General features: G+C 60.6%; 211 protein-coding genes, 2 tRNA genes and 5 pseudogenes (2 of these 218 running past the window's edge). 114 read left to right on the top strand and 104 right to left on the bottom strand.

Translation table 11 applies throughout. The features are described 5' to 3' along the window. Positions 1-20 carry the end of a DUF2076 domain-containing protein gene (locus ACWPW0_RS14010; RefSeq protein WP_454255635.1) on the top strand. The gene continues 658 nt to the left of window position 1, outside the view, so only the last 20 of its 678 coding nucleotides appear in the window; its start codon lies off the left edge, out of view; it ends in the stop codon at positions 18-20. A gap of 62 nt (positions 21-82) precedes the next feature. Here the strand turns inward: ACWPW0_RS14010 and eco are convergent, their stop codons facing one another. The 5 genes from eco to ACWPW0_RS13985 form a co-directional block, all read right to left on the bottom strand. Beyond that, positions 83-559, bottom strand: a complete 477-nt coding sequence (eco, locus tag ACWPW0_RS14005; protein ID WP_447592444.1) for a serine protease inhibitor ecotin — start codon at positions 557-559, stop codon at positions 83-85. A gap of 222 nt (positions 560-781) precedes the next feature. Further along, positions 782-1,462, bottom strand: coding sequence for a GNAT family N-acetyltransferase (locus tag ACWPW0_RS14000; protein ID WP_454255634.1), 681 nt, complete (start codon positions 1,460-1,462; stop codon positions 782-784). Between the two features lie 109 nt (positions 1,463-1,571). Further along, positions 1,572-2,093 carry a hypothetical protein gene (locus ACWPW0_RS13995; protein ID WP_454255633.1) on the bottom strand — a complete coding sequence of 174 codons (522 nt, stop codon included), beginning with the start codon at positions 2,091-2,093 and terminating at the stop codon, positions 1,572-1,574. A gap of 121 nt (positions 2,094-2,214) precedes the next feature. Then, positions 2,215-3,168 carry an Ldh family oxidoreductase gene (locus ACWPW0_RS13990; RefSeq protein ID WP_454255632.1) on the bottom strand — a complete coding sequence of 318 codons (954 nt, stop codon included), beginning with the start codon at positions 3,166-3,168 and terminating at the stop codon, positions 2,215-2,217. A 113-nt stretch (positions 3,169-3,281) separates the two neighbouring features. After that, a complete protein-coding gene (locus tag ACWPW0_RS13985; protein ID WP_454255631.1) occupies positions 3,282-3,584 on the bottom strand; it encodes a hypothetical protein in 303 nt (100 codons plus the stop codon). A gap of 255 nt (positions 3,585-3,839) precedes the next feature. Between ACWPW0_RS13985 and ACWPW0_RS13980 the strand changes: the two genes are divergently transcribed. Next, the gene (locus ACWPW0_RS13980) at positions 3,840-4,031 is read left to right on the top strand and encodes a CsbD family protein (protein ID WP_454255630.1); all 192 of its coding nucleotides are present in this window, start codon (positions 3,840-3,842) and stop codon (positions 4,029-4,031) included. A 170-nt stretch (positions 4,032-4,201) separates the two neighbouring features. Here the strand turns inward: ACWPW0_RS13980 and ACWPW0_RS13975 are convergent, their stop codons facing one another. The 5 genes from ACWPW0_RS13975 to ACWPW0_RS13955 all read right to left on the bottom strand — a co-directional run bounded on the left by ACWPW0_RS13975 (position 4,202) and on the right by ACWPW0_RS13955 (position 11,966). After that, positions 4,202-4,738 (bottom strand): REP-associated tyrosine transposase, encoded by a 537-nt coding sequence (locus ACWPW0_RS13975; RefSeq protein WP_454255629.1) that lies wholly within the window; start codon positions 4,736-4,738, stop codon positions 4,202-4,204. 1,411 nt (positions 4,739-6,149) lie between these two features. Continuing rightward, positions 6,150-6,746, bottom strand: coding sequence for a Swt1 family HEPN domain-containing protein (locus tag ACWPW0_RS13970; RefSeq protein WP_454255628.1), 597 nt, complete (start codon positions 6,744-6,746; stop codon positions 6,150-6,152). Next, entirely contained in the window at positions 6,747-7,400 is a 654-nt protein-coding gene (locus ACWPW0_RS13965; RefSeq protein ID WP_454255627.1) for a DUF5343 domain-containing protein, read from the bottom strand. Positions 7,401-7,511: 111 nt separating this feature from the next. Beyond that, positions 7,512-8,771: a ribonucleotide-diphosphate reductase subunit beta gene (locus tag ACWPW0_RS13960; RefSeq protein ID WP_447592429.1), complete on the bottom strand. Its 1,260-nt coding sequence runs from the start codon at positions 8,769-8,771 to the stop codon at positions 7,512-7,514. Positions 8,772-9,059: 288 nt separating this feature from the next. Continuing rightward, positions 9,060-11,966: a ribonucleoside-diphosphate reductase subunit alpha gene (locus tag ACWPW0_RS13955; RefSeq protein ID WP_454255626.1), complete on the bottom strand. Its 2,907-nt coding sequence runs from the start codon at positions 11,964-11,966 to the stop codon at positions 9,060-9,062. Positions 11,967-12,739: 773 nt separating this feature from the next. Here ACWPW0_RS13955 and ACWPW0_RS13950 point away from each other — a divergent pair. From ACWPW0_RS13950 to ACWPW0_RS13935, 4 genes are all read left to right on the top strand, one after another. Further along, a complete protein-coding gene (locus ACWPW0_RS13950; protein WP_454255625.1) occupies positions 12,740-13,459 on the top strand; it encodes a response regulator in 720 nt (239 codons plus the stop codon). Beyond that, positions 13,460-14,014, top strand: a complete 555-nt coding sequence (locus ACWPW0_RS13945) for a GNAT family N-acetyltransferase (protein ID WP_454255624.1) — start codon at positions 13,460-13,462, stop codon at positions 14,012-14,014. Between the two features lie 7 nt (positions 14,015-14,021). Further along, entirely contained in the window at positions 14,022-15,641 is a 1,620-nt protein-coding gene (locus tag ACWPW0_RS13940; protein WP_454255623.1) for an ATP-binding protein, read from the top strand. Positions 15,642-15,747: 106 nt separating this feature from the next. After that, the gene (locus ACWPW0_RS13935; protein ID WP_454255622.1) at positions 15,748-16,767 is read left to right on the top strand and encodes an alpha/beta fold hydrolase; all 1,020 of its coding nucleotides are present in this window, start codon (positions 15,748-15,750) and stop codon (positions 16,765-16,767) included. A gap of 99 nt (positions 16,768-16,866) precedes the next feature. On the opposite strand, the gene glpD is transcribed toward ACWPW0_RS13935, so the two are convergent. Both glpD and ACWPW0_RS13925 read right to left on the bottom strand, forming a co-directional pair. Beyond that, entirely contained in the window at positions 16,867-18,393 is a 1,527-nt protein-coding gene (gene glpD, locus ACWPW0_RS13930) for a glycerol-3-phosphate dehydrogenase (RefSeq protein WP_454255621.1), read from the bottom strand. A 161-nt stretch (positions 18,394-18,554) separates the two neighbouring features. After that, positions 18,555-19,316 (bottom strand): DeoR/GlpR family DNA-binding transcription regulator, encoded by a 762-nt coding sequence (locus ACWPW0_RS13925; RefSeq protein ID WP_454255620.1) that lies wholly within the window; start codon positions 19,314-19,316, stop codon positions 18,555-18,557. 171 nt (positions 19,317-19,487) lie between these two features. On the opposite strand from ACWPW0_RS13925, the gene ybaK reads away from it, so the two are divergent. The 3 genes from ybaK to ACWPW0_RS13910 all read left to right on the top strand — a co-directional run bounded on the left by ybaK (position 19,488) and on the right by ACWPW0_RS13910 (position 22,482). Beyond that, positions 19,488-19,958, top strand: a complete 471-nt coding sequence (gene ybaK, locus ACWPW0_RS13920; protein WP_447592413.1) for a Cys-tRNA(Pro) deacylase — start codon at positions 19,488-19,490, stop codon at positions 19,956-19,958. A gap of 119 nt (positions 19,959-20,077) precedes the next feature. Further along, complete coding sequence (glpK, locus tag ACWPW0_RS13915; RefSeq protein ID WP_454255619.1) at positions 20,078-21,565, top strand: glycerol kinase GlpK; 1,488 nt, start codon at positions 20,078-20,080, stop codon at positions 21,563-21,565. A 137-nt stretch (positions 21,566-21,702) separates the two neighbouring features. Further along, positions 21,703-22,482 carry a PhzF family phenazine biosynthesis protein gene (locus ACWPW0_RS13910; RefSeq protein ID WP_454255618.1) on the top strand — a complete coding sequence of 260 codons (780 nt, stop codon included), beginning with the start codon at positions 21,703-21,705 and terminating at the stop codon, positions 22,480-22,482. Positions 22,483-22,536: 54 nt separating this feature from the next. Here ACWPW0_RS13910 and ACWPW0_RS13905 read toward each other — a convergent pair whose 3' ends face one another. Continuing rightward, positions 22,537-23,643, bottom strand: a complete 1,107-nt coding sequence (locus ACWPW0_RS13905; protein ID WP_454255617.1) for an ABC transporter ATP-binding protein — start codon at positions 23,641-23,643, stop codon at positions 22,537-22,539. Next, complete coding sequence (gene argF, locus ACWPW0_RS13900; RefSeq protein WP_454255616.1) at positions 23,640-24,554, bottom strand: ornithine carbamoyltransferase; 915 nt, start codon at positions 24,552-24,554, stop codon at positions 23,640-23,642. Before argF ends, ACWPW0_RS13905 begins: the two co-directional genes overlap by 4 nt. A gap of 330 nt (positions 24,555-24,884) precedes the next feature. Here argF and ACWPW0_RS13895 point away from each other — a divergent pair, with 330 nt between their 5' ends. Then, positions 24,885-26,993, top strand: a complete 2,109-nt coding sequence (locus ACWPW0_RS13895) for a molybdopterin oxidoreductase family protein (RefSeq protein ID WP_454255615.1) — start codon at positions 24,885-24,887, stop codon at positions 26,991-26,993. Between the two features lie 450 nt (positions 26,994-27,443). Further along, positions 27,444-27,773, top strand: a complete 330-nt coding sequence (grxD, locus tag ACWPW0_RS13890) for a Grx4 family monothiol glutaredoxin (RefSeq protein WP_447592403.1) — start codon at positions 27,444-27,446, stop codon at positions 27,771-27,773. Positions 27,774-27,847: 74 nt separating this feature from the next. Here grxD and ACWPW0_RS13885 read toward each other — a convergent pair whose 3' ends face one another. Then, entirely contained in the window at positions 27,848-28,783 is a 936-nt protein-coding gene (locus ACWPW0_RS13885) for a GlxA family transcriptional regulator (RefSeq protein ID WP_454255614.1), read from the bottom strand. A 113-nt stretch (positions 28,784-28,896) separates the two neighbouring features. Between ACWPW0_RS13885 and ACWPW0_RS13880 the strand changes: the two genes are divergently transcribed. Next, positions 28,897-29,691: an SDR family NAD(P)-dependent oxidoreductase gene (locus ACWPW0_RS13880; RefSeq protein WP_454255613.1), complete on the top strand. Its 795-nt coding sequence runs from the start codon at positions 28,897-28,899 to the stop codon at positions 29,689-29,691. Positions 29,692-29,782: 91 nt separating this feature from the next. On the opposite strand, the gene bfr is transcribed toward ACWPW0_RS13880, so the two are convergent. Then, positions 29,783-30,253 carry a bacterioferritin gene (gene bfr / locus ACWPW0_RS13875; protein ID WP_447592397.1) on the bottom strand — a complete coding sequence of 157 codons (471 nt, stop codon included), beginning with the start codon at positions 30,251-30,253 and terminating at the stop codon, positions 29,783-29,785. A gap of 417 nt (positions 30,254-30,670) precedes the next feature. On the opposite strand from bfr, the gene ACWPW0_RS13870 reads away from it, so the two are divergent. Further along, positions 30,671-31,480: an SDR family oxidoreductase gene (locus tag ACWPW0_RS13870; protein ID WP_454255612.1), complete on the top strand. Its 810-nt coding sequence runs from the start codon at positions 30,671-30,673 to the stop codon at positions 31,478-31,480. Positions 31,481-31,601: 121 nt separating this feature from the next. Here the strand turns inward: ACWPW0_RS13870 and rapA are convergent, their stop codons facing one another. Beyond that, complete coding sequence (rapA, locus tag ACWPW0_RS13865; protein ID WP_454255611.1) at positions 31,602-34,460, bottom strand: RNA polymerase-associated protein RapA; 2,859 nt, start codon at positions 34,458-34,460, stop codon at positions 31,602-31,604. A gap of 176 nt (positions 34,461-34,636) precedes the next feature. Between rapA and ACWPW0_RS13860 the strand changes: the two genes are divergently transcribed. The 7 genes from ACWPW0_RS13860 (at position 34,637) to ACWPW0_RS13830 (ending at position 39,303) form a co-directional block, all read left to right on the top strand. Further along, positions 34,637-34,933, top strand: a complete 297-nt coding sequence (locus ACWPW0_RS13860; RefSeq protein WP_447592391.1) for an aspartate-semialdehyde dehydrogenase — start codon at positions 34,637-34,639, stop codon at positions 34,931-34,933. A 43-nt stretch (positions 34,934-34,976) separates the two neighbouring features. Next, entirely contained in the window at positions 34,977-35,582 is a 606-nt protein-coding gene (locus ACWPW0_RS13855; protein WP_454255610.1) for an alpha-ketoglutarate-dependent dioxygenase AlkB family protein, read from the top strand. Then, positions 35,569-35,727, top strand: coding sequence for a hypothetical protein (locus ACWPW0_RS13850; RefSeq protein ID WP_447592387.1), 159 nt, complete (start codon positions 35,569-35,571; stop codon positions 35,725-35,727). The genes ACWPW0_RS13855 and ACWPW0_RS13850 overlap by 14 nt, the downstream gene beginning before the upstream one ends. Before the next feature lie 154 nt (positions 35,728-35,881). After that, positions 35,882-35,998: a cytochrome c oxidase subunit CcoM gene (ccoM, locus tag ACWPW0_RS13845; protein WP_447592386.1), complete on the top strand. Its 117-nt coding sequence runs from the start codon at positions 35,882-35,884 to the stop codon at positions 35,996-35,998. A 212-nt stretch (positions 35,999-36,210) separates the two neighbouring features. Beyond that, positions 36,211-38,202 (top strand): FUSC family protein, encoded by a 1,992-nt coding sequence (locus tag ACWPW0_RS13840; RefSeq protein ID WP_454255609.1) that lies wholly within the window; start codon positions 36,211-36,213, stop codon positions 38,200-38,202. Beyond that, on the top strand, positions 38,189-38,395 hold the full coding sequence (locus tag ACWPW0_RS13835) for a DUF1656 domain-containing protein (protein ID WP_447592383.1): 207 nt from the start codon (positions 38,189-38,191) through the stop codon (positions 38,393-38,395). Before ACWPW0_RS13840 ends, ACWPW0_RS13835 begins: the two co-directional genes overlap by 14 nt. A gap of 11 nt (positions 38,396-38,406) precedes the next feature. Continuing rightward, positions 38,407-39,303 (top strand): efflux RND transporter periplasmic adaptor subunit, encoded by an 897-nt coding sequence (locus ACWPW0_RS13830; RefSeq protein ID WP_454255608.1) that lies wholly within the window; start codon positions 38,407-38,409, stop codon positions 39,301-39,303. Between the two features lie 24 nt (positions 39,304-39,327). Here the strand turns inward: ACWPW0_RS13830 and ACWPW0_RS13825 are convergent, their stop codons facing one another. Both ACWPW0_RS13825 and ACWPW0_RS13820 read right to left on the bottom strand, forming a co-directional pair. Beyond that, entirely contained in the window at positions 39,328-39,798 is a 471-nt protein-coding gene (locus tag ACWPW0_RS13825) for a MaoC family dehydratase (RefSeq protein WP_454255607.1), read from the bottom strand. Next, positions 39,795-40,754, bottom strand: a complete 960-nt coding sequence (locus ACWPW0_RS13820) for an alpha/beta hydrolase (protein ID WP_454255606.1) — start codon at positions 40,752-40,754, stop codon at positions 39,795-39,797. Before ACWPW0_RS13820 ends, ACWPW0_RS13825 begins: the two co-directional genes overlap by 4 nt. 297 nt (positions 40,755-41,051) lie before the next feature. On the opposite strand from ACWPW0_RS13820, the gene fadD2 reads away from it, so the two are divergent. The 7 genes and pseudogenes from fadD2 (at position 41,052) to ACWPW0_RS13785 (ending at position 49,304) form a co-directional block, all read left to right on the top strand. Beyond that, the gene (gene fadD2, locus ACWPW0_RS13815; RefSeq protein WP_454255605.1) at positions 41,052-42,740 is read left to right on the top strand and encodes a long-chain-fatty-acid--CoA ligase FadD2; all 1,689 of its coding nucleotides are present in this window, start codon (positions 41,052-41,054) and stop codon (positions 42,738-42,740) included. 232 nt (positions 42,741-42,972) lie between these two features. Further along, entirely contained in the window at positions 42,973-44,664 is a 1,692-nt protein-coding gene (gene fadD1, locus ACWPW0_RS13810; RefSeq protein ID WP_447592375.1) for a long-chain-fatty-acid--CoA ligase FadD1, read from the top strand. A 283-nt stretch (positions 44,665-44,947) separates the two neighbouring features. Further along, positions 44,948-46,681: a bifunctional isocitrate dehydrogenase kinase/phosphatase gene (gene aceK / locus ACWPW0_RS13805; RefSeq protein ID WP_454256742.1), complete on the top strand. Its 1,734-nt coding sequence runs from the start codon at positions 44,948-44,950 to the stop codon at positions 46,679-46,681. A 94-nt stretch (positions 46,682-46,775) separates the two neighbouring features. After that, the gene (locus ACWPW0_RS13800; protein WP_447592372.1) at positions 46,776-46,883 is read left to right on the top strand and encodes a PA1414 family protein; all 108 of its coding nucleotides are present in this window, start codon (positions 46,776-46,778) and stop codon (positions 46,881-46,883) included. A gap of 179 nt (positions 46,884-47,062) precedes the next feature. Then, positions 47,063-47,341, top strand: a pseudogene (locus tag ACWPW0_RS13795) (PAS domain-containing protein); the annotation flags it as partial. A gap of 267 nt (positions 47,342-47,608) precedes the next feature. Continuing rightward, entirely contained in the window at positions 47,609-48,628 is a 1,020-nt protein-coding gene (locus tag ACWPW0_RS13790) for a methyl-accepting chemotaxis protein (protein WP_454256741.1), read from the top strand. Positions 48,629-48,704: 76 nt separating this feature from the next. Continuing rightward, positions 48,705-49,304, top strand: a complete 600-nt coding sequence (locus ACWPW0_RS13785; RefSeq protein WP_454255604.1) for a tRNA-uridine aminocarboxypropyltransferase — start codon at positions 48,705-48,707, stop codon at positions 49,302-49,304. A gap of 15 nt (positions 49,305-49,319) precedes the next feature. Here the strand turns inward: ACWPW0_RS13785 and ACWPW0_RS13780 are convergent, their stop codons facing one another. Then, positions 49,320-49,721 (bottom strand): YbaN family protein, encoded by a 402-nt coding sequence (locus ACWPW0_RS13780; RefSeq protein WP_447592366.1) that lies wholly within the window; start codon positions 49,719-49,721, stop codon positions 49,320-49,322. Between the two features lie 8 nt (positions 49,722-49,729). After that, complete coding sequence (locus ACWPW0_RS13775) at positions 49,730-50,317, bottom strand: UPF0149 family protein (RefSeq protein ID WP_447592364.1); 588 nt, start codon at positions 50,315-50,317, stop codon at positions 49,730-49,732. 141 nt (positions 50,318-50,458) lie between these two features. Between ACWPW0_RS13775 and recQ the strand changes: the two genes are divergently transcribed. From recQ to ACWPW0_RS13755, 4 genes are all read left to right on the top strand, one after another. Continuing rightward, entirely contained in the window at positions 50,459-52,585 is a 2,127-nt protein-coding gene (gene recQ, locus ACWPW0_RS13770; RefSeq protein WP_447592362.1) for a DNA helicase RecQ, read from the top strand. 228 nt (positions 52,586-52,813) lie between these two features. After that, positions 52,814-53,830, top strand: a complete 1,017-nt coding sequence (locus ACWPW0_RS13765) for a DUF2804 domain-containing protein (protein WP_454255603.1) — start codon at positions 52,814-52,816, stop codon at positions 53,828-53,830. Positions 53,831-53,958: 128 nt separating this feature from the next. Further along, entirely contained in the window at positions 53,959-54,393 is a 435-nt protein-coding gene (slyA, locus tag ACWPW0_RS13760) for a transcriptional regulator SlyA (protein ID WP_447592358.1), read from the top strand. 79 nt (positions 54,394-54,472) lie between these two features. Further along, a complete protein-coding gene (locus ACWPW0_RS13755; protein WP_454255602.1) occupies positions 54,473-54,751 on the top strand; it encodes a SelT/SelW/SelH family protein in 279 nt (92 codons plus the stop codon). A gap of 9 nt (positions 54,752-54,760) precedes the next feature. Here ACWPW0_RS13755 and ACWPW0_RS13750 read toward each other — a convergent pair whose 3' ends face one another. The 3 genes from ACWPW0_RS13750 to ACWPW0_RS13740 are packed head-to-tail and all read right to left on the bottom strand — an operon-like array spanning position 54,761 to position 56,790. Next, on the bottom strand, positions 54,761-55,633 hold the full coding sequence (locus ACWPW0_RS13750; protein ID WP_454255601.1) for a DMT family transporter: 873 nt from the start codon (positions 55,631-55,633) through the stop codon (positions 54,761-54,763). Next, positions 55,630-55,965 (bottom strand): tRNA-binding protein, encoded by a 336-nt coding sequence (locus tag ACWPW0_RS13745; RefSeq protein ID WP_447592353.1) that lies wholly within the window; start codon positions 55,963-55,965, stop codon positions 55,630-55,632. The genes ACWPW0_RS13750 and ACWPW0_RS13745 overlap by 4 nt, the downstream gene beginning before the upstream one ends. Before the next feature lie 57 nt (positions 55,966-56,022). Then, entirely contained in the window at positions 56,023-56,790 is a 768-nt protein-coding gene (locus ACWPW0_RS13740) for an AraC family transcriptional regulator (protein ID WP_454255600.1), read from the bottom strand. A 137-nt stretch (positions 56,791-56,927) separates the two neighbouring features. Here ACWPW0_RS13740 and ACWPW0_RS13735 point away from each other — a divergent pair, with 137 nt between their 5' ends. Both ACWPW0_RS13735 and ACWPW0_RS13730 read left to right on the top strand, forming a co-directional pair. Beyond that, positions 56,928-57,740, top strand: coding sequence for a UDP-2,3-diacylglucosamine diphosphatase (locus tag ACWPW0_RS13735; protein ID WP_447592350.1), 813 nt, complete (start codon positions 56,928-56,930; stop codon positions 57,738-57,740). Beyond that, on the top strand, positions 57,737-58,768 hold the full coding sequence (locus ACWPW0_RS13730; RefSeq protein WP_454255599.1) for a glycosyltransferase family 4 protein: 1,032 nt from the start codon (positions 57,737-57,739) through the stop codon (positions 58,766-58,768). Before ACWPW0_RS13735 ends, ACWPW0_RS13730 begins: the two co-directional genes overlap by 4 nt. A gap of 25 nt (positions 58,769-58,793) precedes the next feature. Here the strand turns inward: ACWPW0_RS13730 and ACWPW0_RS13725 are convergent, their stop codons facing one another. The 3 genes from ACWPW0_RS13725 to ACWPW0_RS13715 form a co-directional block, all read right to left on the bottom strand. Continuing rightward, positions 58,794-60,182 (bottom strand): adenylate/guanylate cyclase domain-containing protein, encoded by a 1,389-nt coding sequence (locus ACWPW0_RS13725; RefSeq protein ID WP_447592347.1) that lies wholly within the window; start codon positions 60,180-60,182, stop codon positions 58,794-58,796. Positions 60,183-60,336: 154 nt separating this feature from the next. After that, the gene (locus ACWPW0_RS13720; RefSeq protein WP_454255598.1) at positions 60,337-60,924 is read right to left on the bottom strand and encodes an HD domain-containing protein; all 588 of its coding nucleotides are present in this window, start codon (positions 60,922-60,924) and stop codon (positions 60,337-60,339) included. A gap of 47 nt (positions 60,925-60,971) precedes the next feature. Beyond that, the gene (locus ACWPW0_RS13715; RefSeq protein ID WP_447592343.1) at positions 60,972-61,289 is read right to left on the bottom strand and encodes an Mpo1-like protein; all 318 of its coding nucleotides are present in this window, start codon (positions 61,287-61,289) and stop codon (positions 60,972-60,974) included. A gap of 127 nt (positions 61,290-61,416) precedes the next feature. Between ACWPW0_RS13715 and ACWPW0_RS13710 the strand changes: the two genes are divergently transcribed. After that, positions 61,417-62,418: an AraC family transcriptional regulator gene (locus tag ACWPW0_RS13710; protein WP_447592341.1), complete on the top strand. Its 1,002-nt coding sequence runs from the start codon at positions 61,417-61,419 to the stop codon at positions 62,416-62,418. Positions 62,419-62,460: 42 nt separating this feature from the next. On the opposite strand, the gene ACWPW0_RS13705 is transcribed toward ACWPW0_RS13710, so the two are convergent. Beyond that, positions 62,461-63,915, bottom strand: a complete 1,455-nt coding sequence (locus ACWPW0_RS13705) for a TrkH family potassium uptake protein (RefSeq protein WP_454255597.1) — start codon at positions 63,913-63,915, stop codon at positions 62,461-62,463. 240 nt (positions 63,916-64,155) lie between these two features. Between ACWPW0_RS13705 and ACWPW0_RS13700 the strand changes: the two genes are divergently transcribed. Both ACWPW0_RS13700 and ACWPW0_RS13695 read left to right on the top strand, forming a co-directional pair. Beyond that, on the top strand, positions 64,156-64,512 hold the full coding sequence (locus ACWPW0_RS13700; RefSeq protein ID WP_454255596.1) for a YkgJ family cysteine cluster protein: 357 nt from the start codon (positions 64,156-64,158) through the stop codon (positions 64,510-64,512). 344 nt (positions 64,513-64,856) lie between these two features. Further along, positions 64,857-65,417, top strand: coding sequence for a nitroreductase family protein (locus ACWPW0_RS13695; protein WP_454255595.1), 561 nt, complete (start codon positions 64,857-64,859; stop codon positions 65,415-65,417). A gap of 1 nt (position 65,418) precedes the next feature. Here ACWPW0_RS13695 and ACWPW0_RS13690 read toward each other — a convergent pair whose 3' ends face one another. The 6 genes from ACWPW0_RS13690 to ACWPW0_RS13665 form a co-directional block, all read right to left on the bottom strand. Beyond that, entirely contained in the window at positions 65,419-66,750 is a 1,332-nt protein-coding gene (locus tag ACWPW0_RS13690; protein ID WP_447592333.1) for a HAMP domain-containing sensor histidine kinase, read from the bottom strand. 63 nt (positions 66,751-66,813) lie between these two features. Then, entirely contained in the window at positions 66,814-67,257 is a 444-nt protein-coding gene (locus ACWPW0_RS13685; RefSeq protein WP_454255594.1) for a Spy/CpxP family protein refolding chaperone, read from the bottom strand. Between the two features lie 114 nt (positions 67,258-67,371). Beyond that, positions 67,372-68,049, bottom strand: a complete 678-nt coding sequence (locus tag ACWPW0_RS13680) for a response regulator transcription factor (RefSeq protein WP_454255593.1) — start codon at positions 68,047-68,049, stop codon at positions 67,372-67,374. A gap of 9 nt (positions 68,050-68,058) precedes the next feature. Then, positions 68,059-68,469: a translation initiation factor 2 gene (locus ACWPW0_RS13675; RefSeq protein ID WP_454255592.1), complete on the bottom strand. Its 411-nt coding sequence runs from the start codon at positions 68,467-68,469 to the stop codon at positions 68,059-68,061. 34 nt (positions 68,470-68,503) lie between these two features. Beyond that, positions 68,504-68,803: a YciI family protein gene (locus ACWPW0_RS13670; RefSeq protein ID WP_447592326.1), complete on the bottom strand. Its 300-nt coding sequence runs from the start codon at positions 68,801-68,803 to the stop codon at positions 68,504-68,506. 1 nt (position 68,804) lies between these two features. Next, positions 68,805-69,395, bottom strand: a complete 591-nt coding sequence (locus ACWPW0_RS13665; protein ID WP_454255591.1) for a septation protein A — start codon at positions 69,393-69,395, stop codon at positions 68,805-68,807. Between the two features lie 65 nt (positions 69,396-69,460). On the opposite strand from ACWPW0_RS13665, the gene ACWPW0_RS13660 reads away from it, so the two are divergent. The 5 genes from ACWPW0_RS13660 (at position 69,461) to ACWPW0_RS13640 (ending at position 72,778) form a co-directional block, all read left to right on the top strand. Beyond that, the gene (locus ACWPW0_RS13660; protein WP_447592322.1) at positions 69,461-70,330 is read left to right on the top strand and encodes a PHP domain-containing protein; all 870 of its coding nucleotides are present in this window, start codon (positions 69,461-69,463) and stop codon (positions 70,328-70,330) included. A 13-nt stretch (positions 70,331-70,343) separates the two neighbouring features. Continuing rightward, the gene (locus tag ACWPW0_RS13655; protein WP_454255590.1) at positions 70,344-70,976 is read left to right on the top strand and encodes an L-threonylcarbamoyladenylate synthase; all 633 of its coding nucleotides are present in this window, start codon (positions 70,344-70,346) and stop codon (positions 70,974-70,976) included. 113 nt (positions 70,977-71,089) lie between these two features. Further along, positions 71,090-71,788, top strand: coding sequence for a segregation and condensation protein A (locus tag ACWPW0_RS13650; RefSeq protein WP_454256740.1), 699 nt, complete (start codon positions 71,090-71,092; stop codon positions 71,786-71,788). Beyond that, positions 71,789-72,565: an SMC-Scp complex subunit ScpB gene (scpB, locus tag ACWPW0_RS13645; protein WP_454255589.1), complete on the top strand. Its 777-nt coding sequence runs from the start codon at positions 71,789-71,791 to the stop codon at positions 72,563-72,565. A 24-nt stretch (positions 72,566-72,589) separates the two neighbouring features. Continuing rightward, positions 72,590-72,778, top strand: coding sequence for a DUF1289 domain-containing protein (locus ACWPW0_RS13640; protein WP_454255588.1), 189 nt, complete (start codon positions 72,590-72,592; stop codon positions 72,776-72,778). A gap of 60 nt (positions 72,779-72,838) precedes the next feature. On the opposite strand, the gene ACWPW0_RS13635 is transcribed toward ACWPW0_RS13640, so the two are convergent. From ACWPW0_RS13635 to ACWPW0_RS13610, 6 genes are all read right to left on the bottom strand, one after another. Then, entirely contained in the window at positions 72,839-73,780 is a 942-nt protein-coding gene (locus ACWPW0_RS13635; protein WP_454255587.1) for a class I SAM-dependent methyltransferase, read from the bottom strand. A gap of 135 nt (positions 73,781-73,915) precedes the next feature. After that, positions 73,916-74,593: an NAD-dependent epimerase/dehydratase family protein gene (locus ACWPW0_RS13630; protein ID WP_454255586.1), complete on the bottom strand. Its 678-nt coding sequence runs from the start codon at positions 74,591-74,593 to the stop codon at positions 73,916-73,918. A gap of 3 nt (positions 74,594-74,596) precedes the next feature. Beyond that, the gene (locus ACWPW0_RS13625) at positions 74,597-75,451 is read right to left on the bottom strand and encodes an SDR family NAD(P)-dependent oxidoreductase (RefSeq protein ID WP_454255585.1); all 855 of its coding nucleotides are present in this window, start codon (positions 75,449-75,451) and stop codon (positions 74,597-74,599) included. A gap of 41 nt (positions 75,452-75,492) precedes the next feature. Further along, positions 75,493-76,338: an SDR family NAD(P)-dependent oxidoreductase gene (locus tag ACWPW0_RS13620; RefSeq protein ID WP_454255584.1), complete on the bottom strand. Its 846-nt coding sequence runs from the start codon at positions 76,336-76,338 to the stop codon at positions 75,493-75,495. Between the two features lie 54 nt (positions 76,339-76,392). Further along, a complete protein-coding gene (locus ACWPW0_RS13615) occupies positions 76,393-76,962 on the bottom strand; it encodes a TetR/AcrR family transcriptional regulator (protein WP_454255583.1) in 570 nt (189 codons plus the stop codon). A gap of 109 nt (positions 76,963-77,071) precedes the next feature. After that, the gene (locus ACWPW0_RS13610; RefSeq protein ID WP_454255582.1) at positions 77,072-77,428 is read right to left on the bottom strand and encodes a hypothetical protein; all 357 of its coding nucleotides are present in this window, start codon (positions 77,426-77,428) and stop codon (positions 77,072-77,074) included. Positions 77,429-77,558: 130 nt separating this feature from the next. Here ACWPW0_RS13610 and earP point away from each other — a divergent pair, with 130 nt between their 5' ends. Both earP and efp read left to right on the top strand, forming a co-directional pair. After that, complete coding sequence (gene earP, locus ACWPW0_RS13605; RefSeq protein WP_454255581.1) at positions 77,559-78,710, top strand: elongation factor P maturation arginine rhamnosyltransferase EarP; 1,152 nt, start codon at positions 77,559-77,561, stop codon at positions 78,708-78,710. A gap of 35 nt (positions 78,711-78,745) precedes the next feature. Next, a complete protein-coding gene (gene efp / locus ACWPW0_RS13600) occupies positions 78,746-79,321 on the top strand; it encodes an elongation factor P (RefSeq protein ID WP_447592303.1) in 576 nt (191 codons plus the stop codon). 58 nt (positions 79,322-79,379) lie between these two features. Here efp and ACWPW0_RS13595 read toward each other — a convergent pair whose 3' ends face one another. After that, the gene (locus ACWPW0_RS13595; RefSeq protein WP_447592301.1) at positions 79,380-80,339 is read right to left on the bottom strand and encodes a LysR family transcriptional regulator; all 960 of its coding nucleotides are present in this window, start codon (positions 80,337-80,339) and stop codon (positions 79,380-79,382) included. Between the two features lie 99 nt (positions 80,340-80,438). Between ACWPW0_RS13595 and ACWPW0_RS13590 the strand changes: the two genes are divergently transcribed. Beyond that, positions 80,439-81,191: a sulfite exporter TauE/SafE family protein gene (locus tag ACWPW0_RS13590; protein WP_454255580.1), complete on the top strand. Its 753-nt coding sequence runs from the start codon at positions 80,439-80,441 to the stop codon at positions 81,189-81,191. A gap of 13 nt (positions 81,192-81,204) precedes the next feature. Here the strand turns inward: ACWPW0_RS13590 and ACWPW0_RS13585 are convergent, their stop codons facing one another. Then, positions 81,205-82,059, bottom strand: a complete 855-nt coding sequence (locus tag ACWPW0_RS13585) for a LysR substrate-binding domain-containing protein (RefSeq protein WP_447592297.1) — start codon at positions 82,057-82,059, stop codon at positions 81,205-81,207. Between the two features lie 96 nt (positions 82,060-82,155). On the opposite strand from ACWPW0_RS13585, the gene ACWPW0_RS13580 reads away from it, so the two are divergent. The 4 genes from ACWPW0_RS13580 to ACWPW0_RS13565 are packed head-to-tail and all read left to right on the top strand — an operon-like array spanning position 82,156 to position 85,086. Beyond that, positions 82,156-82,380, top strand: coding sequence for a DUF1127 domain-containing protein (locus ACWPW0_RS13580; protein WP_454255579.1), 225 nt, complete (start codon positions 82,156-82,158; stop codon positions 82,378-82,380). Positions 82,381-82,410: 30 nt separating this feature from the next. Next, the gene (locus ACWPW0_RS13575; protein WP_454255578.1) at positions 82,411-83,346 is read left to right on the top strand and encodes a DMT family transporter; all 936 of its coding nucleotides are present in this window, start codon (positions 82,411-82,413) and stop codon (positions 83,344-83,346) included. A gap of 28 nt (positions 83,347-83,374) precedes the next feature. Next, a complete protein-coding gene (locus tag ACWPW0_RS13570) occupies positions 83,375-83,860 on the top strand; it encodes a DUF3291 domain-containing protein (RefSeq protein ID WP_454255577.1) in 486 nt (161 codons plus the stop codon). 17 nt (positions 83,861-83,877) lie between these two features. Then, positions 83,878-85,086, top strand: a complete 1,209-nt coding sequence (locus ACWPW0_RS13565) for a winged helix-turn-helix domain-containing protein (RefSeq protein ID WP_454255576.1) — start codon at positions 83,878-83,880, stop codon at positions 85,084-85,086. 56 nt (positions 85,087-85,142) lie between these two features. On the opposite strand, the gene loiP is transcribed toward ACWPW0_RS13565, so the two are convergent. From loiP to ACWPW0_RS13530, 7 genes are all read right to left on the bottom strand, one after another. Continuing rightward, positions 85,143-85,895 (bottom strand): metalloprotease LoiP, encoded by a 753-nt coding sequence (gene loiP / locus ACWPW0_RS13560; RefSeq protein WP_447592288.1) that lies wholly within the window; start codon positions 85,893-85,895, stop codon positions 85,143-85,145. 182 nt (positions 85,896-86,077) lie between these two features. Then, positions 86,078-87,424, bottom strand: a complete 1,347-nt coding sequence (locus ACWPW0_RS13555) for a class II 3-deoxy-7-phosphoheptulonate synthase (protein WP_447592286.1) — start codon at positions 87,422-87,424, stop codon at positions 86,078-86,080. Between the two features lie 282 nt (positions 87,425-87,706). Next, a complete protein-coding gene (locus tag ACWPW0_RS13550) occupies positions 87,707-89,464 on the bottom strand; it encodes an N-acyl-D-amino-acid deacylase family protein (RefSeq protein ID WP_447592284.1) in 1,758 nt (585 codons plus the stop codon). 148 nt (positions 89,465-89,612) lie between these two features. Then, complete coding sequence (locus tag ACWPW0_RS13545) at positions 89,613-90,347, bottom strand: sulfite exporter TauE/SafE family protein (protein WP_447592282.1); 735 nt, start codon at positions 90,345-90,347, stop codon at positions 89,613-89,615. Further along, positions 90,347-91,129, bottom strand: a complete 783-nt coding sequence (locus ACWPW0_RS13540; protein ID WP_447592281.1) for an SDR family NAD(P)-dependent oxidoreductase — start codon at positions 91,127-91,129, stop codon at positions 90,347-90,349. The genes ACWPW0_RS13545 and ACWPW0_RS13540 overlap by 1 nt, the downstream gene beginning before the upstream one ends. Beyond that, on the bottom strand, positions 91,129-92,052 hold the full coding sequence (locus ACWPW0_RS13535; RefSeq protein ID WP_454255575.1) for a bile acid:sodium symporter family protein: 924 nt from the start codon (positions 92,050-92,052) through the stop codon (positions 91,129-91,131). The genes ACWPW0_RS13540 and ACWPW0_RS13535 overlap by 1 nt, the downstream gene beginning before the upstream one ends. After that, positions 92,033-93,376 (bottom strand): flavin-containing monooxygenase, encoded by a 1,344-nt coding sequence (locus ACWPW0_RS13530; protein ID WP_454255574.1) that lies wholly within the window; start codon positions 93,374-93,376, stop codon positions 92,033-92,035. The genes ACWPW0_RS13535 and ACWPW0_RS13530 overlap by 20 nt, the downstream gene beginning before the upstream one ends. Before the next feature lie 195 nt (positions 93,377-93,571). Between ACWPW0_RS13530 and ACWPW0_RS13525 the strand changes: the two genes are divergently transcribed. The 4 genes and pseudogenes from ACWPW0_RS13525 (at position 93,572) to ACWPW0_RS13510 (ending at position 98,658) form a co-directional block, all read left to right on the top strand. Continuing rightward, positions 93,572-94,540 carry an AraC family transcriptional regulator gene (locus ACWPW0_RS13525; protein WP_454255573.1) on the top strand — a complete coding sequence of 323 codons (969 nt, stop codon included), beginning with the start codon at positions 93,572-93,574 and terminating at the stop codon, positions 94,538-94,540. Next, a complete protein-coding gene (locus ACWPW0_RS13520; protein WP_447592273.1) occupies positions 94,537-95,292 on the top strand; it encodes a spermidine synthase in 756 nt (251 codons plus the stop codon). The genes ACWPW0_RS13525 and ACWPW0_RS13520 overlap by 4 nt, the downstream gene beginning before the upstream one ends. Before the next feature lie 332 nt (positions 95,293-95,624). Beyond that, positions 95,625-97,336: pseudogene (locus ACWPW0_RS13515) on the top strand (DEAD/DEAH box helicase). A gap of 102 nt (positions 97,337-97,438) precedes the next feature. Beyond that, positions 97,439-98,658 (top strand): IS3 family transposase gene (locus ACWPW0_RS13510; protein WP_454255572.1). Its coding sequence is split into 2 segments (ribosomal slippage): positions 97,439-97,787 and positions 97,787-98,658, totalling 1,221 coding nucleotides; the frame shifts between segments, so codons are not numbered across the junction. Between the two features lie 53 nt (positions 98,659-98,711). Here the strand turns inward: ACWPW0_RS13510 and ACWPW0_RS13505 are convergent. The 6 genes from ACWPW0_RS13505 to ACWPW0_RS13480 form a co-directional block, all read right to left on the bottom strand. Further along, positions 98,712-99,479 carry a DODA-type extradiol aromatic ring-opening family dioxygenase gene (locus ACWPW0_RS13505; protein WP_454255571.1) on the bottom strand — a complete coding sequence of 256 codons (768 nt, stop codon included), beginning with the start codon at positions 99,477-99,479 and terminating at the stop codon, positions 98,712-98,714. Positions 99,480-99,593: 114 nt separating this feature from the next. Further along, positions 99,594-99,989 (bottom strand): transcriptional regulator, encoded by a 396-nt coding sequence (locus ACWPW0_RS13500; protein WP_447592267.1) that lies wholly within the window; start codon positions 99,987-99,989, stop codon positions 99,594-99,596. Positions 99,990-100,157: 168 nt separating this feature from the next. Next, positions 100,158-101,030, bottom strand: a complete 873-nt coding sequence (gene htpX, locus ACWPW0_RS13495; RefSeq protein ID WP_454255570.1) for a protease HtpX — start codon at positions 101,028-101,030, stop codon at positions 100,158-100,160. A gap of 90 nt (positions 101,031-101,120) precedes the next feature. Next, entirely contained in the window at positions 101,121-101,570 is a 450-nt protein-coding gene (locus tag ACWPW0_RS13490; RefSeq protein ID WP_454255569.1) for a hypothetical protein, read from the bottom strand. 2 nt (positions 101,571-101,572) lie between these two features. Then, positions 101,573-102,319, bottom strand: a complete 747-nt coding sequence (locus ACWPW0_RS13485; RefSeq protein ID WP_454255568.1) for an SDR family oxidoreductase — start codon at positions 102,317-102,319, stop codon at positions 101,573-101,575. Positions 102,320-102,332: 13 nt separating this feature from the next. After that, positions 102,333-103,544 carry a pyridoxal phosphate-dependent aminotransferase gene (locus ACWPW0_RS13480; protein ID WP_454255567.1) on the bottom strand — a complete coding sequence of 404 codons (1,212 nt, stop codon included), beginning with the start codon at positions 103,542-103,544 and terminating at the stop codon, positions 102,333-102,335. Between the two features lie 178 nt (positions 103,545-103,722). Between ACWPW0_RS13480 and msrB the strand changes: the two genes are divergently transcribed. The 3 genes from msrB (at position 103,723) to ACWPW0_RS13465 (ending at position 105,427) form a co-directional block, all read left to right on the top strand. Further along, on the top strand, positions 103,723-104,115 hold the full coding sequence (msrB, locus tag ACWPW0_RS13475; RefSeq protein ID WP_447592258.1) for a peptide-methionine (R)-S-oxide reductase MsrB: 393 nt from the start codon (positions 103,723-103,725) through the stop codon (positions 104,113-104,115). Between the two features lie 362 nt (positions 104,116-104,477). Next, the gene (locus tag ACWPW0_RS13470) at positions 104,478-104,963 is read left to right on the top strand and encodes a glutathione peroxidase (protein WP_447592256.1); all 486 of its coding nucleotides are present in this window, start codon (positions 104,478-104,480) and stop codon (positions 104,961-104,963) included. Beyond that, complete coding sequence (locus ACWPW0_RS13465) at positions 104,960-105,427, top strand: MarR family winged helix-turn-helix transcriptional regulator (protein WP_454255566.1); 468 nt, start codon at positions 104,960-104,962, stop codon at positions 105,425-105,427. Before ACWPW0_RS13470 ends, ACWPW0_RS13465 begins: the two co-directional genes overlap by 4 nt. Here the strand turns inward: ACWPW0_RS13465 and ACWPW0_RS13460 are convergent. Further along, positions 105,414-107,729: a response regulator gene (locus tag ACWPW0_RS13460; RefSeq protein ID WP_454255565.1), complete on the bottom strand. Its 2,316-nt coding sequence runs from the start codon at positions 107,727-107,729 to the stop codon at positions 105,414-105,416. The genes ACWPW0_RS13465 and ACWPW0_RS13460 overlap by 14 nt on opposite strands. Before the next feature lie 86 nt (positions 107,730-107,815). Here ACWPW0_RS13460 and ACWPW0_RS13455 point away from each other — a divergent pair, with 86 nt between their 5' ends. Next, positions 107,816-108,706, top strand: a complete 891-nt coding sequence (locus tag ACWPW0_RS13455; RefSeq protein ID WP_447592250.1) for an ATP-binding protein — start codon at positions 107,816-107,818, stop codon at positions 108,704-108,706. Further along, the gene (locus ACWPW0_RS13450) at positions 108,703-109,185 is read left to right on the top strand and encodes a GAF domain-containing protein (protein ID WP_454255564.1); all 483 of its coding nucleotides are present in this window, start codon (positions 108,703-108,705) and stop codon (positions 109,183-109,185) included. The genes ACWPW0_RS13455 and ACWPW0_RS13450 overlap by 4 nt, the downstream gene beginning before the upstream one ends. 60 nt (positions 109,186-109,245) lie before the next feature. Here ACWPW0_RS13450 and ACWPW0_RS13445 read toward each other — a convergent pair whose 3' ends face one another. Next, complete coding sequence (locus ACWPW0_RS13445; RefSeq protein WP_454255563.1) at positions 109,246-110,010, bottom strand: hypothetical protein; 765 nt, start codon at positions 110,008-110,010, stop codon at positions 109,246-109,248. Positions 110,011-110,230: 220 nt separating this feature from the next. Between ACWPW0_RS13445 and ACWPW0_RS13440 the strand changes: the two genes are divergently transcribed. Both ACWPW0_RS13440 and ACWPW0_RS13435 read left to right on the top strand, forming a co-directional pair. Next, positions 110,231-110,306 (top strand) — tRNA-Glu (locus ACWPW0_RS13440). A 5-nt stretch (positions 110,307-110,311) separates the two neighbouring features. Continuing rightward, a tRNA-Gly gene (locus ACWPW0_RS13435) sits at positions 110,312-110,387 on the top strand. 90 nt (positions 110,388-110,477) lie between these two features. Here the strand turns inward: ACWPW0_RS13435 and ACWPW0_RS13430 are convergent. After that, a complete protein-coding gene (locus ACWPW0_RS13430) occupies positions 110,478-111,368 on the bottom strand; it encodes a LysR family transcriptional regulator (protein ID WP_454255562.1) in 891 nt (296 codons plus the stop codon). 411 nt (positions 111,369-111,779) lie between these two features. Between ACWPW0_RS13430 and ACWPW0_RS13425 the strand changes: the two genes are divergently transcribed. The 9 genes from ACWPW0_RS13425 to ACWPW0_RS13385 are packed head-to-tail and all read left to right on the top strand — an operon-like array spanning position 111,780 to position 123,019. Beyond that, complete coding sequence (locus ACWPW0_RS13425; protein WP_447592242.1) at positions 111,780-114,173, top strand: TonB-dependent receptor plug domain-containing protein; 2,394 nt, start codon at positions 111,780-111,782, stop codon at positions 114,171-114,173. Further along, positions 114,167-115,762, top strand: a complete 1,596-nt coding sequence (locus ACWPW0_RS13420) for an ABC transporter substrate-binding protein/permease (RefSeq protein ID WP_454255561.1) — start codon at positions 114,167-114,169, stop codon at positions 115,760-115,762. The genes ACWPW0_RS13425 and ACWPW0_RS13420 overlap by 7 nt, the downstream gene beginning before the upstream one ends. Continuing rightward, complete coding sequence (locus tag ACWPW0_RS13415; protein ID WP_454255560.1) at positions 115,759-116,436, top strand: amino acid ABC transporter permease; 678 nt, start codon at positions 115,759-115,761, stop codon at positions 116,434-116,436. The genes ACWPW0_RS13420 and ACWPW0_RS13415 overlap by 4 nt, the downstream gene beginning before the upstream one ends. Before the next feature lie 8 nt (positions 116,437-116,444). Further along, positions 116,445-117,194: an amino acid ABC transporter ATP-binding protein gene (locus ACWPW0_RS13410; protein WP_454255559.1), complete on the top strand. Its 750-nt coding sequence runs from the start codon at positions 116,445-116,447 to the stop codon at positions 117,192-117,194. A gap of 5 nt (positions 117,195-117,199) precedes the next feature. Then, complete coding sequence (locus ACWPW0_RS13405; protein ID WP_454255558.1) at positions 117,200-118,468, top strand: FAD-dependent oxidoreductase; 1,269 nt, start codon at positions 117,200-117,202, stop codon at positions 118,466-118,468. Beyond that, entirely contained in the window at positions 118,465-119,193 is a 729-nt protein-coding gene (locus ACWPW0_RS13400; RefSeq protein ID WP_454255557.1) for an SDR family NAD(P)-dependent oxidoreductase, read from the top strand. Before ACWPW0_RS13405 ends, ACWPW0_RS13400 begins: the two co-directional genes overlap by 4 nt. Beyond that, complete coding sequence (locus ACWPW0_RS13395) at positions 119,193-120,557, top strand: MmgE/PrpD family protein (protein WP_454255556.1); 1,365 nt, start codon at positions 119,193-119,195, stop codon at positions 120,555-120,557. The genes ACWPW0_RS13400 and ACWPW0_RS13395 overlap by 1 nt, the downstream gene beginning before the upstream one ends. Before the next feature lie 56 nt (positions 120,558-120,613). Next, entirely contained in the window at positions 120,614-121,819 is a 1,206-nt protein-coding gene (locus ACWPW0_RS13390; protein WP_454255555.1) for a dipeptidase, read from the top strand. A 42-nt stretch (positions 121,820-121,861) separates the two neighbouring features. Further along, entirely contained in the window at positions 121,862-123,019 is a 1,158-nt protein-coding gene (locus tag ACWPW0_RS13385) for a cysteine desulfurase family protein (protein ID WP_454255554.1), read from the top strand. A gap of 114 nt (positions 123,020-123,133) precedes the next feature. Here the strand turns inward: ACWPW0_RS13385 and ACWPW0_RS13380 are convergent, their stop codons facing one another. After that, positions 123,134-123,544 (bottom strand): PA2817 family protein, encoded by a 411-nt coding sequence (locus tag ACWPW0_RS13380; RefSeq protein ID WP_447592225.1) that lies wholly within the window; start codon positions 123,542-123,544, stop codon positions 123,134-123,136. 156 nt (positions 123,545-123,700) lie between these two features. Continuing rightward, positions 123,701-126,148: an acyl-CoA dehydrogenase gene (locus ACWPW0_RS13375; RefSeq protein ID WP_454255553.1), complete on the bottom strand. Its 2,448-nt coding sequence runs from the start codon at positions 126,146-126,148 to the stop codon at positions 123,701-123,703. Between the two features lie 464 nt (positions 126,149-126,612). Here ACWPW0_RS13375 and ACWPW0_RS13370 point away from each other — a divergent pair, with 464 nt between their 5' ends. The 6 genes from ACWPW0_RS13370 to ACWPW0_RS13345 all read left to right on the top strand — a co-directional run bounded on the left by ACWPW0_RS13370 (position 126,613) and on the right by ACWPW0_RS13345 (position 133,997). Continuing rightward, the gene (locus ACWPW0_RS13370; protein WP_454255552.1) at positions 126,613-127,101 is read left to right on the top strand and encodes a hypothetical protein; all 489 of its coding nucleotides are present in this window, start codon (positions 126,613-126,615) and stop codon (positions 127,099-127,101) included. Between the two features lie 173 nt (positions 127,102-127,274). Further along, positions 127,275-127,895, top strand: a complete 621-nt coding sequence (locus ACWPW0_RS13365; RefSeq protein WP_454255551.1) for a glutathione S-transferase family protein — start codon at positions 127,275-127,277, stop codon at positions 127,893-127,895. 210 nt (positions 127,896-128,105) lie between these two features. Then, positions 128,106-129,038 carry an ABC transporter ATP-binding protein gene (locus tag ACWPW0_RS13360; protein WP_454255550.1) on the top strand — a complete coding sequence of 311 codons (933 nt, stop codon included), beginning with the start codon at positions 128,106-128,108 and terminating at the stop codon, positions 129,036-129,038. Further along, the gene (locus tag ACWPW0_RS13355; protein WP_447592216.1) at positions 129,035-129,817 is read left to right on the top strand and encodes an ABC transporter permease; all 783 of its coding nucleotides are present in this window, start codon (positions 129,035-129,037) and stop codon (positions 129,815-129,817) included. The genes ACWPW0_RS13360 and ACWPW0_RS13355 overlap by 4 nt, the downstream gene beginning before the upstream one ends. A 92-nt stretch (positions 129,818-129,909) precedes the next feature. Further along, a complete protein-coding gene (locus tag ACWPW0_RS13350) occupies positions 129,910-130,935 on the top strand; it encodes an efflux RND transporter periplasmic adaptor subunit (protein WP_454255549.1) in 1,026 nt (341 codons plus the stop codon). Then, on the top strand, positions 130,932-133,997 hold the full coding sequence (locus ACWPW0_RS13345) for an efflux RND transporter permease subunit (protein WP_447592212.1): 3,066 nt from the start codon (positions 130,932-130,934) through the stop codon (positions 133,995-133,997). The genes ACWPW0_RS13350 and ACWPW0_RS13345 overlap by 4 nt, the downstream gene beginning before the upstream one ends. A gap of 14 nt (positions 133,998-134,011) precedes the next feature. Here the strand turns inward: ACWPW0_RS13345 and ACWPW0_RS13340 are convergent, their stop codons facing one another. Together ACWPW0_RS13340 and ACWPW0_RS13335 are read right to left on the bottom strand one after the other, a co-directional pair. Then, positions 134,012-135,355: a heavy metal sensor histidine kinase gene (locus ACWPW0_RS13340; RefSeq protein WP_454255548.1), complete on the bottom strand. Its 1,344-nt coding sequence runs from the start codon at positions 135,353-135,355 to the stop codon at positions 134,012-134,014. Next, positions 135,355-136,032 (bottom strand): heavy metal response regulator transcription factor, encoded by a 678-nt coding sequence (locus tag ACWPW0_RS13335; RefSeq protein WP_447595671.1) that lies wholly within the window; start codon positions 136,030-136,032, stop codon positions 135,355-135,357. The genes ACWPW0_RS13340 and ACWPW0_RS13335 overlap by 1 nt, the downstream gene beginning before the upstream one ends. 176 nt (positions 136,033-136,208) lie before the next feature. On the opposite strand from ACWPW0_RS13335, the gene ACWPW0_RS13330 reads away from it, so the two are divergent. From ACWPW0_RS13330 to queF, 4 genes are read left to right on the top strand one after another with little or no spacing between them, the layout of a single operon-like run. Then, complete coding sequence (locus tag ACWPW0_RS13330; RefSeq protein WP_454255547.1) at positions 136,209-136,745, top strand: cupredoxin domain-containing protein; 537 nt, start codon at positions 136,209-136,211, stop codon at positions 136,743-136,745. After that, positions 136,742-138,412, top strand: coding sequence for a copper resistance system multicopper oxidase (locus tag ACWPW0_RS13325; RefSeq protein ID WP_454255546.1), 1,671 nt, complete (start codon positions 136,742-136,744; stop codon positions 138,410-138,412). The genes ACWPW0_RS13330 and ACWPW0_RS13325 overlap by 4 nt, the downstream gene beginning before the upstream one ends. Further along, positions 138,402-139,121, top strand: coding sequence for a copper resistance protein B (locus tag ACWPW0_RS13320; protein WP_454255545.1), 720 nt, complete (start codon positions 138,402-138,404; stop codon positions 139,119-139,121). The genes ACWPW0_RS13325 and ACWPW0_RS13320 overlap by 11 nt, the downstream gene beginning before the upstream one ends. 54 nt (positions 139,122-139,175) lie before the next feature. Continuing rightward, positions 139,176-140,006 carry an NADPH-dependent 7-cyano-7-deazaguanine reductase QueF gene (gene queF, locus ACWPW0_RS13315; RefSeq protein ID WP_454255544.1) on the top strand — a complete coding sequence of 277 codons (831 nt, stop codon included), beginning with the start codon at positions 139,176-139,178 and terminating at the stop codon, positions 140,004-140,006. A gap of 63 nt (positions 140,007-140,069) precedes the next feature. Here the strand turns inward: queF and ACWPW0_RS13310 are convergent, their stop codons facing one another. The 3 genes from ACWPW0_RS13310 to ACWPW0_RS13300 all read right to left on the bottom strand — a co-directional run bounded on the left by ACWPW0_RS13310 (position 140,070) and on the right by ACWPW0_RS13300 (position 141,591). Beyond that, on the bottom strand, positions 140,070-140,333 hold the full coding sequence (locus ACWPW0_RS13310) for a DUF4404 family protein (RefSeq protein ID WP_447592203.1): 264 nt from the start codon (positions 140,331-140,333) through the stop codon (positions 140,070-140,072). A 129-nt stretch (positions 140,334-140,462) separates the two neighbouring features. Further along, a complete protein-coding gene (locus ACWPW0_RS13305; RefSeq protein WP_454256739.1) occupies positions 140,463-141,128 on the bottom strand; it encodes an HAD family phosphatase in 666 nt (221 codons plus the stop codon). 55 nt (positions 141,129-141,183) lie between these two features. After that, positions 141,184-141,591 (bottom strand): acyl-CoA thioesterase, encoded by a 408-nt coding sequence (locus ACWPW0_RS13300; RefSeq protein ID WP_454255543.1) that lies wholly within the window; start codon positions 141,589-141,591, stop codon positions 141,184-141,186. Positions 141,592-141,707: 116 nt separating this feature from the next. On the opposite strand from ACWPW0_RS13300, the gene ACWPW0_RS13295 reads away from it, so the two are divergent. After that, complete coding sequence (locus ACWPW0_RS13295) at positions 141,708-142,409, top strand: MlaA family lipoprotein (protein WP_447592199.1); 702 nt, start codon at positions 141,708-141,710, stop codon at positions 142,407-142,409. 55 nt (positions 142,410-142,464) lie between these two features. Here ACWPW0_RS13295 and ACWPW0_RS13290 read toward each other — a convergent pair whose 3' ends face one another. After that, positions 142,465-142,764, bottom strand: coding sequence for a PilZ domain-containing protein (locus ACWPW0_RS13290; RefSeq protein WP_447592197.1), 300 nt, complete (start codon positions 142,762-142,764; stop codon positions 142,465-142,467). 218 nt (positions 142,765-142,982) lie between these two features. Between ACWPW0_RS13290 and rssB the strand changes: the two genes are divergently transcribed. Further along, positions 142,983-144,167, top strand: coding sequence for a two-component system response regulator RssB (gene rssB / locus ACWPW0_RS13285; RefSeq protein ID WP_447592196.1), 1,185 nt, complete (start codon positions 142,983-142,985; stop codon positions 144,165-144,167). Then, positions 144,164-144,658, top strand: a complete 495-nt coding sequence (gene rssC / locus ACWPW0_RS13280; protein WP_447592194.1) for an anti-sigma factor antagonist RssC — start codon at positions 144,164-144,166, stop codon at positions 144,656-144,658. Before rssB ends, rssC begins: the two co-directional genes overlap by 4 nt. 63 nt (positions 144,659-144,721) lie before the next feature. Here rssC and tal read toward each other — a convergent pair whose 3' ends face one another. The 13 genes and pseudogenes from tal to ACWPW0_RS13215 all read right to left on the bottom strand — a co-directional run bounded on the left by tal (position 144,722) and on the right by ACWPW0_RS13215 (position 156,449). Then, entirely contained in the window at positions 144,722-145,648 is a 927-nt protein-coding gene (gene tal / locus ACWPW0_RS13275) for a transaldolase (RefSeq protein ID WP_454255542.1), read from the bottom strand. Between the two features lie 76 nt (positions 145,649-145,724). Further along, positions 145,725-146,708, bottom strand: coding sequence for a tRNA dihydrouridine(20/20a) synthase DusA (gene dusA / locus ACWPW0_RS13270; protein ID WP_454255541.1), 984 nt, complete (start codon positions 146,706-146,708; stop codon positions 145,725-145,727). 105 nt (positions 146,709-146,813) lie between these two features. Further along, positions 146,814-147,689 carry a tetratricopeptide repeat protein gene (locus tag ACWPW0_RS13265; protein WP_454255540.1) on the bottom strand — a complete coding sequence of 292 codons (876 nt, stop codon included), beginning with the start codon at positions 147,687-147,689 and terminating at the stop codon, positions 146,814-146,816. A gap of 308 nt (positions 147,690-147,997) precedes the next feature. Continuing rightward, a complete protein-coding gene (locus ACWPW0_RS13260; RefSeq protein WP_454255539.1) occupies positions 147,998-148,450 on the bottom strand; it encodes a thiol-disulfide oxidoreductase DCC family protein in 453 nt (150 codons plus the stop codon). A gap of 366 nt (positions 148,451-148,816) precedes the next feature. Then, on the bottom strand, positions 148,817-149,134 hold the full coding sequence (locus ACWPW0_RS13255) for a hypothetical protein (RefSeq protein WP_454255538.1): 318 nt from the start codon (positions 149,132-149,134) through the stop codon (positions 148,817-148,819). 332 nt (positions 149,135-149,466) lie between these two features. Continuing rightward, positions 149,467-149,607, bottom strand: a pseudogene (locus tag ACWPW0_RS13250) (RHS repeat-associated core domain-containing protein); the annotation flags it as partial. A 59-nt stretch (positions 149,608-149,666) separates the two neighbouring features. Then, on the bottom strand, positions 149,667-151,199 hold the full coding sequence (locus tag ACWPW0_RS13245; RefSeq protein WP_193826307.1) for a Fic family protein: 1,533 nt from the start codon (positions 151,197-151,199) through the stop codon (positions 149,667-149,669). 130 nt (positions 151,200-151,329) lie between these two features. Continuing rightward, positions 151,330-151,567: pseudogene (locus tag ACWPW0_RS13240) on the bottom strand (type II toxin-antitoxin system MqsA family antitoxin). 171 nt (positions 151,568-151,738) lie between these two features. Continuing rightward, a complete protein-coding gene (locus ACWPW0_RS13235) occupies positions 151,739-152,746 on the bottom strand; it encodes a tyrosine-type recombinase/integrase (protein WP_193826306.1) in 1,008 nt (335 codons plus the stop codon). After that, positions 152,736-153,590 (bottom strand): hypothetical protein, encoded by an 855-nt coding sequence (locus ACWPW0_RS13230; RefSeq protein WP_193826305.1) that lies wholly within the window; start codon positions 153,588-153,590, stop codon positions 152,736-152,738. Before ACWPW0_RS13230 ends, ACWPW0_RS13235 begins: the two co-directional genes overlap by 11 nt. A 2-nt stretch (positions 153,591-153,592) precedes the next feature. After that, the gene (gene istB, locus ACWPW0_RS13225) at positions 153,593-154,342 is read right to left on the bottom strand and encodes an IS21-like element helper ATPase IstB (RefSeq protein WP_193826304.1); all 750 of its coding nucleotides are present in this window, start codon (positions 154,340-154,342) and stop codon (positions 153,593-153,595) included. Continuing rightward, the gene (gene istA / locus ACWPW0_RS13220) at positions 154,335-155,879 is read right to left on the bottom strand and encodes an IS21 family transposase (protein WP_193826303.1); all 1,545 of its coding nucleotides are present in this window, start codon (positions 155,877-155,879) and stop codon (positions 154,335-154,337) included. Before istA (ACWPW0_RS13220) ends, istB (ACWPW0_RS13225) begins: the two co-directional genes overlap by 8 nt. A gap of 264 nt (positions 155,880-156,143) precedes the next feature. Next, on the bottom strand, positions 156,144-156,449 hold the full coding sequence (locus ACWPW0_RS13215; RefSeq protein ID WP_193826302.1) for a hypothetical protein: 306 nt from the start codon (positions 156,447-156,449) through the stop codon (positions 156,144-156,146). Positions 156,450-156,721: 272 nt separating this feature from the next. Between ACWPW0_RS13215 and ACWPW0_RS13210 the strand changes: the two genes are divergently transcribed. The 3 genes from ACWPW0_RS13210 to ACWPW0_RS13200 all read left to right on the top strand — a co-directional run bounded on the left by ACWPW0_RS13210 (position 156,722) and on the right by ACWPW0_RS13200 (position 158,798). After that, positions 156,722-157,498, top strand: coding sequence for a hypothetical protein (locus ACWPW0_RS13210; protein ID WP_193826301.1), 777 nt, complete (start codon positions 156,722-156,724; stop codon positions 157,496-157,498). 20 nt (positions 157,499-157,518) lie between these two features. Next, a complete protein-coding gene (locus ACWPW0_RS13205) occupies positions 157,519-158,112 on the top strand; it encodes a DUF6088 family protein (protein ID WP_193826300.1) in 594 nt (197 codons plus the stop codon). Between the two features lie 326 nt (positions 158,113-158,438). Next, entirely contained in the window at positions 158,439-158,798 is a 360-nt protein-coding gene (locus ACWPW0_RS13200) for a histone-like nucleoid-structuring protein, MvaT/MvaU family (RefSeq protein WP_193826299.1), read from the top strand. 124 nt (positions 158,799-158,922) lie between these two features. Here ACWPW0_RS13200 and ACWPW0_RS13195 read toward each other — a convergent pair whose 3' ends face one another. The 7 genes from ACWPW0_RS13195 to ACWPW0_RS13165 form a co-directional block, all read right to left on the bottom strand. Continuing rightward, the gene (locus ACWPW0_RS13195; protein ID WP_193826298.1) at positions 158,923-159,801 is read right to left on the bottom strand and encodes a hypothetical protein; all 879 of its coding nucleotides are present in this window, start codon (positions 159,799-159,801) and stop codon (positions 158,923-158,925) included. Between the two features lie 274 nt (positions 159,802-160,075). Continuing rightward, positions 160,076-160,879 (bottom strand): IS21-like element ISPst3 family helper ATPase IstB, encoded by an 804-nt coding sequence (istB, locus tag ACWPW0_RS13190; protein WP_011911830.1) that lies wholly within the window; start codon positions 160,877-160,879, stop codon positions 160,076-160,078. After that, positions 160,872-162,371, bottom strand: coding sequence for an IS21-like element ISPst3 family transposase (gene istA / locus ACWPW0_RS13185; protein ID WP_454256738.1), 1,500 nt, complete (start codon positions 162,369-162,371; stop codon positions 160,872-160,874). Before istA (ACWPW0_RS13185) ends, istB (ACWPW0_RS13190) begins: the two co-directional genes overlap by 8 nt. A gap of 84 nt (positions 162,372-162,455) precedes the next feature. Next, the gene (locus ACWPW0_RS13180; protein WP_454255537.1) at positions 162,456-163,631 is read right to left on the bottom strand and encodes a YaaC family protein; all 1,176 of its coding nucleotides are present in this window, start codon (positions 163,629-163,631) and stop codon (positions 162,456-162,458) included. 181 nt (positions 163,632-163,812) lie between these two features. Beyond that, positions 163,813-164,286 carry a hypothetical protein gene (locus tag ACWPW0_RS13175; RefSeq protein ID WP_193826296.1) on the bottom strand — a complete coding sequence of 158 codons (474 nt, stop codon included), beginning with the start codon at positions 164,284-164,286 and terminating at the stop codon, positions 163,813-163,815. A gap of 442 nt (positions 164,287-164,728) precedes the next feature. Next, on the bottom strand, positions 164,729-167,047 hold the full coding sequence (locus ACWPW0_RS13170; protein ID WP_193826295.1) for an ATP-binding protein: 2,319 nt from the start codon (positions 167,045-167,047) through the stop codon (positions 164,729-164,731). Further along, entirely contained in the window at positions 167,047-168,498 is a 1,452-nt protein-coding gene (locus ACWPW0_RS13165) for a metallophosphoesterase family protein (protein ID WP_193826294.1), read from the bottom strand. Before ACWPW0_RS13165 ends, ACWPW0_RS13170 begins: the two co-directional genes overlap by 1 nt. Before the next feature lie 1,059 nt (positions 168,499-169,557). Between ACWPW0_RS13165 and ACWPW0_RS13160 the strand changes: the two genes are divergently transcribed. The 6 genes from ACWPW0_RS13160 (at position 169,558) to ACWPW0_RS13135 (ending at position 175,325) form a co-directional block, all read left to right on the top strand. After that, on the top strand, positions 169,558-169,860 hold the full coding sequence (locus ACWPW0_RS13160) for a hypothetical protein (protein WP_193826293.1): 303 nt from the start codon (positions 169,558-169,560) through the stop codon (positions 169,858-169,860). Between the two features lie 96 nt (positions 169,861-169,956). Beyond that, positions 169,957-170,454: a hypothetical protein gene (locus tag ACWPW0_RS13155; protein ID WP_193826292.1), complete on the top strand. Its 498-nt coding sequence runs from the start codon at positions 169,957-169,959 to the stop codon at positions 170,452-170,454. An 83-nt stretch (positions 170,455-170,537) separates the two neighbouring features. Next, a complete protein-coding gene (locus ACWPW0_RS13150) occupies positions 170,538-171,191 on the top strand; it encodes a hypothetical protein (protein WP_193829271.1) in 654 nt (217 codons plus the stop codon). 482 nt (positions 171,192-171,673) lie between these two features. Continuing rightward, positions 171,674-172,879: an ABC-three component system protein gene (locus ACWPW0_RS13145; protein ID WP_193826290.1), complete on the top strand. Its 1,206-nt coding sequence runs from the start codon at positions 171,674-171,676 to the stop codon at positions 172,877-172,879. After that, positions 172,879-173,376 (top strand): three component ABC system middle component, encoded by a 498-nt coding sequence (locus ACWPW0_RS13140; RefSeq protein WP_193826289.1) that lies wholly within the window; start codon positions 172,879-172,881, stop codon positions 173,374-173,376. The genes ACWPW0_RS13145 and ACWPW0_RS13140 overlap by 1 nt, the downstream gene beginning before the upstream one ends. After that, positions 173,373-175,325 carry a DUF3732 domain-containing protein gene (locus ACWPW0_RS13135; RefSeq protein WP_193826288.1) on the top strand — a complete coding sequence of 651 codons (1,953 nt, stop codon included), beginning with the start codon at positions 173,373-173,375 and terminating at the stop codon, positions 175,323-175,325. Before ACWPW0_RS13140 ends, ACWPW0_RS13135 begins: the two co-directional genes overlap by 4 nt. A gap of 653 nt (positions 175,326-175,978) precedes the next feature. Here the strand turns inward: ACWPW0_RS13135 and ACWPW0_RS13130 are convergent. The 9 genes and pseudogenes from ACWPW0_RS13130 to dsbD form a co-directional block, all read right to left on the bottom strand. Continuing rightward, positions 175,979-176,386, bottom strand: coding sequence for a DUF4279 domain-containing protein (locus ACWPW0_RS13130; RefSeq protein WP_193826308.1), 408 nt, complete (start codon positions 176,384-176,386; stop codon positions 175,979-175,981). Between the two features lie 9 nt (positions 176,387-176,395). After that, positions 176,396-179,101, bottom strand: a complete 2,706-nt coding sequence (locus ACWPW0_RS13125) for an RHS repeat-associated core domain-containing protein (protein ID WP_454255536.1) — start codon at positions 179,099-179,101, stop codon at positions 176,396-176,398. Between the two features lie 18 nt (positions 179,102-179,119). Continuing rightward, complete coding sequence (locus ACWPW0_RS13120; protein ID WP_454256788.1) at positions 179,120-179,746, bottom strand: RHS repeat protein; 627 nt, start codon at positions 179,744-179,746, stop codon at positions 179,120-179,122. Positions 179,747-180,025: 279 nt separating this feature from the next. Beyond that, positions 180,026-180,400: pseudogene (locus ACWPW0_RS13115) on the bottom strand (DUF6531 domain-containing protein); the annotation flags it as partial. Between the two features lie 242 nt (positions 180,401-180,642). Beyond that, entirely contained in the window at positions 180,643-182,148 is a 1,506-nt protein-coding gene (locus ACWPW0_RS13110) for a DUF6531 domain-containing protein (RefSeq protein ID WP_454255535.1), read from the bottom strand. 163 nt (positions 182,149-182,311) lie between these two features. Next, complete coding sequence (locus tag ACWPW0_RS13105; RefSeq protein WP_454255534.1) at positions 182,312-182,755, bottom strand: DUF2846 domain-containing protein; 444 nt, start codon at positions 182,753-182,755, stop codon at positions 182,312-182,314. 253 nt (positions 182,756-183,008) lie between these two features. After that, on the bottom strand, positions 183,009-183,737 hold the full coding sequence (dsbG, locus tag ACWPW0_RS13100) for a thiol:disulfide interchange protein DsbG (RefSeq protein ID WP_454256737.1): 729 nt from the start codon (positions 183,735-183,737) through the stop codon (positions 183,009-183,011). A gap of 53 nt (positions 183,738-183,790) precedes the next feature. Continuing rightward, complete coding sequence (locus ACWPW0_RS13095; RefSeq protein ID WP_447591128.1) at positions 183,791-184,606, bottom strand: prolipoprotein diacylglyceryl transferase family protein; 816 nt, start codon at positions 184,604-184,606, stop codon at positions 183,791-183,793. Continuing rightward, the gene (gene dsbD / locus ACWPW0_RS13090; protein ID WP_454255533.1) at positions 184,606-186,324 is read right to left on the bottom strand and encodes a protein-disulfide reductase DsbD; all 1,719 of its coding nucleotides are present in this window, start codon (positions 186,322-186,324) and stop codon (positions 184,606-184,608) included. Before dsbD ends, ACWPW0_RS13095 begins: the two co-directional genes overlap by 1 nt. A gap of 140 nt (positions 186,325-186,464) precedes the next feature. On the opposite strand from dsbD, the gene ACWPW0_RS13085 reads away from it, so the two are divergent. After that, positions 186,465-187,154 (top strand): response regulator, encoded by a 690-nt coding sequence (locus tag ACWPW0_RS13085; protein ID WP_454255532.1) that lies wholly within the window; start codon positions 186,465-186,467, stop codon positions 187,152-187,154. Next, positions 187,151-188,479 carry an ATP-binding protein gene (locus ACWPW0_RS13080; RefSeq protein ID WP_454255531.1) on the top strand — a complete coding sequence of 443 codons (1,329 nt, stop codon included), beginning with the start codon at positions 187,151-187,153 and terminating at the stop codon, positions 188,477-188,479. The genes ACWPW0_RS13085 and ACWPW0_RS13080 overlap by 4 nt, the downstream gene beginning before the upstream one ends. Before the next feature lie 25 nt (positions 188,480-188,504). On the opposite strand, the gene ACWPW0_RS13075 is transcribed toward ACWPW0_RS13080, so the two are convergent. Beyond that, the gene (locus tag ACWPW0_RS13075) at positions 188,505-189,530 is read right to left on the bottom strand and encodes an AraC family transcriptional regulator ligand-binding domain-containing protein (RefSeq protein ID WP_454255530.1); all 1,026 of its coding nucleotides are present in this window, start codon (positions 189,528-189,530) and stop codon (positions 188,505-188,507) included. Between the two features lie 240 nt (positions 189,531-189,770). Here ACWPW0_RS13075 and ACWPW0_RS13070 point away from each other — a divergent pair, with 240 nt between their 5' ends. Beyond that, positions 189,771-190,805, top strand: coding sequence for a hypothetical protein (locus ACWPW0_RS13070; protein WP_454255529.1), 1,035 nt, complete (start codon positions 189,771-189,773; stop codon positions 190,803-190,805). 328 nt (positions 190,806-191,133) lie between these two features. Here the strand turns inward: ACWPW0_RS13070 and ACWPW0_RS13065 are convergent, their stop codons facing one another. Further along, the gene (locus tag ACWPW0_RS13065; RefSeq protein ID WP_454255528.1) at positions 191,134-192,114 is read right to left on the bottom strand and encodes a GlxA family transcriptional regulator; all 981 of its coding nucleotides are present in this window, start codon (positions 192,112-192,114) and stop codon (positions 191,134-191,136) included. Positions 192,115-192,270: 156 nt separating this feature from the next. Here ACWPW0_RS13065 and ACWPW0_RS13060 point away from each other — a divergent pair, with 156 nt between their 5' ends. The 4 genes from ACWPW0_RS13060 to ACWPW0_RS13045 all read left to right on the top strand — a co-directional run bounded on the left by ACWPW0_RS13060 (position 192,271) and on the right by ACWPW0_RS13045 (position 195,180). Further along, positions 192,271-193,092 carry a dienelactone hydrolase family protein gene (locus ACWPW0_RS13060; RefSeq protein ID WP_454255527.1) on the top strand — a complete coding sequence of 274 codons (822 nt, stop codon included), beginning with the start codon at positions 192,271-192,273 and terminating at the stop codon, positions 193,090-193,092. A gap of 215 nt (positions 193,093-193,307) precedes the next feature. Continuing rightward, positions 193,308-194,174, top strand: a complete 867-nt coding sequence (locus ACWPW0_RS13055; protein ID WP_454255526.1) for an AraC family transcriptional regulator — start codon at positions 193,308-193,310, stop codon at positions 194,172-194,174. Further along, entirely contained in the window at positions 194,141-194,608 is a 468-nt protein-coding gene (locus ACWPW0_RS13050) for a GNAT family N-acetyltransferase (protein WP_454255525.1), read from the top strand. Before ACWPW0_RS13055 ends, ACWPW0_RS13050 begins: the two co-directional genes overlap by 34 nt. Positions 194,609-194,670: 62 nt before the next feature. After that, positions 194,671-195,180 carry a GNAT family N-acetyltransferase gene (locus tag ACWPW0_RS13045; protein ID WP_454255524.1) on the top strand — a complete coding sequence of 170 codons (510 nt, stop codon included), beginning with the start codon at positions 194,671-194,673 and terminating at the stop codon, positions 195,178-195,180. On the opposite strand, the gene ACWPW0_RS13040 is transcribed toward ACWPW0_RS13045, so the two are convergent. From ACWPW0_RS13040 to exaA, 3 genes are all read right to left on the bottom strand, one after another. Then, entirely contained in the window at positions 195,151-195,492 is a 342-nt protein-coding gene (locus ACWPW0_RS13040; RefSeq protein WP_454255523.1) for an FKBP-type peptidyl-prolyl cis-trans isomerase, read from the bottom strand. The two genes, ACWPW0_RS13045 and ACWPW0_RS13040, sit on opposite strands and share 30 nt — an antisense overlap. A 195-nt stretch (positions 195,493-195,687) precedes the next feature. Next, positions 195,688-196,338, bottom strand: coding sequence for a pentapeptide repeat-containing protein (locus tag ACWPW0_RS13035; protein WP_447591150.1), 651 nt, complete (start codon positions 196,336-196,338; stop codon positions 195,688-195,690). Positions 196,339-196,464: 126 nt separating this feature from the next. Further along, positions 196,465-198,333 carry a quinoprotein ethanol dehydrogenase gene (gene exaA, locus ACWPW0_RS13030; protein ID WP_447591152.1) on the bottom strand — a complete coding sequence of 623 codons (1,869 nt, stop codon included), beginning with the start codon at positions 198,331-198,333 and terminating at the stop codon, positions 196,465-196,467. Positions 198,334-198,657: 324 nt separating this feature from the next. Between exaA and pedF the strand changes: the two genes are divergently transcribed. The 5 genes from pedF to ACWPW0_RS13005 are packed head-to-tail and all read left to right on the top strand — an operon-like array spanning position 198,658 to position 202,105. Continuing rightward, the gene (gene pedF / locus ACWPW0_RS13025; protein WP_447591154.1) at positions 198,658-199,095 is read left to right on the top strand and encodes a cytochrome c-550 PedF; all 438 of its coding nucleotides are present in this window, start codon (positions 198,658-198,660) and stop codon (positions 199,093-199,095) included. Positions 199,096-199,100: 5 nt separating this feature from the next. Further along, positions 199,101-199,982 carry a substrate-binding periplasmic protein gene (locus ACWPW0_RS13020; RefSeq protein ID WP_454255522.1) on the top strand — a complete coding sequence of 294 codons (882 nt, stop codon included), beginning with the start codon at positions 199,101-199,103 and terminating at the stop codon, positions 199,980-199,982. Between the two features lie 6 nt (positions 199,983-199,988). Next, complete coding sequence (locus ACWPW0_RS13015; protein WP_447591158.1) at positions 199,989-200,750, top strand: quinoprotein dehydrogenase-associated SoxYZ-like carrier; 762 nt, start codon at positions 199,989-199,991, stop codon at positions 200,748-200,750. 54 nt (positions 200,751-200,804) lie between these two features. Then, positions 200,805-201,122: an EthD family reductase gene (locus ACWPW0_RS13010; protein ID WP_447591160.1), complete on the top strand. Its 318-nt coding sequence runs from the start codon at positions 200,805-200,807 to the stop codon at positions 201,120-201,122. 47 nt (positions 201,123-201,169) lie between these two features. Then, positions 201,170-202,105: a quinoprotein relay system zinc metallohydrolase 1 gene (locus tag ACWPW0_RS13005; protein WP_447591162.1), complete on the top strand. Its 936-nt coding sequence runs from the start codon at positions 201,170-201,172 to the stop codon at positions 202,103-202,105. A 237-nt stretch (positions 202,106-202,342) separates the two neighbouring features. On the opposite strand, the gene ACWPW0_RS13000 is transcribed toward ACWPW0_RS13005, so the two are convergent. Both ACWPW0_RS13000 and ACWPW0_RS12995 read right to left on the bottom strand, forming a co-directional pair. Beyond that, entirely contained in the window at positions 202,343-203,293 is a 951-nt protein-coding gene (locus ACWPW0_RS13000) for a hypothetical protein (RefSeq protein ID WP_454255521.1), read from the bottom strand. A 525-nt stretch (positions 203,294-203,818) separates the two neighbouring features. Then, the gene (locus ACWPW0_RS12995; RefSeq protein WP_454255520.1) at positions 203,819-205,420 is read right to left on the bottom strand and encodes a malate:quinone oxidoreductase; all 1,602 of its coding nucleotides are present in this window, start codon (positions 205,418-205,420) and stop codon (positions 203,819-203,821) included. Between the two features lie 404 nt (positions 205,421-205,824). Between ACWPW0_RS12995 and ACWPW0_RS12990 the strand changes: the two genes are divergently transcribed. After that, positions 205,825-208,194 carry a DNA polymerase II gene (locus ACWPW0_RS12990; RefSeq protein WP_454256736.1) on the top strand — a complete coding sequence of 790 codons (2,370 nt, stop codon included), beginning with the start codon at positions 205,825-205,827 and terminating at the stop codon, positions 208,192-208,194. 168 nt (positions 208,195-208,362) lie between these two features. Here ACWPW0_RS12990 and ACWPW0_RS12985 read toward each other — a convergent pair whose 3' ends face one another. After that, positions 208,363-209,601, bottom strand: a complete 1,239-nt coding sequence (locus ACWPW0_RS12985) for an ABC transporter substrate-binding protein (RefSeq protein ID WP_447591167.1) — start codon at positions 209,599-209,601, stop codon at positions 208,363-208,365. Between the two features lie 259 nt (positions 209,602-209,860). Here ACWPW0_RS12985 and ACWPW0_RS12980 point away from each other — a divergent pair, with 259 nt between their 5' ends. The 5 genes from ACWPW0_RS12980 (at position 209,861) to aldA (ending at position 219,561) form a co-directional block, all read left to right on the top strand. Beyond that, positions 209,861-211,639, top strand: a complete 1,779-nt coding sequence (locus ACWPW0_RS12980) for a PQQ-dependent methanol/ethanol family dehydrogenase (RefSeq protein ID WP_447591169.1) — start codon at positions 209,861-209,863, stop codon at positions 211,637-211,639. A gap of 398 nt (positions 211,640-212,037) precedes the next feature. Next, the gene (locus ACWPW0_RS12975) at positions 212,038-213,600 is read left to right on the top strand and encodes a methyl-accepting chemotaxis protein (RefSeq protein ID WP_454255519.1); all 1,563 of its coding nucleotides are present in this window, start codon (positions 212,038-212,040) and stop codon (positions 213,598-213,600) included. Between the two features lie 268 nt (positions 213,601-213,868). Then, positions 213,869-215,389: an acetaldehyde dehydrogenase ExaC gene (exaC, locus tag ACWPW0_RS12970; protein ID WP_447591172.1), complete on the top strand. Its 1,521-nt coding sequence runs from the start codon at positions 213,869-213,871 to the stop codon at positions 215,387-215,389. 477 nt (positions 215,390-215,866) lie between these two features. Then, positions 215,867-218,044: a PQQ-dependent dehydrogenase, methanol/ethanol family gene (locus tag ACWPW0_RS12965; protein ID WP_454255518.1), complete on the top strand. Its 2,178-nt coding sequence runs from the start codon at positions 215,867-215,869 to the stop codon at positions 218,042-218,044. A gap of 80 nt (positions 218,045-218,124) precedes the next feature. Continuing rightward, complete coding sequence (gene aldA / locus ACWPW0_RS12960) at positions 218,125-219,561, top strand: aldehyde dehydrogenase (RefSeq protein WP_454255517.1); 1,437 nt, start codon at positions 218,125-218,127, stop codon at positions 219,559-219,561. A gap of 145 nt (positions 219,562-219,706) precedes the next feature. On the opposite strand, the gene ACWPW0_RS12955 is transcribed toward aldA, so the two are convergent. Then, positions 219,707-221,653: a sigma-54-dependent Fis family transcriptional regulator gene (locus ACWPW0_RS12955; protein WP_454255516.1), complete on the bottom strand. Its 1,947-nt coding sequence runs from the start codon at positions 221,651-221,653 to the stop codon at positions 219,707-219,709. Between the two features lie 360 nt (positions 221,654-222,013). Between ACWPW0_RS12955 and pqqA the strand changes: the two genes are divergently transcribed. From pqqA to ACWPW0_RS12925, 6 genes are all read left to right on the top strand, one after another. Next, complete coding sequence (gene pqqA, locus ACWPW0_RS12950) at positions 222,014-222,085, top strand: pyrroloquinoline quinone precursor peptide PqqA (RefSeq protein WP_447595627.1); 72 nt, start codon at positions 222,014-222,016, stop codon at positions 222,083-222,085. 46 nt (positions 222,086-222,131) lie between these two features. Next, positions 222,132-223,046, top strand: a complete 915-nt coding sequence (gene pqqB, locus ACWPW0_RS12945; RefSeq protein ID WP_454255515.1) for a pyrroloquinoline quinone biosynthesis protein PqqB — start codon at positions 222,132-222,134, stop codon at positions 223,044-223,046. A gap of 104 nt (positions 223,047-223,150) precedes the next feature. Beyond that, positions 223,151-223,903 carry a pyrroloquinoline-quinone synthase PqqC gene (gene pqqC, locus ACWPW0_RS12940; protein ID WP_447591181.1) on the top strand — a complete coding sequence of 251 codons (753 nt, stop codon included), beginning with the start codon at positions 223,151-223,153 and terminating at the stop codon, positions 223,901-223,903. Then, entirely contained in the window at positions 223,900-224,178 is a 279-nt protein-coding gene (pqqD, locus tag ACWPW0_RS12935) for a pyrroloquinoline quinone biosynthesis peptide chaperone PqqD (protein WP_447591183.1), read from the top strand. Before pqqC ends, pqqD begins: the two co-directional genes overlap by 4 nt. Beyond that, complete coding sequence (gene pqqE, locus ACWPW0_RS12930; protein WP_447591184.1) at positions 224,150-225,298, top strand: pyrroloquinoline quinone biosynthesis protein PqqE; 1,149 nt, start codon at positions 224,150-224,152, stop codon at positions 225,296-225,298. The genes pqqD and pqqE overlap by 29 nt, the downstream gene beginning before the upstream one ends. Further along, positions 225,264-225,583, top strand: partial view of an alpha/beta hydrolase family protein gene (locus tag ACWPW0_RS12925; protein ID WP_454255514.1) — the beginning only. The gene runs 1,594 nt beyond the window's last position; only the first 320 of its 1,914 coding nucleotides appear in the window; its start codon is at positions 225,264-225,266; its stop codon lies off the right edge, out of view. Before pqqE ends, ACWPW0_RS12925 begins: the two co-directional genes overlap by 35 nt.

Below are 225,583 nucleotides of genomic sequence, written 5' to 3'. Positions count from 1 at the left end.
ACGACAACCTGTTCAGTTGAGGCGCTAAGACGCGGAAGGCGATGAGGCGCTTTCCGCGTATTGGTGCTTGTGACTTGTCAGGCTATTTCACTGCGGCGGGACTGGTGCTGCTAGCCGCCGACCAGATGCGATAGCGCACCTCCACGTCGGCAGGGGCATAGATCACCAATGGCAGCTTGCTGTTGTAGCGCACCAGCAAGGGGTCGCCGCCTACCTGCACGAAAGCCTTTTTGCGGGTGTTGTCGGGGCAGGCCATCAGGGTGCTGACTGCAGGGCCGACCTGGTCCAGCTCGTAGTAGGTGTAGCCCCAGCCTTCCACCGTTTTCTCTTGGAACTGGCCACCCAGACGCTGGTGGTTGCAGTCCACTTCCAGGGTCTTGCCGGCGATGAGTTCTACCTTGTGCTCGGCCTCGTTGGCCTGGGGCGGCAGTTCGATCACATGGCGGGTGTGACCTTCGGTTGCTGCGGGATAGGGCTTGAGGGCTTCGGGAGTGGCGGCACAGGCAGCCAGCGGCAGGGCACAGGCGAGGGCGGCAAGCGTGAGTTTGCTAGAAGTCATGAGACGTCCTTATTGAATAGGCCTTATGGGCCGTCCGTTGATGGGCTCGCCTGGTTGGCGAAGCAACATTGACTGTTCTGGATAGGTGAAGTTTCAGGGATTGGCAAGCGAGAAGGGGCTGAGTGTTCGATGTGCCTCGCGGAGGCTGCGATCAACAGGGCTTCTCATCGATGTGTACCGCGGGTTGTATTCCCGCATCGAATGCGGGAATGGCCGGAAGTCCTATATGAGGCGTTGGCGGACCAGCACCTGGGCCTGATACGCCATCTGGTCGAGTTGGCGGTCGCGCTTTTTCTCCGCCTCGCTCATGGCCTTCTTGCCATGCTGCTGCACCAGATAAGCGTGAATCTGTCGCACTTCCTTGGATTGGAAGATTGGTGCCAGGTCTTGCACGGCCACCATGCCGTCCGAGCTGTGCCCCCGAGTGTTCATCAACACCTGCGGACCACGCGCCGCCAGTACCTGGAAACCCATTGCCTCGAAGGTCTGTACTTTACCCGCCACGCAGGCCAGCTCGGCATGTGGGTGCCGCGTGATCATTCGTTGCAGCATGGCTCGGGCGATACCCTGCCGGCGATGGCTGGCCTGGACGGCCATATAGACCAGGGTGCAGGCCTCGGGGTCATCCTTGGCCGGCAGGTACAAGGCAAAGCCCAGCACGCAGGATGGGTCCTGATCATCCAGGGCCAGGATAAGCCGCGCGGTGGTCTCCAGCGTTGCATCCATGGCCTGCAGATACAGATGCACCTCGTAGCCAATCACATACTGGTACAGCTGGTAGAGGGGATTGCTGGGCGTCAGCGATACCGGGCTGATGTCGCTGAAGTAGTCCACCACCATCTGCAGAACCTGGCTTTTCAGGGCTTCTGGTGGTGGGGTGTCCAGGTGTACGAGGGTGAACATCGAGGATCTGGCTCCGGGCGTGCCCGTGGAAGGATGGGGCGGTAGTGTAACGCGTGCCCGGTTCGCTGATTTCCATCTGGGAACTCGGGGTAGAAACCGCGAGGGATTTCTACGCGGTGCGAAGGTTGTCTTGCTGGCGTGCTGCGATGCTTTTTGTCTTGGCGGCGAGCACCGCAGCCTGGACCGCGCGCAGCGTGTCCTTGCCGGCTGGAAACTCGAAGGCTGCGCTTTCAACCAGCGTGTGAACATGCTCCCCGGTGTTCAAGGCGAATTGCAGAAACGCCACGTGTTCGGACCATGAGCGGTAGCGCCGTACCATGAAGATGCTGTGCTTGGACGTTATCGAGCGAATCGACGTCAGTGGGATTCGGCGATGGCGGGTGGCCGTGGAAACCACCAGCTCATCGCCGTGGATGAAAGCCGGTTGGGCTCGTTTGACCCTGAACCATTCCACGGTGAAGCGCCACACCATGGGCAGCAGGAGTGCCGCAAGCAGTGCGAGGTCAGAGCGCTTTGTCTCGTCTAGCTTGAACAAGATCATAACGCCCATAGCCACGAGAATGGCCAGGGTGATGAGCCTGTAGAAATAGACGCGATGGAACTCTGTGAGGGGTAGAAAGTGGATGTCCATTCGCGTTGTCCTGAGGTGGCTCATTCGAACTGTATTAATTAGGCTTTATAGCGTCGGGTCATTTTATGGGCAGTAGCAATAACAACAGTTATGAGTTTCGTGGCTGCAAGGCGTGAATTCATCATCCCCGTTCAATGATGGATAGCAATAGTGGCTCAATCTCGATTTCATCGACCATTGGCCGTTGCCCTGGTATGTACAACCCTTTGGCTGCAAGCCGTTCCAGTTGGGAAGCCACCCGGGCAGGAAGATCCGGTGCCAGTACCTCGGGGTTGATGGCAAGTACGAACAACCCGGCCCCGAGTGGCTGATCGCCCGAGTCGAATGACGGCATATCCAACGACCAGTTTGCACCGGTCAACCCTGCCGCCAGCACCTCGACCATCAACGCGATGTTCGCGCCGCGTGCGCCGCCAAAGGCGAGCAACACGCCTGACAGAGCATCGTGCGCATTGGTCGTCGGCGCGCCTGCAGCATCCAGCGCCCACTGTTCCGGAATGGATTCGCCATTCTCGGCGGCAGCCCGAAGATTGACGAACGCGGTTGCGCTCGACGCCTGATCGATCACCAAAGGCGAGCCGTTCGCGACAGGTGCGGCAAACGAAAACGGATTGGTGCCGAACACCGGCAAGCGGCTGGCCGCCGTCGTCACCATGGCCGGGCCGTTGGAAGCTGCAATCGAAACCAGGCCAACCTCAGCAAGCCGTCTGGTGTAATACCCCAGCTCACCGGCCGTATAGCTGTTGGACTGCGCGAATATCGCAAGACCATAGCGTTGCGCCTGTTCCCGCAGGATGTCGAATGCCTGGTCAAATCCCAACTGCGCGATACCGCCCCGCGCATCGACCCTGATGGCAGCGGGTGTGGGCTGGCTGATTTCCGGCTGGGCATTCGTGGCAATGCGCCCGCTACGAAAACCGTCGAGATAGTCGGGCAAATGGGCGAAGCCGACAGCGCCGCGCCCTGACAGCTCGGCTGCTACCGTTGCATCCGTCAGCGATGAGGCTGACGCCACACTTGCGCCTGCCGCGATTGCGGCTTGTCTGGCCAGCTGCTTCGCTTCATCGATCGTCAATCGCATTACCTGGTTCTCATCGGGACTGATTGTGGGCGGGGGCCTGCTGACGGCAGGCGGGCTATGAGCGTTTTTACGCTCTGCGTGGCAACGATCAAATTCGTTTTACGTGGTTATGACTTGTTTTCGAAACGCCTCGCGAGAAAGCCCATCACGATACCCCCAACGATACCGATGGCGCCGCAGGCCAAACCCATCGGCCGATTGCTTACGAAACCGACGTTTTTCACATGGACTGGCAGGCCGAGCAGGCCGGTGAAAAACAGCGTCGCAATCGACAGGGCAATAAGGAAGATGCCGCCTGCTTGCCAGGATTGGGTGGGGATGCCCTTGCTTCGGCAATAGAGGTAACCCAGGCCAAATGGCAGCAGGAGCTGGGTGGCCAGGAAGATGATCAGGTTGCTGCTGTCGTTCATCGTGGTCTATGTCGAAGGGGGCTTGGAGCAGGGTATTGCATCTGCTGGCCAGGCTGGGTGATTTGTCACGCAAAACGGCGGCGGCAAGGTGCATCGGGGCGCGTAGCTAGCGCTTTTGCATCCATTGCTGCGGGTTGCCCTGGCTACCCGCTGATGAGCGGCCTTTGCTTTCCAGCCGGTCACTCGTCAGAAATACGCAACGATTGCGCCAAGCCAGGTTCCCTTTTCCGTAAGCCACTGAAAATGAGGTGTCACATGAGCAGCACGAAAGACAAGATCAAAGGCAATGCCAACGAAGCCATCGGTAAAGTCAAAGAGGGCATTGGCAAGGCTACCGATAATCCTCGTCTTGAAGGTGAGGGCAATGCTCAGCAAGTGAAGGGCAAAGCCCAGCAGCTCAAGGGCGACGTCAAGGACGCAGTCAAAAAGGGCGTCGACAAGGCCTGATAGCATTCCTGTTACGCAAAACCCGGCCTTTTTGCAAAGAGCCGGGTTTTTTATGCGCAGGCGAAAGCTGGTCGATGAGCGTTCCCACGCTCCGTGTCACGAGCCTCGGCGGTCACTTCGCGTGATCGTTCCCACGCTCCGCGTAGGAATGCAGCCCGTGACGCTCTGCGTCACGTATCCCACCGGTCGACCTCAATCAATCCTGCTTGCCCCGCATAGTTCCTGGCACTGGAGTAACGCCAGTGCTCCGCCCGGTCCACATAGCCACGTTTGAGCGGGTTGCGGTGGATGTAATCGAGCTTCTCCCGCATCACCTCCGCGCTGTACACCAGTTCCGCATGCGAACCTTCCTGCCAGAGCTGATACACCCGGTCGTCCTTGTGCGCGCGCTTGGCAAAACGCAGTCGCTGCAGCAAGCGCTCCGCCCCTCGCTCTTGCAGTTGGTCGATGATGCGGCGTGCCGTGAAGGACTTGAAGCCGCTGACGCATTTGCTCAGGTCAGGGGCCTGGGCCACTAAGTGCAGGTGGTTTTCCAGCACGACGTAACCATAGAGGCGCAAGCCCTGGTTGGCCTGTTGATAGCGCCAGCAGTCGAGCAGAATCTCGACCAGAGCGGGGCGGGTGAATAGCGGTAGCCACTCCAGTACCGTGCAGGTGAGGAAGTGCGGTTTCTCAGGTTCGGTGATGACGTAACGGCTGCGGCCCATTGGATTCTTCCTTGAATCGACTGGTTGTGGTGTGGATTGAAGTGTGGCTGCCTCTTGTCCCAGATGGCTCCCGCATTCCGAGTAGGAGCCTAGCCTGCGACGCTCTGCATCGCTACATGGTTTACGGCTTGCGCTGCTATCAGGTGGACGCTGGAGCGTCGAGGGCTGCATTCCCACGCGGAGCGTGGGAACGATACGTGTCACATGCGGCCTTCAATCCCCGATAGCTCCCACGCTCCAGCGTGGTAGCAAACCCGCGACGCTCTGCGTCGCAACGTAGCTTCCGGCGCGCAGTTGCTGGCAGGTGGACGCTGGAGTATCGAGGGCTGCATTACCACGCAGAGCGTGGGAATGATCAGAGCAGCGTGCGGCCTTCAATCCCCGATAGCTCCCACGCTCCAGCGTGGTAGCAAGCCCGCGACGCTCTGCGTCGCCACGTGGCTTCCAACGCGTAGTTGCTGGCAGGTGGACGCTGGAGCGTCGAGGGCTGCGTTCCCATGCGGAGCGTGGGAATGATCAAAATTTGTTGGCCTTTGGGTTCTGAGTACAAGCGTGGCGCTTTCCTCGGAGGGTACTACAGGTTTCGTCTTGCATGGCGAGTCCCTTTTGGCAAACGCCCGGCTGGCCGGCCCCGCCAAAAGGAACCAAAAGGTCTGCGTCCCTGCATCCGCCACGCCTGCGCCAGACTTCCCTCTCTCCATCATTGCTTCAGGGGTCCGCCGCGAAGGGCCATCCCTGGCCCATCGCGGCTCTCGCGACATCCATGTCGCTCAACCCCCTGCGCAATGATTCCACTCGGCCTCCTGAAAGGGGCGATTGGAGTTGCCTGACGGTCTGATGGCTCCCACGCTCCAGCGTGGGAGCAAACCCGCGACGCTCTGCGTCGCTGTGTGGCTTCCGGCACGTAGTTGCTGACAGGTGGACGCTGGAGCGTCGAGGGCTGCATTCCCACGCGGAGCGTGGGAACGATCACGCCGCAATGCTTTGGCTCTGCTTTATCTTTTGATCTACCTGCATCGTCAGACTAGGCGACTCGGTCTCCGAATCCCGTCAGGAGGCCGAGTGGAGGTGCTGTGGAGAGGGGCGTTTGGCATGGATGCCAAACGAGGAACGATGGGCCAGGGATGGCCCACCGTGACGACCCTCGGAACAGTGCCGGAGCGAGGGGAGTTTCGCGCAGCGAAACCCGGATGTCGGGCGCGCTTTCTCTTTGGTTACTTTCTCTTTGCGCGTGCAAAGAGAAAGTGACTCGCCGTAAGGGCGAAAAGCGTGGCGTCACTCGGGTTGAATGTTTCGTGTGGTTCCGCTGGTGGGCAAGCTTCGCCTTGTCTACCCTACAAAAGCCAACCTGCGTAGTGCGTAGGGTGGAAAACTGCGAAGCGTTTTCCAACGTGGATATCCGGGCCACTTGCTATTCTGTTAATCGGAACCAGTCTCGTAAACTTAGTTCTAGGCGGAGTTGCTCGTCTTCGGCGAGTAAGCTGCAATGTGCAATTGGATTTCGTAAAGTGTTAAGGTTGAACATAACTTTTTCCACGGCTTTGGGAGTGTTAAATATACTGGAAAAGACGCCCCAATTTGCCTTTATTATTTCTCCTAGCTCGCCAAAATTTGTGTAGTCGAGTTCATCTAGCGATCTAGGTGTTATGCCTGACTCTCGTTCGCGAAGTATTCTTTTTTTAACGTCAACGTAAATTTGTTGAGGTATTATTTTTTCATTCCACCAGTTGTCGCCTTGAGTTGTCTCTAATAAGTCAGAGACTTGCTTTCTAATTGTTTTTTCAAGGCAGTAGAACAGTTCATAGCTTTTTGCCATGTGGGCGGCTTCATGTCTCAGATTCTCCTCGAATTGTGGAAAGTAAGCTTTTTGGATTTCCGTAACGTCTGGAGTTTTGCTGGTCGAAGTTTCGCGCAGCGTGATCATGTGTGTTTCTTCAATTTTGTCTAGGTCGGACTCGATCAGCATATTGGTTAAACCAAAGGCCTTTATTTGATCTTGGAAGTTCATTTATGACTCCAGAAGGTGATCTTTTAGGCTTTTAAATATCGCGTTGAAAACCTCAATATCTTTCGTGGCTGGCAGGTTTAAGTTGATCGTGTAAGCGAGGTTGATACTTTTTCCTGAGTTGTTCTTTTGGCTTGAGATTGTGGGGGCACTCAGTTCGGTAGGAAAGGGGGATTCAGTTGTAAAGCTACTTTCATTAATGGAGCTGTCTGAGTCCTTGTTGTCCACTTCGTCAAAGTCAGAGATTTTTCTAAGCATATTTAGGGTGGCTAGAGTTAGCTTTGTAACTGAGGAATCCTTTTGCCCTCCTGTACACTCCACAATCATTCCTAGAATGTCTTGGTCGTTCGCGTCATGTAAATATTCATTCATTTCATAAAGCCGCTCATAAAGCTTTCTGAACGCTTTACCTACTGCGATTCGCGATTTTTTTGGATTTCTAAATTCTTTATACAAGTCCGTAGGACGCCCATCAGTCGCCACGAATTCCATTTTCTTTAAAAAAGGGATGCACGCCCTAGCGGAACCACCCTTCATCGCTAGTTTTGTCGAAACAAAATCTTGCGTAACACGTTCAGGTACTGATGCTGTTTTTATTTTCTCGAGCATATGCTCAAGGGTTCCGGGAGCGGTGCTGTATGGAAGGTTTTCTGACATTGGAGAAGCCCTTATTAATAAAAAGCCCCGCACTAGGCGGGGCTTTTCTTAGCTTCAACCCAAACATCCTTGGCAGGTGTAGGATCAATCTACTCTGATGTCAGCGAGCCATCAATCCCAGCTCAACGCCCCACCAGTCTGATACTCAATAACCCGCGTCTCGAAGAAGTTTTTCTCCTTCTTCAGGTCCATGATCTCGCTCATCCACGGGAACGGGTTGGTCGTGCCTGGGTACTCTTCCTTCAGGCCGATCTGGGTCAGGCGGCGGTTGGCGATGAATTTGAGGTAGTCCTCCATCATCGCGGCGTTCATGCCCAGTACGCCGCGCGGCATGGTGTCGCGTGCGTATTCGATTTCCAGTTGGGTGCCCTGGAGGATCATCTGGGTCGCTTCGTCTTTCATCGAGGCGTCCCACAGGTGCGGGTTTTCGATCTTGATCTGATTGATCACGTCGATGCCGAAGTTCAGGTGCATGGACTCGTCGCGCAGGATGTACTGGAACTGCTCGGCGGTGCCGGTCATCTTGTTGCGGCGGCCCATGGAGAGGATCTGGGTGAAGCCGCAGTAGAAGAAGATGCCTTCCAGTACGCAGTAGTAGGCGATCAGGTTGCGCAGGAACTGACGGTCGGTTTCCGGGGTGCCGGTCTTGAACTCGGGATCGGAGATCGAGCGGGTGTACTTGAGGCCCCAGGAGGCTTTTTTCGCGACCGAAGGAATCTCGTGGTACATGTTGAATATCTCGCCTTCATCCATGCCCAGCGATTCGATGCAGTACTGGTAGGCATGGGTGTGGATCGCCTCTTCGAAGGCCTGGCGCAGGATGTACTGGCGGCACTCGGGGTTGGTGATCAGGCGGTACACGGCCAGTACCAGGTTGTTGGCAACCAGGGAGTCGGCGGTGGAGAAGAAGCCGAGGTTGCGCATGACGATGCGGCGCTCGTCTTCGCTGAGGCCGTCCTTGCTCTTCCACAGGGCAATGTCGGCGTTCATGTTCACTTCCTGCGGCATCCAGTGGTTGGCGCAACCATCCAGATACTTCTGCCAGGCCCAATCGTACTTGAAGGGTACAAGCTGGTTGAGGTCGGCGCGGGCGTTGATCATCTGCTTGTCGCCGACGTGAACGCGGGCGCTGGCGCCTTCCAGGTCGTCAAGGCCTTCCTGGATGTCGAGGTCGTTCAGGGCCTTCTTGGCGCGGGCAACGGCATCGGAGTCGCTGGCGCTGACGGCGCGGGCTTCTTCCACGGAGCCGGCGGCTTCGTTGTCGAGCTTGTCCAGACCGGCTTCAACGTTGGCCTGTTGTGCAGCGGCATTGCCCGGTTTGGATGGGGCAGCGGTCTCTTCGGGTTTGTCGAATTCGTCCCAGCTCAGCATGGTGGTTTCCTCCTGATCGGGTGCCGGCTCGAGCCGGTCATAAAATGTGGGTGCGTAGGTATGCACGCAAAAACGAAAATCTGCAGGGGAGGGCGGTGTCTTGCCCAGCCCAAGCGAAGCAACCGCTCCGCGTGTGAAGTTCTATTACTGCGGTGTTGCCAGCGGTTTCCAGAGCGAGGCAGCGCTAGGCGCGTGGCGGTTCGGAGCCCTTGAGCGTACGTCTGTACGTGATGGGGGCCGGACCGCCGCGCAACGACGCGGGGTCCGCTCTGGGGACCGCTATTTACCTTATTGGCAGGCTTCGCAGTCTGGCTCGTCGATGGCACAGGCCTTCGGCACTGGCGCCGGACCGGCTGCGCTAAGGCTGGCCGGCTCTGCCGGAGCAGCCTGCAGGCCTTCGGTGTTGCCACCGCTGGAAACCGCGTTGAGCTTGCCGGTGTTGATGGTCGACTTCTCGGTGCTGGTCGCGGCCAGGGCACGGAGGTAGTAGGTGGTTTTCAGGCCACGGTACCAGGCCATGCGGTAGGTCACGTCGAGCTTTTTACCCGAGGCGCCGGCGATGTACAGGTTCAGCGACTGCGCCTGGTCGATCCACTTCTGGCGACGGCTGGCGGCATCGACGATCCACTTGGTTTCCACTTCGAACGCGGTGGCGTACAGGTCTTTCAGGTCCTGCGGGATGCGTTCGATCTGTTGTACGGAACCGTCGTAGTACTTCAGGTCGTTGACCATGACCGAGTCCCACAGGCCGCGTGCCTTGAGGTCGCGCACCAGGTAGGGGTTGATCACGGTGAATTCGCCGGAGAGGTTCGATTTCACGTACAGGTTCTGGTAGGTCGGTTCGATCGACTGCGATACGCCGGTGATGTTGGCGATGGTGGCGGTCGGCGCGATGGCCATGATGTTCGAGTTACGGATGCCTTTCTGTACGCGGGCACGTACCGGTGCCCAGTCCAGGGACTCGGTCAGGTCGACGTCGATGTACTTCTGGCCACGGGCTTCGATCAGGATCTGCTGGGAGTCGAGCGGCAGGATGCCTTTGCTCCACAGCGAGCCCTGGAAGGTCTCGTAGCTGCCGCGCTCGTCGGCCAGGTCACAGGAGGCCTGGATGGCGTAGTAGCTGACCGCTTCCATGGACTTGTCGGCGAACTCGACGGCAGCGTCGGAGCCGTACGGGATGTGCTGCAGGTACAGCGCGTCCTGGAAGCCCATGATGCCGAGGCCGACCGGGCGGTGCTTGAAGTTGGAATTCTTCGCCTGCGGCACGCTGTAGTAGTTGATGTCGATGACGTTATCGAGCATGCGCACAGCGGTCTTGACGGTTTTTTCCAGCTTGGCGGTATCCAGCTTGCCGTCGACGATGTGGTTCGGCAGGTTGATCGAGCCCAGGTTGCAGACGGCGATCTCGTCCTTGTTGGTGTTCAGGGTGATCTCGGTGCACAGGTTCGAGCTGTGGACCACACCCACGTGCTGCTGCGGACTGCGCAGGTTGCACGGGTCCTTGAAGGTCAGCCATGGGTGGCCGGTTTCGAACAGCATGGAGAGCATCTTGCGCCACAGGTCTTTGGCGGCGATGGTCTTGAACAGCTTGATCTTGCCGTACTCGGTCAGGGCTTCGTAGTACTCGTAGCGCTCTTCGAAGGCCTTGCCGGTCAGGTCGTGCAGGTCTGGCACTTCGGATGGGCTGAACAGGGTCCACTTGCCGTCGTCGAACACGCGCTTCATGAACAGGTCCGGAATCCAGTTCGCGGTGTTCATGTCGTGGGTGCGGCGACGGTCGTCACCGGTGTTCTTGCGCAGCTCGATGAACTCTTCGATGTCCATGTGCCAGGTTTCCAGGTAGGCACAGACAGCGCCTTTGCGCTTGCCGCCCTGGTTGACCGCCACGGCGGTGTCGTTCACGACTTTGAGGAACGGCACGACGCCCTGGGACTTGCCGTTGGTGCCCTTGATGTAGGAGCCCAGCGCGCGCACCGGCGTCCAGTCATTGCCCAGGCCGCCGGCGAATTTGGACAGCATGGCGTTGTCGTGGATGGCGTTGTAGATGCCCGACAGGTCATCCGGCACGGTGGTCAGGTAGCACGACGATAGTTGCGGACGCAGGGTGCCGGCGTTGAATAGGGTCGGCGTGGACGACATGTAGTCGAAGGACGACAGCAGGTTGTAGAACTCGATGGCGCGGTCTTCTCTCTGCTTCTCTTCGATGGCCAGGCCCATGGCCACGCGCATGAAGAAAACTTGTGGCAGTTCGAAGCGGATGCCGTCCTTGTGGATGAAGTAGCGGTCGTACAGGGTCTGCAGGCCGAGGTAGGTGAACTGCTGATCACGTTCGTGGTTGATCGCCTTGCCCAGTTTTTCCAGGTCGAAGGATTGCAGTTTCGGGTCGAGCAGTTCGAACTCGATACCTTTGGCGATGTAGGCCGGCAGGGCCTTGGCGTACAGGTCGACCATCTCGTGGTGGGTGGCGCTGGTGGCGACCCCGAGGAAGCCCAGGCCTTCGGCACGGATGTTGTCCATCAGCAGGCGGGCGGTGACGTAGGAGTAGTTCGGCTCGCGCTCGACCAGGGTGCGTGCGGTCATCACCAGGGCGGTGTTGACGTCGCTCTGCGCTACGCCGTCGTACAGGTTCTTCAGGGTTTCTTTCTGGATCAGGGCGCCATCGACTTCGGCCAGGCCTTCGCACGCTTCGCGGATGATGGTGTCCAGGCGGCCCATGTCCAGCGGGGCGACGCTGCCGTCGGCGTGGGTCACGCGGATGCTCGGGTGTGGCTGGGCGACATCGCTGCCACTGCGGATGGCGCGTTCCTTGGCACGGGAGTCACGGTAGATCACGTAGTCGCGGGCGACTTTCTGCTCGCCGGCGCGCATCAGGGCCAGTTCGACCTGATCCTGGATTTCTTCGATGTGGATGGTGCCGCCGGACGGCATGCGGCGCTTGAAGGTGGCGGTGACCTGCTCGGTCAGACGCTCGACGGTTTCATGGATACGCGACGAGGCAGCGGCGGTGCCGCCTTCAACTGCGAGGAACGCCTTGGTGATGGCAACGGTGATCTTGTCATCGGTATACGGCACGACAGTACCGTTACGCTTGATCACTCGCAGCTGGCCAGGCGCCGTGGCAGCCAGATCCTGGGTGGAATCGGCAGCCTGCGGCGCGACGGCCTGCGGGTTCTCGCGAGTTGTGTCGGTATGCATGGGGATCGGGTCTCCGTGTTTTCTATTTAGTTGAACGCTAAGCAGTTGAGTGCTGCGTCGTACTACCGTTCATTCCGTATCGACAACGCCAGACGAACAGCGCGAGCTGGGCGGCTGGGACTTGCAAACTGGGCAGAAAGGGTACGACTCGACGCCTTCCTGGCTCTGTAAGTCTTGTGCCGGCGGTTAAGCTAGCACCACTAGATGTTGTGGTTCCATCCCAAGAGGGCCGGACCGTGATCAAGTCCCCATCGCTCTGCTGGCGGTAGCGGGGCTTGCTCGAAATCGATGGAGCTGAATCGTCTGGCTGACGCCTTAATCTGCACCTTTTCAGGTCATGGCTATGGACCAGGATAGGGCAAATGTGCTTGTGTCTGATTTGTGCAAAAACCCAATATGTAGGTGTTTGCTTCAATGGGGATACAAGATAGTGCGGTGTTCGGGGGAAGGCAAGTCGACTGATGCGAACAGCCTGTGGATAAATCTGTGGGTTACTTTGGGGTAAGTTCGGCAAGGCCGCGCGAATGCTGGGATTACCCACTCCAGACCGTTCGTCGTGCATGGCGGTGCTTTTTCTACGCGGCTTGACGGGTTGTTTTTGTCAATCGTATAGACACTATATGTAGGGTTTTTATGACAATTCGCCATACGCCTGTAAAGGATGCCGCTTATGCGCCGAATCCTGGGCCTATGGCGGCGCAAGCGCGCCGTAGAGCGGGGCACGTTGCTACAATGCCGGCCGGTTTTGAGTACGCGGTTTACAGGAGGGGTGCGTGGAGCAAGAAGCCTGGCAGATCCTGATTGTCGAGGACGATCAACGGCTGGCCGAATTGACCCGGGAGTACCTGGAGAGCAATGGCCTGAAAGTCGATATCGAGTCCGATGGCGCCAAGGCGGCCGCCCGCATTCTCAAGGAACAGCCGGACCTGGTGGTGCTCGACCTGATGCTGCCGGGCGAGGATGGCCTGTCCATCTGCCGCAAGGTGCGCAGCCGCTATGATCGCCCGATCCTGATGCTCACCGCGCGTACCGACGACATGGACGAGGTGCTTGGCCTGGAAATGGGCGCCGACGATTACGTGTGCAAACCGGTACGCCCGCGTGTGCTGCTGGCGCGCATCCGTGCGCTGTTGCGCCGCCGCGAGGGTAGTGAGGCGCCGGCGGAGAGCCAGCGCCGCCTGGAGTTTGGCCAGTTGGTCATCGACAGCGCCTTGCGCGAGGCCTGGCTGAGAGAGCAGAGCATCGAGCTGACCAGTGCCGAGTTCGACCTGTTATGGCTGTTGGCTGCCAACGCGGGGCGCATTCTTTCTCGTGAGGAAATCTTCACCGCCTTGCGGGGTATCGAATATGACGGTCAGGATCGCTCCATCGATGTGCGCATTTCCCGCATTCGTCCGAAAATCGGCGACGATCCCATGCACCCTCGTTTGATCAAGACCGTACGCAGCAAGGGGTATCTGTTCGTGCGCGAAGCGCTCGAAGGGCTGGCCTGAGTGAGCGGGGCGTCGGTATTCCCGCGATTCACCACGCCGCGCTTCATCCTGCGGGAAATCCAGCAGGCGGATATCGAGGCTGTTTATAAAGGCTTGTCCGATCCGCAGGTGATCCGCCATTACGGCGTGTCCTTCCATTCGCTCGAAGCCACGCAGGTGCAGATGGACTGGTACCGCGAATTGCAGGAGCAGAGCGAGGGCCTGTGGTGGGGCATCTGCCGGGCGGAAACTCCCGATGAATTGATCGGTGCCTGCGGTTTCAATGATTGGTCCATCGAGCATCGGCATATCGAACTGGGCTACTGGCTCTTGCCGGGGTTCTGGCGTTCAGGGGTCATGGCCGAGTGCCTGCCGGCGATCATCCGACATGCCTTCACGGCAATGGGTGTTCACCGGGTCGAGGCGGTGGTGGAGCCGGAGAACGTGGCCAGCACGCGGGTGCTGGAAAAGCTCGGTTTCATCCATGAGGGCACGCGGCGTGAGTGCGAGCTGAAACAGGGGCGTTTTCTCAGCCTGGCCAGCTATGGCCTGCTGGTGACGGAGTGGGGCGGCTGACACCGTGATGAACTCGATCTTCCTGCGCATCTATGGCGGCATCATCGCGGCCCTGGTGCTGGTGGCGCTGCTGGGTGTCGGTGCGCTGCAGCTGACCAACGATGTGCGCAGCGATCAGTATCGCGAGGAGCTGGCACGCGGCACCTTCCGCCTGATGGCCGATAATCTGGAGCGCATGGAGGAGGTGGACCGGCGTCGAGCGCTGGTGACCTGGAGCCGTCTGCTCGGGGTGCCGTTGACCCTGGAGCAACTGGGTAGCGAACCGCTGGATGGGCGCGCACGCGGGCAGTTGTTGCGCGGGCAGGTGCTGGTGGAACAGACCGGCCCGCATGCGGCGATAGTCTATAGCCTGGTCAGCGCGGCGGAGAAACTGGTGCTGACTGCTGAGATCGAGCAGATCAGCGAGCAGTTGGCGCGGGCCACCGTGTACCTGTTGATGGATGAGCTGGTGCGTTACCCGATCGTCGAGCAGCCCAGGCGCCTGGCGGAACTCAAGGCGGCCAAGCAGTTTGGCTACGAGTTGCGCCTGGTGACGCTGGAAAAGGTTGATCTCGATGACGACCAGCGGCGCCGGGTCGAGGAGGGCGATACGGTATTGGCGCTGGGTAAGGGCGGTGATTCGATCCGCGTGATTGCCGGGATGGTCGGTACGCCCTGGGTGCTGGAAGTCGGCCCGCTGTATCAGATGAACCCTTATCCGACCGAGCTGCTGGTCCTGGTCGGGGTGCTCGGCCTGAGCCTGACCGGGCTGATTCTGTACCTGCTGGTACGCCGCCTGGAACGCCGGCTGGAAGGGCTGGAGCAGGCGGCTTCGCTGCTCGCCAGTGGCCAACTGGATACGCGAGTGCCCAGCCTGGGTACCGACTCTGTAGGGCGTCTGGCGTCGGCGTTCAATGCCATGGCCGAGCAGTTGCAGCGCTTGCTTGGCATGCAGCGGGAAATGGTCCGTGCGGTATCCCATGAATTGCGCACGCCGGTGGCGCGGCTGCGCTTCGGCCTGGAAATGATCGGTGATGCGGAGAATGATCAGGCCCGGCTCAAGTACATGACCGGGATGGACAGCGACATTCAGGAGCTCGACAAACTGGTCGATGAAATGCTGGTGTATGCGCGTCTGGAGCAGGGCTCGCCGGCGTTGAACTACGAGGCGGTCGACCTGCGCGCCATGCTGGAGCAGGTGATCGACGAGCTGGCGCCGTTGCGCGGCAATGTGCGCATCGAACTCGGAGCCTCGCAGGACGCGCCTGAGGGCGGCGGGGCGATCATCGAGGCTGAACCGCGCTACCTGCACCGGGCGCTGCTCAACCTGGTCAGCAACGCGATGCGTCATGCCGACTCGCATGTGCGACTGTCCTATCGCATCGGTCCGCGCCGCTGCCGGGTGGACGTGGAGGATGATGGCCCCGGTATTCCCGAAGCAGCCTGGGAGCGGGTTTTCGCCCCCTTCCTGCGCCTGGACGACAGCCGTACCCGCGCTTCGGGCGGGCATGGTCTGGGCTTGTCCATCGTGCGCCGCATCATCTATTGGCACGCTGGGCGTGCCTCGATCAGTCGCAGTCCTTCGCTGGGTGGCGCGCAGTTCTCCCTGGTCTGGCCGCGACAGCAGGAAGGTGGACTGCACGGCTGATACCGTTCGGCAAACTTCATCAAACTGTCATCGATCTGTGGCAGCGCGCTGTAACGCATGACGGCAGACTTGCGCCTCATTGGGGGTCTGCGTGTCGGGTGTTTGCATGCGTGTGGTGATGTTTCTGGCCATGGTGTTGGCCGCTCTGCCGTGTTTCGCGGCTTCCCGTTGCGATGTCGATACGCCGGTGGCGATGGCCGCGGTGGGCGAGGTGCGCCTGGCCTACCAGAGCGTGGGGCGCGAACAGGACCCGGCTCTGTTGCTGGTGATGGGCCTGGGTGGGCAATTGATCCACTGGCCGGACGAAGTGGTGACGCGTCTATGCGAGCAGGGCTTCCGGGTGATTCGCTTCGATAACCGTGATGTAGGGCTTTCTACCTGGGCGCATCCGCCAGCATCTGCCAATCTGGCCTACGAGGCCCTGCGTTACCGCCTGGGTCTGAGTGTTAGCGCGCCCTATAGCCTGCGTGACATGGCCGGCGACGGCCTGGGGCTGATGGATGTGCTGGGCATCCAGCGTTTTCATGTGTTGGGTGCCAGCATGGGCGGGATGATTGCCCAGCACATGGCCGATATCGCTCCGCAGCGTGTGGAAAGCCTGACCCTGGTGATGACCAGTTCCGGCGCACCTGGGCTCCCCGCACCTCAGGCCGCCTTGCTGTCGCTGCTGGCCCGGCGCGAGGCGCCGAATCGCGAAGCGGCCATCGCCCAGCAGGCGGACCTGCTCGCGGCACTGGGCAGCCCGCAGGTGAGCGTGGATCGTCCACTCCTGCTGCGTGAGGCTGCGCGTGCCTATGACCGGGCGTTCAACCCACAGGGCGTGCAGCGGCAGATCCTGGCGATCCTGGCGGAACCGAGCCGGGTCGAACTGCTCAATCGCCTGCATGTCCCGGCGCTGGTGGTACACGGCACCGCCGATCCGCTGCTGCCGGTGATGCATGGCGTGCACGTGGCCGCGCATCTCAAGGGCAGCCAGTTGGCGTTGATTCCCGGTCTGGCGCATCGTTTCCAGGCGGCCTTCAAGGAACCGCTGCTGGCGGTGGTGATTCCCTACCTGCAGGTGCATCGCCTGGATGGCGAGCCGCGTCTGGCGCAGAGAAACGAAGCGAGGGCTCATTCGCTGTAGAGTGGTTCGTCAGCTCATGCCAACGTTTCAGCGGTTCCGATTTGTTTAGGGAGCGCCGTATGTTCACCACTGGCGATGTCTATCAGATGCATGCAGCCTTCAGACGCCAGCAGCCAGCGCTTGCCGGCAGTTGCTCAGATAATCGCGGAGGCGTTTCTGTTGTCCGGGCGTCATGAACAGGCCGAGTTTGGTGCGGCGCCAGAGGATGTCTTCGGCTTCCACTGCCCACTCCTCGTGGCGCAGGTAGTCCACTTCACGGGCATACAGCCCGGCACCGAGCGATTCGCCAAGGTCGCCCAACTGTTGTACCCCGTCCAGTAGGCGCCAGGTGCGGGTGCCGTAGGTGCCGGCCCAGCGCTGCGCAAGGTCGTGTGGCAGCCAGGGGTGCCGCGTGCAGAGTTGTTCGACCAGTGTGGCGCGGCTGCTCATCTGTTCTCCGCCTGGTAGCGGCGTGTCTGCCGTCCAGCTTGGGCGCAGGTGAGGGAAGTAGGGGGCTAGGTGTTGGAGCGCGGATTCGGCCAGTTTGCGGTAGGTGGTCAATTTGCCTCCGAACACGGAGAGCAGCGGGGACTCGCCAGGTTGGGCGCTGAGGGCGAGGGTGTAGTCGCGGGTAACGGCGGCCGGGTCATCCGATTCGTCGTCGCATAGCGGGCGTACACCCGAGTAGGTGTGCACGATATCGCTGCGGCTGATCGGTCGCTTGAAGTGGGCATTGACCACCTTCAGCAGGTAGTCGATTTCTTCGTCGTTGATGCTCACCTTGGCCGGGTCGCCGTGGTATTCGCGGTCAGTGGTGCCGATCAGGCTGAGGCGCTCCAGCCACGGGATGACGAAGACGATGCGCTGGTCTTCGTTCTGCAGAATGTAGGCCTGATCATTGTCATGCAGGCGTGGCACGACGATGTGGCTGCCCTGGATCAGGCGGATGCCGTAGGGGGCTTTTTGCTTGAGGTCGTCCTCGATGAAGCGGGCCACCCAGGGGCCGGCGGCATTCACCAGTGCGCGGGCGCGAATGGAAAAGAGACTGCCATCGGCACGTTCCAGGTGCAGGTGCCACAAGCCCTTGCTGCGCCGTGCGCTGACACAGCGGGTGCGGGTGTGGACGTGGGCGCGATGCTCGCGGGCGGCCATGGCGTTGAGCACGACCAGGCGCGCATCATCCACCCAGCAATCGGAGTATTCGAAGCCGCGGCTGATCGAGGTCTGCAGCGGGCTGCCCGGGCCAAAGCGCACGCCATGCGAACCGGCCAGTTGCTCGCGTTTGCCCAGGTGGTCGTAGAGGAACAGCCCGGCACGGATCATCCAGGCCGGGCGCAGGTGCGGGCGGTGCGGCAGGATGAAGCGCATCGGCTTGACGATGTGCGGAGCCTTGGCCAATAGCACTTCGCGCTCGGCGAGAGCTTCGCGCACCAGACGGAACTCATAGTGCTCCAGATAACGCAGGCCGCCGTGGATCAGCTTGCTGCTGGCCGAAGAGGTGTGGCTGGCCAAGTCGTCGCGCTCGCAGAGGAATACCGACAGCCCACGCCCGGCGGCATCGGCGGCGATGCCGGTGCCGTTGATACCGCCACCCACGACGGCCAGGTCATAGATTTCAGCGAGAGGAGGCGTCGGTCTGTCGGACATGGCGGGCACCAGGAATATTTGAATGTGAACATTTAAATGTTCGATATCGAAAATATGCTAGCTGAAGGAGGCTGCTTTGGCCAGTCTTGTAAAGATTGGCCGCGCAAGGCTGCACAGGTATCAGTAGGGCTCGGAAATCAGCCTGATTGGGTGATCACACCCTATACGACGATAAGCTGGATCTTGTGCTCGTTGACCTGGCGAAGCAGGGCCGCCGAAGGCGGGGCGGCGTCGGTGTAGACGCGGTCCACCAGGCTGATCGGGCCCAGGCGCACCACGGCGTTGCGGCCGAACTTGCTGGAGTCGGCGGCGAGGAACACCTGACGTGCATTGTCGATGATGGCTTGTGAGACGCGAACTTCCTGGTAGTCGAAGTCCAGCAGGCTGCCGTCTTCGTCAATGCCGCTGATGCCGACCAAGGCAAAGTCGACCTTGAACTGGCTAATGAAATCCACGGCAGCCTGGCCGACTACGCCGCCGTCGCTACGCACTGTCCCGCCGGCGACCAGCACCTCGAAGTCGGCCTTGGCGCTGAGCTGGGCCGCTACGTGCAGGTTGTTGGTGATCACTTTGAGGCCCTTGTGGTTGAGCAGGGCGCGGGCGATGGCTTCGGTGGTGGTGCCGATGTTGATGAACAGCGAGGCGTGGTCGGGAATCTGCGCGGCGATGGCCTCGGCAATGCGCTGCTTGTCCTCGCGCATTTGCCCGGCACGCATGGCGTAGGCGGTGTTCTGGATGCTCGAGCTTTCGCTGGCCGCTCCGCCGTGGGTGCGTCGAAGCAGGCCCTGTTCGGCCAACTGATTGATGTCGCGGCGGATGGTCTGCGGGGTGACGGCAAAGGCCTGGGCCAACTCGTCGATACTGACATAGCCGCGTTCGCGGGCGTGTTCGAGGATGCTGTGCTGGCGGGGTGGAAGGCTCATGGTGGCGTCCGGATTATTTCGCGCGGCATTATAGCCAGGTGCTGCGGGCGGCGACGTTTCTGCCCTGCTACTCATGGTAGCCACGATCACCGCTGCGTGATGTTAAGGACTGCTTCCCGCAGTTTTTTCGGCTAAGGTAGCGCAATTCTCCACTGATTTTCACATTCGAACATGACACCCGCCATCGATCTATTGAAAAAGGCCAAGGCCGAACATCACGTGCACAGTTACCAGCATGACCCCAAGGCTGCATCCTATGGCCTGGAGGCGGCGGAAAAGCTGGGTCTGGACCCTGCGCGTGTGTTCAAGACCCTGCTGGCTGCCAGCGAAAAGGGCGAACTGTTGGTGGCGGTGGTGCCGGTAGTTGGCAGCCTCGACCTCAAGGCCCTTGCCCAGGCTGCTGGGGTGAAGAAGGTCGATATGGCCGACCCGCACGCGGCGCAGCGCAGCACGGGGTATCTGGTCGGTGGCATCAGCCCGTTGGGGCAGAAGAAGCGCTTGCGCACTTTTATCGACGTATCGGCGCAGCAGTATCCAACCCTGTATGTCAGCGCAGGACGCCGTGGCCTGGAGGTAGAGCTGAGCGCTGACTTGCTGGCGCTGCACACCCAGGGGCATTTCGCCCATATCGGCCGCGAGTGATTCTCTAGGAGCGCGCTCTGCTCGCGAATGACCCCTGACAGTCGCCCCTTCGCGAGCAGAGCTCGCTCTTATTGACTGGCACCGCTTGAATGCACCGTATAACAACAAGGAAATCCTGCATGTCCCACTACCTGCTTGCCATCGACCAGGGCACCACCAGTTCACGTGCCATCGTTTTCAGTGCCCAGGGGTTGCCATTGGCGCGCGCCCAGCAGGAGTTCAAGCAGTACTTTCCCAAGGATGGCTGGGTCGAGCATGACGCCGAGGAAATCTGGCTGACCACGCTCAAGGTCTGTCGCGAGGCGCTGGCGCAGAAGGGTTTGAAGGCCGAGGACGTTCGGGCCATCGGCATCACCAACCAGCGTGAGACCACCATCGTCTGGGATGCAACGACAGGCATGCCAATCCATCCAGCCATCGTCTGGCAGGATCGACGCACAGCGGACTATTGCGCCGAGCTCAAGGCGGCAGGCCATGAAGAGCGTGTCGCCGAGCGCAGCGGCCTGTTGATTGATCCCTATTTCTCTGCGACCAAGCTGCGGTGGACCCTGGATAACGTGCCGGGTGCTCGTGAGCGCGCCGAGCGGGGCGAGTTGCGCTTCGGCACCGTTGACTGTTTTCTCCTGTGGCGCCTGACCGGGGGCGCGGTGCACCGCACGGATGCCAGCAATGCCTCGCGCACCCTGCTGTTCAACATTCACACGCAGGAATGGGACGACGACCTGCTCGCACTGTTCGACATTCCACGCAGCCTGCTGCCGGAGGTGCTCGATTGCGCCGCTGATTTCGGCAGTACCGAGGCCAGCCTGTTCGGCGCCTCGATTCCCGTGCTGGGCATGGCCGGGGACCAGCAGGCCGCGTTGATCGGCCAGGCCTGTTTCGAACGGGGGATGGTCAAGAGTACCTACGGTACAGGGTGCTTCATGATTCAGAACACCGGCAGTACGCCGGTGGTGTCGAAGAACCGCCTGCTGACCACGGTTGCTTATCGTCTCAACGGCAAGGTCACCTATGCGGTGGAGGGCAGCATCTTCGTTGCCGGGGCGGCGGTGCAGTGGCTGCGTGACGGCATCAAACTGATCAGCGATGCGCGGGATACCGAGCCGCTGGCGGAGCAGACCGGTGATTCCTGTGGGGTCTACCTGGTGCCTGCATTTACTGGCCTCGGTGCGCCGTACTGGGACCCGAAGGCCCGGGGCGCCATCTTCGGCCTGACCCGGGACACCGGGATCAAGGAGATCGTCACGGCCGGGTTGCAGTCGGTTTGCTACCAGACCCGCGACCTGCTTGAGGCGATGCGCCAGGACGGTGGCGCCGAGCTCAGCGCTCTGCGGGTAGATGGTGGCATGGTGGTCAACAACTGGGTCATGCAGTTCCTGGCCGATATCCTCGGGGTACCCGTGGAACGACCAGAAGTGACCGAGACCACGGCGCTCGGCGTGGCCTACCTGGCGGGCATGCAGGCCGGCCTGTACCGCGACCTCGACGAGATCGCCAGCCACTGGCACCGCCAGCAGCGCTTCGTGCCGCGTATCGACGAATCCCACCGTCAGGGGCTGTATGCCGGTTGGCTGGATGCGGTCAAGCGGGTGCGCAGCGAGGGCTGAGTGTGAGCGCTCGGCGTTGCAGGGCGATCGATATGAGGTGTTGTCGTCAGCTGTAACGCTGCTTTTTTCTGAGGACTGTATCGGGCGCCTGACGCGCACGTGCGGCATGCTACTGGCACTGTGACAGGAGTTTTGCCATGCGCCTTGCGTTTCACCAGATCGATGCCTTTACCCAGCAACCCTTCAGCGGCAACCCGGCGGTGGTCTATCGGCTGGACACCTGGTTGTCCGACAACCTGATGCAACAGATCGCTGCCGAACATAACCAGGCCGAGACAGCCTTCGTCGTGCGCGAAGGCGAGCACTGGCATATCCGCTGGTTTACCCCAGCAGCTGAAGTGCCGTTATGTGGCCATGCGACCTTGGCCACCGCTCATGTGCTGTTCGAGGTCTACGGCGAGCCCGGTGAGCGTCTGGCCTTCACTTGCAAGTCCGGCGCCTTGGCGGTGAGCCGGGAGACGGATCGGCTGGTGCTGGACTTCCCGGTCGCGCGCGTGGCGGATGTTCCCGTGAGTGCCGAACTGGAGCGGGCGCTGGGTGTGCCGGTTGTTGCGGCCCAGCAGGGCAATGAGTTGCTGGCGGTGCTGGAATCCGAGCAGGCGGTACGTGCGTGTCGCCCAGACTTTGTGGCACTCGCTCAGTTACCTGGGCTGGGGGTGATCATCACCGCGCCCGGCGAGCAGCATGATTTCGTCTCGCGCTATTTCGCGCCGGCCATCGGTATCAACGAAGACCCGGTGACCGGTTCTACCCATTGTTTGCTGGTGCCGTACTGGGCGAAGCGCCTGGGGCGCAATGAGCTTAAGGCGTTCCAGTGCTCGGCCCGGGGTGGTGAGTTGCACTGTCGGCTGGAGGGGGAGCGAGTGAAGATCGCCGGTCACGCTGTTTTAGTGGCTAGCGGCACCCTGCATCTGTAGGGTCTCGCTTGATCGGCAGTGCTGTGACGTGTGCTGCTCTGGGCGGCAACAGGATCAGTTGCTGCTGAAGCGTCGAACGCCGGCTTCTGCCAGGTTGACCTGTGCCGCTACGCTGCCCTGGGCGGGGAACACCACCAGGTGGTCCGCGGCGATACGAATGCCCACCTGCTGTCCGGGCAGGTGGTCGGCATGGCTGGGGAAGATGGCTTCCAGCTGGGTGCCGGTGGGCAGTTGCAGGCGATACAGGGTGGCAGCACCGAGGAAGGTCTTGCCGACGATGTGGGCCTTCAGCTCGCTCTCCGGGGCATAGACGATATCGTCTGGACGCAGCAACACGTCCACGGCGCTGCCGGTGGCCCAGGTGTATGCACGGTTGCCACGGATTACGCCCAGCTCGGTCTGCACCGTATCCGGGGTCAGCAGCTGGCCACGAATGAAATAGCCCTGGCCGACGAAGCTGGCCACGAACGGGGTCAGGGGTTCGTGGTAGAGGTTGAACGGGGTATCCCATTGCTCCAGATGGCCTTCCTTGAACACGCCAACATGGTCGCTGACGGCGAAGGCTTCTTCCTGGTCGTGGGTTACCAGAATGGCGCTGGTGCCGCGGGCTTTGAGGATGTCGCGCACCTCGTGGCTGAGGCGGCGGCGCAGCTCGCCATCGAGGTTGGAGAAGGGTTCGTCGAGCAACAGCAACTGTGGCTCTGGCGCCAAGGCGCGGGCCAGTGAAACGCGTTGCTGCTGGCCGCCCGACAACTCGTGGGGATAACGCTTGCCCAGGTTGCCCAGGTTGACCAGCTCCAGCAGCTCGGCGGTGATCTGCTCGCGCTGTGGGTGCTTGCGAATGCCGAAGGCGACGTTGTCGGCCACGCACAGATGCGGGAACAGCGCGTAATCCTGGAACACCATGCCGATGCGGCGCTTTTCCGGGGCGAGGGTGAAGCCGGCGCGGGAAATGACTTCGCCGGCCAGCTGGATTTCACCTTCGATGACTGGCTCGAAGCCGGCAATGGCGCGCAGGGTGGTGGTCTTGCCGCAGCCCGATGGGCCCAGCAGGCAACCGATATCGCCTGCGTTGAGGTGCAGGTTGAGCTGCTGCACCACGGGGTGTTCATGGTAGCCGCACGCCAGGTTACGCAGGCTGAGCAGCAGGGAATGGCTCATGATTGCACCGGATTGACGAGGAATTCGAGCAGCGCCTTCTGTGCATGCAGACGGTTTTCCGCCTGGTCCCACGCCAGCGAGCGGGGGTCGTCGAGCAGGTCTTCGCTGATCTCCTCGCCGCGATGGGCCGGCAGGCAGTGCAGGAAGATCACCGATGGATCGGCGGCATCGAGCAGGGCACGGTCGACCTGATAAGGCTTGAACAGGGCCAGACGCTCGGCTGCTTCTTCTTCCTGCCCCATGGAGGTCCATACGTCGGTGCTGACCAGGTGGGCACCGGCCACGGCTTCGCGCGGATCACGGACGATCTGCACGCGGTCGCCGGCCTGGGCGAGAAACTCGGCCTTGGGCTCATAGCCGACCGGGCAGGCTACGCGCAGCTGGAAGTCGAACTGCTGCGCGGCTTCTATATAGGAGTTGCACATGTTGTTGCCGTCGCCGACCCAGGCTACTGTCTTGCCCTGGATCGAGCCGCGCTGCTCGATAAAGGTTTGCATGTCGGCCAGCAACTGGCAGGGGTGCAGGTCATCGGACAGGCCATTGATCACGGGCACCGTTGAGTATTCGGCGAACTCGGTGAGGGTGCTGTGGGCGAAGGTACGGATCATCACCACGTCGAGCATGCGCGAAATAACCCGCGCGCTGTCGGAGATCGGTTCGCCACGGCCGAGCTGGGTATCGCGCGGCGACAGGAAGATGGCCTGGCCGCCGAGTTGGATCATGCCGGCCTCGAAGGACAGGCGGGTACGGGTCGAGGCTTTTTCGAAAACCATCCCCAGCACGCGGTTCTTCAGGGGTTCGAGGAGAACGTTGCGGCGGCGCAGGTCCTTCAGCTCGATGGCTCGACGGAGCAGGTCGCCCAGTTCCTGGGGAGTGCAATCCATCAACGAGAGAAAGTGCCGAGCGCTCATCATGACTACCTTTGTTCAACAACGATTCGCCATTTCCGGGGGCAGGGTTTTCGAGAGAAAAGCAGACCGGACAGCGGCTGGAGCCGCATGGAGGCGACAAACGGGGAAGGCGGATCTTATAAGCAAACCTTGCGCAGGAGCAAATGAGCGCCATGCAACTGCCTGAAATGGAGCGATTTTTCACACGCTCCGGCCATATAGATGAGCTATCGGCATGCCTGATGACGCCCGATTCATGGGGCTTGGGCCTGTGGTCAAGTGAACTCGGGGCGGCCATAGTCTAGAAATCGACCTGACCGGTCGACTCGAATACCTATAAGAGGCCAGGCCATGACCAAGACCCTCCATCACCGTGCATGCCATCTGTGTGAAGCCATTTGTGGCCTGACCATCGAGACCGAGATACAGGCGGACGGCGTCACGCAGATCCGTTCGATCAAGGGTGACGCCCAGGATAGCTTCAGTCGTGGGCATATCTGCCCCAAGGCCGTGGCCCTGCAAGACATCCAGAATGATCCTGATCGGATTCGCCAGCCCATGCGGCGTATCGGAGAGCAGTGGCAGGCCATTGGTTGGGATGAGGCGTTTGCGTTGGTGGCCGAGCGCCTGGCGGCGATTCAAGAGCTTCATGGCAAGAATGCCGTGGCGGTCTATCAGGGTAACCCCAGCGTGCATAACTACGGCCTGATGACCCACAGCAACTACTTTCTCGGCCAGTTGAAGACCCGTAATCGCTTTTCGGCGACCTCGGTGGATCAGCTGCCTCATCACCTCACCAGCTACCTGATGTACGGCCATGGCTTGCTGCTGCCGATCCCGGATATCGATCACACGGCTTTCATGCTCATCCTGGGCGGGAATCCGTTGGCATCCAACGGCAGCATCATGACCGTGCCGGATGTAGAGAAACGCCTGAAAGCGCTAAAGGCGCGAGGCGGCAAGCTGGTGGTGGTCGACCCGCGTCGCAGTGAGACGGCGGCGATGGCTGACCAGCATGTGTTCGTTCGCCCCGGTAACGACGCGGCCTTGTTGCTTGGTTTGCTCAATACCCTGTTCGACGAGGGCCTGACCCGCACGAGCCATCTACCGGTGAACGGGTTGGATGAAGTGCGCCGTGCCATTGCGCCATTCCGCGCCGAGGTCATAAGTGAGCGCTGTGGCGTGCCGGCCGACACGATTCGCCAGTTGGCCCGCGACTTTGCCGCCGCCGAATCGGCGGTGTGCTACGGGCGCATGGGCGTTTCCACCCAGGCCTTTGGCAGCCTGTGCCATTGGCTGATCCAACTGATCAATCTGGTGACCGGCAACCTCGATCGACCAGGCGGCGCGCTGTGTACCACGCCGGCGGTCGATCTGGTGGCGACTACCGCAGGTGGTCATTTCAATGCCTGGCAAAGTCGGGTCTCCGGTTTGCCCGAGTACGGCGGCGAACTGCCAGTTGCGGCGTTGGCCGAGGAAATGCTCACGCCAGGGGAAGGGCAGGTACGAGCGCTGATCACCGTTGCCGGTAATCCGGTGCTGTCCACGCCCAATGGTCGCCAGCTCGAACAGGCGCTGGAAGGACTGGAGTTCATGCTCAGCATCGATCTCTATATCAACGAAACCACACGCCATGCCGACCTGATCCTGCCATCGACCGCGCCACTGGAACACGATCATTACGACACCACCTTCAACCTGTTCGCGGTGCGCAACGTCACCCGCTTCAACGAGGCGGTGCTGGCGAAACCTGAAGGCTCACTGCACGACTGGGAGATATTCGTCGGCCTGGCGCAGGCTTTTGCCGCGCGAACCGGCAACACGCTCAAGCCGACCATGGCGCCTGAGCAGATGATCGACCTGGGACTGCGTTACGGCCCTTATGGGGAGCAGTCGGCACACAAGCTCAACCTGGCAGCGCTGCGTGAACAGCCCCACGGCATCGACCTCGGGCCATTGGTGCCGAACCTGGCCGGCCGCTTGAAAACACCCTCGGCGCAGGTTGAGGCAGCACCAGCGCAATTGGTGGCGGACCTGCAGCGTTTCGCCTTGCCGCCGCAATCGCAGCGTGGCGAGCTGATCCTTATCGGGCGCCGGCATGTACGCAGCAACAACTCATGGATGCACAACTATCACCGCCTGGTCAAAGGCAAGCCGCGCCATCAGTTACTGATGCACCCTGAGGACATGGCCGGTCGTGGCCTGGCCGATGGGCAGCGGGTCCGGGTGCGTTCGCGGGTCGGCATGGTCGAGGTAGAAGTAGCTGCCAGTGACGACATGATGCCGGGCGTGGTCAGTCTGCCGCATGGCTGGGGCCATGCACGCCCCGGCGTGCGCATGGACATCGCCAGCGCCCAACCGGGCGCCAGTGCCAATGACCTGACCGATGAGCGTCAGCTTGATGCGCTTTCGGGTAACGCAGCGCTGAATGGCGTGCCGGTGCAGGTCGAGGCGGCCTAGGACTAGTTGACGTTTGGTCATGAATGGGCCGGATCGAGGCGGTTGTGAACATTCGGCCTTTGCGTTTCATGACGCGCCGATTGGTGGGCTGAAGCCCACCCTACGCAGGGTGCAGAATTTGTAGGGTGGGCTTTAGCCCACCAGTTGCAGAGTCCGCAACGGCCTAAAGAGGCCTATCCGAGGGCTGGATTGAAAATACATTTCCAACCGATTCAATGAGTTGGAGCGAACCGCCAACACGCCCTCGTGATTTGCGAGAGGGTGCAGGTCAGCCCTGACAGGCACGCTCTTGCTGTTCCGGTGGGCGGATCATGGATGGCGCCTGCTTTGTCTCCTGCTCTCGTTGACACGTACGCGAACATGCATGCCCGAGCCCGCAACTGGGTTTTTCGGTTACAATCGCGCCATTGCGCCCGGCACGGGTCCGGGGACGTTTAGACGAGGTGAGTCGTGGATATTATCGATACCATCAAAGAGCAGATCGCCAACAACACCATCCTGCTGTACATGAAAGGCTCGCCGAACGCGCCGCAGTGCGGTTTCTCGTCGCGCGCCGCGCAGGTGGTGATGGCCTGTGGCGAGAAGTTCGCCTACGTGGACATCCTGCAAAATCCGGAAATCCGCGCCAACCTGCCCAAGTACGCCAACTGGCCGACCTTCCCGCAGCTGTGGGTCGGTGGTGAGCTGGTCGGTGGTAGCGACATCATGACCGAGATGTTCGAGAAGGGTGAGCTGCAGACCCTGATCAAGGAAGCGGCGCAGAAAGCCAGCGCCGAGTAAGCATTACCGCGCGTTGTAGCGTCATTGAAAGCCCCGCCATTGCGGGGCTTTTTGTTTTCAGGGTCGCGCCATTCTCAGCTGGTGAGGCGGGCGTTGCGGCGTATGGCCTGTGGTGGTTGGCCGAGGCAACGCAGAAAAGCGCGGCGCATCCGTTCACGATCGGCGAAGCCGGTTTCTTCGGCGATTACATCCATCGAGTGGCGGCCTTCTTCCATTAGCAACCGCGCCGCTTCCACGCGCAGATGTTCCACGGCTTTGGCGGGTGATTGACCTGTCTCGGCACGGAATGCACGGCTGAACTGACGGGGGCTCAGGTGCGCAGCCTGGGCCAGTTCTTCAACGCTCAGTAGTGTGCGCAGATTGCGCCGGGCATGGTCGAGCGCGCGCTGGATACGGTCCGATTTCGGTTCGAGCTCCAGCAGCGCGGAAAACTGCGACTGGCCACCCGTGCGCCGATGGTAGACCACGAGTTTGCGTGCCGTGGTGCGGGCCACTTCGGCGCCGTGGTCGTTTTCGACCATGGCCAGGGCCATGTCGATACCGGCAGTCATGCCGGCGGAGGTCCATACCGGGCCATCGACGATATAGATGCGATCCTGCTCGACACGAATCAATGGATAGCGGCTCTGCAACTCATTGGCGAAGAGCCAGTGAGTGGTTGCCTGACGGCCATCGAGAACTCCCGCTTCGGCCAGGACAAAGGCGCCGGTACACGGCGCTGCAACGCGCCTGGCGGTCGTCATGGTCGTGCGAATGAAGCTGGCCAGTACAGGGCTGACTGGTCCAGGTTCCAGGGTGGCGCCAATGATCATGGTATCGAAATGCTGATCCGCAAAGGGCTCGGTGTGCACGCTGAAGCCTGCGGAGGTGGGTACAAGGCCGCCCTGTTCCGAGAGCAGGGTGAGGGAATAGGCGGGGGCGCCTGCTACCTGAGTCATTTCGAATGCGCTGAGTGTGGCGAATCCCATCATGTGGAAGCCTGGAAATGCCACGAAGCCGATACGGTGCATGTTGGGATACAGGTGTCCTGAAAAGTGGTTTGTATGACATTCAAGACGTGATCGCAAGTGTTTAGGATGATGCTGTGTCAATAAAGGCGGCAGATGCCGTGCAGGAGAACAGCATGACTTCAACAATGGGAACGGCGCTGGTGACGGGGGCGTCGTCTGGGATCGGTGCCTTGTATGCCGAACGCCTGGCGAAACGTGGCTACGATCTGATTGTGGTCGCGCGCAACCGCGGGCGACTGGAGACCCTGGCCAGGCGTCTGGGCGATGAGGGCGGTCGGCGCGTCGAGGTACTGGTTGCCGACCTTGCGGACAAGGCCGATGTCCACCGGGTCGAGGAGCGACTGCGTAGCGATGCCACGATTACGTTGCTGGTCAACAACGCCGGTGTGGGGGCGACGGCGCCGTTGCTGAAGGCCGATGTCGAGCAGATGGAAGAGATGGTCGCGCTCAATGTGAATACGCTGATGCGCCTGACTTACGCCGCTGTGCCAGGTCTTGTCAGCAGAGGCGGGGGTACCATCATCAATATCGCCTCCATCGTGGCGATTGCTCCCGAGTTGCTCAATGGCGTGTATGGCGGCTCCAAGGCGTTCGTCCTGGCTTTCAGCCAATCGCTGCAGCACGAACTCAAGGACAAGCACGTCCGGGTGCAGGCAGTACTGCCTGGCGCTACCGCTACGGACTTCTGGGATATCGCTGGATTACCGCTGGAGCATTTGCCCAGCCAGATCATCATGCCAGCGGGTGATATGGTCGATGCTGCGCTTGCAGGCCTGGATCTGGGCGAGGCGGTGACTATCCCGGCGTTGCCGGATGCTGAGGACCTGGCTCGTTATGAAGCTGCGCGGCAACACCTGATGCCGAACCTCTCGCACAGCGCGGCCGCAGCGCGTTACCTGGCAAGTTGACCGATAGGCTCCACAACGAAAAACGAGCAGGGCACTCACGTGCGCTGCTCGCTTCTGTGACCCGCTCAGTTGGCCAGGACGAGTCTGTCGATCACTCGTCCATCTGCGACTGCAGGTAGTTTTCCAGGGTGATCTTGTCGATCAGGCCCAGTTGGGTTTCCAGCCAGTCGATGTGCTCTTCCTCGGATTCGAGGATGTCTTCCAGCAGCTCGCGGCTGGCGTAGTCACCCACGCTTTCGCAGTAGGCGATGGCGGTGCGCAGGTCGGCAATGGCGAGGTGCTCTAGGCGCAGGTCGCTGGCCAGCATCTCCTTGGTGTTTTCACCGATCATCAGCTTGCCGAGGTCTTGCAGGTTCGGGATGCCTTCGAGGAAGAGGATGCGCTTGACCAGTTTGTCGGCGTGCTTCATCTCGTCGATCGATTCTTTGTACTCGTGCTCGCCGAGTTTCTTCAGGCCCCAGTCTTCGTACATGCGGGCATGCAGGAAGTATTGGTTGATCGCTACCAGCTCATTGCCGAGGATCTTGTTCAGGTGTTGGATGACTACTTTGTCGCCTTTCATGATGCGCCTCGTCAAAGCCGGTGTTGATAAGCCACAAGTTTGCTCGTAGATGACATGTTCGTCAAATGTAAGCTATTGAAAAATATATTAAAATTAATATTAATAAGAATGTTTAGCTTCCGCGTCTTGGCGCTAAATCATTGAATTGAAATACATAAATAGTGAGGCGCGGAAAGTTGCCGGGTTAAGTGAGAAGAGTTCCCGGGGATTTTTTGTACTGATTAATCATGGCGAGCGCCATTTATTGCACTGACAAACTCCACTTCTCTCTCATGGCAATCGATTATCGGCTGTCAGTAATTTTCGCTTGCGCCTGACGGCGTCTTTCTTGCTCGTCATTCAGCGCCCTGATGCTGAGGTTCAGCGGCGATGTCCTTGGCTACACTCGGCGCACCTCACCATAACAAGGCAAGTGATATGCAAAAGCGCATGATGATTACCGGAGCCGGTTCCGGCCTGGGACGTGAAATAGCCCTGCGCTGGGCGCGTGAAGGTTGGCAGCTGGCCCTTGCTGATGTGAACGAGCAAGGTCTGGCCGAAACCCTGAAACTGGTTCGCACTGCCGGTGGTGATGGTTTCACCATGCGTTGTGACGTACGTGACTACAGCCAGCTGACCGCCGTGGCGCAGGCCTGTGAGGAGCGCCTGGGCGGCCTGGATGTACTGGTCAACAATGCGGGCGTTGCCGCTGGCGGATTTTTCGACGACCTGAGCCTCGAGGACTGGGACTGGCAGCTGTCGATCAACCTGATGGGCGTGATCAAGGGCTGCAAGGCCTTCCTGCCGCTGCTGGTGAAAAGCCAGGGCAAGATCATCAACATCGCCTCGATGGCCGCGTTGATGCAGGGCCCGGCGATGAGTAACTACAACGTTGCCAAGGCTGGCGTCGTCGCGCTGTCGGAGAGCCTGCTGGCGGAGCTGAAGAGCGAGAAGGTTGATGTGCACGTGGTCTGTCCGTCGTTCTTCCAGACCAACCTGCTGGACTCTTTCCGTGGCCCGACCCCGGCGATGAAACAGCAGGTCGGCAAGTTGCTCGAAGGCAGCCCGATCACCGCGGTGGACATTGCCGATTACATCTATCAGGAAGTGGACAAGGGCGCGTTCATGATCCTGCCGCACGAAGAAGGGCGTATGGCCTGGAAAATCAAGCAGCAGAACCCCGAGGCCATCTACGACCAGATGGCGCAGATGGCTGGGCGTATGCGCAGCAAGCTTTCGGCATCCTGATCCTGAGTAGGCTGGGTGCGCTGTGCACTCCGGCTTGCGAAACAGGAGCGGCACACCTTGTAGGTAGGCCGGAAATGAAAAGGGCGGCCTCAGGCCGCCCTTTTCATTGGTAGCTGAAGCGTTACCCGGCGACCAGCACGCGGATGGCTTCCAGGCGCAGGGCCGCCTTGTCGAAGAAGCCGAGCCCGCTTTCACGCTGCTTGCGCAGGGCGTCGATCTCACTGCTGCGCACGCTCGGGTTGACGGCCTGCAGGGCTGTCAGGCGGGCGATTTCCTCATCCAGGCCGGCATCGAAACGCTGGCGCGCCTCGGCTACACGCTCTGCATGGCGCGGCATGATCTTGGCCTCGGCGGCATTGATCTGCTTGCTCAGTACGTCGCGCTGGGCTTGAACGAACTTGTTGGCGCTGGCACGTGGCACGCTTTCCAACTGGTCGTTGAGCGTTTCGAAGGCGACCCGTGCGGCCAGGTCATTGCCGTTGCCGTCGAGCAGGCAGCGCAGGGCCACTGGCGGCAGGTAGCGGGCCAGTTGCAGGGCACGTGGCGCCACCACTTCACTGACATACAGCAGTTCGAGCAGGACGGTGCCTGGCTTGAGCGCCTTGTTCTTGATCAGGGCGACGGCGGTGTTGCCCATGGAACCGGACAGCACCAGGTCCATGCCGCCCTGCACCATGGGGTGTTCCCAGGTGAGGAACTGCATGTCCTCGCGTACCAGTGCCTGGTTGCGGTCGTAGGTGATGGTCACGCCTTCGTCGTCGCCAAGTGGGAAGCTGGCATCCAGCATCTTCTCGCTGGGGCGTAGCACCAGGGCGTTTTCCGAGTGGTCTTCGCTGTCGATGCCAAAGGCGTCGAACAGCTCTTCCATGAAGATCGGCAGGGCGTATTGGTCGTCTTGCTCGTGGATGTCCTCGACCAGTTGCTTACCTTCGCCCGCGCCGCCGGAGTTGAGTTCCAGCAGGCGATCACGGCCGCTGTGCAGCTCGCTTTCCAGGCGGGTGCGCTCGGCGATGGCTTCGTCGAGCAGCGTCTGCCATTCACCATCGTCGCCACTTTCCAGCAGTGGCAGCAGGCGCGGACCGAACTGGTGCTGCAGGGCGTTGCCGGTCGGGCAGGTGGCGAGGAATGCATTGAGGCCCTGGTGGTACCACTGGAACAGACGTTCCTGCGGGCTGTTTTCCAGGTACGGCACGTGCAGTTGGATAACGTGCTTCTGGCCGATCCGGTCGAGGCGGCCAATACGCTGCTCGAGCAGGTCCGGGTGGGCTGGCAGGTCGAACAGCACCAGGTGATGGCTGAACTGGAAGTTACGGCCTTCAGAGCCGATTTCCGAACAGATCAGCACCTGGGCACCGAATTCTTCGTCGGCGAAGTAGGCGGCGGCGCGGTCGCGCTCGAGGATGTTCATGCCTTCGTGGAACACCGTGGCGGGGATGCCGGAGCGCACGCGCAGGGCGTCTTCCAGGTCCATGGCGGTTTCCGCGTGGGCACAGATGACCAGCACCTTGACCCGCTTGAGCATCTTCAGGGTGTCGATCAGCCATTCGACGCGCGGGTCGAAGCGCCACCAGCGTTCTTCTTCGCCGTCCTGCTGCGATTGGTAGCTGACTTCGGGGTAGAGGTCAGCATGCTCGCCAATCGGCAGCTCCATATACTCGCTCGGGTTGGCCAGCGGGTAGGGGTGCAGTTGGCGTTCCGGAAAACCCTGCACCGCGGCGCGGGTGTTACGGAACAGGAGGCGGCCGGTGCCGTGGCGGTCGAGCAGTTCGCGGATCAAGCGCGCGGCGGCTTCGGTGTCGCCGTCGGTCACGGCGGCCAGCAGCGCTTCGCCTTCGGCGCCGAGGAAGCCGGAGATGGTGGCGTGGGCTTTCTCGGAGAGGCGGCCTTCGTCGAGCAGTTCCTGTACCGCTTCGGCGATTGGCTTGTAGTTGGCACTTTCCGCGCGGAAGGCCTCCAGGTCATGGAAACGGTTCGGGTCGAGCAGGCGCAGGCGGGCGAAGTGGCTGTCCAGGCCGAGCTGCTCCGGGGTCGCGGTGAGCAACAGCACACCCGGGATGACTTCGGCCAGTTGTTCGACCAGGCGGTATTCGGCGCTGGCCTGTTCCGGGTGCCAGACCAGGTGGTGGGCTTCGTCGACCACCAGCAGGTCCCAGCCGGCTGCGAAGGCCGCGTCCTGGGCTTTCTCGCTGTTCTTCAGCCACTCCAGGGACACCAGCGCCAATTGCGTGTCTTCGAACGGGTTGCTGGCATCGCTCTCGGCGAAGCGTTCGCGGTCGAACAGGGCCACTTCCAGGTTGAAGCGGCGGCGCATTTCTACCAGCCACTGGTGCTGCAGGTTCTCCGGCACGAGGATCAGCACGCGGCTGGCACGCCCGGAGAGCAGTTGGCGATGGATCACCAGGCCGGCTTCGATGGTCTTGCCCAGGCCGACTTCGTCTGCCAGCAGTACGCGCGGGGCGACGCGGTCCGCCACTTCACGGGCGATATGCAACTGGTGGGCAATCGGTTGCGCACGCGCGCCGCCCAGGCCCCAGAGCGTGGACTGCAGCAGGCGGCTCTGATGATCGAGGGTGTGATAGCGCAGGGCGAACCAGTTCAGCGGGTCGATCTGCCCGGCGAACAGGCGATCGCTGGCCAGGCGGAACTGGATGAAGTTGGACAGCTGGGTTTCCGGCAAGGTGAACGGCGCGTGCTGTGCATCAAAGCCGTGATAGACCAGCAGGCCGTCGACATCTTCGACTTCCTGCACGGTCATCTTCCAGCCTTCGAAATGGGTGATCTCGTCGCCCGGCGCGAAGCGTACCCGGGTCAGCGGCGCGTTGCGCAGGGCGTATTGGCGAGTTTCCCCGGTGGCCGGATAAAGCACGGTCAACAGGCGCCCATCCGAGGTGAGGATGGTGCCAAGGCCGAGTTCCGCCTCGCTGTCGCTGATCCAGCGTTGTCCCGGTTGATACTGCTGCACAGTGCCACTACTTGCCATGAATTGCCCCAGGTGCGAAAAAAGCCGCGTATGGTAACGGAACGCCGCGCGCAGGGCGATGGCGCAGGGCGCATTGGCTGAATCAAACAGCCGGTTTTGAGTCGAAAGTGTAGCGAGCACTGGCTCAAGTTGGCGGCCGCCTGGCCGACAGCCGTTTTATCTAGGGAGAGATTTTCATGCTGCCGCCCATTCCCCACGCGCTGGCTCCGGTGACCGCCCAACAGGACGTGGTCAAGCCGCGCCCGGATATTCCACCGGTTACGCCTACCAGTGAGAGCAGCAGTGAAAGCGCAGTCGAGCTGGACAAGCGCCACCCACAGGAAGTGGTGGAGCGCCAGCGCGAGGAGCAGCGCCGCCGACAGCGCCGGGGCTACACCGCCGAGGAAATGGCCGAAGGCGAAGTGGCTGCAGACGATGAAAAGCTGCTCGACGAGTTGCCACGCCAGGGCCTTTGGGTGGATGTGGAAGTCTGATCGCGCGACAATCCCGCCATTACCCGCACTAGATTGATTCGTCGTGGACCTGTTCGCCGATAGCCCCCTGCAGTTGCCCAATGCCGAGCTGGATTTCATGCCGCAGTGGCTCGATGCGTCATGCGCCGACGAATGGTTTCGGTGTTTGCAGGCTCAGACGCCCTGGGAGCAGCCGAATGTCGTGCTGCACGGGCGCGAGTATCCGGTACCGCGCCTGCTGGCCTGGTATGGCGAGGCGGCCTACGGCTACTCAGGCCTGATGCACAGGCCACAACCCTGGACACCTCTGCTGCAGCACATTCGCCAGCGTATTGAAGCTATGGTTGACCAACCGCTGAACGGGGCATTGCTCAACTATTACCGTGATGGCAATGACTCCATGGGTTGGCACAGTGATGAAGAGCCTGTGCTGGGGCGCAACCCACTGATCGCTTCACTCAATCTGGGCGGTACGCGCCGCTTCGATCTGCGGCGCAAGGGCAGCAGTCGGATCGAGCATTCGCTTGAGCTTGGCCATGGCGCATTGCTGGTCATGCGCGGCACAACCCAGCATTATTGGCAGCATCAGGTGGCGAAAACCCGCAAGCCGGTGGCGTCGCGTATCAACCTTACTTTCCGTCTGATCGGGCACAGCCATGAGCAACGATGAAAAACTGATCGACTTCAATGCCGAGCGCGGCAAGCGCATTCATGACCTGCACGACAAGAAACTCGATGAAATGCGTCAGGCTTTCGAGCAGGCCCTGCCTTTGCCCAAGGGCAAGAAGAAAGCCAAGAAACCGAAGAAAGGCTGAAGTCGTTTTCTGTTCCCTTTCGCGCTTGATCCAGATCAATGGCGCACCATCTCCTGCAGTAGCCCGTCTGCATTATTGACCTCGGTCAATTTCCTCTCCTGCGCTTGCCCCTATCGTGAAGCCATCCAATACGGGCTTCGCACAGGAGGCGGCCATGTTCGTCGATACAGTGGTTCTAGCCGGGATCGGCACAGTCGGTTTGATGTTCGCCTTCTTCGCTGGCTTCGGATATTTCATCTGGAAGGACGCGCACAAGCGCAAAGAAGGCTGATTCCTTCCCGTTACAGAGCACGCAAGGCATTTAGGGCGACTTCGGTCGCCCATTTTTTTGCGCGTGAACAAGGTACAGGGCAGGTTGTAAATTCTGTTTGAACTCGCGTGTCGAAGGTTTGCTCGATAGGCATGGATCGCTGGCCATTTATTAGATTTGGCTATAGCGCTGCCTATACTCATCGCTACCCTCGGACTCCTCGGGTTAAACACGTGCGGCAAACCCTGCTGGCCTTTCTTGCGCCCTCCACACAGGCACTTCAGTTCGCAGTCAAAACCCTGTTGGGCGGCGGGTTGGCCTTGTGGTGTGCCTTTCGTTTTGGCCTGGAGCAGCCGCAGTGGGCGCTGATGACGGCATTCATCGTTGCTCAGCCGCTCTCCGGCATGGTGGTGCAGAAGGGGCTGGCACGGCTGCTCGGTACGCTGGTGGGCACGATCATGTCGGTGGTGTTCATGGGCATTTTCGCCCAGGCGCCCTGGCTGTTCCTGCTGGTCATGGCCCTGTGGCTCGGGATGTGCACCGCCGCTTCGACCCTGCTGCGCAGTGCCTGGTCTTACTCCTTCGTGCTGGCGGGTTATACCGTAGCGATCATTTGCCTGCCGGCGCTCAGCCAGCCCTTGACGGTATTCGAGCAGGCTGTGGCGCGCTGTACGGAAATCAGCCTGGGTATCGTCTGTGCCACGGTGGTCAGTGCCTTGCTCTGGCCGCAACGGGTCGAGCGCCAACTGGTGCAGCAGGCGCGTGATACCTGGCAGGCCGGCATGCAGTCGGTGACGGCGGCTCTGGGCAACTTACCTCAAGGGCGACAAGGGTTGCTTGAAGTGCTCGGGTGCATCGTGGCTGTGGATGCTCAGCGTGAACATGCCTGGTTCGAAGGTGGGCGCGGGCGTCAGCGTGGTCGTGCCCTGCGTGTGCTGACACGTGATCTGCTCAGTTTGCTGCGCCTGGCGCGGGGTGTGTCGCGGCAATGGCGCCAACTGTCGCCGGTGGAGGCATTGGGTGTGGCGCCCTGGCTGAGCGAGGTGCAGGCGGCGTTGCGCGGTGCATCGGTCGATGGCGTGCAGGCGTTGAGAGAGCGTTTGCAACTCGAATCACAGGATGGGCAACATTCCCCGGCACGGCAGTTCTGCCTGGCCCGCCTGGCCGTGCTGCTGCGCCAGTTCCTGCTGGCGCGTGAGGCGCTGCTGGCGGTGGAGCAGGGGATTGCACCGGTCGATGCGCCGCCAGCGCTATCCTGGCACCGTGATCTGCAGACGGCTGCGTTGTACGGCACGCGCAGTGCACTCACCTTCCTGGCCCTGTCTGCGTTCTGGCTGGCGACTGCCTGGCCAGCGGCCAGCGGTGCCTTGCTACTGGCCAGTGTGGTGTGCAGCTTGTTCGCCAGCCGCGAAAATGCCCAGCAGATCGGCTTCAGCTTCCTGCGAGGTATCGCTTATGCCGTGCCGGTGGCATTCGTGGTCGGACAGCTGCTGCTGCCGCAGCTATCCGGGTTCCCGATGCTCTGTCTGGCCCTGGGCGTACCGCTGTTTTTCGCGACACTGGGCATGACCCGACCCGCCATGGCGGGTACGGCAACCTCGTTCTGCCTGCATTTCATCGTGCTCTGCGCGCCGCAGAACGACATGGTCTACAACGTGGCGTTCTTCCTCAATTCCGCCCTGGCCATGGTGCTGGGTGTGGGGTGCGCCGTGCTGGCGTTCCGTTTGGTTGTACTGCGCAACAGCACCTGGCATGGGCGCCGTTTGCTGCGCGCGACCCTGGACGATCTGGTGCGCTTGACCACACGTTCGTTGCGCGGCGCGGAGAACTGGTTCGGCGGGCGCATGGCCGATCGCCTGCTGCAGTTGGCTCGCCATTATCCGGCGCTCCCCAGCGCCACGCGTAGCCGCTGGGATGAGGGTGTGGTGAGTCTTGATCTGGGGGATGAATTGTTGCACCTGCGCGCCTGCCTGGCGGTGGCCCAGGTATCGTCCACCGTGGCCGAAGAGCGCTTTTGGCAGGGGCTGCAACGCTCGCTGCAGGCAGGGCCTGGCCAGGCGCATGCAGAGGATCTGGAGCAGGATGCCGATGCATTGATGCAGGCGCTGCGTGCTCAACCGGCAACCGTCGAGCTGCGTCTGGCCCAGGCGGCGCTGTGGCAATTGCGCAATAGCTGGCGTGCGTGGTGCGACCAGCAAGGAGCGAGTGTGCATGGGACTACGTGAGTGGGCGGTGGGTGGGGTGCTGCTCAGCCCCATGCTGGCGTACGCGGTGCTGGCATTGCTGGTGACGGGCGTATTGCGCCTGGGGCTGCAACGAGCTGGCGTGACACGCTGGATCTGGCACGAGGCGCTGTTCGACTGCGCGCTGTATGTCTGTGTGTTGGCGGCGCTGGTGGCGCTGTTGTCGGCCTGGTGAGGGAGAGGAATATGCGTGCGACGCTGCGAGTGGCGATAACCCTGGGCCTGGTGCTGGTCGCGATATTCGCAGGCTATTGGCTGTGGCAGCACTACATGCTGGCGCCCTGGACGCGCGACGCCCGTGTGCGTGCTGATGTGGTGACCATCGCCCCTGATGTATCCGGCTGGGTGGTCGAACTGGCCGTACAGGACAACCAGCAGGTGAAGGCGGGGGATCTGCTGATGAGTATCGACCGCGAGCGCTATCAGGCCGCCCTGGACAAGGCCAGCGCGCAAGCCCAGACCCGGAAACAACAATTGCGCATGCGTGAGCAGGAGGCCTCACGGCGTTCGCGTTTGGGCGCGCAGGCTATCAGTGCCGAGTTGCTTGAGAACGCCAAGATCAGCGCCGATATTGCCCGTGGTGAATACCGTGAGGCGCTGGCCGAGGTGAAGGTTGCCGAACTCAATCTGGCGCGCAGCGAGGTACGGGCGCCGCGTGGCGGACAGATCACCAACCTGCGCCTGGCCGAAGGCAACTACGTTCAGACCGGACAGCCCGTCATGGCGCTGGTGGACGATCAATCTTTTTATGTGCAGGCCTATTTCGAGGAAACCAAACTGCCCCGGATTCCACTCGGGGCGCCCGTGCGTATCTGGCTGATGAGCAGCGGAGAACCGCTGGAGGGGCGGGTGGCGAGCATCAGTCGTGGCATCACCGATCGCAATGCCAGCCCGGATGGGCAACTGCTGGCCAACGTCGAGCCGACCTTCAACTGGGTGCGCTTGGCCCAGCGTATTCCGGTGCGTGTGGTGTTTGATAGTTTGCCGCAGGACGTGCGTTTGAGTGCAGGGATGACCGCCAGTGTGCGGGTCGACCCGCTGCATGAAGAGGCAGAGGGGAAGGCGCGCAAGGACCCGCCATGAGGCCGGCCCTTGCCACGGCGGGATTCAGCCGATGGTGACGTTCGGCAGTGCTGGCATGCTCAGGGTTTGCTCGCTGCGCGGGGCCAGGACTTCAGCCTCGCCATCGACCACTTGCTCGTCGTTCTGGTTGAACACGCGGGTCGCCAGGCGGATGCGGCCCTTGGGTAGCTTCTCCAGCACCTCCAGCTTCACCGTAAGGGTGTCACCCAGCTTGACCGGACGGGTGAATTTCAGGCTCTGCCCCAGGTAGATGCTGCCCGGGCCAGGCAGGCGGCAGGCGATGGCAGCGCTGATCAGCGCGCCACTGAACATGCCGTGGGCGATACGTTCCTTGAACAGGGTGGTGGCGGCGAAGTCGGCATCCAGGTGCACGGGGTTGTTGTCGCCAGAGGTGGCGGCGAACAGCTGGATGTCACGCTCTTCAACGCGTTTCTCGAGGCTGGCCTGCTGGCCGACTTCAAGGGCGTCGTAAGGGATGTTGGTAACCTGGGTCATGGGGTCTCCTTGGCCGCTGTGGGGTGCGCGCGGTTGCGGGTCAGCGCCGCATTCAACCAGTCGCGCAGGTGTGTGGTGACGTCATCACGGTTGGTCTCGTTGAGCAACTCGTGACGGGCATCGGGATAGATGTTCAGGTCGACGTGACGCATGCCCGCACTGCGCAGGGCATTGGCCAGGTCAGCAAGACGCTTGCCCTGGCTGACCGGGTCACATGCACCGCCGGTGATCAGCAGGGGCAATTCGCTGTCGATCTGCGCGAGATGCTTGACCGGTGTGATCTGCTGAAAGCCACCCATCAGGTCGAGCCAGAGCTGGGTGGTGCAACTGAAACCGCACAGTGGATCGTTGATGTACGCGTCGACTTCGTCCGGGTCGCGGCTGAGCCAGTCGAACTCGGTGCGCGTGGGCTTGAGCGCATTGTTGAACGAGCCGAAGGAGAGGAAATCGAGCAGTTTGCTCGTGCCTTTCGGCCCGCGACGCCAGCGTTCGATGCGTACCAACTGCTTGGCCACGTTGTACAGGCTGATGGATTGGTAATTGGAACCGGAGAGAATTGCCCCCTGCAGGCTGCAGCTGTGATGCATCAGGTAGGCTAGGGCGATGTAGCTGCCCATGCTGTGGGCGAACAGCAGGATTGGCACCTGGTGATGCTGCTGGCGGATGTAATGGTTGAGGCTGTTCAGGTCGCCGACCACCTTGTTCCAGCCATCGGCATCGGCATAGTGGCCGAACGTGCCGTGCTCGGCGGTACGGCCGTGGCCGCGCTGGTCGTGCCCGTACACCTCGAATCCGTCGGCGACCAGGGCTTCGGCAAAGCGCGCATAGCGCCCACTGTGCTCGGCCATGCCGTGTGCAAGCATGACCACTGCCTTGGGTGGGGCTTCGCTGAACCAGCGATTGACGTACAGCGACGTGGTGTCGCTGGCATCGAGCCAGAAGGCCTCATGGCGCATGAAAGGTTACATCCCTGCAGTGAAAAGTTCGTGCATTGTGCACAGGGCGCCCTGGGTCGCCTAGTCCATGCCGTGCAAGGGGCAGGGTAGAGGCAAGATTCACATCATCAATGAACCTGTCCCGGCTATTTGCCTCGCCCTGCAGAGCTGCTAAGTTCCGGGGAAGCTGTTACCACCGCTGGTGGCACTGGTCTATTGATGGGCCTGTTCATGATCGCGCATTGGCGCGACTGGGCTGACATTCAATAAAGCCTGGGCTGATGCCCGGCACAATTCAGGTCAAGGGGAATAACAACAATGCAACCTGACTTCTGGGATGACAAACGTCCGGCTGGGGTGACCAGCACCCTCGATTTCACCGCGTATCGCTCGGTGATCGAGGTATTCGAACGCTCCTGCAAGAAATTCGCCGACCGTCCGGCCTTCAGCAACCTCGGGGTGACGCTGACCTATGCCGAGCTGGAGCGCTACTCCGCGGCATTCGCAGCCTGGCTGCAGAAAAACACCGACCTCAAGCCAGGCGATCGCGTCGCGGTGCAGATGCCCAACATCCTGCAATACCCGATCGCGGTATTCGGCGCCATGCGTGCCGGGCTGGTCGTGGTCAACACCAACCCGTTGTACACCGTGCGCGAGATGCGTCACCAGTTCAAGGATGCTGGTGTTCGGGCGCTGGTCTACCTGAATACCTTCGGCAAGTCGGTGCAGGACGTGCTGCCGGACAGCGAGATCGAATACCTGATCGAAGCCCGCATGGGCGACATGCTGCCGAGCCTCAAGGGCTGGCTGGTCAATACCGTGGTGAAAAAGGTCAAGAAACTGGTGCCGGATTTCCATCTGCCCCAGGCGATCTCCTTCAAGGATGTGCTGCGTCAGGGCCAGGGGCACGGGCTCAAACCGGTCAAGGTCGGCCTCGATGACATCGCCGTGTTGCAATACACCGGCGGTACCACCGGTGTTGCCAAGGGCGCGATGCTGACCCATGGCAACTTGGTGGCGAACATGCAGCAGGTGCATGCCTGCCTATCCCAGCACGGCGACGATGGCCAGCCACTGCTCAAGGAAGGCCAGGAAATCATGATCGCGCCGCTGCCGCTCTATCATATCTATGCCTTCACCGCGAACTGCATGTGCATGATGGTCAGCGGCAACCACAACGTCCTGATCACCAACCCGCGTGACATCGCCGGCTTCATCAAGGAGCTGGGCAAGTGGCGATTCAATGCGCTGCTGGGCCTCAATACCCTGTTCGTTGCGCTGATGGATCACCCCGAGTTCAAGAACCTCGATTTCTCCAACCTCAAGCTGACCAACTCCGGCGGCACAGCGCTGGTCAAGGCCACGGCTGAGCGCTGGCAGCAGGTCACCGGCTGCACCGTCGTCGAGGGTTACGGCCTCACCGAGACTTCGCCGGTGGCTACCACCAACCCGTATGGCAAGCTGGCCCGCCTGGGCTCGGTTGGTATTCCGGTACCGGGCACCTCGCTGAAAGTCATCGACGATGACGGCAACGACCTGGGTGTCGGGGCTCGCGGCGAGCTGTGCATCAAGGGTCCGCAGGTGATGAAGGGCTACTGGCAGCGTGAGGAAGCGACTGCCGAGGTGCTCGATGCCGAAGGCTGGTTCAAGACCGGCGATATCGCGGTGATCGACCCGGATGGCTTCGTGCGTATCGTCGACCGCAAGAAAGACATGATCATCGTTTCGGGCTTCAACGTGTACCCGAACGAGATCGAGGACGTGGTCATGGCGCATCCGCAGGTAGTCAGCTGTGCGGCCATCGGTGTACCCGACGAAAAATCAGGCGAGGCGGTCAAACTGTTCGTCGTGCCCCGCGAGGGTGGCGTCAGCGTGGATGAACTGAAAGCTTACTGCCGCGAAAACTTCACGGGCTACAAGGTACCCAAGCACATTGTGCTGCGGGAGTCGCTGCCGATGACACCGGTCGGCAAGATCCTGCGTCGGGAACTGCGCGATATCGCCTGATGCACTTGGCCAACTCCGGTCAGTAGTGTTCGAGGTATCAATAAATGACCGCACGGCAATGTTCGGTCATTTTTGTGACTGATAAGGCCATGTTTGGTGCTGGTCGCTCTTTGGCAAAGCTGCTACTCTCGGCCACGTTTTTTTGCCAATCCGTCCCACGGAAAGGCGCACAATCACAACAAATAGCCGCTTCGCGCGGTGCACATATGCTGAACTCAGGGAGTAGGCTTCCATGACCGAAAATTTCTGGAAGGACAAGTACCCTGTCGGAATCGCTGCCGAAATCGATGCCGACCAGTACCCGAATATTCAGGCGGTACTGAAACAGTCCTGCCAACGCTTTGCCGACAAGCCTGCTTTCAGCAACATGGGCAAGACACTCACCTACGGTGAGCTGTACGAACTGTCCGGCATCTTCGCTGCTTACCTGCAAACCCAGACCAACCTGCAGCCCGGTGATCGTATCGCCGTGCAATTGCCGAACGTTCTGCAATACCCGGTCGTGGTATTCGGCGCGCTGCGTGCCGGCCTGGTCGTGGTCAACACCAACCCGTTGTATACCGCGCGGGAGATGGAACATCAGTTCAACGACTCCGGTGCCAAAGCGCTGGTGTGCCTGGCCAACATGGCTCACCTGGCTGAGGAAGTGCTGCCCAAGACCGGCATCAAGCACGTCATCGTCACCGAAGTCGGCGATATGCTGCCGCTGCTCAAGCGCACGCTCGTCAACTTCGTGGTCAAACATGTGAAGAAGATGGTGCCGGCCTACAACCTACCGAATGCCGTCAAACTCAACGATGCCATGGCCAAAGGCCGTGGCAAGGCGCTGAAAGAAGCAAGCCCTGACCGCAACGACGTTGCCGTGCTGCAGTACACCGGCGGTACCACTGGTGTGGCCAAAGGCGCGATGCTGACGCACCGCAACCTGATCGCCAACATGCTGCAGTCCAAGGCGCTGATGGGCTCGAACCTCAATGAAGGTAGCGAGATCGTCATCTGCCCGTTGCCGCTGTACCACATCTACGCCTTTACCTTCCATTGCATGGCGATGATGCTGACCGGCAACCACAACATCCTGATCACCAACCCGCGCGACCTGCCGGGCACGGTGAAGGAACTGAGCAACTGGAAGTTCAGCGCCTTTGTCGGCCTGAATACCCTGTTCGTTGCCCTGTGCAACAGCGAAGACTTCCGCAAGCTGGACTTCTCCGCTCTGAAACTGACTCTGTCTGGCGGTATGGCCTTGCAACTGGCTGCGGCCGAGCGCTGGAAGGAAGTTACCGGCTGCGCCATCTGCGAAGGTTACGGCATGACCGAAACCAGCCCGGTGGTATCGGTCAACTCGTTCCAGAACATCCAGATCGGCACCATCGGTATCCCGGTTCCGTCGACCCTGTGCAAGGTCATCGACGATGCCGGCAATGAGCTGCCGATCGGCGAGCGTGGTGAACTGTGTGTCAAAGGCCCGCAGGTCATGAAGGGCTACTGGCAGCGCCAGGAAGCCACCGACGAAATCCTCGATGCCGAAGGCTGGCTGAAGACGGGCGACATCGCCGTGATCCAGGACGACGGCTACATGCGCATCGTCGACCGCAAGAAGGACATGATTCTGGTCTCTGGCTTCAACGTGTACCCGAACGAGCTGGAAGATGTGCTGGCAACATTGCCGGGCGTCCTGCAGTGTGCCGCCATCGGTGTGCCGGATGAGAAATCCGGTGAAGCGATCAAGGTCTTCGTGGTGGTTCGTCCGGGTGAAAGCCTGAACAAGGATCAGGTCATGGAGCACATGCGTGCCAGCCTGACCGGCTACAAGGTACCGCGTGCCGTAGAGTTCCGCGAGAGCCTGCCAACGACCAACGTCGGCAAGATCCTGCGTCGCGAATTGCGCGACGAAGAACTGAAGAAGATTGCCGCCAAGGCTTGATTCATCGGACTGAAGAAGCCCCGCATTGCGGGGCTTTTTTATGGCTGAGCCTTCACACCCTGTCGCACCTGCTCGGGCGTTGTCCAGGGCGCGTGCAGGGTTGTCGTGGGGACGCTCTAGGTCCCCGCTTGCCGAGGCTCATCCTGCGGAGCTGGTCGGGCGATGTTCGCAGCTTTCTAGTGCGAGGGTGCATGCGACTAATTCCCTCGCGTTTGCGACTTTCCCTCGGCCCCGGCTGTGGATAAGCTCGCGGTTCCTCATCATGCGCAGCAGAGGCTTTTCCATGGTGCAACAACTACCGGCTGCAGACATTGCTCGTCAGATACTCGATGGCTTCGACGACTATCGCGCGCATTTCCGTGAGATCACCAATGGTGCCCGGGCACGTTTCGAGCAGGCGCAGTGGCAGGAGATTCAGGCCGCGTCGGCCGCGCGCATCAATCTCTATGAAGAGAAGGTCGGCGAAGTAGTCGGTGGACTGCAGGGCAGGTTCAGCAATGAGATGCTGTTGGATGTCGACCTCTGGCCCCTGGTGAAAAGCGCGTATATCACGCTGATCGACCTGCGCTTCGACGATGAGTTGGCGGAAACCTGGTTCAACTCGATCTTCTGCAACCTGTTCAGCCATGACCAGATCAGCGACGGGCGGATGTTCATCCACACCACGCGTCCTTCGCTGCGCCCCCATGCCAGTGCGCCGCAGACGCGCAGTTACCAGCCCAATGCTGATCTGCAAGGTGCATTGCAGCAGATATTCACTGACTACACCTTCGGTGTGGCCTACGAAAATTTGCAGCGCGATATCGACCGCCTGGAAGCCCAGTTGCGCGCCAGCCTGCCGGACTGGGTGTGCAAGGACCCTGAGCTGTGTATCGAGCTGTTTTCGTCGACCCTGTACCGCAACAAGGGCGCCTACCTGGTCGGGCGTATCTATACCCGTGACGAGCAGTGGCCGTTGGTGATTCCGCTGCTGCATCGCGAGGGCAAGGGCATCCAGATCGACACGCTGATCACCGACGAGGCGGAGGTGTCGATCATCTTCTCCTTCACCCGGTCCTATTTCATGGTGCAGGTGGAAATTCCGGCGGAGTTCATCGGCTTCCTCAAACGTATCCTGCCGGGCAAGCATATCGCCGAACTGTATACCTCCATCGGCTTCTACAAGCACGGCAAGTCCGAGTTCTACCGCTCGTTGATCAACCACCTGGCGACCACCGATGACAAGTTCATCATGGCCCCGGGTGTACGTGGCATGGTGATGAGCGTGTTCACCCTGCCGGGCTTCAATACGGTGTTCAAGATCATCAAGGATCGCTTCTCGCCCTCGAAGAACGTCGACCGGGGCACGGTGATCGAGAAGTACCGGCTAGTGAAGAGCGTCGACCGGGTAGGGCGGATGGCCGATACCCAGGAATTTGCCGACTTCCGCTTCCCCAAAAGCAAGTTCGAGCCGGAGTGCCTGGCCGAACTGCTGGAAGTGGCGCCCTCCACGGTGGAAATCGAGAACGACGATACCGTGCTGATTCGCCACTGCTGGACCGAGCGACGGATGACACCGCTGAACATCTACCTGGAAAGCGCCAACGAAGCGCAAGTGCGCGAGGCGCTGGAAGACTATGGCCTGGCGATCAAGCAGCTTGCCGCGGCCAATATCTTCCCGGGCGACATGCTGCTGAAGAACTTCGGCGTGACCCGCCATGGCCGTGTGGTGTTCTACGACTACGACGAGATATGTTTCCTGACCGAGGCCAACTTCCGGCGCATCCCGCCACCACGCTATCCCGAGGACGAGATGGCATCCGAGCCCTGGTATTCGGTGGCGCCACTGGATGTGTTCCCCGAGGAGTTTCCGCCTTTCCTGTTCGCCGATATCGGCCAGAGGCGGCTCTTCAGTAAGTTGCATGGCGATCTTTACGACGCTGATTACTGGAAGGGGCTGCAGGAGGCGATTCGCGCGGGCAAGGTCATCGATGTGTTCCCATACCGGCGCAAGGAACCCGCCAGTAGCATCGAGTAAACACTGAGTAGTAGCAGTTATTCTGTTCTGGCCTATGCTAGGAAGGTAGCTGCCTGGCAGCCACTCGGTTTGCTTCCGGTTTGGAGGAGAAAGTATGAAAGCCAAACTGCATGACTTCGTTTATCGGCTGGCTGTTGCGCTGGGCCTGATCGAGGCGCCCCGCCTGCAACCTGTCCCCGTGCGCCGCTCACCGCCGCGCTAATGACCGCTCCGGTGAATGCCCGGTCTTAGGCATTCACTGTTTCGGTTGACCCACTTCCTCAATGACTACCGCTAGCGTGTAACTCGGCCTGGGTTCGCGCTGTGGTGCTTTTACGTGGCTGTTTCAGGCCTGAATAGATTCAGTAAGGAGTTCCTCAACCCCATTCAAGGAAGAAGCGCATGCGCCAGAATCTCCCGATTAACCAGCGTGAAAGAACCTTCCCGGACCATGAGCGGCTGATATCCACCACTGACCTGCATAGCAAGATCACCTACTGCAACGATGCGTTTGCCGAGATCAGCGGATTCACCCGCGAAGAGCTGCTCGGGCAACCACACAACATGGTGCGACACCCGGATATGCCCCCCGCTGTATTCGGCCACATGTGGGACACCCTCAAGCAGGGAAAACCCTGGATGGGTGTGGTGAAGAATCGCTCCAAGAATGGCGATTTCTACTGGGTCAGCGCCTATGTCACTCCCATCTACGAGAACGGCCAGATGTCGGGCTACGAGTCGGTACGTTCGGTACCGAGCGAAGCGCAAAAGCGCAGGGCCGATGCACTCTATGCACGGCTGCGAGCCGGCAAACCGCCGATATCCCGATTCGAGTACTGGACGTACGACGTTATCCGCTCCTGGCCGTTGATCCTTGCGGGGGGGGCCATTCTGGTGGGACATCTGCTGCTCAGTCAGGCCTGGTTATGGGGTTTCATCCTTCTGGTGATGTTTTCCCTGGGGTCTTATCAATTGCACAGCAGCAGGCAGTTGATTCGCAAAACCCTGGCCGAGCACCCTAAGGCGTTTACCAGCTCCCTGGTCGCCCTGACCTACAGCGACAATCGCGGTGCTCAAGCGTTGCTCGACATGGCGATGATCAGTGAAGAGGCACGCCTGCAGACGGCTTTGACCCGGCTGGAGGATGCAGGCGAAAGCGTGCGCCGACGCGCCGCGCAGGCGGCTGAGCTGTCTCGTTCCGAGGCTGAGTTGCTGGAGCAGCAACGGAGTGAGACGGATCAGTCGGCCACTGCGATCAATCAGATGGCGGCCACCATTCAGGAGGTGACGCATAACGTGCAGAACACTTCGCACGCCGCCGAGGAGGCCGACCGGTTGGCAACTCAAGGCCGACAACTGGCCGGCGGCAGCCTGGAGGCCATGCAGCATATGGCGAGCGCGGTCCAGGAGATTGGCCAGGCGGTGAACGAGCTGGCCAACTCGACGCAATCCATTGGCAGTGTTGCCGATGTCATCACCTCGATTGCCGAACAGACCAACCTGTTGGCGTTGAATGCGGCTATTGAGGCAGCGCGCGCCGGGGAGCAGGGACGAGGTTTCGCCGTGGTGGCCGATGAGGTGCGGGCACTGGCGGCGCGTACACGTGAGTCCACCGAACAGATCCATCAGATCATTGCCTCGCTGCGCAGTGGGGCGGATCGTGCCGTGCACACCGCGAGCAAGGGCGAGGAAATCTCCCGCGAGAGCATGCACAGCGTCGAGGCCGTGCGCGAGGCGCTGGAAGGCATCAGTCAGGCCGTGTCGCGTATTACCGGCATGAGTCAGCAGATGGCCACGGCTTCGGAGCAGCAGAGCCATGTTGCGGAAGATATCAGTCGACAGATCACCCGGATTGCGCAGCTCTCCGACCACAGTGCCGGGCAGGCCCAGCAGGGCGCGGTGATCAGTCGCGAGCTGGAACAGATGGCCGGCTACCTGCACAGCCTGGCGGAGCGCTTCAATCGATAGCTTTCGGACGGCGCAGCCGGTGGTTGGCATATCGTGAGGGCGTCTTGTGGCACACTGCCGCGCTCAGGAGAGTGCCATGTCCCGTCCCAGTTGCCCTCGTTGTTGCCGCCCGCTCAGTCATTGCCTGTGTGTGTTGATTCCCCGCTTATCCAGCCGCACCCGGGTGCTGATCCTTCAGCATCCTGACGAGGTTGGGCACGCGCTGAACACTGCGCGCCTGGCTGCGCTGGGTCTGCAGAATGCGCAGTTGCAGGTAGGGGAAGTATTTCCCGAGTTGAAGGCATGGCTGGCGGACGAGGCGTATTCCCCGCACCTGCTGTTTCCCGGGGAGGGGGCTGCAATATTACCGTTGACCGTTAGCGAAGACTCGCGACCGCTGCTGCTGGTCGTGCCCGATGGAACCTGGCGCAAGGCACGCAAACTGCTCCACCTCAATCCTTTGCTGGCAGGTTTGCCCCGCGTCAGCCTGCCCGCGGGCCTGCATTCGCGTTATCGCTTGCGCAAGGCGCCGGGCGAGGGAGCGCTGGCGACTATTGAAGCGATCACCATTGCGCTGAATCTGCAGGAGGCACCAGCTTGCTTCGATGCATTGCTGCGCCCCTTCGACGCCCTGATCGAGGGGCAGATCGCGGCAATGGGGGCGGAAACCTTCCAGCGCAATCACCAGCGGACATAATCGCCCCCCGTCATCTCAAGGTTTGCTCAGGGTCTTCTGCCTGAGGATATAGATCGTGACCAGCACGGCGCTGGTGAGCATGAATGCGCGGGCCCAGGGAAGGGGCACCAAGTAGCAGGAAAAGCTGATGCTCACCCACATCAATGCAATGGCGTAGACCTTGCCCTTGAGCGGAATGCCATGGCCTTCAAGGTAGTCACGTACCCACGGACCGAGATAGCGGTGATTGACCAGCCATTCGTAGAAGCGCCGCGAGCTGCGCACGAAGCAGGCAGCGGCTAGCAGAAGGAAGGGTGTGGTGGGCAGGACGGGGAGAAAAATGCCGATCACCCCCAGGGCCACACTGAGCCAGCCCACCGCAATCAGTGCATAACGCACGCTGCGGTGGCGGCTCTGGCGGATATCGCTATGCGCCACGGCGCCAGTTAGTGATGGCGAGGCTTGAGTAGCGCCGGCTTCTCTTCCGGCGCATGGCAGAGCAGGAACAGCGCGGTGAGCAGTTCGGGAATCTGATCGACCATGCTGTCGACCAGATCCTGGTCACGCGCGATCTCGGCGAATTCGGCTTGCTCGTCGAACAGGCCCGAGCCAACCATGATCGGCAGCAGCAGTTCACTGACTTCGTCTTCGGCGTCTTCGAACCAGACGGCTTCACGCAGGAAGACACCTTCCATGAAACCGATGCACCAGCCGCGCATGTCGGATTCGTCCGGGTCTTCACCCAGATCGACGTCACAGGGGAACTCGGGATCATCGTCACTGGCCAGTTGACGGCCGATGTGCGCCTTGAGTTGCACCAGGGTCGCTTCGATTTCTTCGCGCTCGGCGTCGCTGCGGTAGTGCGGTGGTTCGGCGAACAGCGCGTCGATCCATTCCCGCTCCGGCACTTGCTCGGGGCAGATGGCCAGGGCGGTCAGGTAGCCGTGTGCGGCCACGTAGTCCAGGGCTTCCTCGTGCAGCTCATCAGCATCGAGAAAAGCTTGCAGGCGGGACAGTTGCTCGGCAAAGGACATCGGAGGCTACCTTGAGAAAAGAATCAGCCGGGATTCTAGCCCCCAACGTGGGCAAAAGCACGGCCAAAGGCTTGGCTGACCAGTGTAGGCGCTCATCTTCGACACGCTGGCGTATACTGCGCGGCTTCTTACGGAGTCCCTATGCTCGTCCAGGCACAACGCATCCTCAAAGACGTTTTTGGCTACGACGCCTTCCGCGGTAACCAGGCGGCGATCATCGAGCGCGTGGCGGCAGGCGGTGATGCGCTGGTGCTGATGCCTACCGGCGGCGGCAAATCGTTGTGTTTCCAGGTGCCTGCTCTGTTGCGCCAAGGCCTGGCGGTGGTGGTCTCGCCATTGATTGCCCTGATGGATGACCAGGTGGCCACGCTCGACGAGTTGGGTGTGGCAGCGGTGGCGTTGAACTCCACGCTGAGTGCGGACGATCAGCGCGATATCGCCGACCGAGTGCTGCGCGGCGAGATCAAGATGCTCTACCTCGCCCCGGAACGCCTGGTGCAGCCGCGCATGCTGGCGTTTCTGCAACGGCTGCAGGTTGGTCTGTTCGCCATCGATGAAGCCCACTGCGTATCGCAATGGGGCCACGATTTCCGTCCCGAATACCTGCAGCTGGGCCAGCTCGCCGAGCTGTTTCCCAACGTGCCACGCATTGCCCTGACCGCCACGGCAGACATGCGTACCCGTGAGGAGATCGTCCAGCGTCTGCACCTGCAGAATGCCGAGCGTTTCCTCTCCAGTTTCGATCGCCCGAACATCTTTTACCGCATCGTACCCAAGGATCAGCCGCGCAAGCAGTTGCTCAGCTTTCTCGCGGCGCGCAAGGGGGATGCGGGTATCGTCTACTGCCTGTCGCGCAAGAAGGTGGAAGAGGTCGCTTCATTCCTTACTGCCCAGGGCTTTCCGGCGCTGCCGTACCACGCCGGTCTGGCCAATGAACTGCGGGCTTATCATCAGAAGCGCTTCCTCAACGAGGAAGGGTTGATCATGGTGGCGACCATTGCCTTTGGCATGGGTATCGACAAGCCCAACGTGCGCTTTGTCGCGCACCTGGATCTGCCCAAGTCGCTGGAAGCCTATTACCAGGAAACCGGGCGTGCGGGGCGTGATGGTTTGCCTGCCGATGCCTGGATGGCGTACGGCCTGCAAGACATGATCTTCCTCAAGCAGATGTTGGCCAACTCCGAGGGGGACGAGCGCCACAAGCGAGTCGAACAGCACAAACTCGATGCCATGCTGGCGCTGTGCGAGGAGACGCGCTGCCGCCGTCAGGCGCTGCTGGCCTATTTCGACGAAGAGCTGCCCAAGCCTTGTGGCCACTGTGACAACTGCATCGATGGCGTGCAGACCTGGGATGCCACCGAACCGGCACGCCAGGCGCTGTCGGCGATCTACCGCAGTGGCCAGCGCTATGGCGTCGGCCATCTGGTCGATATCCTGCTTGGCCGCGAGAACGACAAGATTCAGGCCTCGGGCCATCAGCATCTGGCGGTGTTCGGCATGGGCAAGGCGCTCAGCGAGGGCGATTGGCGCACGCTGTTTCGCCAACTGGTGGCGCGCGGCCTGGCCGATGTTGACCTCGATGGTTATGGCGGCCTGCGCCTGTCCGACAGCTGCCGCCCGCTGCTGCGTGGTGAAGTCAGCCTGGAATTGCGCCGCGATCTCAAGCCGCAACAGGCGGCCAAGGCATCCGGGAGCAGCGCCAGTCAACTGGTGCGCCAGGACGAGCGTGAGCAATGGGAGGCCCTGCGTACCCTGCGCCGCAAGCTGGCAGAAGAGCACAGCGTGCCGCCTTATGTGATCTTCCCCGATGCCACGTTGCTGGAGATGCTGCGCAGCAAACCGGCTTCGATGAGCGACATGGCACAGGTCAGCGGGGTGGGCGCACGCAAGCTGGAGCGCTATGGCCAGGCTTTTCTCGAAGTGCTTAATGGTGCTGTCGAGACGCCACAGGTGGTGGTCGACTTGCGTCATGAACTGGTCAGCCTGGCTCGTGCCGGCATGACCCCCGCACAGATCGCCGCTCAGCTCACGTGTACGGAGAAGAACGTCTACAGCCTGTTGGCCGAGGCGATTGGCCGTCAGCAGTTGAGCCTGGAGCAGGCGCTGGACTTGCCCGAGGACTTGCTGGGCGAGATCCAGGATGCCTTCCTCGATGGTGAAGGCGAGCTCCCCCCGGCATCCGCCGTCGCCGAGCAATTTGCCGGGCGTGTGCCCGATGGCGTACTGCATTGCGTGCGTGCGGCGCTGCAGAGCGAGTTCGAGCTCTAGTAGCAGTCAAGCGCTGCCTCTTCCGTAGGGCGCCATACCCTGAATAATGCGCAACCCTCCCTGTTGTGCGTCGACTTGCATTTCATTCAGATGCCTGACGTAGCAATGGCCTGATGTGCCGGTGCTTTTGGCGTGTCGGGTTAGTGATGGGCCAGCCAGGCAGTGCTAGGGTCCGTTGCAGCGCCATGGCTATTCACGCTGGCGCCTTATCCACTACGGGCAGCCAGCATGGAACGACTGATTCAGGCCAACGGCCAGCCACATTACGGCATCTTCGCTACGCCACCCACTGAGGTGAACTACCGGGATTTCGATTTTCGCTCACCCATGGGGCGACGCTTGGGCTCCCTGGCCAAATGGCGGCGCTTTCACCAATTCCAGTACTTCGGGCTGGTCAGCAATGAGCTGATCGGTGGCTGTGCGCTGGGCAACCTGAGCTTGCTGGGTATCGGCTTCGTCTACCTGTTTCATCCCGCCAGTGGCCGCCTGCTCGAACGCCAGTTTCGCTTGCCGTTGGGTTTTGGCACCACCTTCTCGCAGCAGCCTGACGAAGGCGTTTGCGAGTTGCGCAGTGGAGGTAATCGCTTGCGCCTGGAGAACCATGCCAACCCGCGCGAGAAGCGCTTGTTGGTGGAGCTGGATGATGGCACGCACATCGAGGCACATTTTTCCGAACAGAGCCCGGCGTTTCAGCCCATGTGTATCTGCACGCCAACGGCCGTGAACGGTTGGGCCTATGCGCAGAAGGTGGCGGGGGTACGCTGTGCAGGACAGGTGCGCAGTGCGTTGGGTGATTTCGACCTGTCGGACATCGATGCCTTTGCTCACCACGATTGGTCGGCCGGCTACATGCGCCCGGAAACCCACTGGAACTGGGCCTGCCTGTCCGGCTCTGTTGGTAACGTGCGGCTTGGCCTGAATCTGTCATGCGGCGTCAACGAGACCAGTTTCAGCGAAAATTGCTATTGGCTGGACGGGAAGCTGATGCCGGTCGGCGGCGTGCATTTCCAATTTGATCGTGACCAGCCGCTGCAGCCCTGGCAGATCCGTTCTGGCGATGGCCAGATAGCGCTCAGTTTTCGTGGCCATGGCCTGCACCGCGAGCAACTGAACCTGGGCGTGCTGGCGAGCAACTTCAAACAGGTCTTTGGCTGCTTTCAAGGCACCTTGCGTCCGCCCGGACGGGAGCCGTTACAGATCGATAATTTGTGGGGATTTGTTGAGGACCAGTACGTCAAGTGGTGACAACGTGCTTGGCGCAAGCCGCGAAGCAAGGTTATGGTTAGGCGACTAATAATTAGGTTTTTCTACTGTCTGAATCAACGTCGGGGGGCGTGGACAGTGGCAAGAACCGATAACGTGGTCGTAATCCTATGCAAAAATTCGCGCAACACAGTTTTGGTATGCAGTTGGCCCAGCTTTCCCGTTCGTGGCGGGCCGAGTTGGACCGACGTCTCTCCGGCCTTGGTTTGTCCCAGGCGCGCTGGCTGGTTCTGCTGCATCTGGCTCTGCTCGAAGACATCCCCACCCAGCGTGAGCTGGCGAAGTCCGTCGGAGTGGAGGGGCCGACCCTGGCGCGTCTGCTTGACAGTCTTGAGGCCCAGGGGCTGGTCCAGCGTCAGGCGGTTCCGGAGGACCGGCGTGCGAAGAAGGTCGTGCTCAGCCCGCAGGCGCGTCCTCTGATCGAGCAGATCGAAAGCATTGCCCAGCAATTGCGCACGGAGTTGTTCGCCGGCATTGCCGAGGATGACATCAAGCGCTGCCAGCAGGTGCATGCGCAGATTCTGCAGAACCTCGAAACGATCTGACTCCCAGTTGCCGTTGCAATGCAGCGGGCGGCTGCGGCCGCGCTATCATGGGCGCCGCCAGCCTACGGAGACCTGAGCCATGTCGAACAAACCCGAGGTAGTCATTACCTACTGCACCCAGTGCCAGTGGCTGCTGCGTGCCGCCTGGCTGGCGCAAGAGCTGCTCAGTACCTTCAGCGATGAGTTGGGAAAGGTCAGCCTCGAACCCGGCACCGGGGGTGTATTCCGTATCGTCTGTGCTGACGTGCAGGTGTGGGAACGCAAGGCCGATGGCGGTTTCCCCGAAGCCAAGGTGCTCAAGCAGCGTGTGCGCGATGTCATCGACCCTGCGCGCGACCTGGGCCACAACGACCGCTGATCCCGGCTGTCAGGCCACCTGTTCCACGTTGGGTGCGTGCTTGCTCAGGCGCGCTGAAATCACCGTTGCCAGCAGAATCAGCACGCCGCCTGCGAGCATGCGCAAGCCGGGTTGTTCGTTGAAGATCCACCAGGCAAAGAGAATCCCGTAGACCGGCTCAAGGGCGAACACCACCGAGGCACTGCGTGCATTGAGCACGCGCAGGCTGGCGACGAACAGGCTATGGGCCATGGCGGTGCACAGCAGGCCGAGCAGAGCGATCCACAGCCAGTCCAGGGCGCGTACCTCAGGCAGCAATGACCAGGCGAAGGGCAGGCTGCAGACGAGGATGCTGACGTTCTGCCACAGGGCGGCCTGTGCCGGGTTCAGGCCGCGCGTGGTGGCGCGGTTGGAGACTGATACGAGGGCGAACAGCAGCCCTGACAGCACTGCCCAGATCAGCCCCAGTGTGGCTTCACTGCCAAAGTCGAAGTGCGGCGTGACCAATATCAGCCCCAGGCAGACCAACGCGACCACGGCAAACTCGCTACGGCGAATCTTCTCCTTGAACAGCAGGCTTTCGAGCAGCACGGTAAAGGCCGGAAAACTGGCGAAGCCCAGGGTCGCCACGGCCACCCCGGCGACCTTCACGGCGATGAAGAAACTCCACCAGTGGCCACCAAGCAACAGGCCGGCACCGGCGAGTGCCAGCAGGCGCTTGTAGCTGGGGCGTGTGTTGACTGTGCCAGAGCGGGCGAAGGGCGCCAGTGCCAGCACGGCGAACAGCGCACGGCCAAAGACAATGACGATGGGCGCAGCCAGGGCCAGCTTGCCGAAGATGCCGGAGAGGCCGAAACACAATGCACCGAAGTGCAGGGCGACCAGTGCAGAGCGCCGGTTCATGCCAGGCGTGCGCCGTTGGGCAGGGGATGGTCGAAGCGGGTCAGTACGACCTTGCCATCGGCATCGTGGACGCCGGTCACCAATACCTCGGAGCGCACACCCGCGACACGTTTGGGGGCGAAGTTGCACACGCAGAGTACCTGGCGCCCGACCAGTTGTTCGGGCGAGTAATGCGCGGTGAGCTGGGCGCTGGAGGTTTTTACCCCCAGCTCGCCAAGGTCGACTTCCAGCACATAGGCCGGTTTGATGGCTTTTTCATTGAGCCTGGCGCTGAGCAGGGTGCCGACACGCAATTCCACGCGTTCGAAATCCTGCCATTCGATGGTGTGCATAAGACCTCCCGGATGAGCGGGATAGTCTAGGTGGCTGCCAGGTTCGTGTCTGTCGCGCTACTCGCGGTTTTTATCGCGAGACTCGCGGCGCAGCTGTCGTGGCGTGGCGCCGAACTCGCGTACCAGCGCTGCCGTGAACGCACTTTGCGAGGCATAGCCAACCCCGGCAGCAATCTCGCCTACCGACAGGTCGCTGCTCAGCAACCGGTGCCGTGCCTGGCGCAGGCGTCGGGCGCGCAGGTAGTCCATAGGCGTCAGGCCGGTCTGCTCGAGAAAGCGAGCATGGAAACGCGACGCCGACAGACCGCACAGGCGTGCAAGGTCGGTGACCTGTAGCGGATGGGCACAGTGCCGGTCGATATAGGCATCGAGCCTGGCCATGGGCAAGTGGCGCTCGCTGTCCGTATGCACGGAGACCTGGCTCAGGCTGGCGAGCAGCAGTGCAGCACCTTGCTGGGCAATGACGTCGTCGTTGATCGGGCTGGCGGCAAGCCAGTTGACCAGTTGGCTTTGCGCAGGTGCCAGCAGCAACTGGCCAGGGCGGTCGAGCAGGCGCCGGCTCGCGTCGGCATGCTGGCCAAGGCGCTGCTGTAGCCAGTCGTCCGAGGGAACGTCGAGCACCAGGCAGTGGCTGCCGGCAGGGCTGGCACAGGCATGGTGCATCTGCGGGGGGATCACCGCCAGGTGCTGGTTGGAGACCTGCCAGCCACGCCCGGATACCTCGAAATCCAGGCAGCCGGACAGGCCGAACACCAACTGGCCGTGGTCGTGGCTGTGGGCGATCTGCTCGTGACGATAGTGGCGCAGGGAGAGAACCGGGTGCATGGCGGGCTCCTGAAACGAGCCGTTAGTCTACACCGCGTGCGATAGGGGCTGTGTGCATGTCATCGAATCGACATGTGGTTGTCATATTGGCTTCACTGGGGGCGCGCACGCTCGGCTAAACCTAGCGGAGGGCATCCATGAGCATCGCCGAGCGCAGCAAGCCGAGTCGCAAGCAACGAGTCCGTACCCTGTGGATTTCCGACGTGCACCTGGGCACCCGGGATTGCCAGGCCGAGCGTCTGGCGGCCTTCCTCAAGCGTTATCAGGCCGACAAGGTCTATCTGGTTGGCGACATCATCGATGGCTGGAAACTGCGCGGCGGTATCTACTGGCCGCAGGCACACACCAACGTGATTCGTCGGCTGCTGACCATGAGCAAGCGTGGCACCGAGGTCATCTATGTCACCGGCAACCACGACGAGTTCCTGCGCCGCTACTCGACCCTGATGCTCGGCAATATCCGCCTGGTCGACGAGACGATCCATACCACGGCCGATGGCCGCCAGTTGCTGGTGATCCATGGTGACCAGTTCGATGTGATCACCCGCTACCACCGCTGGTTGGCGTTTCTCGGCGATTCTGCCTACGAGTTCACCCTGACCCTCAATCGCTGGCTCAATCACTGGCGCGGACGCTGGGGCTATGGCTACTGGTCGCTGTCGGCGTACCTCAAGCACAAGGTCAAGACGGCGGTCAATTTCATCAGCGATTTCGAAGAAGCCATCGCCCACGAGTGCGTCAAGCGCGGGCTGGATGGCGTGGTCTGCGGGCACATCCACCACGCGGAGATTCGCAAGGTCGGCGAGGTCGAGTACCTCAACTGCGGGGACTGGGTCGAATCGTGCAGCGCACTGATCGAGCACCTGGACGGCAGTATCCAGCTCTACCGTCTGGCCGAGGAGCAGGCTCGCGAAGCGGAGCTGGCCGCCAGCCTCGGGACGGCGGCATGAGGATACTGATCGTCAGTGACGCCTGGCATCCGCAGGTCAATGGCGTGGTGACCAGTCTGCAGGCGCTGATCACCGAGCTGCGCGGGTTCGGTCATCTGGTCAAGCTGCTGTCACCGGCGGATTTCCGCACGATGCCGTGCCCAAGCTACCCGGAAATCCCGTTGGCCTGGGACCTGTGGCGCGTAGGCCCGATGATCCGTGACTTCCAGCCCGATTGCGTGCACCTGGCCACCGAAGGGCCTCTGGGCTGGGCGGCGCGGCGTTGGCTGAGCAGACGCGGTCTGGCCTTCTCCAGTGCCATCCATACCCGCTTTCCCGAATACGTGAACACACGCTGGCCGCGTATTCCCCTGTCCTGGGGGTATGCCTTCCTGCGCCGTTTTCATCGGCCCAGTAGCGTGGTGCTGGTGAGCACCGAGCGCATGCGCGAGGAGTTTGCCACCTATGGTCTGTCGCGCCTGCAGCTCTGGCGCAAGGGCGTGGACCTCGGACTGTTCCGCGTTCAGGAACAGGTGCCGTATACGCCGGTATTTCTCTATGTCGGGCGGTTGGCGGAAGAGAAGAACGTCGCGGCCTTTCTGGCCCTCGACCTGCCGGGCGAAAAGCATGTAGTCGGTGACGGGCCACAGCGTGCCCAGTTGCAGGCGGCTTATCCGCAGGCGCATTTCTTCGGCTATCAGCAGGGTGAGGCACTGGCGCAGGCCTTTGCGCGCGCCAGCGTGCTGGTGTTCCCGTCGCGTACCGATACCTATGGTCTGGTCATGCTCGAAGCATTGGCTTGCGGCACGCCAGTGGCAGCGTTCCCGGTGCTGGGGCCCTTGGATGTGCTGGAGCAGGGCGTGAGCGGGGTAATGGATGAGGACCTGCGGCGTGCCTGCCTGGCCGCCCTGCAGCTCGACCGTAGGCAGTGCGCCGTGCTGGCTGCCCGGCAGTCTTGGCAGGCGTCAGCGTTGGAGTTCCTGGCATGCCAGCCGTTGCTCGATGGTGAGCCGGTTGCGTTCGAGGCCATGCAGGTCGCCCGGGCGTAGCCGTGGGCATCCAGCAGGATTCACGCTAGAGAATGATCTTGTCGCGCAGTTTTTCGGCGGCCTGGTTGAGCGCCTGGATCACCTTTTCCTTGTCGTAGTTCTGGATGCCGTTGGTATCCAGGTACATGGAAAAGCCCGGCAGCTCATGCTCGACGTAACTGGAGCGAGCGCCCAGATCACGGCGGAAATCCACCACCTGATAGATCTGCACCGGCCGGCTGAAGCCCTTGACCGCGATCTGGCCCTTGTCGCGGCACATGATCACGTCTTTCACCAGCGAATAGGTCTCGTGGGAAATCAGCACCTCGCCGGCCTCGGAAGAGCTTTCCAGGCGGCTGGCCAGGTTCACTTCGCGACCGATGATGGTGTAGTCCATGCGCGTGTCGGCGCCGAAGTTGCCCACCGTGCAGTAGCCGGTGTTGAGGCCCATGCGGATTTCCAGTGGTTTGGTGATGCCCTGGGCACGCCACTGCTGGCGCAACACCTTCATGTGCTTGCGCATGGCGATGGCCATGGATACGGCGTTGACCGCGTCCTTCTTGGCACCTTGGGTGGAAGGGTCGCCGAAGAAGATCATCACGCTGTCACCGACGAACTTGTCGATGGTGCCGCCGTATTTGAGGGCGATCTTCGACATTTCGGTGAGGTAGGTGTTGAGCAGGTCGGTCAGCTGTTCGGCTTCCAGCTCCTCGGACAGCTCGGTGAAGCCCTTGATGTCGGAGAAGAACACCGTGAGCTTCTTGCGCTGGGTTTCCAGGCGCACGCTGCGCTTGCCGCTGAAGATCATCTCCCACACCTGCGGTGACAGGTACTTGGCCAGGTTGCGGGCCAGGCGGGCGGCTTTTTCCTGCTCCTTCTTGATATCGCTGCGGGCCTGGGACAGGCGCTGGCCCTGCTCGTGCACGAGGAAGGCGGTGATGCAGATGTACAACGTGGTGAGCAGGATGCTGACCACCGACACGAGGACCGGCGTGTCAGTCGTGACTTGCGGATGGACCAGTGCGCTGGTCATGGCCATGCCGCCAGCGGCGATCAGCAGGGACAGCCCCATGCGGCGCAAGCCCCCGGCAATCAGGGCGCTGAAACTGAGAATGAGCAGGAACATCAAGCCCGGTACCACCGAAAATCCCATCAGCACCGCCGCCGCGCCGGCATGGGCAGAGTCGATGAACATCAGCACCAGGCTGGTCTGGTGGGGGTAGTCGCGTTTGAAACGATTACCCAGATGGTAGGCGAGGTGCGGGTAGAGCAGGGCGTAGGGCACCATCCACAGGATGTCGTAGCTGAAGTGCTGGCTATAGGTGCCCGCGGCGATGCTCGCAGCAATGGCGATATAGGCCAGAACCCGCGAGTAGTACTCACGGAGCAACGGCGTGGTCTGAACCTTTGGCGGTTCCTGAGTGGCGGGCTTCATGAAATGGAACGATCCCTGATGTTTTTCTGACGCTTCTACTGAGCGCCTGGACGGTCTGCAAGACCTGAGCCAGTGATGGCGGGTGGGGGATCATAACCACCCGCACAGGCGGCGGCCAAGTGGGGACGGCGAATGGCGCGGCGTTCGCCAGGTTTCAGCCGGCTTTGCGCTCCATTGCAGCCTTGTAGATCGACTGTTTCGGCTGGGCGAACAGGCGGCGTAGCATCGGTTCGAAAAACGTCAGGGGAAGGACTTCACCTTGCGGGTCGAACGCGGCGGCATCGTAACGAGCGCAGAACTCGATGGTTTGCTGATACTGCGGGTGGTCCTTGAACTGCTCGCGCAGGTGACGATCCATGCCCAGGTGATGGAAGAAGTAGTAACCCTGGAAAATGCCGTGCTTTTCCACCATCCACAGGTTTTCGGCACTGACGAAGGGCTTGAGGATGGCGGCAGCGATATCCGGGTGGTTGTAGCTGCCCAGGGTGTCGCCGATATCGTGCAGCAGGGCACAGATCACGTACTCCTCATCCTTGCCGTCGCGGTAGGCCAGGGTGGCGGTCTGCAGCGAGTGGGTCAGGCGATCAACCGGAAAGCCGCCAAAGTCGCCATCGAGCAGCTTGAGGTGGGTAAGAATGCGGTCGGGCAGTTGCGCCGCGTACTTGGCGAAGTCCTGGGCGATGACGGCCCAGTCTGCGGCACTGCCATCGTCCATATGGGTGAATCTGGCACGGGTATTCATCAGGTTGTCCTCTTGTTCTATGACGGGACTGTATGAGTGCAGCGGCGTTAAAAGCGGATGCGGCCGGTAAAGGCATCCTTGAGCATTACCCAGTCGCCCATGAGGCTGTAGAGCGGGTACTTGAAGGTGGCGGGGCGGTTCTTCTCGAAGACGAAGTGTCCGACCCAGGCAAAGCCGTAACCGGCTACCGGCAAGGCCAGCAACCACAGCCATTGCTGGGTGAAAATGGCAAAGGCGAGGATGCCCAGGACCAGCAGGCTGCCAGCATAGTGCAGACGGCGGCACACATCGTTACTGTGTTCCTGCAGGTAATAGGGATAGAACTCGGCGAAGCTGGTGAAACGTTCGGTGGTTTCAGCGCGCATGGCACACCTCCTGTCATTGTCGACGGCCAGTGTAAAGTGAGTGTCTTCGGCGGCCAGTGACATACAGGGCCAGTTTAGTATCCTTGGGCCGCTTGCCCGTGATCGAATCAGAACAAGAAGTACGCCAATGAGCGAACGCACTACCTCTTCCAGCTGGGCATCCGGCATCGTTCAGGCTCTGGAGCTGGGCGGCGTCGACTGCCGTGGTCTTTTCACCACGCTCGGTCTTGACTATGCCGCACTGAATGACCCCGATGCGCGCTTTCCGCAAGACAGCATGACGCGCCTGTGGCAGCAGGCTGTGGCGTTGTCCGGCAACCCCGCCATCGGCCTGAACATGGCCCGTGTGGTCCGCCCCTCGTCGTTCCATGTGGTCGGTTATGCGCTGATGTCCAGCCGTAACCTGCAGGAAGGTTTCACCCGGCTGGTGCGTTACCAGCGCATCATCGCCGAAGGCGCCGATATGAGCTTTCGTCCCACACGGGATGGCTATGAGCTGCAACTGGTCATCCATGGCGACCGCCTACCGGCCGCCCGCCAGAGCGCCGAAGCCTCGCTCGCCTATTCGCTGGCATTCTGTCGCTGGCTTACCGCCAAGCCGCTGTGCCCGCGCCAGGTCAGTTTCCAGGGGCCGCCGCCGGCAGACCTCGAGCAGTACCGCCAGGTCTTCCAGGGGCCTCTGAAATTCAACGCCGAGCACTATGCGCTGCTGTTCGACCGTGCCGACCTGGATGCGCCATTGCCCACGGCCAACGAAGCACTGGCGCAGTTGCATGACCGTTTTGCTGGTGAATACCTGGCGCGTTTTTCCGACAGCCGTGTGACCCACCAGGTACGCCAGGTGTTATGTCGCCTGCTGCCGCAGGGTGAGCCCAAGCGCGAGGCCGTGGCGCAAGCCTTGCTCATGTCCGAGCGGACCTTGCAGCGTCGTCTGCAGGAAGAAGGCACCAGTTACCAGCAATTGCTCGACGATACCCGCCGCGAATTGGCTGGGCAGTACCTGGCTCAGCCCAACCTGACCCTGCTGGAGATCGCTTATCTGCTGGGCTTCGCTGACCCGAGCAACTTCTTTCGCGCCTTCCGTCGCTGGTTCGACACCACGCCAGGCGAGTACCGCGCGGGGCTCTGATCGAGCGAGCCTGCAGGCCCGCGAGTTTGACTGTTCTGGTTTTCAGTGACGCCAGAAGGCCGGCATCAACAGCACCAGCACGGTGAGGATTTCCAGGCGCCCGAGCAGCATGCCGCTGGTTAGCAGCCATTTGGCGGCGTCTGGCAGGCTGGCGAAGTTGCCGGCCGGGCCGATGGTCGGTCCCATACCTGGACCTACGCCGGAGACCGTACTCGCGGCGCCGGTCAGCGCAGTGATCCAGTCCAGACCGCACAGGGTCAGGCCCAGCGCCAGAGTAGCGATGGTGATGGTGAAGAAAAACGAGAAGGTCAGAATCGAACGGACGATGTCTTCATCCAGGCGATGACGGTTGTATTGCTGCTTGATCACCGCACGGGGATGCACCAGTTGCTGCAGGTTGGCCTTGAGCAGGATATAGGCGACCTGGAAACGGAAGATCTTCAGCCCACCTGCGGTGGAGCCCGAGCAACCGCCGATGAAGCCCAGGTAGAAGAACAGCATGCTGGCAAAGCCGCCCCACAGGCTGTAGTCGCCGAGCGCGAAGCCGGTGGTGGTCAGAATCGAGGTGGTGTTCACCGCGACATGGCGCACGGCTTCCAGCCAGTGCAGGTCGGTGGTTGCCCAGTACCAGGTGCCAAGCACCAACCAGCAACTGAGCAGAATCAAGATGAACCCGCGTACCTGCTCATCGCGGATCAATGCCTTGTAGTTGCCGCGCAGGCTGGATACGTAGAGCACGAAGGGCAGGCTGCCAAGGATCATCACCACCACCGCCACCCAATGCACCGCTGGCTGTTGCCATTTGGCCAGGGAGGCGTCGGAGGTAGAGAAACCACCGGTGGAAATGGCCGACATCGCGTGGTTGATGGCGTCGAATACGCTCATGCCGGCCAGCCAGAAGGCCAGCACGGCCAGGCTGCTTAGCCCGACATAGGCTACGACCATGTACTTGGCGACCATGTGCGAACGTGGCATGACCTTGTCGGAGCGGTCGGATGATTCCGTCTGGAACAGGCGCATCCCCCCGATTCGCAGCATCGGCAGGATCGCTACGGCCATGGCAATGAAGCCGATGCCACCCAGCCAGTGCAGCAACGAGCGCCACATGAGGATGCCCTGCGACATGGTGTCCAGTCCCGTGAAGATGGTCGCACCGGTGGCGGTGATGCCGGACATGCTCTCGAAGTAGGCGTCGGTGTAGCTGACGTGCTGGGTGAAGACGAAGGGCAGGGCAGCGAATACCGATACCAGCAGCCAGCTCGATACCGTCAGCATGTACATGTCGCGTGGGCGCAGATGGCCATCCTTGGGGCGACCCTGTAGAACCATGGCCAAGCCGACGACGACCGTGATCAGGCCCGACCAGAGAAAGGCGTTGATGTCTTGCGGGCGGTCGAATACCAGCAGGGTGGCCACGGGGATGACCATGCTAATCGCCAGGGTGATCAGAAAGATGCCGTTGATGAACGCGATAATGCGTAGGGTCGGCAGGGACATGAATGGTTTCCGTAGGCGGCGATGGGACGGATTCTAGGGGGCAGGGCCTGTCGCATCCAGACACGGTGAACAAAAATTCGCCGGAAGCGACTTTTCGCGCTGCGTAGCGACAGTTCGAATGGGAATAGTCAGGGCTGAACAGGCGCAAAAAAAACACTGGGGTGGGGATTTCGCGGCGTTGTGGCCGCCCATAGAATAGCCGCTTGCGCCGGCCCAGCCGGTTTACCGAAGCCCCCCATCATGTCCGATAGCCCTTGCCTGAGCTGTGGCGCCTGCTGCGCGTATTTCCGTGTGTCTTTTTACTGGGGTGAGTGCCAATCTGCCGGTGGCAGCGTCCCCGATCAGTTGGTCGAACAGGTCAGTCTCATTCACGTTGCCATGCAAGGTACTTGCAGCAAGCCTGCACGCTGTGTCGGTTTGCTCGGCGATGTTGGCGGCGCGGTGCGCTGCACCCTCTATGCGCAGCGTTCGAGTACTTGTCGAGAGTTCGATGCCAGTTGGGAGAACGGCGTGGCTAATCCGCACTGTGATGCCGCACGCGCAGCCCATGGCTTGCCGCCATTGACGCCGCCGATAAGCCCGGAGCGGGTTGCCTAGAATTTGTACGAAAGCACCTGTGCTCGGTGATGCTGCGTTAAGAGCAGGCTCAGCAAGCCGCTTGCGGCTAACGCACTTCAGTGCAGCCCCAAAGGGGCAAGCGAAGCGAGTCATGCTCATTTGCAGCACGTAAACTTTGCTTCTGTTTTTGCCTTGCCTGACCCTTCGCTCAACGACTTTCGTACAGAGCCTGGGGCCGCACGGCCAACCATCGAGCGCAACTACGCTTTTATCTGGGCCAGGTCTGGGTTCAGGCAATGGGCGAGTGCTGCCAGGCTTCATCGCAGTCGCGGTTAGCTATCAACAGCCCCTAGAATAGTGGCCTGTTTCCTGCGGAGAAGACCATGCAAGCTCTCGATCTGTTGCTCAATCGCGTGTCCGTTGGCCGCCTGCTCGACCCGGCGCCGGATGCTGCGCAGCGTGACCTGCTGTTTCGCGCAGCCTTGCGCGCCCCGGACCACGGTCAGTTGCGGCCCTGGCGGTTTCTCTGTGTCGAGGGCGAAGCGCGGGTCCGGCTCGGTGAGCTATTTGCCAAGGCGTTGTTGGCCGGCAACCCGGATGCCAAGCCCGAAGCGCTAGACAAGGCCCGCAACATGCCGCTGCGCGCGCCCTTGCTGGTGGTGGTGATCGCCACGCTGCATGCTCATCCCAAGGTGCCTGAGCAGGAGCAACTGCTGGCTGCCGGCTGCGCTGCCCATGGCATCGTGCTGGCGGCCCATGCTCAAGGGTTGGGGGCCATCTGGCGCACGGGGGAGCTGGCGTATGCCGCACCGGTCATGGCTGGCCTGGGGCTGGCCGAAAACGAGCGGATTGTCGGCTTCCTCTATCTCGGCAGCGTGGTCGGCGAACGCCGTACGCCGCTGGCGTTGGCACCGGCGGACTTCGTCAGCGACTGGGCGGGTTGAGTTACACCGTCGTATCGTCTACAGGCAGTTCCAGGGTGGCAATGAAACCGCCCTGGTCATGGTTATCCAGCAATAACCGGCCACCATGGCGCTCTGCAGCGCGCCGGGTGATGGCCAGGCCCAAGCCATGGCCAGGTGCAGTCTGCCCTGGGGCACGGAAGAAGGGTTCGCCGAGTTTCTCCAACCATTCAGGCGCCACGCCGGGACCGTGGTCGCGCACGCTGATCGTCAGCAATTGCGCGTGGCTGCTTACCGCCAGCTCAATGGGCTGTCCCGGTGGATTGAAGCGCAAGGCGTTGCGCAGCAGGTTGTCCAGCGCCCGGCTCAGCATGTCCGGCCAGCCTTGCAGCGTCAGCGCCTCAGTCTCCAGGCTAATCGCCACCTGCTGTTCCGGAGCGCTGAGCTGGGCATCCTCGCGCAAGCCATCGAGCAGGGGCTTGAGATCGATAGGCTGCGCGGCACCTGGGTCGGCATCCAGGCGGGCGAGCGCCAGGATTTCGCTGATCAGGTCTTCCAGGCGATCACATTCCTGCACCAGCCGGGGCCAGAGCTTCTCCCGTTCGCTGGGTTCGGCTCGCTCGGCCAATGCCAGGGCGATGCGCAAGCGGGCCAGGGGCGAGCGCAGCTCATGGGACACGTCTCGGAGCAATTGGCGTTGGCTGCCGATCAGGTCCTGCAGGCGAGCGCCCATGCGGTTGAAGTCACGTGCCAGCACGCCGAATTCATCGCCTCTGCTGGAAAGGCGGGCAAGGCTGTGCTGCTGGTAGGCGGTTTGCCCGAGGTCATGCACGGCACTGCGCAAACGCCCGAGCGGGCGGGTGATTGAAAGGGTCAGGAGCAGGCTCAGAAGCGTCAGGACTACCAGGGCGATACCCAGCGCACTGAGCGGCCAGAGCAGGCTACCGCGGTGCCATTCCTCCAGCTCAGGGTGCGGGATGCGGTAGATGAACAGGTAGGTCTCGCCGCTGGTCGGGCTGACGTATTCGGTGGTCATGCGCCGCCAGGGCAGGCGCTTGTCGTCACGGTGGCGGGCTTCGAAGGCTGCGGCGCGGGGCGGGAAGGTGCCGCGGACCAAGGCTTGTCCGTCGCTGTCGAGCACCTGGATATCGATCCGGAAACGCTCCTTGCGGTGTTCGAGGTAGTCCTGGGCCGCCTTCTTGCCGCTGGTTTCATAGCGGCTGGCCCACTCTTGCGGCAGGTTCTTCACGGCCGGGTGCCGGCTGAGAATCCAGGCATCCTGATTCAACGCGTGCCCGAGCAGAATGGACAGCCCAGCAACCAGGGCGATGGCCAGCCAGAAGCTGGCGAAGATGCGCCAGAACATGGAGCGCATGGGCTTTCCTCGAATGAGCGAAGCCCGGCGCGCAACTGCGCGCCGGGCTTGGGTGGCTACGGATTACTGGGCTTTCTTGTCACGCTGGGCTTTCCAGGCTTCGAACTCTTCTCGGTCGGCGCGGCGTTGTTCCCGGTCTTTCTTCTGTTGCTCGAACTGCTTCAGTTGCTCAGGGGTGAGAATGGCTTTGAAGGCGTTCTCGTGATCCACGCGAGCGGTTTCGAGTTCTTGCTTCAGGGCTGCTTTATCGGCATCGGACAGCTTGTCCAGGTACTTCTGGGTGATCGTACGCGGGCTGTCCTTGCGATCACGCATGAGCTTGGCGACTTGCTCCCGTTGTTCCGGGGTCAGCCTCAGGCTCTTGAACAGGCCTTGTCCAGGTGCGCCGCGGTGCTCGCCATACGAGCCTTTGTCACACGCGGGGCTGCGGGGGCCATCGAACGGGGCGGCCAATGCCAGGGTTGGCAGTGCACTGGCGAGGATCAGGGCGGTGAGAGTCTTGCGCATGGTGGATCTCCTGTCTCATTGCCGGTGGTTCACCGGATGAGCTCAGTCTAGGGCTGGCAAGGTCAGGCGCGGTCAGGCAAGGGTAAAGGCAGGGTAAAGACCACGTGGCGAATGTCAGGCGTTGTAGTAGTAGCCGCGGCTGCGCAAGGCCACGATACGCGGGCGACCATCGGGATGGGGGCCCAGCTTCTTGCGCAGGTTGCTGACGTGCATGTCCAGGCTGCGATCATAGAGCGTGAGCTTGCGACCGAGCGCCAGTTGCGCCAGGACCTGTTTGTCCACCGGCTCACCGGGATTCTGCAACAGGGCTTCGAGTACGCGGCTTTCCGAGAGGGTCAGGCTGATTTCCTGCTCGCCGATATTGGCCACGCCGCGTGCCTGGCTGAGGCTCAGGTCACCCAGTTCCAAGCGCGTATTGGTGGCTGGTGGCAGGCTGCGGCGCAGGACGGCACGCAGGCGTGCGGTCAGCTCGCGTGGGTCACAGGGTTTGGCCAGGTAGTCATCAGCGCCGAGCTCCAGGCCGAGAATGCGGTCCAGCGGCTCGCCGCGCGCCGAGAGCATCAGCACCGGCAGGTCCGGGTGCTCGCTGCGCAATTGCTTGAGCAGCTCCAGGCCACTGCCGTCGGGCAGCATCACGTCGAGAATGACCGCTGCTGGCGCATGTTGGGCCAGGCTGGCGCGCGCACTGTTGCCATCGTGGCTGGCGTGCACCTGGAAACCCTCCTGGTGCAGCCAACTGGTCAGCAGCTCGCAGAGTTCCTGATCGTCGTCGATCAGCAGCAGGTCAGCCATGGTGAGTGATCACACCCACTGGCTATGACGTTTGTTGCGACGCCCGCTGGAAAATACGCCCACGAGGAAGGCCAGCAGCGTGGCCCCACCGCCGACGGCGAACCACATCTGCTCCTGGCTGAGCAATTGTTGCGAGGGACCTTCGCTCTGCGCCTGAGCCTGCTTGAGCTGAATCTTCAGGCGTTGGTTTTCCTGGCGCAGACGGCTGAGCAGGGCGCTTTCCTGCTCGCCATTACCTGCTTGCAGTTCATTGCGCAGGCGTTCGCTTTCAGCCAGTTGCTGCTGCAACTGGGTAACCAGAGTCTCGGTGCTGGAGGCTGTGGCGCCGGGCGGTGTTGCCGTAGCAGTCACCTCTTCGGCTGAAAGCAGGGGTGCGAACAGCAAGGTAGTGACAAGCAATGACAACGGACCTTTGCGCATGAGGAACTCCAGTTTCCTGTTTTATGGTTATGGGTCAGGGCAGAACGCGTTTGAATGGTTTGACCAGCACACTGGCATACACGCCGGCGGCGCGATAGGGGTCGGCATCGGCCCAGCTCTGGGCGGCGGCGAGCGAATCGAACTCGGCAACGATCAGGCTGCCGGAAAAACCTGCTGAGCCTGGGTCATTGCTGTCCACGGCTGGATGTGGGCCGGCGAGGATCAGCCGGCCTTCGTTTTTCAGCTGTTCCAGGCGGGCCAGGTGAGCGGGGCGGCTGGCCAGGCGTTTTTCCAGGGAGTCGGTCACGTCGCTGGCGATGATGGCGTAGAGCATGTCAGTCCTTGCTTTGCTGGGGAGCTTCGTCGTGGATATGGCGGGCCAGGTAGACGCCCTGGGCGACCAGGAACAGCACGGTCATGCCGAGGCTGCCGAATACCTTGAAGTCGACCCAGAACTCATGAAAGGTGAAGGCGACGAACAGGTTGGCGCAACCGCTGAAAATGAAGAAGACGATCCAGGCCAGGTTGAGGCGGGTCCAGATGTGCTGCGGCAGGTTCACGGCATGGCCCATGACCCGTTGGATCAGCACCTTGTCACCAATGAAGTGACTGGCTGCGAAGCCCAGGGCGAACAGCCAGTTGACCACGGGTGCCTTCCACTTGAGGAAGGTTTCACTGTGGAAGGCCAACGTCATGCCACCGAACAGCAGGCAGGCGATCAGGGTCAGCCACTGGCCTTTTTCCAGCTTGCGGTTGAGGGCGAACAGGGCGCCGTACACCAGTACCGAACTGATGATCAGCACGGCTGTCGCACTGAAGATGCCTCCCAGCTCCACACTTTGACCGGCAATGTCGAGGGTGCGGGGATCGAGCTTGTAGACGATGAAGAACAGGACCAGCGGGATGAAGTCTATGAATTGTTTCACGGCGGCAGCCAGAAGCGGGATGTCGCGGCATAATAACAAACATCATTACCAACGAAAGCGGCCCCATGAAAGTTGATTTGCACTGCCATAGCACCGCTTCGGACGGCGTTCTCGCCCCGTCCGTTGTCGTTACCCGTGCTCACGAAAGGGGCGTGGAGATGCTGGCACTGACCGATCACGACACGCTGGAGGGCCTGGCGGAGGCTCAGCAGACGGCCGAGCAACTGGGCATTCGCCTGATTACCGGCATCGAGCTGTCCTGCACCTGGGGTGGCGCAACCATTCATGTGCTGGGCTATGCCTTTGCCGCCGATGCGCCTTCCGTGCAGCAGGCGATTGCCGAACTGCACCAGGGGCGCTGGCTGCGCGCCGAGGAAATCGCCCATCGCCTGGCGGCCAAGGGCATTGTCGGTGCGTTGGAAGGCGCGCGTGCGGTGCAGCAGGCGCTGGGCGACAGCAACAACGCGCCGGCGCGCCCGCATTTTGCCGAATTCATGGTGCGCGCCGGGCATGTGCGCGATCACGCCGAGGCATTTCGCAAGTGGCTCGGCTCGGGCAAGTTGGGGGATGTCAAGCAGCACTGGCCAAGCCTTGAACAGACCGTTGGCACATTACGTGAGGCGCGCGCCTGGATCAGCCTGGCGCATCCGTGGCAGTACGACTTCACTCGTAGCAAGCGACGCCGCCTGATTGCCGACTTTATTCAGGCGGGCGGGCATGCATTGGAAGTGGTCAATGGCCTGCAGCCCGCCGAGCAAGTTGGCAGCCTGGCGATTCTGGCCCGCGAGTTCGGTCTGATGGCCAGTGTGGGCAGCGATTTTCATGCACCGGGCGATTGGTCCGAGCTGGGTATGTATCGGCCATTGCCTGACGATCTGCCACCTTTGTGGGAGCGTTTCAATCATGTCCAGCCCCCCTCCATTACTGCCCTCTGAACAGGGAGAGGTCATGAGTCAATTTTTCCAGGTACACCCGGAAAATCCGCAGCCGCGTCTGATCAAACAGGCTGTGGAGATCGTCCGCGGCGGGGGGGTGATCATCTACCCGACGGACTCGTCCTACGCCATCGGTTGCCTGGTTGGCGACAAGGGCGCGGTGGATCGTATCCGCCGCCTGCGCCAGTTGGACGACAAGCACAACTTCACCCTGGTCTGCAGTGACCTGTCGCAGATCGGCCTGTTCGCCAAGGTCGACACCGGCGCCTTCCGCCTGCTCAAGGCGCATACGCCAGGGCCCTATACCTTCATTCTCGGGGCGACCCGTGAAGTGCCGCGCATGTTGCTGCACCCCAAGCGCCGCACCATCGGCTTGCGCGTCCCGGGGCACCCGATTGCCCATGCGCTGACCGAGGAACTGGGCGAACCGCTGATGAGCGTGAGCCTGATCCTGCCTGGTGAGGAGCTGCCGATGAGCGATCCCTACGAGATGCGCCAGGTGCTGGAGCACCATGTCGATTTGATCATCGATGGCGGCTACGGCGGCCTGGAAGCGTCGACCGTGGTCAACCTGGCCGAGGGCGAGCCGCAGGTCATCCGCGTCGGCTGCGGCGACCCGGTGCCATTCGGTGGTGAAGCCGCATGAGCGAAACCACCGCCGATGCCCAGGCGGGTGCCCAGCAGGAGCTGCCATTTGCTCTGGTCTACGGCCAGGCGGTCACTGAACTACCGCTGGACCTGTATATCCCGCCGGATGCCCTGGAGGTGTTCCTCGAGGCCTTCGAGGGGCCACTCGACCTTTTGCTCTACCTGATCCGCAAGCAGAACATCGACATCCTCGATATCCCGGTCGCGGAGATCACCAAGCAGTACATGGGCTATGTCGAACTGATGAAGTCGGTGCGCCTGGAGTTGGCTGCCGAGTACCTGGTGATGGCTGCGATGCTGGCCGAGATCAAGTCGCGCATGCTCCTGCCGCGCTCGGCCGAAGCCGAGGATGAAGAAGACGACCCACGTGCCGAGCTGATTCGGCGTCTGCAGGAATACGAGCGCTACAAGGCCGCTGCCGAGGATCTGGACGAGCTGCCGCGGGTTGGCCGTGATCTCACCGTGCCGCGCCTCGACGCGCCCGAGGCCCGAGCGCGCAAGCTGTTGCCAGATGTCAGCCTGGAAGAGCTGCTGCTGTCGATGGCCGAGGTCTTGCGGCGTGCCGACATGTTCGAGAGCCACCAGGTGACCCGTGAGGTGCTGTCTACCCGCGAGCGCATGAGCGATGTGCTGGAGCGCCTCAAGGGCGGCGCCTTCGTGCCATTCGTCACGCTGTTCACTGCCGAAGAAGGGCGGCTGGGCGTGGTGGTGACATTTATGGCGGTGCTCGAACTGATCAAGGAATCTCTGGTGGAGCTGGTGCAGAATGAGCCCTTTGCGCCCATCCACGTCCGTGCCCGAGCCGAATAGATGAACCTGAGCGATCCCAATGACCTGGCTTCCCTGCTGGAAGCCTTTCTCCTGGCCTCCGGCAAGCCGCAGTCGCTGGAGCGTATCAGCGAGCTGTTCGACGAAGCCGAGCGGCCTGAGCTGGCGACGATTCGCGATGCATTGAGCATTCTTGCCGCGTCGTGCCAGGGGCGCGCGTTCGAGCTGAAGGAAGTGGCGTCCGGTTATCGCCTGCAGGTGCGCGAGCGCTTTTCGCCCTGGGTCGGGCGCTTGTGGGAGGAACGCCCACAGCGCTATTCGCGAGCGATGCTGGAGACCCTGGCGTTGATTGCCTACCGGCAGCCGATTACCCGTGGCGAGATCGAGGAAATCCGGGGCGTGGCGGTCAACAGCCAGATCGTCAAGACAATGATGGAGCGCGAGTGGATCCGCGTGGTGGGGTATCGCGATGTGCCGGGCAAGCCGGCCATGTTCGCCACCACCCGCCAGTTTCTCGACCACTTCAACCTGAAGAACCTGGATGAGTTGCCAACCCTGGCCGCCCTGCGTGAGTTGGAGCCGGAGCCCATGCTGGCCTTGGACGATGATGCGCCGGTACCGGCCGACCTGCAGGCCCGTGCGGATGCCGAAGAAGCCCCCGCCGAGCCACGCGACGAGACCAGCTTCCGCAGCCTGCTGGCCGAACTGGACACCATGGAACAGGGCCTGAAGACCGACTTCGACGATTTGCCAGAGGCGGAAGACGAGGCCGAAGCAATGGAAGCCGGTTTGCCTGACCCGGACGAAACCCGGCACTGATTATTGAGGCGGGGTGCAAGGGCAATGAGCGAGAAGGATCCCTGCATCAAGGTCTGTGAATTCCACCAGGATATCTGCGTCGGCTGCGGGCGCAGCAAGCGCGAAATCAAGCAGTGGAAGAAACTCGATAAGACCGAACGCCGAGCCTTGCTGGCCGAAGCAGACCTGCGCCTGTTGGCGCTGCAGGTCAGCGGTCGGCGCAAGTCCCGCTAGAACGAGCATGTAGGGTGTGTCATGCGTACCCGCTGGCTACATTCATTCAGTGCCGTGTCTTCAGGCGTTGCGGGTAAAGACCAGGGCCTTGAGGGCCGAATCGGCGTGGATATCGACGAACTCCGGCGGGTTTTCCAGGCGCTGGCTGAAGCTCAGCTCAGGCGCTTCACGGGCCATTTCGGCGATCAGGAAGTCCGGGGCGATGGCCGGGTCATTCACGCAGGCCAGGACACTGCCGTGTTCGGTGAGCAGGTCAGGTAGGCGCCGCAGGACTTTCTGGTAGTCGCTGGTCAGCACGAAGCTGCCTTTCTGGAAGGAGGGCGGGTCGATGATGATCAGCTCGTAGGGGCCGAGCTTTTTCAGCTTGCCCCACGACTTGAACAGGTCATGCCCGAGAAAGCTCACGCGGCTGAGGTCATGCTGGTTCAGGCGATGATTGTCACGGCCACGGCTCAGGGCGGCCTTGGCCATGTCGAGGTTGACCACAAGCTCGGCACCACCGGCCACCGCTGCCACTGAAAACCCGCAGGTGTAGGCGAACAGGTTCAACACACGCTTGCCCTGAGCATTGGCCTGTACCCAGTTGCGGCCATGGCGCATGTCGAGGAACAGCCCATTGTTCTGCTTCTTGCCGAGGTCGAGCTTGAAGCGCAGGCCATCCTCGTCGATCTGCCACTCCTCGACGGCTTCGCCATGCAGCCATTGGGTGGCGCTGTCCGGCAGATAACGTTGCTGCACTGCCAGCGTATGCGCCTGGCTGCGTTGCCAGGCTGGCTCGCTTGGTAGTGTGCGCAGCATGTCGAGCAAGGCAGGCAGTGCCTGCTCATCCGGCTCCCTGAACAGCGCAACCCAGAGAATTCCTTGCAGCCAGTCGACCGTGACGTGCTCTAGCCCTGCGCAGAGCCGTCCACGGCCATGAAACAGGCGGCGTGTCTGGCTGGGTTGGGCATCGAGAGCGGTAAGCAGATGCTGGCGGAGCAGGGCAATGGCGTCGAGGTTCATGTGGGCGGATCGAGGCTGCGGGCGGCGCATTCTAAACCCAGCTTTACGCAAAAGCTGCTCTGGAGATAGCGAGGACCGTCCAGCCGGTACAGCCGTTGTGAGCACCCCCTGCCGGCTTGGCCGGCAGGGGCCGTCTTATCCATGAGCCTCGGCCAACTGGTTGATCTGCCGCGGGGCCAGTACCGCTTGCGGCACGCCATGGCGCACTGCGTTGAGCATGGCGCGGCCAATCACCCCAGTGGTCAGCACGCTGCCGGGAAACAATCGTCGCAGTGGCCCCAGAAAGGGTCGTAGCACCGCGTAGAACAGTCGATAGCCTGCAGTGCGCGAGCGTATACCGTCTTCCGGCACGATCAGCGCTGGACGCAAGATCGCCACTCGCGGCAAGCCCAATTGCAGCAAGGCGTTTTCGGTCTGCCCACGGACCCGTGCCCACATGTTGCGGCTCTGTTCGCTGCTATCGGCACCTGCGCCGGAGACATAGACCATGGTTAGCTGCGGGCTGTGCTGCTGCAGTTGCGTGGCCACATGCAGGGTCAGGTCGTAGGTGATCGCGCGGTACTCGCTTTCGCTCATGCCGAAGGCGGAAACTCCGGCACAGAAGAAGCAGGCATCGATTGCTGCAAATTCGGAGGCACTGGCCTGAAAGTCAGCCAGGTCGGCAACGATGACGGTGCGCAGGCGTGGGTCTGTGACCTCCGGCAAAGGGCGTCGAGCGAGCAGGATGATCTCGCTGACATCCTCGGCTGCCAGGCATGCGCGCAACACACCTTGGCCAACCATGCCGCTGGCACCCACTAGAACGATACGCATGGCTCAGGCCTCCGTTGGCTCGGCAGCGCCGAAGTCGGCGGCCAGGGTTAGCGGCTGCCAGTGTTGCGCCTCGGCGCTACGGGCTTGTTCCGCGGCTTGCACGTATTGCCAGGCGTCCGAGCCCAGCAGCAGGCGGGCAGGTAGCTGCTCGCTGCTGCGGCTCAGGTGCACCAGCAGGCGAGCAATGCGTGCGGGGTCGCCTTTTTCATTACCCACATAGCTGTCGATCAATGCCTTGAAGGCTCCCAGCGACTCCTGGTAGTCCGGCGGCAGGTCCTGCAGGGTGGTGCGTGCCTGCTGGCCCCAGTCCGTGCGAATACCGCCGGGCTCCAGGGTGCAAACCTGGATGCCGAAGCCGACGAGCTCCTTGCCGACGACATCGCTGAAACCACCAACAGCCCATTTCGCAGCCTGATAGGCGGCAAGGCCCGGGCTGCTGATGCGCCCGCCGGCCGAGGACACCTGGAAGATCCTGCCGTAGCCCTGAGCGCGCATTGGAGCGATTGCTGCTCGGGTCAGATTGACCACACCGAACAGGTTGGTCTCGATCTGCGCGCGAAAGTCGTCGCTGGAAACGTGCTCGAAGGGCTGGATCTGGCCATAGCCGGCATTGTTGACCAGGACATCGAGGCGTCCGAAGCGGCGTAGGGCTTCGGCCACGGCCTGTTGTGCCTGGAGTTCGTCAGTGACGTCAAGGGCGAACGTGGCCAGTTGTTCGCTGTGGTCGGCCAGCAAGGTAGTGAGTTGTGAGGTATCGCGTGCGGTGGCCAGCACGCGGTCGCCAGCTTGCAGGGCGGCTTCGACGATGGCACGACCCAGGCCGCGGGCGGCACCGGTGATCAACCAGACTTGGGACATAGGATTCACCTTCAATGAGTAAGTTGGAATAGCGCAATGCTTTATTGCGGAACGAAACCGCTCTTGCCGGGCAGGGCGACACTCTGGGCGATTTCCCGCTGCGCCTGCAGCGCCTCCAGCGCGCGACCATAGCCACCCTGCAGTACCTCGAATGCATCCACGCCGAGGGCGGTGCGCAGCGGCGGTGCCTGTAGCTGGCTGGCCCGATAGATGGCATCGGCCATCTTCTGCGGGTCACCCGATGTGTTGTCATCGCCGTGTTGCTGAATCCAGCGGCGCAGCTGGCCAACCGCTGCGTCCCGGTAGGCCTCGGTTTCCTCGGTCCAGCGGATATTGGCAACGAAGTCGCTCTTGATCGAGCCGGGCTCGATGATCAGGGTCCGGATGCCGAACTCGGCGACTTCCTGGCTGATCGACTCGGCAAAGCCCTCCAGACCGAACTTGGCGGCGTGGTATAGCGCGCCACCGGCGAAGGCAACGCGGCCGCCAATGCTGCTGATATGGATAAAGGTGCCGCTACGGCGCGCGCGCATGGATGGCAGGAAGGCGCGGGTGAGCTGAATCGGTGCCAGCAGGTTCAGCGTCAGTTGCTGCTGGATATCGGCCTCGCTGAGTTCTTCCATCGCGCCGATCACGGCCCCGCCTGCATTGTTGACCACCACTTCGGCGTCTTGATGCCGTGCGGCAACTGCCTGTACTTGCTGGCGGTCAGTGACATCCACCTGCTCCACCTGCAGCAGCTGTGGATACTGCGTAGCCAGTTGCTGCAGGGCTTCCGGTCGGCGCACAGCGGCAACGAGCGGGTGGCCGGCGGCCAGTAATTTCTGGCTCAAAGCCAGGCCGAGGCCGCCAGAAGCACCTGTGATAAACCATTTGGATTTGGACATTTGAGTACTCCTGTTTATAGGAAAGTGATTAATCAATCATTTAAGGGGCGAAAATTAGAACCGTAGTGCCTTCCACAACATGCCGAAGCCGAGTTCGCGGTAGTGCTTGGCCTCGTCCGGATGCAGGCCGATGTATTCAATGGTGATATCGGCGATGCGTTCGATCATCGAGGACAAGAAGGCAATGGGCGCCTGCACCAGCACGCGCTGCTGCACCGCATCCTCGAGCATCTGATATATCGCCAGAAAGGGCTCGCCAGCCTGGTTGCGGGTATCCTCGGCAATCAGCCCCGAGGCAGCCAGTCTGGCTACCGCCGAGCGTCCATCAGGATAAGCCAGGCCCCAGCCGACATAGCCCTGGAATACGTGTTCCAGACGCTGCCGGTGGTCGGCATCGTGTGGATAGGCAGGCATCAGCGAGTCGCACAAACCTTGCTTCAGGTGCAGGTACACTGCCTGCAGCAGGGCATCCTTGTTCTCGAAATAGGTGAATAGCGTGCCTTCAGCGACGCCGGCGCGTTTGGCAATGCTCGAGGTGGTTGCCAGCACGCCTTGTTCGGCCACGGCCAAGGCCGCTGCTTGCAGCAGTGCCTGTTGCTTCTCCGGGCTGAGGGGGCGGGCCATGACGATTACCTGAGTAAAGACTGATTAATCACTCAATTATTAATGAGGATGCGCCGAGCTTGCAAGCAGTTCGATGATTTGCCCTGTCATGGTTTGCTTTTCAAACGCATCACTCGGCGCAGTAATGGGCGATATTGTCTCGCGTTTTGGCTGTAGGACGGGCTTCGTTCTGTTCCTGCCAGAACTGGCATTGCGGGCTGTCTGTGCCAGTACGGCCCTGCAGCTTTTCCTGATTGCGCCGGTATTGATCGAACATCTGCTGGCTGGCATCGGGCACAGGGGCTGTGCTGGGTGAGGCGTTTACCGGCAAGGGCGGGAATTGCTGGTTCATGTAGACCTTGTAGATCAGCCCGCAGGTGAGCAGAAAAGCCAGGCCTCCCAGCCAGATGCCGAGTGCTACGCCAAGGGCCAGTTTCCAGAAGCTGAAGCGGATGGGCAGGGCGCGGTGTCGCGGGCGATTGGCCATGGGACGTCCTCGTGGCGGGTTCGGGTGTTGGAGTCATTCTTGCTGCGCTCGGTTCATTGCGCCAGCGCTGGGCTTTCTATCGACCGACATAGCCTTTAAGGTGCGCGGATTGCTGTTTGTGGGGTGATGAATGCAGGCCCGTTGGGACATTTTCTGCACCGTGGTGGATAACTACGGCGATATCGGGGTGACCTGGCGCCTGGCCCGGCAACTGGTGGCCGAGCATGGGCTGGCCGTGCGCTTGTGGGTGGACGATCTGCAGGCCTTCCAGCGTTTGTGCCCGGCTGTCGATCCCCATGTCGCCAGCCAATGGCATGCAGGCGTCGAGGTTCGCTTCTGGTCGCGTGACTGGCAGCCGGTCGAGCCGGGGGATGTTGTTGTCGAGGCATTTGCCTGTCAGGTGCCCGCCGCCTTCGAGGCGGCCATGGTACGGCGCAGTTCCAAATCGCTGTGGTTGAACCTGGAATACCTGAGTGCCGAGGAGTGGGTCGAAGGCTGCCATGGCCTGCCATCGCCCCAGGCCAATGGGTTGCAGAAGTTCTTCTTCTTCCCGGGTTTTGCTGCTGGCACGGGTGGCTTGCTGCGCGAGCGTGACCTGCTGGCGCAGCGCCAGGCGTTTCAGGCTGATGTCGAAGAGCGTCGTATATTTCTGCAGGCGCTAGGCGTGCAGCCGTTGCCCGGCGCCCGCTTGGTTTCATTATTCGCCTATGAGAACCCGGCGCTGGCTGCCTGGCTGGACGCGCTGGTGACGGCTGAACAAGTCACCCAGTTGCTGGTGCCGGCAGGCCGTATTCAGGCGGATCTGCAGCACTGGCTCGGTACAGAAACAACTGCGCCGGGCGATAGCTGGCAGCGTGGCCACCTGCATATCCACGTGTTGCCCTTCATGCCCCAGGCGGATTACGACCGATTGCTGTGGGCGTGCGAGTTCAACGCGGTGCGCGGCGAGGACTCCTTCGTGCGGGCGCAATGGGCGGGGCGGCCCTTGCTCTGGCATATCTACAAGCAGGACGAAGATGCTCACCTGGAAAAGCTCGAAGCCTTTACCGCGCGGTATCGCCAAGGTCTGCCGGTAGCGCTGGAACAGGCGTTGACGGGGCTGGGCCTGGCCTGGAATCAGGGCGATGGCGAGGTGTTCGTGCGGCATTGGCAAGCCGTGCAGGCGGCCTGGCCAGAGTTGCGCGCGCACGCCGAACGGTGGTCGGCAGAACAAGCGTCGCGGCCTGATCTTGCGACGGCGCTGGTACAGTTTTACCGAAATTGGCTATCATGCGCGGCCTAGAAATTCGTATCTCCATCTAAATCCGGATAATTCGTATGAAAACCGCACAAGAAATGAAGCCCAACAGTGTGGCCCTGATTGACGGCCAACCTTGGCTGATCCAGAAAGCCGAATTCACCAAATCCGGTCGTAACAGCGCCATCGTTAAGATGAAGTTGAAGAACCTGATCAACGGTTCCAAGACCGAGACGGTTTACAAAGCTGACGACAAGATGGAGCCGGTGATCCTTGAGCGCAAGGAAGTGACCCTGTCCTACATCAGCGGCACCGACTACGTTTTCATGGACCCGGAGTTCAACTCCTACGAGCTGCGCGCTGACGATCTGGAAAGCGTTCTGCCGTTCATCGAAGAAGGCATGACCGACGTCTGCGAAGCCGTTTTCTTCGAAGGCAAAGTCATCTCCGTTGACCTGCCGACCACTATCGTTCGCCAGATCACCTACACCGAGAACTCTGCCCGTGGCGACACGTCCGGCAAGGTGATGAAACCCGCCAAGCTGGGCAACGGTACCGAAGTCAAGGTTGCAGACTTCTGCAACATCGACGACTGGATCGAAATCGACACCCGCGACGGTTCCTACAAAGGCCGCACCCAGGCGCCGCAGGCTTAAGCCTTCCGCCTGTACCGCGAGTCAGAAAAAGCCCGGCCATGTGCCGGGCTTTTTCGTTTCAGCTGCCGATCGGCAGACGCTGGTGCAGGGCCTGGTCCCACGGTGGCGGGTGGCCGAAGCGTTCACTGAGAAAAGCCAGCAGCAGGCGTACTCGCGGGCTGGTTTCCCGTTCCAGGCGCAAGGCGTAGATGCTGCTGGGCTCCACCGCAGGCAGGCCGTTGTCGCAGAACAGGGGCTGCAGCTCACCGCGCAGCAGGTACTCGCTGGCCAGCCAGGTTGGCAGGTGGGCGATTCCCAGGCCGTTGCACACGCCATAGAGCAGGGTTTCACAGTTGTTGCTGGTCATGCGCAGGCGGCCGGGGCGGCAAAGCTGGAGCTTGCCCTCCAGCGAGAAACGCCAGGCATAGGCCGGACCCAGGGTGTCCCAGTCGAGACCGTCGTGCTGGATGAGCTCCTTCGGCGACAGCGGTGCGCCGCGCTGCCGCAGATAAGCCGGGCTGGCGCAGGCGATGCGCATCATCGAGGCGAGCGGGGTAGCGACCAGGCGACTGTCGTTTATCGAGCCGATGCGAATGACCACATCGACTTCGCCCAGGTGTTCGCCATCCGGGTCGATGAAGCTGTCGATCAAACGCAACTGCACGTCGAGGCCAGGGTTGAGGGCGAGGAAGTCGGCAATCGCCGGGGCCAGGTGGCGACGGCCGAATGGGCTCGGCGCATCGATGCGGATCAGGCCCTCCTGAGCGCTGCTCAGGGAAACGGCCTCGGCGCGGGCCAGGTGAAGTTCGTCGAGAATCCGTCGGCTGCGTTCGGCGAAGGCGATGCCCGCCGGTGTGGCGCGCACGGCGTGGGTATTGCGCAGGAACAGCGTGGTGCCGATGGCCTGCTCCAAGCTGTCCATGCGCCGGGCTACGGCAGAGGGGGTGAGCTGGTGCTGACGGGCGGCGGCGGAGAAGCTACCGCTTTCCAGCACGGCGAGGAACAGGTCGAGCTGATCACTGAGCTGTTTGGGATTCATGGCAGTCTTGTGCGTTTATGGCACAGCCATTGTGCCTGTTTGTGCGCTTCCGTTCCAAGTGCTGACGATTAGCATGGCTGCCTTCGTGGGGAGGGTTACATGCTGCTGAGTGACGTACTGATCAACATCGGCCTAGGTTTGTGCCTGGGGACCATCGGCGGCCTGTTCGGCATTGGCGGAGGCTTGATAGCGATTCCGATGCTGGGTGTGCTGTTCGGGCTGGATCAGCATGTTGCCCAGGGCACGGCGCTGGTCATGGTGGTGCCGAACGTGATGTTGGCCTTGTGGCGTTATAACCAGCGCAACCGCATCAATTGGCGTTGGGGTGGCACCCTGGCGGCCTCTGGCTTCATCTGGGCGCTGGTGACCGCCAATATCGCCGCGACCCTGCCATCGAATGTCATGCGCTGGCTGTTCGTCGGCTTTCTGCTGGCCTTGGCTGCTTATAACGGTTGGCGTCTTTATCGCCCGGCGTTGGCTGGGGCTGCACGGCGTGAGCCCAGCATCGGTCAGTTGACGGTGCTGGGCACCTTCTCCGGAATGGCCGGCGGTCTGTTCGGTGTGGGGGCTGCAGTCATAGCCACACCGGTACTGACCAGCCTGTTCGGCATGACCCAGGTGGTGGCGCAGGGCTTGTCCCTGGTGATGGCGTTGCCCAGCACGGGCGTGACCTTGGCCACCTTTGCCGCCCATGGCCAGGTCGAGTGGGGCATGGGGCTGGCGCTGGCGTGCGGCGGGCTGTTTAGTATCAGCTGGGGCGTACGCATTGCTCATGCGCTGCCCGATACCTTGTTGCGCAGCCTGTTCTGCGGCTTTCTCCTGTTTTGCGCGGCAGGGCTGGCCTGGCAATAAGCGTGGTGTCCTGTCAGGGGCGAAAGCCTTCGACAATGTGTTCCGCCAGGGTTTCGGTGACCTGGGACTGAGCGCGGGCATTGCGTAGCAGCACGATGCTGGTCATCGGCAATTCCGGCAGTCCTTCGGCTGCGCCGATGATGCGCATGTCCGGGGTGATCAGGCTCTGCAACTGTGCAGTCACCGCCAGTCCGGCGCTGACCACGGCGAAGATCGCCGACAGGCTGGGGCTGGTGTAGGCGATGCGGTATTCGCGCTCCATGGCATCCAGGGCGTTGCAGGCCCAGGCCCGGCAGAAGCAGTCGGCGTTGAACATGGCCAGGGGGATCGGCGTTTGTTCGTGCGGGCTGAAACCGTTGGCCTCGGCCCAGACGAAGCGTTCCTGGCGCAGCAACTGGCCGATTTCCTTGCCTGGCTCACGGGTGACGATAGTCAGGTCCAGATCCTGGCGCTGCAGCAACTGCCCCGACGGCTCGCAGTGCAGTTCGACCTGCACCAGCGGGTAGGACTGGGCGAAGCGCGCGAGAATGCCCGGCATGAAGCGCATCACGTAGTCATCTGGCGTGCCGATGCGTACCGAGCCGACCATGTGCGGCTCGCGCAGGGTGTTGAGTACCTCGCCATGCAGTTTGAGGATGCGCCTGGCGAAGCCGAGTAGCACCTGGCCTTCGACGGTCAGGCGTACCTGGCGACCGTCGCGCTGGAACAGCGAGCGCTGCAGCACATCTTCCTCGAGGCGCTTCATCTGCATGCTGATGGCCGATTGCGTGCGGTTGACGGCCTCGGCTGCGCGGGTGAACCCGCCCAGATCGGCAATGGCGACGAAGCTGCGCAGCAGTTCGGTATCGATGCTGGGATAATTGGCCATACATCAATCTCCAAGATGGATTTCATAAGAAACATTCGTTGGATTGATCTTAATCCTGGCAGGAGACTGGCGCCAACCCCAGAGGAGGGCGCACAGATGAAAGGTTCGACTGGTTATGCAGGTGTGGGCGCGGGCACCGAGCGGGGCCTGCAGCCCGTGGCCGTTCTATGGCGGCAGCTTCGGCGTTGGTGGCAATTGGCCGAGCAGCGCCGACGTTTGGCCGCGCTTGATGAGCATGCGTTGAAGGACATTGGCCTGAGCCGTGCCGATGTCGAGCAGGAAAGTCGTCGTCCGTTCTGGGATGATCCCTGCAAAAACTGACCTGATGAACAGGCTGACTGGAGTTGCACCATGATTGCTGCGCGCAAGGGCGCCGATTTGTTCCTGTTTCAAGTGATGCTGTTGTTGTGCGCCATTTGGGGTGTGCAGCAGGTGGCGATCAAGCTGGCCGCGCCGGATATCGCCCCCTTGATGCAGGTGGCGTTGCGCTCGGGGATCGCAGCCTTGCTGGTGGGCTTGCTGATGCTCTGGCAGCGTGACTGGCACGGTTGGCTGGGGATCACCTGGATGGGCGGCCTGCTGGCTGGCGGGTTGTTCGCGGTGGAGTTCTTTTTCATCGCCCGTGGCCTGCAATACACCTCGGCATCGCACATGGCCGTGTTTCTCTACACCGCGCCGATTTTTTCCGCGCTCGGCCTGCACCTGCTGCTGCCCAGCGAGCGGCTGCGGACGTTGCAGTGGCTGGGCATCGGCCTGTGTTTCGCAGGCATTGCCGTGGCGTTCGGGGCCGGGATGAGTTGGGCCGAGATGGACCGGCGCATGCTGCTCGGCGATGCCTTCGGCCTGCTGGCAGGCATGGCGTGGGGAGCTAGTACGGTCGTGGTGCGCCGTTCGCGGTTGTCCGAGGCGCCGCCGACGCTGACCCTGTTCTATCAACTCTTCGTCGCTTTCGTGCTGTTGCTGGGGTATGCCGCGGCGGTCGGGCAACTCGGTCCGCTGCGCTGGACGCCCATCAGTATCGGCAGTGTGCTGATGCAGGGCGTGGTGGTGTCGTTCATCAGCTACCTGACCTGGTTCTGGCTGCTGCGCCGCTACCTGGCGTCGAACATGGCGGTGTTTTCTTTCATGACACCGCTGTTTGGCGTGACCTTCGGCGTGCTGATTCTCGATGAGCCATTGAGTTTGAATTTCGTGGTGGGCGCGGTGTTGGTCCTGCTCGGCATCATGCTGGTCAGTAATCATGTCTGGCTGCGCAAGCAGTTGGCCGCCTGGCGCCCGGCAGCCTGATGGAAAACCTGATAACAGAGGAATGTGGATGTCTGCTTACCAACTCGCCCAGTTGAATATCGCCACCATGAAAGAGCCGCTGGAAGCGCCAGGTATGGCGGATTTCGTGGCCAACCTTGATCGTATCAATGCCCTGGCCGAGGCTTCGCCTGGTTATGTCTGGCGCCTGCAGGACGAGGCCGGGGACGCGACGGCGATCCGTCCGTTCGGTGCAGAGGTGCTGGTCAACCTGTCGGTATGGCGTGATGTGCAGTCGCTGAGCGATTACGTCTACAAGTCCGCCCACACCGAGATGCTCAAGCGCCGTCGGGAATGGTTCGACAAGGTTGGCGAGACACACATGGTGCTCTGGTGGGTGCCGGTCGGGCATCTGCCGGGCGTCGAGGAGGCGGCTGAGCGTTTGGCATTGCTGCGCGAACAGGGTGCTAGTGAGCAGGCGTTCAGTTTTCGCCAGCCGTTTGCCGCACCGGACCAGAGAATCACTCCCCGGCAGCTCGAGCCGGAATCCCGGTAGTCCTGTTAGCATCGCGCATGACCCGCTCATTATCCCAGACCGAAGCCCGCCGCCTGGCCCTCAGTGCCCAGGGGTTTGCTCGAGCGCCCAACGCCCCGATCAAGCAGCGTCAACTGCGGGCGCAAATCGAGCGACTGGGTGTGTTGCAGATCGATTCGGTCAACGCCCTCGTGCGTTCGCACTACCTGCCGGCCTTTTCCCGTCTCGGTCACTACGACCCCGCACAGCTCGATGAGCTGGCCTGGGGCACGCCGCGTCAGCGCGCGTTGTTCGAGTACTGGGGGCACGAGGCTTCGCTGTTGCCGCTTGATCTGTACCCTCTGTTGCGCTGGCGCATGCAGCGGGCGGCGAATGGGCAGGGTATCTATCGTCAGCTTGCCGACTTCGGCCGCGAGCAACAGGAGGTGATCCGCCGAGTGTTGCTGGCCGTGCGCGAGCAAGGCGCCCTCGGCGCTGGCAGCCTGAGTACGCGAACCGAACGTGCCGGGCCTTGGTGGGACTGGAGTGCGGAGAAACATGCGCTGGAGTGGCTGTTCGCCGCTGGCGAGGTGACAGTCGCTGGCCGCCGTGGTTTCGAGCGTTTGTATGACCTGCCGGAACGGGTGATCCCCACTGCGATACGTGATCACGTCGTGCTGGAAGAGGCTGAAGCCCAACGCCAACTGTTGCTGCGCTCCGCCGATGCGTTGGGTGTGGCTACGGCGCGTGATCTGCGTGATTACTTCCGGCTGGATAGCGCCGACGCCCGCGAACGGCTGGTCGAGCTGGTGGAGCAGGGCGACTTGCAGGTGGTGCAGGTCGAGGGTTGGAAGCAACCTGCCTACTGCCGGGGTGAGCCGCGTATACCGAGGAAGGTCACGGCCAGTGCATTGTTGTCTCCCTTCGATTCGTTGATCTGGGAGCGTGAGCGTACCGAGCGGTTGTTCGGCTTCCGTTATCGGCTGGAAATCTACACGCCTGCCCACAAGCGGGTGTACGGCTACTACGTGCTGCCGTTTCTATACGGCGACCAGCTCAAGGCGCGGGTCGACCTGCGCAGCGAACGTGCACACGGGCGCCTGGCGGTGCATGCAGTACATGGCGAAAAAGCGGGGTTGGACGAGGAGGCGCTGGTGGCGCTGGCCGAACACCTGCAGCGGCTGGCTGCCTGGCTGGGGTTGCCGCACGTGGCGTTGAATTGTTCTTCGACGTTGAGTAAGCGCTTGCGGCCACTGCTGCCGAGCTGAGGTGTGCAGGAGCGCTCCTGCACAACAAGACGGGGCCGAAGCCCCGTCAATTCCACTTACTTTTCAGCGGCGATGCGCTGGCGAATGTGCGCTGCACGGGACGCCGCACCCGGGTGCGAGTCGAACATGCTGCTTTCACCGCCGCCTTGCTGGGCCAGCTTGTCGAAGGCGCTGGCCAGACCGTCACGCTTGATGCCGCGCTTGGTCAGGAAGTCGAAGGAGAAGTTGTCTGCGGCGGTTTCCTGGGATTGGGAGAACTGCGCGTTGACCAGTTTTTCACCCAGCTCACCCAGCTGCGAGCTGGACAGGGCTACGGCCGTGCTGTTGCCAGAGGCAGCCAGAGCGCTACGGGCCACGGTGGTGGCGTAGGCGGTTTGCATGGCCTTCTTGCTGTGGCCGAGGGCAACGTGGCCCATCTCGTGGCCAAGTACGCCTTCCACTTCATTATCGGTCATCAGGTCCATCAGGCCGCTGTATACGCGCACGCAACCATTGGCCATGGCCCAGGCGTTGACGTCATCGGTGAGGTAAACCTTGTAGTTGACCGGTGTGCCGTTGACCTGGTTGCCGAGGGCGGAGGCGATCTTGTCCAGGCGCTTGCTGTAGGTGCTGCTAGGCGGAGCGATGGAAGCTTGCTGGTCCATCTGTACGCAGGCTTCGTCGGCCATGGTTTTCACCTCGGCATCGCTGAGTGTGGCGGCCTGCATGGCCATCATCCCGGTCTGCAACATGTCGTCCGGTGACATGTTCTGGCAGCCACCAAGCAGGGTGGCGAGGGCGATGGCGGAGAGGGAGAACTGCAATTTCATGGGTATCGGTCCTTGAGGATAAACGAGGTCATGCTGAGAGGATGGGGGCTGTTCACACGGAACAGTCCCCGGTTTTCGATGGCGCGGGATTTTCGGGCAAGCGACTCTCGGGGTCGCTGACACAGGTCTCACTCCGTGAGATCTGCCGGTAAAACGCGCGGGCGCACTTTACCGGGAGTGCCTCAGCGACGCACCTGCTTGAGTGTTTCGGCGATCAGGAAGGCCAGTTCCAGGGACTGGTCGGCATTCATGCGCGGGTCACAGTGAGTGTGGTAACGATCCGACAGGCCATCTTCGGTGATCGGACGAGCCCCGCCGATGCATTCGGTGACGTTCTGACCGGTCATTTCAATATGGATACCACCGGCATAGCTGCCTTCGGCCTGGTGCACGGCGAAGAACTGCTTCACCTCGGCGAGGATCTGCGCGAAGTCGCGGGTCTTGTAACCGCTGCTGGCCTTGATGGTGTTGCCGTGCATGGGGTCGGAACTCCACAGCACCTGCTTGCCTTCGCCCTGCACGGCGCGCACCAGACGCGGCATGTGCTGCTCGACCTTGTCGGCGCCCATGCGCACGATCAGGTTGAGACGGCCGGGATCGTTCTCCGGGTTGAGGATGTCGATCAGGCGCAGCAGCTCGTCGGTATCCATGCTGGGACCGACCTTGACCCCAATTGGGTTGCCGACGCCACGCAGGAACTCGACATGGGCACCGTCGAGCTGACGGGTACGGTCGCCGATCCACAGCATGTGTGCGGAGCAGTCGTACCAGCCCCCGGTGAGGCTGTCCTTGCGCACGAAGGCCTGTTCGTAGCCGAGCAGCAGTGCTTCGTGGGCGGTGAAGAAATTGGTCTCGCGTACTTGAGCGGCGCTGTCCATGCCGCAGGCACGCATGAAGGCCAGGGTCTCGTCGATGCGGTCGGCCAGTTGGCTGTACTTCTCGCCCAGCGCCGAGTTGGCGATGAAGTCGAGGTTCCACTGGTGCACCTGGTGCAGATCGGCAAAGCCGCCCTGGGCGAAGGCGCGCAGCAGGTTGAGGCTGGCGGTGGCCTGGTGGTAGGCCTGCAACAGGCGGTCCGGGTCCGGTACGCGGCTTTTCTCGTCGAAGCCGATGCCGTTGACGATGTCGCCACGGTAGGCGGGCAGGGTCACGCCGTCGATGGTTTCGTCATTGGCCGAACGCGGCTTGGCAAACTGTCCGGCCATGCGCCCGACCTTCACCACCGGGCAGCCAGCGGCGAAGGTCATGACGATGGCCATCTGCAGCAGCACCTTGAAGGTGTCGCGGATCTTCAGCGTGGAGAACTCGGCGAAGCTTTCGGCGCAGTCGCCGCCCTGGAGGAGAAACGCACGGCCCTGGGTGACCTCGGCGAACTGGCGGCGCAACTCACGTGCCTCACCGGCGAACACCAGCGGCGGATAACCGGCCAGCGTTTGCTCGACGCGCTGCAAATGGGCGAGGTCGGGATAGATCGGTTGCTGCTGGATCGGCTTGCTTCTCCAGCTTTCGGGGCTCCAGGTGTGCGACATCGGGTTCTCGGCTATGGGCTATTCAGGCAGGCCGCATGTTACCCCTCATGGCGCTGCTTCGGTAAGCGATGGCGGTGATAGAGGCGCTGTATATGGGGTGTGCTGCGGTGCCCCGACGAGATAAACCCAGTGTTAGATGTAGAGTGGATGACGCGCTATTCATCCACCAATGGCGTTGCTTGGTGGAGCGGTGAAGCGCGATCCACCCTACGTTTGCAACAAGAGCCGGTCGCTGTCGGCCGTTGAGGCCGCTGATCGTAAGGTGCGACCGCCAGTGAGGTCTTATGTGCGCGGCGATACGTCGTGGCTGGCGAGGAACTGTCCGAAGCCTTGCTGCTTGCCCAGCTCATGCGGGTATTCGCTGCCACGGCGGTAGGCGATGCGGCCATTGATCAGGGTGGCGTCCACCGCTTCGTCGTTGCGCTTGACCACCCGTTCCAGGCCGAGGACCTCCATCGGTGCTTCGCTGATGGCGTCCAGCTCGTCGGTCAGGCCTTCGGGGTTGACGATCACCAGGTCGGCGCGGTCGCCGACACGGATGTAGCCGGCGTCGACGCCGATGAAGTCGGCCAATTCACCGCTGCAACGGTGCACCGCCTGGCCCAGCTCCATGAACGGCGTGCCGGCCAGTTGTGCGTCGCGTACGTACTTGAGAAAGCGCAGCGGGAAGTTGTACTGGGCGATGGAGCGCAGGTGCGCGCCGGAGTCGGCGAAGCCCGGCTGGGTCCAGGGGCTGGACAGCAGCTTGTGCATCACGGGCAGGCGCTGGTTGCCGTAGCAGGTAGTCCATTTCAGCGCTTCGCGGTACTGGCAGGCCAGCTCGAAGTAGGCGTCCACCGCATCCAGGCCACGGGTTTGGCCGAGTTGCTTGAAGTTCTTGCCGACCAGGCTGGCGTCCGGGCATTCGGTTACCCAGCAATCGGAGAAGTCGCGGTGCCACAGACCCTTGGTGAGGATGGCCTTGACCTGCTTCTTGAACAGGGCGCGGAACTCCGGCTCCAGCACCTTGGCGTACAGCTCGTCCGGGTCTTTGATATTGCGCAGGATCTCGCCAGCGCCGAATTCCTCGAAGGCGTTCACGTTGAGGCCTTCAAGACGCAGGGTGAACGGTGCCGGCAGGGTCTGCCAGCGGAAGTTGCCGCGAAGTACGCGGTTGGCCAGCCAGCCGGAGAAGCGGGTGAAACGGTGCAACAGCGGCTGCGACTTGAGGTCCAGAGCGGTCAGCATCGAGCACTTGAGCGGCGTGCGAAACCAGCCGTGGGCCTGCCAGAGAAAGGCGAACACGTTAACCTTGGTCACCGCGTTCGGCGCGCCCTGCATCACCGCGCCACGGTGACGGAGGATGGCGAACAGGCGGGAGAACTCCTTCCACGTGGCGAAGGTCGAGGGCAGCGGGCTGGACCAGGCGCGGTCGCCGTCCATCTTGTCCAGGCGCGTGGTCATCACCGACAGGCCGATGCAACCGGCGTCCAGCGCTTCTTCCAGCAATTGCTCCATACGCTGCAATTCAGTCTCGGTTGGTGTCACCTTGCTGGTGGCGCGCTCCAGGCCCATCACTGCCACGCGCAGTTCGGAGTGGCCGAGAAACGAGCTGACGTTCGGTCCCAGCGCCAGTTGGTCGTAGAACGCGCGGTAGCCGGCGGCGTCGCGCCAGGTTTTCTTCTCCTGCAGGATCGGCAGCACGTATTCGCGCGGTACGGCTTCGACGCGGGTGAACAGGTCCGAGCAGTCTTCGGCGTCGGCCAGCACCATGCTGATCGAGCAGGAACCGATGGTCACGCTGGTCACGCCGTGGCGCACGGATTCCTTCAGCGCCGGTGCAGCGATCACTTCGGCATCGTAGTGCGAGTGGATTTCCAGGAAGCCCGGCGTGACCCAGCGATTACGGGCATCCAGTACCTCGGTGCAGCCGCTTTCATCCAGTGGACTGAGGCTGACCGCGTCGATCCGCCCGGCCTTGATGCCGATATGCCGTGGTTGCCCTGGCTGGTTGCTGCCGTCGAAGTACAGGCCGTTCTTGATGATGATGTCGTAGCTCATATCAGGCTCCAGGGGGCTGTAGGCCGTTGAAAAACTACCTGCGTTGCCATCGCGGCGTTAAAAGCAGGCTCAAAGTGCTCATTTACAGCTCGTAAACTCCGCCTTTTCGCCTGCTTTTGCCTTGCGCTGGCTGCCTCGCCAACGTTTTTCAAGGGCCTACCAACAGCAGCGTGCCGGTGACCAGCAGCAAGGCATAGATGGCGATACGAAAGTGGCGCTCGTCGATACGCTGGTGCAGATGCTCGCCAAGCCACACGCCAATCAGCAGCAAGGGCGCGTACAGCAGCACCTGTGGCAGCGCCGGGGCCAGGCGGCCATCGAGCAGGAAGGCCAGGGTCAGCAGGCCGTTGAGGGTGAACCAGACGCTGACCAGGGTGGCCCGCAGGCGAGCCTTGTCCAGTGTGGTGGTAGACAGGGCGAACACCAGCAGCGGCCCGCCCGAGGCAAATAATCCATGGCAGATGCCAGCAGCCGTGGTCGCCAGACGCATGACCCAGTTCGGCGTATGAGCGCGTGGCGCCACGCTGTACCACAGGCGCCACAATTCGCGGGCGGCGAACCAGAGGATGAGCACGCCAAAACCACGCTTGAGCGATACCTCGTCGAGGTAGGGCAGCAGCAAGTAGCCGGCCAGCGTGCCAGCAGCCATGCCAGGCAGGATCATGCCCAGCAACAGACGCCGGTCGATCAGGCGCCAGTGACGGCTGACCAGGTAGCCGGTCATGCAGATGTTCAACGGCACCAGTACCGGCAGCAATTGCTCGATGGGCAATAGCAGCGCGCCGAGCGACAGGGCGATGACGATGCTGCCGAAACCGGTGATGGCTTCCAGGGTATAGGCCAGCAGGATGAAACCACCGAGTGCATAGGGCGCGATGCTCATCAGCCCAGCTCGCCGGCAAAGCGGCGGCTCATCTGCCGGTAGTACAGGCGTGGTGCGATACGCCAGAGCAGGCTGGCCAGCCAACTGCCACGGTCGGGGAACAGACGCTCCTGGCCCAGGCTCAGGGCATCGAGCAATTGTTCAGCCATCCGCGTGGCGGAACGTACGGTGCCGAGGGTCGAGCGGGCATGGGTGGCGGGCTTGCCATCACCACCGAGGGCGTTGCGGTCGATGGGCGTGTCGAGAAAGCTCGGGTAGACCATCAGCAGGTGGATGCCGTCGCGGGCGATCTCCGCGCGCAGCACTTCGAAGGCCTGACCCAGGGCGCTTTTCGCCGCGCAATAGCCGGCGCGCCCCAGCACGGGCATCCAGCCGGCCATCGAGCCGACGGCGGCGACCTGGCCGCGACTCTGGCGCAGCAGTGGCAAGGCCGTCAGAGTGAGCTCCAGCGGTGCGTGGTAGTCCACCGCCATGACCTTGCGCAGCACGGCCGGGTCGGTGTGGATGGTCGGCGAGCGGTGAGTGATGCCGGCATTGTTGAGCAGGATATCGAGGCGGCCGAAACGTTCTCGGCAGGCGGTCAGCAGCTCACGATGCAGATCGGGTTCGCAGATGTCGCCGGCGATGGCCAGTACGCGGTGCGCATCCAGTTCGGCGGCGCGTGCGGCGAGCCCACGGGCGTCGATATCGGTAAGCAGCAGATGGTCGCCACGGGCATGGCAGGCTTGCGCCAGCTCCCAGCCCAGGCCACTGGCGGCACCGGTGATCAGCACGACACGCATCAGACACCTCCCGGGCTGACGGAGGCCGGTTGGCCGATCGGCTGGCGACGTGACCAGAACAGTGCGAGCAGTAGGCCGGACAGCAGTTGCCAGCAGCCCCAGAACGCGGCGATCAGCAGCATGCCGCCGGCCTGTGGGAAGAAGGTGAAGATCAGCGCCATGCCCAGCCCCGAGTTGTGAATACCGGTTTCCAGGGTCACGGCGCGGACATCGGCATCCGGCAAGCGCCAGAGGCGAGCACAGGTATAACCAAGCACCAGGGCCATGGTGTTGAGCAGCACCACCAGCCAGAAGAACAGGTGGAAGTGCTCGGTAAAATGGTTGAAGTTCTTGGCCAGGGCGCCACCGATAAAGGCCACCAGTACCAGCAGGGAAAAGATGCGCAGCGGTTTTTCCAGACGCCTGGCCAATTGCGGGCGCTGCTTGCCCAGCAGCATGCCGGCGATCATCGGCAACACCAGGACCAGCGCCACCAGAGCCAGCAGGCCGAGCGGGTCGATGCTGATGCTGGTCAGCAATTCGCGGGTTTTCGGATTGAGCCCCGCGTACAGGGTGAAGTTGAGCGGCGTGAAAATCCCGGCGGTGATGCTCGATACGGCGGTAACGCTGGCTGATACCGCGACATTGCCGCGCCCCAGCCAGGTCATGATGTTGGAGAAGGTGCCGCTGGGGCAGGTGGCGACCAGAATCATGCCCAGGGCCAACTCCGGCTCGATGGGCAGCAAAATGGTCAGTAGACAGGTGCTGGCCGGCAGCAGGAAGAACTGCACGAACATGCCGATCGCCGGCGCCTTGGGGGTGCGTACGATGCGACGGAAATCGTCGGCGCGCAGTTCCAGTGATACGCCGAACATCATCAGCGCGATGATGGCGTTGAGCGCGATCATCGAGCTTGGAGAGAACTCAAGGTTGACGGTTGGCATCGAGGCGTTCCTGCGGCAAAGGCGTGGGGGCGAGGTCCTGTTGCAGGTCGGCTATGTGTCGGGCCATGGCGCGACGGTAGCTGTCCTTGTGCACGTAGTAGGCCATGCGCGCAAGCTTGAGGTAGGCGTAACCGCCATCCAGGCGTTGGTTGGCCCGCTCACGTACCTGCTTGCGGAACTGCGTGGCGCTGGGGTGCCCATCGAGCCGCCGGCGAATGCTCAGGGCAACCAGCTCGGCCTGCTCGGCGCGGCCTTGCCAGCCAAGACCCGAGGCTTCGATCATGCCAAGCATGAACAGGTCGTCATGCGTCGGGTGGAACACGTTCAGGTACAGCTGTGGCGCCGCGGCATCCTGCGGCCAGTTCAACTCGTGGCGGTCGATGAAGGGGTAGTCGAGCCGATACCCCGTGGCCTGCAGGATCAGGTCGTAGTCGGCCTGGCTGCCATCGGCAAAGGTCACGGTGTGGCCTTCTACGTGCCGTACATCGCCCCGTGGCCGGATGTCGCCGTGGCCGATGTGGTGCAGCACCAGCGAGTTCATCACTGGGTGCGATTCGTACAGGCGGTAGTCCGGATCGGGCAGACCGTACTGCGAAGGCTTGCCTATCAGCGCGCGGGCAAGCAGGCCGTCGACCCATTGCTTGAGTCGACGCGGCAGCTTGACCGCCCCGCCGAAGGTGTCGGTCGGCTTGCCGAGGATGAACTTGGGCAGGAAGTAGTAGCCGCGTCGCACCGACAGGTCGACCGAGGCCGCACGGTGGACGGCATCCACGGCGATGTCGCAGGCCGAGTTGCCACAGCCGATCACCAGCACGCGCTTGCCAGTGAACAGTTCCGTGCGCTTGTAGGCAGCCGAGTGCAGCAGTTCCCCGGCGAACTGGCCCGGTAGTGCCGGCTGGTTGGGTGTGTGCAGGGGGCCCGTGGCAATCAGCACACCCTCGAACTGCCATTCGCGTTGTACGCCGTCGGTTTCGCTGATCAGGCGCCAGCCTTTTTCGAGGCGTTCCAGGCGCACTACGCGGGTGTCGAAGTGATAATGGCGACGCAGCTCGAAGTGCGCCGCATAGTCGCGAAAGTACTGGCCCACCTGGCGCTGCGGTGGATAGGCCGGCGTGCCCGGCGCCATCGGGAATTCGCTGAATTCGGTGGTGCCTTTCGAGGAAATCAGGTGGGCGGATTCGTACATCGTGCTGTGCGGGTTATCGATATCCCACAAACCACCGACATCACCATGCAGCTCGAAGCCGACGAAGGCGATACCATGGCGTTGCAACTGACGGGCAGCGGCCAGTCCCATGGGGCCGGCTCCAATGATGGCGTGCATGCAAGGCTTCTCTTTTCTGTGGCGCTGTTTCGGTGGGCGCTTGGGCGTTGGCCCGGCATTGATCAGTTGTCACCGTGATAAAAGGTGATGCGATTGCCGGTCAACGCACAGCGCCTCGTTATGTTGTGCCAGCATAGGGGCATTTGCCCCCGTCGTAACGGCTCAATCAGGACCCTCTTCGGTTAATTCAGGACCATGCCCACCACGCCTTCCGTCACCGTGCATTACGTGCAAGCCATCTTCCAGGCAGCTGAGCGCCTGGGTGTGGCGTTGCCCGCTGACTTGCTCGATCTGGTCAATCAACCGCGCATTCCCCTGGCTCGTCAGGGCGAACTGTGGGAGGCCTTCTGCCAGTCCACGAATGATCCGCTGATCGGCGTGCGCCTGGGCTGTGCCCTGCAGGTCGGCCATCTGGACATGGTCGGCGCGCTGCTGATGAGCTGCGAGACGCTGGGGGAGGCGCTGGAGGCCTTGCTTGATTACTACCCCATCGTCGGTGGGGGCGCCGAACTGGTGCTGCGTCAGGGCGATGGCCAGGTCAGCCTGCATTACCAGGCGCACTATCAGGAGCGGCAAGCCGAGCGCGTCGAGGCGATATTGGCCAGCATGGTGCAACTGACCCGCTGGGTGACGGGCAACAAGGTGCTGCCACTGGCATTGCATATTGCCCATCCGCCGCGTGCCAGCGAGGCTGAGTATGCGGCGCTGCTGGATTGTCCCTTGCACTTTGCTTCCGGCACGAATGCCCTGGTGTTTCGCCTGGCGGATCTGCAGGTGCCGCTGATCCAGGCCAATGCCGTGGTTTGTCGTCACCTGCGTGAGCTTGCCGACAGCCAGCTCGAACGCCTGGGTGAGCAGAGCCTCAGCGTCCGTGTGCAGCAACTGCTGCGTCAGCAGCCGCGCTGGGGCAAAGAACGGATTGCCGAGCAACTGGAGCTGAGTGGCCGGCACCTGAACCGCAAGCTGGCGGACGAGGGCACTTCATTCAAACTGTTGCGCGAGCAGGTTCTGCATCACATGGCCGAACAACTGCTACGCGATTCAGCGCGCCTTGGCGAAGTGGCCGAGCGCTTGGGATTCTCCGACGAGAGTGCCTTTGCCAAGGCTTTCCGGCGCTGGAGTGGTATGACACCAGGGCAGTTCCGCCAGGGGCACAACGAATGACCGAGTTGCAGGAAGAGCGCGTACTGGAAGAGGTGCACGATCAGTATGGGGTGATCCGGGTGCTCGAAGTCGGTGACTACCGCTTCCTCGAGTTCGGCGAGGCCATCGAGCAGAGCTGCGTGTTCACCCGCGACCCGAGCTGGCTGGAGTACGACTACACCCGTGCCATGCTGATCGGGGCGCTGTGCCACGAGGCGCCGGAGAGTGCGCTGTTCCTGGGGCTCGGGGCAGGCAACCTGACCCAGGCTTGCCTGGCGTTCCTGCACCTGGACGATGTCGAGGTGATCGAGTTGCGACCGGATGTGCCACGCCTGGCCATGGAGCACCTGGGGCTGGCTGACGACCCGCGTCTGACGATCCGCATCGGCGACGCCCTGGAGCTGCTCGACAGCGCGGAGTCCGCCGACCTGATCTTCGTTGACCTCTATACCGACACCGGGCCGGCGGTCGGTCACCTGGCCTGGAAGTTTCTCGAGAACTGCCAGCAGCGCCTCAATCCCGGTGGCTGGCTGGTGATCAATCAGTGGGGCACCGATGAGGGCAAGCCACTGGGCGCGGCGTTGTTGCGCGGCTTGTATCACCGGCATTACTGGGAAATCCCGGTGAAGGAGGGCAACGTCATCCTGCTGATTCCGTCCGATCTGGAGCAGACGCTGGATTTCGATGCGCTGGAAGCCCGGGCCGAAGCGCTCAAGCCGCGCTTGCGTTACTCCTTGCAGCCGCTGATCGATGTGTTGCGACCGGCCAGCTAAAAGGGGCCTGTTGCTGTTCTGATCGAGCCTGTAGTGCTGCTTGATAGCCATGCGCCAGGCGAGCCGATATGGTGCTTGCAGCACACCGGCAGTCAGTGAGGTGAGAGCCGATTGCCGAAAGTCTCCCTTTTGGCCGGCTTTTCCGGTATAGTTCGCGCCGGCCAAAATTTGGCCTCGTTCAGGTAATGCATCTTCTTGAAGTGCTTGCTTCGGCTGCTGTCCGCGACGCGGACTATCCTTGACGTTTTATCCATTTAGTTTTCGCAAATCCCCGTTTACATAGCTGCCAGGGTGACCTTCGTGGTCCTACATGGCATGTGCAGCTTTGGAACTTGGGTCTTTGCGGATGCACCTAGAGGCAGACCCCATGACCCAGGAAACCGCCGGCTTCGCCGCGCTCGGCCTTCATCCCGCTATTCTCTCCGCGATCACCGCGGTGGGCTACGAAGAGCCGTCCCCCATCCAGGCCCAATCGATTCCGGTGATCCTTGCCGGTCACGACATGATCGGCCAGGCCCAGACCGGTACCGGCAAGACCGCCGCGTTCGCCTTGCCGCTGCTGTCGAAGATCGACCCGGCCAAGCGCGAGCCGCAGGCGCTGATTCTCGCGCCAACCCGCGAACTGGCCCTGCAGGTGGCCACCGCATTCGAAACCTATTCCAAGCAGATGCCTGGCCTGAACGTGGTTGCCGTCTACGGCGGCGCGCCGATGGGCCCGCAGCTCAAGGCCATCCGCCAGGGCGCCCAGGTCATCGTCGCCACACCTGGTCGTCTGGTTGATCACCTGAGCCGTAACGACCAACTGCTGTCCACCATCCAGTTCCTGGTGCTGGACGAAGCCGACGAGATGCTCAAGCTGGGCTTCATGGATGACCTGGAAGTGATCTTCCAGGCCATGCCGGCCAGCCGCCAGAGCGTGCTGTTCTCCGCAACCCTGCCGGCCTCGATCCGTGCGATCGCCGAGAAGCACCTGCGTGAGCCGAAACACGTCAAGATCGCTGCCAAGACCCAGACCGTCTCGCTGATCGAGCAGGCGCACCTGATGGTGCATGCCGACCAGAAGGTCGCTGCGGTATCGCGTCTGCTGGAAGTCGAGGAATTCGACGCCCTGATCGCCTTCGTGCGTACCAAACAGGCCACTCTGGACCTGGCGTCCGCCCTGGAGCTGAAAGGCTACAAGGTCGCCGCGCTGAACGGTGACATCGCGCAGAACCAGCGCGAGCGCGTGATCGAGTCGCTCAAGGATGGTCGTCTGGACATCGTCGTGGCCACCGACGTGGCGGCCCGCGGTATCGACGTGCCACGCATCACCCACGTGTTCAACGTGGATATGCCATACGACCCTGAGTCCTACGTTCACCGTATCGGCCGTACCGGGCGTGCCGGTCGCGTGGGCCGTGCGCTGCTGCTGGTTACCCCGCGTGAGCGCCGCATGCTGCAAGTGATTGAGCGTGTGACCGGGCAGAAGGTCGTGGAAGTGCGCTTGCCCAATGCCCAGCAGGTGCTGGATGCGCGGATCAAGAAACTCACCAACAGCCTCGCACCGCTGGTTGCCGATGCCGAGGCCAGCCACGGCGAGTTGCTGGATCGCCTGGTCGCCGATATCGGTTGCACCCCACGTGCCCTGGCCGCGGCCCTGCTGCGCAAGGCCACCAACGGTCAGTCGCTGAACCTGGCGGACGTCGAGCGTGAGCAGCCTTTGGTGCCGACCGTCAGCGCACCGCGTGAGCGCCGTGAGCGTGATGGCGAGCGCAGTGGTGAGTTCGCCCCGCGCGAGCGCCGTGCGCCGGTCCCGCTGGCCGAAGGCCGTGCGCGTTGCCGTACTGCCCTGGGTGCCCGTGACGGTATCGCCGCGAAGAACCTGCTGGGGGCGATCCTCAACGAAGGCGGCCTGCAGCGCGAAGCGATCGGGCGTATCCAGATTCGCGAAACCTTCAGTCTGATCGAGCTGCCGGAAGAAGGCCTCGAGCGCCTGCTGGGCAAGCTCAAGGACACTCGTGTTGCCGGCAAGGCCCTGAAGCTGCGTCGTTATCGCGAGGATTGATTCCTGGTTGATAAAAAAGCCCCGCATTGCGGGGCTTTTTTATGGACGATGTCCCGTCCTGAATAAGGTTTACACCTTTATCCCGAGAATCTGGAGAGCTCGATGGAGCAAGGTGTTAAGCGTACGCAGCGTGATTACTCGCTGACTTTTAAATTGGCTGTGGTTGATCAGGTCGAAAAGGGCGAGCTGACTTACAAACAGGCGCAGGCACGGTATGGCATCCAGGGCAGGTCTACCATTTTGGTATGGTTGCGTAAGCATGGTCGGCAGGATTGGAGCCAGGGGGCATCGATTCGAGCCGATAGGAGTGAAGCTGTGACCGATCCCAAAGACCTGACGCCTGAGCAACGCATCAAGGAGCTAGAGCAGCAATTGCAGCTCATGAGCCAGAAGGCCCAGTTCTTTGAGGCTGTGGTCGATGTGTTGAAGAAGGATTACGGTGTTTCGATCGTAAAAAAGCGACCCGGCAAGTCCTCTCGCAAGAGCAAATCCAAGGGCTGACCGTTGTCAGGGCTTGCCAGTTTCTTTCCATCAGCCGCCAGGCTTACTACAAGCGCAACCGTGTTGCTGACCAGCGCCATAGGCAGGGTGAACAGGTCGCTCAGTACGTCAGTTTCATAAGGGTGCGCCAGCCGCGGATCGGCACGCGTAAGTTGCATCATCTTCTGCACAACCAGCCCAATGACAGCCTGAAGGTAGGTCGTGACCGGCTATTTTCGATCCTGGGTGAGCGTCGCCTGCTGGTTTTACCCAAGCGCGCGTATCACAAGACCACGCATAGCTTTCATCGTTTCTATCGGCATCCGAACCGGCTGAAGCCGGGGCCCGATCAAGTTACAGCGGCAGCGCCCGAGCATGTGTGGGTGGCGGATATTACGTATCTGCCGGCGCGCAGTGGTCCTTTGTATCTGAGCTTGGTCACTGATGCTTACTCACGGAAGATCGTCGGTCATCACGTTCACGAGGGCTTGCATGCCGAGTCTGTGGCCGTTGCCTTTCGACACGCCTTGCGCGGTCGCCGCACTAACCATGGGCTCATCCATCACTCTGATCGTGGAGTCCAATATTGCTCGGCGCTTTATCAGGAGCTGCACAAGCGCCATGGCGTGCGGTGTTCGATGACCGATGGCTACGACTGCTATCAGAACGCGCTTGCAGAGCGGGTGAATGGAATCCTGAAGAACGAACTACTGCAGCGAAGCCCCAATGACTTGGAGCAGGCCAGGTTAATGGTCAGCGAGGCCGTCAGAATCTACAACACGGAGCGGCCGCATAGGGCCCTGAAATACAAAACGCCCGATGCGGTGCATCGGGCGCTCTAGGTGCCGCAAATCTAGCTGAAACGGTGTAAACCTATTTCAGGACTAGACACGACTCAGTCGAAGCGATAGATGTCCATGCCCAGGGAGCCGAAGGTGAAGCCGCTGTGTTCCACCGAGAAGACCGTGCCGGCACCTCTGGCAAAGAACAGCGGCAGCAGGTGCTCATCGCTGGGGTGGTTGCGTTCGGCGAAAGGTGCCTGACGACGGTAGTCGTGCAATGCGTCTTCATCGTTGGCAGCCAGTGTCTCGACGACCCAATCGCGGAAGGCGCCGGCCCATGGCTGGATGACATCGGGGCCGGCCCGCCAATCCAGTTCGCCCAGATTGTGAGTGATGCTGCCAGAGCCGATCAGTAGAGCGCCCTGTTCCCGCAGGCCTGTGAGAGCACGGCCAATCCGGGTCTGCAGGGCAGGACCGCCCCGGCTGGGTAGTGATACTTGTAGAACCGGGATGTCGGCTTGCGGATACATCAGTGACAACGGTACCCAGGCGCCATGGTCAAAGGGGCGCTGTGAGTCTAGACGAGCAGGGAGGCCAGCTTCCCCAAACAGTGTCTGAATCTCGAACGCCAGATTCGGTGCGCCGGGTGCCGGATATTGCACGGCGTACAGGGCTGGGGGAAATCCGCCGAAATCATGCCAGGTGGCGGGATGTGCACCGTTGCCAATCAGTAGCTCGTAGCTTTCCCAGTGCGCGGATACCACCACAATGGCACGTGGTCGGGGCAGTGTTGCTGCAAGTCGCGCCAGTGCAGGGCCGCTGGCGCCAGGCTCAAGGGCGAGCATGGGTGAGCCGTGGGATATGAACAGGGTGGGAAGCATGAGCAACTCCTGAGTAATCGGGAGTGCTCATGGTTGCGCCTCGATATATCGATATCCAGTATAAATTACTGTCGATAATGATCGATTTACTGGATTTAAAGCTCTACGGTTTTCTCAGGTCAGATTGGCTTTGGGGGCTATCCGATCAAAGGTTTCTGGGCTTAGTGCTGCAGTGCCGGCTTCATCGAGGATTTCGCGGGGGTGGTCATTTCCCGGAAAACTGCTGTCGATCATGCTCAGTAACTGCAGGCCGCGTTCGGTGAGGACGAAGTTTTCGCCATTGCCACCTTCGCTCTCTGGGCGGGTTTCGATGAATCCCCCTGTGACCAGCTCGGATTCATAGCGAGTGGCCTCCGCCTTGAAGCTGTCCAGGTTGCCGATATCCTCGTCAGCCTGTTGGAGTTCATCGGCAAGGTCTTCGGCATAGACGCGTGGGGCGAATGATTTGCCGGCGGAGTTCTGTGCCTCATGCAGCAGGCGTTCGATGAGATCCCAGTTGTAGGTCGTCATGGCATGTCTCCTGTTTCAGCCTGGCTATGATCACGCGGAGGTGATCCCTTAAAGGTGCGACTGTGACGATCCGGCAAAGGTTCGCCTGGTCTTACCAGTGGCAGGTGTGGAGACATGCGCAACGAAAAAAGGCGATCCACTGGATCGCCTTTTTAGCAGGAGCGGATATCAGCCGCGCTGACGCAGCGCTTCGATACGGTCTTCCAGTGGCGGGTGAGTCATCAGCAGGCCGGCCAGGCCGTTCTTCAGGCCGCCGTTGATGCCGAATGCGGTGAGGCTGTCGGGCATGTTCACCGGTACGCCCTGTTCGGCACGCAGGCGCTGCAGGGCGCCAATCATCGAGGCAGTGCCCGCCAAGCGTGCACCGGCTTCATCGGCCTTGAATTCGCGCTTGCGCGAGAACCACATGACGATGATGCTGGCCAGGATGCCCAATACCAGCTCGGCGAAAATGGTGGCGACGAAATAGCCGATGCCATGGCCGTCTTCGTTTTTCAGGATCACCTTGTCGACGAAGTTGCCAAAGATCCGCGCGAAGAACATCACGAAGGTGTTCACCACGCCCTGGATCAGGGCGAGGGTGACCATGTCGCCATTGGCGACGTGGCCGATTTCGTGAGCCAACACCGCCTTCACTTCGTCGGGCGAAAAGCGCTCGAGAAGCCCCTGGCTCACGGCAACGAGGGCGTCGTTCTTGTTCCAGCCGGTAGCGAAGGCGTTGGACTCGTAGGCAGGGAAGATACCGACTTCCGGCATCTTGATACCGGCTTCGCGCGACAGTTCTTCGACGGTTTGCAGCAGCCACTGTTCGTGGCGGGTGCGTGGCTGCGTGATGATCTGCGTGCCAGTGCTCATCTTGGCCATCCACTTGGAGATGAACAGCGAGATCAGCGAGCCGGCAAAGCCGAATACGGCACAGAATATCAACAGGCTGCCGTAGTTCTGGCCGGTATAACGGTCAACCCCCAGCAATTTGAGGGTGATGCTGGCGATTATCAGCACCCCAATGTTGGTGGCCAGGAACAACAGAATGCGCGTCATGGTGTAAAACTTCTCCTCACGGGCGGATACGATCCGATTATGCCGGCTATATAGGGGCGTACCCCTAGCGCCTTCAACCGAGTGACTATTTCAAACTGTGTCCCTTGCCGGGTTCAGCGTGCTTTCGAAGAGCAAACGGGTCAGGTTGGCTACGCGCTCGCTGTCGTGCTGCGCGAAGGCATCACGCAGTTGCCAGGCCAGGGTGGCTTGCACGCGGCGGATGCTGGGTGGGGTCTGGTCGTCCGTTTGTGGATTGGGAATGCCGCGTGACAGGCGCAGGAATCCTTTCTCGCTGAGCACTGCCTGGTCCAGCGCATCATAGGCGATTGTCGAGTCGAACCGGATGTAACCTTCTTCTGCCAGCCACAGCAGGGCGCCCAGGCAGCTCTGATGGCGTTTACTCGGCAGGCCGAATTCGTCGGGCTCCTCGCGGCCTATCAGATCTTCCACATAGAGGCCGATCTTGCGCGGGAAGGCTTGGTACAGCGCGAGCATGCCGGCCGCTGCATCCTTATAGAACTCATCGATCTGCAGATCCATGATCAGAACATCCTGGCAATCAGTGACGTGGGCAGCCAGGGCAATAGGCGGCCAATCAGTGCCCAGGGCCAGCCGGGTACGTAGGCGCTGCGGCTGTGCTTGTCGATATGGTGGGCGATCAGCCTGGCGCCACGCTCGACGTCGATCAGGAAGGGGCGTGGGCCTGCATTCTGGTTGATGGGCGTATCGATGTAGCCGGGCAAGATCAGCGTGGTGTCGATGGCGGTGCGGTACAGCTCCAGCTCCAGGGACTCCATATGGCTGATCAGCCCCGCCTTGCTCGCCGAATAGGCTGCACTGGCGGGCAAGCCACGTTTGCCGGCTACCGAGGCGATGGCGACGAGGTGGCCGTGGCCCTGTTCAAGGAATACCTGGGTGGCGGCGTCCAGGCAGGCGATTGCGCCAAGCAGATTGGTTTCCAAGGTCTGCTGGAAGCGTTCGAAGCGGCCGGTGCCCGCCTTGCCGGCGAGGCCGATGCCCGCGTTGGCGATCAGTCCATCCAGGCCGCCAAGGGCGCTGCGCGCCTGATGTACGGCCTGTTGGCAGGCGGTGTAATCGGTGACGTCCAGTGGCAGGACTACCACGGTGCGCCCATACGCTTCGCGCAGTTCTTCAGCCAGTTGCTGCAGGCTGTCTTCCCGGCGTGCGGCCAGGGCCAGGTCATAGCCCTGGCTTGCCAACTGGCGGGCCAGTGCCTTTCCGATACCGGAGCTGGCACCGGTAAGCAGGTAGCGTCTGGCCTGGGCCATGGGCAGGTTCCTTCTACTGGCGATAGGTTTTGAGGAAGTTACCGATCCGGCCGATGGCCTGTTCCAAGTCATCCACACGGGGCAGGGTAACCACGCGGAAGTGATCCGGCCATGGCCAGTTGAATGCCGTGCCCTGAACGATCAGCAGTTTTTCCGAGAGCAGCAGGTCGAGCACGAACTTCTCGTCGTTATGGATCGGGCAGACCTTCGGGTCGATCCGTGGGAACGCATACAGCGCCCCCATCGGCTTGACGCAGCTGACACCGGGGATGTCATTGAGCAGCTCCCAGGTGCGATTACGCTGCTCCAGCAGGCGTCCGTTGGGCAGTACCAGGTCGTTGATGCTCTGGTAGCCGCCGAGAGCGGTCTGGATGGCGTGCTGGCTCGGCACGTTGGCGCACAGGCGCATGTTGGCCAGGATGTCGAGGCCTTCGATATAGCTCTGTGCGTGCTGCTTCGGCCCGGAGATGGCGACCCAGCCCGAGCGAAAGCCTGCAACGCGGTATGATTTGGACAGGCCGTTGAAGGTCAGGCAGAGCACATCGGGAGCCAGGGAGGCGGTGCAGATGTGCTGGGCTTCGTCGTAGAGGATCTTGTCGTAGATTTCGTCGGAGAACAGCACCAGGTTGTGCTGGCGGGCCAGTTCGACGATGTCCAGCAGCACTTCCTTCGAGTACACCGCGCCCGTCGGGTTGTTCGGGTTGATCAACACCAGCGCTTTGGTGTTCGGTGTGATCTTGGCGCGCATGTCGGCGATGTCGGGGAACCAGCCGGCCTGTTCGTCGCACAGGTAGTGCACCGGTTTGCCGCCCGCCAGCGCCACAGCAGCGGTCCACAGCGGGTAGTCGGGCGCCGGGATCAGCACTTCGTCACCGTTGTTGAGCAGGGCCTGCATGGCCATCACGATCAGTTCGGACACACCGTTGCCGAGGTAGATATCCTCGATGCCGACGCCTTCGACCTGCTTTTGCTGGTAGTACTGCATCACCGCCTTGCGGGCGCTGAACAGGCCTTTGGAGTCGCTGTAACCTTGTGCGGTGGGCAGGTTGCGGATGACATCCTGAAGGATTTCTTCCGGGGCTTCGAAACCGAACGGCGCCGGGTTGCCGATATTCAGCTTGAGGATGCGCTGGCCTTCCTCCTCCAGACGTTTGGCGTGCTTGAGCACTGGCCCGCGAATGTCGTAGCAGACGTTGGCAAGCTTGTTCGATTTGCTGACCTGCATGATCCCGATGTCCCGAAGTGAAAACGCCGCCGGGTATGGCGAGCGGTAGTGATCCTTGCGCCTTGGCAGGCGCTGGCGCGACTGCCAGACTGGCGTCTGAAAGAGTGACGCATGATACGTGCGGCCCGGTGCCCGGAAAAGGTGCAGTTCGGGCTTTTTTCTGCCATTGAGGTGACCCATGGAAAAGATCGAAAAACCGCTGGAGACCTGGCGTGAAGAGCTTTCCGACGAGCAGTTTCATGTCTGTCGGCTAGGTGGGACGGAACGCGCATTTACCGGTGAATACCACGACAGCAAAGTACCGGGTATCTACCACTGCGCCTGCTGCGGCACGGCCTTGTTCGACTCGGATGCCAAGTACGACTCGGGCAGCGGCTGGCCCAGCTACTTCCAGCCGATTGGCGAAGGGGTGATTCTGGAAAAAGAGGACTTCAGCCACGGCATGCACCGCGTCGAGGTGCAATGTTCGCGCTGTGAGGCGCACCTGGGGCATGTATTCCCCGATGGTCCGCGGCCTACGGGCATGCGCTACTGCATCAACTCCCTCTCGCTGAAGCTGATTCCGCGCTAGGGCTGAGGCAATTGCAGGCACCGCAAGTGGTGGGCTGAAGCCCACCCTGCAAATCTTGCAGTCTGCGTAGGGTGGGCTTCAGCCCACCAATCGGCGCGTCATGAAGCGCAGCAGTCAAATGTCCGCACGGCCTCGCCCCGGCCATCCACGCCTAAACGCCGGCACGCTCTAGCTGTATGCCCATTACGGCGGCATATTCATTGGCCTGCGAGCCCTGGTAGCTACTCTGTGGGCTGTTGCGGGCGACGCGAAAGTTTACTCCGGGCGATTTTTGGATATGGTCGAGTATGATCAGGCAATTAAATTGTGTGCAATTGAATTGCTCGCTATATTGGTGCCTTCCATCTACCAGGAGCGTCACCATGAGCGACAAATTGCTCGAGATTCCGGTTACAACCATCAAGGGTGAACAGAAGACCCTCGGCGAATTCGGTGGCAAGGCGGTGCTTGTGGTCAATACGGCCAGCAAGTGTGGTTTCACGCCGCAGTACAAGGGACTGGAGTCGATCTGGCAGCAGTACAAGGATCAGGGATTGGTGGTCGTTGGCTTTCCCTGCAACCAATTCGGTAAGCAGGAGCCGGGCAGCGAGGGGGAAATATCCGAATTTTGCGAGTTGAATTTCGGCGTCAGCTTCCCGCTCTTCAAGAAGATCGATGTCAACGGCGCCGATACCCACCCGCTGTACGCAGAGCTCAAGGAACGCGCGCCTGGCTTGCTTGGTAGCAAGGGCATCAAGTGGAATTTCACCAAGTTTCTCATCGGTGCCGATGGCAACGTGGTCAAGCGGTTCGCGCCGACCACCAAGCCGGAAGACCTGAGCTCCGAGATTGAAGCCCTGCTGAAATGACAGCGCAGGAACACCTTGCGGATCGGCTGCAACTCGACGATCAGTTGTGCTTCAAGCTCTACGCCGCCTCCCGGGCAGTCATTCGTGCCTACAAGCCGATGCTCGATGAGCTGGGCCTGACCTACCCGCAGTATCTGGCCATGCTGGTGCTGTGGGAGTGGCATGCCGAGCCGCCGGCGCAGCCGACCGTCAAGGCCCTGGGGGAACGGCTGTTGCTGGACTCCGGTACATTGACGCCGCTGCTCAAGCGGCTCGAGTCGCTTGGCCTGGTGCTGCGTCGACGTTCGCAGGTCGATGAACGCGAAGTGCATCTGGGGTTGACCGACAGCGGCTGGGCATTACGCCAGCAGGTCGCGCCCCTGAAGGACAGGTTGCTCTGTGCCAGCGGTATCGAGATGCAGGAGTTGGACGGGTTGCGCGACAGTTTGGGCGGTCTCCTGCAGCGTCTGATCAGCCTGGGATAGCTGGGAGCCAGGTGTCCAGCAGAGCTGTCAGGTCCTCGCGGCGGAACGGTTTCGCCAGGTAGTCGTTCATCCCAGCAGCCTGGCAGCGTTCGCGCTCATCAGGCAGGGCGTTGGCAGTCAGGGCGATGATGGGCAGGTCTGCCCAGCGTTTGCTCTGACGGATGCGCCGCGTGGCTTCATAGCCATCCATTACCGGCATGTTGCAGTCCATCAGCACCAGATCCACGGAATTCTGCTCCAGATAGTGCAGGGCTTCGCCGCCGTGGGCTGTGACCACCACGTCGCAGCCCAATTTGGCGAGCATGCCTTTGGCGACCAGTTGATTGACCGGGTTGTCTTCGACCAGCAGTACCCTGGCCTGGCGCAATTTGTCGATTACCGGTGGCTGGGGTTCGGCTTCTGTCGTTTCGTAGGGTTTGAGCAGGCGTTTCAGGCTGCTGTACAGCGTGCCGCGCGCCAGAGGGCGGGCAAGTTGTTCGAAGGGCATGAGCGCGTTGGACTGGTTGGAGGACAGGAAACTCCCATAGGCCGAAACCAGCAGCAGAGAGGCAGGGTGGGACTGACGCAGCTCGCTGAGGCGCTCGCTGTCGTCACAGATCAACAGGTCGGCAGCGCGGTTACCTAGTTGTTCATCGCGGTCCAGGCGCTGATAGCTCAGTCCCCATTTGGGCAGCCAGTGATTGAGCTGTTCCGCCAGGCCGCTTTGCATCGAGCAAAAGGCCAGAACACGGCCATGCAGGGGTTGCCAGGCTGTTTCGGTCGTTTGGCTGGGCAGTGGGAGATCGGCGCAAAACTGGCTGCCGAAACCTTCCTGTGAATTGAGGCTGAGCTGACCCTGCATGGCTTCGCAGAGCCGACGCGTCAGGGCCAGGCCAAGTCCGGTGCCGCCATATTGCCGGGTGATGCCCACGCCGGCCTGAGCGAAGGGTTGAAAGATGCGCGACTGGTCCTGTGCGGCGATGCCGATGCCGGTGTCGCTGACGATGATGCGTACGCCGGTGGCGCTTGGTGTGATGCGCAGATCGACGCGACCATAGCGGGTGAATTTCAGGGCATTGGACAGCAGGTTGCTGACGATCTGCCGAACCCGGGTCGGATCGCCAATCAGCATGCTCGGCAGGCGCGAGTCGATCAGGCAGGTCAGTTCCACGTTCGCCCCGGCATTCTGCGAAAGCAGGCTGGCGGTGTCTTCGGCCAGGGTGCCAAGGTCGAAGGGGATCTGTTCCAGCTCCAACTGCCCGGCCTCGAACTTGGACAGGTCGAGAATATCGTTGAGCAACTCGACCAGCACCTTGCCGGAATCGTGGGCAATCGACAGCTGTTGACGCTGCTCGATATTCAGTGGTCCGTCGAGTGACAGGGCGAGCATGCCCAGCAAACCATTCAATGGTGTACGGATTTCATGGCTCATGTTGGCCAGGAAGGCCGCGCGTGCCTGGGCCATGCCAAGTGCAGTGCTGCGGGCCTCCTCCAGGTCGCGGTTGGACAGGGTCAGCCGGGCGTTGGCGGCCTTCAGTTCGGCCGTGCGCGCCGAGACGATATTTTCCAGCTCGGCCAGGTACTGCGTCAGCCGATCTTCGGCGCCGCGACGTTGGTTGATCTCGTCGTGAATGCTCGACAGCTGCTGGTTGGTCACGGCCACCAGCGTACCGATCTCATCACGCTCGTGGCTGATCGGGCAGGGGATTGGCGCGAAGTCTCGGTGCGGGTCACGTTCGCTGAGCGAACGGATGATGCCGACCAAGGGCTTGGTCAGCATGGTGTAGAACAGCACCAGCAGAATCAGCGAAAGCAGCAGGCTGCTGGCAAAGCCGGTGAGCAGGGTGAGCAGGGCGCGGCGCAGGAATTTGCTGCCGAACGCGAAGGTGTCGACCTCCAGGCGCAAGGTGCCTAACAGTTGGCTCGGTTCATGGCTGACATACAGGTGGTCGCTGAACATCCGTCGCTCGCCGAACAGGGCGTCGCTGAGCATGCGGTAGGGGCTTTGTGCGGCGGTGCGGTTCGCGCTGGCCAGGGGCGTGCCGGTGTTATCGATGATCTCGGCGCGAACGACTGCCGAGGATCTCAACAAGCCCAGCACCAGTTCCTGCGCCAACTCGGCGTCGATGTTGTAGGCGATGCGGGCAGCGGGGCTGTGGCTTATTTCCAGCAGCGAGTTGATTTCCCGATCGATCGAGGCCTCTTCGCTGGCATAATCGAGGCTGATCTGGATCACGCTCAGCAGGGTTCCCAGAATAAAGGCCACTAGCACCGTCAGATAGGCTTGTTTGAATGACAGGCGGTGAGTGAGCGGGATATCCATGAGCGGTGACGGTTCCTTGGTCCAGACGCAAGCCAAGCATAGCCCATCGTCCCTGGCTGCCGTGGGGCGCTTTTGAGGAGTAAGTCGTGGATTCCCGCTTGATTAGCTTTTTGCAGCGTGCCGAAGATGTACTTGAACGTCTTGAACCCATCCTGCCAGCCCGTCGCGTCGAGCTGGACTGGAATACGACCGTGGCGGCCCGTTGGTTCCGTGAGGGACGTACAGGCTATCTGCAGGGCTTGCAGGTCAGTCTGGACCTGAGCCTGGATGATCTGGTCGGTGTGGACAAACAGCGTGAGCAGTTGGCGAATAACACCCAGCAGTTTGTCAGTGGCCTGCCAGCCAACCATGTGCTGCTCTGGGGTTCGCGTGGTACCGGCAAGTCATCGCTGGTGCGTGCGCTACTTGCCGAGCATGCCAAATCGGGTCTGCGCCTGATCGAGATCGAACGTGATCACCTGGCTGACCTGCCGCGCGTGGTGGAAATGCTCATTGGCCTGCCGCAGCGCTTCGTGCTGTTCTGCGATGACCTGTCGTTCGAATCGGGCGAGGGCGATTACCGCGTGCTCAAGAGCGTGCTGGACGGGTCGCTGGAGCGGGCGCCGGACAACGTATTGCTCTATGCCACCTCCAACCGTCGCCACCTGGTGCCGGAGAAGGAGAGTGACAACGCCAACTGGAAACAGGTGGATGGCGAGCTGCATCCCAGCGAGGCGGTCGAAGACAAGATCGCGTTATCCGATCGCTTCGGCTTGTGGCTGTCGTTCTATCCCTTCACTCAGGATCACTTCCTGTCGGTCGTTCGTCACTGGATTACCGTACTGGCAAAGCCCACCGGCCTGCAGTGGGAGTGGAACCACGAGCTGGAAATACTCGCGGTTCGTTGGGCCACCGGACGTGGTAACCGCAACGGGCGCTGCGCCTATCAGTTCGCGCGGCAATGGGTTGGGTTGGCATTGATGGATGCCAAGCAGTGATTGACCTGTCGCGAGCAGGAGAGGGCCTGCAGGGTTATGCCTTGCTCGCGGCGCAGTTGGAGTCATTGCTGAGCGACGAGCGCGACCTGATTGCCAACTGCGCGCAGTTCGCTGCGTTCATCTACCACGAGTTGCCCGACCTGAACTGGGCGGGGTTCTACCTGTACCGTAATGGGCAGTTGGTGCTTGGCCCGTTTCAGGGGCGCGTCGCATGTGTGCGCATTCCGTTGGGCCGGGGGGTGTGCGGTACGGCAGCCAGTACGCGGCTGACACAGCGAGTAGATGACGTGCATTCTTTTGCCGGACATATTGCCTGCGACAGCGCGTCCAACAGCGAACTGGTGGTGCCGTTGCTCAAGCAGGACGAGTTGATTGGCGTGCTGGATCTGGACAGTCCATTGTTCGGGCGCTTCAGTCCCGAGGATGCGGTGGGCGTGGAGCAACTGGTCGAAGTGTTCCTGCGTCTGACCCATTGCTAATCCGCGTCCACAAAAAAGCCCGGCATTGGCCGGGCTTTTTTGTGGCGATGAATCGCGTTATCAGTCGTAGATGTTCTTCTTTTTCCAGTCGTCTTCGCCCGAATCGAGGCCGTCGGCCAACTGATTGTGGGCGTCGGGGTCGGGCGTGTTCTTCTCCAGTACGACGGCATTGGCGCGGGCCAGTTGCTGCTCCAGTTTCTGCAGTTGAGTCTTGTAGCGGGCAGGGTCGGATTGTTTGCGCAGGTATTGCACACCGCGCTCGTAGGCCAGGCGGGCCTGACCGGGTTGGCCTTGCTGCATGGCCTGCTGACCCAGCGTCGAGAAGAACTCGACATGCAGTTGCACCAGCATGTGGCGAATTTCCTGCAGCCATTTCTTGGTATCGGCGAAGGACAGAAGCCCCTCCTGGCCGGCACGGGTGATCTGGCTGTGCAGGTTTTCCAGGATGAAGCGCACGTCCTTGGCTTTTACTTCGCTGGCGATTGGCTGTGGCGTGTTGCGAACCGGGATTTCATCGTTCTTGGCAATTAGCTCGCGCAACTCGTCGATTCGAGCGCGCAGTGCCGCATTCTGTTTGTCCAATGGCAGGAGGCGCTCACTGAACTGCAGCTCCAGGCGACTCAGCAGGTGCTTGAGCGCAGGCGTCATCAGTTGGCCTGGCAGGTTCTCCGACACATCATGGCTGCGGCGAACGCGATCATTCAGGTCGGCCTTGAGGCGGGCCTTCTCGAGCTTGTTGTTCTCCACCATGTTGTTGATGTAGCCAATGGCTATCAGAATGACGATGCCAGCGATGACCAAAACCGTGATGACGAGTGGGGACACCGTGCAACCTCCCGAACGCGTTGTTTTCCGCGAGTGTAGTGGGTTAGCCAGCATGCTCCTAGCTCAATCGCATTTGTGCCCTGAAGTCATTGATTTAAAAAATTTTTACTCGAGGGTTGACGCCTCTCGAAAGGCTCCATAGAATGCGCGCCACTTCCAACGCAGAAGCGGAAACGCCAAGCGGAACGAAGCCGGAAAGCTGTTGTAAGCTCCGGGCCACGTCCCCTTCGTCTAGTGGCCTAGGACACCGCCCTTTCACGGCGGTAACAGGGGTTCGAGTCCCCTAGGGGACGCCATATTTGCGGGAATAGCTCAGTTGGTAGAGCACGACCTTGCCAAGGTCGGGGTCGCGAGTTCGAGTCTCGTTTCCCGCTCCAAATAAACAAAAACGCCACTCCATCGGAGTGGCGTTTTTGTTTGTGCGCGAAAAAGCGGGTGTGCCGCGACGAGGGCGGCACAAGTACTCGCTAGCTCGACAAGGCTTCCAAGCGGCGGATGAGCAACTCCTGGAACAGCAGGGCCTGAGGGGAGAGGGGTTTGTAGCTGTTGTGGATGACCGCGATCTTGATCGTTTCGCTGGTGATGAAGGGGCGAACTTCCAATTGCGGGATCAGGTTGTCGGAGATGGCGATGGCATCCACCACAGCAATTTCCCCGCTGGCGCGGCTGAACAGGCTGGCAATCAGGCCAGAGCGCACTTCCAGGCCAATATTCAGTTGCGGAAGAACGTCGCCGTAGACCTTTTCTTCGCTGATGCCATAGAGCTCCTGCAGCGGCACGGAAATCAGCCGGTGGCCAATCAGGTCTTCGGGATAGATGGCCGTGCGGCTTGCCAGTGGGTGGTCAGGCGACATGATGCACACCAGCGGGCAACTGAAGCGCGCATGCACGCGAATGCTGGGGTGATTCACCTCGAAGGTGGTGATGCCGATGTCGACGATCTTTTCCGCCACCACATCGATCAATGCATTGGGTAGCGGCAGGATGACCTTGACCTGCAACTCGGGGCGTTCCTTGACCGTGTCGGCGACGCTTTGTGGAACCACCGTCATGCCCAGGCTGGGCGAGGCGGCGATATACAGGTTGCCCTTGCTCGGATTGGCCAATTCCTTGGAAAGCGCGTGAACCTTTTCCACATTGCGCCACAATCGCTCGACTTCTTCGTACAGCTCGCGGGCCTCGCTGGTGGCCACGAGGCGTCCCTTCACCAACTCGAACAGTTTCAGGCCGCTACGCTGCTGGGTATGGCTGAGCATCTTGCTCACCGCTGACTGCGAGATGTGCAGCAGTTCGGCCGCCCCAGCGATGCTGCCGGTGAGCATGATGGCGCGGAAGACTTCCATTTGACGAAGATTCATAAGGTGTTCCGGAGCAAGTTATCCAGCAGGTTACAAGTCTACTCGGGAAGCGCCGTAACGGCATGCTTGGCACGTCGCGGCGTGTGGCGCGAGGTGGTGTTCAGGCGCATGGCTAAAGGGGTGGAGCGCTTTCGGGGCTGTGACGCATATTCTTTAATCGAATATAAATATTCACTTATATAGCCATGAGTAAAGGTTAATGATGGCCTTCAAATATTCAATTTATAGGCCGGCCTGGGGCCAGTAGATTGCGTTCACCCGGCTGACTCTCTTGTGCAACAGCTCCGGAAACCCTCATTGCATGTATGGCGAAGCGGTGCAGATTGCCCCTCGTCATCGACTCATTCATTCAGGTGTGTTCACCCGCAGCGAGTGCCACAGGCAGGCTGCGTAATGTCAGGTGTTGTAGTCATGAAGCGAGCTAGTAGATTCCCCGTGAGCAAACTTGCGGTTGCCATCCTCGGCATTACTGCGGGTGTGAATGTCGTGGCAGCGGAGGAGTCCGGCCCTGACAATCAACTCAAGGCAGTCGTGGTCACCGGTACTCGTGCCGAGAACCGCACAGAGGCTGAATCGATGCAGCCGATTCAGGTTGTTTCGGTCAAGGCGCTGCAAGACAGTGGCAGCTCCGAGTTGGGCGAGGCCTTGTCGCGTCTGATTCCTTCGCTGAACTTCCCGCGTCCGGCCAGTTCCGGCTTTACCGGCATCACCCGCCCGGCGCAGATGCGCGGCCTGGCGCCGGATCAGGTGCTGGTGCTGGTCAATGGCAAGCGTCGGCACACCAGTGCCTTTCTCAACACCAACGTTACCCAGGGCCGCGGTTCGGCACCGGTGGACCTCAATACCATTCCAATCTCAGCTATCGACCATGTCGAAGTGCTGGGTGATGGTGCGTCGGCCCGCTACGGTTCCGATGCCATTGCCGGGGTGATCAACATCATCCTCAAGAGCGATCCGGCCGGTGGGCAGGCCACCACCAGCTTCGGCCAGACGGCCAAGGGCGATGGTATCCAGCGCCACCTGGACGCCGATGCCGGTTTTGCTCTGGGTGATCGCGGTGGTGTGCACGTGAGCTTCGACGGCAACTCCAATGACTACACCAGCCGTGCCGGGCGCGACCTGCGCAACCCGGGTGCGCCTGGTTATGGCGATACCACCTACCGCCTGGGTGATCCTGAAGTGAAGAACGGCAAGCTGCTGCTCAACGCCGACTATGCGCTGAGCGACGAGCTAACCGCCTACGGCTTCGCTTCCTACAACCGCGCCGATGGCGATACCTGGGATGCCTTCCGCAATGGCCGTCAGTCGCCATTGGATGCCCAGGCGCATCCGGGTGGCTATCGCCCGACCCTGCATTCCGAAAGCGAAGACAAGACCATCGTACTGGGCCTCAAGGGCGATATTGCCGGCTGGAAATGGGATGGCAGCGTCAACTACGGCCAGAACGAAATCGACTTCTATACCCGCGATAGCCTCAACCGTTACCTGTTCCGCGATACCGGCAACCGTCAGAGCGATTTCTACGACGGCACCCTGAAGAGCAGCCAGGCGGTCTATCAGCTGGACTTCAACAATGAGCTGGACTTCGGGTTGGCCAACCCTGTTTCGGTGGCCTTTGGTGTGGAGTATCAGCACCAGACCTACAAGGAAAGCAGCGGCGAGGCGACCTCCTACTACGGTACCGGGGGCGAAGGGTTCTCCGGCTTCCGTCCGAGCGACAGCGGCAGTTATCGGCGCGACCTGATTGCCCAGTACATCGACCTGGAGACCAACTTCACCGACAAGTGGCGGGCGTCCCTGGCCCTGCGCAATGACCGTTACAGCGATTTCGGCGGCGCGACCACCGGCTCGCTGTCCAGCCGCTACGACTTCACCCCGGAAGTGGCGATTCGCGGCAGCCTGTCGACCGGCTACCGTGCGCCGTCCCTGGCGCAGCAGCACTATTCGGCGACCACCAGTGCGCTGAATACCACCATCAACGCCTATCAGGACCAGCGTACCGCGCCGGTTGACGATCCCGTGGCGCGCCTGCTCGGTGCCGAGGACCTGAAGGCCGAGAAGTCGCAGAACATCAGCGCCGGTATCGTGTTGCAGCCGTTCGATGACTTCACGGCGACCCTGGACTTCTACCAGATCCACATCGACGACCGCATCACCTTGTCCAGCAACCTCGATGTGACGAGTGCCGCTGCCCAGGCCTACCTGGCCGCCAATGGCATCACGCCAGGCCTGTACCAGTCGGTGCGTTACTTCACCAACGCGGTGGACACCACCACCCGTGGCGCAGACCTGACCGCGCAGTACCGCTGGCGCTTCGACAATGGTGGTCGTCTGGACAGCTCGCTGGGTTATGCCTACAGCCGTACCCGCGTCACCGACGTCAAGGCCAACCCGGGCGTACTCAGCCAGAATGGCCTGAACCTGGATCGTATCGACCGTCGTGACCGCTACGGTGTGCTCACCGACAGTGCGCCGCGCAGCAAACTGTCGATCAGCAACGATTACAGCCTGGGCAACTGGAGCCTGCACAGCAACCTAGTGCGCTACGGCAGCTTCCTGGCCGTGAGCAACTCGGGCGAGCGGTTCGACCAGCGCTATGACGCCAAGTGGGTGTTGGACCTGTCCACCAGCTACCGCGTCCAGGACTGGCTGTTCACCGTCGGCGGCGACAACGTCACCGACGCCTACCCGGACAAACGCAACAGCCTGAACAACCCTGGCCACCAGAACGTCAATTACATCTCCTACTCGCCGTTCGGGATGAATGGTGCGTTCTACTACGTCAAGGCCAGCTACCAGTGGTAAAACCGCGCTTCGCCGGGCTGGCAGCCGTGCTGCTGGCCTTGGCCCTCAACGCCCCGGCCCATGCCGGGGCGGTGTTGCAACGCATCGCCGAGCGCGGTGTGCTGAACGTGTGCAGCAACGTCGAGAACCGTCCCTTCGCCTACCTGAGTCCATCGGGTGAGGCGCAGGGATTCAACATCGACCTGGCTGAGGATATTCGTGCACGGCTGTCGGCCGATCTGGGCCGGCCGCTGCGCCGCACGACCATCGCCACCAGTGGCGCCAATCGTGTGCCTTTTCTCGATCAGGGCAAATGCGACCTGATCATCACCGGTTTCAGCGTGACCCCCGAGCGCCAGCGCCTGGTGGACTTCATCACGCCCAATTTCTACAGCTCCGGCGCGGTCCTGCTGTCGCGCAAGGATCAACCCGTGGCCAGTTGGGAAAGCCTGCGTGGCCAGGCGCTGTGCAGCAGCCATGGCTCGACCTACAACCAGGCGGTGGCCGAACGCTATGGCGTACGCATCCTGGCATTCGCCGGCCTCACCGAAAGTGCCCAGGCGCTGCGCGACCAACGCTGCGTGGGCCAGGTGATGGACGATGCGGTGGCGCGCTTGCGGCTGCTCGACCAGCGTGAGTGGGCACAGTTCGAGATCAAGTTGCCGACCATTCTCGAAGCCCCGTGGAGCATGGCCATTGCCCATGGCGATCCGGCGTTTCGCGAGGTGCTCGACGGCTATGCCCGTGCCTGGCGCGAGGAGGGGCTGATCGAGGCCCTGGAAAACCGCTACGGCCTGCCGCACAAGCCGGTGCTGGACGTGGCGCAGGTGGCCGCTGTCGGCCTGGACGAGCAGGGCGTGCCGGTGATCCTGCAGCACGTGGCCGATTATTTTCGCCAGTTCTATGCCGACACCGGCTGGAACTTCCCGGTGCTGTACGACGGCTGGTCGGCCCGCCAGTTCGCCCAAGGCATCGGCATCACCCTGAAGCTGGCGTTGATCTGCATCGTCGCGTCCTGCCTGATCGGCCTGGTCGGCGCCATGGCCATGCGCGGGCCGCGCCCGTTGCGCTGGCTGGTACAGGGGTATGTCGAACTGCTGCGCAATACGCCCAGCCTGGCGCAGCTGTACTTCCTCTATTTCGGCATCGGCTCGTTGCTGCGCGATGGCCTGCCGGGCACGCAACTGCCCTGGTACGCCGACGCTTTTGGCCTGGCGGCGCTGTGCATCAGCCTGCATTACGGCGCCTTTGCCGTAGAGATTTTCCGCGCCGGCTTCAAGGCCGTGCCGGAGACCACTCGCGAGGCGGCCCTGGCCCTGGGCTATGGGCGCTGGGGGCGGATGATCCATGTGCAGTTGCCGATTGCCTTGCGCGCCAGCCTGCCGGCGCTGGGCAACAACATGGTGCAACTGATCAAGGGCACCTCGATCGCCTACGCGGTGGCGGTGCCGGAAGTGCTCTACAGCGCCCAGGAGATCTGGAGCGAACGCAATAACGTGGTGGAGATGATGGTGCTGGTGCTGGTGACCTACCTGGCCATGATGGCGCTGCTGGCGCTCGTTCTGGACCGCCTGGAGCGGCGCTTGCGCCTGCCGGGGGTGAGCCTGTGAACGCATTCGCCGAGCTGTTGCCCTGGTTGCCGATGCTGGGCCGTGGCTTCGCCATGAACCTGTGGATGGGCTTGCTGGCGATGCTGCTGGCCTGCCTGGTCGGTACCGTGCTGGGGGCCGCGCAGTTGGCGCCCCTGGCCTGGGTGCGCGTCCCGGCCCGCCTGGTGACGCAGGTGTTGCGTAACTCGCCCTGGCTGGTGGTGATGTTCTTCGTCATGCACCTGCTGCCCTATGAGTTGCGCGTGGCTGATACCCACCTGGCCGTGCCGGGCTGGTTCAAGGCCGTGGTGGCGCTGTCGATTCCAGCCACGGGCAACCTGGCGGAAATCGTTCGCGGTGGCCTGCGGGCGATTCCGCTGGCGCAGTGGGAAGCGGCGACCGCACTGGGCTATGGCTCCCTGGCACGGCTGCGCCAGGTGATCCTGCCGCAGGCGCTGCGCCACATGTTGCCCCCGGCCATGGGCTTGTATTGCGTGGTCACCATGTCCACGGCGCTGGCCAGTCTGGTGGGGGTCAGCGAAGCCTTGAGCGTCGCGCGTGAGGTGCTGGCAGCCGAGGCCCGTACCGATCTGTTGCTGCCGGTCTACGGGCTGGTGCTGATGGCCTTCTTTTTCTACATCTTTCCCCTTTCGTTGCTGGCGCGCGCTCTGGAGCGCCGTTGGGCGCGCTGGTAGGTGCCGAGTTGAGCAAACGTATTCTGGAAAATCCGTTCATCGAACTGCAGGGCGTCACCAAGGCCTTTGGCCGCACGCCCGTGCTGCAAGGGCTGGACCTGGCCGTGGCACGTTCGGAGGTGGCCTGCATCATCGGGCCTTCCGGCTCCGGCAAGAGCACCGTGCTGCGTTGCATCAATGCCCTGACGCCGGTGGACAGCGGTAAGGTCGAGGTCGCCGGTATCCGTGTCGACAGTGCCAGGCTGGATGCCCAGGCGCTGCGCAAGCGAGTGGGCATCGTGTTTCAGGGCTACAACCTGTTTCCCCATCGCACGGTGCTGCAGAACGTGATGATGGCGCCGATCCAGGTGCTGGGCCGCGAACGCAGCGAGGTGGAGGCGCAGGCCCGCGCCTTGCTGGCCAAGGTGCGCCTGACCGGCAAGGAGAACGCGTACCCGGGCGAGCTTTCCGGTGGTCAGCAGCAGCGCGTGGCGATCGCGCGCAGCCTGTGCATGCAGCCGGAAGTGATGTTGTTCGACGAAGTCACCGCAGCGCTCGATCCGGAAACCGTCAAGGAAGTGCTGTCGGTGATCCAGGAGATCGCTGCCGAGGGCATGACTTGTGTCCTGGTGACCCATGAAATGCGCTTCGCCCAGGAAGCGGCGGACTATGTGTATTTCATGGATCAGGGGCGGGTGGTCGAGCATGGCAGCGCTGATGCTCTGTTCCGTGCGCCCCAGGATGCCCGTACCCGGGCCTTTCTGGACAAGGTGCTGTGAGCCAGGTGCCATTGCCCAGACGTGGGCGCCCGGCGCTGCGCGTCGACGTGGCGGTGGTCGGCGGCGGCGCGGCGGGTGTCGCGGCAGCGCTGGCCGCCGCCGAATGTGGGCGCAGCGTGGCACTGATCGAGGGCTATGGCTTTCTCGGCGGTACCGCGACAGTGGCGGGCGTGCAGTCCTATTGCGGCTTTTATACCAGTGGCGCCGAGCCCGAGCAGGTGGTGGGCGGCATGGGCCAGCGGGTGCTGGACAGCCTGGCAGCGATGGGCCACGAGGTCGCGCCATTGGCGCAGAGTTCTGGCAACTGGATCATCCTGCTTGATCCCGAGCGCCTCAAGCTGGCGCTGGATCGCCTGGTGCAACAGGCTGGCATCCAGACCCTGCTGCATTGCCGGGTAGTGGCTGCCGAGCAGCAGAACGGCGTCGTCCATACGTTGCTGTGCAGCGATCCTGATGGTTTGTTTCGCGTCGAGGCACGCTCGGTGGTGGATGCCAGCGGCAATGCCAATATCGCGGCGCTCGTTTCGCCAGGCAGCACGCGCCCTCGGGTGCAGGCGGCAACCCTCACCGCGCGCATCACATCGGTGGATACCGCGCGCAGCTTCGACCGCAATGACCTGCAGGCCGCCGTGGCCGATTACCAGCGGCGCACCGGGCAGACCCTGGCGCGCAGCAATGGTGGTTTCTTCGTGCGCTTGCCGTGGTCGCAGGGTTACTGGGCGATGATGGTCGATGTCGACTTGCCCGACTGCACCACCCAGGCCCTCAGCCGTGCCGAAATGGAAGCCAGGGCCATTGCCCATGATTACCTGGAGTCCCTGCGCCGCAAGGTGCCGGGGTTCGCCAGTGCACAACTGGAAGTCACCGGCCCGCAGTTGGGCATTCGCTCCACCCGCTGCGTGCGCTCGCAACAGGATGTGCGGATTGGCGACCTGCTCGAAGCCCGCCGCCGTGCCGATGGCATTGCCCGTTCCGGCTGGCCATGCGAGTTGCACCCGTATCCGGGCGTGACCGAGTACCGCTGGATTCCCGACAGTGGCTGGTTTCACGTGCCCTACGGCGCATTGATTCCCCTCGATGGCAGCAACCTGTGGCTGGCCGGGAGCTGCATCGGTGCTGATGACGAAGCCTTTGGCTCGGTGCGGGTCATGGGGTGCGCCTTCGCCACCGGGCATGCCGCCGGCGTCGCTGCGGCGTTGTCCTGTGGCCAGGCCCAGCGTGCCTCGCTGTCGGCCGTCAGGTCCACGTTGCTGCAACAAGGAGCCATCCTGTGACCTCATCAGTCGAGACATCCCCACGCCGCGTTCTGGTTACCGGCGCGGGCAGTGGCATTGGTCGTGCGGTGGCACTGGCCTTCATCGAGCAGGGCGCTCAGGTGCTCGGCTGGGACCTGCAGGCCTCGACCGATTTGGAGTACCCGGTGCAGGCGCTGGATATTCGCGACCCACAGGCCGTGCAGCAGGCTGCAGCAGGCCTGGAGCGGCTCGATGTACTGGTCAACTGCGCGGGCATCGCTCGGCGTGGGCATGCCGCGAGCCTGGCGGTCGAGGATTGGCGCGCGGTGATCGATACCAACCTGAGCGGCACCTTTTTCTGCTGCCAGGCGGCCTTCGCCGCGCTCAAGGCCTCGGGTAATGGCCTGATCATCAACATCGGCTCGTTTGTCGCCCATCGCTCCGGCCCGGGCCGGGCCAGCTACGTGGCGAGCAAGGCCGGTGTGGTGGCGTTGACCGAGGTGCTCGCGCTGGACTTCGCCGAGCATGGCATCCGCGCCATTTCGGTCAGCCCCGGCTATACCCGTACCGCGATGGTCGGCAAGGCGCTGGACGCCGGTCGCCTCGACGAACAACGCCTGTTGGCGAAGATCCCGGCCAAGCGCCTGGCTCAACCTGAAGAAATTGGCCGGGCCATTCGCGCCCTGGCTGATCCGGTTTTTCAATACGCCAACGGCTGCGACTTCGTGATCGACGGCGGCATCATGGCAAACGGTGTGGAGTGATGGTGACTGCGATAGACAGACAATGGGCCGACAATCATCTGGCATTGCTGGATGAGGCGGTTCCACAACAGGTCAGCGCCGTGATTGGCCTGCTGGTGGCCGATACCCTGGCAATTGCCAGCCATGCACGCCGTCATGGTGTCGGCGGCACCCTGGCTGATCGTGCCCTGGTCGAGGCCGTGAGCACAGGGTGTTCGGTATGGGGCGCGGACTTTCGCGCCACGCCTGCGGATGCCGCGTTTCTCAATGGCTGTGCGGCCGAGGCGCTGGACTTTCAGGAGGTGCTGATCAACCCGCGCAACAATGGCCATGCCGCGGTGGTGATCGTGCCGACGCTGCTCGCCTTGGCCGAGCAGCGGGGCATTGGTGGGGAGCGTCTGCTCAAGGCCTTGTGGATTGCCTTCGCCGCCAACATCAGCCTGGCCGAGGCGTTGGGGCGTGCCCATCGCAGTGGCCAGGCCGGTTTCCGCACGACGTCGTTGCTGGCGCCGATTGCCGCCAGCCTGGGAGCCGCGGCGCTGATCAGCGATGACCGCGACCTGGCGATGCATGCGGCGGCAATCACCGCGACCACGCTCAGTGCGGGCCTGTTGTCGGCGCTTTCGCCGGCGGTGGGCAGCTACAGCCTGGACAAGGACCTGGCCATTGGCTTTGCCGCGCGCAACGCCCTGCAATCGGTGCAACTGGCCGAAGCCGGAGCGTCCGGCCCGCAAACGCCCTTGACCGGTGAGCATGGCTGGCTGGCCAGCTTCGGTTTCGATTCATCGCAGCCTGAACGCCTGCTCGCCGACCCCCGTGAGTGCGATCTGTCGGCCTACGCGATCAAGGCTTATCCCGCCTGTTTTGGCTGCCAGTCGGCAATTCGTGCTGCGCTGGATCTGCTGGAGGCGGTCGATCCTGCGCAGATCACCCGGGTGAGGGTCGAGGTCAACCAAGGCAGTGCCAGTTCGCTGTCGACGCGGGTGATCGGCAACCACCTCGCGGCCCGTTTCAGCTTGCCCTATGCCGTGGCCAGCGCTTTCGTGCGTCGGCGTTCGGTGCTGGCGGACTTCGAGCAGGAAGCACTGGATGACCCGGCTGTGCTCGCCTTCATGGCGCGTGTAGAGGTGTGCGCCAGTGACAAGCTGACCGCGCAGCAGCAGGCAACCGGCGGCTTCCCGGCGGTCTTGACTGTGTATGCGGGGGAGACGGAGATTGCCCGTGTGAGTCGCTCCGGGCCGCTCGATGGCCTGGACGGAGCTGCCCGGCATGGCCTGTTCCAGCGCAAACTGGAGCAGCTGTGCGAGGCGCCCGTACGCGAGCGCCTGCTGGACCTGGCAGCGGCGCCCTGGCACATCGAACAGCTGTTCCAGGCACCGCTATGAACCGGGGCATGGGCGTATGGCGAGCGCTGCTGGGCGCCGTATGCGCGTGGGCTTGCGTGTCGCTTCCGGCACAAGCTGCGGCGGTTTCCGAGGCTGCGCAGGCGCTGCATCAGCGCCTGCTGGTGCTCGATAGCCACATGGATACGCCCCGCCAGTTGGTACGCCCCGGCTGGGACATCCTGCAGCGCCACGACGCTGCCAGTGACCTGTCCCAGGTTGACGTGCCGCGTATGCGCGAGGGCGGGCTGGATGGCGGCTTCTGGGCCATCTACACGCCTCAGGGCGCACGCACCGTGCAGGGCCGCGCAGACGCGGCAGCCTATGGCTTGTCACAACTGCTGCGTCTGCGCGATCTGGTCGATCGCCATCCTCAGGTGTTCGGCCTGGCGCTGACTCCGGAAGATGCCGGCCGTATTGCCGCAGCCGGCAAACGGGTGGTGTTCATCAGCATGGAGAATGCCGAGCCACTGGCGGCTGATCCGGCGTTGCTGGCTACCTACCAACGTCAGGGATTGCGCATGCTCGGGCTGGTCCACAGCAGCAACAGCGACCTGGCCGACTCGGCCACGGCCATCGCCGAATGGCATGGCCTGAGCCCGACAGGCCGGCAACTGGTCCAGCAAGCCAACTGCCTGGGCATTCTGCTGGACGCTTCGCATGCTTCCGACAGCGCTTTCGACCAGATGCTCGAACTGTCGCGGGCGCCGATCATCCTGTCGCATTCCTCCAGCCGTGCCGTCAATCCTCATCCGCGCAACATGGATGACCAGCGCCTGCTGCGCCTGGCCGCGCGGGGTGGGGTGATTCAGGTGAACACCTACAGCAGCTACATCACGCCCCTGGCTGCCGATCCGCGTCGCGACGCAGCCTTGCAGCCGCTGTATGCCCGGCTACGCCAGATGGCGGCATTGAGCCCGGATGAGTTTCGCAGCCTGGCGGCCGAGATCGGTGAGGTGGAGCGACGCTATCCCAAGCCTCAAGCCAGCCTCGATGACTTCATGGCGCACCTGCTGCACGTCCTGAAGTTGCTGGGGCCGGGGCATGTCGGCATCGGGGCCGACTGGGATGGCGGCGGTGGGTTCGCCGGGCTCGAGGATGTTTCGCAGTTGCCGAAGATTACCGAGCGCCTGCTGCAGGCGGGTTACAGCGAGCAGGACATCGCGGCGGTCTGGAGCGGCAATCTGCTGCGTGTGCTGGGCCAGGCGCAGGCGTTTCCCCTGTCCGCCCAGGCGCGCGATGGCTATTGCTCGCCAGCGCGTTGAAGTCTTTTTATCCATCTATTTCTACAAGGTGTTTTCGTTCGCATGTCCAGTTTGCCGATCTACTTCGATTACGCAGCCACCACGCCGGTTGATGAACGGGTAATCGCCGCCATGGTTGATTGCCTGGGGGTTGGTGGCAATTTTGCCAATCCGGCTTCGTCGTCCCATGGCTTTGGTCGCTCGGCGCGGATGGCAGTCGAGCAGGCGCGCGGTCAGGTGGCCGAACTGGTGGGCTGTACGCCCGAGTCACTGGTATGGACCAGCGGTGCCACGGAATCCAACAACCTGGCCATCAAGGGCCTGATGCAAGGTATGCCCGACACGCGCCGGCATCTGATCACCAGTCGCCTCGAACACAAGGCGGTGCTCGATACGGTGTCGCAGCTGGAACAACAAGGTCTTGCCGTGACCTGGCTGGAGCCCGATGGCGATGGTCTGATCCAGCCGCAGCAGGTTGTCGAGGCGTTGCGCGAGGACACTGCGCTGGTGTCGCTGATGATGGTCAACAACGAACTGGGTACGCTGACCGATATCGCCACCATCGGCGAGGCGGTGCGCCGCCATGGCGCGTTGCTGCATGTCGACGCGGCGCAGGCCACGGGCAAGTGCGTGATCGATCTGGGCGTTTTGGCGGTGGACCTGATGTCCTTCAGTGCACACAAGACCTACGGCCCCAAGGGCATTGGTGCGCTGTATGTGGGCGAGCGTGCGCGTGGGCTTCTGCAGGCGCAGATTCACGGCGGCGGGCATGAGCGCGGGCTGCGTTCTGGCACTTTGGCGACTCACCAGATCGTCGGCATGGGCGCCGCCTATGCGCTGGCCGGTGAGAAGATGGCCGACGAAACTGCACGTATCGGTACGCTCAGCCGGCAATTGCGCGAGGGGCTGTTGGCCTTGCCGGGCGTGCGCCTCAACGGCAGCGCCGGACAGCGTATTCCGCATACCTTGAACCTGCTGGTCGATCAGCCTCAGTTCAGCCCTGAGCGGATCGCCGGCAGCCTGGCGCTGTCGTCCACGTCGGCCTGCAATTCCGCAGCTGCAGGACCTTCCCATGTACTGCGAGCACTGAGACTGGACGATGCTCAGGCGGCACGCAGCATCCGCCTGAGCCTGGGCCGTTACACCACCACGGAAGAGGTCGAGGCTGCGATCCAGGCAATCCGCCAGGCTGTCACACGAGAGGCATCCCCCTGGGGATAATGCGTAGGGCGCGCCGTGCGCATCGCGACGGCCCGAAGGGTGGCGGTCATGGATGGCAGCACATAAAAAAGGCCCGCGGATATCCGGCGGGCCTTTTGCTTTCTGCTCCGTGGCTCAGTGTTTGGCACTGTCCTGCGGCAGCGCCAGCAGCTGTTTTTCGTGGTTCCAGTCGAACGGTTCGTCATTGGCTTCGGCTTCATAACGGCGTTCGTCGAGGGCCTGGAACAGGCTGATTTCCTCATCGGGCATGAAGTGCAGGCAATCACCGCCGAAGAACCACAGCAGGTCGCGTGGGACCAAGTGGGCGATCTGCGGGTAGCGGTGGAATATCTGGCTGAGCAGGTCCTGACCCAGGTACAGGCTGTTTTCCGGGTCGCTTTGCAGTTCGCTGAGCAGTTCATCGAAGCGTTCGAGGAACAGGGCGTGAGTGTCGTCCTCGACCTGTTCGGCTTCGCCCAGGGCGACCAGAATGCCGCGCAGGTGGGCGAGCAGGGCGAGATGGTGGTCGAGGTAGGCGGTGGCCATGAGCATGATCCTGAGACTGAAACGGGCGCGGGAGTATAGAACTCCACGGGCCTGCTTGTCCTGGCCATGGGCCGTGAGGATGACGTTCGGGTGCGTTGCTTCGGTTTGGAGGTGGGATTGCCGACGCTGCATCCCTGCGCGTCGGCAGCCTGAGACTCAGCGCACCTGGCCTGGCGTGAGGAGGAGTTCCTCCTTGCTGAAGTCGTCCACGTCGATCACCTTGCGACGCGCCGTTTCGGCCGCGCGCAATTGCTGGGCTTCCTGGGCGCTGAGCAGGTCGCTGCGCAGGGCCGCGTCGATCAGGCTTTCGCCCGGGGCGGGTTGCAGTTGATCGTCCTTGAGCGCCTTGTGCAGTTTTTTCTGCAGCGGCTGGGCGGCATCGAGCAGTTCGGTCGCGTGTTGCAGCGCGCCGACCGGGTCGTCGACATCCTGCGGGCGGTAGCAGCCGGCGAGCAGCTCTTCCAGAGCAGCATCGCCCCGTTGGCGGCCGATGAGTGCGGCGATTTCCGCATCCAGCTCATCCGACGGCCCCTTGTGACGGCGGCCGAACGGGAACACCAGCACATGCAACAGGCAACCGAAGATACGGTTGGGGAAGTTGCTCAGCAGGTTTTCCAGTGCCTTCTCGGCTTTTTCCAGGCTTTCCTCCAGGGCCCAGCTCAGCAGAGGGCGCAGGTGCTCCGGGCTGCCCTGGTCGTGGTAGCGCTTGAGCGCAGCGGATGCCAGGTACAGGTGGCTGAGGGCGTCACCCAGGCGGGCTGACAGGCGCTCGCGGCGTTTCAGTTCGCCGCCAAGCAGCATCATGCTGAAGTCGGCGAGCATGGCGAAGGCCGCTGCCAGGCGGTTGAGGGCGCGGAAGTAGGGGCGCGACAAGGCGTCACCAGGCGCATGGCCCAAAGCACCGAAGCTCAGGCCGAGCAGCAGGGTGCTGGCGGCGTTGCTGACGGCGAAGCCGATATGCTGCATGAGCAGGCCATCGAACTCCTGCAGGGCCTGGGCATGGTCTTCGCGACCGGCCAGGGCCATTTCCTTGAGCACGTAGGGGTGGCAGCGGATCGCCCCCTGGCCGAAGATCATCAGGTTGCGCGAGAGGATGTTGGCGCCTTCCACGGTGATGAAGATCGGTGCGCCTTGCCAGGAACGCGCCAGGTAGTTGTTCGGGCCCATGATGATGCCCTTGCCGCCATGCACGTCCATGGCGTGCTGGATGCATTCGCGGCCACGCTCGGTCAGGTGGTACTTGAGGATGGCTGAGAGTACCGAGGGCTTCTCGCCCAGGTCAACGGCATTGGCGGTGAGGATGCGCGCGCTGTCCATCAGCCAGGCGTTACCGCCAATACGCGCCATGGCCTCCTGGATGCCCTCGAAGGCCGACAGCGGCACATTGAACTGCTCGCGAATGCGTGTGTACTGGCCGGTGGTCAGGCTGGTGGCCTTGGCGGCACCGGTGCCCACGGCAGGCAGCGAGATGGAACGGCCGACGGACAGGCAGTTCATCAGCATCATCCAGCCCTTGCCCAGGTAGTCCGGCCCGCCGATAAGGAAGCTCAGCGGCACGAACACGTCCTTGCCCGAGTTGGGGCCGTTCATGAAGGCGGCGCCGAGCGGCAGGTGACGGCGGCCGATTTCCACGCCGGCGGTGTCGGTCGGAATCAGCGCCAGGCTGATACCGAGGTCTTCCTTGTCACCCAGCAGGTGGTCGGGGTCGTAGGCCTTGAAGGCAACACCGAGCAGGGTGGCGACCGGGCCGAGAGTGATGTAGCGCTTTTCCCAGGTCAGGCGCAGACCGAGCACTTCCTCGCCCTGCCAATCGCCCTTGCAGATGATGCCGACATCCGGCATGGCGCCAGCGTCCGAGCCGGCCAGCGGGCCGGTGAGGGCAAAGCAGGGGATGTCATCGCCACGCGCCAGACGCGGCAGGTAGTGCTGGCGCTGCTCGTCGGTACCGTAATGCAGCAACAGCTCGGCCGGGCCGAGGGAGTTGGGCACCATCACGGTGGAGGCGAGGTCGCCGCTGCGGGTAGCCAGCTTCATCGCCACCTGCGAGTGGGCGTAGGCGGAAAAGCCCTTGCCGCCGTATTCCTTGGGAATGATCAGGGCGAAGAAGCCATGCTGCTTGATGTGCTGCCAGGCCTGTTCTGGCAGGTCCATCTGCTGGCCGATCTCCCAGTCGCTGACCATGGCGCAGAGTTCTTCCGTGGGGCCGTCGATGAAGGCCTGTTCCTCTTCCGTCAGTTGTGCCTTGGGATAAGCCAGCAGCTTGTTCCAGTCCGGGCGGCCGCTGAACAGCTCGCCGTCCCACCAGACGGTGCCGGCCTCGATGGCATCCTTCTCGGTTGTCGACATGGGCGGCAATACCTTCTGGAACCAGGCGAACAGCGGCGCACTGATCACCTTGCGACGCACATCGGGAAGTACCAGCGGCACGGCCACACCGAGCCACAGCAGCCACAGAATCAGCTGCAACCAGCCAGGAGCATGGCTGAACAGGCTCAGGGCGAGCAGAAAAGCGGCAACGATGCCGAGCGCAGGCAAGGGAGCGGTGCGTCGGTGGGCCAGGTAGGCCGTGCCGAAAACGAGTACCAGTAGCCAGACAGCAAGCATGCAAAATCCTCCGTGAAGACGAGGCCGCGCGCCTCATCAAAAGCGTAGCCGTCAATCCTGGTTCGAGTCGACGGCGAGGGTGGCAGGCGCCAGGGAAATGCTGAGGGCACGAGCCGCGAGCTCGTGCCCGTCAACCGGACACTTCGTTGATAGTGACCATGGCTCATGCTGGAGAGTTCGGTGAATAAAGGTGTGGAAGGGCTCAGATACGCTCTGCGGGCTTGCACATGGAAGGGTCTTTTTGCCTGTGAGCGCAGTGAGTGACGCTTGAGCGCGGGGCGTTGGCGTATCAAGAGAAAGAGAAACTGCCAATCCCATCCAGATGCGGCCTTCGGATACTTGCGCCCCAGTGGGGATTCAGTGTCAATTGGCAAACTGTCTGCGCTCATCGACTGGATCCAGATATCCAAGGCGTTATCACGTCGACTCTGAGCTCAACCCCTCAGCCCAACTACCGAGAACATATGCGTAACGTTTACCTTCCACGTCTAGTCATTCTCGCAGGCCTGCTGATTTCACAACCGTCGTTGGCCGCTGACCCAGTCGATACGGTGTACCGGTTGTACCAGGCGTTTGCCTGGGAGGCTGTGATTGCTGGGCCCGACTATGCCACGCCCTTTATCGAGCAGCCCGAGGCCGTGCTGAATCAATACCTGACCCAGGAATTGACGGTGCTTCTGGTGCAGGACCGTGAGTGTGTCGCTCGCACCGAGGAAATATGCAGGTTGGATTTCTCGCCGCTGTGGATGTCGCAAGACCCGGCCGCCATGGGTTTGACGATTGTGCAGGCCTCTCGCCCTGGCGAGGTCTCGGTGAGCTATCGCTTCCCTGGCAGCGATGAAAAGACCTCGATGCGCTACCGGTTGGTCGAGGGCAGCGAGGGTTGGCGGGTCTCGGATGTGCTTTACGAGGGCAATGTGTCTTTGAAGGCGCTGCTGTCCGGAGATCTGTAGCCACAACGGCCATTTGCCTGAGAAATTCACGTGAGTGGTCATGGATATGGCGCTCGTCTGCGCCATATCGCTCAGCCTTTCAACTACCTTTTCTCTTCTCAATCTTTTTGGGCTCAGAATGGAACCCTGAGCTGACAGCCGTGCTGCAGCAGTAGTACAGAATGAGGTTGCCTATGTTGACTATCTGGGGACGCAAGAACTCGTCGAATGTGCGCAAGGTGCTGTGGTGTGCCGAGGAGGCGGGGGTGGCCTATGAGGCCATCGATGCCGGTGGCGCTTTTGGCGTGGTCGGGGACGCGGCTTATCGGGCGAAGAATCCCAATGGCCTGGTGCCGATGATCGAAGATGGTGATCTGGTCCTGTGGGAATCGAACGCCATCGTGCGTTACCTGGCTGCTCGCTATGCGCCTGGAAGCTTGTACGTCGAGGATGTTGCCGTGCGTGCCGGTGCGGACAAGTGGATGGACTGGACCACCTCGACGCTGGCTGCGCCGTTCCGGGATGTATTCTGGGGCACGTTGCGCACATCTCCCGAGCAACGGAACGAGGCGGCAATCGAAACGGCCCGGCAACGGTGCGCCGAGTTACTGGCCATTGTCGATCAGGCGCTGGCCAAGCAGCCCTGGCTGTCTGGTGAGCATTTCGCCATGGGCGACATTCCCCTCGGTTGCTTCATCTATGCCTGGTTCGAGATGCCTATCGCTCGGCCGGATTTGCCACACCTTGCGGATTGGTATGCACGTCTGCGTCAGCGGCCGGCATTTCAACGCGCCGTGATGACGCCGTTGACCTGACTTCTGCAACACATGGTTGCATTTGTCCGATGCTGCCCTTATCTAGGGTCTGCTCCCGTTTCATTCATGACTGGCCTGGCCGAAGCGCCTGTTTCGATACCCTGAGTGTCTATTTCAGCAGATCGCAAACAGAGGTTCTGCGGGTTGAGCGGTAACGCGGCTCGTGAATGAAACGAAAACCTCCTTCCTCTCGTTGCGTGCGTATTCCTCATGACTTCTGCTCTGTCTATTCGGCAGTTGACCAAGACCTACGGCAATGGCTTCCAGGCCCTCAAGGGCATCGATCTGGAAGTGGCTGAAGGCGACTTCTTTGCCTTGCTCGGCCCCAATGGCGCCGGCAAATCCACCACCATCGGTATCCTCTCCACGCTGGTGAACAAGAGCAGTGGCACGGTCAACGTGTTCGGCCACGACCTGGATCGCGATCCGGCGGCGCTCAAACGCAGCATCGGCGTGGTGCCCCAGGAGTTCAATTTCAACCAGTTCGAGAAGGTGTTCGACATTGTCGTCACCCAGGCCGGTTACTACGGCATCCCCAGCAAACTGGCCAAGGAACGCGCCGAGCGCTACCTGACCCAGCTGGGCCTGTGGGACAAGCGCAACTCGGCCTCGCGCGAACTGTCCGGGGGCATGAAGCGTCGTCTCATGATCGCCCGTGCGCTGGTCCATGAGCCGCGCTTGCTAATCCTCGACGAGCCCACCGCCGGTGTGGATATCGAGCTGCGTCGTTCGATGTGGAGCTTTCTCACCGACCTGAACCAGCAAGGCATCACCATCATCCTCACCACGCACTACCTGGAAGAGGCCGAGCAGCTGTGCCGCAACATCGGCATCATCGACCACGGCAGCATCGTCGAGAACACCAGCATGAAGGCGCTGCTCAAGACCCTGCATGTGGAGACCTTCCTGCTCGACCTCAAGGACACGCTGCAGGCGACGCCGGCGCTGGAGGGCTACCCGGCCAAGCTGGTCGATCATCACACGCTGGAGGTGCAGGTGGAGAAGAGCCTGGGCATCACCGGGCTGTTTCGTCAGTTGGATGCGCAGGGCATCGAGGTACTGAGCCTGCGTAGCAAGAGCAATCGCCTGGAGGAGCTGTTCGTCTCCCTGGTGGAAAAGAACCTGGCGAAGGTGGCGGTATGAGTACGTTCGAGCTGCGCCCCAATCTGGTTGCCCTGCAGACCATCGTCTACCGGGAAGTACGGCGCTTTACCCGCATCTGGCCGCAGACCCTGCTGCCCCCGGCGATTACCATGGTTCTGTACTTCGTCATCTTCGGTAACCTGATCGGTCGGCAGATTGGCGACATGGGCGGGTTCACCTACATGGAGTACATCGTCCCTGGCCTGATCATGATGTCGGTGATCACCAACTCCTACAGCAACGTGGTGTCGAGCTTCTTCGGCAGCAAGTTCCAGCGCTCCATCGAGGAACTGCTGGTGTCGCCGGTATCGCCGCACACCATCCTCATCGGTTATGTCACCGGCGGCGTGCTGCGCGGGCTGGCGGTGGGGCTGATCGTCACAGTGCTGTCGCTGTTCTTCACCCATCTGCAGGTGCATCACCTGGGGGTGACTGTGCTGGTGGTACTGCTGACGGCGACGATCTTTTCCCTGGGTGGTTTCGTCAACGCCGTGTTCGCGCGCAATTTCGACGATATTTCCATCGTACCGACCTTCGTGCTGACGCCGCTGACCTACCTGGGTGGCGTGTTCTACTCCATCAGCCTGTTGCCGCCGTTCTGGCAGACGGTGTCGCTGGCCAACCCGATTCTGCACATGGTCAACGCCTTCCGTTACGGGATTCTCGGGGTTTCCGATATCCGCATCGGCATTGCCGTGGTGTTCATGCTGGTGGCTACGGCGGTGCTCTATGCGCTGTGCATTCACCTGCTGGTCAGTGGCCGCGGGATGCGCCAGTAACGGCGAAATCGTCTGACATCTTTACCGGCTGGCGCCTGTGTACTGCCCGCCGGTAGACTCGGCGCCTGATCCGCGTGAGAGAGCGCCCGACGATGCTGCATGGACGTACCCGATTCCTCGCCATTGCCTTAGGTTTGCTGGCGCTGCCGGTGCTGGCAGAGCAATTGCCGACAATGGTGGAAGTGACGCAACCCCAGCGTGCGCCCGTACGCGATGAGTTGATCACGTTTGGTTCCTTGCGCTCCGATGAGTCGGTCATGATCCGTTCCGAGATCGAAGGACGGATCGCCACGCTGCATTTTCGCGAGGGCGAGGCCGTGAAGGGCGGCGCGCTGCTGGTCAGCCTGGACGCTTCGATTGCCCGTGCCGAGCTGGCGCAGGCCCAGGCCAATCTGGACCTTGCGGAAAAAAGCTACCAGCGTGCGCAAATGCTGTTCAAGCGCGGCGCAAGTAATGCTCAGGCGCAGGACGAGGCGCAATCGCAGCAGCAGGCGGCCCGCGCCAGTCTGTCTCTCTCCCAGGCCCGTTTGGACAAGACCCAGATTCGCGCCCCTTACGATGGTGTGCTCGGCTTGCGTCAGGTGAGCATCGGCGAATACCTCAGCGCCGGCCAGGATATCGTCAACCTCGAAGTGCTCGACCCGCTCAAGGTCGACTTCCGCATTCCACAGAAAGCCGTCAGCCAGGTCCGCATTGGCCAGAGCATCGAGCTGAGCCTGGATGCCTACCCCGGTGAGCGCTTCAAGGGCGACATCGCGGCACTCAACCCGCGTCTGGATGAAGTGGGTCGCAGCCAGGCGATTCGCGCCCAACTCGGCAACCCCGAGCTGCGCCTCAAGCCCGGCCAGTTCGTCAAGGTATCGGTGATTCTCGCCGAACGGCCCAATGCGCTGCTGATCCCGGAGGAAGCAGTGATGCCAATGGGGCAGTTGCTGTTCGCCAACCTGGTGGTGGATGGCAAGGTCGAGCGCCAGCAGATCCGCATCGGCCAGCGCCTGCGCGGCAAGGCCGAGGTGATCGAAGGCCTGCAGGGCGACGAGACGGTGATCACCGCCGGTTGGCAGAAGGTCTCGCCAGGTGATGAGGTGCGCACCCGGCCCCATGGTGGCGGTGCATGAAGCTTTCCGACGTCTGCATCAGCCGGCCGGTATTCGCCACCGTTCTTTCGCTGATCATCGTGCTGCTGGGTTTGATGGCCTATCAGCGTCTGGCCGTTCGCGAGTACCCGAACATCGACGTGCCCATTGTCACGGTCAACGTCATCTACCCCGGCGCCAGCCCGGAAATCATGGAATCGCAGGTGGCCCAACCGGTCGAGGATGTGCTGTCGGGCATCGAGGGCCTGGACTTCGTCACCTCGATCAGCCGCTCGGAAAACACCCAGATCACCGCGCAGTTCCGCCTGGGCACCAATTCCGACGAAGCCGCCAACGACGTGCGTGATCGTCTCGGCAGGGTGCGCAGCATACTGCCGGAGGAAATCGACGAGCCGATGGTGCAGAAGGTCGAGGCCGATGCGCAGCCGGTGGTCTGGCTGGCGTTCTACAGCGAACGCTATTCGCCGATGGAAATCACCGATGTGCTCGAGCGTGTGGTGCGAGACCGCCTGCAGACCATTCCAGGCGTATCGGAGGTGCAGATTCGCGGTGCCCGCACCTATGCCATGCGCATCTGGCTCGATCCGGAGAAACTCGCCGCCCACGACCTCACCGTGCAGGATGTGGAAGACGCCCTGCGCCGGCAGAACGTGGAGATCCCGGCGGGGCGCATCGAATCGGTGCAGCGCGAGTTCTCCGTGCTGTCGGAGACCGATCTGCGCACCCCCGAGCAGTTCAATGAGCTGATTCTCGATGACTCGCGTGGCTACCTGCTGCGCCTCAACGACGTCGGGCATGCCGAGATCGGCGCCGCCGACGAGCGTACCGTAGTGCGTTTCAACGGCCACTCGGCGGTAGCCCTGGGCCTGGTCAAACAGGCGACAGCCAACCCGCTGGATATCTCCGATGGCCTGAATGCGGCGATGCCGGACATCCGTGGCCTGCTGCCGGAAGGCATGCAGATGTCGGTGGCCAACGACAACTCACTGTTCATCCGCGAGTCGATCAAGAACGTCTACGCCACCATCTGGGAAGCGGTGGTGCTGGTGGTCCTGATCATCTTCTTCTTCCTGCGTTCGCTGCGTGCCACCCTGATTCCGCTGGTGACCATCCCGGTGTCGCTGATCGGTGCCTTTGCCCTGATGGCGCTGATGGGGTTTACCGTCAACACTCTGACGTTATTGGCCATGGTATTGGCCATCGGGCTGGTGGTGGACGATGCCATCGTGGTGCTGGAGAACATCCATCGGCATATCGAGGAGGGCATGTCGCCGATGAAGGCGGCCTACACCGGCAGCCGCGAAATTGCCTTCGCGGTGATCGCGATGACCCTGACCCTGGCCGCCGTCTACGCGCCCATCGGCTTCATGCAGGGGACCTCGGGCAAGCTGTTCACCGAGTTCGCCTGGACGCTCGCCGGCGCCGTATTGGTCTCCGGCTTCGTGGCCCTGACCCTGTCGCCGATGATGTGCGGGCACCTGCTCAAGGCGCATCAGCCGCAGCAGAAACATGGCCGGGCGTACAACCTGATCGAAGGGTTTCTCAACGGCATGACCTACCGCTACCGGCATATGCTGGAGCGGGTACTGCGTGCCTGGTGGATGGTGCTGGCGTTGTTGGTCGGCATCCTCCTGCTGTGTGCCTGGCTGTTCGGCAGCCTGCGCAGCGAGATGGCGCCAACCGAGGACACCGGCACCATCGTCACCTCCATCAGCGGCCCGGATGGCGCCACGGTGGGCTACACCAGCCGCTATGCCCGCGAGCTGGAGGCGGCGTACCAGACCATCCCGGAAACCAACCGCTACATGGTCATCGTCGGTTTCCCCACGGTGGCCCAGGGCCTGTCGTTCATGAAACTGGAGGACTGGGACAAGCGCTCGCGCAGCCAGTTCGAGATCCGTGACGAGCTGCTGCCCAAGCTGCAGGACATCGCCGGGGTACGGGCCTTCCCCAACAACCGGCCGCCACTGGGGCAGAGTGCGCGCAACCAGCCGGTGAGCTTTGTGGTGCGCTCCTCGCTGGAGTACGCCGAGCTGCAGACCTATGTCGACCAGTTGCTGGAGGCGGTGCGCAGCTATCCCGGGCTGGAGAGTGTGGACACCGACCTCAAGCTCAACAGCCCGCAGCTCAAGGTCAGCATCAATCGCGAGCAGGCTGTGGCGGTGGGCACCGATGTGGCGACCATCGGGCGCAGCATGGAAAGCCTGTTCGGCAGCCGCCAGGTCACCCGCTTCAAGCAGAACGGCGAGCAGTACGACGTGCGTGTGCAACTGGCCGATGTCGACCGCAGCAATCCGGATGACCTCAACCGTGTCTATGTGCGCGGGCGCAGTGGCAACATGGTGCAGTTGTCCAACCTGATCGACGTGCAGGAGGGCGTGGCGCCGCGGGAGCTCAACCATTTCAACCAGCTGCGTGCGGTGACCATCAGCGCCAACGTCGGCAGTGGCTACACCCTGGGTGAGGCGCTCGACCACCTGGAACGTGTCGCCGAAGGCATCTTCCCGCCGGAGACCCAGTTCGATTACACCGGCATCTCGCGCGACTTCAAGGATTCCAGCGGCAGTGTGGCGCTGATCTTCGTACTGGCGCTGGTGTTCATCTTCCTGGTGCTGGCGGCGCAGTTCGAAAGCTTCTTCGATCCCCTGATCATTCTGCTCAGCGTGCCGCTGTCGATGGCCGGTGCCTTGCTCGCGCTCAAGCTGTTCGGCGGGACGCTGAACATCTATTCGCAGGTAGGGCTGGTGACGCTGATCGGCCTGATCACCAAGCACGGCATCCTCATCGTCGAGTTCGCCAACCAGTTGCTGCGCGATGGCAAGGCGCTGCACGAAGCGGTGATGGAGGCTTCGGTGCAGCGCTTGCGGCCGATCCTGATGACCACCGGGGCGATGGTGCTGGGCTCGCTGCCATTGGCCATTGCCACCGGCGCCGGTGCGGAAAGCCGCCAGCAGATTGGTATGGTCATCGTCGGTGGCCTGGTGGTCGGTACTTTCTTTACTCTGTTCGTGGTGCCGACGCTGTACAGCCTGTTGCGACGTTGGCGGCCGATCCGGATGAACGAGGCTGCCCCTGCGTTGTAGGCGTGCGCCTGGTTCTACAGGCGCGCGGGCAACTCGATGATAAAACGCGTCCAGCCATCCGCCGATTCACAGCGAATCGTGCCGCCATGGGCCTGGACGATGGAGCGGGTGATGGCCAGACCCAGGCCGGCGTGTTCTGCACCACCTTCGCGGCGCGCCGGGTCGACCCGGTAGAAACGGTCGAACAACCGCTCGCGTATCTCTGGCGCAATCGCCGGGCCCTGGTTGGCCACATCGATGCGTAACTGTGCCCCTTGCATGCTCACGGCCAGACGTATTTCGCTGCCGCGCGAGGTGAAGCGCAGGGCGTTGTCGATCAGGTTGCTCAGGGCACGGCGCAGCAAGGCGCGGTCGGCGTCGAGCGTGGCAACGCCATCGACCGCCAGCCGTACGCCGGCATCCTCGGCCAGGGGCGCGAAATACTCGGCGAGGAGGTGCAGTTCTTCACCCACCTGCAGTGGCTCGCGCCGCGTCGGGAGCAGGCCGTTGTCGGCCTTGGCCAGCAGGAGCATGTCGTTGACCATTTGTGCCAGGTGTTGCAGTTCTTCCAGGTTCGAGTGCAGCGCCTCGCGGTAGTCGGCCTGCTCACGTGGCTGGCTGAGGATTACCTGGGTTTGGGTCAGCAGGTTGGATAGCGGTGTGCGCAGTTCGTGGGCGATGTCGGCGGAGAAGGCGGAGAGGCGGGCGAAGGCTTCTTCCAATCGCGCGAGCATGGCATTGAACGCGTCGATCAGCTCGGCCAGTTCACGTGGCGCGTGGCCTAGTTGCAGACGGTTGGTCAGCGAACTGGCGGAAATCGCCTGGGCGGCGACGGTCATGCGTTGCAGCGGGGCCAGGCCGCGCCGTGCTACCCAGGCACCGAGCAGCGCAGTGGCCAGGGCGGACAGGCCGACGGTGAGCCAGATCAGCCGCTGCATCTGTTCGAGAAAGTGCTGGTGATGGGTGATGTCGAGCAACAGGTCCAGGCGCGTGCCGCTGGCCAGAGTGACACTGCTCGTGCGGTAGTCGTTATCGCCACTGCGCCAGTGCTCGGCATGCGGGTCACTGCTTGGCGAGCCTTGCTGCAGGCTGCTGAACCACACCTGGCCGTCGCCGCCCAAGACGCGCAGGGCCAGTTCCGGACGGCGGCGCAACTCCTGTTCCAGTTGTGGCCGCTGTGCTTTCAGTTCGGCGCGGCTGTGCACCGTGCGCAGCAGGTCGCTGAAGACCGGCAGGTTGCCCTGCAGCAGTTGCCGGTCCAACTCGATGAAGTGTGCTTCGCTGGCGCGGTTGAACAGCACGCCGGCGATCAGCGCGACGCTGGCGGCACAGGCGGCGAACAGCAGGCCGAGGCGGCTGGCGAGGGACAGGCGGCGCATCAGTCGCGGACCTCCAGCACGTAACCCATGCCGCGGACGGTGTGGATCAGGGGCTGGGCAAATCCCTCGTCAACCTTGGCGCGCAGGCGGCGGATGGCGACCTCGATGACATTGGTGTCGCTGTCGAAATTCATGTCCCACACCTGCGAGGCGATCAGCGACTTGGGCAGCACTTCGCCCTGGCGACGCAGCAGCAATTCGAGCAGGGCGAATTCCTTGGCGCTCAGTTCGACACGCCGACCGGCGCGCTCGACGCGGCGGCGCAGCAGGTCGAGGGACAGGTCGGCCAGTTGCAGCTGGGTTTCCTGCGGTCCGCTGGCGCCACGGCGTAGCAGGCTGCGTACGCGGGCGAGCAGTTCAGTGAAGGCAAAGGGTTTGACCAGGTAATCGTCGGCACCGGCCTCCAGGCCGCGCACGCGGTCGTCCACTGCGTCGCGCGCAGTGAGGAACAGCACCGGTACGCCGTTACCCGCGTCGCGCACACTGCGCAGGATCTGCCAGCCGTCACGCCCAGGCAGCATCACATCGAGAATCAGCAGGTCGTAGTCGCCGCTCAGGGCCAGGTGTTCGCCACTGCTGCCGTCGATGGCCAGTTCGGTGACGAAGCCGGCTTCGCTGAGGCCCTGGCGCAGGTACTGGCCGGTCTTGGGTTCATCTTCGACGATCAGCAGTTTCATCAGCGATGGGCCATCAGAAGGGCGATTCATGGTGTGCCGGTTGGCGCGGGTAGGGCATAGGTTATACCGCCGTGGGCCATCTGCCGCCTACCTGACAACTTTGTAATCTGCCGGTCAGCCTGGCGCCAGCCATCGCTGCCTAAGGTGAGCGCCTCGACAACTGACTGGAGTTCCCCATGTCGCTGCGCCTGTTGCCCTTGTTCGCTGCGTTGCTTGCCACCCCTGTCCTGGCCGATCCGGCCGCCAGCTTCGGTCATCCGGCCAAGGCCGATGCCGCTGCGCGCACGGTGCAGATCACCCTGGGCGAGATGTTCTACGAGCCTGCGGAACTGCAGGTGAAAGCCGGTGAGACCGTGCGCTTCGTGCTGCACAATCAGGGCAGCCTGTTGCATGAGTTCAGCCTGGACAGCGCTGCGCAGCATATCGAGCACCAGAAGCGCATGCAGATGATGCAGGACATGGGCATGTTGACCCCGACCGGGCTCAACCACGACATGAGCCAGATGGATCACTCCAAGATGGGCCGTGACATGGCCGGCATGGACCACGCAGCGATGATGAAGCACGACGATGCCAATAGCGTGCTGATCGAGCCTGGCCAGCGCGCGGAGCTGGTCTGGACCTTTGCCGAAGCCACGACCCTGGAGTTCGCCTGCAACATTCCAGGTCACTACCAGGCTGGCATGGTCGGTACGCTCAAGGTCCAGCCATGAGTCGTCGACTCCTGGCCGGCTTGGCCCTGTTTGCACTGCTGGATGCACAGGCTGGCACCTATGACCTGGAGATCGCCGAAGGCACGCTGGAACTTAGCGATGGCAAGCGGGCGGCGCTGACCATCAACGGCCAGACGCCGGCGCCCGAGTTGCGTTTCCAGGAAGGCGAGGAGGTGGTGCTGAACGTGCACAATCGCATGGACCGGACCACCTCGCTGCACTGGCACGGCATCATCCTGCCGTACACCCAGGATGGCGTGCCGGGCATCAGCTTTCCCGGCATCGCACCAGGGGAAACCTTTACCTACCGTTTTCGCATCGAGCAGTCCGGCACCTACTGGTATCACGCCCACAGTGACTTCCAGGAACAGGAAGGCCTGTACGGGCCGCTGATCATCGAGCCCAAGGGCCGTGAGCCATATCGCTATGACCGCGAGTACACGCTGCTGCTGTTCGACTGGCAGGACGAGAAGCCCGAACGCACCCTGAGCAACCTGAAGAAGCAGGCCGACTACTACAACGACCAGCAGCAGACTGTCGGCGATTTCTGGCGTGATGCCCGCCGCGACGGCTTCATGGCCACGCTGCGCGACCGTCTGGCCTGGGGCGACATGCGCATGATGCCGACTGATATCGCCGACGTCAGTGGCTTCCGTTTCCTGGTCAACGGCAAGGACAATGCGCAGAACTGGACCGGCCTGTTCAAGCCGGGTGAGCGGGTGCGTCTGCGTTTGATCAATGGCTCGGGCATGAGCTACTTCGATGTGCGCATCCCCGGGCTGTCGATGACCGTGGTGCAGGCCGATGGTAACGATGTGCTGCCGGTGACGGTGGACCAGTTGCGCATCGCCGTGGCTGAGACCTACGACGTTATCGTGCAGCCCAGGGATGACCAGGCCTACACGGTCTTCGCCGAGTCCATGGACCGTCGCGGTTATGCTCGCGCCACCCTGGCGCCGCGTGCTGGCATGCAGGGCGAGGTGCCCGAGCTGCGTGCGCCGCGCCTGCTGAGCATGGCGGATATGGGCCAGGCCCATGCGGGGATGGATCACGGCAGCATGGCGGCAGGCGAGATGGATCACGCGGCGATGGGGCATGCCATGCCGGGCCACAGCATGCCGGCCACGGCAGACAACCCGGACTATGCCGCCGGCAGTGGCATCGCGCCGGAGCCGGTCGATGGTGGGCGGGTCCTGGTCTATGGCGATCTCAAGGCGCTGCGGCCCTTTGCCGGTTATCGCGCGCCGGATCGCACCATCGAACTGAAGCTGACCGGCAACATGGAACGCTATTTCTGGTCATTCGATGGCCAGAAATACTCCGAAGCAGAGCCCATTCGCCTCAAGCACGGCGAGCGCGTGCGCATTCGCTTCGTCAACCAGACCATGATGAACCACCCCATGCACCTGCACGGCATGTGGATGCAACTGGACAAGGGCAATGGCCGGCTCAACCCGCTCAAGCACGTGGTCAACGTCGCGCCGGGGCAAACCCTGGATGTCGATGTGCCGGCCGATGCGGTGGGTGAGTGGGCTTTCCACTGCCATCTGATCTATCACATGGCCAACGGCATGTTCCGCAAGGTTGTCGTCGAGGCGGCCGATGGTCGCGAACAGCCGTTCTATAGCGAACGCGCGGCCATGGAGGGGAAAACCCATGCGCATTGAATGGATGCTGGCCGGTGTACTGGCGAGCCCGGCGGCGCTGGCCATGGGCCCGGAGATGGATGCCATGCCGGTGGCCTCGCTGCGCGTCGACCAATTGGAGCAGCGCTTCGATGGCGGTGAACAGCACCTGGCCTGGGAGGCCGAGGGCTGGTACGGCAATGACCTGCACCGCCTGGTGCTGCAGAGCCGAGGCGAGCGGGCCGAGAATGGTCGTGAGCGATCCAGCGAGACGCAGCTGTTGTACCGGCGCATGGCTAGCGAGTTCTTCGACTGGCAGGTTGGCCTGCGCCATGACGACCAGACCGAGCCCGGCCACAAGGGTCCCAAGCGCAGTTATGCGGTGCTCGGCTTCACCGGTCTGGCGCCGCAGTGGATCGAACTGGACGCCAAGCTGTTTGTCAGTGAGCGCGGTGATCCATCGTTGCGTATCGAAAGCGAGTACGAGCTACGCCTGAGCCAGCGCTGGGTGCTGGAGCCCAAGTTGGAGTATCAGCTGGCGTTGGCCGATGACCGCGACCTGGGTGTCGGTGCCGGTGGTAGCGAGCTGGAGGCAGGGTTACGCCTGCATTACCGCGTCAATCCGCAGTTCTCGCCCTATGTCGGCTATCAGTGGGCGAAAACCTACGGACGAAGTGGTGATCTGGCACGTGCTGCCGGTGAAGACGACGAGGGGGGGGCGTGGGTAGTAGGGCTGCGTTTCTGGCTCTAATGCTCTGGTGCGACGCTATAATGCCGGCCGTTTCGCTTTCTTCAGGCCGTTGTCATGCAGCATCCCGCCGATCATTCGCCGCTGGGCAAGTCCAGTGAGTACGTTTCCGTCTACAGCCCTGATCTGCTGTTCCCGATCCCGCGCGCCAACAAGTGGGCAGAGTTGGGGCTGGAGGCCGGTAGCCTGCCGTACCACGGTGTGGATGTATGGAATTGCTATGAGTTGTCCTGGCTGACCCCGTCGGGCAAGCCGGTAGTGGCCATCGGTGAGTTCGTCATTCCGGCGGATTCACCGAACATCATCGAATCCAAGTCGTTCAAGCTTTACCTCAACTCGTTGAATCAGTCGCCGTTTGCTGATGCTCAGGCGCTGAGCGAGGTGCTGGTGCGCGATCTGTCCGTCGTAGCCGGCGCGCCAGTTGGCGTGCGGGTTCGCCGGCTGGACGAGGTGGCGACCGAGGGCGTACAGATACTGCCCGGCATCTGCATCGATGAGCTGGATGTCGCTGTCAGCGATTATTCGCATCCACGGCCCGAGCTGTTGCGCTGCAACACGGCGCGGATTGTCGAAGAAACGCTGTACAGCCACCTGCTCAAGTCCAACTGCCCGGTCACCGGCCAGCCGGATTGGGGCACGCTGGTGGTCGACTACCGGGGGGCCGCGCTGGAACCGGCGAGCCTACTGAGCTACGTGGCGAGCTTCCGCCAGCACCAGGATTTCCACGAGCAGTGCGTGGAGCGCATCTTCCTCGATCTGCAGCGTCTGCTGCAGCCAGAAAAACTGACGGTATACGCGCGCTATGTGCGCAGGGGTGGGCTGGATATCAATCCGTATCGCAGTCTGCAGCAAGCGGCGGTCGACAATCGTCGCCTGGTACGCCAATAGGCGCCGATGCAAAACGCAAAACCCCGGCCTGATGCCGGGGTTTTGCATGTAGGGCTATCGGACTCAGATGCCCATGTTGGCCAGGCTCTGCAGGATATTGCGCAGGGTGCCACTGAGGGTCGGATGCTGGCTTTCGAAGCGCTCCACCGCAAGGTTGACGCCGTCGACCAGGGTAGCGTCCGGCGAAGCAGCGAGTTCCTTGGCCAGTTTCAGGTCGATTTCCTGCATCAGTTCGAGCAGGGCGACGTGATCTTCCGCGTCCAGGGGTGTGTCTTCGGCGAGTTGCTCACGCAATTGACGAAGGTTTAGCTGCAGGCGTTCGGGCATGGTGTGTTCTCCTTCAAGACAGCAGAGTGGACCTTGGCCCGTTGGCAAAGGTTCGTCCTTCTGTGTTCAGGTTAATCCAGCCAAGTCACGCTCGCCCGATCCGGATCAATATTCCGGCGGATATATCTTTCAGGGTTTTTCACCTTTGAGCCGCCTATGTGCCAGGTCGCGCAGGCAGGACGGCAACTCGCCAGGATGGTCGACTACCGAGTGCGTGCCGAGCCGGTAGAGCTGCAGCGTGGCCTGGGCGCGCAGGTGCTCTCGCTCCTGTTCGGGCAGAGCCTGCCAGTCGGCCAGCGCCAGGCCGCACAGTGGGCCGCAAGTCGCCAGGCCGATGCACCACAGGCCGGCATTCAACCCGGCCTGAAGCAGATCGGGGTCGCTGGCGATCAGTACGCAACCCTCTAGCGTCTGCACTTGCAGGACGCTGAGGGCCTGCCAGATGGCATCCGGCGCAGGCCAGGGGCGCAGGTTTTCCCGGGGCGCCGCAGCTATCCAGGTGGGGAGTGGGCTGGCCAGGTGGGCGCTGACCGTCGCTGGGAGTTGGTCGAGCCAGGCGCAGGGTAACTGCTGGTGATTCAGTTGCTCCAGCAGTTCATCCATGCCGGGAACGGTCTCTGCGCGCTCTTGCGCACTGGCCTGCAGAATGGGCAGGAAACCGTCTTCCGTATCGGCCAGGCCGCTCAGTTCGCGGGCAATCGGCAGGGTCCGTGCGCCAAAGTCGACCAGGCAGCCGGAAAGCCCGAAAAGCAGGGCGGTGAAGGCAGGTGCGGGGGAGGAATCTGGCATGCTGATGGTCCCGATGTAGTCGGGCCAGGCTAACCGTCGAAGATGACGGTGAAATGACCAGCTAGCCTGTCATCAGCACGCGCAGGTGTTCGGGGATTGCCACGGATGTCCCGCTGGGATGATCGACCCAGACCAGTTTGCAGTATCCTTCGCCGTAGCTGGTGTGTGGATCGTCCAGGGTGCTCAGGCGATGCTCGATCACCAAACTGCTGCGTCCGAGGGTGCCGGCGAACAGTTCGAGCACTGCAGTAGCCGGGTATGCCACCGGCTTCAGGTAGGTATGCAGGGTTTGCAGCACCACAGGGCCCTGCTTGGCGTAGTCGATATCGACGCCGACTATGCTGAACCAGTCGATCCGCGCTTCCTGGGCATATTCCAGGTAGACGCTATTGTTGACATGGCCATAGTTGTCCATGTCTCCCCAGCGCACGGGGATGTGTGCGGTATGGAGCAGGCGTTTTTCCGACATTCTGTTCTCCACCGTTCATGATGCTGCTGCCATGAGCAGCGGCGATGTTTATACTGCGCGACCTGATAGCCGGCTTGCGGGCCGCGCCACACTACTGATGCCAAGGAGAGACTGCAATGCGCATGAACGGTGCAAGCTGGATCGATCGTTTGGGTCGCCTATGCGCCTGTGCCACGCTGATCGTGCTGCCAGCGATGGCTAGTGCCTCGGAGGAGGACCCATGGGAGTCCTTCAACCGTCCGGTATTCCGTTTCAACGATGTGCTGGATACCTATGCCCTGAAACCTTTGGCCCAGGGCTATCAGAAGGTGACGCCGCAGTTCGTAGAGGATGGTGTGCACAACGTCTTCGCCAATATCGGCGACGTCGGCAACCTGGCCAACAACCTGCTGCAGGGCAAACTGCACAACGCCGGAGTGGACAGTGGCCGACTGATCTTCAACACCACCTTTGGTCTCTTGGGGTTCATCGACGTAGCCAGCCGCATGGGCTTGCAGCGTAATGACGAGGATTTTGGCCAGACGCTGGGTGTGTGGGGTGTAAACAGCGGCCCTTACCTGGTGTTGCCGTTGCTCGGGCCAAGTACCGTGCGTGATGCCACTGCGAAGGTTCCAGACAGTTTCCTCGGCCCTTATCCATACATTGACCATGTACCGACCCGTAACGTTACTCGTGGGGTCAATGTGATCGATGCGCGTGCCCGCCTGCTGTCGGCCGAGCGGATGATCAGCGGCGACAAGTACATCTTCATTCGTAACGTTTACCTGCAGAGTCGAGAGTTTCGCATCCGCGATGGCGAGGTCGTTGACGATTTCTAAGCACTATCGGACATGAAAAAGGCGGCCATTGGCCGCCTTTTTCATGTCTGGATATTCAGGTCATCGACAGGATGGACAGCCCGATAGACTGCCGGCCATCGTCCAGTTGGCTCAGGCGAACCACTTCGGTTTCCGCCTCCAGACCCTTGAGCTCGTTGTGTTCCGAGGCGATATGCACCTTCACCTTGTCACCCATGCTCAGCGAGGTTTTGGCCTCCACATGCATGCCGGTACTCGACAGGTCCAGGCACAGCGCCGGTATGACCTGGCCGGCGTGGTGCAGGGTGACAGGGGCTTCCAGCCGCATGCGGATGAAGTCGCGTTTTTCGCTGTAGGCACGATCGCTCTGACTCATGGGTCCGCTCCTCTTGTTTTAAGGAATTCCAGAGGTGGTTATAACTCTCGTCGATTTGGGGTGTAAAGGCACCTGATCACAATCCGCGCGCGCTTGAATCACCCGCCGGATGGGAGTACCGTCTGCGCCTTGAAATGACTGTGTACAGGTGTCCTGGGGACTTTGTCCCGACACCAATCGTCAACTTCTGTTTCCGGCGTCGTTTGCCTGGATAGCCCATGCACAATCCCAGCGCCAAGCTGCTGATTATTGATGATGACGAGGTCGTGCGAGCCAGTATCGCCGCCTACCTCGAAGACAGCGGTTTCAGTGTCCTGCAGGCAACCAATGGCCTGCAGGGGCTGGAAGTGTTCGAGCGGGACCGGCCTGACCTGGTTATCTGCGACTTGCGTATGCCGCAAGTCGACGGCCTTGAGCTGATTCGTCGCATCAATGTCTTCAATACCGACGTTCCGGTGATCGTGGTCTCCGGAGCCGGCGTCATGAGTGATGCTGTCGAGGCCTTGCGCCTCGGCGCGGCCGATTACCTGATCAAACCGCTGGAAGACCTTGCCGTTCTTGAGCATTCGATACGTCGTGCACTCGATCGCGCCTTTCTGCGTCTGGAAAACCAGCGTTACCGCGATGAGCTGGAAACGGCCAACCGTGAGCTACAGGCCAGCCTGCACCTGCTGCAGGAAGACCAGAACGCCGGTCGCCAGGTGCAGATGAACATGTTGCCGGCGACGCCGTGGACGGTCGATGGCCTGGAGTTCGCTCACCAGATCATCCCGTCGCTGTATCTCTCCGGGGATTTCGTCGATTACTTCCGGGTCGATGAGCGTCGCGTGGCGTTCTACCTGGCGGATGTGTCCGGGCACGGTGCATCGTCGGCATTCGTCACCGTACTGCTCAAGTTCATGACCACTCGTCTGTTGTACGAGTCACGTCGCAACGGCACGTTGCCCGAATTCAAGCCTTCCGATGTCCTCGGTCATATCAACCGCGGGCTGATCAACTGCAAGCTGGGCAAGCATGTGACCATGCTCGGCGGCGTGATCGACGAGGAAACCGGCACGCTGACTTACAGCATTGGTGGTCACCTGCCATTGCCGGTTCTATTCAGCGAGGGCGAGGCCCGCTACCTGGATGGCCGCGGCCTGCCGGTGGGGCTGTTCACCGAAGCGACCTATACGGATCTGCAGTTGGCCTTGCCTGCATCCTTCAGCCTGACCTTGCTCTCGGACGGTATTCTGGACCTTTTGCCGGGGGACACACTCAAAGAAAAAGAGGTCGCGCTGCCAGAACTGGTCAGCTCGGCCGGCGGCACGCTCGATGGCCTGCGCAAGGTCCTTGGGCTGGCCAATCTGGGCGAGATGCCGGATGATATCGCCTTGCTGGTGTTGAGCAGGAACCTTGCATGAATCCTGGGAATAGCCCCGGTAGAATTCAGTTCGCCGAACAGGACGGTACCTTCGTCCTCAAGTTTGTGGGTGAAATTCGCCTGACCCTGTGTTCGGCACTGGATTCCACGATTGAAAGAATCTTCACGGCGCTGAACTTCTCGGCGATCGTGATCGATCTGACCGAAACCCGTAGCATCGATAGCACCACGCTGGGTCTGCTGGCCAAGCTGTCGATCCTGTCGCGGCAGAAAGTCGGCCTGTTGCCTACCGTGGTCACGACCCACGAAGACATCACGCGGCTGCTGCAATCGATGGGTTTCGACCAAGTGTTCAATATCGTCGATCAGCCTGTCCCGTGTCCTGATTGCCTGGACGACCTGCCGTCGCAGGACCAGTCGGAAGAGGTAGTTCGCAGCCACGTGCTGGAAGCGCACCGTATCCTCATGGGGCTCAACGCGTCGAACCGCGAAGCCTTCCACGATCTGGTGAGTGCGCTGGAACGCAGTTGATTGCGCCTATGAAGTGAAAAGGGCGATAACCGTACGGTTATCGCCCTTTTTTATCCCTCGGTTTCAGCGGCGCGCGGCGAGCAGCGCTTCGAGTTTTTCCTGGTCGCGGGCGAACAGGCGGATACCTTCGGCGAGCTTTTCCGTGGCCATGGCGTCTTCATTGAATGCCCAGCGGAACTGGCTCTCATTCAGCGACTGGCGAGCTTCGCCGCTGGCATCGGCACTGAGCAGGCGCGGCAGCTCGCCCTGATCGTCGGCCAGTTGCTGGAGCAGGTCGGGGCTGATGGTCAGGCGATCACAGCCAGCCAGCTGTTCGATCTGGCCCAGGTTACGGAAGCTCGCACCCATCACCACGGTTTGGTAACCATTGGCCTTGTAGTACTGGTAGATGCGCGAGACGGAGCGCACACCAGGGTCTTCGGCGCCGACATAGTCGCGGCCTTCGGCTTTTTTGTACCAGTCATAGATCCGGCCGACAAAGGGGGAGATCAGGAACACGCCGGCATCGGCGCACACGGCGGCCTGGGCGAAGGAGAAGAGCAGGGTCAGGTTGGTCTGTATACCTGCCTTTTCCAGTTGTTCGGCGGCACGGATGCCTTCCCAGGTGGCGGCGATCTTGATCAGCACGCGCTCGCGGCCAATGCCGGCCTTGTCGTACAGGCCGATCAGGCGTTCGGCGCGCTGCAGGGTGGCTTGGGTGTCGAAAGACAGGCGAGCATCCACTTCGGTGGAGATACGCCCGGGAATAACCTTGAGAATCTCCTGGCCCACGGCAACGCCAAAGCGGTCACAGGCCAGGCCCAGGTCGCCCTGGCAATCGGCGACGGCCTCATCGAGCAGGGTGGCGTAACGGGGCAGCGCAGCGGCCTTGAGCAGCAGGGAAGGGTTGGTTGTGGCATCCACCGGTTTGATTCGGCTGATGGCATCGAGATCGCCGGTATCGGCGACCACGGTGGTGTATTGCTTGAGTTGTTCCAGCTTGGAGGTCATGAGCGCGCTCGGTGGATACACATGCAGTGACCTTACCCGAGCGGCGAGGGCGGCTCAACCGGCCTGCACCTGCGTTTCAGTGACCGACGAGCAGCTCGCCAGCCTGATCCAGCAGCGCCAGTGGGTCTTGCGTCTTGTGTACATCCACTGACAGCAACTGGCGAAAGCGCCGCGCTCCAGGGAAGCCCTGGGCCAGGCCCAGCACATGGCGGGTGATGTGGTGCATCAGCCCGCCGCTGGCAATGTGCTGCTTGATATACGGACGCATACGTGCCAAGGCCTCGGCACGGCTGATGACGGGGTGATCGAGACCGAACAACTGCTGATCGACCTGCGCCAGCAGATAGGGGTTGTGATAGGCCTCGCGCCCCAGCATGACGCCGTCGAACACCTGCAGATGCTGTTGGCACTCATCCAGCGTCTTGATGCCGCCATTGAGGATCAGCTCCAGGTCGGGAAAGTCCTGCTTGAGCTGCGCGGCGACCTCATAGCGCAATGGCGGGACTTCGCGGTTCTCCTTGGGAGAGAGACCTTCCAGAATGGCGATGCGTGCGTGCACGGTGAAACTGCGGCAACCGGCATCACGCACCGTCCCGACGAAATCGCACAGCTCGGCGTAACTGTCGCGATCATTGATACCGATACGGTGCTTGACCGTGACCGGGACCGACACGGCATCCTGCATTGCCTTGACGCAGTCGGCGACCAGCGCGGGATGGCCCATCAGGCAGGCGCCAATCATGTTGTTCTGCACCCGGTCACTGGGGCAGCCGACGTTCAGGTTGACCTCGTCGTAGCCATGCTCCTCTGCCAACCGCGCACAGGCGGCCAGTTGTGCCGGGTCGCTCCCGCCCAATTGCAGGGCTAGAGGGTGCTCAGAGGCGTTGTAGTGTAGAAAGCGCTCGGTATCGCCATGCAACAGCGCTCCGGTGGTCACCATCTCGGTATACAGCAGTGCCTGGCTGGACAGCTGCCGCAGGAAGTACCGGCAATGATGATCGGTCCAGTCCATCATCGGGGCGACGGAGAAGCGGCGGGAAAACGTAGAGGCGTTAGACATGGCACAGACTTGCAGAAGGCAGGTCGCGGATTTTATCAGTCCTGACAGTCTACGTCCGCCTTTGGACGGGACTGAGTCTGCGGTTTTGGCAGATGCCCCTGTAGATCACCTGGAGGGTGGATGGACGTATTGGGTTGCGCTCCAGGTCTGTGAGCCTTCAGTCATGATGGGTTCATCTGGAAGCCTGTAGTTGCCCATCGATTCCAGAGTTGCCAGGTCAAGGCTGGGGTTACCTGAGCTCTCTAGCAATATGACCTTGGGCGCATCGGAGCCCTGAGAGAATTGCAGTTTTAGCTTGATTGGATTGTTCGATGGGTCGGGCTTGAAGGACTGTGACAGTTCTTTCTGCACATCCAGCGTTTTGGCGGTAATTGTTTTAGTGATGCCGTTGGCCCATGCCTCGTTGTAGCGTTTCTGCTGTTCAGCATTCAATGCGAGACCTTCAGCGTGCAGTCGTTGGACGCTTTTCCAGGCGGTATCTTGGTAGAGCTTGATTGAAGAGGCATAAAGTGCCATTGCACGATGGCGATCCTGTGGACCACCTTTTCCTTCTTCCAGGAGTCTGGCGAGCTGAATCGACGCCAGGGTATTTCCAGGCTGCACTACGGCTCTTTCGTAAAGTCGTCTAGCTTTCACGTAGTCGACGGGCTCGCCAATTCCTTGTTCAGCCAGACGGCCAAGCTCGGAGTAGAGGGATTCGTTCACGTCTGCAATGGATTGGTAAATGGCCCTGGCCTGGGCAATATCCACTGGCATGCCCAGACCACGTTCATGCATGTGGGCCAGTACCGTCTTGCAGACTAGATCGCCGTTCCGGCTGCGCTTACGGATATATTCGATTTGCTCAGGAGTAACGCTGGGTTGGTCTCTGAAGTGCCAGCAGCGAAGCGTGGCGAGGCGATCTTCCGGGCTCCCTGGGTTGGTGCTTTGGCAGCCTCCAACAAGTATGGCGAGCAGCAGAAAGATAGCGTGTTTTTTCATCATTTATGTCCGTGTGCTCGACTACTGCGTCGACATGACCATGCGATCACGTACAACCCTAGGCCTGCGATATTCAGGGCAACCGGGTTGCCATTTCCTTGAATAATACCGGGCTGACCACAGCGACATCTATCAGAAGACCCAGGAGCACAACTGCCGCAACTACAATTGGCGAGATGCTACGTAGAGTGAGTAAAAGCCATAATATTATTGGCGCGCTCACCATCGCTTGGCCAGATGACCGACCTGGATAGGCAAGCATGAATGCCAGAGTAGCTCTGGCTACCAGTCGATGCGGTACAAATCCATTACTGAGCATCTTTGAGAAAGCGTCGCTCATTATCAGGAGTAGGCATTACGCATACGTCATGTCGCCCAAAAAGTCGGTATCGGTTCAGGGCAATGCGGTCGTATAGCCAATCACGAAACGGCTTGGGAAAGATCCGTAAGACACCCAGCAATCTCCAGTACCAAGCCAGCTGTGAAATAACCTCGAAGAATGCTTCGGAGCGCACCCAATAGTGCTGATTGCGGATCACGGCCATGGTGTCGAATTGGCTTGTGGGCAAGCCCGCCCAAGCCAACAGCGCCTGGCCTTCCGACGATTGCACTGTTGCCAGTCGAACGTGTAGATGCGGATCATGGCGAATCAGAAATCGCGCCCAGCCATTGCATAGCTTGCATACACCATCGAATAGCACGACGGTCTCTCCGGGGGCTAGATATGGCGCTGGGGTAGGGCGGGGTAAGGAAGGTGACATGGCGCTTCCAGAATAGGGAGTCGGCGTTCCTACGGTTCTGATTCTACGCGCTTGCTGTGCCCTATGCCCGTTAGCCCGATTTGGCAGCGCGCTTCCAGCAGACCTTATTAAATCTCCCGGCCCCCACAGATGTAGGCGCTGGCCCAATCTGAACACCGTGCCGGAACAACCTGACACCCTGAACCGAAAAGGTCTGAACGGGCTGCTGGTGAAAATGACACGGCTGGTCGAGGTGATTGAGTGGCTGTGTGGTGAAGTCATGGAACGGGGAAGGATTGGTATGTCTCGCGATGCTCAAGGGCGAGATTATGGGTAGTGGAGGGTTACGGCCCGTGCTAGGCCGTAACATTTGGCTTCGAGTTCTTATCAGTCAGTGCTCGGGTCATATATATATTTTTCATACCGCTCGAGATAAAAGTCGTTCAGATTTTTATCTGATTCATATAGCTCAGACCAAATTTCATATTCATCAATTAGGGTTTCGCCATCTTGCTTGTATGCTAGTTGTTCTTGATGAACCTCAAAGTTGTTGGACTCTGCATATTTTTGCGACTCGGCTGCGGCTTTAAAATTTGCCTCCGTAAAGTCTGCCGCTTCAAAGCATACAGTTCTTTCCTCAAAAATATTCCTGCCATTTTTTTTGGTGCCGAAAAGATAAACGCTTCTTACTGCATACCATCCCATTTTAAATTCTTCCTGTCGCCTGGCAATTAGTTTAGAGCTAGGGCTTCTTACTCTAAGAGGTCGCAAAACTCATGTTGGTATTGATGGATGTTACAAGCTCGCTCTGGGCTAGGGTAGAACATCTCGGCTAACCCTGGTGAAATCCAAGACACGCATTTTTTAAGAAAATTATCTTTCTTTGCTCTGCTATGTCTTTCTCCGGTTGCTTTTTCGTGTTGCTTCAATTTCTGTTTGAGCTCGTTTTTTGTTTTCTTGTCTATATTTGGATCTTTTAGCTGCTCTTTTATTCTGTCGACCTGCTCTTGGTCTAATTTATAATTGCCCTGTGCCGCCAGCCCATAGAAATCAAAATTAACAAGAGGATTCCCCTCTACATAACCGTAGGTGTTGATCCCACCATCCAATCCAATCGGATCACTCTCGACATACCGCCCGGTCTGCGGGTCGTAATCGCGGAAGTAGTTGTAAACTAATCTCCGGTACCACCCTTGGCCCTTTGGCTACCTACCGGCCATTCAATCCCAAGAGAAGCCTACTGCAGGCGGTCCAATGTCACCTCCGATTCCGGTTCTTCCGGCGCATGCAGATCGGCGTAGATGTTCTCTGCTAGCGCAATATCTTCATCCGTCAGGTGCTGGAACAAGCTCGTCCGCTTACGCTTGGAGACACGCCCGCTGTTCTCGTAAATCACCGCAATAAGCAGTTCAAGATCCCGGTTCGACAGATCCAGTTCGCGATTCATTTGCTCTTTGAATCTATCGCGGCGGACGAGATGGTTAACCTCATCACGCATGAGTCCATCCAGAACTCGTGCAGCGCTTTTATTGACCTCGCCCTGCAGATCAGTGAAGTCCAGGTGGGCGAACAGATGGGCATGCGCCTCATCCAGTTCAGGGTCGCTGGACAAGTCCCTCCGGTGGTACTGCGTAGCGCTAAGTAGTCGCCGTGAGAGTGCGTCGAGCGTGCCGATATAACTGTCCAGATTGACCAGAAGACCGGCAGAGATAGGCATGATGATGCCCTGCAGCTTGAGGCCTTCATTGGCCAGGATGTCCTGCATGATGAAGCGGGACAACCGGCCGTTCCCGTCCATGAAAGGATGGATGTAGATGAAGCTGTGCGCGATCGCGTTTAGCTTCACCAGCGCAGGGGCGTCACTGCGCATGACGCGCTCACGCATGACGAACCACTCCTCCATCATCCCAGGCACTGTTTCCGGCGTCGGCGGGATCAGGTGAATGAGATCCCCGCGGCCGAGCCAGTTCTGCAGGTGCCTGTATGCACCAATGGACGGATCGGGACGCCCCGTACCGAGAGCTATCCGATGAATCTCGAACAAAAACTCTTCGTCTAGTGGGCGTTGGCCCGCCTGCTCCAGCACTCGTACAAAACGCAAGATTCGATCAGGAGCTGGGCGCTCATGCTCGATTTCGTATGAGCTGCGAGTCTCGGTCGTCAGCAGGTACTGCGCCGCTCTAGCAATCTCGGTGACTGAGAAATCAACCATCTGGTCATGCATGCGCTCGACTATTTGCGCATTCAAAAGACTGTCGTCTGTCCAGCCCTGGCGGGTAATCAGAGCTGACAGCTGTGGCGTCCCCAGGAGATTCATCCGAACGCGATGCCTGCGCGACATTTCCTCTGGGCCGGTGAAATATTTCTCCGGTGGGAGCAGGTGCTCATAGGGAATGTTCTGGGCTGTGTCGGGCAGAGGCAACTGATGGCCAGCAATATTCTCGCAGATGTACCAGAGCCGGCGCAGATAGCCGCTGGCTGGCTTCTCAGCGATCGCAGCAACCAGGTCATCTCGGACAGCGGGAATCTGGAATGCGCGCTCTAGGACTCCCAGATTTACCCCTTCGTACGAAAGCGCAAACAGCATCTGGTCGATGGGGCGATTTTCTCTGGCGTATCCCTTGGTGAAGACCTCTACTTTTGCGCCGCCGATGGGCTGAGAAAGCGCAGGACGCGAGCCTATGACACACTCATGATCAAGCGGCACGCAGTGAAGATCGAGGGCGTTGATCAGCCAACTGTACCCGGCTCGCTCAATGGGTTGCCGCATAGAGAATTTCCTATAGGGATCATGATAAAACTATAATTTACACTACTTTCATGGAAAAACTTATAGCTAATACCCGGGCATGAGAATGACAGAGTTGGCCAAAGAAATGAGCCAAACGGCCGGCACTGACTCAAGGTTTACCACTCTCGTAGCGCGAGAATGCGTTGACGCCAATGCCGAAAGTCTCGGCCGTTTCACGCTGGTCAACGGCGAGCGTCTGAAGCATTCACCTGCTTGTTAAATCCCAGCATCGCTGTGCTGACGCGGGCCGACTCGCCTGCATCAAGAACCACTTCACCGCAGGCCGGGCAGAAGTCGCCGGTTACTGCCGGAATAGTGGTCGGTTCGTTCTTGTAGGTGTATGGCATATCACGGGTGTCGTGCACTAGTTCCGCCGCTGCACAAGATGGACATTTCATGTTCATAGCTCCTTGAAGGACACGATGAGCACATCATCAATGACCGTGAGTTTCAGATAGACCTCTCCGGCTTCTCCATATGGGTCGCACTAACCTGCTAGGTTATATCTGGCAACTTGGTTAATCACCTCGGGGGACGATTTTTCGAGTTACACGGGCTCGCCTAAGCGTCTTTCTTCGGCCGGATTCCTGAGCTGCCGGATGCGTCCTGCCGTACACGCCCTGCAGATCCGTGACCGTCACATGCGTGTAGATCTGGGTACTCTCGATGCACTGATGACCCAGCATCTCCTGCACATAACGAATGTCAGCACCGTGGCGCAGCATGTGCGTCGCCGTCGCGTGACGGAGCGCGTGGCAGGAGCCACTCTTGCCGATCCCGGAGCGCCGGATATAGCCACCCACAAGCGCGGTCAACTTGCTCTTCTGGATGCGCTTGCCAGTTTCGCCCAGGAAGAGAGCCTCGCCGCTGGCCATCGTCGCCAAACGGCCGCGTAGCTCGTTCAGATACTTCTCAACCCAGTCGAGTGCTCGCTGCGCAATTGGAACCCGTCGATCCTGTCCACCTTTCCCTTTGCGTACAGTGACCAGCTTGTGTTTGAAGTCCACGTCCCGGATATCCAGCACGGCCAGCTCGGCTCGGCGTATCGCCGTGGCGTAGTAAACCTCCAGGATGGCGCGGTCCCGCAATCCCATACGACCTTTCGTGAGCGTCTGGTGCAGAATCGGGTCTATCTCGTCTTCATCAGGAATCTGCTTGGGTATCTTGCGATGAACCTTGGGCAGCGGAAACTTGGAGTAATCGTCCGAAAGCACAATGCCGTAGTAGTGCAAACGCTTGAGCAGGCCTGTCACGGCCATCAATCTCATGCGCTGTGTTGAGAGCTCCAAGGGTGCACTGTCCAGACGCTTGCGGTACCGGTGCAAGTATTTGCGGTAACTCTCCAGAAGAGCCAGGTCGACTTGCGTCACCTCGCTGATGCCTTGCTGCTCACTCCAATGCCCGAACATCTGCAGCATCGCTGTCTTGGAGTTGGCCGTCGCATCACTTTGTCCGCGAGCTAGGCAATCCTCAATGTAAAAGGGCACGCACGCTAACAGGCTGGTCGGATAAGTTTCAGCAGCCATGATCACCTCCCATGCTTTCCGGTAACGCCAAGGCGTCTTTGAGGGCTCGCGAGAGAGCCTTATCAGGATCGCTAACCGTGGAGACAAAGCGGTTGCCATCCAAGCCCTGGGGGAACAAAACCAAGCGCACTTCGATGCCACTGTCCGCAAGCAGATGGGCGATCCGATGCACCTCATCCAGCTCGGGATGGGAAGTGCCGAAGGCGATGTAGATCAGCCTGACCAGGCTGCTCTGCAGGATGCTCAGGTGCTCTTCGTCGAAGCCAGCAAAACCCATGATGGCGGCCACGTTGGTATATCCATGACACCACCAGGTCAGTGCTTCGATCGGGCTTTTACAGAGAATCAACTCGGGAAATTCGAACAACGCCTTCTGGTTGAAAAAACCGCTGTGCTCCAGATGCCAGTGCACGTGATAAGCCGAGTGCGCGGTCAGCTTGGGCGTGATCCGACGCCCATAACACCCCAGGATCTTTCCGTCCTGATTGAGCATCGGAAACACCAGTGCACCACGAAACAGCTCGTGCCCAGAGTCCCTCAGCAGACCGACGCGCATCAGCGCACCTCTGACCGTCTCTTCCTCCAGAAAGCTCAGCTTGCGTAGCTGCAGCCCTAGGGATCGATCTGCCAAGCCAAGCCGAAACTGCGCCAGAAGATCAGGTTGGTAGATACCTCGGCCCTGCAGATAGGCCAAGGCCTTCGTGTCGCTGCACAAGGTCTGCGAGTAGTAGTCGAGCACCTGATTGACCACCAGGTTATCCGCCATACCGTCGTTGTAGGAGCAGCGGGCGATCGGCTGATGAATCATCACATCCTGATGCTGGATCTGATGGGGATCGTACATGGCTAGTCCTCCCCATCGTTGAGGCCGCGCTTCTTGCGCATGGAGTCGCCGTGCATCTCGATCTTGTGCGCGCGGTGAACAATGCGATCGAGGATGGCATCCGCCAGGGTCGGCTCGTTGATGTACTCGTACCACTTAGCGACCGGCAGCTGGGAGGCAATCAAGATGGCACCGGTCCCCGTCCGGTCATCGACGAACTCCAGGAGATCCTGTCGACCGATATCAGTGAGCGGTGACATCCCCCAATCATCGAGGATCAGCAGGTGGCACTTCGCGAGCTTGCTGCGCAGGCCGGACAGAGAACCGTCGGCCCGAGCAATTTCGGTTTCCTCCAACAACCGGCTAACGCGGTGGTACGCAACGGACTGTCCGCGGCGAATGGCATGCATGCCAAAAGCGCAGGCGAGCCACGTCTTGCCCACGCCGGTCGGACCAGTAATCAGCAGGTGCTGGTGGCGCCCGATCCACTGGCACTGCCCCAGTGACATCAGCTGTGGCTTGTCCAGACCGCGGCGCGCCCTAAAGTCGATGTCTTCGAGGCAGGCAGTGCGTATCTTCAGCTTCGCCTGCGTCATCAGACGTTGTTGCCGGCGATTGTCACGTTCATGGCATTCGGCCTCGACCAGCAGGGCCAGGCGATCGTTGAAGGGCAGGCTCTGAATGTTGGGGCTTTCCAGCTGCGCCGCCATAGCGTTCGCCATGCCGAGCAGCTTGAGCGCTTTCAGCTGCTCGAAAGTCTGCTGCTCATTCATGGCGGTTCTCCCCGGTGTAATAGTCGGAGCCGCGCACATTAGCGTGGGGCGGAATCAGAGCGGCGACGGGATGCAAGGGCCGGTGCAACTCATCAAGACGATGCTGCAAGATAGAACGCAGACTCTTGATCGTCGGCGATTGGATGGCCAACGCCCTCGCGCAAGCCGCTTCGACCCTGGCATTACCGTAGTGCTTGGCCAGATGCTGCAACTGCTGACAGGCCTTGCTGCCGGAGATGGAGAAATCAGCCTTACCGTGGAACTGCGCCTGCACGACCTCCGCAGTAGCCGCACCAAGACCATAGGCCCATTCGAGATAGTGGTGCGCGGTCCGAGAGGCATAGGCTTGGTGGGCTTCGGGCCGGTGATTCGGGTTGGTCGTCGTGCCGCCGGGCGAGTCGTCGCGAGGGTGCAGGGCCACCCGCTTGTTCAGGTGAAAGAAGGCGATGGTCAAGGGGCTGACGCGAATCTCCACGCGCTCGCTCACCAGTCGCCAGGGCACCGAGTAAGCGTGATTCTGCACATAGATGTGGTAGTCCGGCCCGACCGTCTGAGCGGCCATCCATTCGCCGTATTCATAAGGCTCCGGCGGCAAGGGTTTCAACGCGGGCTTGTCTAACTCCAGGAAACGCTCTAGGCGATTGCCGGGCAGGCGCTTAAAAGAACGCTGATTCACTTTCTCCAGCAGCTCAGCCAAAGCAACGTTGATCTCCTCTAGGCTGAAGAACTGCCGGCGGCGCAGCGGTACAGTGATCCACTGGCTGACCAATTTTACACCGAGCTCAGCTTTGGCCTTGTCCTGAGGCTTCCGCACCCGAGCGGGCACCACCACAAAACCGTAGTGCTCGGACTGTTCCTGATAAGTCTTGTTGATGACAGGATCATGGCCTGGCGTGGTCACTGCGGACTTGAGATTGTCCGGAATGACCACCTCGGGCACGCCGCCGAAGAACTGGAACATCCGGTTGTGGGCCTCGATCCAGTCGTGCAGCTTTTGGCTGGCGCTGGCCCAAGCGAAGGTGTAATTGGAACAGCCCTGCACGCCTACGAAGATTTGAGCCTTGCGCTGAAGGCCATGCTCTGCGTCAAACCACGGGATAGTCTGGCCGGCGTAGTCGACAAACACACATTCGCCAGCAAAGTGAACCTGCCGCATGGTGAGGTCGATCTTGCTCAGATACTCGCGGTAGTAATGGTTGAATTGGGAGTAAGAGTAAGCGGCAGATTTGAGTTGATCCCGGTATTCCTCCCAGAGCTCGATCCGCGTCTGATGCTTGGCCTGCATCAGCTTATGGATGACCACCCAATCAGGCATGACCTTGCCATTCTCCTGCTGCCTAACTGCGTGAAAGCAAGTTTTTAGTTCGCGATCATCCATGTTCTGGACCATCGCCCAGTCCCAATGGTTGTTCTGTGCTACGGACGCAATCTTCCTGACGGTATTGATAGCGATGCCTACCTGCTTGGCAATTTGCCGCAGGCTCATTGTCGAGCAGCCGTTGAGATGCAATACCTTCCGATAGGTTTGAGCTTGCATGTCTGTACCCTCCAAGAGCCGGCTTCAGTCATCCGAAGGACGAGAAAAGCCGGCGTCGTTAGACGCAATCGAAATAGGGATACAGAGAGGCCCCGAAGCCCGCGTCTGCACATGGGCTTTCGTCTTGACAGGTTGGGCTTCGGGGATAAGACTGAAGGCAGTCGGGGTTTCACATCGACTGCCACAAAAGGCCTCTGGGATTGCCCCCCGGAGGCTTTTTCTTATCTGCGCCTCACTGCGTTGGTTACACGCGTGGTCGCTAGGTCATTGGGGATCACCTCCTGGTTCGCGATTGGGTAAAACGCTGAACTTGGCGCTGAAGCGCTGCTCGGCCAGATAGCGGGCGACGTCCTTCACCAAAGCGTGCTTGCCACGACGGTGCTCCAGGTTGAATAGAGGGACAGCGACGGTGTTTCGTACTCGTGACTGCCGGAAAGCCTCCTTCGACGTATAGCCCAAGGCACGCAGTAGCTCATCTCCGCCCATGACGGGCCCGTAACGGCCCAGCAAATCGCTCTCAAGGCATTTGGCGAGCTCATCAATCAGCAGGCTTTTTTCGGCTTCATCCATCGTGGCGCATCCAAGTCGTGCGTATTAAAACGTGACCTCATGAAGTTTATGCCTCGCCGTAAATAGCTGCACTCCGTCGCCTTTTTCGGGAAAATCGCAGAGAAATGAAAAACTGTGACTAAATTTTATTGGTGCCTCCTTAGGACTTAAGGCTTTTTTACTCGGCAGGCTTGGTTACATGCGCGCGTGTAACCAGTTTTACACAGGGCGCGGCCTATAGAATATTTTTGACTATGCTCAAGTCGGTAATAGCCATTCGCAGCAAGTACTATGTGAACGTACTGCTCCGAAGGCTGAAGATTGATAAGGTTTCGCAAATTGCCCCTGCGCTTGCGGAAATGGCAGGTCATGGGAATACAACTGATTACTCTAAATTTCGTGCTGATTTCTATCGATATAAGGCCGGTGAAAATATAAAGAATGAGAGCCTTGCAACGGAGATTGATAGACTGCTTCCAGGAACTGCTAGAATTGTTAATCACCCATTATGGTCGTTTCTGTCGATTTGCGGAGCCAAAGAGATTGAACTCATAGAACTTGCTCAGAAGCTTGAGCCAAGCCTTAATCAGTATCTTCTTAAATATGACGAAGGTACGTGCGCTATATCCTTCAGAAGCCTTTCCAAAAATCATGGTTGTTTCAAAGCTGGATCAAAATTTCTGCGAACAATTGATCGGCGCGGCCTGGATGACCTTGCCGCCTTACTGATTGGTATAAAATCTCATGAGTTGCGTTGTGAATACTACGTGTCTTTTCGTTTAAGAGAGCTTGTATTGCATTTTTTCATGGAGATTAGCTTGATGCCTGAATTTAATGGTGTAGTCGAGGGCTTATATAAAGAAACGCATGGAGTACTTGCGGATCTCTCATATGAAGGAAAGTACGGTGGGGAGGGTTGCTTTATGTCTGCTAAAAGAATGGCTAGAGAGGACCCGGTGTTTATGCTCGACGTTATTAAAAAAATTTCGTCCAGTCGCGCAAGTCATGTAGGGAAATATAGCGAGATACTGCGGCGTGATCGGGCTTTCGGCTGCACATCTGGCGACTGAAACCAGCTAATCATGTGACCATGAAGACCCTCCCCGAGACGATCCTTGAGTACGGCAAGCACCTACCAGAAGGCAGCGTGCTAACTCCTAAAGAGTTCCTCCATCTGGCTGGCCGCGCAGCTGTGGATCGAGCGTTCTCTCGCCTGGTCAAGGCCGGACAACTGATGCGCATCACGCGAGGCATTTATGTGGTTCCTATTGCGAGCCGCTTCGGGCAGCGTGCCCCGTCGACAGATAAGGTCGTGGCCTCGCTGGCGTCAAAGCATCATGAAGTAATCGCCCGCAACGGTGCACATACAGCCAATGCTCTGGGATTGACCCTGCAGATGCCAACCAGAGAGGTGTTTCTCACCACCGGTTCGTCCCGGACGCTGCAGCTAGGCAAGGCGAAGATACAAATTGAGCACGCCCCGAGGTGGTTGCTGGCTCTCGGCACAAGCGCTGCAGGCGATGCTATTCGTGCACTTGCTTGGCTAGGTCAGGAGCATGTGCGCGAGGCGACAGCGAAACTGCATCGGCAACTACCGCACAATGAATGGCAGATGCTGCATTCAGTCCGAGCTCAGCTTCCATCTTGGATGGCTGAGGCGATTGGCAGCGAGGCGGCTGATTGATCTCCTGCCACTAGCAATGCCGAAGCATGCATTCGTAGACGTCGACGCACGCCGGAGAAGCAGTCTCTGCTCAGATCAGCCGCTCATACGCCGGGAGACGCATGACGCTCTGCGCAAAAGGCAACGGGACCGCTCTAGAATGGGCTTTATATGTCTTTATAGTTAATTATAGAGCGATTATAGAATTCCATTCTGGGTACCTGATTCACGCTGTCCGTTTTTGGTCGGTAGTGGACAGGTCATACATCTCAGATAACCTCTTTCTCTCGGAAAGGGCTCGCAGTAGAGTGGCACAAATTGTTCCCATCCAAACAAAAGGTTGATTCATGTCCAAACTTGCTGAATTCAAAGCGCTTGAAGCCCAACTCGCTGCCCAACTAAAGCAGCTTGATGAGCTGAAGAATGACGGTGGTCTGAAGCGCGAGATCGAGTTCGAGAAAAAACTCCGCGAGCTGATGGCTGACTACGGCGTCAGCCTGAAAGGCATCATTGCTCTTCTAGATCCGCAAGCCCGCGCGAACGTGACTGTTTCTGCTCCTCATAACCAGCGCCGGCAACGCCAGGTTAAGGTGTACAAGAACCCAGAAAACGGGGAGGTAGTGGAGACTAAAGGCGGCAATCACAAAGTATTGAAGGCTTGGAAAGAGCAATACGGTTCTGAGAAGGTAGAGGGATGGCTGCAATAATCCCGCGGCCTAAATGATGAAGCCAGGCATTGCCTGGCTTTTCTTTTAAACTCATTTGCATGGCTGCTTTCGGCCATAAGCGAAGCACCAGAAGTGCCAAAGAAATTCGGGGCGATTCATTATTTTAGGGTGCATGGAGCTCTAACCCTGTCATAACGCTGTCATTCTTTCCTTCCAAGTAATCCGACAATTTCGTTGCAACGTGGCGAAACGACATGCGCTTCACCTTCCCGCTTTGCAGAAAGATGCAGTGCCCAAGGTCATAGTCGCCTTCATTTGGAAATCCGGTAGTATCGGCCGGGATGTTAAGCATCCCCATAAACTCGCCAAGGACACCGACCACTACCCCAAAGCAGTCTTTGCCAGGAATAATGAGCACACAGGAGCAACCGCTTAGCTGCACTATCATTTTGAGCATTTGAAAATCACCCGGATCGGGTAGCTCTTGCTCGCTTTGGAAACGGGTGTAAAGCCGGACATCTGGCCGAATATCCGTCAGAGAATTAGCGTTTACTATCTTTCGGGGCTCTGAATGCATAACCCCTGTTCGAAACAGATCCCCATATGCATAGAAACCCGCTGCCAGAGCCACCTTTGCCACAAATTTGATGTCCGCGTTTAGATCCAGCGTCAGGCCATCGATTTTTACCTGGCCTCCGCGGCGCTCCCCTTTCCCCAAATATCTACGTTGCTTTAAGTCGTAAATCTGTAGCCCGCTTTTTGAAAAAGTTACTTGTACGGGGGAGCCGTCAATCAGCGTCGCACGGCGGGCTACTGGTTGCGGCTGAGCCCCCGAGTGGCCTTTGGCATTCGCCTTGTCCCGGTTGAAAAGCATCAAAAAATCGTTGGCAACAGCTCCATCTACTTTGGATCCCACGGCATTGTTGAACTGCCTATCTGCCTGAATGCAGAAGCCGTCGAGGCCACCGAGCGACATCGGGATGATGTGCTCTTTGCTCAGGTCAGCACTGGGGCCATCTAAATAGATGCAATAGTCGCTCATTGCATTAATTCCATGTTTGATTTCGCGTCGGGTGGTTCTCGAAAATAGTCACTCCGAGTTATCACCAATGATTACTGGAGTGTTGGCGCTGATGGAAAATTGACCCACCCTGCCGATTGAAATTTGACCCAGGGCGGATTGCTGATTTTGTTACCAGCAACTGTGGATAAGTCTACCAGCGCAGCTGCTGTTGCCCCCACTCCTTCGCTAGCCCAGTTCAGTTGTTTAAGACCTGCCACACGCAGCCATGTAGCAGGCCGTCGTCGCCATGAAATCAGAACGGCTCATCGTCCTCCGGTTCTTGGCCGCCCTTACGCTTTCGCTCCCGTGATTTGATCTTGGCCTGGGCCGCCAAGCTACTGTGTTGCAGGCGATAGGACTCGTTACCGGTTTCGACGATGTGGCAGTGGTGGGTCAGCCGATCCAGCAGGGCGGTGGTCATCTTGGCGTCGCCGAACACGCTCGACCATTCGGCGAAGCTCAGGTTGGTGGTGATCACCACGCTGGTGTGTTCGTACAGCTTGGACAGCAGGTGAAACAGCAACGCACCGCCAGCCTGGCTGAACGGCAGATAACCCAGTTCGTCGAGGATGACCAGATCCATGCGCAGCAGTGCCTGGGCGATCCGCCCGGCTTTGCCGTCGTGTTTTTCGCGCTCCAGCAGATTGACCAGATCGACCGTGGAGTAGAAGCGCACGCGCTTACCGTGCCGGGTGATGCCGGACACGGCCAGCGCGGTGGCTAGGTGGGTTTTACCGGTGCCTGGCCCACCGATCAGCACCACGTTCTGCGCGGTGTCGGTAAAGGCCAGGCTGGCCAGCTCGCTGATCAGGCGTGCGTCGGCGCTAGAGGCGTTGAAATCGAAGCTGGCCAGATCGCGGTGCATCGGCAGCTTGGCCATGTTCATCTGGTGGCTCACCGAGCGCATGGCGCGATCTGTGTGCTCTTGTTCCAGCAGGTGTTCGAGCAGCCACTTGGACGAGGCTGTGTTCGACTCACCCTGCGCAGTCAACTCCGCCCAGGCCGTGGCCATGCCGTGCAGGCGCAGCTCCTTGAGTTCCGCCATCAAATCACGCATGACCGATCTCCTCGGTCTGGCCACGCAGGCGGTCGTAGCGCGCCGTGTTAGCGACGGGGGCTTCCTTGAGCGACAAGTGGGTTTCGACGCTGGGTGGTGGTTCGGTCGCGGCCAGGCGCGCCACGACATTGAGGATGTGTTCGGCGCTCAGGCTGCCGCTTTCCAGTACCAGCTCAACAGCCACCAGCACCGCATCGAGCCCGGCGACCGGTACGGCAGCCAGAACTTGCGCCATGATCCGGTCACCGCCGGCATGACGCCCCAGACCGTGCTTAAGCTGACGCAGCGGCGCCGGCAGATCAGCAAAGGGCGCGCCGTTGCGCAGCGCACCGGGCTTGCGTTCGATCAGCGGGAGGTAGTGCTGCCAGTCATAGCTGACCTGGTCGCGATCCAGCAAGCGGACATGGCTGGCGATCAGCGCGTCGTCAGCCACCACCTCGATTCGCGTCGGATACAAACGGCTGCTGACCCACTTACCCGCATACTCACACGGCACCGAGTAGCGGTTGCGCCCGACGCTGACCAGGCAGGTGCTGGAGACCCGCGCAGGCCGCTCGACGTAACCGTCGAATGGCGCTGGCACAGGCATCAGTTCAGCGCGCTCCAACTCCAGCACTTCGGCCACACTCAGCCCGCTGTATTGAGGGTGCGTCAGCTCGTTCCAAAGCGCGCGGCAGCGCTGGCCCAGCCAGGCATTGAGTTCCTCGAAGGAGTGAAACTGGCAGTCCTGGGCGTCTAGCCAGATACGCCTGCGGCTGTCTTGCACGTTCTTTTCAACGATGCCCTTTTCCCAACCAGCGGCGACGTTGCAGAAGTCCGGATCGAACAGGTAATGCGCGCACATCACCGCAAAGCGCGCATTCACCGCCCGGCCTTTGCCCTTATTGACCTTGTCGACGGCGGTCTTCATGTTGTCGTAGATGCCCCGGCGCGGCACGCCGCCCAAGGAGCCGAACGAGCGTGTATGGGCGTCAAATAACATCTCATGGCCCTGGCTCGGATACGCCACAAGCCAGAACGCACGGCTGGCACACAGCTTCAGATGTGCCACCTGCATACGCCGGTAAATGCCGCCGACCAGCAAGCCTTCCTCGCTCCAGTCAAACTGAAACGCCTCGCCAAGAGCAAAGGTCAGCGGCACAAAGGCCTGCGACGCCTTGCCCTGTCCCCCTCGCCAGGCACGGATAAACGCGGTGAGCTGGCTGTAGCCACCGTCATAACATTCGGCTTTGATTTGCGCCAACAGCGCCTTGGCACTGCGCCGCTGTTGCTTGGGCCGCAGCGAATCGGCTTTTAGCGCCTGCTCCAGCGTGGCGTGAAAAGGGCTGAGTTTGTTGAAGATCGCGCGGCGTTGGTAGACCGGCGGCTTGGCCTCAGGTGCTCTGACCCACTTGCGAATCGTGTTGCGCGCCAACCCGGTGCGCTTGGCTATCTCATGCAGCGACAGCTTGTCGCGGAAATACATCCGGCGAATTTTGCCCATCATTTCCATACTGATCACCCTGTGTTCTCCTGCTCAAAAATTGAGCAGAAGCAGTTGAACACCTGGGTCAGTTTTCAGTCGGCAGAACAGCCTCTACTGGGTCAGTTTTCGGTCAGCGGCAACATACTGGAGCACGATCGCGGGCTTGGCAACATCCTGCTCTGAGAACTCTGATGCCATTAAGTAGAGGAACTGCATCGGTTGGCCAGTAATAAAATCTTGGATCAGCGGGCCATAAGTGCCTTGGGATATTTTGGGCAACTGATGAGGTCTGTACCGGGTGATTGATCCCAAGTAGTACGATATGGCGTAAATGCTGAGTAGCTGGGGTAGAACGTGCGGCTGCTCAGTTGGTGGGCAGGCGTACAGATAGTACTTTCGATAAGGTGGGACGGTGGAAACCACCGACCAAATACGATCCTTAATCAGCTTTGATAGTTCTTGAACCTTGTCACTGGCGTATCCAGTAACCGGAATCGGCACCTTCATCTCAAGGGTGGTCAGAACTTTATCTGTGAAAGGGTCCTGGCTGACCATCCTAAAATCATTGTTTAAGCCGGCGCGTTTCAAAAGTTGGGAGCGCGTCATGCCGTGCCTAGTAAGGTTTTCGGTTTTCAGAGTAATCCTGAGCCATGCGGTTTTACTCTGAGAGTCCTTCCAGTATTGGATGCTTTCTACTGGAAACATTCGCTCATCAGCCTTCTCTGCTAAACACCACAATCTGTGCCCGCTCACCGTCTGGGGCAATAGTTTTGTGAGTTCGTAATCGAAGCTGGCAGGCAGTGACTTTCCTGTCACTGCTCTCAGGAACTCATCAAAGTTTTGAAGTATTTGTTTTTTGCTCGGGCTGGGGAATGCGGCGAGGTACGCGTCAACCAGTTCTACATTTGGGGCACGAAGCTGCTCGGACAGCCCATGCTGCGCTTTATCAAAGGTTGGCTGCTGTCCGCGAGTCAGGCAAAAAGCCTTAACCAAATTCATGTAGCTGTAGTAGAGAGAGAGCGGTCGTGACTCTAAAGTCCCTGCCTGGTTCGCAGCCTGGAAAAAATCTCGCGCTTGACGCAAGCATGCTTGGGCCTCCTCTTTCGCGGCCGCCGGGCATTTTCGGCTTATGCTTCCCTCGATAATTGACCATGGGTCCAAAGCGAACAGCGTGTGTTGGACTTTATATCTATTCTTGTGAGCCAGAGTGGCCGGCCAGAACGAGAAGTCCACAACCCGTTGCCTTGAATCAACTCTTTTCCCTGCTCGCGCTGGAGGCAACCTCATCGAACGTCATTCCATTGGCGAGTGAATTAAAGGACCACATATTTTCGGCTTTCATGCCTGTCGTCAAATCAGCGCCAGGCATCCACAACTATAGACCTGCTCGATCATTGTCTAGTTAGCATGTCCCATTTGCTTGGCAACCCACATTGGGTGCACACCGGCCGAAAGGCGTTACATAGCATTACAGGTGTTTGCCCTCGTTTGCTGACCAGCCAGCTTCGAATCTGGCGCGAAGCTTTGATTCGTTCGCTTCACAAACCTTGACCATTTGCTGAGAGCCCGGCGTTTGGCAACGAGTGGTCGGAGTGAAGTATTTCTTCCAAGCCTCCTCCTTTCGCTGTTCCTCCAAAGCCGCTAGGCGCTGAGCTTCTCTTTGCTTCCTATCAAGCTCCGCTTGGCGTCGAGCTTCAGCCTGCTGTACGGCCATTTGCTCTGGGGTCAATTGAATATGGCGTTCTGGCTTTGGCTGCAGGCGCTCTATGCGCTCAAGCTGATCATTGGTAATTTGCTCTAAGCGATGAATGCGGTATTGGTAGCTAAGCCACGAAATCAGCAGGACTCCCGCAACGCTGAGAAGCCAAGCTGAAAATGATTTTGGTCTGCGTCGACGTCCCATCTGCCGGTACCCTTTGCCCTGGTCCTTGTACTTTTTCATGGAAATATTCACCCCATTCTATACGTATAGAATGGGGCACCCAGACAAAGTCTCAAAGCACCCAAGAAAGGCAATTGAATCGCCCCCTAGTTTCGTAGGCGCTCTATGACTGCTCTTGACCGGTTGTTGCCAGTCACGAGCTTCCGCTTTCGGCAAGAGGCAGTCATTCGGTACAGCTAAAGGGCATGCCCCGTATGCCTGACTGATGGATATTCAGATGCGCCTGCCGACGCTGCGAGCGAGTTAAATTACTGAACTGCTGCCGCATAAATGGGTATCCGTTTAACTGCGTAAGTGTGTTACGCAGACGCTTTTCTGTGAGCGACATAGCCCCTTATTGACCACTTACAATCAATCGTAAGCACACTCGATACGACCAACGAATGAATCCAGTGTCAGTTCTAACGCTAGATTCATCGCAGCGCTAACGTATTTATACTGATTACTTCGCGTCCTGATGGGTGAGCAAATCGAATCTCACATAAAATTCGACTGGTGAATCGCTTATTCGGAAGCACTCCGCTAGCGCCGCTGGAACGGGCACCATTATCCTGTTGTTAGCGACAATGGTAGTGGTAATAAGCGCCATTCCTCCGGCCTCCCCAGCGCTTCTTTTACCTCGAAGTTCAATGTCGTAGTAAAGGCTGAACCCAGAGTTAGCAACCGAGAAAAGATAAACAATACGCCTTCCAGCCCATGCCACCTGCGTCGAATGTGGCCAGCGAAAAAAGTCACTCTCCTTCTGGAACAACCGATCAGACAGGGCGAGGAACATCTTGTGATTGTTGAGTTGGGGTATTTCCGTCTCCGATGTGAGAAGGCGCTCCTGGATGTGAGTATCAAGCCTCAGGATCGGCGAGCCCACCGTAGGCGCATTTACTGATTGGTCGGTACCCGGATGAACCGGGGCGTTAACTACATCAGGCAGTACTCGCTCAATGGCACCTACCTGACCTACGCTCACTCGCTGACTTTGAACAGAGCTTGCAGCAACAGCGGCAGTCAATACGTCTCCGATTTCGATCTTCCCCAAAAGATAGTCAGCGAGCAAAGGTTCTAGCTCACCTTTATCTTCATAATCTAAGCGATAGAGCTCTCTCTTACGCTCCAATGTCCTCTGCAGAGCATCAAGCCCTGCTCGTTGAGAGCTCGGTACAAATGACTGTATTCGCTGATAGATATGTACCCTCACCAAGTCCTTGGTAAACCCGTCCATCAGATCGTATGAAGACTCTATGACCTTGACAACAGCCTGCAGAGCAGACCAGTTTCTATTGAGGGTCAGAATCACCCGCTCGCCTTTTAATTCGGCGAGTAGGGGAACACCATGGCTGATCTTTGCCCATATGATGTCAACGTCCTCCAACATGTAGTCGTAACGTAGCACCCTGGCGAGAGAGAGGGTCAGACTGAACTCATCTCGAGTCAGTTCGCTCGCTTCGTACACCTCGATGACAGATGCGTGATCAGGTATTTCAGGCACTTTCAACAACTGTGTCAGGTAGCGTTGCTGTACGCTCCTTCGGGGCTGGTTTTGACTGATTCGAAGCAGCGGGCTTTCGCTGCTAGAAAATGTTTTGATGGTGTCAGGATCACTCCCGGCGTACCACTGCATTGGCAAGCCTTCGAACTGAGTTTCGAGCATGCCTAGCTCAACACGCTGATCTCCTTCTTGCACTTGGATCAAAACCTTACTTGCTAGCTCAGTTTTTCCAGAGTTCAGCACGTACTGTTGAAAGGCCGGCAAGGCTTCTGCAATCGACGTTCTGGAAATGATTATCGAAAGGTGCTCATCTACGGCGGGAAAGATTTGTGACGCTTCGGCAATGGACTCCCTGGTTAACGCCTCACGACCTGCCGTGGGAATCAGGAACGGCAAATCGGCATACCCCCCCAGTTGGTAGACGGTCGGGACAGGCAAGGGCGCGAGCCCAAAACGGGAGCGAAGCCCTGTTATAGAGCCGGCTGCGCTGCGCAAGCACAAGTGGCCGTTAAAAGCTTTATCTTCCCGTTGGAAATTTTTAGCCTCTATACCGACAGCATTCCCTTGCGCGTAAACGATCAAGTCAAACAGCATGCTTCCTGCGTTGACTTTACACTCGCCTATTTGCTCCCAACCTGAAATCCCTACCACCGCAGCCAAGTCGCGCTGACTGACGAGCACCCCATTAATACGTACGGGGACCGGCAAAAATTGAACGAATTGGATCAAGTATTCTTTCAGGCCTGCCTCAGCGATTTGTGAGCCATCCTCCAGCATGGCTACAACCTCAGTGCCTACTGAAATCGTATCTTCTAGCTGAACCAGACTTATGCATTCCTGCCCGATTGTAAGCTCTCTTTTCTTGGCGTTTGTCCGATATCCACTTGAGCTGCCTAATGTTCGAGTAGTTACGGACAGCTCAGTACAGACACCGAAATTGGCCATCGCTCCAATGCCGAAGGTACCGATGACTCCCGCTGCTCGGGCCTCAGAGTTGTTCTTTCCTGAAGAGCCAGCCTTCCAGAAATTGTTGCGTAGCACCTCTTCGGACATCCCGATACCATTGTCCCGAATGGTGATGATCCCTGGCTCCAAAGTAATCTCGATCGCGTATTCGGATAATTCTCTGCCTTCGGCTTTCGCACGCATCAAAACGGCGTCGTAGCTGTTTTGAACATTTTCCCTAACCATCGCGTAGGGGGAGTCGTAGATCTGCTTGGAAAGGATCTCAAGCACGCGATCTGTTTCGACTTGAAAAGTGATATTGGAAGCCGACATCATTTTTTTCCTATTAGAGTCGCACGACACATTTCAATGCGCTGCTTGATTGCTGAATCAGCCTGTACCTGCGCGAAGTCAGAACTGTGGAGTGTTCTCATCGACTCCCAGGCTCCCAGCTCTTCGTAGGCTTCTGAAAGCAGGATAAACTCGGCTGGAGACCGAGGGCATTTGAAGACCTCAATGATTTCTCGCCAATCGCCCATATCCGATAGAGCGGACGCAGCGATACGACGCATTATTGGGTTATCGAGCAAGGGCTTGACTATCTCATATGCCGCACTCGGCTCACCTGATCGCAATAGTTGATCTGCTTCACCGGCTACAGCCAGTGGCTGGATAACTGGAACTGCAGATTTAGGAAGCTCGAAATCGATGGACGTACCGCCAAACTCGGTGACATGACCCGCCCCCCAGACCGGTGAGCTAAAGTCAGAGTTGGCCATGTGCCGAACATGAATAGTTCCTTTCCCCTCCTGTGTGTCCAGCACCACCAAGTTGTAGGCGCGCATTCTGCCAGTAGGCAGAGAACGCGGCCCGCCACACAGTGTGCCAGCGCTAATAATGGAGATACTTCTTTTTCGGTCTGGCGTGAAGCGATGCTCCAGGAGTTGGGGCCGATGCTGGTGGCCGTGCATGCCGATAGAGCAGTTCCCATCCATGAGGGCTTGCAGCAGGTCGGAGTCGATATAGTCAGTTTCTTTCGGGCCGCCCTGAATGCTGTGGTGCCAAACACCGATGACCAAGCGCCCTTTTTTGAAACACGGACTGACAGCGTCCATAGCTTGGGCAAGTGCGTCCGGGTGAACCCGGCCCGTTCTGTTGTAAATGTCATTTTCATGACAGCTTGACAGCCCTACAAAGCTCACGCCCAGTCCAGGGAAGTCGTGAACGGAGAACTGATTGGCAGGGTCCACGGGAAAGGTTCTTTTACCCTCATAAAAGCGGTGATAAAACTGGGCATAGGGTTCTAGCCGCTGCTCATAAAGATGAGGATTAGTGATCTCCAACGCGGAAAAATCTGCCCATCGCCACCGGAGCTTTGGATCATTCCCCAGCAGTCGAGAGACCAATATCGCTTTCTTGTCTGGTTCCTCTGGAACTGGCACTGGTGTTGTAGCACGCTCAACATGTGACATGCTGACATCATGATTTCCTGGGACAAGAATCACACGTTCTCTATCGCCTTCGAAAAAACGATCAGCTAAGGCAATGAGAAAATCGTGAGCTTCATCGTATTGAGCCTGGAGCCTTTGCTCTCCTTCCTTTTCCCCACCTTTTACCCCATAGATGATGTCGCCGCTGACGACAGCCAGATCGGGGCCAGGAATATCCTCTCGCCCCATGTACTTAGCACGATCCCTCGCAAGCGAATTGAGCAGTGCGGTAGTGGTAATCTGACTTCCGGAGTCTCGGTGCAAATCCGAGATATGCATGATCGTGACTGTCATAACCGTTAATGGCTACTCAAATAATTGACTATAAATTTAACTCTGACCTATGCAACCTGGGGCCACTTGAAACACTCTTGAATCGGAGGTTACAAGCTGTCCGAATTCCTATGTACCAAAAAACTCATAATTAATCGCCCTTCGTTTCGAGGACAGAATCGAGCGTCAGCTCAGGCTCGGAAGCTTCCCTTCTTGGATGGCTGCTTAGGGCCCAGAGTGTGTAAAAACGCCCGTACAAACCCTTACGATGATTTCTGATAATTTCATCGCAAGGGAAGCCTATGAAACGGTTTATCCCGGGTGAACACCGAGGTCAAAGCACCTTCCTTCCTGAAAGCCTTGACGACTAATCCCCTGTCTCCTTCGTTCACTACACGGCGCGATTGATCATCGTGGCGGTGATGACGGACAGGTCTATTCGTACAAAAATAAAAAAAGCAGCTTTCGGGGGCTGCTTTTTCGATCCTACTCTCCCTTTTTATGCTTATGAGGTTTCAGGTCTGGATGATCCTTTTGCTTTTCGGGCGTAACTCTCTGCCTCTTGTCCGGAGTACCATTTTCGTTTGTTCTTTTAGGGCCAGGCTTGATACTCATGGTCGATTTCCTTTATCGCTTGGGTTGTTAAATCCTGCTTTGTAATTAGCCCAGCCCCTTACAGCTGTCAAACAGGAAGCGGGCAAGGACTGCGTAGTCATGGTGTAGGCATTCAGTAGTCAATCGCCGACTTGGTCACGCCTCAGAAGCCCCGGCTTCGGGGCTTTTGTCGAGCCGCTTGAATCGGCCCTAGCTTTTAGACACCTACGAGATGTCCACTTTTGGCCGCTTTCAGCCGGCCGCGATAGGCCGGAGTCGGCCAAAAGCAGACCATGGACATGCGGCTAATGCGCCAGTAATGTTCGCGCAAGTCATGTCGTTTTTGCTCCTTGCCTCATGTCGCGTTTCTGGCGTGCCACTTAAGCCGATCAAGGAGTTACGCATGGGTATGGCACGTTATCAGGCACAAAGGGCGGAAAAAATTACGCCAGGAGTGTCATTACATATAGTTATGCGCAATCGATCATGAAGAATAAATTGAGCTCAAAGGAAAAAGAACTCTGGAATAGGATATCCAAAATTCTCTGGAAGAATTGGGATCCTATCGGTGTCTACGAAGAAGACAGTGAGTGGGATGATGAATACGATAGCTATGTACCTCACATATTCCGACTCGCAGTAGAGGGTTGCGATCACATTAGAATCGCCGCTTCACTCACATCAACTATTCGTCAGAATATCGGATTGAACGCCACAGACAACAACGAACATGACATTAGTATTGCAAAGTTAATCGTGAGTGCCAGACAGGAAATATTAGACGAGTGAGCAAATCGCATAACAAGTGGTTCAAACCGTTCGCTTCGCTCACTGGGACGGGCTGAAGCCCGCCCCTTAACCAAACGTTAGCCGCCTAGAGAGACCATGAGCATTTCAGAAATAAAAGAAATTTTAAATTTGATAACTTCCAGCCCTGAGTATGCAAGACAATATCTTGAGCCTATGTTTTGGGGGCTCGTCGCACTATCCATGCTCTTAATCATGCTGAAGATTTTGCAGAGCAATAGTTTTTTAAAGCTATACCGGGCAATGGGAATTGCCATTAAATCCACCAGGGCAGCCACAAAGGCTATCGCCATAAGTGCCGTAAAAAATCTTGAGCCTCCAGAGCCATACCCCCGTCTCAGCAAATTTTTCGCAGTCGTCTTCATGGTAAATGACTACATTGCATGCTTTATATTTTTTAGTCTATTCGTTGTAATCGCCACTAAATTAGCGTCATCAAGCATTACAGGCTTCTGGGCTAGGAATTTTTCTCTATTTATTTCCCTAATTCCCGGTTACTTCACTTGGTTCTTTTTTGTTCAGGCCGAGAAAGAGCGTATACGACTTTTCAAGTCCCAAAATGAAGCCAACAGTTAACAGAAATAAAATCGCTCGCTTCGCTCACTGGGCCGCGTTCCGCAGACCCTTAGCTTAATCGTTAGACCTATACATAGAATCGTATGGCACGAGTTCCGCAATCTAAAACAGAGCTACGCTCACATCTACGAGAGCAATTTGAATTCCTCAGCCGATCATGCTCAGAGTACGATACTGGCTTTACGGCAGAAGCAAAACGTATTGCCGCAACGATTCGGCTGATGCTGCATGACACGAAGAATTCACACTCTTTGTTCTCGCAGCTTGGTCTTAAATCAATTGGCTTCTTAAATACCGCAATTCCAATAGCAAAAGGAGAAAAGCAAGCCATCCTTGCTTTCCTCCAAACCAGAATCACGGTCAATGAAGATTTAACTCTAAGCGGACAACATCATCCACTTCTGGGGCATCGACCTGCAGGTTGGCCCCGCGCAAAGAAAGCTTTGTTTCCCGACTGGTGGAATCAAGCAGTTTTAACTGATATGCAGGGCGCAAGGTTCTCTCGGCGCATGCTTGTCATGGCAGTTGCCAATACAGACGGGGGCGCTCATGTAGATCCTGAAATCGACGCAACTTATGCAGCCCTCAGCAGACAAAATTCCATCGGCTATGCTGTCGGGGTAAATGACGACATTAGACCAATCGACAAAGTCGAGCTGGCTTGTATTCGTCAAATAGCTTATGAGTTAACTGTGTCAGTTTTAGATCGCCACCCTGAGTTTGTGCCGAAGCTCTAACAATTAACTGCAATGCGCTTCATCGACTCTCTCCCAAGAGCACGCCACTCGGAACTTCAGGGTGTGGCGTGGGGAAAGTCCATTGCAGCACTCAACTACCGTTCCCTGTTCGCTGGACAGCCAAAAGCTACGCTTTGTCTGTCTGCTGGTGCTGTAACTGAGGCAGCGCCGAGCGTTGCCTCAGACTTAGCAATGTAGGCGTTAGATTTTGGCTTGCTGGGCCAGTCAGGCGACATGTAACCATCTATCGCTCTCGCTGGAAGCCTGACAACGCACTCGTTGGAGTGGTAGACAATTTGATGTCAAATCGCTAGCTTGCCGTATTCGGTAAAAAATGGACCTCACATGGATGTCGTTGGCATTGGGCACGTATATCTAGCTAACACTGCAGTGCCGTCATTGTTGTATGGATAAAAATAACACTTAAAACAATAAGCTGTAGCGCTAGCAGCTACATTGCTTTTGCCGAGAAGGGAATATGCATGGCAAGCAAAGAAAATGAATTCGATGCAACAGCTTCAATGCTTGGCTATCTGTACCAAGCACGATACGCTCTTTACCTCAGCCTTCAGAAAATCCGGGAAGTTCAAGACCCAGATGAATGTTTCGTTTCCATCGAAAAGTTGGATGATATAGCTTTCGAAACAGGTGGAAACCCGGTCGATATTCTTCAGACTAAGTACCATGGCACTGAAGGGAACCTGACGGACCGAAGTGCCGATCTGTGGAAAACTATCAGAGTCTGGGCAGAATCCATAACAAAGGGCGTCCTTGACCCGGCTTCCATGAATTTTTCACTTATCACAACGCAAAGCGCTCCTGAAACCGGCTTAGTAGTAGCTTTGCTACCCACGTCATCGCGCGACGTCAAGGCTGTCAGGGTGCTCCTTGATGAGATTGCTGCTGAGACGTCTAACGCAACAAATCTGCCAGCCTATACGGCATACAATACCTTGCTTGGCTGGCAGAAAGACCAGCTTATCAGTGCGATCAACATTCTCTGCCGTTCAGCGAGCATTCTGGACGTGTCCGAGCTGATGAAGAAGGAACTCAGAACCACAATCGAAAGGAAGCATATTGATGCTTTCCTTACACGCTTGGAAGGTGAGTGGTTTAAGCGCTTTATCATTGCCATGTCATCGTCAAATGAAAAGGAAGTTTGCCTCGGGGAAGTCGTTGCGATCATTGATGATCTGCGTTCTCAGTTTTCGCTGACAAATCTGACTGCAGATTATGCTGATGCGGAACCAGAAGATATTGATGTAGACGGCGATGACCGCATTTTCGTAGAACAACTTCGACTTATTGGCATACCAAACCAGGCAATTCGCTTTGCCATTATCAATTATTATCGCGCTTGCGAGCAGCGCTCGCGCTGGTCGAGAGATGGGCTTGTTAAACCTGGTGAGCTTAAGTCGTACCTAAAAAAGCTTGAAGAAGAATGGATTAACCACTCGTCTCTCATTTTGCCAGATACCGACATTACAAATCCTGAGCAGTGCAATAAATCGGGAAGAGATGTTTACGGAAAATGCCAGAATGAAGGGGCGCTGTCCATTAGAAGGGACTTTAATCACCCCTATGTTGCGAGAGGAACTTATCACACGTTGGCCAACGAATTGAAAATTGGCTGGCATCCAAGTTATCAAAATTTACTCAAGAAAGAAGACAAGAAAGGAGCGGCCTGATGTTATTAAAAGAGCTGCTGACACAAGAAGAAATCAATTTATACAATCCCGCCTATACCGGATTTATTTTTCTTGCATCCTTACGCGCCTACTGCGAATACGATGCGCAGGGCATGCACTGCACACTTCCTTACGTCGTCGTCCCGATGGCGTTGACGCCACGCATAGCTGTCAGCTTACCGAGCACATACAGGACACCCATTGCTTCTTGGGTTGCGGAACGAGGCGGCGAATTGTCTGACTTTCCGGCTATGGCCTCAGCCTGTATTCCCGTCGTCAATTCAGCTGCACTCTTTCTGTTGGAACGGAAAATCATCCTACTGACCGACAATGCGAATTACCTCGTAGCCAATGATGAGCTCGCCAAATCCCCCAGCCTGTTCAATAAGAGCGAGAGCATGAAGCAAGCCCTTCAAGCCTCTAACTTTATAGGTAAGTGGTTTGCCCATTCATCAACCGTTGAAACCATTTATGCACAGCTAGGGATCAGGCCATGACCATGCAGATTCTACAGATATCAGTCTACGGGAAGAATGGTGAACGACGTGATGTCAAGTTCAAACCCTCCCGTGTCAATATCATTACGGGCGCATCCAAAAAGGGTAAATCCTCCCTATTGGATATCGTGGAATACTGCCTCGGGTCCAGTGAATGCACCGTAGCGGAGGGTTTCATCAGGAAAACCGTCGATTGGTATGCCATTCTCCTGCAATTCAGTGATACGCAGGTTTTCATTGCCCGTGCAGCTCCCCTTCCAGGGCAGAACTCCAGCAGCACATCACATATGATTGTTGAAAAGGAGATAAAAACCCCGAATAGAGCTGAGCTTAAATCATCCACGAATATTGATAGCGTCGTTAACTTCCTGACAGAGAAATTGGGGGTTCCAGAGCAGCAAACGGAGGTGCCTGAAGGACAGACGCGCTCTTCTATCTCCATCAACTTTAAGCACTCTCGGTATTACCTCTTTCAGAGCCAGGATGAGATTGCCGCCAAGAAGATACTCTTTCATCGCCAGTCAGAGCCCCATATTCCGCAAGCTATCAAAGACACTATTCCATACTTTCTTGGCGCGGCGGAAGATGATCGTCTAAAGGATCTCGCTGCACTACGAAACCTTAAGCAGGAAAAGGTACGGCTCAACAAAAAACTTTATGAGATAGAGTCCCTGAAAGGTGATGGCCTGCAGAAGGGCTATCTCCTGCTGGCAGAGGCGGCAAATGTCGGTCTTTACTCGGGAGAAAACCTCATACCCAATGAGAAAGAGCTCCTGAGCGGCCTTTCCCGCATCAACAACTGGACGCCGCCACTGAATCCCGTCGAGGACAGTGATGACAATCCGCTTCTGGCATTGGAGCAGGAGTACCAGCGACTCCAACAACAAAAACGCGAAGTTCGATTCAAACTGAACTCTGCCAACGAGTTTGCGAGGTCAGAAAGCGGTTTCGAAAAAGAAGCCGGAGAGCAGAATTTTAGATTGCAGTCCATTGGGTTATTCAAGAAAGCAGCGACGGCACAGAAAACCTGCCCCATATGTGAATCTCAGCATGACGCAAGCGACAGTGCTGAGGGCATCATCAAACACGCCATTGCCGATCTTGCGCATAAACTGGATGGCGTGGGGCGAAATCGTCCACGGATCACTGGTTATATTCAGGGTCTAATCACAGAACAGTCCGATCTGGCCGACAAAATCAAAAAAACTCGCAACAGCATTGACCAAATCAGATCGAAAAATGCGACGTCAGAAGGCCTGCAGGATGGGAACCTGCAGAAATCTAGGATTGCAGGACGGGTTTCCCTTTACCTGGACGGTATCAATTGGGCGGATGATACGGGGCCGATCAAGAAACAGATCGCAGCGTTAGAACCACAGATCGAAGAGCTTGAAGAGAAGCTTAACCCTGAAGCGCTCAAAGAACGGCTGGATGCACAGATCAGTATCATCAGTGAAGACATGACGCGATGGGCAAGGGAACTGGGCCTCGAACATTCAGAGCATCCCATCCGCCTGGATATACCCAAGCTCACCGTCGTGGCCGAAACTCCTTTCGGCAGAACGCCTCTTTATCGCATGGGAAGCGGGGAAAATTGGGTTGGTTATCATCTGGTGGCCTATCTGGCTTTGGCTAAATGGTTCATTAAGGAGAATCGTCCCGTTGGTAGGTTCATATTTTTTGACCAACCTACACAAGTGTATTTTCCTTCTGATAAATCCGTGACCGGTAACATTGAAGAGATCGAGAGCGATGAGGACCGCAAAGCAGTTAAAAAAATGTTCGAATGGCTGTTCAAAGTAGTAGAAGAAGAACTAGGAGGCGATCTTCAGGTCATTGTCACAGACCATGCCGATATCGAGGACGACTGGTATCAGTCCGCTATCGCTGATGAGAAATGGCGAGGAGATACGGCGCTCATTCCGAAGCATTGGTATATCGAACAATAGGTCTTTACCGAGTGCGGCGCAGCCACATGGAATCCTGGTTTGGGGCCAGATGAACATCAAGGAGCGGCTATATGGTCGCTCTGCATAAAGACTAAACACCTCAAGTACCGTATGTAGTAAAGGCCTATCGCCCGCTTCTGGCTGATGGCGGCTGGCTGTGGGGTCATGAGCGGCGGGGGCGGAAAAACGCATGCGGGTAGTAGAGCTAGTGCCATTATGCACTAACAGCAGAGTGTTCAGACCTTTTCGGTTCAAGGTATCAACTCAAACCAGCAGGCCGTAATAAATTTCTCGGCCCCTACAGTTGTAGGGACTGCACTAACTTGAACACCCTGCTGGCCTAACCTGACACCTTGAACCGAAAAGGTCTGAACAGTCTGCTGGAGAAGTTGATACAGCAGGTATGGATGGATACTCAGCATCGACACCCTACGCAATGCCACACTTATCAAATATTAGAGCGGTTATGCCAAGGGCCAAGAGTGGAGAATTACTGTGGGAATTTAAGTGCGGAACTATTCCTAGAGCGGTAGAGCTAGGAAATACGCCTTAAGTGCACTGGCAATAAAACACCGGCGCGAGGCCGGTGTCAGAGGAATATTAGCTTTGCGTATCCTGCGAAATAAGATCGCGAGGAATTATTTTCTCCTACCTTATGAAACGGTAATTCTTACGTCGATCCCGAGGTTCCCCAGCCGAAGCAATGAAGCATTATCAATTCTGCACTCATAGCTATCAGTAAGCGATGAGTCCTCATCAGACAGGCCAAGATAAATATCTAATATGGCTATCTGGACGCTCTCAATATTTTTTAGTTGCTTATCTGCAAGCGAGGACAGTAAAGAGTCCAGCTCATGCTCAAGAGTAGATTCAACATTTTTCTCATAAACCCAGATCCCTAGATCTTTGGGTATGGTTGTTTTACCACTGGATAGCGTTTTAACGTATCCACGTTCATAAGAAAGACTTGGCTTTAACCCCAAGGTATTAGTAATCAATTCATGATTGATTTCTTCCCCCCACAATCTAAGGGATAGCCGAATACTTTTAGAATTGCTCATTAGGCTTCACTAGTCATTGAGGTTGTCATAAGAGTCACCATTTGGATCATAGATATCCCCTGTGTCCGGATCAACCGACCAATCTTCTTTTCCGCCAGGCCATGGGCTGTTTTGCTTGGTGTCATGAAATTTGTCACGTCCTTTTCGACCTCCTCCATTTCGTTTATCCCACTCTCTTGCGCCTGAATCAGCAGGCCAGCTTCCTGGGGGCCGTTGAGAATAATAGGGGTCATCAGACGGAGAGCTATCTATTGGGCAATTCTTAGGTGTACATGCATCTGGATTAATGAGGCAGTAAAACGCCCCAGCAGCAGCGGCACAGGCAGACGGATATCGCGTGCAAAACAAGACGGCTGCCGCAGCTGCTCCGGCGACAGCGTTTTCTCCAGTAGGGTCTATGTAGTTAACCGGATTTCCCTCTACATACCCATAGGTATTCAGTCCGCCCGCTAACCCAATCGGATCGCTTTCGACGTACCGCCCCGTCTCGGGGTCGTAATCGCGGAAGTAGTTGTAATGCAGCCCTGTTTCCTGATCGTAATACTGACCTGGGAGGCGCAGGTTGATAGTTAGACTACCTGTAGCGTGGCCAACCCCAAAGGCATCGGAGAACCAGCCCCAGACGGGTTGCTGATTGTGATTCGTGGCAACTCGTGGCGTTCCCAAATGATCCGTGTGCAGGAGGAAGGGTTCGCTCGAAGTGATATCGCCGTTGGTCCCATAGCGAACGGTAAATCCGGCGATGGGGAGGTTGTCTAGCCAGATATAGACCTGGCTACTCTGGCGCTGGCCTGTCGTGTTGTAAAACGTCTCATCCAGCAGTTGGCCTTCTCTGCCATACAGAAAAACGGTGGTGCCGCTGGAGGTGATCTTGTGAGTACGCTGGCCCAAGGCGTTGTAGCCGTACTCTGCAATGGTGACACCTGAGGCTTTCACTCGTGAAAGCCGATTATGTTCATCGTATTCGAACTGCCGGTTGGGGCGGTCTTTAGTCAAGTTACCTGCGGCGTCACTGCCTACTGCTACGCCATTGAGCTGCGTGAGCCGGTTACTGGTGGTCGCATAGCCAAGGGTGGTATTGGTGCTTGGCTGTGGGCTGCCATTGACGATGGGAGTCGCTGTCTTGCCAATGCGGTTCCCTACGGCGTCATAGCTATAACTCTGATGCAGGTCAGCTTGCTGTTCTGAGGTCAGTCGATCCAGAACGTCATAGCTATAGGTGATGTTGCCGAACAGGCTGCTTTGCAGCGTTTCGATATTGCTGTTGGCGTCATAGCCATAGATATTCCTCCACGTGTCAATCTGCTGATGGGTCAGGCGATAATCCTGGTCGTAGGCTCTCGACAGGCTTAAACCGTTAGCCCAGGTCAGGCTCGTTAGCGGACCAAAAGGCAGGTACTGAATCTGGCTGGCAATGGCACTGGGTGTGCCATCGCCAATCTGCATCAGAACCTGATTCACCTGACCTGCACCATTGCGGGCATACAAGACGCTGAAGCCCACGGAGTAGCTGGTTTTGGTTAACTGATTGGCACCGTCGTATTCGTAGGCCAGGCCGTCATAGCGATCCGTACCTGCCACGCTTACCGAACGAAGTTGCCCACTGAGATTGCCTCGGGCGTCGTAGTAGTAACCGAGTATGCCGCTGGCGTCCTGAATGGCTGTCAAACGCCCAACACCATGATTACCATCGGCCGTCATGTCGTAGTGGTACTGCACATTTAAGGCAGGTTTGGCCGGATACTGGCGGGAGATCTGGCGGTTTAGTGCGTCATAGGCATAGAGGGTCACTACACCCCGGGCATCGGTCTTGCTGATGATGTTTCCCGCCGCATCATGGGTGTAAGTCGTTGTTCCGCTGTCGGGGCTGATCACCTTGGTCAGGTTACCCAAGCCGTCGTACTGGTATTGGGTGGTTACGTTACGCGGATCACGGACCTGGGTGAGGTTGTCCTGCGCGTCATAGGCCAGGCCAGTTACACCATTGAGCGGATCGACACTGGAGACCAGTCGATCAAGGGCGTCGTAACTCTTGGTGGTGCTGTGCTGCTTAGGTGTGGTGCTGACAATGGGGTTGTCATTGAGGTCATAGCCATAGCGTGCGGTTTGGCCAGCGGCACCGATTGAGCGCAACAACCGTCCCAATTCGTCATACACCCAGGCCTGCTGCTGAGTCAGGCTACTGGACGCGTCCTTGAGACGTTGGGCCGTGCGGTTACCCATGGCGTCGTAGTCATATTCGACGCGCTCACCCAGGTTGTTGGTGATGGCCGTCAGGCGTCGTGCGTTACTCCAGGTGTATTGCAGCCAGCTCCCATCGCCACGGGTGACTTTCGTGATCTGACCAATAGCGTCGTGTTCGAAGCTTGTAGTGCTACCGGCTATGCTCACTGAGGCCAGCCAACCCTGGGGCGCATAGGTCAGGCTGGTAGTTACCCCATTGGCATCGACAACGGTTTGGGGGTTGCCGAAGTTGTCGAAGTTGGACAACTGAGTGACATGTCCCAGAGCGTTGGTCACGCTGGTCAAGTGACCTTGAGCATCATAGGCATAGGTGGTGATGTCAGAGACATCGGTGCGTGGCCCGTTAGCGGTTTCGATCAGGCCCAGGCTGTTGTAGGTGTAGCTCCAGCTACGCTGGGCGGCCTGAACAGAGCCCGCTGCCGTTAAAACGGCTAGCGACAGCAGGCAGGTATAGCGCAACGCATTTTTCATAATCAGATCCTTCTGAAATCAGAGCGAGTCGGTGGTCTGGCTAATCTGCCGTCCCTGATTGTCGTATTGATAGTGAGTGGTGCGGCCAGCCTCTGTCACCGTCAAAGGTAGGAAGAGCGTTGGATGCCACGTCGTGGTGGTGGTCCGTGCCTGAGGTGTGCCGGCTGCTTCTGTGCGTGATACCTCAAGGCCACGGTCGTTGTAATCGTAGGTAGTGAGAATGCCTTTGTTATCGGTCTTGGTCTTGAGTAGGCCGCGGTTATCGTAAGTGAAGCTGGAGTTGCTGTTGGGGCAGTTGGGGGTGGGCTCCCCCTCAATAGCGACAATGCGTCTTATGCCCTGAATGGTTTCGAAGCGATAGGTGGCTTTTTTACCCAGTTCATTGGTGACGGTAGTTGATCCATCAGTGTTGTAAGTCAGGGTGACTTTATCGGCGCCATCTGCATGCTCACTGGAGATGGCGCGATCCTGATCGTCGTAAGCCCACGTTGCGTAGCGTACGCCGCGTTCGTCGGTAATTCCGGTTAGAAGATTGGGCTTGCTGGGAACTTCGTAGTGATATTGCCGTACTTGGGTTTGGTTGTTGATTATCTTGGATATATTGATTAGGCGGCCATAAGTGTTGTAGGAGTAAGTGGCAGACATTCCTGCAGCTGTTAGAGACGTGGGTTGATATCTACTGTCTTGCTGGAAGGATAGAGTGCCTCCAAGGGAGCTTGTAACGATAATGGAATTATTAGAATAGTAAATGTTATGTACTATGCCCGAGGGTAGAGTCTTTTTTATTAATCTTCCTGTTAAGTCAAAGATAAGGGTTTCATTATATGGCGACGTATAGGCCCATGTGCTCGATTCTCTTGTGAGCTTTCCTAGTTCATTTGCTTCTGGCTCTATGATAATTCCATTGAGGGAAAATGAAGATTGGTATCCGTCATGTCTAATAAGGGTAATGTTTTTCTCGCCAAGAGCGAGGCGGGTGGCGTAAGAGTGACTCCAGAGGCCATCGGAACTGTTGTAGTATCTTGAGAAGTGAGGTGTGCTAGTGCTCTTCGCTAGATCGATTTCTTCTTGGAATTTATTTCCGCTCGTTAAGTTTATAGGGTTTGCAATGCATGCTAGTGGAGGCGGCACTCCTTTCTCTTTGCTTTCCTGTGGCTCTGTGGGTGACTCGCAAATTCCTGTGGCAACGTTGTATGTGTATTGACCATCGCATGATAGGCCAAATCTATATGCATATATGTGGCCGGTGTTGTGAGGTTTAAAGAAGTAACATTGAGCCTTGTTTTCTGATAGAAGCATACAACCTGTCCAGGTTACCTCGCTCATATTCCAATTCTGGGTTGCGAGTTCTTCATAAGCAGCGAGCATTGGGGTCGGGTGGTGACCTGTGCACCATTTATATAGGCATCGCCAATGAAATTTTTCCTGAGCATGTGTGGTTTCAGTGAGTGATAAAATTATTATGATCGCTACTAAGTATGTCGAGTGCTTTATGTGCGTTGAATAGTTTGATTTATATTTCATAATTAGATCCGTCTAAATCATAGCGAGTCGATGGTCTGGCTAATCTGCCGTGCCTGATTGTCGTATTGATAGTGAGTGGTGCGGCCTGCTTCTGTCACCGTCAAAGGTAGGAAGAGCGTTGGGTGCCACGTCGTGGTGGTGGTCCGTGCCTGAGGTGTGCCGGCTGCTTCTGTGCGTGATACCTCGAGGCCACGGTCGTTGTAATCGTAGGTAGTGAGAATGCCTTTGTTATCGGTTTTGGTCTTGAGCAGGCCACGGCTGTCGTAAGTGAAGCTGGAATTGCTGTTGGGGCAGTTGGGGGAGGGTTCGCCCTGAATTGAAGTAATTCGCCGTACTCCCTTGATGTACTCAAAGCTGTACTTGGCCACCTTGCCCAGCTCATTGGTCACTGACACAGTGCCGTCCGTGTTGTAGGAAACTCCAACATGCTCGGCACCATCTGCATGTTCGCTGGACGTAGCACGCCCTTGAGCGTCATACGTCCAAGTTGCATAGCGCACACCACGCTCGTCGGTAATGCCGGTGAGCAGATCAGGTTTGCCAGCTACTTCGTAGTGGTACTGACGTTGGGTGGTTTGGCCGCCAGCAACGCGAGTCACAGAGGCCAGGCGTTTGTTGGTGTTGTAGCTGTAGGTAATTTGTACCCCCGGCACCGTCAGGGTCAGCGGTTGGTGATCGGTGTCTTCGGTAAAGGTCAAGCTGTTGCCGAGGTTATCGGTAACCGTGACCTGACTGCCAGAATATACAAGCTGATGCACCGCGCCTTGTACGTTGGACCATTGAGTTAGCTTGCCGACGGAGTCGAAGGTGAAGCGCTCATTGGTCGCTGAGATGTACTGCCAGCTTGTCGTTCCCGTTTTGGTCAACACGCCGTGATCGGCTGAGGTTGGGGTAACGGCTGTGCCACTAACGGTAAAGAAGGACTCGCGGCCGTGTGCCTGTACCATCGACACGTACTGGGTGCCAGCAAAACGCAAGTAGGCCGAAAAATTGTGGCGCCAGAGGCCATCTAGGCTGTTGTAGCTGCGAACAAAACCTAGAGAAGAGCTACCGCTGGCCGAATAGTCGGTTTCAGTCTGGAACTTGTTTCCGATAGAAAAATTGATGGGATTACCTATGCAGGTATTTTCTGGTGGACCTTTTTGTTCTTCGTTAGTACATCCGCCCGTTGTGAAGTTGCTGTTAGTTGAGGTAGGGCATGAATTTCCAACTCTACCGACGACATAGTTTTGGTTGCCAGTGTAGGTGCTATTGTTTCGCTTGTAGTTTAGAGTGCAAGTCCACTGCGTCTCCGAGACGAAAGTCGATGAAACATATGTATATACTCCTGGGTAATCATCGTATATGGGAGATCTAGATGTCTCAATAGATGCGGTTTTTTTGCAGGCTGTCGTAGGCAGTAACTCTTCATCAAGTATGTGTCCGTAACTTATACGTGGATTCTGAACGTACCAAGTAAAGTCAGCTGCAGAGGCATGCATTATTATAGTGGAAAATAGAAAAATGGAAAAATATACACGCATAACTAATCATGCTGGTTTATGAGAAAAGGGGGCGGATTTATTTACTGAGAGAACTGCTTTAGCCGAGCGCACTCTTTCAAAAGGCAGCTTTTAAACAAATCATTAGCCTATTTGAAAAAATGAGGGCTGAACTTATAGCAAGTCCGGCTCTTTGCTTTCCCAGTTACTTCGCAAGCGTACAGTTCTTCAAATGCCCTTGCGCCACACTTTCCGGCACGACTTCCAACTTCGCCCCGCCCACGAACACGCCCATCTTGATGGATTGGCGCACGTAATGGTTCTGCCCGGCAACGGCCAGCAGGTCGAGGGTGTTGTCGCTGAATTCGGACTCGGTGGCGAGTACGTGTTGGCCCGGTGTGATGAGGCGGTAGAAGTACACCTGGTTGGCGGTTTCGCCGATGACTTCGTTGTCGATCTTGACGCTCTTTTTCAATGCCTTGCCGGCAAAGCTGTCGCGATAGATGTACAAACCAGCTTGATCAGCAGGTGGGGCGGGGAAGGTTTTCAGTCGGGCATCTTCTGACGGGTCGCCTTTAGGAACGGAGGCGCAGCCGGTGAGTACAGCGAGGGCGAATGCCGTGGCGAACAGCTTGAAGCGGCTTTGCATGGGAAGTCCTTTTCATCTTGATATGAACAGTTTTGAGGCGTGGCCAGTTGGCTTAGCTGCGCGATTATGGCGCATTGATATCATTTTTGCGACGGGCTGGATGGCAGCATCTGCTGGCTTCATGGCGGCTGAATAGCCTCGTGCCGGTGACTGAGGTTTCAGTTGGGATAAGCCAATCTGCATTGACGTATGGCCAAACGCTGCCATGGCAAACCATGGCAGCGATGCATGAATCTGGGTTACCACCCCCTTATTACGGGCGCGGCCCCATGATCGCTTCCAGTACGTCGGCCCGTGGCGCGCCTTGTTGCTGTTGCAGGCGCTGGTCGGCATCCAGGTAGAAGATCGCCGGGGTGGCGTGCGCGCCCAGGTCGCCCATCAGTGCCAGGTTGTCGGCTAATTGCTTGCTCAGTGCCGCCGGGATGCTCGGCATCGGCTTGAGCGTGCTGGCCTTGCCGGCGCGTTCATGTTCGCTGAGCGCGGCGCTGGGGTCCTTGGCGCTGAGCAGGGCGGCGGATTTGTTGGCGCTGTCGGCCCGTATGATGCCGACCATGATGTGCCGCAGTTGCACCTTGCCGGCCTCGACCCAGGGTCGAGCCTGTTGCCAGAACATCGTGCAGTAGGGGCAGTTGGGATCGCTGAACACATAAAGGATGCGCGGCGCGTCGGCGCGTCCGTCGGCGATCCAGGTGCTGCCTTGCATACGGCTCCACATTTCCTTGCTCATGGGCTCGTACACCAGCGCCTGCAAGGGCGCCTGGGTGAGGTCTTCGCCCTTGGCGTCGAGCAGGTTGCCGACCAGTACGTGCTTGCCGTCAGGCGTCAGGTACAGCGCCACGCCTTGGCCCTGGTACAGCGCGGCATAGCCCTTGAGCCCATCGGGAGCGTCGAAGGTGCCGATGATCTTGGCGCCACGCGCCTCGATGGCCTGGATCGGTTGCGGCCAGCTCTCGGCCCACAGCGTGGTGCCGGGCAGTGTCATGACGGTCAGGGTGCAGGCCAGTTGTTTGAGTCGTTTCATGGAATGGATTCGGGTCACTCGTGGGCATCCTCTTTCAGTTGTTCCAGGGCGCGGGCCAGGCTGGCCGACGACAGTTCACCGAGGTGGCTGCCAACCTGGCGGCCCTCGGCGTTATAGAAAAGGGTGGTGGGCAGGGCCATGGAGCCCACGTGCTGGCCGAGCCGGCCGCCGCTGTCGAGCAGCACGTTGTGCAGCGTGAGGTTCTGCGAGGCCAGGAATTGCTCGATGGCTGCTGTGCTCTCGCCCTGGTTTACGAACAGGAACACGGTATCGGGATGGCTGGCCTGCGCAGCGGCCAGGGCCGGCATCTCGCGACGGCAGGGCGGGCACCAGGTGGCCCACAGGTTGATCACTAACGGCTTGCCCAGGTGATCGGCCAGCGCCACCGAACGGCCCTGGCTGTCGCGTAGGGCCATTTCGGGAAGCCGGGTGCCGCGTTCCAGGGCTTGCCAGGCGAGAGTGCCCAGGCCCCAGCTGCACAGGCCGACGAGCAGGGCGATGGCCAGCGGCCTGCGTTGTCTGGTGTCACGCCAGAGTATCCAGCCGGCCAGGAGCAGGGCGGCGAGCAGCCCCGGCCAGGCGATGAAGCCACCGTCGCGGATATCGATAACGCGCCAGGGGGCATCCTGATAGTGGCTGAAGTACATCAATACGAACGCCAGGCGCGCCCCCAGCAAAGCCACCAGAAACAGACGGAACAGCACCCGCTCGGGGTTGTTGGCGGTGCGTCGGCCAGCCCACCAGCCACTCAATGTGGCCAGCAGCAGGCTGCCCAGTAGCAGCGCATGGGGGACTGCCAGGGTCAGTGGGCCAAGGTTCAGGGTCAGCATCAGCCACGCTCCCGTACGTTGTTCCAGCGTTCGATGAATTGTTGTGCGTTCACCTCGCCGGTGATACGGCCGCTACGGCGTTCCTGGCCATCGGGACCGATCCACAGCAGCGTCGGCGGGCCGAGCACCTGGTAGCGCTGCAGCAGCGCCTGGCTGTTGGCATCGCTGCGCGTCACGTCGGGGCGCAGCACCCGTACACCGGCCAGGCTGGCCTGCACCTCGGGCTTGGCGAACACCTGTTTATCCATGACTTTGCACGACACGCACCAGTCGGCGTAATAGTCGATCAGCACCCACTGGCCCTGTGCCTTGGCGGCTGCCAGCTCGCGATCCAGTTGAGCCGGTTCGGTGAGCGTGAGGGCGCTGTCGGAGGCCGCGTGCGCGGATGTCGTGCCTGTCGCGTAAGGCGTCAGCGGCTGCCAGGGATCATCGGCGCCGCCGGCTGCGCCCAGCAGCATCAGCACGCCCCATAGGCCCAGCAGCGCACCCGTCGCGCGGCAGGGCAGTGAGTGTCGCTGCAGTTGCCCGGCGATATGCAGCAGTGCGCTGGCCAGGATCACCAACCAGGCGCCCCACAAGCCCAGCCACAGCCAATCGGCCAGCAACGGTCGAGCGACCAGCAACGCGCCGGCGAGAAAGATGAAGCCGAACAGCCCCTTGACCCTGTCCATCCAGGCGCCGGGGCGTGGCAGAAAGCGTTTGCCCAGGGTCACCAGCAACAGCAGCGGTGTGCCGATACCAAGGCCGAGTGTGAATAGCACCAAGGCGCCCTGCATGACGTTGCCGCTCTGCGCGATGAACAGCAGTGCAGCGGCCAGGGGCGCGGTCATGCAAGGGCCGATCAATAGCCCGGAAAGCAGGCCGAGCACACTGGCGCCGACCAGGTTGCCGCCTGTCTGCCGGCTCCCGGCGTTGGCCAGTCGGTCGCGCAGCGCTGCCGGCAGTTGCAGCTCGAAGAAGCCGAACATGGGCAAGGCCAGCACCACGAATAAGCTGGCGAAGCTCGCCAGCAGCCATGGCTGCTGCAACAGTGCCTGCAGGTTGGCGCCGAACAGGGCAGCGAGCACCCCGAGGGCGGCATAGACCAGCGCCATGCTGACGATATAGGTCGAGGCCAGGAGCAACGCGCGGCGGGGGCTGGCGCCATTGCCGACGACGATGCCGGCAAGGATCGGTAGCATCGGCAGCGAACAGGGGGTAAAGGCCAGCAGCAGGCCGAGGCCGAAGAAACCCAGCAGGCTCCACACCAGTGCCTGGGTGGCGAGCCCCTGAGCCAGGGCCTGGTCGTCGGCTACCGCCGTCGCGCCGGGCAGGGGCAGCGTCCGGCTTTGCGGTGAGTAGCAGAGCCCGGCATCGGCGCAGCCTTGCCACCCAAGTTGCAGCTCGCGGGCGCTGCCCGCAGGCACTGTCAGGGTCAGGCTATCGCGGTAGATCTGCGTGTCGCCGAAGAACTCATCGTGGTGGTCCAGTCCTGCGGGCAGAGGCGGTATTTGCTCGCTCGGCAGGCCGTCGAAGCGCAGGCGATTCTGGTACAGGTAGTAGCCCGGCGCGATGCGCCACTGCAGTTCGAGGGCATCGCCTGGTAGCGGGGTTACGCTCAGTTCGAATGCCTGCTCGACGGGCAGGAAATCGCGTTGTGCGGGTGATGAGAACAACCCGTCGGCCGCCGTCACCAGCCCCGGCAACAACAGGCAAAGCAGAGAAAGCAGAACGCGCATGGGCACTCCATTCGGATGGCAGATGCGCTGCAGCATGGGTGGGCGGCATTAACGCGGCATTAACGGTGTGCGTGAGCTGCATAATGCTGCCTTAATCGCTAAGGTCGATAATCGACTCTTTAGGTGCGGAACTGCCTGCCATGCATGTATTACTCGCTGAGGATGACGCACTGATCGCCAGTGGCATCGTCGCTGGCCTCATGGCCCAGGGCCTGACCGTGGATCACGCGGCCACGGCGACGCACACCGAAACCCTGTTGCAGGCGGCCGACTTCGATGTGCTGATTCTCGACCTGGGCCTGCCCGATGCCGATGGCATCAGCCTGCTGCGCCGTTTGCGTGCGCAGGGCTTGAGCCTGCCGGTGCTGATCCTCACGGCCCGTGACGCGGTGAGCGACCGGGTGATTGGTTTGCAGGCCGGTGCCGATGACTACCTGCTCAAACCCTTCGACCTGCGCGAGCTGGCCGCACGTTTGCACACGCTGCAGCGGCGGGTCTCCGGGCGTAGCGTCAACCTGATCGAACATGGCTCGCTGAGCTATGACCCGAGCACCTGCGAAACCCGCCTGGACGGTCGCGCCGTTGACCTGTCACGGCGCGAGCAGGCGCTGTTGCAGGCACTGCTGCACAACCCACGGCGGGTGCTCAGCAGCGACCAGCTCAAGGATGCGATCTATGGTTTCGCCGAGGACGTCGAGAGCAACGCGCTGAACGTGCATATCCATCACCTGCGGCGCAAATTGGGCAATGGCATCGTCGAGACGGTGCGCGGGTTGGGCTATCGCCTGGGGCCGGCTGGCGACGCTGCTCGGCAGGAGTCAGGACAATGAGCCTGCGCCTGCGCCTGACCCTGATGCTCGGTTCGGCCTTCGTGCTGCTCTGGGCGCTGGCCGCCACCTGGATGCTCTACGACCTGCGTGGGCAGATGATGCGCTCGCTGGACGAGCGCCTGGCCGCGTCGGCACGCATGGTCGCCGGGCTGTTGCTGCAGTTGCCCCAGCCGCTGGCCAGCGATGGCACGCGAGCGGCGATCAGCGCCGAACAACTGGGTATCCCCAACGGCCTGGCCTGCCAGGTCAGCTCGCTGCGCGGCGAGGTATTGGCGCGCAGCCACGCCAGCCCTGACCAGCAGCTGGATGCCGATGGCCTGGGCTTTCACGAGCAACTGATCGACGGGGTGCCCTGGCGCAGCTTCACCCTGGTGCAGGGCGAGCTGCGTATCACCACCGCTGATCGTCTGGATGAACGCAACACGCTCAAGCGCTCGGTGCTATTGGCGGCGGCGGTGCCGGTGGTGGTGGCGCTGCTGGGTAGCCTGGCGCTGCTCTGGCTGGGCGTCGGCCGTGGCCTGGCGCCGTTGCAGCGGATTCGTGAAGCGCTTACCCGGCGCAGTGCAGACTCCCTTGAACCGCTGCAAGTAGGCGACTTGCCTGGCGAACTCAAGCCCTTGGTGGAAACCCAGAACCAGTTGTTCCAGCGCATCGCCCAGGCGCTGGCCCGTGAGCGGCGCTTTACCGGTGATGCGGCGCATGAGCTGCGCAGCCCGCTGACGGCGATCAAGACCCACCTGCAGGTGGCGCGGATGACCCAGGGCGCTGCCATCGACCAGGCGCTGGCCAATGCCGAAGCGGGCGCCGATCGCTTGCAACGCACACTGGAGCAATTGCTCCTGCTGGCACGGGTCGAGGGCAGCCTGGATTTCGACGATGGCCAGCAGTGCTCGGCCATCCAGGCGGCCCGGGTGGCCATCGCCGATGCCAATCAGGGCCAGGCGTCCCGCATCGATCTGGCGATCGCAGCCGATATCGACGACGCGCCGCTGGACATGCCGCCCGCACTGGCCGTCGCAGCACTGCGCAACCTGCTGGACAACGCCTTGCGCCATGGTGCCGAGCAGGGTCGTGTGCGTCTGGCTATCCGGCAGCAAGCCGGGCGGGTGTGCTTCAGCGTGCACGACCAGGGGCCCGGTATCCCGGTGCAACACCTGGCGCAGATGAGCCAGCGTTTCTGGCGCAGCAGCGGCAGCAATGGCAGCGGGCTGGGCTTGTCCATCGTCCAGGCGGTCGCTCAGCGCTGTGGTTGTGAGCTGCGTTTCAACAATGGCGTGGAGGGATTGGAGGTGAACCTGTGGGTGCCGTTGCAGCAGACAATCTGAGCGCGCGCCAGTTGGTAGCACGCATTCAGGTGAACGGCCCGCGAATGGCGCCAGGTGACTGATTGAACCAGCGCTTGAATGCCCGATGGAAGGTGCTGACATCCTTGAAGCCGAGCGCTTCGCTGACGGTGGCGATGGGCAGGCCTTGCTGGATCTGTTTGTAGGCCAGGTCCTTGCGCACGGCGCTGACCAGTTCGGTAAAGCTGGTGCCTTCCTCTTTCAGCCGCCGATAGAGGGTCGGGCGGCTGACGTGCAGGGTCTGGCAGACCTGTTCGATGCTCACGCCATCCTTCAAGGTTGCCTGCACCAGCTGGCGCACCTTGTTCAGCCATTCACCATTGACCTGCAAATGCTGGAAGGCCTGCAAGGCACGCTCTTCGAGCAGGTGCTTGAGGTAGCTGTTGGCGCTGCCAATCGGGGCATGCAGAAAGGCGCGGGGCAGATGCAGGCTGTTTCGCGGGCTGCCGAAGTGCAGGTGGCTGCCGAACACCTCGACATAACGCTCGGCATAGGCCGGACGTGGGAAGGTGAATTCGCAAGCGTTGGGTGTGATGGGCACCCCGGTCATTTCCTGGCCCCACCTGAGCAGGGCACTCATGCTGCGCTCGATGGCGGCCTGGGGATAGGGCTTATCGGGGGCAAAGGAAAATTCCAGTACCAGCTCTTCACCGATCTCCGTGACGGTCCAGCTTTCCGATGGGTTCATCAGCGCGATGTGCTTCTGGAAGACATGCAGGGCTTCGCCCGCTTCGGTGCACTGGAACAGCCAGCTGGCCAGTACCCCACGGGTGGCGGGGTTGAAGGTTTGCCCGATCACCAGCCCGACGTGGGGTATCCGGGTGTTGTTGGCGGCTATCTGCCACAGGGCCAGCAGGTGTTTTTCGTCGAGGCGTTGCTCCTGCAGGGGGCGGGCGTTGTCGCTGCGGTCGATCAACTCGTCTCGATGCACCCCGGCAGCGCTCATCTGCTCGGCAGTGGCCAGGCCCATGTCCAGCAGCAGGTCGTGCAGATCCAGCACGGCAACGGCAGATACGCTGGTGGGTCTTCGCATCGGGTGGCGGGTCCTGTCGAGGGGGAGACGGAAACTGTAACGCGCTGCCCGTAGGCCGCGCCATCGCCGGAGCAGTAAGGCTGCTGCGGACGCGTCGCCGAATGTTGCGGTTGATGGGCAGTGTCAGGGGCCACAGGTTGCAACCGAACGCCACCTGAGTTGATCCCTGACGCCATGGTTGTCTACCGCTTCGGGACCTAGCATCGGGGCTATCAAGCCCGCGGGAAAGGAGTGTTGGCGATGCAAGCGGACAAGGTCGATTCGGTAAAAAGCCTGCGCAAGTTGATTGCCGAGCCTCCGGCGATGATGAAAAAGCGGCTGCAACCTCAGGTCGACGAGTATTGCCTGACCATCATTCAGAACGCGTCCGTGTGCGCGGTGGGGTTTATCGACCCGTCGCTGGACATCGAGTACTTCAATATCCGCGATACGCCGGTGGTGCGTGCAGAGGGCGACCGCATCGTGCTGGTGTGGCCGGCGGACAAACCGCTGCCGGCCCCGTTGCAGCAATCGGCGGTGCTGGCGTGCAGCCTGTATTTCATCATGTCGGGCATCGGCTTCGCCCTGCGTGCCAATGGCCGCGCCTCGGTGGTACGGCGAGAGACGGGGCTGTTCCTGGAGTTCCAGGCTGATGCGCTGTTCCTGCATTGCTCGCGGGCCAAGGTGCGGGCGGAGTTCTGGGAGGCGCGGGAGGGCAGTGCGCCGTGCTCGGATATTGAGGGCCAGGCGACGCTGTCCGATGAGGCACTGGCCTTTATCGAGCGCTCTCCCTACCTGCTGATGCTGACGCAGAACGGCGCCGGCGCCACGGAAATCTCCCCGCGCGGCGATCCTGACGGCTTCGTGTTGGCGCATGACCGGAACACGCTGCTGATCCCGGAGCGCCCTGGCAACAAGGTGGCGTGTACGTTGATCAACGTGCTGTCCGAGGGCTCGGTCACGGCGTCGTTCCTGATTCCAGGTTCCAGCACCGTGCTGTCGGTGGTGGGGAAGTCCTGGCTGACGTCTGACCGAAAACTGCTCGAATCGCTGGCGGTCAACGGCAAGGTGCCGGTGGTGGCGATTGTGTTGCAGGTCGAGCGCTTCCGTTTCCAGCATTGCCCGGAACTGGTCGCGGCTGGGCTGTGGCAGAAAGACACGCACGTGAGTGCGAGCGCCATCCCCTCGTTCCCGAAAATGCTGTCCGAGCACATGAACGGCAAGGGCCTGCTGGGCAAGGCCACGACCTTGGTGGTCGATGCCGTGGTCAAGCATGACCTGCGGAATCTCTACTAGGTATTTGCCTGGTTCCCTAGGGTCTGTTCCCGTTTCGCTTCAACTCATTGAATCGGATGGAAATATACTTCCAATCCAGCCCTTCGAACGGACTTCTTTGAGGCACAAGCTGACACCGCAATTGGTGGGCTGAAGCCCACCCTACGCGGGGGTATAACTCTGTAGGGTGGGCTTCAGCCCACCAACTGACGCGTCATTAAACTCAAAAGTCGAACGTCCGCAATTGCCTCGATCCGGTCATCCATGCCGAAACGGGAACAGACCCTAGCAGCGTTGAACGGGCTGGCTGTGCGTATCAGCAAGTACGGTGCGCATGGCACACCTACGGTTAGCGGGTGGCGATGGCGGCGCGGTACTGGCCGGGGTTGGCGCCGCCGATCTTGCGCATCAGCCGCCTGAGGGCAGTGGCGTCCTGGTAACCGACGGCTTCGGCGACCTGGGCGACGGTCATGCGGCTGGTCTCCAGCAGAGCCCTGGCACGCCGCAGTCGCACGTTCTGCACCAATGCCTGGGTGCTTTTGCCGGTGGCCTTCTGGACGTGACGGGCGAGGGTGCGTTCGGACATGCAGAACGCCTGCGCCAGTTGCGCCACCGTGGGCGGATTGGGCAGAGCGGCTTCGACCTTCGCCGCCAGCCGGGCGATCAGATCATTACCACTGGCCAGCGCCTCGGGCACGATAAAGGGCGCCTGGGCCTGTCGGCCGTCGATCAGCATCATCCGCGATACGCTTTGCGCAAGCGCCGTTCCGCAGCGTTCGCGTAGCAGGTGCAGCATCAGGTCCAGCTGCGCGAAGGCGGCGCCGGCGGTGGTCACGGGGCCGTCCGTGCATACCATGCGGTCGGCATCGACCGTGCAACTGTCGTCCATGCCTTGCAGCAACGGAGCCAGCCACCACGAGGTGGTGACGCGCCGTTCTTTCAGCAGCCCCGTTGCTTGCAGCAAAAAGACGGCAGAGCAGGACGCCGCGACATGTCCCCCAACCGCGACATGGCGCCTCAGCCCTACAATCGCTTGTTCCACATCGCTATGAGCGAAGCGTTGTGCAATGGCGCCGGAGGATTCCAGGCCCAGACCCGGGACGATCCACACTGAGCGATCCTGGCGAGAGCGGGTTGGCAGCCGACAAGTATCCACGCTCATTCCGCCCTGCAAGGTGACGAGGCCGCCTTCGATGGAACACAGCCGCCAGCGTGGCGCAGCAACCCCCGCTCGACCGGCCAGTGCGGTCGCGGCGGCAAGCATGTCACGGGTAATGGCGACGCTGCTGGCGTAGGCGCCCTGAAGCACCAGAACAGTAAAATCGTGCATGGCGGTTTAAGCCCTAAAGCAGTCATATCAGACACTGCCAGTCTGGCGCCGAAAAGCGTCCAATGGCAAGCGTGGCAGGAGAGATCGGTGTGAGTTCACCTGCTGCGCTTGATCGGCGGAAACAGCCACGTACTGCACGACTGAAAAGGGGCTTTCATGAGCAACACTGCGAACCTGAACCAGGACGATCCGTTGGATGACTTCGAGCGGCGCTCGATCACTCTCGATGGTGTGAGCAAGGGGGTGTACGTCGCAGGCCGAGGGCCAGCGGTGATCGTGATGACGGAAATGCCGGGCATCAGTCCGCATGTCGCGCGCTTTAGCCGTTGGGTGCGCGATGCCGGGTTCACCGTGTACATGCCGTCGCTGTTCGGGCGCGATGGTGCGGTGCCCCAGGCTGAAGAAGGTATCGCCACGTTCCGCCGAGCCTGCGTCAGCGCCGAGTTCCGCGCATTCGCAGCCAATGAATCCAGCCCGGTTACGCAGTGGTTGCGGGCGCTGGCGCGGCTGGCCCATGAACAATGCGGCGGGCCGGGTGTGGGGGCGATTGGCATGTGCTTCACCGGCAACTTTGCCTTGTCGATGATGCTCGAGTCGTCGCTGCTGGCGCCGGTGGTCTGCCAGCCTTCGCTGCCCATCGACGACCCGGCCGGCGTAAACATGGCCCCGGAAGAACTGGCCGCGGTGCGCGAGCGTTTGGAGCGGGAAGACCTGACGGTCATGGCCTACCGTTTCGAGGGCGACAAGCATTGCCGGGCGCAACGCTTCGCGGCATTCAGTGACGCACTGGGTGAGCGCTTTATCGCGAGGGTGCTGCCCGACAGCGCAGCCAATCCGCAGAGCCCGCCATTCTTCAGCCAGGTGGTGGCCAGCCCGCACAGCGTGGTGACCGCCCACCTGATCGACGAAACCGGGCAGCCGACACTGGCTGCGCGCGATGAGATATTGGCGTTCTTTGCCCAGAGGCTGATCGGCTAAACCTCCTGATTTGCACGTGCATCCTATGGAAGAGCGGCATGTGCAGGGTGACTGGCAATGATGTCATTGTGGGGCGTCGTGCGCACTGGAGGTTTCTCTGGTGTTGTCATGGCGTTTCCTACGGTGGTGTATGAAATGGGGCCGTGCATGTGGTGAAAAAAGCCGGCTGGCAGGTCACGCTATACTGGGCGCAGTAATTCTCCTGGTTCCACCAGATGCCTACCTACGATCATCAGGCGCGCCATGCCAGTCGGCTCGAGGCGTTGTTGCGACATATCGATCGCCATCTTGACCAGTCTTTGCCCCTGGCCGAGCTGGCCCGTCAGAGTCATTTGTCGCCTTATCACCTGCACCGGCTGTTCAGCACCTGGGCTGGCGAGAATCCTGCGGATTACCTCGGCCGGCGGCGACTGGCGTATGCGGCTGTGCTGTTGAGCTGCAAGGTCGAGATGAGTGTGCTGCAGGTGGCGTTGGAGGTCGGGTTCGGTTCGGCCGAGGCGTTCGCACGTGCGTTCAAGCGCCAGTACGGACAAAGCCCGAGTGCCTGGCGCAAGCAGCAGGTGAGCAATCTGGATCAGGCGGGCGGCCTCGTGCAGGTGCATGCTTGTGCTTCAGAGGTTCCTGTTCCTTGGCTGGAAACGCGGGCGCCACAACGCGTGGCCTACCGGCGGCATATCGGTCCGTATTCCGATGTGTTCGGCGGTTTCTGGCAGGACGCGATGGCGAACTGGCTCAGCGAGTATGGCCTGCCGAATGGCGATTTTTACGGCGTGGGACACGACGATCCGCAGCTGACCGAGCCCGCCCGTGTGCGCTATGACGCCTGCGTGGCGCTCTCGGTCGATTGGCTGTTGCCTGAGCAGGTTGCCGAGCAGTGGCTTGCGGGTGGTCAATATGCCGTCAGCCATTTTAGGGGCACGGCGCAGCAACTGCCCGGCGCCTGGCGCACGCTGTACCGCGAAGGCTTGCCCGCGCTGGCCGTGGACTTTGCCATGGGGCCTTGCTTCGAGCGCTACGACGCGCTCCCCGATCATTCTGGAGAATTGCAATGTCGACTCTACATCCCGGTCAAACCCCGTTGATCGGCTCGGTCACGGCCCAACAGTACGGTGCGCTAACCGAACTCTGGGAGGCCTCGGTGCGGGCTACCCACAACTTTCTCGACCCGGCCTATATCGAGGAACTCAGGCCCCGTGTCGAAGCCGATTACCTGCCAGCGGTGACCCTCGCTGCGGCTTATGGTCCTGCAGGTCGGCTGCTGGGTTTCTGTGGGGTGGCCCAGGACAAGCTGGAGATGTTGTTCATCGCGCCTGACGTCCGTGGCGGTGGTGTCGGCAAAGCACTGCTGACCCATGCCATTGCCCATATGGGCGTACGCGAGGTCGACGTCAATGAGCAGAACGAGCAGGCCGTGGGCTTCTATCTGGCGCAGGGCTTCAGCGTGCAAGGCCGTTCGGAGCTGGATGGTCTCGGTAAGCCCTATCCCTTGTTGCACCTGGTGTTGGCCGAGGCGTGATTGCCGGAGCGACGGGTATCGCATAAGCTGCGGCCCCTTTGAATAATCAGGAGGCGCCAGGCATGGCCATCGTCATACGGGCTGCGGCGTTGACGGATCTCGAGAGCCTCTTCGATATCCGCACAAGCGTGACGCAGAATCACCTGTCTCGTGAGCAGATGGCGGACTTGGGGATCACGTCCGATGCGTTGGCAGAGGCGATTGGCAGCGCGACCTGTGCCTGGCTTGCCGTTGTCGATGGCCTGCCCGTTGCCTTTTCGATGGTCGACCTGGAGGAGGGCGAGCTCTTCGCCATGTTCGTCAAACCGGGCTACGAAGGGCGCGGGTTGGGCCGGCAGTTGATGCAGGAGGCCGAGAAGGCCTTGTTCCAGCGCCATGAGTCGATCTGGCTGGTCACCGATGGGCGCGAGGAGATTCGTGCCAATGGTTTCTATCAGCGCCTTGGCTGGAGCTATGCCGGTGATGTCGAGGCAGGCGATGTGCGTTATGAGAAGAAACGGCCCAACCTGTTTAGTCCTGATGCATTCTCCGGCACTGGGCGGTCAGTCGTCCCGGGTCAGCACTTCGAGTAGCTCGATCTCGAACACCAGATTCGAATGAGGCTTGATCAGCGCGCCCATTTGTCGTTCGCCATAGGCCAGGTGTGCTGGAACGAACAGCTTGCGCTTACCGCCGACGCGCATGCCCATCAGGCCCTGGTCCCAGCCCTTGATCACGCGACCGGTGCCGATCACGCACTGGAAGGGCTTGCCGCGCTGGAAGGACGAGTCGAACACGCTGCCGTCCTCGAGATAGCCGGTGTACTGCGTGGTGATCAGGGCGCCCTTGACCACTTCCTTGCCGTCGCCGAGGTGAAGGTCCTGTATCTGCAGTTCGTCGCTCATCGTCAGTCCTGTTCAGTGGCAAGCCTAGGTGGCTGGTTGCTTGGGGGCTGCTTTTTCTCAGGAATTGTCCGGGTGTGCAAGCCTCGACCAGAGCTCGTTGAGCTTCCAGTGCCACGTTCGGCGATAAAAAAGCCCGACGCAACGGGCGGGCTGGTCGGGCTGAAAATGACGCGTGGAGTTCGCGTCAATGGGAAATCATTTCTCCCAGTTGATCGGGCAATCGGTGCAGCCATCCATGTTGGTGCCCTGGAAGGTCGCGTAGTGGCGACGAGCGCCGGTGAGGATGGCGTTTTCCAGGTTGGCACCGGACAGCTTGACCTCCTGCAGGTTGGCGTCGGTCAGGTTGGCACCTTTGAGATCCGCCTTGTTCAGGTTGGTCATCTCCAGATCGGAAATGGTCAGGTTGGCGTTGTGCATTTTCGCGCCGGATAGGCGGGCGAACTCCAGGTAGGCGCCGGTCAGGTCGGCATCCTGAAACTGGGCGGTCTGACCGAACAGGCCCCATCCGTTGATGGCGCGCAGTTGCGCCTTGGTGAAGTCCGCCTTGCGCAGGTTGGTTTGCTGCAGGCTGGCGCGGTTGAGCACGGCGCCCCCGAAGTTGGCGTTTTCCAGGTTGGCCAAGTCGAGCAGGGCGTGGCGCAGATTGGCGCCACGCAGGTCGGCTCCGGCGAGATTCATTTTGCGCATGTCCTGATTGCTCAGGTCGGCATTGCGCAGGTCGGCCCCAGGGCATTGGCTCTGTGGGGCGATGGTGCAGCCATTGATGACGAGATCCTCGTCGTCGGCCAAGGCATAGCTACCAGCTACGAGAAGGGTAAGCGGCAGGAGGAGGTGCATATACTTCATGGCGACATTCCTGTGTGTAGGGTGTGTGCCATGCGCACCGAAGCGGATGGAGCGTTGCTCCGGTGCGTGTGGCAGGAGGTTGGTGCCGTGTGCCAGCGAGAGCGGGACACACGGACCAATCAGGGCTTAGCGCTTAGCGGTTTTTTCCCAGCTAGGCAGCTTGAACACCCAGAACGAACCACCCTGGGCGACCGGCTTGGTCAGCTCGGCCATGTCACCACCCCACAGCGGTACAGCGCCGCCGTAACCAACGGTCACGCCGATGTACTGCTCGCCGTCCTGGTCCCAAGTGACAGGCGGGGAGACGATGCCGCTACCGGTCTGGAATTTCCACAGCTCGTCACCCGTCTTGGCGTCGAAGGCCTTGAAGTAACCATCGCCGGTACCGGTGAACACCAGGTTACCCTTGGTGGCCAGTACGCCAGCCCACAACGGCAGCTTTTCCTTGTGTTCCCAGACGACCTTGCCGGTAGTCGGGTTCATCGCGCGCAGTACGCCGACATGGTCTTCGAACATGCGTTTGATGCGAAAGCCCATGCCCAGGTAGGCGCTGCCTTTCTTGTAGGCGACTTCTTCAGTCCAGTAGTCCTCTTTCCAGTGGTTGGCAGGGACGTAGAACAGGCCGGTGTCCTGGCTGTAGGCCATCGGGTTCCAGTTCTTGCCACCGAGGAACGGCGGGGATACTTCGACTGCCTTGCCATGCTTCTGGCCTGGCTCTGGCAGTGCCGGACGCTGACCTTCACGCTCGACCGGACGGCCGGTCTTGAGGTCGATGTGGCTGGCCCAGGTGATGTTGTCGACGAACGGGAAGGCGTTCTGCAGCTTGCCGTTGTTGCGGTCGACTACATAGAAGTAGCCGTTACGGTCGGCGTGGGCAGTGGCCTTCACGGTCTTGCCGTTCTTGTCCTTGTAATCGAACAGAACCAGTTCGTTGTTACCGGAGAAGTCCCAGGCGTCGTTCGGGGTGTGCTGGTAGAACCATTTCACTTCGCCAGTGCTCGGGTCTACGCCGACCTGGCCGGAGGTGTAGAGGCTGTCGTAGTCGTGCGGGTTGCCACCGTCGGAGGTACGTGCCCAACCGTTCCATGGAGCCGGGTTGCCGGTGCCGATGATGATGGTGTTGGTTTCGGCATCGAAGCTCGCGCTCTGCCATGGGGCGCCGCCGCCTTGGCTCCAGGCTTCTTTCTTGCCAGTCGGGGAGCGGGGATCATCCGGCCAGGACGGCGCTTTGATGTCGCCAGTCGGGGTGCTGTCCTTGCCGTTCAGGCGGCCAACGTGGCCTTCGACGAACGGACGCATCCAGATTTCTTCACCGGTGTCCGGGTCACGGGCGAACAGACGGCCAACCACACCGAACTCGTCACCCGAGCTGCCGTGGATCAGCAGGGTCTTGCCAGTGGTCTTGTCTTTGACCAGGGTCGGGGCGCCGGTCATGGTGTAGCCCGCGCTGTGGTCACCGAACTTCTTCTTCCAGACGACCTTGCCTGTGTCCTTGTTCAGCGCTACGACGCTGGCGTCGAGGGTGCCAACGAAGATCTTGTCGCCATAGATGGCAGCGCCGCGGTTAACCACGTCGCAGCAAGGGCGGATGTCATCGGGCAGGCGATGGTTGTAGGTCCACAGGCGTTTGCCGGTCTTCGCGTCGAGGGCGAATACGCGGGAGTAGGAACCAGTGACGTAGACCACGCCGTCATGGACGATGGCCTGGGATTCCTGGCCACGCTGCTTCTCGTCACCGAAGGAGAAGGACCAGGCCGGCGTCAGCTTGAATACGTTCTTGTCGTTGACCTGGGCCAGCGGGCTCCAGCGCTGGGCATTGGTGCCCATGCCGTACTGCAGCACGTTGTTGGTGGTCAGGTGGTCGTTGGCGATGTCTTCCCAGGTGACGTTCTTGGCGACCGCCATGCCCGAGGCGGAGAGGGCGGCACCGAGAATGAGGCTCTGCAGGGTCAGAGCCAGTGGCGTGGCAGCGCTGGGTAACAGTCTTCTTGTCATGGTTGTGGTTCCCGTAGGTTGGTGAGCACGAGGTTGCCGGTGATGTAAATGAACCGGTGACCAGGTGCGGCTCATAGTGGGAGCGTGACCCTACGGTCGATACGGAAAAACTCCCGGTGATGGCGGGAAAAATTCCCATACGGGATATGACTTGGACTTGCTGCGAAAGAGACGGCCAAGGCCACCCGACGCTCTACTACGAAGGGAGTAGAGGTCGACCACCAAAGCAGCATTCGGTAGGGGTGCAGGGCTCCTTAACATCCTCTCAACTGCGCTCATGGCGAGCGTTTTTGCCTTGCCCAGCATCTCGAAGAGGATGAAGTAATGAAAAAGCACAACGCATTGCGCGGCCTGCTGTTTGCGGCCAGCCTGAGCGTGACCGGATTTGCCCTGGCCCATGGAGATGTAGTGCCGCAAGCAGTGAACACGGAAGGTCTGGAGCAATTGGGCAAAGAATGGCGTGATGAGAACCCCTACCGCCCACCGTATGCCAACAATAAGCTGGCCATCGAGATCGGTTCTTCGGCCTACAACCAGAACTGCGCCCGTTGCCATGGCCTGGAAGCCATGTCCGGTGGTATCGCCCCTGACCTGCGTTACCTCGAGCCGGGTGCCGACGGTGACGAGTGGTACAAAGAGCGCGTAATCAATGGTGCCGTACGTGATGGTGCCGTGTACATGCCGAAAATGGCCGACTTCCTCAGCCAGGAAGCGCTGTGGGCAATTCGTAGCTACCTGGACAGCCTGTACGTCGCCGAGTAAATCGCATGCGCCTGGTCGCTTTGCTTTGCAGTCTGCTTCTGGTCATCGGCCAGGCGCAGGCGCGCGTGCGTGCCCATGAGGACATCCTGGAGTCAGGTGTTCTCAAGGTGGCGGTCTACAAGGATTTTCCCCCCTACAGCTTCGAGACGGATGGCAAGCCGCGTGGTGTGGATGTCGACCTGGCGCAGCGTCTGGCCGATGAGCTGGGGCTCAAGGTCGAGCTGCTCTGGGTCACCCCGGGGGAGAAACTCGAAGATGACCTGCGCAACTTCATCTGGAAGGGCCATTACATGCGCCCGGGCGTACTCGCCGACCTGATGCTGCGCATCCCCTACGACCGTGAATACGCCAATCGCCTCAATGATGTCGGCGAGGTCGAGCAGGACCAGGTGCATATGTTCGGCCCCTACCAGCGTGAGCGCTGGCAGGTAGTGCATGAGCGCAAGCGCTTGCCCAAGGTCGACACCATTGGCGTGTTTCAGTACCACAAGATTGGTGTCGAGCTGGACAGCGTGCCGTCGTTCTACCTGACCTCGGTGCTGGCTGGCCGGCTGCGGGCCAATACCGAGCACTATGCGTCGATTGGTGCGGCTTTCGACGCCATGCGCGCCGGCAAGGTCGACGCGGTGATGGCCATGCGGGGCGAGCTGGACTGGCTCGTGCATCAGGCCAAGGATGCCAATCTGCTCAAGGCTGACAACACCTATCCCACATTGGGACAACCCTACTGGGACATCGGCATGGCGGTACACGAGAGCAATCGACAGTTGGCCAACTCGGTCGACGGTCTGCTCGAGGACATGATCCGCAGTGGCGAGATGGCGAAGATCTATGCCCGCTACGGCGTGTATTACGAACTGCCAGGGCTGTATCAGGACGTGGAGTAAAGGCGCATGTACAGGCGAAGCTTCATGGTGGGACTGCTCGGGCTGCCTTTGTTGGCCAGCGCCGCGCAGAAGCTGGAACCCGGCAAGGACCCGATGCCCTCGGTGATGTGGGACTACCACCACCAGCGTTTGCTCGGTGGGGCGCCCTTCGTCTTCGATGAGCGGGTCAAGGTCAGCGTGCCACCGTTTGCCGAGGATTCACGGCAGGTACCGGTGGAGATCGATGCACGGGCTTTGCCCGGCACGTTCACCCGCATGCTGCTATGGGCCGAGCTGAATCCCATTCCCCTGGCGTTTGCCCTGTACCCGACGGCTGATGTGGTACCGCTGCTGGCGATCCGCATCCGCATCGAGCAGGCCACGCCGATTCGCGCCGCCTTGCTGGGCGAGGATGGTGTCTGGCATGTCGGCTCCGCCTGGATCGACGCCGCCGGTGGCGGTTGCACGGCGCCCAGCGTGGTGCGTGCCCAGCCGGGTTGGGAAGACCGTCTCGGCCAGGTGCACGGTGCCAGCTTCGCGCGCAATGACGTACAGCGCCTGCGCCTGCAGATTTCCCACCCGATGGACAACGGCCTGGTTGGCGGGGTGCCAGAGTTCTTCCTTGATCACGCCGAGTTGCGCACCCCGGATGGCGAGGTGCTGGCGCGCTTCGACCTGTTCCCGGCAGTCAGCGAGAACCCGACCCTGACCATGGAAGTGCGTGGCCATCCGCATACGGTGCTGTGGTTGCACGACAACAATGGCAACGAGTTCCAGGCTGAACTGTAAGCCATGGCGGGGCGCACCAGCGTTCCGTCCCACCCTTTGAGAGGAAGTCCGAGCATGATCAAAGTCAGCGTGCTGTACCCCAATACCCCTGGTGTGCGTTTCGACATCGGCTATTACTGCGGTCCGCACATGGTGCTGGTGCGCGAGTGCCTGGGCGATGCGTGCAAGGGCATTGCCGTTGACCAGGGGGTTGCGGGTGGCGCGCCTGGTAGCCCAGCACCCTATGTGGCGGCGGGTCACCTGTTCTTCGATAGCCTGGAAGCCTTCCAGAACAATTTCGGGCCGCACGCCGAACGCATCATGGGCGACCTGCCGAACTTCACCGATGCCGAGCCGGTGGTGCAGATCAGCGAAGTGCGCATGGCGCCGTGATCGCCGAGTGAGCTGATTTTTTCTCCTTCATCGCCTGCGAGGTGAACATGCGTTACGTTCTTCTGCTGGTTGCACTGGTGTGCTGTAGCCCGGCCTGGGCGGACCTCGAGTACCGGTTGCAGCCACGGGAGATCGCTCCGGGTACGTGGCTGCTGGAAGGCAGCACGGACAATTTCGCCACGAGCAACGGGGCGAATATCGTTAACATTGCCTTTATCGAAACCGATGATGGGGTGGTGGTGATCGACACCGGCCCATCACGCCGTTACGGCGAGGCGCTGCGCAAGGTCATCGCCGCCACCACCGACAAGCCGGTGAAAAAGGTCCTGCTGACTCATCACCATCCCGACCATGCCCTGGGTAATCAGGCTTTTACCGATGTACCGATTGCGGCGCTGGCCGGCACCCGCAAATTGCTGGCAGAGCAGGGCGATGCCATGGCGGAGAACATGTACCGCATGGTCGGTGACTGGATGCGCGGCACCGAGGTGGTGTTGCCGACCGAGACCGTTGAGCCCGGTACGCTCGAGATCGGTGGTCATCGCCTGCGCCTGTTGGGGTTGAGCGGCCATACCGGTGCCGACCTGGCCATCTTCGACGAAACCACCGGGGTGCTGTTCGCCGGCGATCTGGTGTTCTACGAACGAGCGCTGACCACACCGAACAGCCCGGGCCTGGACGTATGGCTGGCAGATCTCGATGTGCTGCAGGCGCTGCCGTTCAAGCTGGTGGTCCCAGGTCATGGCCCGGTTGCCAGCGATGCGAAGCCCTTCGTGCAGATGCGCGCGTATCTGACATGGCTCGACCGGATTATGCGCGATGGCATCGCCCAGGGCGCGGACATGAACGAGCTGTTGCGCACGCCGATTCCCGAGCAATTTGCCAACGTCAGTTTGTCGCGCTACGAACTGATCCGCAGCGTCACCCACTTGTACCCGCGATACGAGAAACTGGGGTTGGATCGGGTGGACAAAGAGCTGTAGGGGCTGTTGGCGTTTCTCTAATTCATTGGGTTAGGTTGAAATCCGACCCTTGGGGTGAGCCTTTTTGAGGCAGTTGCAGGCATCGCTACGGTGGGCTGAAGCCCACCCTACAAATCCTGCACCCCACGTAGGGTGGGCTTTAGCCCACCAATCGGCGCCCGGCATTGCCTCGATCCAGCCCTCCATGCCGAACGACAACAGGCTCTAGGACGGCCCCACGCACCCTGCGGCTCCGGCTTATTGCGTCGCTACGCTGTCGTCCGGCAATTCGGTGAAGCTGCCACTCTCCCAGCGGTATTTCACGATGCTCTCGACACTCGGGCAGCACATCGGATCGTCATCGCCCAGGGTCAATGTGCTCAGGCTGAACAGGTTGGCACCGATGGCTTTGATATCCGAGGCGCTACCGCTGACCACCGTACTGCCCTGGTAGCTGTAACCCTCGGGGCTGGCATAGAAGGCCGCCAGGGTCTGGTAGGCGCGGTTGGAGCCGCCTTGGCCTTCGATGCTATAGAGCACCAACGCGTCGGCATGGCCGTCGCCATTGAGGTCGGCCGCTAGGACTTCGCGGGCGTCCTGGTATTCCGCGCCGCCATCTTCCTGGATTTCACTGGCGACTCGCGCCTCGATCGCGGCTTCGAGCGCCGGGAGGTTGTTGAGCGCGACAGCATTCGTCTCGGTCGCCGGTGCTTCGGGAACCACGGCAGGAACAGGTGTTTCCTCGGCGGTTCGTGGTGCGTTGCCGGAGGCTTTCAGCTGTGCGGCAAACGCCTGGATCAGTGCTTCGCGGAATTCGACCATGTCTCCGGCATTCAGCAGGGTGTTGCGGTTACCGCGCATCGGTTGACCTTCACCGAGGAACCAGCGCGAGAACCAGCCGGGACGTAGGCTTTCCTGCTGCTCGATTCTCTTGTCGATCAAGCCATTGCCGATGTTGAGGAAGCGCTCGTAGCCGTCATCGCCAAAGGCCTGGGTTAGCTCGTCTTTCTCATCGGAGAGGTGACTGCGCAGGCTTTCGAGCATCAGGATGTTGGTGTCGACCAGCTTACTTTCGCAGCTATTGGTGAACTGCCCGAAGCAGGTTTGTTTGTAGTCCTGTACCGCGTTGTTCAGTTTGAAGTCGGAGTAGGCTCCGCAGCCGGCCAGCAGCAGTGCCAGGCTCAGGGGTAACAGTCGTGGCAGGGTCATGAAAGCGATGTCCTTTGATTCTAGGTTCTGTACGAAAAGCATCGGTGATGCTGCGATAAAAACAGGCTCAGCAAGCTGCTTGCGACTAACGCACTTCAGTGCGCCCCCAAAGGGGCGGGCGAAGCGGGTCATACAGCACACTCCGCTGCTTCGTCTGTTTTTGCCTTGCCTGACCTTCGCTCGACGGCTTTTCGTACAGAACCTGGGGCAGTTTTTATGGCGTGTGGATCGATAGCCGTGCACACAGCGGTATGCAGCCGTCTGGGATGGGGATGATAGCGAAGTGCCTTGCGCGCGGCGATGGGGAAACCCTCTCCCTTGTGAGGAGAGGGCGTGTTGCATGAGGCAGAGCAGTTCTTGCAACGGTGTGTCGCCCGCAAGGAGCGACCAGAGGGAAAGGCCATCTCCCTTTTGGGAAGAGGCTGGCGGGGCTTTGAAGGTGATGCAGCAGTATTGCTGCATCGCTCTGGCCCCATCCCAACCCCGGGCGGTGAGGGATTGGGATGTGGTGCGCGTGGTGCAGTGTTACAGCGCCTCTGCAGGCTCGGCTGGGGCTTCGCTGGCCTCTGCTTCGACCGGGATGAACGTCAGTTGCAGGCTGGCGCTGCTGTGGGCACGCGTGGTGTTGGTCAGCTCCAGGTTGTTGTTCAGTTTCTGCCCGTAGGACGGAATGATTTCCTTGAGCTTGGCCTGCCACTCTGGGGTCTGCACCTTGTCCTTGAAGGTCTTCTCCAGCACATTGAGCATGATGGGTGCCGCGGTGGAGGCGCCTGGCGATGCCCCCAGCAGGGCAGCGATGCTGCCGTCGGCGGAGCTGACCACCTCGGTGCCGAACTGCAGGATGCCGCCATGTTCGGCGTCCTTCTTGATGACCTGCACACGCTGGCCGGCCTGGATCAGCTCCCAGTCTTCGTCGCGGGCTTCAGGGAAGTACTCGCGCAGGGCGGCCAGGCGGTCGTCGTGGCTGAGCAGCACTTGGCCGATCAGGTAGCGGCTGAGGTCAAGGTTGTCCCAGCCGGCGTGGGTCATCGGCAGGATATTGTCGGTGCTGATCGCCGCGAACATGTCCCACAGCGAACCGGTTTTCAGGAACTTGGTGGAGAAGGTAGCGAATGGCCCGAACAGCAGGGCTTTCTGACCGTCGACCACACGGGTGTCTAGGTGCGGTACCGACATGGGCGGCGAGCCGACCGAGGCCTTGCCGTAGACCTTCGCCTGGTGGCGGGCGACGACTTCCGGGTTCTTGGTCATCAGAAACGAACCACCCACCGGAAAGCCGGCATAGCCATCGGCTTCCGGAATGCCGGACTTCTGCAGCAGCGGCAGGGCCGCACCGCCCGCGCCGATAAAGACGAACTTGGCCTTGACGCTGCTTTCCTTGGCGTCGTTGCCGAGGTCGGCAACCACCACGGTCCAGGTGCCGTCATCATTGCGCACGATATCGCGCACTTCATGACGCAGGTGCAGAGTGAAGCCCTCATGGCGGCTCAGGGAGTCGACCAGTTGCCGGGTGATTTCGCCGAAGTTGACGTCGGTGCCGATCGGCATGCGCGTGGCAGCGATCTTCTGCGCCGGATCGCGGCCTTCCATCACCAGCGGAATCCACTGGCTGATCTGCGCCGGGTCTTCGGAATACTCCATGCCACGGAACAGCGAACTGTGTTGCAGGGCGGCATGGCGCTTCTTCAGGTAGGCGATGTTGTCATCACCCCAGACGAAGCTCATGTGCGGCACGTTGTTGATGAACGAGCGCGGGTTGTTCAGCACCTTGTTCTCGACCTGGTAGGCCCAGAACTGCTTGGAGATCTCGAATGATTCGTTGACCACCACCGCCTTGCTGATATCGATACCGCCATCGGCGGTTTCCGGGGTGTAGTTCAGTTCGCAGAAGGCCGAGTGACCGGTGCCGGCGTTGTTCCATGGGTTGGAGCTTTCCTCGGCGACTTTGTCCATGCGCTCGTAGAGGTCGATGCTCCAGCCCGGTTCCAGCTCGCTGAGATAGGTGCCGAGCGTGGCGCTCATGATACCGCCGCCAATCAGCAGCACATCCACGGTTTTTTCCGGTTCGGGCGTCTTGCCACAGCCGAGCAGGCTCAGGCACACGAGGGGCAACAACAGCTTTTTCATTGAACAGACCATTTCCAGTGTAAAGGGGGCGTGATGTTTCATCTGCTGGTGCTCCTGACGGGCAGTGCTGCTCTACCGACAATAGACGCTGATACACAGTTCAGGCGGTCTGCCGGAGGAGCGGTCAGGGATGCGCAGGCATAAAACATCGGCAGGCGCGTGAACGACCTGCTGATCCATACAGCCCATAGCAAGAGCGATGCCGGCTTTCAGGTTATGCGCGTGAGGCCGGAGAACTGCGGGTTTATCGAGGGTTTTCCCTGGTCGTTACCGCAGCCTCTCGGCGAGAAATCGCCAAAATGCGTGTGCCGGGTGGCGATATTCCGCCTGTCGTGGCGGAAAACTTCGCGGCACGCCGTGAGCCTTCCCCAGTAGAATCAGCCGGCAAACAGCGTCTTGAGGTGATGGTGGTCGATCTACAGCAGGGTTTTGTCCTGACCCGGCACTGGCGGGATACGCCGGCAGGGACAGAGGTTGGCTTCTGGTTGGCGACGGATGACGGCCCGCGACACGTGCGGCTGCCCCCGCAACCCTCGGTGGCCTTCATTCCCGCTGAACAACGCGAACGTGCCGAGGCCCTGCTCGTGGGCGAGCGTGATGTCGAGCTGCGCCCGCTCGGCCTGTGCGATTTCCAGCAACGTCCAGTGCTTGGCCTGTACTGCCGCCAGCACCGGCAGTTGATGAACCTCGACAAGCTGCTGCGCAAGGCAGGCGTGGATGTGTTCGAGGCTGATATCCGCCCGCCCGAGCGCTACCTGATGGAGCGCTTCATCACCGCCCCCGTGAGCTTCAGCGGCACGCCGGATGCCAGTGGCGCGTTGCAAAATGCCCAACTGCGACCCGTGCAGGATTACCGCCCGCCACTCAGGCTGGTATCGCTGGATATCGAGACCACCGCCCATGGCGAGTTGTACTCGATTGCTCTGGAAGGCTGTGGCGAGCGCCAGGTCTACATGCTCGGCCCGGCCAACGGCGACGCAAGCGCAATCGACTTCAAGCTCGACTACTGCGAAACCCGTGCGCAACTGCTCGAAGCGCTGAACCTGTGGCTGGCGCAGCATGACCCTGATGCGATCATCGGCTGGAACCTGGTGCAGTTCGACCTGCGTGTGTTGCGTGAACATGCGCAGAACCTGAAGGTGCCCTTGCGTCTGGGCCGTGGCGGTGACGAGATGGGCTGGCGCGAACATGGCAGCCGCAACAACCATTACTTTGCGGCGGCCGCGGGTCGGCTGATCATCGATGGCATCGAGGCGCTGCGCTCGGCGACCTGGAGCTTTCCTTCATTCAGCCTGGAGAACGTTGCCCAGACCCTGCTCGGCGAGGGCAAGTCGATCGACAACCCCTACCAGCGCATGGACGAGATCGACCGCATGTTCGCCGAGGACAAGCCCGCCCTGGCGCGCTACAACCTCAAGGACTGTGAGCTGGTCACGCGGATCTTCGCCAAGACCGAGCTGCTCACCTTCCTCCTTGAGCGCGCCACGGTCACCGGTCTGCCGGCCGACCGCAGCGGTGGCTCGGTTGCGGCCTTCGAGCACCTGTACATGCCGCTGATGCACCGCCAGGGTTTCGTCGCGCCGAACCTCGGCGAACGCCCGCCGGAGGCCAGCCCGGGCGGCTTCGTCATGGACTCGCAGCCGGGTCTGTACGAGTCGGTGCTGGTGCTGGACTACAAGAGCCTGTACCCGTCGATCATCCGTACCTTCCTGATCGATCCGGTGGGGCTGGTGGAAGGGTTGCGCCAGCCCGACGACATGGCGTCGGTGGCGGGCTTCCGGGGCGCGCGCTTCTCGCGTACCCGGCACTGCCTGCCGGCGATCGTCGAGCGGGTCGCCGAGGGCCGTGAGGCCGCCAAACGTGATCACAACCAGCCGCTGTCCCAGGCGCTGAAGATCATCATGAACGCCTTCTATGGTGTACTCGGCTCCAGTGGTTGCCGCTTCTTCGATCCACGCCTGGCCTCGTCGATCACCCTGCGTGGGCACGAAATCATGCGTCGCACGCGAGCGCTGATCGAGGCCGAAGGGCACCGGGTGATCTACGGCGATACCGACTCGACCTTCGTCTGGCTGGGTCGGGCGCACAGTGAGGAGGAGGCGGCGCGCATCGGGCAGGCGCTGGTGCAGCATGTCAACGTCTGGTGGCGCGAACACCTGCAAAGCGAGTTCGGCCTGACCAGTGCACTGGAGCTGCAGTTCGAAACCCACTTCCGACGTTTCCTGATGCCCACCGTGCGCGGTGCCGAGGAAGGCAGCAAGAAACGCTATGCCGGCCTGGTACGACGTGCCGACGGCCGCGACGAGATGGTCTACAAAGGCCTGGAGACAGTGCGCACCGACTGGTCGCCGCTGGCCCGGCAATTCCAGCAGGACCTCTACCTGCGCATTTTCAACCGTGAGCCCTACCAGGACTACGTACGTGACTTCGTGCGCCAGACCCTGGCCGGCGAACTGGATGAACTGCTGATCTACCGCAAGCGCCTGCGCCGTCACCTCGGCGATTACCAGCGCAACGTGCCGCCGCACGTGCGCGCCGCGCGCATCGCCGATGAGTACAACCAACGCCAGGGACGCCCACGGCAATACCAGAGCGGGGGCTGGATCAGCTACCTGATCACCCTGGCCGGGCCGGAGCCGCTGGAAGTGCGCCAGGCAGCCATCGACTACGACCATTACGTCACGCGGCAGCTGCAACCAGTGGCGGACGCCATCCTGCCGTTCGTTCACGACGACTTCGCCACGCTGGTGGGCGGGCAGCTCAACCTGTTCTGAGATGACCTGGGTAGGCCGCTAACGGTGCACCTCATAAGGTCTCAGCTGTAGGGTGAGCCGTGCACACCAGGTGAGATTAGCGTGGGATCACGCTTTATCGATCCACCAATAGGGATGCTGAAAGACGAGAGGGGCGCCATCTACGCTCCGATCCACCCCCACGCTTGTTTACTCCAGCACCAGGTTTTCCCCGCGCTCCTGCTGCCAGTCGTCCAGGCTCGGGGCGGCGTCTTCGCCGGTCATGCGGTGGATCACGTCGAAGTAGTGCTGTTTGAATGGGTCCTGCATGACTTCGTCGCGCTTGCGCACTTTTACCGCGTAGATGCTCTGCACGTTCTGGTGGTCGAAGGCACGCCATTGCTGGCCATCCTTGAGCAGGTCGTAGCGGTGGTCTTCCAGGGCCTTGATCAGCCGTTCGCTGTCCAGGCTGTTGCTGCGCTGTACGGCGTCGGCCCATTGGCGAACGATGGAGTAGGCCGAGGCGGTGGTGCTGCCGGGGTATTCCTGGTGTTCGTCCATGTAGCGCTGGACGAAATCCCTGGCCACCTGGTTTTCGCTCTGGTCGGGCAGGTTCCAGGTCCAGGCTTCGGTGCCGATCACATCTTCCATCACCAGCGGACCGGCCTGTTGCACCACGCTCTTGGTCAGGTTGGGCACGATGATCTGAAGGTCCTTCTTCAGGTTCATGTTGTGCACCATGCGCATGGTCCGCTGCAGGTTGTCGCCGAGCAGGACCAGCACCAGGATACTGGCATCGCTGGCAGCGGCTTTCTCCAGGGCTGCACGGTATTCGTCACGGCGCACCAGGCCGGTGGGCAGGGCGGTGCGGCCGTGGCGGGCACGGTCGGTGCTGCTGGTGGCCAGGCGCAGGGCGCTCTCCATGCTGCGGCCCCAGGCGTCGTCGACGATGATGTAGTGGTAGCGCCGCCGGGGCATGTGCCAGGACAGGTATTCGCCCAGTACGCGGGCGCTCATCCAGGCGCTGTTGGATTCGCGGAACAGATAGCGGTGCCCGGCCTGGCCGGTGACTTCGTTGGCGTAGCTCAGGGTGGCGAAATACAACAGGCCGCGTTCGCGGGCGCGCTGGCCGGCGGCGATGGCCTCCTCGCTGGTGGCACCGCCGAACACCATATGGGCGCCCTGGTCGGCGAAGGTGTCGACGTTGTCGCGTGCCTGGCTGGCGCGCGAGGCGGTGTTCTCACTGAGCAGCTCCAGCGGTCGACCCAGGACGCCGCCTTTGCGGTTGATCTCCTCGACGGCCAGCATGGCGCCACGGCGTAGCTCCAGGCCCTCGTCCTTGTAGTTGCCGGTGCGTGGGTAGTTGAGGCCGATCTTCACGCTGGGCGCGGAGAAGGCGGGCAGGGCGATCAGGCCGGCGAGCAGCAGGCCGCAGAGCTGGCGATACATGGCGTCACTCCTTGTGGACAGGGCGTGCAGTTTTACGGGCTGGCAGGCCTGTACTCCATGCCTCCTTGTGGCCGGGTGGCTGCGACTTAGGTCGACGATGGCAAAGCGCCTGCGTACCTCGCGCGGGAGGGGTATTGCTACCAAGGGAGTAGGGAATTCGGCACAGCGGTCAATTGGCGGAAGGGCAGGTGCAGCCAAGAATTCGCCGCACACCGGGAAATTTTCCCGGGTACAACAACAAGCCGCAGAGGTAGCCGCAATGAAGCACACCGGTGTCACCCAACCTTTCGTTCGCTCGGCACTGTTCGCAGCCGTGACCCTGGCCAGTCTGTCGGCCTGGGCCGGCGTTACCGACCAGGACATCAGCGATGCTGGCAAGCGCAACGACCAGATCGTGGTCAACGGCATTAACCAGCAGGGACAACGCTACAGCACCCTGGATACCCTCAATACCGAGAACGTGAAGGAGCTGCGGCCTATCTGGGCGTTGTCGTTCGGCGGCGAGAAGCAGCGCGGTCAGCAGTCCCAGCCGCTGATCAAGGATGGCGTGATGTACGTGACCGCCTCCTACTCCCGCGTGTTCGCCGCTGATGCGCGCACCGGCAAGAAACTCTGGCAATACGATGCGCGTCTGCCCGACGGCATCATGCCGTGCTGTGACGTGATCAACCGTGGTGTGGCCCTGTACGGCGACCTGGTGATCTTCGGCACGCTGGACGCCAAGCTGGTTGCCCTGAACAAGGACACCGGCAAAGTGGTATGGCGCAAGACCGTGGCCGACTACAAGGCCGGTTACTCGATCTCCGCCGCGCCGCTGATCGCCAAGGGCAAGCTGATCACTGGCGTAGCCGGTGGCGAGTTCGGTGTGGTCGGCAAGGTCGAAGCCTATGACCCCACCAACGGCACCCTGCTGTGGAGCCGCCCGACCGTCGAAGGTCACATGGGTTACGTCTACAAGGACGGCAAGGCTATCGAGAACGGCATTTCCGGTGGCGCTCCAGGCCAGACCTGGCCGGGCGACATGTGGAAGACCGGTGGTGCCGCGCCCTGGCTGGGCGGCTACTACGACCCGACCACCGACTCGGTGTTCATCGGTGCGGGTAACCCGTCGCCATGGAACTCGCACCTGCGTCCGGGCGACAACCTGTTCTCCGCCGCTCGCCTGGCGCTGAACCCGGATGACGGCTCGATCAAGTGGCACTTCCAGACCACCCCGCACGACGGTTGGGACTATGACGGCGTCAACGAAGTGATTTCGTTCGACTACAAGGATGGCGGCAAAACCATCCAGGCCGCGGCCACTGCCGACCGTAATGGTTTCTTCTATGTTCTGGACCGTACCAACGGCAAGTTCATCCGTGGCTTCCCGTTCGTCGACAAGATCACCTGGGCCAAGGGCCTGGACAAGAACGGTCGCCCGATCTACGACCCAGCCGTGCGCCCGGGCGCTCCGGAGGGTGGCAAGAAGGGCAGTTCGGTGTTTGTCGCGCCATCCTTCCTCGGTGGCAAGAACTGGATGCCCATGGCCTACAGCCAGGACACCGGCCTGTTCTACGTGCCGTCCAACGAGTGGGGCATGGACATGTGGAACGAGGACATCGCCTACAAGAAAGGCGCGGCCTACCTCGGTGCGGGCTTCACCATCAAGCCGCTGAACGAGAAGTACATCGGCGTGCTGCGCGCAATCGACCCGAAAACCGGCAAGCAAGTCTGGCGCTATGAGAACTATGCGCCGCTGTGGGGCGGTGTGCTGGCGACCAAGGGTAACCTGGTGTTCACCGGTAACCCGGAAGGCTTCCTGCTGGCGTTCGACGCGAAGACCGGCAAGAAGGTCTTCGAGTTCAACACCGGTTCGGGCGTGATCGCTTCCCCGGTCACCTGGGAAATGGACGGCGAGCAGTACGTCACCGTGGTCTCCGGCTGGGGTGGTGCAGTTCCGCTGTGGGGGGGCGAGGTGGCCAAGCGCGTCAAGGACCTCGACCAGGGCGGCATGATCTGGACCTTCAAGCTGCCGAAGGACCTGGTCAGCAAGCGCTGATCGATAACGAGGCCGGCCCGTGCTGGCCTCGTTTCTCTTTGCCACAAAGCCGGCGCTCGCCGGCTTTGTGCTGTCTGTGTGATACCAAGGTGCTATGGCGCGCTCCGAGTCTGTTGTGTTGAATGGCACATCGCCCTCAGAGCCTGTTTACGATCTCCTGGCTCGCGGCCATACGGCGTTAAAAACGCCCTCGGAATGCTCATTTACCAACTGTAAACTGCGCTTCCTCGGGCGTTTTTGCCTTGTCTGGCTCTAATCCAGAAGATCGTAAACAGGCTCTCAGAACATGTTCACGATTGCCTGACTGTCGGCCATGCGGCGTTGAAATCGCTTCGCCTGGCGCTGATTCAGAAGGCTCGCAGGTTCGCATTAGGGCTCAGAACAATAAGAGGTCCGGCATGTACGCATCCCCCCATCGCCCCTGGCTACTACCGCTGTTCTACAGTGCCATTCTGCTGCTGGGAGTGGCGGTGAGCGTGCTCTCGACCTGGCCACTCTGGCCGGTGCTGGGGTTGCTGCTGGTACTGGTTTGGGTACCGCTGTTGCAGCGTCGCCCGGAGGTGGAGGCGAGTGCGCCGGCTACGGACGTGGCCGAGTTGACCCGTGACCTGTCCCAGTCCACGACTCACAATGCTTTATCGGCCGCTGGCGTGAGCTTTTCCGTGCAGCGCTTGGCGCAAAAGCTGGAATCGATGCTCGATGCCGCCGCGCGCATCGTCACCAGCGCCGAGCAGATGATCGTGACCGAAGACACCGCCGCCCAGCTCAGCGAGCAGGGGCTGGAGGCCGCCAGCATTGTGCGCGGCAACAGTGACGATGCCCGCACGGGGCTGCGCGAAGCGATCACCTGCATGCACCAGCTCAGCCAGCGCGCCAGTGCCAGCCGCGAGCTGATCGAACGCTTGAACCAGCGCAGCGAGGAAATCCAGCGGGTCACCCAGGTGATCCAGTCCATTGCCAGCCAGACCAACCTGCTGGCGCTCAACGCCGCCATCGAGGCGGCGCGGGCGGGCGAGCATGGGCGTGGTTTTGCCGTGGTCGCCGATGAGGTGCGGGGCTTGGCGGCGCGCACCGGCAGCGCCACCGAAGAGGTTGGCCTGATGGTGCGTGACATCCAGCAGGACACCTCGGCAGCGGTCGAGCAGATTCGCCAGTTGTCGGTCGACCTCGATGGCGGTGTACAGCAGGTGGTACGTGCCGGCGAGCAACTGGAAGGGATCGCCAGCCTGGCGGTGGATGTGGAAGGGCAGATGCAGACCATCGCCACCGGCGCGCGGGATAACCGCCTGGCCCTCGACGACCTGTTTCATGCGGTGGCGCAGATGCGTGAAGACCTGGCCGCCAGCGATGAGCAGACCGCCCGCCTGAGCGAGGCCGCTACGGCACTGGAAGGCCAGGCCGAAGCCATCAGCGAGCGCCTGGCCGAGGTTGGCCTGGATGACTACCACCAGCGGGTCTATGACTTGGCGCGTGAGGCGGCCCAGGATATCGCCGACCGTTTCGAGGCTGACCTGCAGGCCGGCCAGATCAACGAATCGGCATTGTTCGACCGCCACTACAAGCTCCAGCCTGGCAGCGAGCCGCCACGTTACAGCACCGCGTTCGACCGTTATGCCGACAGCGTGCTGCCGGCGATCCAGGAGCCGTTGCTGCGTCAGCACGAGGGCCTGGTATTCGCCATCGCCTGTACGCCGGAGGGTTATGTGCCGACCCATAACCAGGCGTTCAATCAGCGGCCTACCGGCAACCCGGAGCACGACCGCCTGCACTGTCGCAGCAAGCGCCTGTTCAATGACCGCACCGGGCGCCGCTGCGGTAGCCACCAGCAGCCGCTGTTGCTGCAGACCTATACCCGCGATACCGGCGAGCTGATGCACGACCTGTCGGTGCCGATCACCATCCGCGGTCGCCACTGGGGCGGTCTGCGCCTCGGCTATCGCCCTGAGCTGAAATCGCACTGATCGCACGAGCGCCTGCCCTCGGCGGGCGCCCAGCCCCGACCTCGTGTCATCGGCCACCGCTCGTCTACTTTCTCCTGCGGCCCGGCATGGGGCTGCCCAAGGGCTGGCCCCGTAAGGCTTGCAACAGAGCCTTCGGCCTGACTACTACCAAGGAACTAGGGCATCTGTGCCATGGGGGCATACCGAGCGCGGCGAGCCAGTGTCTAAGATCAATCCATGACCTGTTCCATGTCCCGGTGCAGGCTCGAACAAGATATGAGGTCCGACCATGATTTACGCAAACCCAGGTTCCGCTGGCTCCATCGTCACCTTCAAGACCCGCTACGGTAACTACATCGGTGGCGAGTTCGTTGCCCCGGTCAAGGGTGAGTATTTCACCAACACCTCGCCGGTCACCGGTGAAGTCATCGCCGAATTCCCACGCTCCGGCGCCGAAGACATCGACAAGGCCCTGGACGCGGCCCATGCCGCTGCCGATGCCTGGGGCAAAACTTCCGTTCAGGATCGCGCCCTGGTTCTGCTGAAGATCGCCGACCGCATCGAAGCCAACCTCGAGCTGCTCGCCATTACCGAAACCTGGGACAACGGCAAGGCCGTACGCGAAACCCTGAATGCCGACGTGCCGCTGGCCGCTGACCACTTCCGTTATTTCGCCGGTTGCATCCGTGCTCAGGAAGGCAGCGCCGCCGAGATCAACGAACACACCGCCGCTTACCACTTCCACGAGCCGCTGGGTGTGGTGGGTCAGGTCATTCCGTGGAACTTCCCGCTGCTGATGGCTGCCTGGAAACTGGCTCCAGCCCTGGCTGCTGGTAACGCCATCGTCCTGAAGCCGGCCGAGCAGACGCCGCTGTCGATCACCATCCTGATGGAACTGATCGGTGACCTGCTGCCGCCGGGCGTGCTCAACGTCGTTCAGGGCTTCGGCCGTGAAGCGGGCGAGGCACTGGCCACCAGCAAGCGCATCGCCAAGATCGCCTTCACCGGCTCCACCCCGGTGGGTTCGCACATCATGAAGTGTGCTGCCGAGAACATCATTCCGAGCACTGTGGAGCTGGGTGGCAAGTCGCCTAACGTCTTCTTCGAGGACATCATGCAGGCCGAGCCGGCCTTCATCGAGAAAGCCGCCGAAGGTCTGGTCCTGGCGTTCTTCAACCAGGGCGAAGTCTGCACCTGCCCGTCGCGCGCCATCGTTCAGGAGTCGATCTACGAATCCTTCATGGTTGAAGTGATGAAGAAGATCAAAGCCATCAAGCGTGGCAACCCGCTGGACACCGAGACCATGGTCGGCGCCCAGGCTTCGCAGCAGCAGTTCGACAAGATCCTGTCCTACATGGACATCGCCCAGCAGGAAGGCGCGCAGATCCTCACCGGTGGTGGCGTCGAGAAACTGGAAGGCAACCTGGCCACCGGTTACTACGTGCAGCCGACCCTTATCAAGGGCACCAACGACATGCGCGTGTTCCAGGAAGAGATCTTCGGCCCGGTCGTCGGCATCACCACCTTCAAGGACGAGGCTGAAGCACTGGCCATCGCCAACGACACCGAGTTCGGTCTGGGTGCCGGTGTGTGGACCCGCGACATCAACAAGGCCTACCGCATGGGTCGCGCCATCAAGGCCGGTCGTGTGTGGACCAACTGCTACCACCTGTACCCGGCGCATGCCGCGTTCGGTGGCTACAAGAAGTCCGGTGTTGGCCGCGAAACCCACAAGATGATGCTCGACCACTACCAGCAGACCAAGAACCTGCTGGTGAGCTACGACATCAACCCGCTGGGCTTCTTCTAAGCGCTTAGAGCCTGCTTCTGATCTTGCGAGCTAGGCTCTTGGAAACTGTGTAAAGGGCCCGCCACGGCGGCGGGCCTGAACGGGAATTTGCTCCAGCCGAACCCTGGTTCGCTCCTCCAAGGTTCGGTGCTGTATCGGCTGGTAGTGCTTGCATACGCTGCCTGCTTTTTTGTCGATGTGCTCCGGCACGTTCTGCCTGCTGCATACCCACTCCCAGGTTTGGCAGATCTTTATCGAGACGCGGCTTCGGCCGCGTTTTCTTTTTCTGCCTTGCTGTCCGTTCCAGGGCTGCGACACCTGCTGCGGTCGCTGCTACACCTGTCGCGTCCTCTGCACACTCCCCGATTCCTGTCGTGAGCGCTGAAAGCCTCGTGGTTGCTGGCGTGTGGGCGTTTTTCGCCGGCTGGCATGGCGGTTGCTCTGTCCCTTGAGCCGGGGCGTAGTGATCCCGGTCCTAATAAGAATCGGGAGACCCCCATGAAACAGATTGGCCTCGCCTCGCACGTCGCCTCCCGGCTCACCCCCGCAGGTGTGCCGCTGAAACCTCTTCTCGCTGCTTTGCTCCTGGGGCTGTTCGCCACGCCATCCTGGGCCGAGACCCTGCCGGCCAATGTGGACGGCAAGCGCATCATCGCCGCCGATGAAGAGCCCGGGAACTGGATGAGCCACGGGCGTACCTACGACGAGCAGCGCTACAGCCCGCTGGACAAGATCAATCAGAAGAACGTCGGCCAGCTCGGCCTGGCCTGGAGCTACAAGCTGGACCTGGACCGTGGCGTGGAAGCCACGCCCATCGTGGTCGATGGCGTGATGTACACCACCGGGCCGTTCTCGGTGGTCTACGCGCTGGATGCGCGCAACGGCAAGCTGATCTGGAAATACGACCCGCAGTCGGACCGCAACCGTGCGGGCGAAGCCTGCTGCGACGCGGTCAACCGTGGCGTGGCCGTGTGGAACGGCAAGGTCTATGTCGGCGTGCTCGATGGCCGCCTGGAAGCCATCGATGCCAGGACCGGCAAGAAGGTCTGGTCGGTCGACACCCGCAGTGACACCAAGCGCAGCTACACCATCACCGGCGCGCCGCGCGTGGTCAACGGCAAGGTGGTCATCGGCAACGGTGGCGCGGAGTTCGGTGTGCGCGGCTACGTTACCGCCTACGACGCCGAGACCGGCAAGCAGGCGTGGCGCTTCTACACCGTACCGGGCGACCCCAAGCTGCCGCCGGAAGACAAGGCCATGGAAATCGCCGCCAAGACCTGGCACGGCGATGCCTTCGTCGAGCAGGGCGGGGGCGGTACCGCGTGGGATTCCTTCGCCTTCGACCCGGAACTGAACCTGCTCTACATCGGCGTCGGCAACGGCTCGCTGTGGGACCCGAAATGGCGTAGCCAGGCCAAGGGTGACAACCTGTTCCTGTCCTCCATCGTCGCGGTCAATGCCGATACCGGCGAGTACGCCTGGCACTACCAGACCACACCGGGCGATGCCTGGGACTTCACCGCCACCCAGCACATGATCCTCGCCGAGCTGAAGATCAAGGGCAAAGAGCGCAAGGTGCTGATGCAGGCGCCGAAGAACGGTTTCTTCTACGTCATCGACCGCGCCACCGGCGAGCTGCTGTCGGCCGAAGCCATCGTGCCGCAGAACTGGGCCAAGGGCATCGACATGAAGACCGGTCGGCCGATCTTCGACGACGAAGGTGCCGCCTACTGGAAAGACGGCAAGCGCAAGCTGGTGACCCCGGCGTTCTGGGGCGCGCACGACTGGCACCCGATGTCGTTCAACCCCAAGACCGGCCTGGTGTACATCCCCGCGCACATCATGTCCGCCTACTACGAGCACATCCCGGATGCGCCCCAGCGCAACCCGTTCAAGAGCATGTACCAGCTCGGCCTGAAGACCGGGATGATGCCCGAGGACCCGCAAGGCCTGCTGGAAATGGCCAAGACCTGGTCCGGCAAGCTGATCGCCTGGGACCCGGTGAAGCAGGCGCCTGCCTGGGAAGTGCCCTATATCACCATCTTCAACGGCGGCACCCTGAGCACCGCGGGCAACCTGGTGTTCGAGGGCAGCGCCGATGGCCGGGTGATCGCCTATGCCGCCGAAGACGGCAAGAAGCTCTGGGAGCAACCGGCTGCCAGCGGCGTGATGGCCGCGCCGATCACCTATTCGGTGGATGGTGAACAGTACGTGACCTTCATGGCTGGCTGGGGTGGGGCGTTCTCCACCTTCGCCGGGGCCTTGTCCCTGCGGGCAGGCGTGCAGCCGTTCTCCCAGGTGCTGACCTACAAGCTGGGCGGTACCGCCAAGCTGCAGGAGCCAACACCACCCGCCGATGCCCCGAAGCCACCAGCGCTGACCGCCGACGCGGCCACGGTGGAGGCGGGTGCCAAGCTGTATGACGGCCATTGCTCGCAGTGCCACGGCATTCATGCGGTGAGCGGTGGCGTGCTGCCGGATCTGCGCAAGCTGACGCCGGAGAAGCACCAGATGTTCCTCGGCATCCTCTATGGCGGCCGCGTGCCGGACGGCATGCCGTCGTTCGCCGAAGCCTTCGATGCCAAGCAGGTCGACCAGATCCACCAGTACCTGATCAAGCGTGCCCACGACCTTCAGGCCGAGGGTAACGCCTGGCAGAAATTCAGCGAGAAGTGACCCGCGTCGGGGCGCGCTGCGGCGCGCCCTGTCCGAATCCGCATCGCCGGCTGGCGATCGACTCAATAGCGAGACAGACCATGAGCGACACCCTTTCCTACCAGAACTACATCGACAACGCCTTCGTCGGCAGCGACAGCCTGATCGACGTATTCAACCCCGCAAACGCCGAGCTGCTGGCGCGTGTGCCGGAAGCCAGTAACGATCAGGTCGAGCGCGCCATTGCGGCCGCGCGCAAGGCGCAGAAGGGCTGGGCGGCCAAGCCGGCCATCGAGCGTGCCGGTTACCTGCGGCAGATCGCGGCCAAGGTGCGCGGCGATGCCGAGCGCCTGGCACGCATCATCACCCGTGAGCAGGGCAAGGTGCCGGCGCTGGCGCTGGTGGAGGTCAACTTCACCGCTGATTACCTGGACTACATGGCCGAGTGGGCGCGCCGCCTGGAAGGCGAAGTGCTGAGCAGCGACCGGGTCAACGAACACATCTTCCTGCTGCGCAAACCGCTGGGCGTGGTGGCCGGCATCCTGCCGTGGAACTTCCCGTTCTTCCTCATCGCCCGCAAGATGGCGCCGGCCCTGCTGACCGGCAACACCATCGTCATCAAACCAAGCGAAGAAACCCCGATCAACTGCTTCGAGTTCGCCAAGCTGGTGGCGCAGACCGACCTGCCGCCGGGCGTGTTCAATGTCGTCGGCGGTACCGGTGCGGGCGCCGGCAGCGCACTGACCAGCCACTCGGGTATCGACCTGATCAGCTTCACCGGCAGCGTCGGCACCGGGGCGCGGATCATGGCGGCCGCCGCGCCGAACATCACCAAGCTGAACCTGGAGCTGGGCGGCAAGGCGCCGGCCATCGTCCTGGCCGATGCCGACATCGACCTGGCGGTCAACGCGATCAAGGCTTCGCGGGTGATCAACACCGGGCAGGTGTGCAACTGTGCCGAGCGTGTCTACGTCGAGCGCAAGGTGGCCGACCAGTTCATCGACAAGATCGCCACGGCGATGGCCGCTACCCGTTATGGCGACCCGATGACCGAGGCCAATCTGGACATGGGCCCGTTGATCAACCAGGCCGGCCTGGACAAGGTCGCGCAGATGGTGCGCACGGCGCAGAGCCAGGGCGCGCAGGTGATCACCGGCGGCAACGTGGCGGACAAGGGCAAGGGCTTCCACTACCAGCCGACCATCCTGGCGGGCTGTTCGGCGGACATGGAAATCATGCGCAAGGAGATCTTCGGCCCGGTGCTGCCGATCCAGATCGTCGATGACCTGGACGAGGCCATTGCCCTGTCCAACGACAGCGAATATGGCCTGACTTCGTCGATCTACACCCGCAGCCTGGCGTCGGCGCTCAAGGCCAGCCGTGAGATCGACTTCGGCGAGACCTATGTCAACCGCGAGAACTTCGAAGCCATGCAGGGGTTCCATGCGGGGACCCGAAAGTCTGGTATCGGTGGGGCGGATGGTAAGCATGGGTTGTATGAGTTCACCCATACCCATGTGGTGTATATCCAGGAGTAAGTGGTACTGCGCGAGCGGGGAAGGGCGACGGCCCGACTCCGCTCCTTTGGCCTGCTGGTGCGTGCGTCAGCAGGCCAAAGGAGCGGTTCCAGGATTAGCTGCAGCGCACCTGGACGGGCGTCTGGGTGCTTGACGGGTTGCTTGGCTAGAACAACTCATTAGGCTGCACGATTCCGTGCTTCTTCATCTTCCGGTACAGCGTCGACCGGGAAATCCCGAAGGCCTCGGCGGCACCACTGATATTCCAGCGATGCTCGCGCAAGGTCGCATACAAATGGCGCGCCTCGGCATCACCCAGTTGCTCGGCCAGGCTGCCCGAAACGTTTTCCTCCGCCACAAGCGCGGGCTGGCTCATGCTCTGCAGCTCGGCGGGCAGGCAGTCGATATCGATACGACCATCCTCCGCCAGCGCCACGGCATAGCGCAGGCAGTTGAGTAGCTGGCGGATGTTGCCGGGCCAGGAATAGGCATGCAGGCGCTGGCGGGCGTGGTTGTCCAGGTGTATGCCCTTGGCTCCCTCCTGGGCGGCGAGGAGTTGCTGGATCAGCTCGGCGCGGTCACTGCGTTCGCGCAGGGGCGGCAGGGCCAGGGTCATGCCACTCAGGCGATAGAACAGGTCCTCGCGGAACAGTTTGTCGCGGATCATCCCGGCCAGGTTCTGGTGCGTGGCGGACACCACCTGCACATCCAGCGGCACCGGGGTTTCGGCGCCAAGTGGGGAGATCTCGCGTTCCGCCAGCACGCGCAGCAGGCGGGTTTGCAGGTGCGCCGGCATGTCGCCGATCTCGTCGAGGAACAGGGTGCCGCCATTGGCCAGTTCCAGCTTGCCCTTCATGCCTTTCTTGTTGGCCCCGGTGAAGCTGCCGCTGCGGTAGCCGAACAGCTCGCTCTCGATCAGGCTTTCCGGAATCGCCGCGCAGTTCAGGGCGACGAAAGGCCCGGCGCGGCGGGCGCTGGCCTGGTGGATGGCGCGGGCGAAGGCCTCCTTGCCTGTGCCGGTTTCGCCGGTGATGAGAATCGGGATGCCCTTGTCGAGCACCTTGCGGATGCGTCGCACGCCTTGCTGCAACTGGATGTCGTTGCCGCCGAGTTGTTCCAGGTTCGGGTGCTCGTTGCGTTGCACTCGGCTCGGGGCGGTCGGGCGCGTCTGGGGCTGCCGGGCGGGAATGCGCAGGCTGATATCCACCAGGGTTTCCTCGCCCAGGGTGCGCAGGCGCACACCACGGGCGCCGCCGCTGGTCATGCTCAGCAGTTCGTCGACGTTGGCCGGCAGCAGGCTGTCGATGCGGCTGCCGAGCAGCAGGCGCCCCTGTTCCTCTTCGCAGGCGACGAATGCCGCGCGGTTGGCGCCGATCACCCGGCCTTCATCGTCGAGGGCCAGCAGTTGTTCGTTGGCCAGGTCGGTGATTTCGTCGCGTGGCTTGATCGCCAGGGTCAGGCGGTCGCGGTAGCTCTGGCGAAAGTGCGCGTTCTCGATCATCCGCGCGTACATGATCACCAGTTGCAGGGTGAGGTACTGGGCCTCCTTCGGGCCTTCGCTGTTCAGGCAGGTGGCGTTGAGGCAGCCACGCAGCAGCCCCTGGGCGTCGAAGATCGGCGACACCGAGCAGCTCAGGCGGAAGTTGGAGGTGAGGAAGTGTTCTTCGCGGTGGATGATCATTGCCTGGGCGGCTGCCAGGGTGGTGCCGATACCGTTGGTGCCGGCGATGGACTCGTCCCAGCGGGCACCGACGATCAGGCCGGACTCGGTGTACGGATCGCGCTGGTTGGGCAGGCGGGCGTCGAGGGTGATGCCATTTTCATCGCTGAGCAGTACGGCGAAACCGGCTTGCACCACGCGCTTGGCCAGGCCGGTGACGCCCTGGCTGGCGATGGCCAGGTATTCCTGGTGCTGGGCCTGGTGGTGGTGGATTTCCTCGGCGGTGAGGATGTGCTTGCTGCAATGCCCGCGCGGGTTGAGGCGGTGCTGGTTGACGCTGCGGTACCAGGACTGGGCGATCAGCTCGTTGGGGCGAATGTTGCGTTCGGGAAAGTGGTCGCTGACGAAGGCTGCCAGGTCGCTCGGGCTGGTTTCCAGGGTATGTACAGTCATGATCACTCCACATGGCGCTGCCGGATTCTGCACGCTCTGGCTGGGCGCTCTTGTTGTTGTCGGGGCCACTATAGAACGGCACGAGGCAAGGTTGCAGCCCGTACGCCGAATGGAGCAAAGCCCGTGCCGCATCTGGCGGACTGCCGAGCCTGAGAGGCTGCCCGGCGTCCGATGGCGACAGGGTGAGCGCGCAGCTGTCGCAAGACTGGGACAGGTGTTGCACGCGTGGTGCACGACCATTGGTCGCCCGCTACCAAATCAGGGCCAAATCTACTTCGAAAGTATCATTCGGAGGGGCGAGGGTGGGTGATTAACTTGGGGTTGCCGGAATCCTCCGGTTCATAACAAGAGGATTGACCCATGTGGACTAAACCCCAATTCACCGATATGCGTCTTGGTTTCGAAGTGACCCTGTACTTCGCCAACCGCTGATACTTCTGCCCCGGTTCGCCGGGGCGTCCAGCTTCAGGGAAATCCCATGCATATCCAGATTCTCGGCTCGGCAGCCGGCGGCGGTTTTCCCCAGTGGAACTGCAATTGCCGCAACTGCAGCGGCATTCGCAGCGGCCGCCTGCGCGCCCAGCCGCGTACCCAGTCGTCCATCGCGCTCAGCGACGATGGCGTGCACTGGGTATTGTGCAACGCCTCGCCGGACATTCGCGCGCAGATCGAAAATTTTCCTGCCCTGCAACCGGCACGGCGCCTGCGCGACACGGCGATCAACGGGATCATTCTGCTCGACAGCCAGATCGATCACACCACCGGCCTGCTCACCCTGCGTGAAGGCTGCCCGCACCAGGTCTGGTGTACCGAGATGGTCCATCAGGACCTGACCACCGGCTTCCCGCTGTTCAACATGCTCGAACACTGGAACGGTGGCCTGCAGTGGAACACCATCGGTTTGGATGGCGCGCCGTTCGTGATTCCCGCCTGCCCGAACCTGCGTTTCACCGCCATTGCCTTGCGCAGCAGCGCACCGCCTTATTCGCCGCACCGTGGCAACCCGCACCCGGGCGACAACATCGGCTTGTTCGTCGAGGACCTGCGCAGCGGCGGCAAGTTGTTCTATGCCCCCGGCCTGGGTCAGGTCGACGACGCATTGCTGGCGTGGATGCGCCGCGCCGACTGCCTGCTGGTCGACGGCACGTTGTGGCGTGACGACGAGATGCGTGTCTGTGAGGTGGGCGACAAGCTCGGTAGCGAGATGGGGCACCTGTGCCAGAGCGGTCCGGGCGGCATGATCGAAGTGCTCGATGGCCTGGATGTATCGCGCAAGGTGCTCATCCACATCAACAACACCAACCCGATACTGGATATCGAATCGCCCGAGCGCGGCATTCTCCACGCGCATGGCATCGAAGTGGCCTGGGATGGCATGAGTATCGAACTCTAGCGAGCGCTGCCGTGCTGCGTGGGTGCTGTGCGTGCCACCCTCATGCAACGCGGCGCGCCCTACAACAACAAGTGACTGCCAGGCGCAGTCGCAAAGGAGCAGAGATGAGCCAGCCTGCCATGAGTCCTGCCGAGTTCGAGCAGGCGCTGCGCGCCAAGGGTGCGTATTACCACATTCATCACCCGTTCCATGTCGCCATGTACGAAGGCCGTGCCAGCCGTGAGCAGATCCAGGGCTGGGTGGCCAACCGTTTCTATTACCAGCTGAACATTCCGCTCAAGGATGCGGCGATCATGGCCAACTGCCCGGATCGCGACACGCGCCGCGAGTGGGTGCAGCGCATCCTCGATCACGACGGCGCGCCCGGTGAAGAGGGCGGCATCGAGGCCTGGCTGCGCCTGGCCGAAGCCGTTGGCCTGGACCGCGAACAGGTGCTTTCCACCGAGCTGGTGTTGCCGGGCGTGCGTTTCGCCGTGGATGCCTATGTCAATTTCGCCCGCCGGGCTTCCTGGCAAGAGGCTGCCAGCAGCTCGCTGACCGAGCTGTTCGCCCCGCAGATCCACCAGTCACGGCTGGACAGCTGGCCACAGCACTATCCCTGGATCGATGCCAGCGGCTACGACTACTTCCGCAAGCGCCTGAAAGAAGCGCGTCGCGATGTCGAACATGGCCTGCGCATTACCCTCGACCACTACCGTACCCGCGAGGCCCAGGAACGCATGCTGAACATCCTGCAGTTCAAGCTCGACATTCTGTGGAGCATGCTCGATGCCATGAGCATGGCCTACGAGCTGGAGCGCCCGCCGTTCCACACCGTGACGCAGGAAAACGTCTGGCACCGGGGGATCGCCCTATGAGCCCGGTTGTCGAGCATCAGGTACCACGACTGCGCCGTGGCTTTCGTCTGCAATTCGAGCCGGCGCAGGGCTGCCATGTGCTGCTCTATCCGGAGGGCATGATCAAGCTCAACGACAGTGCTGGCGAGATCCTCCAGCAGATCGACGGTCAGCGCGACGTGGCGACGATCATCGCCGAGCTGAGCGGCCGCTTCCCGGATGTCCCGGGGATCGATGAAGACATCCTGGCTTTTCTCGAGGTGGCCCATGCTCAGTTCTGGATCGAATTCCCCTAGTACGCAGATCGGCCCGCCGCTGTGGCTGTTGGCCGAGCTGACCTACCGCTGCCCGTTGCAGTGCCCGTACTGCTCCAACCCGCTGGATTTCGCCAAGAGCGGGCAGGAGCTGAGCACCGCCGAGTGGATCGAGGTGTTCCGCCAGGCCCGTGCCCTGGGCGCCGCGCAACTGGGTTTTTCCGGCGGTGAGCCATTGGTGCGCCAGGACCTGGCCGAGCTGATCAAGGCCGCGCGCGACCTGGGTTACTACACCAACCTGATTACCTCGGGCATCGGCCTGACGGAAAAGCGTATCGCCGAATTCAGCGAAGCGGGGCTGGACCACATCCAGGTCAGCTTCCAGGCCGCCGACGAGGAGGTGAACAACCTGCTGGCGGGCTCGAAGAAAGCCTTCGCCCACAAGCTGGAGATGGCCCGGGCGGTCAAGGCCCACGGTTATCCGATGGTGCTCAACTTCGTCACCCATCGGCACAACATCGACAGCATCGATCGCATCATCGAGCTGTGCATCGAGCTGGAGGCGGATTACGTCGAGCTGGCGACCTGCCAGTTCTACGGCTGGGCCGAGCTCAACCGGGTTGGCCTGCTGCCGACCAAGGCGCAGCTGGAGCGGGCCGAGCGCATCACCAACGAATGGCGCGAGAAACTGGCGGCGCAGAACCATCCGTGCAAGCTGATATTCGTCACCCCTGATTACTACGAAGAGCGCCCCAAGGCCTGCATGAGCGGCTGGGGCAAGCTGTTCCTCGATATCACCCCGGATGGCACCGCGCTGCCGTGCCACAGTGCCCGGCAGTTGCCGGTGCAATTCCCCAATGTGCGCGAGCACAGCCTGGAACATATCTGGTTCGACTCGTTTGGCTTCAACCGCTACCGCGGCGATGCCTGGATGCCCGAGCCGTGTCGCTCGTGCGATGAAAAGGACCGGGATTTCGGCGGTTGCCGCTGCCAGGCCTTCATGCTCACCGGCGATGCCGACAAGACCGATCCGGTGTGCAGCAAGTCCGAGCACCACGGCATCATCCTCGCTGCCCGTGAGGAGGCCGAACGCACGACGCAGGGGCTGGAGCAACTGACCTACCGCAATGAAAAAGCCTCCAAGCTTATCTGCAAGGTCTGACTTGGGCTTGTCCGTGGAGGATTCCGTCGCCTCTGAGCCACTCTGGTCGGCTGCCCAGGCGGCGGCTGCCTCGCGTGACTTCGCCGAGCTGCACGCCGCCCATGGCGGCGTGCTGTGGGTCGAGTTCGATCCGCAGCAGGCGCGTTGTGCACTGTTCTTCTACCGCGGTGGCCAACGCCGGGAGCTGACTCCGCCGGGCTATTCGGTGCGCAGCCGCGTCTACGAATATGGCGGTGGTGCCTGCTGCCCGACGGCCAAGGGTGTGGCCTTCGTCAATGAGGCGGA

Source organism: Pseudomonas sp. Marseille-Q8238, assembly GCF_965111915.1.
Note: the sequence above shows the minus strand (reverse complement) of the source record. Positions and strands in the feature narration are given on the sequence as shown.

Bases quoted from the DNA above. Each gene is read 5' to 3' on its own strand.
- ACWPW0_RS13610 (WP_454255582.1), bottom strand. From the start codon at position 77,428: ATGGCCAATCGCCCGCGACACCGCGCCCTGCCCATCCGCTTCAGCTTC.
- ACWPW0_RS13520 (WP_447592273.1), top strand. From the start codon at position 94,537: ATGACCGAGTTGCAGGAAGAGCGCGTACTGGAAGAGGTGCACGATCAG.
- ACWPW0_RS13630 (WP_454255586.1), bottom strand. From the start codon at position 74,593: ATGCGTATCGTTCTAGTGGGTGCCAGCGGCATGGTTGGCCAAGGTGTG.
- ACWPW0_RS13430 (WP_454255562.1), bottom strand. From the start codon at position 111,368: ATGAATCTTCGTCAAATGGAAGTCTTCCGCGCCATCATGCTCACCGGC.
- ACWPW0_RS13525 (WP_454255573.1), top strand. From the start codon at position 93,572: ATGCCCACCACGCCTTCCGTCACCGTGCATTACGTGCAAGCCATCTTC.
- ACWPW0_RS13785 (WP_454255604.1), top strand. From the start codon at position 48,705: ATGTCCCGTCCCAGTTGCCCTCGTTGTTGCCGCCCGCTCAGTCATTGC.
- istB (WP_193826304.1), bottom strand. From the start codon at position 154,342: ATGAATGAGCAGCAGACTTTCGAGCAGCTGAAAGCGCTCAAGCTGCTC.
- htpX (WP_454255570.1), bottom strand. From the start codon at position 101,030: ATGACGCGCATTCTGTTGTTCCTGGCCACCAACATTGGGGTGCTGATA.
- rssB (WP_447592196.1), top strand. From the start codon at position 142,983: ATGCACAATCCCAGCGCCAAGCTGCTGATTATTGATGATGACGAGGTC.
- ACWPW0_RS13320 (WP_454255545.1), top strand. From the start codon at position 138,402: ATGCGCATTGAATGGATGCTGGCCGGTGTACTGGCGAGCCCGGCGGCG.
- ACWPW0_RS13005 (WP_447591162.1), top strand. From the start codon at position 201,170: ATGCGTTACGTTCTTCTGCTGGTTGCACTGGTGTGCTGTAGCCCGGCC.
- ACWPW0_RS13295 (WP_447592199.1), top strand. From the start codon at position 141,708: ATGCGCATGAACGGTGCAAGCTGGATCGATCGTTTGGGTCGCCTATGC.
- ACWPW0_RS13995 (WP_454255633.1), bottom strand. From the start codon at position 2,093: ATGGACATCCACTTTCTACCCCTCACAGAGTTCCATCGCGTCTATTTC.
- ACWPW0_RS13375 (WP_454255553.1), bottom strand. From the start codon at position 126,148: ATGCTTGCTGTCTGGCTACTGGTACTCGTTTTCGGCACGGCCTACCTG.
- istA (WP_454256738.1), bottom strand. From the start codon at position 162,371: ATGGAAATGATGGGCAAAATTCGCCGGATGTATTTCCGCGACAAGCTG.
- ybaK (WP_447592413.1), top strand. From the start codon at position 19,488: ATGACACCCGCCATCGATCTATTGAAAAAGGCCAAGGCCGAACATCAC.
- ACWPW0_RS13105 (WP_454255534.1), bottom strand. From the start codon at position 182,755: ATGCAAAGCCGCTTCAAGCTGTTCGCCACGGCATTCGCCCTCGCTGTA.
- ACWPW0_RS13765 (WP_454255603.1), top strand. From the start codon at position 52,814: ATGGAACGACTGATTCAGGCCAACGGCCAGCCACATTACGGCATCTTC.
- ACWPW0_RS13095 (WP_447591128.1), bottom strand. From the start codon at position 184,606: ATGCTGACCCTGAACCTTGGCCCACTGACCCTGGCAGTCCCCCATGCG.
- ACWPW0_RS13310 (WP_447592203.1), bottom strand. From the start codon at position 140,333: ATGCCCGAACGCCTGCAGCTAAACCTTCGTCAATTGCGTGAGCAACTC.
- ACWPW0_RS13690 (WP_447592333.1), bottom strand. From the start codon at position 66,750: ATGCGCTCCATGTTCTGGCGCATCTTCGCCAGCTTCTGGCTGGCCATC.
- ACWPW0_RS13200 (WP_193826299.1), top strand. From the start codon at position 158,439: ATGTCCAAACTTGCTGAATTCAAAGCGCTTGAAGCCCAACTCGCTGCC.
- ACWPW0_RS13825 (WP_454255607.1), bottom strand. From the start codon at position 39,798: ATGACCCAGGTTACCAACATCCCTTACGACGCCCTTGAAGTCGGCCAG.
- ACWPW0_RS13635 (WP_454255587.1), bottom strand. From the start codon at position 73,780: ATGAACCTCGACGCCATTGCCCTGCTCCGCCAGCATCTGCTTACCGCT.
- ACWPW0_RS13345 (WP_447592212.1), top strand. From the start codon at position 130,932: ATGAAGCTTTCCGACGTCTGCATCAGCCGGCCGGTATTCGCCACCGTT.
- ACWPW0_RS13880 (WP_454255613.1), top strand. From the start codon at position 28,897: ATGACTTCAACAATGGGAACGGCGCTGGTGACGGGGGCGTCGTCTGGG.
- ACWPW0_RS13985 (WP_454255631.1), bottom strand. From the start codon at position 3,584: ATGAACGACAGCAGCAACCTGATCATCTTCCTGGCCACCCAGCTCCTG.
- ACWPW0_RS12975 (WP_454255519.1), top strand. From the start codon at position 212,038: ATGTACGCATCCCCCCATCGCCCCTGGCTACTACCGCTGTTCTACAGT.
- ACWPW0_RS13300 (WP_454255543.1), bottom strand. From the start codon at position 141,591: ATGTCGGAAAAACGCCTGCTCCATACCGCACACATCCCCGTGCGCTGG.
- ACWPW0_RS12995 (WP_454255520.1), bottom strand. From the start codon at position 205,420: ATGAAAAAGCTGTTGTTGCCCCTCGTGTGCCTGAGCCTGCTCGGCTGT.
- ACWPW0_RS13960 (WP_447592429.1), bottom strand. From the start codon at position 8,771: ATGCTGAGCTGGGACGAATTCGACAAACCCGAAGAGACCGCTGCCCCA.
- ACWPW0_RS13480 (WP_454255567.1), bottom strand. From the start codon at position 103,544: ATGCAGGTCAGCAAATCGAACAAGCTTGCCAACGTCTGCTACGACATT.
- ACWPW0_RS13035 (WP_447591150.1), bottom strand. From the start codon at position 196,338: ATGAAGTATATGCACCTCCTCCTGCCGCTTACCCTTCTCGTAGCTGGT.
- ACWPW0_RS13640 (WP_454255588.1), top strand. From the start codon at position 72,590: ATGAGCGAGAAGGATCCCTGCATCAAGGTCTGTGAATTCCACCAGGAT.
- ACWPW0_RS13255 (WP_454255538.1), bottom strand. From the start codon at position 149,134: ATGGGATGGTATGCAGTAAGAAGCGTTTATCTTTTCGGCACCAAAAAA.
- ACWPW0_RS13670 (WP_447592326.1), bottom strand. From the start codon at position 68,803: ATGCTCTACGCCATCATCGCCAGCGACGTGACCGACTCCCTGGAAAAA.
- ACWPW0_RS12985 (WP_447591167.1), bottom strand. From the start codon at position 209,601: ATGTATCGCCAGCTCTGCGGCCTGCTGCTCGCCGGCCTGATCGCCCTG.
- ACWPW0_RS13870 (WP_454255612.1), top strand. From the start codon at position 30,671: ATGCAAAAGCGCATGATGATTACCGGAGCCGGTTCCGGCCTGGGACGT.
- pqqD (WP_447591183.1), top strand. From the start codon at position 223,900: ATGAGCCCGGTTGTCGAGCATCAGGTACCACGACTGCGCCGTGGCTTT.
- ACWPW0_RS13790 (WP_454256741.1), top strand. From the start codon at position 47,609: ATGTTTTCCCTGGGGTCTTATCAATTGCACAGCAGCAGGCAGTTGATT.
- slyA (WP_447592358.1), top strand. From the start codon at position 53,959: ATGCAAAAATTCGCGCAACACAGTTTTGGTATGCAGTTGGCCCAGCTT.
- dsbD (WP_454255533.1), bottom strand. From the start codon at position 186,324: ATGCGCGTTCTGCTTTCTCTGCTTTGCCTGTTGTTGCCGGGGCTGGTG.
- ACWPW0_RS13110 (WP_454255535.1), bottom strand. From the start codon at position 182,148: ATGCGTGTATATTTTTCCATTTTTCTATTTTCCACTATAATAATGCAT.
- ACWPW0_RS13385 (WP_454255554.1), top strand. From the start codon at position 121,862: ATGTCCAGTTTGCCGATCTACTTCGATTACGCAGCCACCACGCCGGTT.
- ACWPW0_RS13040 (WP_454255523.1), bottom strand. From the start codon at position 195,492: ATGAGCGACGAACTGCAGATACAGGACCTTCACCTCGGCGACGGCAAG.
- ACWPW0_RS13050 (WP_454255525.1), top strand. From the start codon at position 194,141: ATGTCGACTCTACATCCCGGTCAAACCCCGTTGATCGGCTCGGTCACG.
- ACWPW0_RS13940 (WP_454255623.1), top strand. From the start codon at position 14,022: ATGAACTCGATCTTCCTGCGCATCTATGGCGGCATCATCGCGGCCCTG.
- ACWPW0_RS13080 (WP_454255531.1), top strand. From the start codon at position 187,151: ATGAGCCTGCGCCTGCGCCTGACCCTGATGCTCGGTTCGGCCTTCGTG.
- ACWPW0_RS13045 (WP_454255524.1), top strand. From the start codon at position 194,671: ATGGCCATCGTCATACGGGCTGCGGCGTTGACGGATCTCGAGAGCCTC.
- scpB (WP_454255589.1), top strand. From the start codon at position 71,789: ATGAACCTGAGCGATCCCAATGACCTGGCTTCCCTGCTGGAAGCCTTT.
- ACWPW0_RS13895 (WP_454255615.1), top strand. From the start codon at position 24,885: ATGACCAAGACCCTCCATCACCGTGCATGCCATCTGTGTGAAGCCATT.
- ACWPW0_RS13590 (WP_454255580.1), top strand. From the start codon at position 80,439: ATGCTGCTGAGTGACGTACTGATCAACATCGGCCTAGGTTTGTGCCTG.
- ACWPW0_RS13330 (WP_454255547.1), top strand. From the start codon at position 136,209: ATGTCGCTGCGCCTGTTGCCCTTGTTCGCTGCGTTGCTTGCCACCCCT.
- aldA (WP_454255517.1), top strand. From the start codon at position 218,125: ATGAGCGACACCCTTTCCTACCAGAACTACATCGACAACGCCTTCGTC.
- ACWPW0_RS14000 (WP_454255634.1), bottom strand. From the start codon at position 1,462: ATGTTCACCCTCGTACACCTGGACACCCCACCACCAGAAGCCCTGAAA.
- ACWPW0_RS13170 (WP_193826295.1), bottom strand. From the start codon at position 167,047: ATGTCGGCTTCCAATATCACTTTTCAAGTCGAAACAGATCGCGTGCTT.
- ACWPW0_RS13800 (WP_447592372.1), top strand. From the start codon at position 46,776: ATGAAAGCCAAACTGCATGACTTCGTTTATCGGCTGGCTGTTGCGCTG.
- ACWPW0_RS13155 (WP_193826292.1), top strand. From the start codon at position 169,957: ATGAGCATTTCAGAAATAAAAGAAATTTTAAATTTGATAACTTCCAGC.
- ACWPW0_RS13085 (WP_454255532.1), top strand. From the start codon at position 186,465: ATGCATGTATTACTCGCTGAGGATGACGCACTGATCGCCAGTGGCATC.
- ACWPW0_RS13335 (WP_447595671.1), bottom strand. From the start codon at position 136,032: ATGAAACTGCTGATCGTCGAAGATGAACCCAAGACCGGCCAGTACCTG.
- ACWPW0_RS13355 (WP_447592216.1), top strand. From the start codon at position 129,035: ATGAGTACGTTCGAGCTGCGCCCCAATCTGGTTGCCCTGCAGACCATC.
- aceK (WP_454256742.1), top strand. From the start codon at position 44,948: ATGGTGCAACAACTACCGGCTGCAGACATTGCTCGTCAGATACTCGAT.
- ACWPW0_RS13975 (WP_454255629.1), bottom strand. From the start codon at position 4,738: ATGGGCCGCAGCCGTTACGTCATCACCGAACCTGAGAAACCGCACTTC.
- recQ (WP_447592362.1), top strand. From the start codon at position 50,459: ATGCTCGTCCAGGCACAACGCATCCTCAAAGACGTTTTTGGCTACGAC.
- exaA (WP_447591152.1), bottom strand. From the start codon at position 198,333: ATGACAAGAAGACTGTTACCCAGCGCTGCCACGCCACTGGCTCTGACC.
- ACWPW0_RS13290 (WP_447592197.1), bottom strand. From the start codon at position 142,764: ATGAGTCAGAGCGATCGTGCCTACAGCGAAAAACGCGACTTCATCCGC.
- ACWPW0_RS13535 (WP_454255575.1), bottom strand. From the start codon at position 92,052: ATGCCAACCGTCAACCTTGAGTTCTCTCCAAGCTCGATGATCGCGCTC.
- ACWPW0_RS13705 (WP_454255597.1), bottom strand. From the start codon at position 63,915: ATGTCCCTGCCGACCCTACGCATTATCGCGTTCATCAACGGCATCTTT.
- pedF (WP_447591154.1), top strand. From the start codon at position 198,658: ATGAAAAAGCACAACGCATTGCGCGGCCTGCTGTTTGCGGCCAGCCTG.
- ACWPW0_RS13135 (WP_193826288.1), top strand. From the start codon at position 173,373: ATGACCATGCAGATTCTACAGATATCAGTCTACGGGAAGAATGGTGAA.
- ACWPW0_RS13175 (WP_193826296.1), bottom strand. From the start codon at position 164,286: ATGAAAAAGTACAAGGACCAGGGCAAAGGGTACCGGCAGATGGGACGT.
- fadD2 (WP_454255605.1), top strand. From the start codon at position 41,052: ATGCAACCTGACTTCTGGGATGACAAACGTCCGGCTGGGGTGACCAGC.
- exaC (WP_447591172.1), top strand. From the start codon at position 213,869: ATGATTTACGCAAACCCAGGTTCCGCTGGCTCCATCGTCACCTTCAAG.
- ACWPW0_RS13695 (WP_454255595.1), top strand. From the start codon at position 64,857: ATGCAAGCTCTCGATCTGTTGCTCAATCGCGTGTCCGTTGGCCGCCTG.
- ACWPW0_RS12965 (WP_454255518.1), top strand. From the start codon at position 215,867: ATGAAACAGATTGGCCTCGCCTCGCACGTCGCCTCCCGGCTCACCCCC.
- loiP (WP_447592288.1), bottom strand. From the start codon at position 85,895: ATGAAATTGCAGTTCTCCCTCTCCGCCATCGCCCTCGCCACCCTGCTT.
- dusA (WP_454255541.1), bottom strand. From the start codon at position 146,708: ATGTCTAACGCCTCTACGTTTTCCCGCCGCTTCTCCGTCGCCCCGATG.
- ACWPW0_RS13350 (WP_454255549.1), top strand. From the start codon at position 129,910: ATGCTGCATGGACGTACCCGATTCCTCGCCATTGCCTTAGGTTTGCTG.
- ACWPW0_RS13130 (WP_193826308.1), bottom strand. From the start codon at position 176,386: ATGAGCAATTCTAAAAGTATTCGGCTATCCCTTAGATTGTGGGGGGAA.
- ACWPW0_RS13565 (WP_454255576.1), top strand. From the start codon at position 83,878: ATGACCCGCTCATTATCCCAGACCGAAGCCCGCCGCCTGGCCCTCAGT.
- ACWPW0_RS13460 (WP_454255565.1), bottom strand. From the start codon at position 107,729: ATGGATATCCCGCTCACTCACCGCCTGTCATTCAAACAAGCCTATCTG.
- glpD (WP_454255621.1), bottom strand. From the start codon at position 18,393: ATGTCCGACAGACCGACGCCTCCTCTCGCTGAAATCTATGACCTGGCC.
- ACWPW0_RS13245 (WP_193826307.1), bottom strand. From the start codon at position 151,199: ATGCGGCAACCCATTGAGCGAGCCGGGTACAGTTGGCTGATCAACGCC.
- ACWPW0_RS13970 (WP_454255628.1), bottom strand. From the start codon at position 6,746: ATGAACTTCCAAGATCAAATAAAGGCCTTTGGTTTAACCAATATGCTG.
- ACWPW0_RS13265 (WP_454255540.1), bottom strand. From the start codon at position 147,689: ATGAAAAAACACGCTATCTTTCTGCTGCTCGCCATACTTGTTGGAGGC.
- ACWPW0_RS13075 (WP_454255530.1), bottom strand. From the start codon at position 189,530: ATGCGAAGACCCACCAGCGTATCTGCCGTTGCCGTGCTGGATCTGCAC.
- ACWPW0_RS13145 (WP_193826290.1), top strand. From the start codon at position 171,674: ATGGCAAGCAAAGAAAATGAATTCGATGCAACAGCTTCAATGCTTGGC.
- ACWPW0_RS13655 (WP_454255590.1), top strand. From the start codon at position 70,344: ATGAGTCAATTTTTCCAGGTACACCCGGAAAATCCGCAGCCGCGTCTG.
- ACWPW0_RS13530 (WP_454255574.1), bottom strand. From the start codon at position 93,376: ATGCACGCCATCATTGGAGCCGGCCCCATGGGACTGGCCGCTGCCCGT.
- ACWPW0_RS13615 (WP_454255583.1), bottom strand. From the start codon at position 76,962: ATGGCCCGCCCCCTCAGCCCGGAGAAGCAACAGGCACTGCTGCAAGCA.
- ACWPW0_RS13660 (WP_447592322.1), top strand. From the start codon at position 69,461: ATGAAAGTTGATTTGCACTGCCATAGCACCGCTTCGGACGGCGTTCTC.
- ACWPW0_RS13935 (WP_454255622.1), top strand. From the start codon at position 15,748: ATGCGTGTGGTGATGTTTCTGGCCATGGTGTTGGCCGCTCTGCCGTGT.
- istA (WP_193826303.1), bottom strand. From the start codon at position 155,879: ATGCAAGCTCAAACCTATCGGAAGGTATTGCATCTCAACGGCTGCTCG.
- ACWPW0_RS13885 (WP_454255614.1), bottom strand. From the start codon at position 28,783: ATGCACCGTATCGGCTTCGTGGCATTTCCAGGCTTCCACATGATGGGA.
- ACWPW0_RS13725 (WP_447592347.1), bottom strand. From the start codon at position 60,182: ATGAAGCCCGCCACTCAGGAACCGCCAAAGGTTCAGACCACGCCGTTG.
- ACWPW0_RS13755 (WP_454255602.1), top strand. From the start codon at position 54,473: ATGTCGAACAAACCCGAGGTAGTCATTACCTACTGCACCCAGTGCCAG.
- msrB (WP_447592258.1), top strand. From the start codon at position 103,723: ATGGAAAAGATCGAAAAACCGCTGGAGACCTGGCGTGAAGAGCTTTCC.
- ACWPW0_RS13470 (WP_447592256.1), top strand. From the start codon at position 104,478: ATGAGCGACAAATTGCTCGAGATTCCGGTTACAACCATCAAGGGTGAA.
- ACWPW0_RS13380 (WP_447592225.1), bottom strand. From the start codon at position 123,544: ATGGCCACCGCCTACCTCGACCACCATCTCGCCCTGCTCGCCCACCTG.
- ACWPW0_RS13235 (WP_193826306.1), bottom strand. From the start codon at position 152,746: ATGGCTGCTGAAACTTATCCGACCAGCCTGTTAGCGTGCGTGCCCTTT.
- ACWPW0_RS13580 (WP_454255579.1), top strand. From the start codon at position 82,156: ATGAAAGGTTCGACTGGTTATGCAGGTGTGGGCGCGGGCACCGAGCGG.
- ACWPW0_RS13620 (WP_454255584.1), bottom strand. From the start codon at position 76,338: ATGTCCAAATCCAAATGGTTTATCACAGGTGCTTCTGGCGGCCTCGGC.
- ACWPW0_RS13830 (WP_454255608.1), top strand. From the start codon at position 38,407: ATGCGTGCGACGCTGCGAGTGGCGATAACCCTGGGCCTGGTGCTGGTC.
- ACWPW0_RS13980 (WP_454255630.1), top strand. From the start codon at position 3,840: ATGAGCAGCACGAAAGACAAGATCAAAGGCAATGCCAACGAAGCCATC.
- ACWPW0_RS13260 (WP_454255539.1), bottom strand. From the start codon at position 148,450: ATGTCACCTTCCTTACCCCGCCCTACCCCAGCGCCATATCTAGCCCCC.
- ACWPW0_RS13180 (WP_454255537.1), bottom strand. From the start codon at position 163,631: ATGAGGTTGCCTCCAGCGCGAGCAGGGAAAAGAGTTGATTCAAGGCAA.
- ACWPW0_RS13505 (WP_454255571.1), bottom strand. From the start codon at position 99,479: ATGCTTCCCACCCTGTTCATATCCCACGGCTCACCCATGCTCGCCCTT.
- ACWPW0_RS13685 (WP_454255594.1), bottom strand. From the start codon at position 67,257: ATGCGCAAGACTCTCACCGCCCTGATCCTCGCCAGTGCACTGCCAACC.
- ACWPW0_RS13140 (WP_193826289.1), top strand. From the start codon at position 172,879: ATGTTATTAAAAGAGCTGCTGACACAAGAAGAAATCAATTTATACAAT.
- ACWPW0_RS13720 (WP_454255598.1), bottom strand. From the start codon at position 60,924: ATGAATACCCGTGCCAGATTCACCCATATGGACGATGGCAGTGCCGCA.
- glpK (WP_454255619.1), top strand. From the start codon at position 20,078: ATGTCCCACTACCTGCTTGCCATCGACCAGGGCACCACCAGTTCACGT.
- fadD1 (WP_447592375.1), top strand. From the start codon at position 42,973: ATGACCGAAAATTTCTGGAAGGACAAGTACCCTGTCGGAATCGCTGCC.
- istB (WP_011911830.1), bottom strand. From the start codon at position 160,879: ATGCGTGATTTGATGGCGGAACTCAAGGAGCTGCGCCTGCACGGCATG.
- efp (WP_447592303.1), top strand. From the start codon at position 78,746: ATGAAAACCGCACAAGAAATGAAGCCCAACAGTGTGGCCCTGATTGAC.
- ACWPW0_RS13165 (WP_193826294.1), bottom strand. From the start codon at position 168,498: ATGACAGTCACGATCATGCATATCTCGGATTTGCACCGAGACTCCGGA.
- ACWPW0_RS13015 (WP_447591158.1), top strand. From the start codon at position 199,989: ATGTACAGGCGAAGCTTCATGGTGGGACTGCTCGGGCTGCCTTTGTTG.
- ACWPW0_RS13545 (WP_447592282.1), bottom strand. From the start codon at position 90,347: ATGAGCATCGCGCCCTATGCACTCGGTGGTTTCATCCTGCTGGCCTAT.
- ACWPW0_RS13000 (WP_454255521.1), bottom strand. From the start codon at position 203,293: ATGACCCTGCCACGACTGTTACCCCTGAGCCTGGCACTGCTGCTGGCC.
- pqqB (WP_454255515.1), top strand. From the start codon at position 222,132: ATGCATATCCAGATTCTCGGCTCGGCAGCCGGCGGCGGTTTTCCCCAG.
- ACWPW0_RS13540 (WP_447592281.1), bottom strand. From the start codon at position 91,129: ATGCGTGTCGTGCTGATCACCGGTGCCGCCAGTGGCCTGGGCTGGGAG.
- ACWPW0_RS13745 (WP_447592353.1), bottom strand. From the start codon at position 55,965: ATGCACACCATCGAATGGCAGGATTTCGAACGCGTGGAATTGCGTGTC.
- rssC (WP_447592194.1), top strand. From the start codon at position 144,164: ATGAATCCTGGGAATAGCCCCGGTAGAATTCAGTTCGCCGAACAGGAC.
- ACWPW0_RS13490 (WP_454255569.1), bottom strand. From the start codon at position 101,570: ATGGATCTGCAGATCGATGAGTTCTATAAGGATGCAGCGGCCGGCATG.
- ACWPW0_RS13150 (WP_193829271.1), top strand. From the start codon at position 170,538: ATGGCACGAGTTCCGCAATCTAAAACAGAGCTACGCTCACATCTACGA.
- ACWPW0_RS13060 (WP_454255527.1), top strand. From the start codon at position 192,271: ATGAGCAACACTGCGAACCTGAACCAGGACGATCCGTTGGATGACTTC.
- argF (WP_454255616.1), bottom strand. From the start codon at position 24,554: ATGAGCGCTCGGCACTTTCTCTCGTTGATGGATTGCACTCCCCAGGAA.
- ACWPW0_RS13500 (WP_447592267.1), bottom strand. From the start codon at position 99,989: ATGACGACCTACAACTGGGATCTCATCGAACGCCTGCTGCATGAGGCA.
- ACWPW0_RS13905 (WP_454255617.1), bottom strand. From the start codon at position 23,643: ATGAGCCATTCCCTGCTGCTCAGCCTGCGTAACCTGGCGTGCGGCTAC.
- ACWPW0_RS13370 (WP_454255552.1), top strand. From the start codon at position 126,613: ATGCGTAACGTTTACCTTCCACGTCTAGTCATTCTCGCAGGCCTGCTG.
- ACWPW0_RS13395 (WP_454255556.1), top strand. From the start codon at position 119,193: ATGGTGACTGCGATAGACAGACAATGGGCCGACAATCATCTGGCATTG.
- ACWPW0_RS13575 (WP_454255578.1), top strand. From the start codon at position 82,411: ATGATTGCTGCGCGCAAGGGCGCCGATTTGTTCCTGTTTCAAGTGATG.
- ACWPW0_RS13120 (WP_454256788.1), bottom strand. From the start codon at position 179,746: ATGTCTGCCACTTACTCCTACAACACTTATGGCCGCCTAATCAATATA.
- ACWPW0_RS13065 (WP_454255528.1), bottom strand. From the start codon at position 192,114: ATGCACGATTTTACTGTTCTGGTGCTTCAGGGCGCCTACGCCAGCAGC.
- ACWPW0_RS13735 (WP_447592350.1), top strand. From the start codon at position 56,928: ATGAGCATCGCCGAGCGCAGCAAGCCGAGTCGCAAGCAACGAGTCCGT.
- ACWPW0_RS13715 (WP_447592343.1), bottom strand. From the start codon at position 61,289: ATGCGCGCTGAAACCACCGAACGTTTCACCAGCTTCGCCGAGTTCTAT.
- ACWPW0_RS13485 (WP_454255568.1), bottom strand. From the start codon at position 102,319: ATGGCCCAGGCCAGACGCTACCTGCTTACCGGTGCCAGCTCCGGTATC.
- pqqE (WP_447591184.1), top strand. From the start codon at position 224,150: ATGCTCAGTTCTGGATCGAATTCCCCTAGTACGCAGATCGGCCCGCCG.
- ACWPW0_RS13740 (WP_454255600.1), bottom strand. From the start codon at position 56,790: ATGCACCCGGTTCTCTCCCTGCGCCACTATCGTCACGAGCAGATCGCC.
- ACWPW0_RS13020 (WP_454255522.1), top strand. From the start codon at position 199,101: ATGCGCCTGGTCGCTTTGCTTTGCAGTCTGCTTCTGGTCATCGGCCAG.
- ACWPW0_RS13570 (WP_454255577.1), top strand. From the start codon at position 83,375: ATGTCTGCTTACCAACTCGCCCAGTTGAATATCGCCACCATGAAAGAG.
- pqqC (WP_447591181.1), top strand. From the start codon at position 223,151: ATGAGCCAGCCTGCCATGAGTCCTGCCGAGTTCGAGCAGGCGCTGCGC.
- ACWPW0_RS13125 (WP_454255536.1), bottom strand. From the start codon at position 179,101: ATGAAAAATGCGTTGCGCTATACCTGCCTGCTGTCGCTAGCCGTTTTA.
- rapA (WP_454255611.1), bottom strand. From the start codon at position 34,460: ATGGCAAGTAGTGGCACTGTGCAGCAGTATCAACCGGGACAACGCTGG.
- ACWPW0_RS13595 (WP_447592301.1), bottom strand. From the start codon at position 80,339: ATGAATCCCAAACAGCTCAGTGATCAGCTCGACCTGTTCCTCGCCGTG.
- ACWPW0_RS13625 (WP_454255585.1), bottom strand. From the start codon at position 75,451: ATGTCCCAAGTCTGGTTGATCACCGGTGCCGCCCGCGGCCTGGGTCGT.
- ACWPW0_RS13010 (WP_447591160.1), top strand. From the start codon at position 200,805: ATGATCAAAGTCAGCGTGCTGTACCCCAATACCCCTGGTGTGCGTTTC.
- ACWPW0_RS13675 (WP_454255592.1), bottom strand. From the start codon at position 68,469: ATGCGCAAAGGTCCGTTGTCATTGCTTGTCACTACCTTGCTGTTCGCA.
- ACWPW0_RS13070 (WP_454255529.1), top strand. From the start codon at position 189,771: ATGCAAGCGGACAAGGTCGATTCGGTAAAAAGCCTGCGCAAGTTGATT.
- queF (WP_454255544.1), top strand. From the start codon at position 139,176: ATGCAGCATCCCGCCGATCATTCGCCGCTGGGCAAGTCCAGTGAGTAC.
- eco (WP_447592444.1), bottom strand. From the start codon at position 559: ATGACTTCTAGCAAACTCACGCTTGCCGCCCTCGCCTGTGCCCTGCCG.
- ACWPW0_RS13850 (WP_447592387.1), top strand. From the start codon at position 35,569: ATGAGCAACGATGAAAAACTGATCGACTTCAATGCCGAGCGCGGCAAG.
- ACWPW0_RS13195 (WP_193826298.1), bottom strand. From the start codon at position 159,801: ATGAGCGACTATTGCATCTATTTAGATGGCCCCAGTGCTGACCTGAGC.
- ACWPW0_RS13215 (WP_193826302.1), bottom strand. From the start codon at position 156,449: ATGGATGAAGCCGAAAAAAGCCTGCTGATTGATGAGCTCGCCAAATGC.
- ACWPW0_RS13710 (WP_447592341.1), top strand. From the start codon at position 61,417: ATGAGCGAACGCACTACCTCTTCCAGCTGGGCATCCGGCATCGTTCAG.
- ACWPW0_RS13550 (WP_447592284.1), bottom strand. From the start codon at position 89,464: ATGAGCTACGACATCATCATCAAGAACGGCCTGTACTTCGACGGCAGC.
- ACWPW0_RS13365 (WP_454255551.1), top strand. From the start codon at position 127,275: ATGTTGACTATCTGGGGACGCAAGAACTCGTCGAATGTGCGCAAGGTG.
- ACWPW0_RS13055 (WP_454255526.1), top strand. From the start codon at position 193,308: ATGCCTACCTACGATCATCAGGCGCGCCATGCCAGTCGGCTCGAGGCG.
- ACWPW0_RS13730 (WP_454255599.1), top strand. From the start codon at position 57,737: ATGAGGATACTGATCGTCAGTGACGCCTGGCATCCGCAGGTCAATGGC.
- ACWPW0_RS12990 (WP_454256736.1), top strand. From the start codon at position 205,825: ATGGTGGTCGATCTACAGCAGGGTTTTGTCCTGACCCGGCACTGGCGG.
- ACWPW0_RS13910 (WP_454255618.1), top strand. From the start codon at position 21,703: ATGCGCCTTGCGTTTCACCAGATCGATGCCTTTACCCAGCAACCCTTC.
- ACWPW0_RS12955 (WP_454255516.1), bottom strand. From the start codon at position 221,653: ATGACTGTACATACCCTGGAAACCAGCCCGAGCGACCTGGCAGCCTTC.
- ACWPW0_RS13700 (WP_454255596.1), top strand. From the start codon at position 64,156: ATGTCCGATAGCCCTTGCCTGAGCTGTGGCGCCTGCTGCGCGTATTTC.
- ACWPW0_RS13585 (WP_447592297.1), bottom strand. From the start codon at position 82,059: ATGGCCAATTATCCCAGCATCGATACCGAACTGCTGCGCAGCTTCGTC.
- ACWPW0_RS13680 (WP_454255593.1), bottom strand. From the start codon at position 68,049: ATGGCTGACCTGCTGCTGATCGACGACGATCAGGAACTCTGCGAGCTG.
- ACWPW0_RS13555 (WP_447592286.1), bottom strand. From the start codon at position 87,424: ATGTCGCACACCTGGAGCCCCGAAAGCTGGAGAAGCAAGCCGATCCAG.
- ACWPW0_RS12980 (WP_447591169.1), top strand. From the start codon at position 209,861: ATGAAGCACACCGGTGTCACCCAACCTTTCGTTCGCTCGGCACTGTTC.
- ACWPW0_RS13230 (WP_193826305.1), bottom strand. From the start codon at position 153,590: ATGTACGATCCCCATCAGATCCAGCATCAGGATGTGATGATTCATCAG.
- ACWPW0_RS13860 (WP_447592391.1), top strand. From the start codon at position 34,637: ATGCTGCCGCCCATTCCCCACGCGCTGGCTCCGGTGACCGCCCAACAG.
- ACWPW0_RS13340 (WP_454255548.1), bottom strand. From the start codon at position 135,355: ATGCGCCGCCTGTCCCTCGCCAGCCGCCTCGGCCTGCTGTTCGCCGCC.
- tal (WP_454255542.1), bottom strand. From the start codon at position 145,648: ATGACCTCCAAGCTGGAACAACTCAAGCAATACACCACCGTGGTCGCC.
- bfr (WP_447592397.1), bottom strand. From the start codon at position 30,253: ATGAAAGGCGACAAAGTAGTCATCCAACACCTGAACAAGATCCTCGGC.
- ACWPW0_RS13965 (WP_454255627.1), bottom strand. From the start codon at position 7,400: ATGTCAGAAAACCTTCCATACAGCACCGCTCCCGGAACCCTTGAGCAT.
- earP (WP_454255581.1), top strand. From the start codon at position 77,559: ATGCAGGCCCGTTGGGACATTTTCTGCACCGTGGTGGATAACTACGGC.
- ACWPW0_RS13955 (WP_454255626.1), bottom strand. From the start codon at position 11,966: ATGCATACCGACACAACTCGCGAGAACCCGCAGGCCGTCGCGCCGCAG.
- dsbG (WP_454256737.1), bottom strand. From the start codon at position 183,737: ATGACACTGCCCGGCACCACGCTGTGGGCCGAGAGCTGGCCGCAACCG.
- ACWPW0_RS13775 (WP_447592364.1), bottom strand. From the start codon at position 50,317: ATGTCCTTTGCCGAGCAACTGTCCCGCCTGCAAGCTTTTCTCGATGCT.
- ACWPW0_RS13425 (WP_447592242.1), top strand. From the start codon at position 111,780: ATGAAGCGAGCTAGTAGATTCCCCGTGAGCAAACTTGCGGTTGCCATC.
- ccoM (WP_447592386.1), top strand. From the start codon at position 35,882: ATGTTCGTCGATACAGTGGTTCTAGCCGGGATCGGCACAGTCGGTTTG.
- ACWPW0_RS13325 (WP_454255546.1), top strand. From the start codon at position 136,742: ATGAGTCGTCGACTCCTGGCCGGCTTGGCCCTGTTTGCACTGCTGGAT.
- ACWPW0_RS13160 (WP_193826293.1), top strand. From the start codon at position 169,558: ATGAAGAATAAATTGAGCTCAAAGGAAAAAGAACTCTGGAATAGGATA.
- ACWPW0_RS13360 (WP_454255550.1), top strand. From the start codon at position 128,106: ATGACTTCTGCTCTGTCTATTCGGCAGTTGACCAAGACCTACGGCAAT.
- ACWPW0_RS13750 (WP_454255601.1), bottom strand. From the start codon at position 55,633: ATGAACCGGCGCTCTGCACTGGTCGCCCTGCACTTCGGTGCATTGTGT.
- ACWPW0_RS13820 (WP_454255606.1), bottom strand. From the start codon at position 40,754: ATGCGCCATGAGGCCTTCTGGCTCGATGCCAGCGACACCACGTCGCTG.
- ACWPW0_RS13835 (WP_447592383.1), top strand. From the start codon at position 38,189: ATGGGACTACGTGAGTGGGCGGTGGGTGGGGTGCTGCTCAGCCCCATG.
- ACWPW0_RS13205 (WP_193826300.1), top strand. From the start codon at position 157,519: ATGAAGACCCTCCCCGAGACGATCCTTGAGTACGGCAAGCACCTACCA.
- ACWPW0_RS13925 (WP_454255620.1), bottom strand. From the start codon at position 19,316: ATGAGCCTTCCACCCCGCCAGCACAGCATCCTCGAACACGCCCGCGAA.
- ACWPW0_RS13465 (WP_454255566.1), top strand. From the start codon at position 104,960: ATGACAGCGCAGGAACACCTTGCGGATCGGCTGCAACTCGACGATCAG.